The 230,686-nt window shown below is 59.1% G+C and carries 206 protein-coding genes, 1 tRNA gene and 7 pseudogenes (2 of these 214 running past the window's edge); 104 read left to right on the top strand and 110 right to left on the bottom strand.

Going from position 1 to position 230,686, the window contains the following annotated elements; all coding sequences use genetic code 11:
• From K5K95_RS02650 to K5K95_RS02585, 14 genes are all read right to left on the bottom strand, one after another.
• Window positions 1-1,247 carry the 5' portion of a sigma-54-dependent transcriptional regulator gene (locus K5K95_RS02650; protein ID WP_261398168.1) on the bottom strand. The gene continues 34 nt to the left of window position 1, outside the view, so the window shows 1,247 of its 1,281 coding nt (coding positions 1-1,247); it begins with the start codon at window positions 1,245-1,247; its stop codon lies beyond the left edge, outside the window.
• 44 nt (window positions 1,248-1,291) lie between these two features.
• Complete coding sequence (locus tag K5K95_RS02645) at window positions 1,292-3,193, bottom strand: sensor histidine kinase (RefSeq protein ID WP_222588272.1); 1,902 nt, start codon at window positions 3,191-3,193, stop codon at window positions 1,292-1,294.
• Between the two features lie 164 nt (window positions 3,194-3,357).
• Window positions 3,358-4,092 (bottom strand): amino acid ABC transporter ATP-binding protein, encoded by a 735-nt coding sequence (locus tag K5K95_RS02640; protein ID WP_090180665.1) that lies wholly within the window; start codon window positions 4,090-4,092, stop codon window positions 3,358-3,360.
• Window positions 4,089-4,760, bottom strand: coding sequence for an amino acid ABC transporter permease (locus K5K95_RS02635; protein WP_222590274.1), 672 nt, complete (start codon window positions 4,758-4,760; stop codon window positions 4,089-4,091). Before K5K95_RS02635 ends, K5K95_RS02640 begins: the two co-directional genes overlap by 4 nt.
• On the bottom strand, window positions 4,760-5,506 hold the full coding sequence (locus tag K5K95_RS02630; protein WP_222588271.1) for an amino acid ABC transporter permease: 747 nt from the start codon (window positions 5,504-5,506) through the stop codon (window positions 4,760-4,762). Before K5K95_RS02630 ends, K5K95_RS02635 begins: the two co-directional genes overlap by 1 nt.
• 193 nt (window positions 5,507-5,699) lie before the next feature.
• Window positions 5,700-6,614, bottom strand: coding sequence for a glutamate/aspartate ABC transporter substrate-binding protein (locus K5K95_RS02625; protein ID WP_222588270.1), 915 nt, complete (start codon window positions 6,612-6,614; stop codon window positions 5,700-5,702).
• A 267-nt stretch (window positions 6,615-6,881) separates the two neighbouring features.
• Window positions 6,882-8,159: a tryptophan permease gene (gene mtr / locus K5K95_RS02620; protein WP_222588269.1), complete on the bottom strand. Its 1,278-nt coding sequence runs from the start codon at window positions 8,157-8,159 to the stop codon at window positions 6,882-6,884.
• Window positions 8,160-8,277: 118 nt separating this feature from the next.
• Window positions 8,278-9,615, bottom strand: a complete 1,338-nt coding sequence (locus tag K5K95_RS02615) for an amidase family protein (protein ID WP_222588268.1) — start codon at window positions 9,613-9,615, stop codon at window positions 8,278-8,280.
• A gap of 44 nt (window positions 9,616-9,659) precedes the next feature.
• Window positions 9,660-11,360, bottom strand: coding sequence for an NAD(P)/FAD-dependent oxidoreductase (locus K5K95_RS02610; RefSeq protein ID WP_222590273.1), 1,701 nt, complete (start codon window positions 11,358-11,360; stop codon window positions 9,660-9,662).
• A gap of 26 nt (window positions 11,361-11,386) precedes the next feature.
• Window positions 11,387-11,872 (bottom strand): aromatic-ring-hydroxylating dioxygenase subunit beta, encoded by a 486-nt coding sequence (locus K5K95_RS02605; RefSeq protein WP_222588267.1) that lies wholly within the window; start codon window positions 11,870-11,872, stop codon window positions 11,387-11,389.
• On the bottom strand, window positions 11,850-13,154 hold the full coding sequence (locus tag K5K95_RS02600) for a Rieske 2Fe-2S domain-containing protein (protein ID WP_222588266.1): 1,305 nt from the start codon (window positions 13,152-13,154) through the stop codon (window positions 11,850-11,852). The genes K5K95_RS02605 and K5K95_RS02600 overlap by 23 nt, the downstream gene beginning before the upstream one ends.
• Window positions 13,155-13,167: 13 nt before the next feature.
• Window positions 13,168-14,115 carry a flavin reductase family protein gene (locus K5K95_RS02595; protein WP_222588265.1) on the bottom strand — a complete coding sequence of 316 codons (948 nt, stop codon included), beginning with the start codon at window positions 14,113-14,115 and terminating at the stop codon, window positions 13,168-13,170.
• A gap of 7 nt (window positions 14,116-14,122) precedes the next feature.
• Window positions 14,123-14,533, bottom strand: coding sequence for a DUF4440 domain-containing protein (locus K5K95_RS02590; protein ID WP_222588264.1), 411 nt, complete (start codon window positions 14,531-14,533; stop codon window positions 14,123-14,125).
• Window positions 14,514-15,881 carry an MFS transporter gene (locus tag K5K95_RS02585; protein WP_222588263.1) on the bottom strand — a complete coding sequence of 456 codons (1,368 nt, stop codon included), beginning with the start codon at window positions 15,879-15,881 and terminating at the stop codon, window positions 14,514-14,516. Before K5K95_RS02585 ends, K5K95_RS02590 begins: the two co-directional genes overlap by 20 nt.
• Before the next feature lie 105 nt (window positions 15,882-15,986).
• Between K5K95_RS02585 and K5K95_RS02580 the strand changes: the two genes are divergently transcribed.
• Entirely contained in the window at window positions 15,987-16,874 is an 888-nt protein-coding gene (locus K5K95_RS02580; protein WP_222590272.1) for a LysR family transcriptional regulator, read from the top strand.
• A 62-nt stretch (window positions 16,875-16,936) separates the two neighbouring features.
• On the opposite strand, the gene glpD is transcribed toward K5K95_RS02580, so the two are convergent.
• The 4 genes from glpD to K5K95_RS02560 form a co-directional block, all read right to left on the bottom strand.
• Window positions 16,937-18,475 carry a glycerol-3-phosphate dehydrogenase gene (gene glpD, locus K5K95_RS02575; protein ID WP_222588262.1) on the bottom strand — a complete coding sequence of 513 codons (1,539 nt, stop codon included), beginning with the start codon at window positions 18,473-18,475 and terminating at the stop codon, window positions 16,937-16,939.
• Window positions 18,476-18,771: 296 nt separating this feature from the next.
• Window positions 18,772-19,527 (bottom strand): DeoR/GlpR family transcriptional regulator, encoded by a 756-nt coding sequence (locus K5K95_RS02570; protein ID WP_208669689.1) that lies wholly within the window; start codon window positions 19,525-19,527, stop codon window positions 18,772-18,774.
• Window positions 19,528-19,622: 95 nt separating this feature from the next.
• A complete protein-coding gene (gene glpK, locus K5K95_RS02565) occupies window positions 19,623-21,128 on the bottom strand; it encodes a glycerol kinase GlpK (RefSeq protein ID WP_222588261.1) in 1,506 nt (501 codons plus the stop codon).
• A gap of 75 nt (window positions 21,129-21,203) precedes the next feature.
• Entirely contained in the window at window positions 21,204-22,055 is an 852-nt protein-coding gene (locus tag K5K95_RS02560; RefSeq protein WP_090180680.1) for an MIP/aquaporin family protein, read from the bottom strand.
• A gap of 372 nt (window positions 22,056-22,427) precedes the next feature.
• On the opposite strand from K5K95_RS02560, the gene ybaK reads away from it, so the two are divergent.
• Window positions 22,428-22,898 (top strand): Cys-tRNA(Pro) deacylase, encoded by a 471-nt coding sequence (gene ybaK / locus K5K95_RS02555; RefSeq protein ID WP_222588260.1) that lies wholly within the window; start codon window positions 22,428-22,430, stop codon window positions 22,896-22,898.
• A 90-nt stretch (window positions 22,899-22,988) separates the two neighbouring features.
• Window positions 22,989-23,771: a PhzF family phenazine biosynthesis protein gene (locus K5K95_RS02550; protein ID WP_222588259.1), complete on the top strand. Its 783-nt coding sequence runs from the start codon at window positions 22,989-22,991 to the stop codon at window positions 23,769-23,771.
• A gap of 57 nt (window positions 23,772-23,828) precedes the next feature.
• On the opposite strand, the gene K5K95_RS02545 is transcribed toward K5K95_RS02550, so the two are convergent.
• A complete protein-coding gene (locus K5K95_RS02545; protein ID WP_222588258.1) occupies window positions 23,829-24,938 on the bottom strand; it encodes an ABC transporter ATP-binding protein in 1,110 nt (369 codons plus the stop codon).
• On the bottom strand, window positions 24,935-25,855 hold the full coding sequence (argF, locus tag K5K95_RS02540; protein ID WP_222588257.1) for an ornithine carbamoyltransferase: 921 nt from the start codon (window positions 25,853-25,855) through the stop codon (window positions 24,935-24,937). Before argF ends, K5K95_RS02545 begins: the two co-directional genes overlap by 4 nt.
• A gap of 404 nt (window positions 25,856-26,259) precedes the next feature.
• Between argF and K5K95_RS02535 the strand changes: the two genes are divergently transcribed.
• The 3 genes from K5K95_RS02535 (at window position 26,260) to grxD (ending at window position 29,235) form a co-directional block, all read left to right on the top strand.
• A complete protein-coding gene (locus tag K5K95_RS02535) occupies window positions 26,260-26,553 on the top strand; it encodes a hypothetical protein (RefSeq protein ID WP_222588256.1) in 294 nt (97 codons plus the stop codon).
• 134 nt (window positions 26,554-26,687) lie between these two features.
• Window positions 26,688-28,796, top strand: coding sequence for a molybdopterin oxidoreductase family protein (locus K5K95_RS02530; protein WP_222588255.1), 2,109 nt, complete (start codon window positions 26,688-26,690; stop codon window positions 28,794-28,796).
• Between the two features lie 97 nt (window positions 28,797-28,893).
• Window positions 28,894-29,235: a Grx4 family monothiol glutaredoxin gene (gene grxD / locus K5K95_RS02525; RefSeq protein ID WP_090180701.1), complete on the top strand. Its 342-nt coding sequence runs from the start codon at window positions 28,894-28,896 to the stop codon at window positions 29,233-29,235.
• A 78-nt stretch (window positions 29,236-29,313) separates the two neighbouring features.
• Here grxD and bfr read toward each other — a convergent pair whose 3' ends face one another.
• Together bfr and K5K95_RS02515 are read right to left on the bottom strand one after the other, a co-directional pair.
• Window positions 29,314-29,790, bottom strand: a complete 477-nt coding sequence (gene bfr, locus K5K95_RS02520) for a bacterioferritin (RefSeq protein ID WP_090180704.1) — start codon at window positions 29,788-29,790, stop codon at window positions 29,314-29,316.
• A gap of 200 nt (window positions 29,791-29,990) precedes the next feature.
• The gene (locus K5K95_RS02515) at window positions 29,991-30,209 is read right to left on the bottom strand and encodes a bacterioferritin-associated ferredoxin (protein ID WP_090180756.1); all 219 of its coding nucleotides are present in this window, start codon (window positions 30,207-30,209) and stop codon (window positions 29,991-29,993) included.
• 314 nt (window positions 30,210-30,523) lie between these two features.
• Between K5K95_RS02515 and K5K95_RS02510 the strand changes: the two genes are divergently transcribed.
• Window positions 30,524-31,126, top strand: a complete 603-nt coding sequence (locus tag K5K95_RS02510; protein ID WP_222588254.1) for a peroxiredoxin — start codon at window positions 30,524-30,526, stop codon at window positions 31,124-31,126.
• 73 nt (window positions 31,127-31,199) lie between these two features.
• Here K5K95_RS02510 and rnt read toward each other — a convergent pair whose 3' ends face one another.
• Together rnt and pyrC are read right to left on the bottom strand one after the other, a co-directional pair.
• Window positions 31,200-31,877: a ribonuclease T gene (gene rnt, locus K5K95_RS02505; protein WP_027922845.1), complete on the bottom strand. Its 678-nt coding sequence runs from the start codon at window positions 31,875-31,877 to the stop codon at window positions 31,200-31,202.
• Entirely contained in the window at window positions 31,874-32,920 is a 1,047-nt protein-coding gene (pyrC, locus tag K5K95_RS02500) for a dihydroorotase (protein WP_090180762.1), read from the bottom strand. Before pyrC ends, rnt begins: the two co-directional genes overlap by 4 nt.
• Window positions 32,921-33,078: 158 nt before the next feature.
• On the opposite strand from pyrC, the gene K5K95_RS02495 reads away from it, so the two are divergent.
• Both K5K95_RS02495 and K5K95_RS02490 read left to right on the top strand, forming a co-directional pair.
• Complete coding sequence (locus K5K95_RS02495; protein ID WP_222588253.1) at window positions 33,079-33,987, top strand: flagellar protein MotY; 909 nt, start codon at window positions 33,079-33,081, stop codon at window positions 33,985-33,987.
• A gap of 129 nt (window positions 33,988-34,116) precedes the next feature.
• Window positions 34,117-35,334: an argininosuccinate synthase gene (locus K5K95_RS02490; RefSeq protein WP_007898502.1), complete on the top strand. Its 1,218-nt coding sequence runs from the start codon at window positions 34,117-34,119 to the stop codon at window positions 35,332-35,334.
• Between the two features lie 182 nt (window positions 35,335-35,516).
• Here K5K95_RS02490 and K5K95_RS02485 read toward each other — a convergent pair whose 3' ends face one another.
• On the bottom strand, window positions 35,517-36,092 hold the full coding sequence (locus K5K95_RS02485) for a hypothetical protein (protein ID WP_222588252.1): 576 nt from the start codon (window positions 36,090-36,092) through the stop codon (window positions 35,517-35,519).
• Window positions 36,093-36,681: 589 nt separating this feature from the next.
• Between K5K95_RS02485 and K5K95_RS02480 the strand changes: the two genes are divergently transcribed.
• Window positions 36,682-37,308, top strand: coding sequence for a response regulator transcription factor (locus K5K95_RS02480; protein ID WP_007943575.1), 627 nt, complete (start codon window positions 36,682-36,684; stop codon window positions 37,306-37,308).
• Between the two features lie 90 nt (window positions 37,309-37,398).
• Here the strand turns inward: K5K95_RS02480 and K5K95_RS02475 are convergent, their stop codons facing one another.
• The 8 genes from K5K95_RS02475 to metG all read right to left on the bottom strand — a co-directional run bounded on the left by K5K95_RS02475 (window position 37,399) and on the right by metG (window position 44,210).
• Entirely contained in the window at window positions 37,399-37,578 is a 180-nt protein-coding gene (locus K5K95_RS02475; RefSeq protein WP_007898493.1) for a PA3496 family putative envelope integrity protein, read from the bottom strand.
• A gap of 107 nt (window positions 37,579-37,685) precedes the next feature.
• Window positions 37,686-38,324 (bottom strand): endonuclease III, encoded by a 639-nt coding sequence (nth, locus tag K5K95_RS02470; protein ID WP_222588251.1) that lies wholly within the window; start codon window positions 38,322-38,324, stop codon window positions 37,686-37,688.
• A gap of 25 nt (window positions 38,325-38,349) precedes the next feature.
• Complete coding sequence (locus K5K95_RS02465) at window positions 38,350-38,859, bottom strand: Rnf-Nqr domain containing protein (protein WP_222588250.1); 510 nt, start codon at window positions 38,857-38,859, stop codon at window positions 38,350-38,352.
• Window positions 38,852-39,463, bottom strand: a complete 612-nt coding sequence (locus K5K95_RS02460) for an RnfABCDGE type electron transport complex subunit G (protein ID WP_222588249.1) — start codon at window positions 39,461-39,463, stop codon at window positions 38,852-38,854. The genes K5K95_RS02465 and K5K95_RS02460 overlap by 8 nt, the downstream gene beginning before the upstream one ends.
• The gene (locus tag K5K95_RS02455; RefSeq protein ID WP_222588248.1) at window positions 39,460-40,449 is read right to left on the bottom strand and encodes an RnfABCDGE type electron transport complex subunit D; all 990 of its coding nucleotides are present in this window, start codon (window positions 40,447-40,449) and stop codon (window positions 39,460-39,462) included. The genes K5K95_RS02460 and K5K95_RS02455 overlap by 4 nt, the downstream gene beginning before the upstream one ends.
• Entirely contained in the window at window positions 40,436-41,449 is a 1,014-nt protein-coding gene (gene rsxB, locus K5K95_RS02450) for an electron transport complex subunit RsxB (protein WP_222588247.1), read from the bottom strand. The genes K5K95_RS02455 and rsxB overlap by 14 nt, the downstream gene beginning before the upstream one ends.
• Window positions 41,446-42,015 carry an Rnf-Nqr domain containing protein gene (locus K5K95_RS02445; RefSeq protein WP_222588246.1) on the bottom strand — a complete coding sequence of 190 codons (570 nt, stop codon included), beginning with the start codon at window positions 42,013-42,015 and terminating at the stop codon, window positions 41,446-41,448. The genes rsxB and K5K95_RS02445 overlap by 4 nt, the downstream gene beginning before the upstream one ends.
• Window positions 42,016-42,158: 143 nt before the next feature.
• Window positions 42,159-44,210: a methionine--tRNA ligase gene (metG, locus tag K5K95_RS02440; RefSeq protein WP_222588245.1), complete on the bottom strand. Its 2,052-nt coding sequence runs from the start codon at window positions 44,208-44,210 to the stop codon at window positions 42,159-42,161.
• A 199-nt stretch (window positions 44,211-44,409) separates the two neighbouring features.
• Here metG and apbC point away from each other — a divergent pair, with 199 nt between their 5' ends.
• Complete coding sequence (apbC, locus tag K5K95_RS02435; protein ID WP_222588244.1) at window positions 44,410-45,504, top strand: iron-sulfur cluster carrier protein ApbC; 1,095 nt, start codon at window positions 44,410-44,412, stop codon at window positions 45,502-45,504.
• 131 nt (window positions 45,505-45,635) lie between these two features.
• Here apbC and K5K95_RS02430 read toward each other — a convergent pair whose 3' ends face one another.
• Window positions 45,636-46,394, bottom strand: a complete 759-nt coding sequence (locus K5K95_RS02430; RefSeq protein ID WP_222588243.1) for an SDR family oxidoreductase — start codon at window positions 46,392-46,394, stop codon at window positions 45,636-45,638.
• Between the two features lie 165 nt (window positions 46,395-46,559).
• On the opposite strand from K5K95_RS02430, the gene K5K95_RS02425 reads away from it, so the two are divergent.
• The 4 genes from K5K95_RS02425 to groL all read left to right on the top strand — a co-directional run bounded on the left by K5K95_RS02425 (window position 46,560) and on the right by groL (window position 50,070).
• Window positions 46,560-47,291, top strand: coding sequence for a HugZ family protein (locus K5K95_RS02425; RefSeq protein ID WP_222588242.1), 732 nt, complete (start codon window positions 46,560-46,562; stop codon window positions 47,289-47,291).
• Between the two features lie 66 nt (window positions 47,292-47,357).
• Window positions 47,358-47,834, top strand: a complete 477-nt coding sequence (locus K5K95_RS02420; RefSeq protein WP_222588241.1) for an FxsA family protein — start codon at window positions 47,358-47,360, stop codon at window positions 47,832-47,834.
• A gap of 248 nt (window positions 47,835-48,082) precedes the next feature.
• Window positions 48,083-48,376: a co-chaperone GroES gene (locus tag K5K95_RS02415; RefSeq protein WP_033057492.1), complete on the top strand. Its 294-nt coding sequence runs from the start codon at window positions 48,083-48,085 to the stop codon at window positions 48,374-48,376.
• A gap of 50 nt (window positions 48,377-48,426) precedes the next feature.
• A complete protein-coding gene (groL, locus tag K5K95_RS02410) occupies window positions 48,427-50,070 on the top strand; it encodes a chaperonin GroEL (RefSeq protein WP_090180805.1) in 1,644 nt (547 codons plus the stop codon).
• Window positions 50,071-50,202: 132 nt separating this feature from the next.
• Here the strand turns inward: groL and K5K95_RS02405 are convergent, their stop codons facing one another.
• Together K5K95_RS02405 and K5K95_RS02400 are read right to left on the bottom strand one after the other, a co-directional pair.
• Entirely contained in the window at window positions 50,203-50,946 is a 744-nt protein-coding gene (locus K5K95_RS02405) for a phosphatase PAP2 family protein (RefSeq protein WP_222588240.1), read from the bottom strand.
• Window positions 50,947-50,998: 52 nt separating this feature from the next.
• Window positions 50,999-52,948, bottom strand: coding sequence for an LTA synthase family protein (locus tag K5K95_RS02400; protein ID WP_222588239.1), 1,950 nt, complete (start codon window positions 52,946-52,948; stop codon window positions 50,999-51,001).
• 206 nt (window positions 52,949-53,154) lie between these two features.
• On the opposite strand from K5K95_RS02400, the gene colR reads away from it, so the two are divergent.
• The 5 genes from colR to K5K95_RS02375 all read left to right on the top strand — a co-directional run bounded on the left by colR (window position 53,155) and on the right by K5K95_RS02375 (window position 56,879).
• Entirely contained in the window at window positions 53,155-53,838 is a 684-nt protein-coding gene (colR, locus tag K5K95_RS02395) for a two-component system response regulator ColR (protein WP_090180812.1), read from the top strand.
• The gene (locus K5K95_RS02390) at window positions 53,828-55,102 is read left to right on the top strand and encodes a sensor histidine kinase (RefSeq protein WP_222588238.1); all 1,275 of its coding nucleotides are present in this window, start codon (window positions 53,828-53,830) and stop codon (window positions 55,100-55,102) included. The genes colR and K5K95_RS02390 overlap by 11 nt, the downstream gene beginning before the upstream one ends.
• A 164-nt stretch (window positions 55,103-55,266) precedes the next feature.
• Window positions 55,267-55,932 carry a class I SAM-dependent methyltransferase gene (locus K5K95_RS02385; protein WP_222590271.1) on the top strand — a complete coding sequence of 222 codons (666 nt, stop codon included), beginning with the start codon at window positions 55,267-55,269 and terminating at the stop codon, window positions 55,930-55,932.
• A gap of 3 nt (window positions 55,933-55,935) precedes the next feature.
• Window positions 55,936-56,649: a lipopolysaccharide kinase InaA family protein gene (locus K5K95_RS02380; protein ID WP_222588237.1), complete on the top strand. Its 714-nt coding sequence runs from the start codon at window positions 55,936-55,938 to the stop codon at window positions 56,647-56,649.
• 2 nt (window positions 56,650-56,651) lie between these two features.
• Window positions 56,652-56,879, top strand: a complete 228-nt coding sequence (locus K5K95_RS02375; RefSeq protein WP_222588236.1) for a hypothetical protein — start codon at window positions 56,652-56,654, stop codon at window positions 56,877-56,879.
• 93 nt (window positions 56,880-56,972) lie between these two features.
• Here the strand turns inward: K5K95_RS02375 and K5K95_RS02370 are convergent, their stop codons facing one another.
• The 8 genes from K5K95_RS02370 to K5K95_RS02335 form a co-directional block, all read right to left on the bottom strand.
• On the bottom strand, window positions 56,973-60,008 hold the full coding sequence (locus tag K5K95_RS02370) for a multidrug efflux RND transporter permease subunit (RefSeq protein ID WP_222588235.1): 3,036 nt from the start codon (window positions 60,006-60,008) through the stop codon (window positions 56,973-56,975).
• A gap of 13 nt (window positions 60,009-60,021) precedes the next feature.
• Complete coding sequence (locus tag K5K95_RS02365; protein ID WP_222588234.1) at window positions 60,022-61,170, bottom strand: efflux RND transporter periplasmic adaptor subunit; 1,149 nt, start codon at window positions 61,168-61,170, stop codon at window positions 60,022-60,024.
• Window positions 61,171-61,320: 150 nt separating this feature from the next.
• Window positions 61,321-62,418, bottom strand: coding sequence for a DUF1513 domain-containing protein (locus tag K5K95_RS02360; RefSeq protein WP_222588233.1), 1,098 nt, complete (start codon window positions 62,416-62,418; stop codon window positions 61,321-61,323).
• A gap of 14 nt (window positions 62,419-62,432) precedes the next feature.
• Complete coding sequence (locus K5K95_RS02355; RefSeq protein ID WP_222588232.1) at window positions 62,433-63,497, bottom strand: imelysin family protein; 1,065 nt, start codon at window positions 63,495-63,497, stop codon at window positions 62,433-62,435.
• Between the two features lie 27 nt (window positions 63,498-63,524).
• The gene (locus K5K95_RS02350; RefSeq protein ID WP_222588231.1) at window positions 63,525-64,952 is read right to left on the bottom strand and encodes a di-heme oxidoredictase family protein; all 1,428 of its coding nucleotides are present in this window, start codon (window positions 64,950-64,952) and stop codon (window positions 63,525-63,527) included.
• A gap of 281 nt (window positions 64,953-65,233) precedes the next feature.
• Entirely contained in the window at window positions 65,234-66,580 is a 1,347-nt protein-coding gene (locus K5K95_RS02345; RefSeq protein WP_222588230.1) for an imelysin family protein, read from the bottom strand.
• Window positions 66,581-66,813: 233 nt separating this feature from the next.
• Window positions 66,814-68,865: a putative bifunctional diguanylate cyclase/phosphodiesterase gene (locus tag K5K95_RS02340; protein WP_222588229.1), complete on the bottom strand. Its 2,052-nt coding sequence runs from the start codon at window positions 68,863-68,865 to the stop codon at window positions 66,814-66,816.
• 761 nt (window positions 68,866-69,626) lie between these two features.
• On the bottom strand, window positions 69,627-69,962 hold the full coding sequence (locus K5K95_RS02335; protein WP_222588228.1) for a hypothetical protein: 336 nt from the start codon (window positions 69,960-69,962) through the stop codon (window positions 69,627-69,629).
• Between the two features lie 405 nt (window positions 69,963-70,367).
• Here K5K95_RS02335 and K5K95_RS02330 point away from each other — a divergent pair, with 405 nt between their 5' ends.
• A complete protein-coding gene (locus tag K5K95_RS02330) occupies window positions 70,368-70,742 on the top strand; it encodes a DUF6124 family protein (RefSeq protein ID WP_222588227.1) in 375 nt (124 codons plus the stop codon).
• A gap of 59 nt (window positions 70,743-70,801) precedes the next feature.
• On the opposite strand, the gene K5K95_RS02325 is transcribed toward K5K95_RS02330, so the two are convergent.
• From K5K95_RS02325 to K5K95_RS02315, 3 genes are all read right to left on the bottom strand, one after another.
• On the bottom strand, window positions 70,802-71,398 hold the full coding sequence (locus tag K5K95_RS02325; protein ID WP_222588226.1) for a superoxide dismutase: 597 nt from the start codon (window positions 71,396-71,398) through the stop codon (window positions 70,802-70,804).
• A gap of 176 nt (window positions 71,399-71,574) precedes the next feature.
• Entirely contained in the window at window positions 71,575-72,177 is a 603-nt protein-coding gene (locus K5K95_RS02320; protein ID WP_222588225.1) for a LysE/ArgO family amino acid transporter, read from the bottom strand.
• A 5-nt stretch (window positions 72,178-72,182) separates the two neighbouring features.
• Window positions 72,183-72,584, bottom strand: a complete 402-nt coding sequence (locus K5K95_RS02315) for an ACT domain-containing protein (RefSeq protein WP_222588224.1) — start codon at window positions 72,582-72,584, stop codon at window positions 72,183-72,185.
• 96 nt (window positions 72,585-72,680) lie between these two features.
• Between K5K95_RS02315 and K5K95_RS02310 the strand changes: the two genes are divergently transcribed.
• From K5K95_RS02310 to K5K95_RS02295, 4 genes are all read left to right on the top strand, one after another.
• Window positions 72,681-73,580: a LysR family transcriptional regulator ArgP gene (locus K5K95_RS02310; protein WP_222588223.1), complete on the top strand. Its 900-nt coding sequence runs from the start codon at window positions 72,681-72,683 to the stop codon at window positions 73,578-73,580.
• Window positions 73,581-73,676: 96 nt separating this feature from the next.
• Window positions 73,677-74,669, top strand: coding sequence for an NAD-dependent epimerase/dehydratase family protein (locus tag K5K95_RS02305; protein WP_090187606.1), 993 nt, complete (start codon window positions 73,677-73,679; stop codon window positions 74,667-74,669).
• 119 nt (window positions 74,670-74,788) lie between these two features.
• A complete protein-coding gene (locus K5K95_RS02300) occupies window positions 74,789-75,664 on the top strand; it encodes an ATPase (RefSeq protein WP_222588222.1) in 876 nt (291 codons plus the stop codon).
• Window positions 75,665-75,787: 123 nt separating this feature from the next.
• On the top strand, window positions 75,788-76,636 hold the full coding sequence (locus K5K95_RS02295; RefSeq protein WP_222588221.1) for a cache domain-containing protein: 849 nt from the start codon (window positions 75,788-75,790) through the stop codon (window positions 76,634-76,636).
• Between the two features lie 123 nt (window positions 76,637-76,759).
• Here the strand turns inward: K5K95_RS02295 and K5K95_RS02290 are convergent, their stop codons facing one another.
• Window positions 76,760-78,277 carry an MDR family MFS transporter gene (locus K5K95_RS02290; protein ID WP_222588220.1) on the bottom strand — a complete coding sequence of 506 codons (1,518 nt, stop codon included), beginning with the start codon at window positions 78,275-78,277 and terminating at the stop codon, window positions 76,760-76,762.
• 79 nt (window positions 78,278-78,356) lie between these two features.
• Complete coding sequence (pobA, locus tag K5K95_RS02285; protein ID WP_222590270.1) at window positions 78,357-79,541, bottom strand: 4-hydroxybenzoate 3-monooxygenase; 1,185 nt, start codon at window positions 79,539-79,541, stop codon at window positions 78,357-78,359.
• 188 nt (window positions 79,542-79,729) lie between these two features.
• Here pobA and K5K95_RS02280 point away from each other — a divergent pair, with 188 nt between their 5' ends.
• Window positions 79,730-80,626, top strand: a complete 897-nt coding sequence (locus tag K5K95_RS02280) for a helix-turn-helix domain-containing protein (RefSeq protein WP_090187593.1) — start codon at window positions 79,730-79,732, stop codon at window positions 80,624-80,626.
• A gap of 9 nt (window positions 80,627-80,635) precedes the next feature.
• Here K5K95_RS02280 and K5K95_RS02275 read toward each other — a convergent pair whose 3' ends face one another.
• Together K5K95_RS02275 and K5K95_RS02270 are read right to left on the bottom strand one after the other, a co-directional pair.
• On the bottom strand, window positions 80,636-80,812 hold the full coding sequence (locus K5K95_RS02275) for a hypothetical protein (RefSeq protein WP_167360513.1): 177 nt from the start codon (window positions 80,810-80,812) through the stop codon (window positions 80,636-80,638).
• Between the two features lie 217 nt (window positions 80,813-81,029).
• A complete protein-coding gene (locus tag K5K95_RS02270) occupies window positions 81,030-81,935 on the bottom strand; it encodes a LysR family transcriptional regulator (RefSeq protein ID WP_222588219.1) in 906 nt (301 codons plus the stop codon).
• Between the two features lie 114 nt (window positions 81,936-82,049).
• Here K5K95_RS02270 and K5K95_RS02265 point away from each other — a divergent pair, with 114 nt between their 5' ends.
• Window positions 82,050-82,937, top strand: coding sequence for an MBL fold metallo-hydrolase (locus K5K95_RS02265; RefSeq protein WP_222588218.1), 888 nt, complete (start codon window positions 82,050-82,052; stop codon window positions 82,935-82,937).
• 158 nt (window positions 82,938-83,095) lie between these two features.
• Window positions 83,096-83,710, top strand: coding sequence for an NAD(P)-dependent oxidoreductase (locus K5K95_RS02260; protein WP_222588217.1), 615 nt, complete (start codon window positions 83,096-83,098; stop codon window positions 83,708-83,710).
• Window positions 83,711-83,825: 115 nt separating this feature from the next.
• On the opposite strand, the gene K5K95_RS02255 is transcribed toward K5K95_RS02260, so the two are convergent.
• Entirely contained in the window at window positions 83,826-84,707 is an 882-nt protein-coding gene (locus K5K95_RS02255; protein WP_222588216.1) for a LysR substrate-binding domain-containing protein, read from the bottom strand.
• A 159-nt stretch (window positions 84,708-84,866) separates the two neighbouring features.
• On the opposite strand from K5K95_RS02255, the gene K5K95_RS02250 reads away from it, so the two are divergent.
• From K5K95_RS02250 to K5K95_RS02225, 6 genes are all read left to right on the top strand, one after another.
• The gene (locus K5K95_RS02250; protein WP_222588215.1) at window positions 84,867-86,504 is read left to right on the top strand and encodes a 5-guanidino-2-oxopentanoate decarboxylase; all 1,638 of its coding nucleotides are present in this window, start codon (window positions 84,867-84,869) and stop codon (window positions 86,502-86,504) included.
• An 8-nt stretch (window positions 86,505-86,512) separates the two neighbouring features.
• Window positions 86,513-87,961, top strand: coding sequence for an aldehyde dehydrogenase family protein (locus K5K95_RS02245; RefSeq protein WP_222590269.1), 1,449 nt, complete (start codon window positions 86,513-86,515; stop codon window positions 87,959-87,961).
• 217 nt (window positions 87,962-88,178) lie between these two features.
• The gene (locus K5K95_RS02240) at window positions 88,179-89,282 is read left to right on the top strand and encodes an ABC transporter substrate-binding protein (RefSeq protein WP_222588214.1); all 1,104 of its coding nucleotides are present in this window, start codon (window positions 88,179-88,181) and stop codon (window positions 89,280-89,282) included.
• Between the two features lie 193 nt (window positions 89,283-89,475).
• A complete protein-coding gene (locus K5K95_RS02235; protein ID WP_090187571.1) occupies window positions 89,476-90,384 on the top strand; it encodes an ABC transporter permease in 909 nt (302 codons plus the stop codon).
• The gene (locus tag K5K95_RS02230; protein ID WP_090187568.1) at window positions 90,381-91,229 is read left to right on the top strand and encodes an ABC transporter permease; all 849 of its coding nucleotides are present in this window, start codon (window positions 90,381-90,383) and stop codon (window positions 91,227-91,229) included. The genes K5K95_RS02235 and K5K95_RS02230 overlap by 4 nt, the downstream gene beginning before the upstream one ends.
• 18 nt (window positions 91,230-91,247) lie before the next feature.
• Window positions 91,248-92,303 carry an ABC transporter ATP-binding protein gene (locus K5K95_RS02225; protein WP_222588213.1) on the top strand — a complete coding sequence of 352 codons (1,056 nt, stop codon included), beginning with the start codon at window positions 91,248-91,250 and terminating at the stop codon, window positions 92,301-92,303.
• Between the two features lie 131 nt (window positions 92,304-92,434).
• Here the strand turns inward: K5K95_RS02225 and K5K95_RS02220 are convergent, their stop codons facing one another.
• Window positions 92,435-93,364: an AraC family transcriptional regulator gene (locus K5K95_RS02220; protein WP_222588212.1), complete on the bottom strand. Its 930-nt coding sequence runs from the start codon at window positions 93,362-93,364 to the stop codon at window positions 92,435-92,437.
• A gap of 335 nt (window positions 93,365-93,699) precedes the next feature.
• On the opposite strand from K5K95_RS02220, the gene K5K95_RS02215 reads away from it, so the two are divergent.
• Both K5K95_RS02215 and K5K95_RS02210 read left to right on the top strand, forming a co-directional pair.
• A complete protein-coding gene (locus K5K95_RS02215; RefSeq protein WP_222588211.1) occupies window positions 93,700-94,053 on the top strand; it encodes a putative quinol monooxygenase in 354 nt (117 codons plus the stop codon).
• Window positions 94,054-94,094: 41 nt separating this feature from the next.
• On the top strand, window positions 94,095-94,325 hold the full coding sequence (locus K5K95_RS02210; protein ID WP_222588210.1) for a hypothetical protein: 231 nt from the start codon (window positions 94,095-94,097) through the stop codon (window positions 94,323-94,325).
• A gap of 1 nt (window position 94,326) precedes the next feature.
• Here K5K95_RS02210 and K5K95_RS02205 read toward each other — a convergent pair whose 3' ends face one another.
• Window positions 94,327-94,956: a flavin reductase family protein gene (locus K5K95_RS02205; RefSeq protein ID WP_222588209.1), complete on the bottom strand. Its 630-nt coding sequence runs from the start codon at window positions 94,954-94,956 to the stop codon at window positions 94,327-94,329.
• A gap of 231 nt (window positions 94,957-95,187) precedes the next feature.
• On the opposite strand from K5K95_RS02205, the gene K5K95_RS02200 reads away from it, so the two are divergent.
• Window positions 95,188-95,943, top strand: coding sequence for a hypothetical protein (locus K5K95_RS02200; protein ID WP_222588208.1), 756 nt, complete (start codon window positions 95,188-95,190; stop codon window positions 95,941-95,943).
• A gap of 127 nt (window positions 95,944-96,070) precedes the next feature.
• On the opposite strand, the gene K5K95_RS02195 is transcribed toward K5K95_RS02200, so the two are convergent.
• From K5K95_RS02195 to K5K95_RS02170, 6 genes are all read right to left on the bottom strand, one after another.
• Complete coding sequence (locus K5K95_RS02195; protein WP_222588207.1) at window positions 96,071-97,390, bottom strand: MFS transporter; 1,320 nt, start codon at window positions 97,388-97,390, stop codon at window positions 96,071-96,073.
• A gap of 309 nt (window positions 97,391-97,699) precedes the next feature.
• On the bottom strand, window positions 97,700-99,025 hold the full coding sequence (locus K5K95_RS02190; RefSeq protein ID WP_222588206.1) for a sigma-54-dependent transcriptional regulator: 1,326 nt from the start codon (window positions 99,023-99,025) through the stop codon (window positions 97,700-97,702).
• A complete protein-coding gene (locus K5K95_RS02185; protein WP_409999713.1) occupies window positions 99,019-100,827 on the bottom strand; it encodes an ATP-binding protein in 1,809 nt (602 codons plus the stop codon). The genes K5K95_RS02190 and K5K95_RS02185 overlap by 7 nt, the downstream gene beginning before the upstream one ends.
• Window positions 100,828-101,016: 189 nt before the next feature.
• A complete protein-coding gene (locus K5K95_RS02180; RefSeq protein WP_261398126.1) occupies window positions 101,017-103,773 on the bottom strand; it encodes an RHS repeat domain-containing protein in 2,757 nt (918 codons plus the stop codon).
• Window positions 103,770-108,257: a SpvB/TcaC N-terminal domain-containing protein gene (locus tag K5K95_RS02175; protein WP_222588204.1), complete on the bottom strand. Its 4,488-nt coding sequence runs from the start codon at window positions 108,255-108,257 to the stop codon at window positions 103,770-103,772. Before K5K95_RS02175 ends, K5K95_RS02180 begins: the two co-directional genes overlap by 4 nt.
• A gap of 234 nt (window positions 108,258-108,491) precedes the next feature.
• The gene (locus tag K5K95_RS02170) at window positions 108,492-110,015 is read right to left on the bottom strand and encodes a fumarate hydratase (protein WP_222588203.1); all 1,524 of its coding nucleotides are present in this window, start codon (window positions 110,013-110,015) and stop codon (window positions 108,492-108,494) included.
• A gap of 459 nt (window positions 110,016-110,474) precedes the next feature.
• On the opposite strand from K5K95_RS02170, the gene K5K95_RS02165 reads away from it, so the two are divergent.
• Genes K5K95_RS02165 through K5K95_RS02155 form a run of 3 tightly spaced genes read left to right on the top strand, consistent with a single transcriptional unit; the run spans window position 110,475 to window position 113,290 of the window.
• Entirely contained in the window at window positions 110,475-111,581 is a 1,107-nt protein-coding gene (locus K5K95_RS02165; RefSeq protein WP_222588202.1) for a GGDEF domain-containing protein, read from the top strand.
• On the top strand, window positions 111,574-112,509 hold the full coding sequence (locus tag K5K95_RS02160) for an iron-sulfur-binding ferredoxin reductase (protein ID WP_222588201.1): 936 nt from the start codon (window positions 111,574-111,576) through the stop codon (window positions 112,507-112,509). The genes K5K95_RS02165 and K5K95_RS02160 overlap by 8 nt, the downstream gene beginning before the upstream one ends.
• 31 nt (window positions 112,510-112,540) lie before the next feature.
• Window positions 112,541-113,290 (top strand): enoyl-CoA hydratase-related protein, encoded by a 750-nt coding sequence (locus K5K95_RS02155; RefSeq protein WP_222588200.1) that lies wholly within the window; start codon window positions 112,541-112,543, stop codon window positions 113,288-113,290.
• 184 nt (window positions 113,291-113,474) lie between these two features.
• Here K5K95_RS02155 and pyk read toward each other — a convergent pair whose 3' ends face one another.
• Window positions 113,475-114,926, bottom strand: coding sequence for a pyruvate kinase (gene pyk, locus K5K95_RS02150; protein WP_090187526.1), 1,452 nt, complete (start codon window positions 114,924-114,926; stop codon window positions 113,475-113,477).
• A 175-nt stretch (window positions 114,927-115,101) separates the two neighbouring features.
• On the opposite strand from pyk, the gene K5K95_RS02145 reads away from it, so the two are divergent.
• Both K5K95_RS02145 and K5K95_RS02140 read left to right on the top strand, forming a co-directional pair.
• Complete coding sequence (locus K5K95_RS02145) at window positions 115,102-115,485, top strand: tetratricopeptide repeat protein (protein ID WP_222588199.1); 384 nt, start codon at window positions 115,102-115,104, stop codon at window positions 115,483-115,485.
• A gap of 237 nt (window positions 115,486-115,722) precedes the next feature.
• A complete protein-coding gene (locus K5K95_RS02140) occupies window positions 115,723-116,082 on the top strand; it encodes a PilZ domain-containing protein (protein WP_222588198.1) in 360 nt (119 codons plus the stop codon).
• Between the two features lie 110 nt (window positions 116,083-116,192).
• Here the strand turns inward: K5K95_RS02140 and K5K95_RS32965 are convergent.
• From K5K95_RS32965 to K5K95_RS02100, 8 genes and pseudogenes are all read right to left on the bottom strand, one after another.
• Window positions 116,193-116,572, bottom strand: a pseudogene (locus K5K95_RS32965) (DUF6124 family protein).
• Between the two features lie 255 nt (window positions 116,573-116,827).
• Entirely contained in the window at window positions 116,828-117,046 is a 219-nt protein-coding gene (locus K5K95_RS02130; RefSeq protein WP_222588196.1) for a hypothetical protein, read from the bottom strand.
• 137 nt (window positions 117,047-117,183) lie between these two features.
• Entirely contained in the window at window positions 117,184-118,515 is a 1,332-nt protein-coding gene (locus K5K95_RS02125; protein ID WP_222588195.1) for a DUF58 domain-containing protein, read from the bottom strand.
• Entirely contained in the window at window positions 118,512-119,513 is a 1,002-nt protein-coding gene (locus K5K95_RS02120) for an AAA family ATPase (protein ID WP_090187506.1), read from the bottom strand. Before K5K95_RS02120 ends, K5K95_RS02125 begins: the two co-directional genes overlap by 4 nt.
• On the bottom strand, window positions 119,510-120,673 hold the full coding sequence (locus K5K95_RS02115; RefSeq protein ID WP_222588194.1) for a DUF4350 domain-containing protein: 1,164 nt from the start codon (window positions 120,671-120,673) through the stop codon (window positions 119,510-119,512). The genes K5K95_RS02120 and K5K95_RS02115 overlap by 4 nt, the downstream gene beginning before the upstream one ends.
• Window positions 120,670-122,214, bottom strand: a complete 1,545-nt coding sequence (locus tag K5K95_RS02110; RefSeq protein ID WP_222588193.1) for a DUF4129 domain-containing protein — start codon at window positions 122,212-122,214, stop codon at window positions 120,670-120,672. The genes K5K95_RS02115 and K5K95_RS02110 overlap by 4 nt, the downstream gene beginning before the upstream one ends.
• On the bottom strand, window positions 122,201-123,178 hold the full coding sequence (locus K5K95_RS02105) for a stage II sporulation protein M (RefSeq protein ID WP_222588192.1): 978 nt from the start codon (window positions 123,176-123,178) through the stop codon (window positions 122,201-122,203). Before K5K95_RS02105 ends, K5K95_RS02110 begins: the two co-directional genes overlap by 14 nt.
• Window positions 123,175-123,900, bottom strand: a complete 726-nt coding sequence (locus K5K95_RS02100) for an RDD family protein (protein WP_222588191.1) — start codon at window positions 123,898-123,900, stop codon at window positions 123,175-123,177. The genes K5K95_RS02105 and K5K95_RS02100 overlap by 4 nt, the downstream gene beginning before the upstream one ends.
• Window positions 123,901-124,082: 182 nt before the next feature.
• Between K5K95_RS02100 and sbcB the strand changes: the two genes are divergently transcribed.
• A complete protein-coding gene (gene sbcB, locus K5K95_RS02095) occupies window positions 124,083-125,513 on the top strand; it encodes an exodeoxyribonuclease I (protein WP_222588190.1) in 1,431 nt (476 codons plus the stop codon).
• Window positions 125,514-125,612: 99 nt separating this feature from the next.
• Here sbcB and mvaT read toward each other — a convergent pair whose 3' ends face one another.
• Window positions 125,613-125,990 carry a histone-like nucleoid-structuring protein MvaT gene (gene mvaT / locus K5K95_RS02090; protein WP_007933316.1) on the bottom strand — a complete coding sequence of 126 codons (378 nt, stop codon included), beginning with the start codon at window positions 125,988-125,990 and terminating at the stop codon, window positions 125,613-125,615.
• A gap of 338 nt (window positions 125,991-126,328) precedes the next feature.
• Between mvaT and purU the strand changes: the two genes are divergently transcribed.
• Together purU and K5K95_RS02080 are read left to right on the top strand one after the other, a co-directional pair.
• Window positions 126,329-127,177, top strand: coding sequence for a formyltetrahydrofolate deformylase (gene purU, locus K5K95_RS02085; protein WP_222588189.1), 849 nt, complete (start codon window positions 126,329-126,331; stop codon window positions 127,175-127,177).
• An 86-nt stretch (window positions 127,178-127,263) separates the two neighbouring features.
• Complete coding sequence (locus K5K95_RS02080; protein ID WP_222590503.1) at window positions 127,264-127,446, top strand: hypothetical protein; 183 nt, start codon at window positions 127,264-127,266, stop codon at window positions 127,444-127,446.
• Here K5K95_RS02080 and K5K95_RS02075 read toward each other — a convergent pair.
• From K5K95_RS02075 to K5K95_RS33465, 5 genes and pseudogenes are all read right to left on the bottom strand, one after another.
• Window positions 127,433-128,428 (bottom strand): YbhN family protein, encoded by a 996-nt coding sequence (locus K5K95_RS02075; protein ID WP_222588188.1) that lies wholly within the window; start codon window positions 128,426-128,428, stop codon window positions 127,433-127,435. The genes K5K95_RS02080 and K5K95_RS02075 overlap by 14 nt on opposite strands.
• Entirely contained in the window at window positions 128,425-129,201 is a 777-nt protein-coding gene (locus tag K5K95_RS02070; protein WP_222588187.1) for a DUF2334 domain-containing protein, read from the bottom strand. Before K5K95_RS02070 ends, K5K95_RS02075 begins: the two co-directional genes overlap by 4 nt.
• Entirely contained in the window at window positions 129,194-130,315 is a 1,122-nt protein-coding gene (locus tag K5K95_RS02065; RefSeq protein ID WP_222588186.1) for a glycosyltransferase family 4 protein, read from the bottom strand. Before K5K95_RS02065 ends, K5K95_RS02070 begins: the two co-directional genes overlap by 8 nt.
• A 148-nt stretch (window positions 130,316-130,463) precedes the next feature.
• A complete protein-coding gene (locus tag K5K95_RS33470) occupies window positions 130,464-131,228 on the bottom strand; it encodes a methyl-accepting chemotaxis protein (protein ID WP_405046053.1) in 765 nt (254 codons plus the stop codon).
• A 141-nt stretch (window positions 131,229-131,369) separates the two neighbouring features.
• Window positions 131,370-132,209 (bottom strand): annotated as a pseudogene (locus K5K95_RS33465) (cache and HAMP domain-containing protein); the annotation flags it as partial.
• A 330-nt stretch (window positions 132,210-132,539) separates the two neighbouring features.
• On the opposite strand from K5K95_RS33465, the gene K5K95_RS02055 reads away from it, so the two are divergent.
• Window positions 132,540-134,027: a helicase HerA-like domain-containing protein gene (locus tag K5K95_RS02055; RefSeq protein WP_222588184.1), complete on the top strand. Its 1,488-nt coding sequence runs from the start codon at window positions 132,540-132,542 to the stop codon at window positions 134,025-134,027.
• 120 nt (window positions 134,028-134,147) lie between these two features.
• On the opposite strand, the gene K5K95_RS02050 is transcribed toward K5K95_RS02055, so the two are convergent.
• Window positions 134,148-134,603: a DUF721 domain-containing protein gene (locus tag K5K95_RS02050; RefSeq protein ID WP_090187471.1), complete on the bottom strand. Its 456-nt coding sequence runs from the start codon at window positions 134,601-134,603 to the stop codon at window positions 134,148-134,150.
• A 307-nt stretch (window positions 134,604-134,910) separates the two neighbouring features.
• On the opposite strand from K5K95_RS02050, the gene secA reads away from it, so the two are divergent.
• The 4 genes from secA to K5K95_RS02030 all read left to right on the top strand — a co-directional run bounded on the left by secA (window position 134,911) and on the right by K5K95_RS02030 (window position 140,726).
• Window positions 134,911-137,649, top strand: a complete 2,739-nt coding sequence (gene secA / locus K5K95_RS02045; protein WP_222588183.1) for a preprotein translocase subunit SecA — start codon at window positions 134,911-134,913, stop codon at window positions 137,647-137,649.
• Window positions 137,650-137,771: 122 nt separating this feature from the next.
• On the top strand, window positions 137,772-138,989 hold the full coding sequence (gene argJ, locus K5K95_RS02040; protein ID WP_090187464.1) for a bifunctional glutamate N-acetyltransferase/amino-acid acetyltransferase ArgJ: 1,218 nt from the start codon (window positions 137,772-137,774) through the stop codon (window positions 138,987-138,989).
• 163 nt (window positions 138,990-139,152) lie between these two features.
• Entirely contained in the window at window positions 139,153-139,785 is a 633-nt protein-coding gene (locus K5K95_RS02035; protein ID WP_222588182.1) for a glutathione S-transferase family protein, read from the top strand.
• Window positions 139,782-140,726, top strand: a complete 945-nt coding sequence (locus K5K95_RS02030; RefSeq protein WP_222588181.1) for a Nudix family hydrolase — start codon at window positions 139,782-139,784, stop codon at window positions 140,724-140,726. Before K5K95_RS02035 ends, K5K95_RS02030 begins: the two co-directional genes overlap by 4 nt.
• Window positions 140,727-140,845: 119 nt before the next feature.
• Here K5K95_RS02030 and K5K95_RS02025 read toward each other — a convergent pair whose 3' ends face one another.
• The 3 genes from K5K95_RS02025 to K5K95_RS02015 are packed head-to-tail and all read right to left on the bottom strand — an operon-like array spanning window position 140,846 to window position 144,429.
• Entirely contained in the window at window positions 140,846-141,427 is a 582-nt protein-coding gene (locus tag K5K95_RS02025) for a cob(I)yrinic acid a,c-diamide adenosyltransferase (RefSeq protein ID WP_222588180.1), read from the bottom strand.
• Window positions 141,428-141,429: 2 nt separating this feature from the next.
• Window positions 141,430-143,466 carry a HAMP domain-containing sensor histidine kinase gene (locus tag K5K95_RS02020; protein WP_222588179.1) on the bottom strand — a complete coding sequence of 679 codons (2,037 nt, stop codon included), beginning with the start codon at window positions 143,464-143,466 and terminating at the stop codon, window positions 141,430-141,432.
• Window positions 143,467-143,511: 45 nt separating this feature from the next.
• A complete protein-coding gene (locus tag K5K95_RS02015; RefSeq protein WP_222588178.1) occupies window positions 143,512-144,429 on the bottom strand; it encodes a putative 2-dehydropantoate 2-reductase in 918 nt (305 codons plus the stop codon).
• A 140-nt stretch (window positions 144,430-144,569) separates the two neighbouring features.
• On the opposite strand from K5K95_RS02015, the gene K5K95_RS02010 reads away from it, so the two are divergent.
• Both K5K95_RS02010 and K5K95_RS02005 read left to right on the top strand, forming a co-directional pair.
• Window positions 144,570-145,055 (top strand): YajQ family cyclic di-GMP-binding protein, encoded by a 486-nt coding sequence (locus K5K95_RS02010; RefSeq protein WP_008029244.1) that lies wholly within the window; start codon window positions 144,570-144,572, stop codon window positions 145,053-145,055.
• Window positions 145,056-145,206: 151 nt separating this feature from the next.
• On the top strand, window positions 145,207-146,049 hold the full coding sequence (locus tag K5K95_RS02005; protein ID WP_090187452.1) for a mechanosensitive ion channel family protein: 843 nt from the start codon (window positions 145,207-145,209) through the stop codon (window positions 146,047-146,049).
• 139 nt (window positions 146,050-146,188) lie between these two features.
• Here the strand turns inward: K5K95_RS02005 and K5K95_RS02000 are convergent, their stop codons facing one another.
• On the bottom strand, window positions 146,189-147,517 hold the full coding sequence (locus K5K95_RS02000) for an OprD family porin (RefSeq protein ID WP_222588177.1): 1,329 nt from the start codon (window positions 147,515-147,517) through the stop codon (window positions 146,189-146,191).
• Window positions 147,518-148,433: 916 nt separating this feature from the next.
• Here K5K95_RS02000 and K5K95_RS01995 point away from each other — a divergent pair.
• Both K5K95_RS01995 and K5K95_RS01990 read left to right on the top strand, forming a co-directional pair.
• Entirely contained in the window at window positions 148,434-148,859 is a 426-nt protein-coding gene (locus tag K5K95_RS01995) for an HIT domain-containing protein (protein ID WP_222590267.1), read from the top strand.
• 3 nt (window positions 148,860-148,862) lie between these two features.
• Window positions 148,863-149,069: a SlyX family protein gene (locus tag K5K95_RS01990; protein WP_222588176.1), complete on the top strand. Its 207-nt coding sequence runs from the start codon at window positions 148,863-148,865 to the stop codon at window positions 149,067-149,069.
• Between the two features lie 62 nt (window positions 149,070-149,131).
• Here the strand turns inward: K5K95_RS01990 and K5K95_RS33370 are convergent, their stop codons facing one another.
• Window positions 149,132-149,734, bottom strand: a complete 603-nt coding sequence (locus K5K95_RS33370) for a cold-shock protein (protein ID WP_090187443.1) — start codon at window positions 149,732-149,734, stop codon at window positions 149,132-149,134.
• Between the two features lie 528 nt (window positions 149,735-150,262).
• On the opposite strand from K5K95_RS33370, the gene K5K95_RS01980 reads away from it, so the two are divergent.
• The 18 genes from K5K95_RS01980 (at window position 150,263) to nadA (ending at window position 164,711) form a co-directional block, all read left to right on the top strand.
• Entirely contained in the window at window positions 150,263-150,601 is a 339-nt protein-coding gene (locus K5K95_RS01980; RefSeq protein ID WP_222588175.1) for a ribbon-helix-helix domain-containing protein, read from the top strand.
• A 136-nt stretch (window positions 150,602-150,737) separates the two neighbouring features.
• Complete coding sequence (locus K5K95_RS01975; RefSeq protein ID WP_010457489.1) at window positions 150,738-150,959, top strand: FmdB family zinc ribbon protein; 222 nt, start codon at window positions 150,738-150,740, stop codon at window positions 150,957-150,959.
• Window positions 150,960-151,079: 120 nt separating this feature from the next.
• Entirely contained in the window at window positions 151,080-152,855 is a 1,776-nt protein-coding gene (gene aspS, locus K5K95_RS01970; RefSeq protein ID WP_222588174.1) for an aspartate--tRNA ligase, read from the top strand.
• A 119-nt stretch (window positions 152,856-152,974) separates the two neighbouring features.
• Entirely contained in the window at window positions 152,975-153,721 is a 747-nt protein-coding gene (locus K5K95_RS01965; protein ID WP_222588173.1) for a YebC/PmpR family DNA-binding transcriptional regulator, read from the top strand.
• Between the two features lie 157 nt (window positions 153,722-153,878).
• Complete coding sequence (ruvC, locus tag K5K95_RS01960; protein WP_208669606.1) at window positions 153,879-154,403, top strand: crossover junction endodeoxyribonuclease RuvC; 525 nt, start codon at window positions 153,879-153,881, stop codon at window positions 154,401-154,403.
• Between the two features lie 116 nt (window positions 154,404-154,519).
• Entirely contained in the window at window positions 154,520-155,137 is a 618-nt protein-coding gene (gene ruvA, locus K5K95_RS01955; protein WP_090187430.1) for a Holliday junction branch migration protein RuvA, read from the top strand.
• A complete protein-coding gene (gene ruvB / locus K5K95_RS01950; protein ID WP_208669605.1) occupies window positions 155,138-156,199 on the top strand; it encodes a Holliday junction branch migration DNA helicase RuvB in 1,062 nt (353 codons plus the stop codon).
• 127 nt (window positions 156,200-156,326) lie between these two features.
• A complete protein-coding gene (gene ybgC, locus K5K95_RS01945; RefSeq protein WP_222588172.1) occupies window positions 156,327-156,794 on the top strand; it encodes a tol-pal system-associated acyl-CoA thioesterase in 468 nt (155 codons plus the stop codon).
• Entirely contained in the window at window positions 156,784-157,479 is a 696-nt protein-coding gene (tolQ, locus tag K5K95_RS01940; protein WP_222588171.1) for a protein TolQ, read from the top strand. The genes ybgC and tolQ overlap by 11 nt, the downstream gene beginning before the upstream one ends.
• A 23-nt stretch (window positions 157,480-157,502) precedes the next feature.
• Window positions 157,503-157,955: a protein TolR gene (tolR, locus tag K5K95_RS01935; RefSeq protein WP_222590266.1), complete on the top strand. Its 453-nt coding sequence runs from the start codon at window positions 157,503-157,505 to the stop codon at window positions 157,953-157,955.
• Window positions 157,955-159,034: a cell envelope integrity protein TolA gene (gene tolA, locus K5K95_RS01930; protein WP_222588170.1), complete on the top strand. Its 1,080-nt coding sequence runs from the start codon at window positions 157,955-157,957 to the stop codon at window positions 159,032-159,034. Before tolR ends, tolA begins: the two co-directional genes overlap by 1 nt.
• On the top strand, window positions 159,031-160,332 hold the full coding sequence (gene tolB, locus K5K95_RS01925; protein ID WP_405046049.1) for a Tol-Pal system beta propeller repeat protein TolB: 1,302 nt from the start codon (window positions 159,031-159,033) through the stop codon (window positions 160,330-160,332). Before tolA ends, tolB begins: the two co-directional genes overlap by 4 nt.
• A 52-nt stretch (window positions 160,333-160,384) precedes the next feature.
• Complete coding sequence (pal, locus tag K5K95_RS01920) at window positions 160,385-160,882, top strand: peptidoglycan-associated lipoprotein Pal (protein WP_090187413.1); 498 nt, start codon at window positions 160,385-160,387, stop codon at window positions 160,880-160,882.
• A gap of 6 nt (window positions 160,883-160,888) precedes the next feature.
• Complete coding sequence (gene ybgF, locus K5K95_RS01915; protein ID WP_222588169.1) at window positions 160,889-161,734, top strand: tol-pal system protein YbgF; 846 nt, start codon at window positions 160,889-160,891, stop codon at window positions 161,732-161,734.
• A gap of 165 nt (window positions 161,735-161,899) precedes the next feature.
• Complete coding sequence (gene queE / locus K5K95_RS01910) at window positions 161,900-162,547, top strand: 7-carboxy-7-deazaguanine synthase QueE (RefSeq protein WP_222588168.1); 648 nt, start codon at window positions 161,900-161,902, stop codon at window positions 162,545-162,547.
• A gap of 1 nt (window position 162,548) precedes the next feature.
• Window positions 162,549-163,241, top strand: coding sequence for a 7-cyano-7-deazaguanine synthase QueC (gene queC, locus K5K95_RS01905; protein WP_222588167.1), 693 nt, complete (start codon window positions 162,549-162,551; stop codon window positions 163,239-163,241).
• 63 nt (window positions 163,242-163,304) lie between these two features.
• Window positions 163,305-163,380 (top strand) — tRNA-Lys (locus tag K5K95_RS01900).
• A gap of 272 nt (window positions 163,381-163,652) precedes the next feature.
• A complete protein-coding gene (gene nadA, locus K5K95_RS01895) occupies window positions 163,653-164,711 on the top strand; it encodes a quinolinate synthase NadA (RefSeq protein WP_222588166.1) in 1,059 nt (352 codons plus the stop codon).
• Between the two features lie 135 nt (window positions 164,712-164,846).
• Here the strand turns inward: nadA and K5K95_RS01890 are convergent, their stop codons facing one another.
• The 12 genes from K5K95_RS01890 to arcD (K5K95_RS01835) form a co-directional block, all read right to left on the bottom strand.
• Window positions 164,847-165,335 (bottom strand): RDD family protein, encoded by a 489-nt coding sequence (locus K5K95_RS01890; protein ID WP_222588165.1) that lies wholly within the window; start codon window positions 165,333-165,335, stop codon window positions 164,847-164,849.
• Between the two features lie 94 nt (window positions 165,336-165,429).
• On the bottom strand, window positions 165,430-165,642 hold the full coding sequence (locus K5K95_RS01885; RefSeq protein WP_003175786.1) for a cold-shock protein: 213 nt from the start codon (window positions 165,640-165,642) through the stop codon (window positions 165,430-165,432).
• Window positions 165,643-166,046: 404 nt separating this feature from the next.
• Window positions 166,047-167,171: a glycine cleavage system aminomethyltransferase GcvT gene (gene gcvT, locus K5K95_RS01880; RefSeq protein WP_222588164.1), complete on the bottom strand. Its 1,125-nt coding sequence runs from the start codon at window positions 167,169-167,171 to the stop codon at window positions 166,047-166,049.
• A gap of 39 nt (window positions 167,172-167,210) precedes the next feature.
• Complete coding sequence (locus K5K95_RS01875) at window positions 167,211-168,587, bottom strand: L-serine ammonia-lyase (protein ID WP_222588163.1); 1,377 nt, start codon at window positions 168,585-168,587, stop codon at window positions 167,211-167,213.
• A gap of 119 nt (window positions 168,588-168,706) precedes the next feature.
• Entirely contained in the window at window positions 168,707-171,559 is a 2,853-nt protein-coding gene (gcvP, locus tag K5K95_RS01870; protein ID WP_222588162.1) for an aminomethyl-transferring glycine dehydrogenase, read from the bottom strand.
• Window positions 171,560-171,570: 11 nt separating this feature from the next.
• On the bottom strand, window positions 171,571-171,954 hold the full coding sequence (gcvH, locus tag K5K95_RS01865) for a glycine cleavage system protein GcvH (RefSeq protein ID WP_208669587.1): 384 nt from the start codon (window positions 171,952-171,954) through the stop codon (window positions 171,571-171,573).
• A gap of 449 nt (window positions 171,955-172,403) precedes the next feature.
• Window positions 172,404-173,912 carry a sigma-54-dependent transcriptional regulator gene (locus K5K95_RS01860; protein WP_222588161.1) on the bottom strand — a complete coding sequence of 503 codons (1,509 nt, stop codon included), beginning with the start codon at window positions 173,910-173,912 and terminating at the stop codon, window positions 172,404-172,406.
• A 202-nt stretch (window positions 173,913-174,114) separates the two neighbouring features.
• On the bottom strand, window positions 174,115-174,477 hold the full coding sequence (locus K5K95_RS01855) for a DUF5064 family protein (protein WP_222588160.1): 363 nt from the start codon (window positions 174,475-174,477) through the stop codon (window positions 174,115-174,117).
• A 12-nt stretch (window positions 174,478-174,489) separates the two neighbouring features.
• A complete protein-coding gene (arcC, locus tag K5K95_RS01850; RefSeq protein ID WP_222588159.1) occupies window positions 174,490-175,419 on the bottom strand; it encodes a carbamate kinase in 930 nt (309 codons plus the stop codon).
• 189 nt (window positions 175,420-175,608) lie between these two features.
• Complete coding sequence (locus K5K95_RS01845) at window positions 175,609-176,619, bottom strand: ornithine carbamoyltransferase (protein WP_222588158.1); 1,011 nt, start codon at window positions 176,617-176,619, stop codon at window positions 175,609-175,611.
• 69 nt (window positions 176,620-176,688) lie between these two features.
• A complete protein-coding gene (gene arcA / locus K5K95_RS01840) occupies window positions 176,689-177,945 on the bottom strand; it encodes an arginine deiminase (protein WP_222588157.1) in 1,257 nt (418 codons plus the stop codon).
• A gap of 35 nt (window positions 177,946-177,980) precedes the next feature.
• Entirely contained in the window at window positions 177,981-179,408 is a 1,428-nt protein-coding gene (arcD, locus tag K5K95_RS01835) for an arginine-ornithine antiporter (RefSeq protein WP_222588156.1), read from the bottom strand.
• Window positions 179,409-179,853: 445 nt separating this feature from the next.
• Between arcD (K5K95_RS01835) and arcD (K5K95_RS01830) the strand changes: the two genes are divergently transcribed.
• Entirely contained in the window at window positions 179,854-181,281 is a 1,428-nt protein-coding gene (gene arcD, locus K5K95_RS01830; protein ID WP_222588155.1) for an arginine-ornithine antiporter, read from the top strand.
• A 77-nt stretch (window positions 181,282-181,358) separates the two neighbouring features.
• Here arcD (K5K95_RS01830) and K5K95_RS01825 read toward each other — a convergent pair whose 3' ends face one another.
• From K5K95_RS01825 to gap, 5 genes and pseudogenes are all read right to left on the bottom strand, one after another.
• Window positions 181,359-182,690, bottom strand: coding sequence for a CoA transferase (locus K5K95_RS01825; RefSeq protein ID WP_222588154.1), 1,332 nt, complete (start codon window positions 182,688-182,690; stop codon window positions 181,359-181,361).
• Window positions 182,691-182,884: 194 nt separating this feature from the next.
• A pseudogene (locus K5K95_RS33460) lies at window positions 182,885-183,412 on the bottom strand (methyl-accepting chemotaxis protein); the annotation flags it as partial.
• Between the two features lie 378 nt (window positions 183,413-183,790).
• Window positions 183,791-184,750, bottom strand: a pseudogene (locus K5K95_RS33455) (chemotaxis protein); the annotation flags it as partial.
• A 572-nt stretch (window positions 184,751-185,322) separates the two neighbouring features.
• Window positions 185,323-185,787, bottom strand: a complete 465-nt coding sequence (locus K5K95_RS01815; protein WP_222588152.1) for a methylglyoxal synthase — start codon at window positions 185,785-185,787, stop codon at window positions 185,323-185,325.
• A gap of 29 nt (window positions 185,788-185,816) precedes the next feature.
• The gene (gene gap / locus K5K95_RS01810) at window positions 185,817-186,818 is read right to left on the bottom strand and encodes a type I glyceraldehyde-3-phosphate dehydrogenase (protein ID WP_222588151.1); all 1,002 of its coding nucleotides are present in this window, start codon (window positions 186,816-186,818) and stop codon (window positions 185,817-185,819) included.
• Between the two features lie 220 nt (window positions 186,819-187,038).
• Between gap and edd the strand changes: the two genes are divergently transcribed.
• From edd to K5K95_RS01755, 11 genes and pseudogenes are all read left to right on the top strand, one after another.
• On the top strand, window positions 187,039-188,865 hold the full coding sequence (gene edd, locus K5K95_RS01805) for a phosphogluconate dehydratase (RefSeq protein WP_222588150.1): 1,827 nt from the start codon (window positions 187,039-187,041) through the stop codon (window positions 188,863-188,865).
• Entirely contained in the window at window positions 188,862-189,815 is a 954-nt protein-coding gene (locus tag K5K95_RS01800; protein WP_222588149.1) for a glucokinase, read from the top strand. The genes edd and K5K95_RS01800 overlap by 4 nt, the downstream gene beginning before the upstream one ends.
• A 160-nt stretch (window positions 189,816-189,975) precedes the next feature.
• A complete protein-coding gene (locus tag K5K95_RS01795) occupies window positions 189,976-190,707 on the top strand; it encodes a response regulator (RefSeq protein WP_090187359.1) in 732 nt (243 codons plus the stop codon).
• Window positions 190,697-192,166, top strand: coding sequence for an ATP-binding protein (locus K5K95_RS01790; protein WP_222588148.1), 1,470 nt, complete (start codon window positions 190,697-190,699; stop codon window positions 192,164-192,166). The genes K5K95_RS01795 and K5K95_RS01790 overlap by 11 nt, the downstream gene beginning before the upstream one ends.
• A 225-nt stretch (window positions 192,167-192,391) precedes the next feature.
• Window positions 192,392-193,651 (top strand): AGE family epimerase/isomerase, encoded by a 1,260-nt coding sequence (locus tag K5K95_RS01785; protein ID WP_222588147.1) that lies wholly within the window; start codon window positions 192,392-192,394, stop codon window positions 193,649-193,651.
• 117 nt (window positions 193,652-193,768) lie between these two features.
• Window positions 193,769-195,056 (top strand): annotated as a pseudogene (locus K5K95_RS01780) (ABC transporter substrate-binding protein).
• A gap of 156 nt (window positions 195,057-195,212) precedes the next feature.
• Window positions 195,213-196,121 carry a carbohydrate ABC transporter permease gene (locus K5K95_RS01775; protein WP_090187348.1) on the top strand — a complete coding sequence of 303 codons (909 nt, stop codon included), beginning with the start codon at window positions 195,213-195,215 and terminating at the stop codon, window positions 196,119-196,121.
• A complete protein-coding gene (locus tag K5K95_RS01770) occupies window positions 196,114-196,959 on the top strand; it encodes a carbohydrate ABC transporter permease (protein ID WP_090187346.1) in 846 nt (281 codons plus the stop codon). The genes K5K95_RS01775 and K5K95_RS01770 overlap by 8 nt, the downstream gene beginning before the upstream one ends.
• 2 nt (window positions 196,960-196,961) lie before the next feature.
• Complete coding sequence (locus K5K95_RS01765; protein ID WP_222588146.1) at window positions 196,962-198,122, top strand: ABC transporter ATP-binding protein; 1,161 nt, start codon at window positions 196,962-196,964, stop codon at window positions 198,120-198,122.
• 192 nt (window positions 198,123-198,314) lie between these two features.
• Window positions 198,315-199,661 (top strand): carbohydrate porin, encoded by a 1,347-nt coding sequence (locus tag K5K95_RS01760; protein ID WP_222588145.1) that lies wholly within the window; start codon window positions 198,315-198,317, stop codon window positions 199,659-199,661.
• A gap of 116 nt (window positions 199,662-199,777) precedes the next feature.
• Complete coding sequence (locus K5K95_RS01755) at window positions 199,778-200,632, top strand: D-hexose-6-phosphate mutarotase (RefSeq protein WP_222588144.1); 855 nt, start codon at window positions 199,778-199,780, stop codon at window positions 200,630-200,632.
• Between the two features lie 109 nt (window positions 200,633-200,741).
• Here K5K95_RS01755 and K5K95_RS01750 read toward each other — a convergent pair whose 3' ends face one another.
• Window positions 200,742-201,602 (bottom strand): MurR/RpiR family transcriptional regulator, encoded by an 861-nt coding sequence (locus tag K5K95_RS01750; protein ID WP_173667542.1) that lies wholly within the window; start codon window positions 201,600-201,602, stop codon window positions 200,742-200,744.
• Between the two features lie 240 nt (window positions 201,603-201,842).
• Here K5K95_RS01750 and zwf point away from each other — a divergent pair, with 240 nt between their 5' ends.
• The 4 genes from zwf to K5K95_RS01730 all read left to right on the top strand — a co-directional run bounded on the left by zwf (window position 201,843) and on the right by K5K95_RS01730 (window position 205,594).
• Complete coding sequence (gene zwf / locus K5K95_RS01745; RefSeq protein WP_222588143.1) at window positions 201,843-203,312, top strand: glucose-6-phosphate dehydrogenase; 1,470 nt, start codon at window positions 201,843-201,845, stop codon at window positions 203,310-203,312.
• Entirely contained in the window at window positions 203,299-204,012 is a 714-nt protein-coding gene (pgl, locus tag K5K95_RS01740) for a 6-phosphogluconolactonase (RefSeq protein ID WP_222588142.1), read from the top strand. The genes zwf and pgl overlap by 14 nt, the downstream gene beginning before the upstream one ends.
• A gap of 17 nt (window positions 204,013-204,029) precedes the next feature.
• A complete protein-coding gene (locus K5K95_RS01735; RefSeq protein WP_222588141.1) occupies window positions 204,030-204,695 on the top strand; it encodes a bifunctional 4-hydroxy-2-oxoglutarate aldolase/2-dehydro-3-deoxy-phosphogluconate aldolase in 666 nt (221 codons plus the stop codon).
• 173 nt (window positions 204,696-204,868) lie between these two features.
• A complete protein-coding gene (locus tag K5K95_RS01730; protein ID WP_222588140.1) occupies window positions 204,869-205,594 on the top strand; it encodes an intradiol ring-cleavage dioxygenase in 726 nt (241 codons plus the stop codon).
• 1 nt (window position 205,595) lies between these two features.
• On the opposite strand, the gene K5K95_RS01725 is transcribed toward K5K95_RS01730, so the two are convergent.
• Complete coding sequence (locus K5K95_RS01725) at window positions 205,596-206,777, bottom strand: aminotransferase class V-fold PLP-dependent enzyme (protein WP_222588139.1); 1,182 nt, start codon at window positions 206,775-206,777, stop codon at window positions 205,596-205,598.
• 30 nt (window positions 206,778-206,807) lie between these two features.
• On the bottom strand, window positions 206,808-207,044 hold the full coding sequence (locus tag K5K95_RS01720) for a DUF3820 family protein (RefSeq protein WP_090188871.1): 237 nt from the start codon (window positions 207,042-207,044) through the stop codon (window positions 206,808-206,810).
• Window positions 207,045-207,247: 203 nt separating this feature from the next.
• Between K5K95_RS01720 and K5K95_RS01715 the strand changes: the two genes are divergently transcribed.
• The 4 genes from K5K95_RS01715 to K5K95_RS01700 all read left to right on the top strand — a co-directional run bounded on the left by K5K95_RS01715 (window position 207,248) and on the right by K5K95_RS01700 (window position 210,938).
• Entirely contained in the window at window positions 207,248-207,715 is a 468-nt protein-coding gene (locus K5K95_RS01715; protein ID WP_222588138.1) for a PA2169 family four-helix-bundle protein, read from the top strand.
• A gap of 167 nt (window positions 207,716-207,882) precedes the next feature.
• Window positions 207,883-209,871, top strand: coding sequence for an FUSC family protein (locus K5K95_RS01710; protein ID WP_222588137.1), 1,989 nt, complete (start codon window positions 207,883-207,885; stop codon window positions 209,869-209,871).
• Window positions 209,858-210,064 carry a DUF1656 domain-containing protein gene (locus tag K5K95_RS01705; RefSeq protein WP_008151119.1) on the top strand — a complete coding sequence of 69 codons (207 nt, stop codon included), beginning with the start codon at window positions 209,858-209,860 and terminating at the stop codon, window positions 210,062-210,064. The genes K5K95_RS01710 and K5K95_RS01705 overlap by 14 nt, the downstream gene beginning before the upstream one ends.
• Before the next feature lie 10 nt (window positions 210,065-210,074).
• Entirely contained in the window at window positions 210,075-210,938 is an 864-nt protein-coding gene (locus K5K95_RS01700) for an HlyD family secretion protein (RefSeq protein ID WP_222588136.1), read from the top strand.
• Window positions 210,939-210,989: 51 nt separating this feature from the next.
• Here the strand turns inward: K5K95_RS01700 and K5K95_RS01695 are convergent, their stop codons facing one another.
• Together K5K95_RS01695 and K5K95_RS01690 are read right to left on the bottom strand one after the other, a co-directional pair.
• Window positions 210,990-211,460, bottom strand: coding sequence for a MaoC family dehydratase (locus tag K5K95_RS01695; protein ID WP_208669565.1), 471 nt, complete (start codon window positions 211,458-211,460; stop codon window positions 210,990-210,992).
• Window positions 211,461-211,502: 42 nt separating this feature from the next.
• Window positions 211,503-212,447: an alpha/beta hydrolase gene (locus tag K5K95_RS01690; RefSeq protein WP_222588135.1), complete on the bottom strand. Its 945-nt coding sequence runs from the start codon at window positions 212,445-212,447 to the stop codon at window positions 211,503-211,505.
• Between the two features lie 245 nt (window positions 212,448-212,692).
• Between K5K95_RS01690 and fadD2 the strand changes: the two genes are divergently transcribed.
• Both fadD2 and fadD1 read left to right on the top strand, forming a co-directional pair.
• Window positions 212,693-214,381 (top strand): long-chain-fatty-acid--CoA ligase FadD2, encoded by a 1,689-nt coding sequence (gene fadD2, locus K5K95_RS01685; protein WP_222588134.1) that lies wholly within the window; start codon window positions 212,693-212,695, stop codon window positions 214,379-214,381.
• A gap of 371 nt (window positions 214,382-214,752) precedes the next feature.
• On the top strand, window positions 214,753-216,453 hold the full coding sequence (gene fadD1, locus K5K95_RS01680) for a long-chain-fatty-acid--CoA ligase FadD1 (RefSeq protein WP_222588133.1): 1,701 nt from the start codon (window positions 214,753-214,755) through the stop codon (window positions 216,451-216,453).
• Between the two features lie 165 nt (window positions 216,454-216,618).
• Here fadD1 and K5K95_RS01675 read toward each other — a convergent pair whose 3' ends face one another.
• Window positions 216,619-216,996, bottom strand: coding sequence for a hypothetical protein (locus K5K95_RS01675; protein ID WP_027923866.1), 378 nt, complete (start codon window positions 216,994-216,996; stop codon window positions 216,619-216,621).
• A 200-nt stretch (window positions 216,997-217,196) separates the two neighbouring features.
• On the opposite strand from K5K95_RS01675, the gene K5K95_RS01670 reads away from it, so the two are divergent.
• From K5K95_RS01670 to def, 3 genes are all read left to right on the top strand, one after another.
• Complete coding sequence (locus K5K95_RS01670; protein WP_222588132.1) at window positions 217,197-217,388, top strand: CsbD family protein; 192 nt, start codon at window positions 217,197-217,199, stop codon at window positions 217,386-217,388.
• 170 nt (window positions 217,389-217,558) lie between these two features.
• Complete coding sequence (locus K5K95_RS01665) at window positions 217,559-218,515, top strand: YihY/virulence factor BrkB family protein (RefSeq protein ID WP_222588131.1); 957 nt, start codon at window positions 217,559-217,561, stop codon at window positions 218,513-218,515.
• On the top strand, window positions 218,512-219,051 hold the full coding sequence (gene def, locus K5K95_RS01660; RefSeq protein WP_222588130.1) for a peptide deformylase: 540 nt from the start codon (window positions 218,512-218,514) through the stop codon (window positions 219,049-219,051). Before K5K95_RS01665 ends, def begins: the two co-directional genes overlap by 4 nt.
• 131 nt (window positions 219,052-219,182) lie before the next feature.
• On the opposite strand, the gene K5K95_RS01655 is transcribed toward def, so the two are convergent.
• Entirely contained in the window at window positions 219,183-219,599 is a 417-nt protein-coding gene (locus K5K95_RS01655; RefSeq protein WP_222588129.1) for a GNAT family N-acetyltransferase, read from the bottom strand.
• Window positions 219,600-220,003: 404 nt separating this feature from the next.
• Here K5K95_RS01655 and K5K95_RS01650 point away from each other — a divergent pair, with 404 nt between their 5' ends.
• The 4 genes from K5K95_RS01650 to K5K95_RS01635 all read left to right on the top strand — a co-directional run bounded on the left by K5K95_RS01650 (window position 220,004) and on the right by K5K95_RS01635 (window position 223,538).
• Window positions 220,004-220,945, top strand: a complete 942-nt coding sequence (locus K5K95_RS01650; RefSeq protein ID WP_222588128.1) for a fatty acid desaturase — start codon at window positions 220,004-220,006, stop codon at window positions 220,943-220,945.
• Between the two features lie 133 nt (window positions 220,946-221,078).
• Window positions 221,079-221,870 carry a phosphate/phosphite/phosphonate ABC transporter substrate-binding protein gene (locus K5K95_RS01645; RefSeq protein ID WP_222588127.1) on the top strand — a complete coding sequence of 264 codons (792 nt, stop codon included), beginning with the start codon at window positions 221,079-221,081 and terminating at the stop codon, window positions 221,868-221,870.
• Between the two features lie 115 nt (window positions 221,871-221,985).
• A complete protein-coding gene (locus K5K95_RS01640) occupies window positions 221,986-222,528 on the top strand; it encodes a sigma-70 family RNA polymerase sigma factor (RefSeq protein ID WP_222588126.1) in 543 nt (180 codons plus the stop codon).
• Window positions 222,525-223,538, top strand: coding sequence for an ABC transporter substrate-binding protein (locus K5K95_RS01635; protein ID WP_222588125.1), 1,014 nt, complete (start codon window positions 222,525-222,527; stop codon window positions 223,536-223,538). The genes K5K95_RS01640 and K5K95_RS01635 overlap by 4 nt, the downstream gene beginning before the upstream one ends.
• 128 nt (window positions 223,539-223,666) lie before the next feature.
• Here K5K95_RS01635 and gstA read toward each other — a convergent pair whose 3' ends face one another.
• Window positions 223,667-224,269, bottom strand: a complete 603-nt coding sequence (gstA, locus tag K5K95_RS01630) for a glutathione transferase GstA (RefSeq protein WP_222588124.1) — start codon at window positions 224,267-224,269, stop codon at window positions 223,667-223,669.
• 99 nt (window positions 224,270-224,368) lie between these two features.
• On the opposite strand from gstA, the pseudogene K5K95_RS01625 reads away from it, so the two are divergent.
• From K5K95_RS01625 to K5K95_RS33445, 3 genes and pseudogenes are all read left to right on the top strand, one after another.
• Window positions 224,369-225,265, top strand: a pseudogene (locus K5K95_RS01625) (LysR family transcriptional regulator).
• Window positions 225,266-225,623: 358 nt separating this feature from the next.
• Window positions 225,624-226,352: pseudogene (locus K5K95_RS33450) on the top strand (PAS domain-containing protein); the annotation flags it as partial.
• 18 nt (window positions 226,353-226,370) lie between these two features.
• Window positions 226,371-226,943 (top strand): methyl-accepting chemotaxis protein, encoded by a 573-nt coding sequence (locus K5K95_RS33445; protein ID WP_409999717.1) that lies wholly within the window; start codon window positions 226,371-226,373, stop codon window positions 226,941-226,943.
• 60 nt (window positions 226,944-227,003) lie between these two features.
• Here the strand turns inward: K5K95_RS33445 and K5K95_RS01615 are convergent, their stop codons facing one another.
• The 4 genes from K5K95_RS01615 to K5K95_RS01600 all read right to left on the bottom strand — a co-directional run.
• The gene (locus K5K95_RS01615) at window positions 227,004-227,561 is read right to left on the bottom strand and encodes a hypothetical protein (protein ID WP_222588122.1); all 558 of its coding nucleotides are present in this window, start codon (window positions 227,559-227,561) and stop codon (window positions 227,004-227,006) included.
• Window positions 227,562-227,715: 154 nt separating this feature from the next.
• Window positions 227,716-229,140 (bottom strand): MFS transporter, encoded by a 1,425-nt coding sequence (locus tag K5K95_RS01610; protein WP_222588121.1) that lies wholly within the window; start codon window positions 229,138-229,140, stop codon window positions 227,716-227,718.
• 141 nt (window positions 229,141-229,281) lie between these two features.
• Window positions 229,282-229,914, bottom strand: a complete 633-nt coding sequence (locus K5K95_RS01605; RefSeq protein ID WP_090187264.1) for a glutathione S-transferase family protein — start codon at window positions 229,912-229,914, stop codon at window positions 229,282-229,284.
• A gap of 191 nt (window positions 229,915-230,105) precedes the next feature.
• Window positions 230,106-230,686, bottom strand: the 3' portion of a protein-coding gene (locus tag K5K95_RS01600; RefSeq protein ID WP_222588120.1) for a LacI family DNA-binding transcriptional regulator. The gene runs 451 nt beyond the window's last position; 581 of the gene's 1,032 nt are visible here — the last part of the coding sequence; its start codon lies off the right edge, out of view; its stop codon occupies window positions 230,106-230,108.

Genomic DNA, 230,686 nt, shown 5'->3' with positions numbered 1-230,686 from the left:
AACAGTGTGGTCTTGGCCATTCCCAGTTCAAGGCTGGCCTGAGTCAGGTTGCCGCCGCTGCGCTGCAACGCGTCGCTGAGCAGATTACGTTCAAACGCTTCCACCGCTTCAGCGAAGCCCAGACCCTGATTGCTGCCGCTGGCACCGGACTTCTTGAAGGCCGGCAGGCCCAGGGCAAAGCGCTCGGCGACGTTGCGCAATTCCCGTACGTTGCCCGGCCAGTCGTGGCTCATCAGGTTCGACAGCGTCTGGTTGTCCAGCTCCGGCACCGCGCGGTCGAAGCGCAGGGACGATTGCTGCAGGAAGTGCTCGAACAGTTGCAGGATATCCTCGCGACGTTCGCGCAAGGGTGGCAGTTCGAGGGTCACCACGTTCAGGCGGTAATACAGGTCGCTGCGGAATTCGCCTGCCTTGCTTGATTGGTCCAGGTCGGACTTGGTCGCCGCGATCACCCGGCAATCCACCGCCACGCTCTGGTTCGAACCGAGGCGTTCGAGGGTACGTTCCTGCAACACCCGCAGCAGTTTGATCTGCAAGGGCAGGGGCATGCTTTCCACTTCATCGAGGAACAGCGTGCCGCCGTCAGCGTGTTCGATCTTGCCGATCCGCCGTTTGCCGGCACCGGTGAAGGCGTTGGCTTCATGGCCGAAAATTTCGCTTTCGAACAGGTTCTCCGGCAAGCCGCCGCAATTGAGCGCGACGAACTGCTTGGTGTGGCGGCGACTGAAGTCATGCAGGCAGCGCGCAACCAGTTCCTTGCCGGTGCCGGTCTCGCCCTCGATCAACACGTTGGCCGACGTATCGGCGACGTTGGCGATCAGTTCGCGCAGGTTCTGCATGGCAGGCGAGCGGCCGATGATCCGGCCTTCCAGGGAATCGCGCTCCGCCAGTTGCCGACGCAACGACGATACTTCCCGCGCCAGGCTGCGTTGCTCCAGTGCGCGGCGCGCCACATCCACCAGACGTTCCGGGGAGAAGGGTTTCTCCATGAAGTCATAGGCACCTTTCTGCATCGCGCCCACCGCCATCGAGATATCGCCATGGCCGGTGATCAGCACCACCGGCAGGCTGCGATCGCGGGCCTTGAGCCGGGTCAGCAGTTCCAGGCCGTCGATGCCTGGCAGGCGGATGTCGCTGATGACGATGCCGGCAAAGTCGTCGCCGACCCGCTCCAGCGCTTCTTCGGCGCTGCCCACGCCCACGCACGGAATGTCTTCGAGGGTCAGCGCCTGTTGGCAGCCGAGCAGCACATGGGGGTCGTCTTCGACGATCAGCACACTAAGGTCGTTGTTCATATTGGCTCGGCGGGAGTGGGGCTTACCAACGGTAAACTGAGGACGAAGGTGGTACCACCGCTGGCCGGGTGTTCGACACCCAGGTGCCCGCCAGTGGCGGCGGCCAAGCTGGCGGACAGGGTCAGGCCGAGGCCCAGGCCCTGTTCGCCGGGCTTGGTGGTAAAGAACGGTTCGAACAAATGCTTGCGCGCTTCGGCGTCGATACCGTGGCCGTTGTCGCGAACGCGCAGACGGTATTTACCATCGAATTCTTCGCCTTCCAGCCACAACTCCGGCAGCGGTTGGGCCTGCATGGCGTCGAGGGCGTTGCCGATCAGGTTGACCAGAATCTGCTCCAGGCGCGTCTGGTCGATGCACACCTGCACATCGTCGAATTCGCGATGCACTTGCACAGGGGCACTTTCCATGCGGCCGCCGAGCAGTTGCAGCGCCGCGTCCACCGCTTTGCCCAGGCAGGCCTGGCTCTTGTCGTCACCACGGCGGGCAAAGGACCGCAGGCTGGCGGTGATTCGGCCCATGCGGTCGATCAATTCGTTGATGGTCTTGAGGTTGGTGCTGGCGACGTCCAGTTGACCGCGTTCCAGAAAACGCACCGTGTTGCCGGACAACGTGCGCAGCGCCGCCAGTGGCTGGTTCAGTTCATGGGCGATGCTGGTCGACATCTGGCCGATGGCCGCGAGTTTTCCAGCCTGCACCAGTTCATCCTGGGCGCGGCGCAACGTCTCTTCGGCCAGTCGCCGTTCGCGGATCTGGCTCTTGAGCCGTTCGTTGCTGGCGCGCAGGTCAGTGGTGCGTTCGGTAATCCGACGCTCCAGTTGATTGTTGGCTTCCTGCAAGGCTTCGCGGGCCGCGAGGCGGGTGGCGATGACCTTGCGCCGTTCGTTCCAGGCGATCAGCAGGAATGCCACGAGGGCAAATGCGACGGCCACCAGAATCCCCTGATTGATCGCTTCGCGACGCAAATCCTGGAGCGGCGTGAGCAGGGTGAAATTCCACGGGGTGTCACTCAAGGGGCGGGTTTGCGAGAGGTAGCTGATGTCCTCCTGGTCGGATTCCACTTCGCTGTTGGCGGGGAAGGTCAGTTTTTCCTCGCCTTCTGCCAGTTTTTCCCGGGCCAGCGGTTGCAGTTCGTTCAGCGGGAACCAGTAGTACTGAAGGCTGCGGGCGAGTTTTTCCTTGGTTTCGTCGCTCAACGGGACAACTGACTTCAGACGCCGTGCCGGATCGCTGGAGAGAATGATGATGCCGTTCTCGTCACTGACGAAGGCTTCCAGGCGTGCGCGCTGCCAGCGTTCTTCCATGGCTTCGAGGCGGACTTTGACTACCGCGACGCCGATGATCTTGCCGTGTTCTTCCAGGCCGTGAGCCAGGTAGTAACCGGGTTCGCCGCTGGTGCTGCCGATGCCGTAGAAGCGTCCCGGCTGACCGCGCACGGCGTTCTGGAAATAAGCGCGAAAGGACAGGTCTTCACCCAGGTAACTGTCGACATCGCGCCAGTTGCTGGTGGCCATCACGCGACCGGTGGTGTCCATCACATAGATAGCCCGACTGCGACTGCGCCGGTTCAGGCCTTCAAGGTAATCATTGACCGTTTGCCGGTGCTCGGGCGTTGGGTCGGCCAGCAGCGCTGAAACACTCGATTCGAGTTCCAGCAGGCTGGGCAGGTAGGTGTATTTGCTGATCTCGCTCTCGACGGCGCGGGCGTGCAGTTCGAGCTGACGCTGACCGTTTTCGCTGAGACTACGGATCCCGTAGTGCTCACTGACCCAGAAGCCGATGTAACCCAGTCCGATCATCAGGGCGATGATCAGCGGCGGCAGGAACAACTGGCGAATCAGACGGGGTTTCACGGCGAGTGATGGCGGCGCTGCGCGATAGAGAGTGGGGTCGCATTTCATCACAGATGCCTTGGGTCAACCACAACACAAATCTCCAGACCACCACCGATCCAGTGTGGGAGCGGGCTTGCTCGCGAAGAGGTCGTTATGTTCAACAGTGATGTTGGCTGACACACCGCTTTCGCGAGCAAGCCCGCTCCCACATTTGGGGAGCGGTGCCTTTCTTAGTGCTGCAGAATCTTGTTGAGGAAATGCTGTGTACGTTCGGCACGGGCGGTGATATCGCCGAAGAACTCTTCTTTCTTGCAGTCTTCGATGATTTTGCCTGCGTCCATGAAGATCACCCGGTCGGCCACTTTACGGGCGAAGCCCATTTCGTGGGTTACGCACATCATGGTCATGCCTTCGTGGGCCAGTTGCACCATCACGTCGAGCACTTCGTTGACCATTTCCGGGTCCAGCGCCGAGGTCGGTTCGTCGAACAGCATGACGATCGGGTCCATCGCCAGCGCACGGGCAATCGCCACACGCTGTTGCTGACCACCGGAAAGCTGGCCCGGATGTTTGTGCGCATGGGCAGACAGCCCGACGCGCTCAAGCAGTTGCAGGCCTTTCTTGGTGGCTTCTTCCTTGCTGCGGCCCAACACCTTGATCTGCGCGATGGTCAGGTTTTCGGTGATGGTCAGGTGCGGGAACAGTTCGAAATGCTGGAACACCATGCCCACGCGCGAACGCAGTTTCGGCAGGTTGGTCTTCGGGTCGGCGATGGAAGTGCCGTCGACCACGATGTCACCTTTCTGGAACGGTTCCAGGGCGTTGACGCATTTGATCAGCGTGGATTTACCGGAACCGGACGGCCCGCACACCACAATCACCTCGCCTTTTTTGACCTCGGTGCTGCAATCAGTCAGTACCTGGAAGTCCCCATACCACTTGTTGACGTTCTTGATAGAGATCATACGGCGAACCTTTTTTGCAGACGCTTGACCAGCTGCGAGGCGGCAAAGCTGATGATGAAGTAGGTGAAACCGGCGAAGACCAGGAACTCATTGGAGCGGCCGATGATGTCGCCACTGGCACGCGAAGCATTGAGGAAGTCCACCAGGCCGACCGCATAGACCAGCGAAGTGTCCTGGAACAGGATGATGCTCTGTTGCAGCAGCAACGGGGTCATTTTGCGGAACGCTTGCGGCAGGATGATCAAACGCATCATCTGCCCATAGTTCATGCCCAGCGCCTGGGCGGCACCCATCTGGCCCTTGGGAATCGACTGCACGCCGGCCCGGACGATTTCGCAGAAGTACGCGGCTTCGAACATCATGAAGGCCACGATGCAGGACGCGAACGCGCCGATCGGGGTGTCTTCGCCGGTGATCCAGCGCAGCACGAACGGCACCGCCAGGTAGAACCAGGTGATGACCAGCAGCAGCGGGATGGAACGGAAGTAGTTAACGTATGCGCCGGCAAGGTTCGACAGCAGTTTGCTGTGGGACAGACGGCACAGCGCCAGGATGGTGCCGAGGATGATCCCGCCGATCACGCCCAAGGCCATCAGCTGCAGGGTCATGACCATGCCGTTCCACAAACCCGGCAGGGACGGGATGATGCCCGAGAAGTCGAATTCCATCATTTACCCCCTACGGAGATCAGGCCCGGTACGGCGACTTTCTTCTCGACCAGACGCATCAGCAGCATCAGGCTCATGTTCAGGGTGAAATAGATCAGGGTCGCCAGGGTGAACGCCTCGAACAGGTTGGCAGAGAACTCGGCAGTCTGTTTGGTCTGCGCGAGCAACTCCATCAGACCGATCAGCGAGGCCACGGACGTGTTCTTGAACACGTTGAGGAATTCCGAGGTGAGCGGCGGAATGATGATCCGGTAGGCCTGGGGCAGCAGCACGTTCCAGTAGATCTGCGGCAGCTTGAAACCCATGGCGCGAGCGGCGGATTCCTGGCCGCGCGGCAACGCCTGGATACCGGTGCGTACTTGTTCACAAACGCGAGCAGTGGTGAACAGGCCCAGGCAGACGACGACGCTGAGGAAAGCCGAAGTGGTCGGGTTGAGGTCCTGTTTGTACCAGTCCTGCAGGTTTTGCGGCAGCAGATCGGGCACCAGGAAGTACCAGATGAACAGCTGAACCAGCAGTGGCACGTTACGGAAGAGTTCGACGTAGCAGGTCGCGATGCCCGATACGATGCGGTTCGGCACGGTGCGCATGACGCCCAGAACCGAGCCCAGTGTCAGGGCAATGATCCAGGCCACGATGGCGATGGCAATGGTCCAGCCCAAACCGGAGATGTACCAGTCGAGATACGTCTCGCTGCCCACGCCGGTGGACTTGAAGAACACGCCCCAGTCCCAGTTGTAATTCATTAGGGTCTCCCCTCAGATCGATCGATGTACAAGTGCCCGCCTGGGGAAGCTCCGTTCCCGCCCTGATCGTGAAGATCGGGCACACACGAGCGGCTCGACAGCCACCGGTTCGAGTGTTTCCAAAAATGCCAGCAGGGAGTGACCACCTCCCGAAAGGGCAACGGCCCTTTCAGGAGGTAAGGTTAGTCAGAAATCAGGACTTCTTGTCGTCAGCCGCTTTGTCGGTCGGGTTGGCGATCAGTGCCTTGAGCTCGTCGCTCATCGGGAAGTTCAGGTTCAGGCCTTTTGGTGGAATTGGCTGCATGAACCACTTGTCGTAGATCTTGTTGATCTCGCCCGATTTGTAGGTCGCGATAATCGCGTCATCCACAGCCTTCTTGAACGGTGCGTCGCCCTTGCGGACCATGCAGCCGTAGATTTCGTAGGACTGTGGTGTACCGGTGACGGCCCAGTCATCGGCTTTCTTGGCCTTGGCTGCTTCGCCGGCCAGCAAGGCGTCATCCATCATGAACGCAACGGCACGACCCGATTCCAGCATCTGGAAGGACTCGCCGTGGTCTTTGGCGGAGATGACGTTCATGCCCATCTGCTTGTCGGCATTCATCGACTTGAGGAGGCGCTCGGACGTGGTGCCCGCGGTGGTCACGACGTTCTTGCCCTTGAGGTCGTCGAAGTCCTTGTACGCGGAGCCTTTCTTGGTCAGCAGACGGGTGCCGATTTCGAAAATGCCGACGGAGAAGTCAACTTGTTGCTGACGTTCCACGTTGTTGGTGGTGGAGCCACACTCGACGTCCACGGTGCCGTTCTGCACCAGCGGGATACGGGTTTGCGAAGTCACCAGGTTGTATTTGACCTGGAGGTTGGGCATGTCCAGGTCTTTCTTGATGGCTTCGACGATTTTCATCTGGATATCGTGGGAGTAGCCCATCGGCTTGCCAGTGGCGTCCGCGATATAGGAAAACGGAATGGAAGCGTCACGATGCCCGAGGGTGATGGTGCCGGACTCTTTGATCTTCTTCAGTGTGCCGGTGAGCTCGGCAGCGAAAACTGGAGTGCTAATCAGAGCGGCAGCAATGGCTGCGCCCAGGAGATGGGGAACGATGCGCATCAAATTTTCCTCGACATTGTTTTTTTTATGGAGCCAGTTCATCGGCCCTTTTGTGCTTCGAATGACCGGCGGCTCTTGAAGAGCGGGGGCAACTGGCATTCGTCCAAGAGTGTAGAGCATGACTCGTGCCAGGCCAGGCGATATAGATCAAGCTATTGATTTATAGGGAGAATAAATATTTATGGCAGGGTTTTTTCCGAAAGATAATCCGGTTAACCGAATCGACTGGTGGGTCGCGTTCGGAAAACCGAATGGTGTTCGGGGCTGCTAACGCCACACCGGCAACAAACCCAGTGAAAAGAGGACATGTGAAACCGCACTGATCAGGCCGAAAAACAACACCAGGGCAATCATGGGTTGGCCTCCCCAGACGCGATACCGCGGGCTGCCAAAGCGTTTGCGTGAGGCTCTGGCCAGCAATGCCGGAGTAATGACGGCCCAGAGGGTCGCCGCCAGACCGGCGAAACCGATGGCATGGATAAACCCTTCGGGCCACAACAACCCGCAGAGCATGGGTGGTAGAAAAGTTGTGGCTGCGGTTTTGAAGCGACCTCGCGGGCTGTCGTCAAAACCCAGCACATCGGCCAGATAATCGAAGAGCCCCAAGGTCACGCCAAGAAAGGAGCAAGCAACGGCGAAGTTGGAAAAAAGTGTGAGAAATACGTCGATTTTTGCGCTGTTGAGCATTGCCCCCAACGCGCTGATCAGTACGTCGATATTGCCGCCACGCTGAGCGATATCCTTGAACCCGTCCCGGGGAATGTTTCCCATGCTGCAAACCATCCAGACAACGTAGAGCCCAAGCGCGATGAGGGTGCCGCTGACCAGGCAGGCACGGATACGCTTCGGGTCTTTGCCGAAGTGTTTCATCAGGCTGGGAAGGTTGCCGTGAAAGCCGAAGGACGTCAGGCAGAAGGGCAGGGTCATCAGCAGGTAAGGAAAGTAGTGGCTATCCGTGGCGTTTCGATTGAGCAGCGTCGCCGGTTGCACATGACCGAGCAGCCCGCCGAAGGTCAGAAAAAACGCGATGATCTTTGCACCAAAGATCAGCGTGGTCACCCGGCTTACCGCTGCCGTGCTCAGCCATACGATGAGCGCGACCGTCAGGGTGAAATACAAGCCCCCGGCACGTGCCGACAGATTCAATCCCAATGATTGGGCGCTGTGATGAATCACCGAGCCGCTGGCCGAGATGTAGGCATAGGTCAGCGTGTACAGGACAAAGACGATGCTCAAGCCATTCAACATATTCCAGCGACGACCCAGCAAGTCTTTGGTGATCGTTGAAAAACTGGCGCCCGGACGATAGTTGAGGTTGGCCTCAAGGATCATCAACCCGGAATGCAAGGTGCAGAACCAGGCAAACACCAAGACCGCGACGGAGCCATAAAACCACAGGCCGGACATGACGACCGGCAGAGAAAACATGCCGGCGCCGACAATGGTGCCACCGATCATCATGGCGCCGCCAAGCACCGAAGGCGACCGTTCGAGTGTGACGGGGGTAGCGGATGAGGTGGAAGAGGACGTAGAAGTGCTGCGCATGGCATGGCCTGCATCTGAATTATTAGAGGGCTGTTCTTTCGGTGGGTTGAGTTGCCGGCCGCGCGTGCGAAAGGATCAGCGCCACTCAGCGTTGCTGATGAATGGCGCCGACAGCGCGTTAGTGCATGGCCAGCAAGCGTGATAATTGAAGGGCTCTCTCCAGCAGCAGGCTGTCCTGACCGGGCAAGCCGTCGAACGAGAGTCCGACCGGCAGCGAGTGTTTTTCCGCTACGGGTACGGTGACACTCGGGGCCGCCAGGTTGCTGGCCGGATCGGTGTTGCGGACGAACGTTTCGAAGTTGCTTTCTGCTTCGCAATCCGTGAGCAACGGTGCCGTGCAGCTAACGGTGGGGTACGCAATCACATCCAGTTGATGGGCATTGAACAGACGGCTGTATTCACGACCCAGCTGCAGTTTGCTCATCAATGCCTGTACATAGTCCTTGTAGGAAATCGCCGGGCTTTCGAGTTGCGCCGTCAGTATTTTCTTGATGCCCGGGTCCTGGATCTGCGCCAGGATGCTCAGGAAATTGTCGCCGCAGCCTTCCTTCATCAAGAAGCGCGGGAAGTCGATAAAGAACTCATAAATTGGCAGCGGAAACTGAATGCTCTCGTTTATTTCCCCGATCAACAGGTCATCGACCGGAACCAGTTCCATGCCTCGATCTGCCAGTACTTCGATCGCCGCGAAGCAATCGTGTCGGACTTTTTCGTCGAGGTCGGCCCAGAAGAATTTTTCCGGTATGCCCACCCGTAGTGGTCTGTTGTCGTCCAGCGCAGCGGGGAGGGCTCCGGTCAAGTGACGGTGGATGAACTGACAGTCTTGCAATGTGCGGGTCAGTAGCCCCGGCGTGTCCTTGGTCTGGGAAACGGGCACGATGCCGTCGACCGGGTAGCAACCCGTGGTGGGGCGAAACCCGACGATCCCGCAGAACGCTGCGGGTATGCGCACCGAACCGCCGGTGTCGGTGCCTACGGCGCAGGGCACCAGACCGGCAGCGACGGCTGCCGCACAACCGCCGCTGCTGCCGCCGGCGCTGTAGCGTTCGTCGACCGGGTTGACCACGGCACCGTGGGTTCGGTTGGCCGACGTCACCCCGAACGAAAGTTCATGCATGTTGTTTTTGCCAACGGCCCTCGCCCCCAGCGTCTTGAAGCGCTCGACAATCCCGGCGTCGGACAACGGGTAGTAAGCGGCCAGCCCCGGCGTTCCTGCGGTGGTCGGCATGCCGCTGACATTGATGTTGTCCTTGAAGGAAACGGGAATGCCATACAGGCCAGCCTCTCGATCCGCGCCGGGGGCGCCCTCGAACGCCGCCGGATCGAACGTGATGAAGCTGTTCAGGTGTTGATGATCAAACTGTTTGTCGCGCAGGGATTGGTGCCAGGTGTCCAGGCAGTGACTGCCACTGCGAAATCCGCTGACAAGTTCTTCAATTGAATGCTGGCTGTACATAAAACAGGTCTCGGCTAGGGGGATAGAGGCTTGCGATGAAGGCATCAGCAATAGCGGTATTGAGCGTGCAGCCCGTCCAATGGATTGTCGGCAATCAAGTCGCCACCCAGACTGCTGATCACCGCACAGGCACCGTTGAGCGCTGTTTGAATGGCGCCTTCCGCCCAGCCACCGGTGAAAGAGCAGCCGCACCCGGCGAGGTACAACCCCGTGTCCTGTTGTGGATCGAGGGCCGTTTTAAATTGGTAGAACAAACGCTCCGAGTAAATATCGTCACCTGGAAAGTTGAGTTTGAAGGCCCCCAGTGAATGCTTGTCGGTCAGCCAGTCATACTCCAGGACGTATCGCTGGTAGTTACCATTGAGCGGTATAAGGTGGCTGGCAAACTCAGGTGCGCTCATGGCCAGTTCATCGACAAGACGCAAGCAGCGTTGAACTTTGTCGGTCATTGAAACCATCTTGTGGGAGTCGTCTTCCCAGGTGTAACTGATCAATACCACGCCCCAGGAGTCAGGGTCCTGCGGCGCGTAATCCAGGCAATACACGCCTTTCACCAGGGTGTCCGTCTGGATGTTCTGTGGCATACCGTGTTTCAACCAGAACTTGTCTTTGGTCAGAATGAACAGCTTGGACGAACCGACCATGTGGGTTTCGTTGATCGCCCGGGCGACATCACGATTCACGAAGGCCTGGTTTTGGGTGAGCTTCATGTTCACTTGCAGCGCCCGGGTTGTAGTCGTGGTGATCACCCGGTCGCAGGCATAGGTCTCACCATTGCTGCCGGCCAGCAGGATTTCACCGTTATCGCCCTTGTTGATGGACTCAATGCGGGTGCGGCAGATTCGGTCGCGCAGTGGCATGCCGTTGAATGACGTATCGGCAATCAACTCCGACAGCGACGAGATGCCCATTGGCACCAATCGTTGATTGACTTCAAGGCCATTGACCACGAGCCTCAGAATCTCGGTAAAGGAGGCGCGGTAAACCGATTGGAAACCGCCCGAGCCAATCCCCAGCGACCCGAATAGATGGAAGTCTTCGGGTTTGCGCCACTGTTGTCCGCCAGGCGGGTTGCTGCCGGTGAAAATCCGCACCATGGCCGAATAGAACGAGCTATCGCCGAAGCAATCCAGATAGCGCTGCCATTCCGGCTGCACTTCCGGGTAGTTGTGTTGCTTCAGTAACTCGGTCAGTAACAACGGTGGCGCCAGGCAGGTGCCGTCATCGAAGGTCACACCCTCTTTCAGAAAGGCGTTCCAGCCCCGGTGGACGGTGCTGAAAATAGCCGGTGGCGGCTGCATGGCGGCCCAGTGATAAGTTTCCCCGCGGTAGTGGATTTCGGTGTCTACGACACCGGGGTCAGGAAACGCTTCAGTGGTTTCGATGCCGAACCGGTTCAGGTAATGAAACAACCCGACCTCGCTGGGAGGAAAACGCATCGCCCCCATTTCGGCGATGAATTGCGGGTGGTCATCGTCAAAGCGTTGGGTCAGCAAGCGACCGCCCAAGTGTTCCTCGGCAGCCTCGAACAGCGTGACCCGGTGGGCGCCGGCGCGGAGTAATTCGTAGGCAGCGACCAGTCCGCTCAGCCCGGCGCCGACAATGCCAATGTGTTTGTCGGCCGCTTCGGGTGGCAAATACCCGATCGCATCAACGGCATTGCGCAAAAACTGGCCGTAGTCGTACAACAGATCGACATACGGAAAAGAACAGGGAAATGTGGCTTCGTCGAAGCCGGTACTCATAACGTTCACGTGTGATTCTCGATAAATCAGATGATTAACTGCAGGCTTTCAATCGCTCGGGAGGGATTGAGTAGAAGTACTTTTTTGCCTTTGATTTTCCAGGTGCCTTCGACGTTAATCAGTTGATGCTCGACGGTGACCGGGTAATGCCATTCGCTGTCACCGCGGGCTTCGCAATAGAGCATGTTGGTGCTGCTCCATGCGCTCAGTTCGTCATTTTCCATGCGGACCAACGAACACTGGGCAATATGCAAACTGCGACTCTTGGGCTGTTGCGAGTAGTTGCGCGCATTGGCCAATCGGTTGATTCGCAACGTCGTCAGAAACCGGTCTTCATACAGCAGCGACGACTCATGAAGGGGGCTGGTCTGTTCTCGTCTCAACGGTATCCAGTAGGTGTACTCGGGGGTCAGCAGTTGTTGCCAGGCACTGAAATCTTGTTGGTCCAACAGCTGGATTTCGGTGGCGATCAACTGTTTTATGGCGTGTTTATTGTTCGGATCGAGTTGCATTGTTTTCCCGCATCAAGTGCTGCCAGCTGTTGTAAAAGTTGCGCATCGCCATTTCGCTGGTGCCCGAAACCACCTGGGTCCGCTCATAGGATTCGTTCGATTCAAAGAGTCGCGCCACGTTGACCCACTCGTTGGCGTCACTGCGCAATCCCTCCGTCGCCCGCTCGTACATTTCCACATCATCGTGGGCAACCATCGAGCAGGGGGAGTTGATCAGGTTGTTGTACTGGACGGTTCTTTCCAGCAACTGGATGGGGGCACCCAACAACTCGAAGATCCAGGACTCGACAACGGTCTCTTGGGCGCTGACAGGCTTGATTACCCGCAACGTCTGGATCGGTCCCTTGACCATCAGGTTCGGGAAATAGACGGTGTTGTGTCGGGTGTCTCCGAGAATCTCGGTGGCCTGGCATTCGCCATAGCTCTGGACCATCAGGTCCCAATAACCCGGAATATCGGCATAGGCTTTATGGATTGAGTTGCTGACGCCGGTATGCCCGTGGCCGTTGGGCCAGGTGCGAATGCCCATGCTGGCGAAAAACTCGTAGGACGCCATGAACGGTGAAAACAGTTCGACCGCCATGGGCGAAGGGCTGCTCTGGTCGCTGGTTTCCTTCCACAAGCGGATCGCCTCGCCCGCCGAGGACTCATGGGCAATCATCGGGTGACAGGTGTCGGTCTGGTTATCGACGACCATTTTCCAGTTGCAGTGATGTCGGTGCAGGAGCGGCTGGCCAACGACGCGAAGCTGACCCAGGGGCGAGCGCAGCACCATGTTGTCCAGTGTCGATAATGACTCGCCGAAAAACGTGTTGAAGTCGATGCCTTCCACCTGGAGGCGGACAAACACGAAACCACGATAATTCTCCACCGCCGCGACGGCTTGCATGCCTTTGTGGGCTGAGCACGCGCTGAGGTCGCAATCGTCGTATTCCTTCTTCACCGGAATACTCAACAGTTCGCCATCGGTCTTGAATGTCCACGCATGGTAAGGGCAGCGGATGAACCGGCCGACATTACCGCGAGGCTCGGCCAGTACTTTCACACCTTTGTGCGGGCAGCGATTATGCAGAACAACAATCTCGCCATTTTTTTGCCGGACCATGGCCAAGGGTTGTTGTGCAATGTCGGTGGTGAAAAAGTCGCCTGGCTGCGGGATCAGACTGTCGTGCCCCAAATAGCACCAACTGGCAGCGAAGACGCTGTGTTGTTCTTGTTCGAAGAGCTGCTGATCAAGGAAGAGCGATTTGTGCACTTCTCTGCCGTTGAAGTAATTGTCCAAATGGTTTTCCTCGTTAGATCGCCAGCTTCAGGCGTTGGCTTTTGGCCCGGGAGACGCAGGGATAAATCCTTGTGCTACAGGCCGCTTCCTTATCGCTCATGATGAAATCGCGATGGTCGACTTCGCCCTCAAGGACCTCTAGCGCGCAGACGCCGCACTCACCGCGTCGACAGTCATAGAGCGGGTCCAGGCCGGCAGCCTCCAGCGCCTCCAGCAAGGATTGATCTGGATTGACGTTGACGCTGATACCCGACTCGACGGCGTCAATCACAAAGGCCGACGCATCGTCTTCACGTACCACATTGAAGATTTCAAAATGGATGCGCTCGCGGGGCAGGCCATTGGCTTCGGCATGGCAAAACACGTCGTTGAGCATCGATTGCGGACCGCAGACGTAGAGCCGGTCGTGTGGCGAAAGGTCAGCCAGTACCTGGCTGACAGAGCGGCGGCCATCGGGCTGGCTGGAGAAGTGAAAGTGCAGGCGCTCCTGCAACAGTGCCTTCATTGGCAAGGCATAGGCCGCGTCGTCGTCGCTCCTGGCGAAATAGTGCAGGTGTGCGCTTCGATTCAATGACGAGAGCTGATGAAGGATCCCGGTCAGCGGCGTAATGCCTATGCCGCCAGCAATCGCAATGTCCCTGCCGACGCCTTCAACGAGCGGGTAGGTGAACGTATTGAACGGGCCGTCGAGCTGCACTGTGTCGTTGACTGCCAGCGAACGGATGTAGCGACTGCTGACCGAGTCGGCAGTGAGCCGGATGGCAAAGACGACGCTGCCTTGCGGCGTAGTGCGGTCTGCCAGCTGTACCGTCGAGTAGTGCCGCCATTCATTCAGTTCGGGGATGAACCATTTGAAATGTGCGCCCGCTGCCGGCACCGCACACCCCGCTATTAGCGGGCTGACGGTGATTTCCTTGATCGAGGCCGAGAGCATTTGGCAATCAGTGATTGTGTAGTTCATACAAGAATCAGCTTTCCTGGCTTAACGGCGTTTCATGCAGGTAAATCCATTGGGCGTTGTTGTGATGCATGCCAATGATCGCCACCGAAACCCGTGAGCTTTCGCGCTGGCCGAGGCGATGGGTTTCCTTGTAGCGAATCGCCACGCTGTTGCCTTCCTGCCAGACCGTCTGCAAGTCGCTGATGACGATCTCCAGGCCTGGCTTGGCGCCGACTGCTCCCTTGAACATCTGTTCGACCGTCGCCCGGCTGACAATGGCGGCCGAGGTGGTGACCATGGTGAAGTGTTCGGCAAAGGCCGATATCAGCGGTTCAAGCGCGGCCTGCCCCTTACCGTTTGCGTCGGTGAACAGGGTGTGGATCAGCTCGTGCACGTGATGAATGCTGTGGTGCGCCTGTTCAACTATTTTGTTGTGCATGACAGTCCTTTTGAGTGTTCAACTGACTCAGTTGAAAGAGTGGGAACAGGCCTACCAGCGCGGCGATGGCAAAGGTCACGTGGTAGGCCTGGGTGGTATCGAAATGCTTCAAGAGAAGGTTGAAAACCATCAGGAAGAGGGCCGCGCCGATGCTGAATGACATCTGTCGGTTGATGTTCCAGATGACACTGGCCTTGTGGGTGTCATTGCTCTCGAAGTCCATCAGCGACGTGGTTTGTGCTGTGTTGGCACCGATGCCGCCGCCGATCCCCATCAAGCTGTAGGCGATGACAATCACCAGAAAGTCTGAGGGATCGTTCACCAGTAACAGGGTGGCAATGCCGGCGCTGTGTAACAGCATGCCCAGGGCAAACAGCCGCTTCGCGCCCATCCGGTTATAGACCCGGCCACAGATCAGCATCGCGATGAACGCGCCGATGGCGTAGAGGATCATGAACATTCCTGTCAGTCGGGCGCTGAAGTGCAGGGTGTTTTGCAGAAAGAAGATGCTCATCAAGTTGACCCCCGTGAACACACCGGGAATCGCGTAATAGATAAAGATGGAGGTGCTGAGTTTTTTGCTTTTGAGCAGGCTCAGTTCAATGATCGGGTTTTTGCAGGTGCGGTAGTGCAGCCCGTACAGCACTACCAAAGCAACGCCGGCCATGATGAAGAGGGCGGCCACCCATGCCGGAGCGTCACCGCCATACAACGACATGCCCATCAGCAGGCTGCCGAGTGCCGCGCTGACTAGCAGCAAGCCCTTGATGTCGGGCCGGGGCAAACTCGTCGGGCGCGCTTCGTTGATCCAGAACCAGGACAGTAATGCCGCGATCATCGAGAACGGGATGTTGCTGTAGAACACCCAGCGCCAGGAACTGCTGTCGACGATGACACCGCCGATGGTCGGTGAAATGGCGGGCGCTATCAGGGCAACGGCCATGACCAATGTGGATATTTTCGCCCGCTGCTCGCCCTTGAACAGGTTGAACGTCAGCGCTTGGCCGACTGGAATCAAAAGGCCGCCGCCAATCCCCTGGACGAAGCGCCAGATCACCAGCTCGTTGAAACTGTTGGCTAGCCCGCACATCCACACGGAAGCGGTGAATACGATCATCGAGGCGGTGAGGATTTCCCGGCTGCCAAAACGACCGGCCAGCCAGGTGCTGACCGGGATGATCAGTGTCAGCCCCAGAATATAAGCGTTAGCCACCCAGGCAACGTCTGAAGTACTAACGTGCAGCGCCGCCGATATACTCGGTAATGCGACCGCCGACATAAAGATGTTAATGCAGTCTATAAAAAAGCCGATCAGGAATATCAGTGCAACTTTGTAGCGATAGGTCATGTTGTTTCCCCTTTGCCGCAAAGCATAGGGGCGGTGGACTTGAACTGTCGATACGACTATCCTTGAAACAATGTTTGACGGGATTTAACAGTGAGCCATATTGCTATGCACACTCATCTTAATCGGGTCCAGACATTCCTGGCCGTGGTCGATTTTGGTTCTTACACCAAGGCTGCCAATTACCTGAGCATCAGCAAGGCCATGGCTAGCCTGCATGTCAAGGCGCTGGAGGACGTGCTGTCAGCGACGTTGTTGATTCGAAATACCCGAAATATATCCCTCACCGAAATCGGTCAGGACTTTTATGAAGAGTTCAAAGGTATTGTTGCGGACATCGATAACGCCTTCGATAATGTATTAAAAGGGCATAATCGGGTGTCCGGAAAGTTGCGCTTCAGTTCTACCAGTGAATACGGTGAGGCCTATATTCTTCCGTTGATACCGCAATTTATAGAGCGCTATCCAGAAATAAAACTCTGTTATAACTTCAACTCGTCACTCAATGATCTGGTGGCGGAAAAGTTAGACCTGGTTATCCGTTTAGGCAACTTGGCGGACTCGGCTTTCAAGAGCCGTAAACTGGCGGATTATGAAATTGTCCTGGTGGCTACCGAGGCGTTTCTTTCACGTCACCCGGTGCAGAATCCTCAGGACCTGAATTCGGTGCCGTGGATCGCCAACAGCAACCTGCCGGCACCGACCCAGTGGGCGCTGCGCCATCCGCAATTGGGGGCTGTCGAGATCAACGGGATCAATCAGTTTGAATCCAATTCTTCCACGGCCATCCGCTCCATGACGTTGTCGTCGCTAGGCGTCTCGGTGCTGCCCGCCTGGGTGGTCAAGGACGACATCGCCAGAAAGCGGCTGCTCCGACTGTTGCCCGACTATTCGCTGCCCTCGCAGTCCGTCAACGTGGTGTTTCCCAACAGCCCGCATTTGCCCCACAAATCGAGGGCGTTCATCGATTTCCTGTTGCTGCATCTGGCGCAGTAAGCACCTACAAAAAAGCCCCTGAATCGTGAGATTCAGGGGCTTTTCTTTAACCGGATTACCGATCAGGCCGCTTCGATTTTGCTACGGTTCTGCTCGACCTTGCTCAGGTAATCCGCCAGTTTCTGCTGTTCCGCCGGGGTGGTGAACAAGCCCAGCTTGCTACGGCGCCACAGAATGTCGTGCGCGGTCGTCGCCCATTCATCGCTGCACAAGTAGTCGACTTCACGGGTGTAGAGACCGCCACCGATGTGCTCGCCCAGGTCGCTGAGATTCTGCACGCCTTCGAGCATGCGCCAGGTACGGCTGCCATAGGTGGTGGCCCAGCGGCGGGCGATCTCGGTCGGCACCCAGTCGTACTTGTCGCGAATCAAGGCGCACAAGGCCTGCGGGGTGGTCATGTCTTCACCGCCCGGCAGGGTGGCGGTGGCCGTCCAGCTTGGCTTGATGTGCTTGAAGTACGGAGCGAGTTGAGCCAGCGCCGACTCGGCCAGCTTGCGGTAAGTGGTCAGCTTGCCGCCGAACACCGACAGCAGCGGCGCTTCTTCGCCGGTGCCCGACAGTGCCAGGGTGTAGTCGCGGGTGACGGCCGACGGGTTGTCGGATTCGTCGTTGCACAGCGGGCGAACCCCGGAGTAACTGTGCAGGATATCCTCGCGGCTGATCTGCTTCTTGAAGTGAGCGTTGACCACTTTGAGCAGGTAATCGGTTTCGCCTTCTGTGATCGCCACTTTGGCCGGGTCACCGGTGTACTCACGGTCGGTGGTGCCGATCAGGGTGAAGTGGTTCAGGTACGGAATCGTGAAGACGATGCGCTGATCTTCGTTTTGCAGGATGTGCGCGTGTTCACCTTCGTACAGCTTCGGCACGATCAGGTGGCTGCCCTGGATCAGGCGGATGCCATACGGCGATTCCATCTTCAGGTCGTCACGAATGAACTTGGCGACCCACGGGCCGGCCGCATTCACCAGTGCCTTGGCGCGAATCGAAAACAGGCTGCCATCGGCGCGTTCCAGGTGCAGGTGCCACAAACCCTTGGTACGACGAGCGCTGACGCAACGGGTCTGGGTGTGGACATGGGCGCCTTTCTCGCGGGCGGCCATGGCGTTCAACACCACCAGACGCGCGTCGTCGACCCAGCAGTCGGAATATTCGAAGCCCTTGGTGATTTCGCTTTTGAGCGGGCTGTCGGGACCGAACTTCAGGCTTTTCGAACCTTCCAGTTTTTCCCGCTTGCCGAGGTGGTCATACAGGAACAGGCCCGCGCGGATCATCCACGCCGGGCGCAAGTGCGGACGGTGCGGCAGCACGAAACGCATTTGCTTGACGATGTGCGGAGCCTTGGCCAGCAGCACTTCGCGCTCGGCCAGTGCTTCGCGCACCAGACGGAATTCGTAATGTTCCAGGTAGCGCAAGCCACCATGAATCAGCTTGCTGCTGGCTGAGGAGGTGTGGCTGGCCAGATCGTCCTTTTCACAAAGGAATACCGACAGACCGCGACCGGCGGCATCCGCTGCGATCCCCACGCCATTGATCCCGCCACCGATGACGGCAACGTCGTAGACCTCAGCGAGAGGGGGCGTAGGCAAAGTAGAAGTGGGCATCGGCAGGCCTCGGGCTTTTTTGATTTTCTGTATTGGAATTCGAACATTAATGTTCATTTGCGAAAATGGTAGCCCATAAAGCCGCCCACAGCCAGTCAACTTCGATTGAAAATACTGATCGAAGGGGCGTCAAAGGAAAATTTCCGAACATTTAAACGCGCGAAAGGGCGCAAGAAGTGTGTTGCACAGGCGATCGCCATCGCGGGCAAGCCCGCTCCCACAAGGTTTTAAACGGTCCTTGTGGGAGTGGGCTTGCCCGCGATGGCGTCGGTATGAGCGACGAGGATCTGAAGGGGTTAAACGACTTCCAGCCGAATCTTGTGCTGACTCAGCAACTGCGCCAGGGCTGGCGATGGTGGCTGATCGGTCACCAGGCAATCGATCAAACTAATCGGCCCGAGGCGAATCATGGCGTTGCGCCCGAATTTGCTGGAGTCCGCTGCCAGAATGACCTGACGCGCATTGGCGATGATCGCCTGCGACACCCGCACTTCCTGATAATCGAAGTCCAGCAGGCTGCCGTCTTCATCGATGCCGCTGATGCCGACCAGTGCAAAGTCGACCTTGAACTGATTGATGAAATCGACACTCGCCTGACCGACGACACCACCGTCGCGCCGCACATTGCCGCCAGTGAGCAGGACGTCGAAGTCGTCCTTGGCGCTGAGCATCGAGGCGACGTGCAGATTGTTGGTGATGATTTTCAGATGATTGTGATTGAGCAGCGCCCGGGCAATCGACTCGGTGGTGGTGCCGATGTTGATGAACAGCGAGGCGTGATCAGGGATCTGGGCCGCAATGGCTTCACCGATACGCTGCTTTTCATCGCGCATTTGATCGGCGCGCATGGCGTAGGCGGTGTTTTCGACACTGGAATCGTAGGCAGCGCCGCCATGGTAGCGACGCAGCAAATTGGCTTCCGCGAGCTGATTGATGTCGCGGCGGATGGTCTGGGGTGTAACGACGAACAACGTAGCCATTTCCTCGATGCTGACGTAGCCGCGTTCACGGACCAGCTCGAGGATCTGTTGCTGACGGGGAGGCAGATTCATGGGGCTTCCTTTGGGCTGCCGTGCAAAATTTGCCCATGATGCCGCACGAATCCGCTCCCTGCCAGTTACATACTGATACGAGTCCTCAGCTTGGCTTATTCAGCGCCCTCATGCGGTTCCCAGTCGCGGGTGCGGCTGACGGCTTTTTTCCAGCCGGCGTAGAGTTTTTCCTTCGAGGTTTCGTCCAGGGCAGGTTCGAACTCGCGCTCGATGACCGCCTTGCCGCGCAACTCGTCCAGGCTGCCCCAGAAGCCACACGCCAGGCCGGCCAGGTAAGCAGCGCCGAGTGCCGTGGTCTCGCGCATTTGCGGGCGCTCGACTTGCGTGCCGAGGATGTCGGCCTGGAACTGCATCAGGAAGTTGTTCGCTACCGCGCCGCCGTCCACGCGCAGGGATTTCAGGCGTTCGCCGGAATCCTGTTGCATGGCGTCCAGCACGTCGCGGGTCTGGTAGGCGATCGATTCCAGCGCTGCGCGAATGATGTGATCCACGCGTACACCGCGGGTCAGGCCGAATAACGCGCCGCGGGCATACGGGTCCCAGTACGGCGCGCCCAGACCGGTAAAGGCTGGCACCAGGTAAACGCCGTTGCTGTCCTTGACCTTGTTGGCGAAGTATTCGGTGTCGTGGGCATCGTTGATGATCTTCAGTTCATCACGCAGCCACTGCACGGTCGAACCACCGTTGAACACGGCGCCTTCGAGCGCGTAAGCCACTTCGCCACGTGGGCCGCAAGCGATGGTGGTCAGCATGCCGTGCTTGGATTTCACGGCCTTGTCGCCGGTGTTCATCAGCAGGAAGCAGCCGGTGCCGTAGGTGTTTTTCGCCTGGCCGGGCTCGACGCACATCTGGCCGAACAGAGCGGCTTGCTGATCGCCGGCGATACCTCCGATGGCGATGCCGCTTTTGGTGTGGCCATAGATTTCGGAGGAGGATTTAACTTCCGGCAGCATTTCGCGCGGAATATCCAGCACCTCCAGCATCTTCGCGTCCCACTCCAGGGTGTGGATGTTGAAGAGCATGGTGCGCGAGGCGTTGGTGTAGTCGGTAACGTGCACCTTGCCGCCGGTGAATTTCCAGATCAGCCAGCTATCGACGGTGCCGAACAGCAGTTCGCCATTGCGCGCACGCTCGCGGCTGCCTTCGACGTTGTCGAGGATCCACTTGAGCTTGGTGCCGGAGAAGTACGGGTCGGTGACCAGGCCCGTGGTGTCGCTGATGTATTGCTCGTGGCCGTCGCGCTTGAGCTGCTGGCAGATCTCGGTGCTGCGGCGGCACTGCCAGACGATCGCGTTGTAGATCGGGCGGCCAGTGGTCTTGTCCCAGACCACGGTGGTTTCGCGCTGGTTGGTGATGCCGATGGCGGCGACCTGGTCGTGATGCAGGCCGGCTTGAGCCAGAGCCTCGACCATCACGGCGCTTTGGGTGGCGAAGATTTCCATCGGGTCGTGTTCAACCCAGCCGGCTTGCGGGTAGTGCTGTACGAATTCACGTTGGGCGGCGCAGACCACGTTCGCGTCGCGGTCAAAAATGATCGCGCGGGAGCTGGTCGTACCCTGATCGAGGGCAATGATGTAGTTCTTATTCTGAGTGTCGGTCATGTCGATTGCCTTGGACGAAAAAAGGGAGAGGGATCAGGCGCGCAATCAATTGGGCAGGATCACGCGCCTACGGTATCAAGAAGTTCTTGGTTTGCCGTCAATGGCCGGTGTTGCATCCGTTGTAGCAGGGATGGCGCCGGGCAGATGACGGGCAATCAGCCCGCGATAAGCGGCAGCGCCGAGGCAGGCACCGACAATCGGTGCAAAAATCGGAATCAGGAAATACGGAATATCGCGACCGCCGGTGAGGGAAATTTCACCCCAGCCGGTAAAGAAAGTCATCAGCTTGGGACCAAAATCCCGTGCCGGGTTCATGGCGAAACCGGTCAGCGGGCCCATCGAACTGCCGATCACTGCGATCAGCAGGCCGATCAGCAGTGGTGCCAGCGGGCCCTTTGGCAGACCGTTGTTGTCGTCGGTCAGGGACATGATCACGCCCATCAGGATCGCCGTGATGATCACCTCGACCAGGAAAGCCTGCGCGGTGGACAGGGCCGGGTTAGGGAAGGTGGAGAACACCGACGCTAATTCAAGACTGGCCTGGGTGCCGCGAACCATATGGTGAGTTTGTTCGAAATCGAAGAATAGGTTGCTGTACAGCGTATAGACCAAAAAGGCCCCGCAGAACGCGCCGGCAATCTGGGAGAGGATGTAGAACGGCAGTTTGCGCTTTTCGAAATCGGCAAAAATGCTCAGCGCGATGCTGACGGCAGGATTGAGGTGAGCGCCGGAAACGCCGGCAGTCAGGTAAATCGCCATGCTCACGCCGACGCCCCAGATGATGCTGATTTCCCATAAGCCGAAGCTGGCGCCCGCGACCTTGAGCGCGGCAACACAACCGGTGCCAAAAAAGATCAGCAGCGCAGTGCCCAGAAACTCGGCCATGCATTGGCTGGAGAGCGACGGTTGTTGTAAAGCAGTAGTCATTGAAAACCTCGTTTTTTGTTGTTGTCTGGCGCTTCTTTCGTCATGGCCGAAGCGCGTTTTCCTCCGAGGCAGAATCCCCATTCTGTTCTCGGCCTGCTGCGGGTGCTGCTGTAAGACATTTGGTGCGGTATTCAGATTCGAAAAAATATAGACAAGAAACGCTGCTGTCAAAGGTCGAAAGTGAACTATCAGTCATATTTCAACTATTAGTCACGTGAATGATCGCAACGTTCACGTGGTGGACTGAGCGTGGACGAACGGCAAATCATGTGGCCAGCCCTATGAATGAGTGCCGCAATAGAGCCTTTTGCTGAGCGATGGCCTAGAATTCAGCGCAGTATTTTTCTACTGCCGCCCACGTCTGGAGTTGTCATGACCCCCGCATTGGATTTGTTGAAAAAAGTTCGAGCCGAACATCGCGTGCACAGTTACGAACATGATCCGAAGGCTGCGTCCTATGGACTGGAGGCCGCGGAAAAACTGGGATTGGACCCGGCACGGGTGTTCAAGACCTTGTTGGCCGCCAGTGAAAAAGGTGAATTGCTGGTGGCCGTGGTGCCGGTCGTCGGAAGTCTTGATCTCAAGCACCTGGCTCATGCGGCCGGCGTGAAAAAAACTGAAATGGCTGATCCTGCCGCGGCACAACGCGCGACGGGTTACCTGTTGGGCGGCATTAGTCCGCTTGGACAGAAAAAGCGCCTGCGCACCTTCATCGACAACTCGGCGCAGCCCTTCGACAGCATTTTTGTCAGCGCCGGTCGACGCGGGCTGGAAGTCGAGTTGGCGCCAACGGTGCTGGCTGAACATACCCAAGCGAAATTCGCCGACATTGGCCGAGCCTGAGCCGCTGTATGGCGAAAAATTGCCCGCTCTGTCACTGGTACGGATTGTCTGGCAACGACATGCTCGATGGCCGGACATAAGGAGAAGGTCATGCAGCTAGCGTTTCATCAGGTCGACGCGTTCAGCGATCGGCCATTCAGTGGCAACCCGGCGATGGTCTATCGGCTCGAAGCGTGGCTCGCCGATGAGTTGATGCAGAAGATCGCCGCTGAACACAATCTCGCCGAGACTGCCTTCGTGGTGCGCGAAGGGCAGGGCTGGCAGATCCGCTGGTTCACTCCGACCACTGAAGTGCCGCTGTGCGGTCATGCGACCCTGGCGAGCGCTTATGTGTTGTTTGAGATCTACAAGGAGCCGGTCGAACGCCTGGACTTCATGTGCAAGTCCGGTCCGTTGAGTGTGAGTCGTGAAGGCGAGCGCTTGTGGCTGGATTTCCCGGCCATCGCGCCGTCAGAAGTGGGTGTGACCCTGGATGTCGAACGCGCCTTGGGCGTCGAAGTGGTCGATGTGTTGGGCTCCAATGAATTGTTCGTGGTGCTGGAGTCCGAGCAAGCTGTACTCGATTGTCAGCCCGACATGGTCGCCCTGGCCAAACTGCCGTGGCCGGGCGCCATCGTTACTGCCAAGGGCAGTCGGCATGATTTCGTGTCCCGCTACTTTGCTCCGGCGATCGGTATCAACGAAGACCCGGTGACCGGTTCGACCCATTGCAGTCTGATTCCGTACTGGTCGAAACGGCTGGGCAAGACGAGTCTCACCGCCTACCAGTGCTCGAAGCGAGGCGGGGAGCTGTTCTGTCGGCTGGAAGGGGATCGGGTGAAAATTGGCGGGCAGGCAACGCTGGTTGCGAGCGGAACGCTCATGCTCGGTTAACCACAGGAGCAATTTGGGAGTGAGCAGGCTCGCTCCCACATTTTTTGTCCGTGTGTATCAGCTGGCAGCGCTGTAGCGGCGCACGCCGGATTCGGTCGCCGGAATCTGCGCCGCCGTGCTGCCGGACGCCTGGAACAACACCAGATGTTCAGCCGCGACACGAATGCCCACTTCTGCCCCGACCAGATGATCGGCGTGGCTCGGGAAAATCGATTCCAATTGCGCGCCGGTCGGCAGCTGTAAACGATAGAGTGTCGATGCACCCTGGAACGACTTGCCGACAATCCGCGCCTTCAATGCGCTGTCCGGCGCATAAACGATGTCGTCCGGGCGCAGCAATACGTCCACCGCACCGCCCACCGGCCAGGTGTAGGCACGGTTGCCGCGCAACTCACCCAACTCGGTCTGCACTGACTCCGGGCTGCTCAGCTGGCCGCGGATGAAATACCCCTGCCCGATGAAACTCGCCACATAGGGTGTCAGCGGTTCGTGATACAGGTTGTAGGGCGTGTCCCATTGCTCCAGGCGACCTTCCTTGAAAACCCCGACATGATCGCTGACCGCGAAGGCTTCTTCCTGATCGTGGGTCACCAGAATCGCACTGGTGCCACGAGCCTTGAGAATGTCGCGCACCTCATGGCTGAGCTTGCGTCGCAGTTCGCCATCGAGGTTGGAGAACGGCTCGTCGAGCAGCAACAATTGCGGTTCAGGCGCCAGTGCGCGGGCCAATGCGACACGCTGCTGCTGACCGCCGGACAACTCGTGGGGGAAGCGTTTGCCAAGGTTTTTCAGGTTGACCAGTTCCAGCAATTCTTCGGTGACCCGTTCCTTTTGCGGATGCTTGCGGATCCCGAAGGCGATGTTCTCGGCCACGCTCAAATGCGGAAACAGCGCGTAGTCCTGGAACACCATGCCAATCCGGCGTTTTTCCGGGGCAAGGGTGAAACCGGGCTTGGACAGGGTCTCGCCCGCCAAGGTGATTTCACCTTCGTGCACCGGTTCGAAACCGGCAATCGCCCGCAACGTAGTGGTCTTGCCGCAGCCCGAGGAACCGAGCAGGCAACCAATATCGCCGGCATTCAAATGCAGGTTGAGGTTCTGCACAACCCGCTGCTCTTGATAGCCGCAGGCGAGGTTGCGCAGGTTAAGCAGTAATGGATGGCTCATGCGTGATGGTACGAAGGCGGGACGAGAAACTCGAGCAAGGCCTTTTGTGCGTGAAGGCGGTTTTCTGCCTGATCCCAGGCGACCGAACGCTTGTCGTCGAGCAGGTCGAGGCTGATTTCCTCGCCACGGTGAGCCGGCAGGCAGTGCATGAACAGCACATCTTCGGCGGCCAGGTCGAGCAGGGCGCGGGTGACCTGGTACGGCGCGAACAGCTTTAGGCGTTTGGCGGTTTCTTCTTCCTGGCCCATGGAGGTCCAGACGTCAGTGCTCACCAGGTGCGCGCCGCGCACGGCATCCTGCGGATCGCGGACGATGGTCACGCGATCGCCGGCCTTGGCCAGGAATTGCGCATTGGGTTCAAAACCTTCAGGGCAGGCAACGCGCAACTGGAAGTCGAACTGGATCGCCGCTTCTATATAGCTGTTGCACATGTTGTTGCCATCGCCGATCCAGGCCACGGTCTTGCCCTGGATCGAACCACGGTGCTCGAGGAACGTCTGCATGTCGGCCAGCAACTGGCACGGATGCAGGTCATCGGACAGGCCGTTGATCAGCGGGACGCGCGAATTGGCGGCGAATTCGGTCAGCGTGCTATGGGAAAACGTGCGGATCATCACCGCATCGAGCATGCTCGACATGACAATGGCGGCGTCACCGATCGGTTCGCCACGGCCCAGCTGGGTGTCGCGCGGCGACAGGAAAATGGCCTGGCCGCCGAGCTGGATCATGCCCGCTTCGAAGGAAATACGGGTGCGGGTCGAGGATTTCTCGAAGATCATCCCCAGGACGCGGTTTTTCAGAGGCTCGAACAGTACGCCGCGGTTACGCAGGTCCTTGAGCTCAACGCCTCGACGGATCACGCTGACCAGCTCTTCGGGCGTGCAATCCATCAGGGAGAGAAAGTGCCTTGCGCTCATCATTGACTACCTTTTTGCAACAGACCGCAGATACTCAAAGCCTTGTTTAACTAAAAAAACGGGCGAGACCTGCGGCGTAAGCCGCACGGGGCGACGAAATAGGGGAAGGCGCGATCTTGACATTAAATGTCGCGTTTTTCCAATAGGCTACGGTGTTCGGGAATTTCAGAGGGGCTACGGGGTGACCGCAGTAGCGCATTTGAAGCCGGTTTCCTGACAGCAGCCCGTTATTTGTACACCGGGCTCGACGGGCTTGGCAATCAAGCGGGGCGGGGATGGCGCTCTCTCGGTCGCTTTTTGACCTGGCATTCGCTCGCTGCCGAGACATGTGTCTGCTCTGAAACATTTGCTAATGCAAGGTGCTGGGTTATAACTAAGTCACGAGCGACGCAGGAAGCATCGGAATGGAATCAAAAGAACAGTTGTTAATGGATTTACTGAGCCTCACGGCCCGCTCACTGACTCACCTCACAGCCTCCATGACGTCGATGTCCTTCGAATTGATGCGCAGTGACGACGAGGTGACCAAGGCTGCCGGTCGACGGATGATCGACCGCATGGCAACCATCAGCACCGGCCTTGATGAGCATTGGCGACTGATCGGCGAGCTCACGGGCGTGCATATCGCCCAGGAACAGATCGAAACCATTCAGGAGATCCAGTTGCAGGCGCCGCCCCCCGGGTTGCCGCCGAACTGATCGTGCGCGGCCATCGGCTGGCCTGATAGTCAGCAATTCACGAGACGAACGTCGCTGGCGCAGGCGCGGGGCAGGCGCCATAGTTTTGTTCCCGCGGCCGACATTGCCCGCCCAGAACAAAACAGAGACTGGCCATGACCAAGACTCTCCATCACCGCGCCTGCCACCTGTGTGAAGCCATCTGCGGCCTGACCATCGAGACATCCGAAATCGACGGCAACGGCGTGCAGATCACCTCGATCAAAGGCGATTCGCTGGATACATTCAGCCGCGGGCACATCTGCCCTAAAGCGGTTGCCCTGCAAGACATTCAGAATGATCCGGATCGTCTGCGTCAGCCGATGCTGCGGGTCGGCAGCGAGTGGCAGCCCATCGAGTGGGAGGACGCGTTCAACCTGGTTGCCGAACGCCTCTCGGCGATTCAGGAGCGTCACGGGCAGAACGCGGTGGCGGTCTATCAAGGCAACCCCAGCGTGCACAACTATGGGTTGATGACCCACAGCAACTACTTCCTGGGACTGCTGAAAACCCGTAACCGGTATTCCGCGACCTCGGTCGATCAGTTGCCTCATCACCTGACCAGCCATTTGATGTACGGCCACGGTTTGCTGTTGCCGATCCCGGACATCGATCACACCGATTTCATGCTGATTCTGGGCGGCAACCCGCTCGCGTCCAACGGCAGCATCATGACCGTGCCGGATGTGGAGAAGCGCCTGAAGGCGATTCAGGCCCGGGGCGGCAAAGTGGTGGTGGTCGATCCACGCCGCAGCGAAACGGCGGCGATTGCCGACCAGCATCTGTTCGTGCGCCCCGGTGGCGATGCGGCGTTGTTGTTCGGCTTGCTCAATACCTTGTTCACCGAAGGCCTGACCCGCGACAGTCATCTGCCGGTGGACGGCCTGGATGAAGTGCGTGAGGCGATTGCAACCTTCACCGCCGAAACCATGAGCCCCCTGTGCGCAGTGCCGGCGGAGCAGATCCGCCAACTGGCCCGGGATTTTGCGGCGGCGCCTACAGCGGTCTGTTATGGCCGCATGGGTGTTTCGACCCAGGCCTTCGGCACGCTGTGCCATTGGCTGGTGCAGCTGATCAACCTCGTCACTGGCAACCTCGACCGCGTCGGTGGTGCACTGTGCACCGAGCCGGCGGTGGATCTGGTGGCTTCGACTTCGGGTGGGCATTTCAATCGCTGGCAGAGCAGGGTGTCCGGGCGTCCGGAATACAGCGGCGAGTTGCCGGTGTCGGCCTTGGCCGAAGAGATGCTTACCGGCGGAGAAGGGCAGGTCCGTGCGCTGATCACCGTGGCCGGCAATCCTGTCCTGTCCACGCCCAACGGCCGGCAATTGGAACAGGCGCTGGACGGGCTGGAGTTCATGGTCAGCGTTGACCTCTACATCAATGAAACCACGCGTTACGCCGACCTGATCCTGCCGTCGACTTCGGCGCTGGAAAACGATCACTACGACACCACGTTCAATATGTTCGCGGTGCGCAACGTGACGCGCTTCAACCGGGCGATCCTGGCCAAACCCGAAGGCGCGTTGCACGACTGGGAGATCTTCGTCGGCCTGGCCAAGGCGTTCGCGGCGAAGACTGGCAAGGAGTTGAAACCGACCATTGCTCCTGCGCAGATGATTGATCATGGCTTGCGGATGGGGCTTTACGGCGATGCCTCGCCACACAAGCTGTCGTTGGCGACGCTGTTCGATCACCCGCATGGCATCGATCTGGGCGCACTGAAATCCAACCTGGCGCCGCGTCTGAAAACCGCCAACCAGCGAGTTCAGGCGGCGCCTGACGTTATTCTTGCCGACCTGGCCCGCTTCGCCGCGCTGCAAGCACCCGCCGCCGACGAATTGCTGATGATTGGGCGTCGCCATGTGCGCAGCAACAACTCCTGGATGCACAACTATCATCGCTTGGTGAAGGGCAAGCCGCGCCATCAATTGTTGATGCACCCCGATGACCTGGCCAGTCGCGGGCTTGGCGACGGGCAGCGCGTACGGGTCAGTTCGCGGGTCGGCGTGATCGAAGTTGAAGTGCTCGCCAGCCTGGATATGATGAAAGGCGTGGTCAGTCTTCCTCACGGTTGGGGCCATGCGCGCCCGGGCGTGCAAATGACGATCGCCAGCAGCCAGCCGGGTTCCAGCGCCAACGACCTGACGGACGAGTGCCAGCTTGACGAGTTGTCCGGCAATGCGGCGTTGAACGGCGTTCCGGTGACCGTGGTGGCGGCTTGATTGAGTCTGTCGGGGAGACCGAGCATGGCGCTCGGGTTTCCGTTACAATGCGCCACCGTGCCGACCTCTGAGTCGGAAAGTTCAGCCGAGGTGCTCCATGGATATCATCGAAACGATTAAAGAGCAGATTGCTAACAACACCATTCTGCTTTACATGAAAGGTTCGCCGAATGCCCCGCAGTGTGGCTTCTCCGCAAAAGCCGCGCAGGCCGTGATGGCATGTGGTGAAAAGTTTGCGTACGTGGACATCCTGCAGAACCCGGAAATCCGCGCCAACCTGCCAAAATACGCCAACTGGCCAACCTTCCCGCAATTGTGGGTCGGTGGTGAGCTGGTTGGCGGTAGCGACATCATGACTGAGATGGCTGCTGACGGTTCGCTGCAGAGCACGATCAAGGCCGCTGTTGAAAAAGCAGCTGCTGGCAAGACCGAAGCCTGAACCCCGGTCATTAAAAAAGCCCCGCCTCTTTAAAAGAGCGCGGGGCTTTTTATTGTCTCGAGTTCAGCGGGCGCTAACTTACTCGTCTTCGCCCATCTGCGATTGCAGGTAGTTCTCAAGACCGACTTTATCGATCAGGCCCAGTTGGGTTTCCAGCCAGTCGATATGTTCTTCTTCGGATTCCAGAATGTCTTCGAGCAGTTCGCGGCTACCGTAGTCGCCAACGGTTTCGCAATGAGCGATAGCAACTTTAAGGTCGGCATGGCCGGTGCGTTCGATGCGCAGGTCGCACTCAAGCATTTCCTGGGTGTGTTCACCGATCTGCAGCTTGCCAAGGTCTTGAACGTTCGGCAGGCCCTCGAGGAACAGGATGCGCTTGATCAGCTTGTCCGCGTGCTTCATCTCGTCGATGGATTCGTGGTACTCGTGCTTGCCGAGCTTATTCAGACCCCAATCTTCATACATGCGTGCATGCAGGAAGTATTGATTGATCGCGACCAGTTCATTGGCAAGGATCTTGTTGAGATGCTGGATGACTGTAATGTCGCCTTTCATGATGGGGTCCTGCCCTTTATTAGCTGTCTATATGGCGGAGTTTGAGTGGTGCAACTTAGGGTGTCAAACCTAAGTTATTGAAACTTATATGAAAATTAATCGGAATAAGAATGTTTGTGTTCCGCGTCTTGCGCGTAAGCGATTGATTTGCAGCCATAAAAAAACCGGACATCAAGTCCGGTTCATTGAAATACGGGGTATCAGGCGGCGGTAAATTCTACTGGATAAGGAATCGCGGCCTGTGCCGATTGCAGTTTGCCCAGCGTTTCGCGAACGACTTCCTTGGCAAGGCAGGCGCATTTGCCGCATTGGCTGGCGACGCCGGTGGCATTACGGACTTCCTTGTAGCTGCAGCAACCTTCATAGATTGCATCGCGGATTTGACCGTCGGTGACGCCAGTGCAGAGGCAGACATACATAAGTGAAAACCGTCGCTGGTTGAGACTCAATTGCGATGGATCTTAATGTTAACGAGAATGATTGTCAAAGTGCTTTCTGAAAGCTTCGCGTTATAAATCCGCATCACTGACGAACGGTTTCCAATAAGGCCATCGGCCAGTATCCAGGCAAGCGGCAATTTTTCCGTCACCTTGAAAAACCGTTAAGGACAGCTCAAATACGCCGTGTATGATGGTCGGTCCTTGCGAAGCGGGTTGTGTCACAGGGCTGTCGCCTGAGGGTGGCAGGCTGACGCGAACCCAGTTCTTCACGTTAATAGACCAGGAGATATTCAATGAGCGTACTCGTAGGCAAACAAGCCCCTGACTTCACCGTGCCGGCTGTACTGGGCAATGGCGAAATCGTAGACAGCTTCACCCTGTCCTCGGCCATCAAAGGCAAATACGGCCTGGTGTTCTTCTACCCACTGGACTTCACCTTCGTTTGCCCGTCCGAGCTGATTGCTCTGGACAACCGCATGGCTGACTTCAAGGAACGTAACGTTGAAGTGGTCGCGGTGTCGATCGATTCGCACTTCACCCACAACGCCTGGCGCAACACCCCAGTGAACAATGGCGGTATCGGCCAGGTTCGCTACACCATGGCTGCTGACATCAAGCAGGAAATCATGAAGGCTTATGACGTTCAGTCCGCTGACGGCGTAGCTTTCCGTGGTGCGTTCCTGATCGACGACAAAGGCGTTGTCCGCTCGCAGATCATCAACGACCTGCCGCTGGGCCGTAACATGGAAGAGCTGATCCGTCTGGTTGACGCACTGCAATTCCACGAAGAGCACGGCGAAGTTTGCCCTGCCAACTGGAAAAAAGGCGACAAGGGCATGAACGCTTCGCCAGAAGGCGTTGCTGCTTACCTGACCGAGCACGCTGCTGCTTTGTAAGCGCGTTTGAGGCATAAAAAAACCGGCCGTTGAGGCCGGTTTTTTTATGGGCGGGATAAACCGGCGACAAGGATCAGTCGTTGAAGTCTTCCCAACCGCCCATTTGTTTCCAGCGATTGACGATGCCGCAGAACAGCTCGGCGGTCTTTTCGGTGTCGTAGCGAGCCGAGTGAGCCTCGCGACCGTCGAAGTCGATGTCGGCTGCCTGACAGGCCTTGGCCAGCACGGTTTGACCGTAAGCCAGACCGGCAAGGGTCGCGGTATCGAAACTGGAGAACGGATGGAACGGGTTGCGTTTCATGTCCAGACGCGCGACAGCGGCATTCAGGAAACCCAGATCGAAGCTGCTGTTGTGCCCGACCAGAATCGCCCGTTTGCAGCCGTTGGCTTTCAGGGCCTTGCGGATGCCGCGAAAGATATCGGTCAAGGCGGCTTCTTCGCTCACCGCCATGCGCAGCGGGTGATCGAGTTTGATCCCGGTGAATTCCAGCGCGGCCGCTTCGATGTTGGCGCCTTCAAAAGGCTCTACACGAAAGAAATAGGTGTGATCGGGGTACACAAAGCCTTTTTCGTCCATGGCGATGGTGGTTGCAGCAATTTCCAGCAGAGCGTCGGTGGCCGAGTTGAAACCACCGGTCTCTACGTCGACGACGACCGGCAGGTAGCCACGGAATCTGGCAGCCATTGGATGACGAGGACCGCCTCCACCGCCTTGACCGTCCTGTTCGTCGTCGAAATGGTCTTCACTCACGCGTGTTCCTCCAGCAGGCGCCAGCGCAGTTTTTCACCGGCGCGCAGCGGGATGACAGTCAGCTCGCCGAAAGGCAGGCTGGTTGGGGCGGTCCACTCATCGCGGACCAGGGTAATGCGATCGGTGTTCACCGGCAGGCCGTAGAAACGCGGGCCGTTGAGGCTGGCGAACGCTTCGAGCTTGTCCAGCGCGTTGCGCTGTTCGAAGGCTTCGGCGTACATCTCGATGGCGGCATAAGCCGTATAGCAACCGGCACAGCCGCAGGCCGCTTCCTTGGCATGCTGGGCATGAGGCGCCGAGTCGGTGCCGAGGAAGAACTTGTCGCTGCCGCTGGTGGCGGCATCGAGCAGGGCTTCCTGGTGGGTATTGCGCTTGAGGATCGGCAGGCAATAGAAGTGTGGCCGAATCCCGCCCACCAGCATGTGGTTGCGGTTGTACAGCAGGTGATGGGCGGTGATGGTTGCGCCAACATTGGCCGAAGCCTCGTTGACGAACTGCACGGCGTCAGCGGTGGTGATGTGTTCGAACACCACTTTGAGCGTCGGGAAACGCTCGACCACACGACGCATGTGCTCATCGATGAACAGTTTTTCGCGATCGAACACGTCGACATCGCTACGGGTGACTTCGCCGTGAATCAGCAAGGGCATCCCGACCTCGGCCATGGCCTCGAGTGCAGGGAAGATCTTGTCGATACTGGTGACACCAGAGTCCGAGTTAGTCGTCGCGCCGGCCGGGTACAGCTTGGCGGCGTAAACGAAACCGCTGGCCTTGGCCTCGCGAATTTCCTCGGGTTGGGTACGGTCGGTCAGGTACAGCACCATCAACGGTTCGAAGCGACTGCCAGCCGGGCGTGCAGCGAGAATCCGCTGTCGATAGCCATCGGCTTCAGCGGCGTTACGCACCGGAGGTACCAGGTTGGGCATGATGATGGCGCGGCCAAAGGTGCGCGCAACATCGGCAACGGTATTGGTCAACACGGCACCATCGCGAAGATGGATATGCCAGTCGTCGGGACGCAGCAGGGTCAGGCGGTCGGACATGAGGGGATTCCAGGCGGGTCAAACTGAGGGGAATGCTACCGGAAAAGACTCTTCCAGGCACTCGCTATCAAGTTTTGAAGGAAGCTTCCGATATCCAGTAGTACGCCGTAAACATGCGTGTGTCGGTCTTTTTGTTGTAGAAGCCAGTGGAGCCTCCCGTGCGCCAGCGTTATTTAGCCTTGCTCAGTGTGTTTGCCAGCCTTCCCGCAATGGCGCTCACTTTCCAGACGCGTCTGGAGAGCATCGAGTGGACGGTCGAAGGTGACAAGTTCGAATGCCGCCTGAGTCAGCCGATCACCGATTTCGGGTCGGGTGAGTTCGTGCGCCGTGCTGGCGAGCAGGCGACGTTTCGTCTCAAATCCTACAACGCGATGATCGGCGGCGGTTCTGCGACCCTGCTGGCAGCGGCTGCGCCGTGGCAACCGGGACGTGGCGACATCAACCTGGGGTCGGTGCGAATCGGCAGCGGCAATGTGCTGTTCAACAGTTCGCAAGTTCAGGCCGGGCGCCTGATCAGTGGATTGATGGACGGCCGCAGCCCGGTCATCCGGCATTCCTCCGGCGACGGTCGAGTGTCTGAGGTGCGCCTGTTGCCGGTCAAGTTCAGCAAGGCCTTCAACGACTACCAGGGTTGCGTCGCAAAATTGCTGCCGAAGAATTTCGAACAGGTCAAACAGTCCGAAATCGGCTTCCCGGGTGAAGGTGTTGACCTCGATGCGCGGGGCAAGGCCCAGTTGCAGGTGATGCTGGAGTTCATGAAGGCCGATCCGACGGTCAATCATATCGAGCTCGACGGGCACTCCGACAACAGCGGCAATCGTCTGACCAACCGCGAATTGTCACGCCGTCGGGCGTTGGCGGTGATGGATTTTTTCAAGGCCAATGGCATTCAGGAATCGCAGATCACCCTGCGTTTCCACGGTGAGCGTTATCCTGTGGCACCGAACACCAGCCCCGCCAACCGCGCGAAGAATCGCCGGGTCGCGGTGCGCCTGGAGCGGGTCGCCCCGACCGAGAAAGTGGCGCCTCAAGTCGCGACGCCCGGCAGCGCTGCCACGACCTCCTGAACCCGCTGAAATCGTCGCTCGCTCGACATAATCTGTCGCTTCGTCGTCATAAGCTGTCGCGCCTCTGTAAATTATTTCGTATGACCGGTAGACTTCACGGCTTTCCGTAGAACCCCGTGGAGTGATGGCATGGCGGACGTAAACAAGGTCGTTCTGGCGTATTCCGGCGGCCTGGACACTTCGGTGATCCTCAAGTGGCTGCAGGATACTTATAACTGTGAAGTCGTGACCTTCACCGCTGACCTGGGTCAGGGCGAAGAGGTCGAACCTGCACGCGCCAAGGCACAAGCCATGGGCGTCAAAGAGATCTACATCGACGACTTGCGCGAAGAGTTCGTGCGCGATTTCGTTTTCCCGATGTTCCGCGCCAACACCGTTTACGAAGGCGAGTACCTGCTGGGTACTTCCATCGCTCGTCCGTTGATCGCCAAACGCCTGATCGAAATCGCCAACGAAACCGGTGCTGACGCCATTTCCCACGGCGCTACCGGCAAAGGCAACGACCAGGTTCGTTTCGAACTCGGTGCCTACGCCTTGAAGCCAGGCGTAAAAGTGATTGCTCCGTGGCGCGAATGGGACTTGCTGTCCCGTGAAAAGCTGATGGATTACGCTGAAAAGCACAACATCCCGATCGAGCGTCACGGCAAGAAAAAATCCCCGTACTCGATGGATGCCAACTTGCTGCACATCTCCTATGAAGGCGGCGTGCTGGAAGACACCTGGACCGAGCACGAAGAAGACATGTGGAAATGGACCGTCTCTCCGGAGAAGGCTCCAGACAAGGCGCAGTACCTGGAACTGACCTACCGCAACGGCGACATCGTGGCACTGGACGGCGTCGAAATGACCCCGGCCACCGTGCTGGCGACCCTGAACCGTATCGGTGGCGAACACGGTATCGGCCGTCTCGACATCGTCGAGAACCGTTACGTGGGCATGAAGTCCCGTGGCTGCTACGAAACCCCTGGCGGCACCATCATGCTGCGCGCTCACCGTGCGATCGAATCGATCACCCTGGACCGTGAAGTGGCTCACCTCAAAGACGAGCTGATGCCTAAATACGCCAGCCTGATCTACACCGGTTACTGGTGGAGCCCTGAGCGTCTGATGCTGCAACAGATGATCGATGCGTCCCAGGCACACGTGAACGGCGTTGTGCGCCTGAAGCTGTACAAGGGGAACGTGATCGTTACCGGTCGCAAGTCCGACGAATCGTTGTTCGATGCCAACATCGCGACCTTCGAAGAAGACGGCGGCGCCTACAACCAGGCCGACGCGGCGGGCTTCATCAAGCTCAACGCCTTGCGTATGCGCATTGCTGCAAACAAAGGCCGCAAGCTGTTCTGAGACCTTTGAAGTCGCAATAGAAATGTGGCCTTGTCGATGACAAGGCCACATTGCTGAAAGGGGGGGATTTTCTGCCCGGACATGCGATTTATCGTTCTATTCGTTGTTGCTCATACCTCTACTTCTGCGTTTCTCCCCGATTGCTCTTCCAGAGCATGGCCTGCTGCTGTGGGAATAAATCCTCAGCCCACTGTCGTCACGTCACGTGAACTCAAATTGTAAGCAATGCAGAAACCATGACGCTTTCTGGTTTGCTTCGAGTGCTTGAGCGCGTTTTCCTTCAAAAATGCCTCCGAGTCTGCACTGGTGATAAACACGATCAGTTGCTCAGGCCTTTCCTGTTGTTGCTGGACCTTCTCCATCAGGTGGTTGAATTCCGTTTTTCTGCACATGACCCGCGCATCAATGATGTGCAGGTCCTGTGGCCGGATGGGCAAACGCAGGTAGTGGTTCACCCAATGTTCGGGAGGGGCTTCGAAAGTGCTGCTTTGCGGTTGATCAGTGTTGCCCATGACTTTTATGAAGTGCTTTCCTTTCTCAAAGTCAGTGGGCGCATAAAGCGATCGGTAATTGAAGTTGAGTGTGGCAAAGAACAGAAAGAGCAAATAAAAGGGGAAGCTGATAAGGAACCAGATATAAATCTCTCGCTCCTCATTGTCGAGAAAGGGAAGGGAGACAGCTGCTGATGTTTCAGACAGTACTGCAAATATCGCAATGATTGTCATGGGGTTGGTAATTTTTCTCTTGGGTTTTATCATGTCGTGTGCTCATGAATGATGTCTTTTTCTCGAAGATTTAGAGGTTTTTTTGAATGGGTATAAGTGGGTGTTGTGTTGTTTATTAGTTGTGTGTGGGAACTCCTCGTTATATGGGTTTTTCAGTAAGTTGTTATAGTAGCTGTGTTCATGTTAAATCAGGTATAAGTGGGTGGTTGTTTTAGTCATTGTTGAGTTTGTTTTTGTTTCCGGCGTGGCGCTGGTGTGAACTTTTTTTACTGAAAGTAACGCGGGTGCAGGCATGGGAGCATTGCGCTGAACCCAGGCGCCTCGCGGGCTGGTAGATTTCAAGCGTAGCTCAATCCTTGGCCTTTGGTGTGACAAATGGACCCCGGCAGGTCGTTTGTTTTCGGATGTATATCGATACAAAAAAAATTGAAACGTAGCACGTGCACGGGTCAATAAAATTTAAGACACACAGTAATCGTAAGAATCTTGTAAGACTTCTCCTGCTTTTTTGTAGGGAATGTCTCTCGGTGTGGGTGGCCGAGGGGGGCGGCATGCCATGTCTGAAACGACTAGGCTATTGTGCGGGCTCTAAAAATTCGAACAGCGAAAATTGGACTTGCCCATGAATAAAGTGCTGATCGTGGATGATCACCCCGTCATTCGTCTTGCGGTGCGTATGCTAATGGAGCGACATGGCTACGAGGTCATTGCAGAAACAGATAATGGCGTGGATGCATTGCAACTTGCCCGCGAGCTGATGCCGGATATTGTCATTCTGGATATTGGAATACCGAAACTGGATGGATTGGAAGTCATTGCGCGTCTTACCTCGACGGCGATGCCTCTTAAAGTGCTGATACTGACTTCTCAGGCGCCTGGGCATTTTTCCATGCGTTGCATGCAGTCGGGGGCCGCCGGGTATGTTTGCAAACAACAGGATCTCACTGAGTTGCTCAGTGCAATAAAGGCAGTACTGTCTGGCTACAGTTACTTCCCCAATCAAGCGTTGCACACTGTGCGTTCAAGTCTTGGCAATGCCAGTGAGGCGGACATGGTGGATCGTCTGTCGGGGCGCGAGATGATGGTGTTGCAACAGCTGGCCCGAGGAAAGACCAACAAGGAGATCGCCGATGGCATGTTTCTTAGCAACAAAACCGTCAGTACTTACAAGACCCGCCTGTTGTTGAAACTCAATGCACGCTCCCTGGTCGATCTGATCGAATTGGCTCAACGCAATGGTCTGGTGTGAGTACGCCAGCGTTTGACGAACCATGCTGAAAGGACTGCCTGCAGGATCGGCACTTAGTAAAAAGCCTCCGTTTCGGGAGGCTTTTAGGTGTCATAGGTCAAAATCGTAATCGGCCAATTGCTTTTGCAGTCGGCGCTCCTCCAGCAGGTTGTCGATGGTACGGCGTTTGCTCAGGTTGGTCTTTGCCACTTCAACCACCGGTTCAGCATCATCGGCCTCAACAGGGGTGAAGTCGTCTTCTACGTCCAATTGCTCTTTGCCAGTGCTCATAAGGTTAACTCCAGGCTAAGACTGCCTTTGGCGCTCCTTATATCGACAATCGACCGGCGGGTAAAAAAGATTTTTTCAATCGGTATATCAATAAACTTAATAGTGCCTCAATCGTCCGAGGTCTTTGCCTTGTACTCGCATAAATCCTCGATACGGCAACTGCCGCAGCGAGGCTTGCGGGCCAGGCAGACGTAGCGTCCGTGCAGGATCAACCAGTGATGGGCGTCGAGCAGGTATTGCCTGGGCACGAACTTCATCAGTTTCTGCTCCACCTCGACAACGTTCTTGCCGGGTGCAATACCTGTGCGATTGCTGACGCGGAAAATGTGGGTGTCGACCGCCATGGTCAACTGACGAAACGCGGTATTGAGCACGACGTTGGCGGTCTTGCGACCCACACCGGGCAGCGCTTCCAGCTCCTCGCGGGTTTGCGGTACTTCACCGCCGTGGCGCTCTACCAGCAAGCGACAGGTTTCGATCACGTTTTTTGCTTTGCTGTTGTACAGGCCGATGGTCTTGATGTATTCCGAAAGTCCCTCGACCCCCAAGGCATAAATCGCCGCCGGTGTATTGGCCACCGGGTACAGTTTGGCGGTGGCCTTGTTGACGCCGACATCGGTCGACTGGGCCGACAGAATCACCGCAATCAGCAATTCGAACGGCGAGGAATACGCCAGTTCGGTCTTCGGTTCCGGGTTGTCTTCGTGAAACCTGCGGAAAATTTCCAGACGTTTTGCGGCATTCATGGGCGGTGCGTTTCCTCGAAGGCAATCAAAGTGAAGAGGTCGAGCGGAGAAAGGCCTGACGTGCAGCGATCAACAGTCCCAGCAGAATGAAGCCGCCAGGGGCCAGCGTCGCCAGGTGCAGGCCACTGTCGCCGATGAATCCGCGCAGCAGGCCAAGGCCCAGCATCAGCGCTCCAAACCACCCACACAAGCGCAGGCGATCCCGCGGGGATTCCTGGAAAAAACCATTGTGTTCCAGCACGACGCATTGCAAGGCAATCAACCCTGCGTAGATTCCTGCGTGCTGATGCCATTGAAGCGACCAGACTTGCGCGCCAAGTTCCGCGCAAGCGGTGAGCGTGGCCGCCAGCACGACGCTGGCCAGCAAACGGGTGGATTGCTCCAGTCGTGGTCGCAGTACGCCCATCGCGAGGCCGTAGACGCAGGTCACCACGACAAACATCAGCCACAGGCCCAGAGCGTTTGCCCAGGCATCGGTGGCGCCGATCAGTGGCGCCAGCATCAGTGAGTTTCGCAGCGTCGATGACTTATTCATGAGCGCTACTTCCGATCAGCTGTTGTGCGTGTTCATCAAAGTAGCGCAGTGCCTCATGGATGGCGCTGATCACGGCCCTTGAAGTGATGGTTGCGCCCGCGATCTGATCGAATTGTCCCTGGTCTTTATTCAAGGCCCAACCCGAGTCGCCAGGTTCGGTTCGAGACTTGCCGGTAAATCCCCCGAGCCAGGCATTGGGCCGGTCGGCGATTTTGCCGCCCAGTCCCGGGGTTTCCGATTGCTTGAGGGTTTTGACCCCCAGTAACCTGCCGTTGGTGCTGATCGCGATCAGCAACTCGATGGAGCCTTCGTAGCCCAATGTCTGGCTACGCAGCAACACTGCGCTCGGTTGACCGCCCTTGGTCGCCAGGTAGCCGCCCAAGAGCCTGCTGTTGCTCAGCTCGATGTTGTCGACGGGCAGCGGCTGTTCCAGCGGTTGATTGTCGTAGCTTCCCGGTGGCAGCAGGTCCAGCAGGTTGCGGATGTCGATCAATCGCTGTGTAGCGGCTATGCGAGGTGCGCTGGCGTGTTGCACGAGGTACGTCGCGCCAATCCCCAGCCCGGCCAGCAGCACCAGCATCACAACGCTCGTCGCTCGATTCATGGCGCAACGTGCTCCTGCCTGGACGCGACAAACCGTTCCAGCGCCGGTACGCAGAGGTTCATCAGCAACACCGCAAAGGCCACGCCGTCCGGATAGCCGCCCCAGGTACGGATCAGGTAGGTCAGTAATCCCGCACCGGCGCCGAACAGCAGGCGCGCACGGGGGCTTTTCGCGCCGGACACCGGCTCAGTGACGATAAAGAATGCACCGAGCATGGTCGCGCCGGTCAGCAGGTGAAACAGTGGCGAGCCATGGGAGTCGGAGCCCGAACCGTTCCAGCACAGCAGACTGATGATGAACAGGCTGGCGAGCATGCCGACCGGCGCATGCCAGCTGAACACCCGCCGTTGCAGCAGAAACGCGCCACCGGCCAGAAACGCCAGATTGACCCATTCCACGCCACGACCGCCAAAATGGCCGAAGGCCGGGTTGCCGGCGAAGAGCTCGTCCATGGTCAGGCTTTTATTGATCCGCAGACTGTCCAGTGCGGTGGCCTGGACCCAGGCATCCGGCGTCTGGCTGAGGCTGAAACTGAAGACCTGTTGCAAACCACCGAGCAGGTCCATGCCGTGCGACGAGGGCCAAAGGGTCATCTGCTGAGGAAAGGCCAACAGCACAAAGGCGAAACCGAGCATGGCAGGGTTGAACGGGTTCTTGCCGACGCCGCCATACACCTGTTTGCCCGACAGCGCGAACGCTGCAGCACTGACCGTCAGCCACCACGGGCAGTAAGCCGGCAAGGCCACAGTCAGCAACGTCGCGCTGACCAGGGCACTGCCGTCGCTCAAGGTCGGTCGTATGGGGCGTTTACGCAGCTGCAACACCGCCGCTTCTACGGCCAGCGCCGCCACGCTCGCCAGGATCAGGTTGATCAACACGCCCCAGCCATACAGCCAGAACAACACCAGCAGGCCCGGCACGGTGGCCAGCAACACCAGCTTCATGGCCTGCTGAAGGCGTTCGTCCACCGATTCAAGGGGTGACATAGGCCTCCAGCTGACGCTCGGCTTCCTTCACTGCCAGTTCCAGCGTCTGGATCTGTTCAGCCGCTGCTTCGCCGGTTTGCGCTTTCTTGAGTTCGGCGCGGCGCATGGCCAACTGGATCTTTGCCCGATTCAATTCTGCATTTTTCGCCGGAATGACCGGCGTGACCGGGGCTGGCGGTGCCGTGCTTTCCAGTGTCGCCAAAGCCTGTTCCGCGGCCTCGAACTGTTGTTGCAAGACGATCAATTGCGATTGCTGCTCGAAGGTCGGTGGATGCCCGAACGCCTTGAGTGATTTGTTCAGTTGCGCACGACTCATCGCCACATCGATCTTGGCTTTTTTCACTGCCGCATCAATGTTCGCGGCTTTCTGTGCACGCACTCGCTCAAGCGCCGCCTGCACCGGATCAAGCGTTGCCACTTCACTTTGCGGCGCGGCGCGTTGAGCACGGGCCTGGCGTTCAGCGAGTTTGTGTTCTTCTTCGCGGCGCAGGCGGGCATTTCGCTGTTCGAAACGTTGGCGTGCGTGATTGCGCTTGGCGGCGCGGGCGCGCTGTTCATCAAGGCTGAACGCCAGGCCGCCAACAACCGGCAGCACCGTGGCGATCGGCAGCGGGTGCATCTCGATGCAGTCCACCGGGCAGGGCGCGACGCAGAGGTCGCAACCGGTGCATTCGTCGACAATCACCGTGTGCATCAACTTGGCCGCGCCAACGATGGCGTCCACCGGGCAGGCCTGAATGCACTTGGTGCAACCGATGCACTCGGCTTCGCGAATATAGGCGATCTGCGCCGGGGCCGAGCCGCGGCTGACGTCCAGTTCCAGCACCGGCACTTTCAGCAGGTCGGCCAGGGCCGCAATGGTTTCGCTGCCGCCCGGCGGGCACTTGTTGATCGGTTCGCCGCTGGCAATGCCTTCGGCGTAGGGCTTGCATCCGGGGTGGCCGCACTTGCCGCACTGGGTCTGGGGCAAGAGGGCGTCGATGCGTTGAATCAGACTCATGTTTTGATCAGTCCACTGAATCCGAGAAAAGCCACTGCCATCAGTCCGGCGCCGATCAACTCGATCGGCAGGCCGCGAAAGGGCAGGGGAACATCGTTATCGAGTGTGCGTTGGCGCAAGTCGCTGAACAGGCTCAGCACCAGCCAGAAGCCCAGTCCTGCACCGAGGCTCAGGGCCGTGGCGTGGAAAAAACCCTGGTCGGCCTGGGCGTTGAGCAAGGTCAGGCCAAGCACGCCGGCATTACCCAGCAGCAAAAGCCAGAGGCCATCGAACGAACGCTTTGGAAGCAATCGTGAAAGCAGCTTCAGCAGCGGACCGGGCAGCAACACGCTCAACGGCAGGAACACGAACAGCTGCAGCGAAGTCAGTTCCAGCGGAACCAGCAGCCAGTGATAGGCCGAGTAGCCCAGGACGCCGACCATCAGCATCAGACACGTCGTCGCAATGCCCAGGGCATGAACCCTTTCACGTTCGTTGCCCAACAGCGGATCGACGCCCAGCGGCCAGTACAACACGAGGTTGTTGATCAGGGCAGCGCTGATAAGCGTAAAAACAATTTCAGTCATGATCGTGCCGGCAAGAACGGGGCTTTAGACGCGGCGGTCTAAAAAGCTTAGGCATTATCCGGCAAGGATGGAGGGTGGGCCAGATATGAAAATCCCACAGTCGCGTCACGCACGACTGTGGGATCGGTTTAGCCGATCAAACCTTACTTGATGCGCTGGCCCGGCTTGGCGCCGCTGTCAGGGCTGAGCAGGTAGATTTCTTCGCCACCAGGGCCGGCAGCCATCACCATGCCTTCGGAGATGCCGAACTTCATTTTCCGAGGCTTGAGGTTGGCGACCATCATGGTCAGGCGACCATTGAGCTTGGACGGGTCCGGGTAAGCGCTCTTGATCCCGGAGAACACGTTGCGTTGCTCGTCACCGAGGTCCAGGGTCAGGCGCAGCAGCTTGTCGGCGCCCTCAACGTGTTCAGCCTTGAGGATCAAGGCAACGCGCAGGTCGACAGCGGCGAAGGTGTCGAACTCGATTTCCGCCGACAGCGGATCCTTGGCCAGTTCACCATTGCCGGCAGGTGCAGCGTCGCCGGTGTCGGTAGCGCTGGCGGTCAGGTCTTCCTTGGAAGCGTCGCTCATGGCTTGCACTTTCGCCGGGTCGATACGGGTCATCAACGGTTTGAACTCGTTCAGCTGATGGTTGCTGAGCAAGGTGGCGTGGTCATTCCAGGTCAGCGGCGCGACGTTCAGGAACGCCTCGGCATCGGCTGCCAGCAACGGCAGGACCGGCTTGAGGAAAATCACCAGCTGGCGGAACAGGTTGACGCCCAGGGCGCAGATGGCCTGGACTTCATCCTGCTTGCCTTCCTGTTTGTTCAGCGACCATGGCGCCTTGTCGGCGATCCAGGCGTTGGCACGGTCGGCCAGGCCCATGATTTCACGCATGGCACGGGCGAAGTCACGCGCCTCGTAGGCTTCGGCAATGCTCGGCGCAGCCGCCAGGAACGCTTCGGTCAGTTCCGGTGCGGCGTTGCCGGCCACCAGCAAACCACCGTTGCCCTTTTGGATAAAACCGGCACAACGGCTGGCGATGTTGACGACTTTGCCGACCAGGTCGGAGTTGACCTTCTGCACGAAGTCTTCGAGGTTCAGGTCGAGGTCGTCGACGCCACGGCTCAGCTTGGCCGCGTAGTAGTAGCGCAGGTATTCCGGCGACAGGTGATCCAGATAGGTCCGGGCCTTGATGAAGGTGCCGCGGGATTTGGACATTTTCTGACCGTTGACGGTCAGGTAGCCGTGCACGTTGATGCCGGTCGGTTTACGGAAACCGGCGCCTTCGAGCATCGCTGGCCAGAACAGGGCGTGGAAGTTGACGATGTCCTTGCCGATGAAGTGGTACAGCTCGGCGGTGGAATCCTTGCCCCAGAACGCGTCGAAGTCCAGCTCCGGCGTGCGGTTGCACAGGTTCTTGAAGCTGGCCATGTAGCCGATTGGCGCGTCCAGCCAGACGTAGAAGTACTTGCCAGGCTCGCCCGGGATTTCGAAACCGAAGTACGGCGCATCGCGGGAGATGTCCCACTGTTGCAGGCCGGCATCCAGCCATTCGGCGATTTTGTTCGCCACAGCTTCTTGCAGGGTGCCGCTGCGGGTCCAGGTTTGCAGCATGTCCTGGAAGTCCGGCAACTTGAAGAAGAAGTGCTGGGAATCCTTGAGCACCGGGGTGGCGCCAGAGATCGCCGACTTCGGATCCTTCAGGTCGGTCGGTGCGTAGGTCGCACCGCATTTTTCGCAGTTGTCGCCGTACTGGTCTTCGGTGCCGCATTTCGGGCAGGTGCCCTTGATGAAGCGGTCGGCCAGGAACATTTTCTTTTCCGGGTCGAAGTACTGAGTGATCGAACGCTGGGCAATGTGCCCGGCGTCGCGCAGCTTCAGATAGATCTGGCTCGACAGCTCACGGTTTTCTTCGGCGTGAGTGGAGTGGAAGTTGTCGAAGTCCACCAGGAACTCGGCAAAGTCGGCGCTGTGTTCAGCCTGGACGTTGGCGATCAGTTGTTCCGGGGTGATGCCTTCCTTTTCCGCGCGCAGCATGATGGCCGAACCGTGGGCGTCGTCGGCGCAGACATAAATGCATTGATTGCCGCGGTGCTTCTGGAAGCGCACCCACATATCGGTCTGGATGTATTCCAGCATGTGGCCAAGATGGATCGAACCATTGGCATAGGGCAGGGCGCTGGTAACGAGGATCTTGCGTGGCTCGGACATGGGGCTCGGCTACTTGATGAAACGGAGGTCGGCCACTATAAAGCGCCGGCGCATATTTTTCACCCCCGAGAACCTTATGCACCGTCCGGCAAATTGCGTACGGTCATCGGATAATTGTCACATTCTGAAAGCATGCCGTCCGGCCTTTAGAACAGGTAGGATACCCGCCTGATTTTCAGTCCTGCTATCGGAGTTGCCCATGAGCGCCGTCAATCGCGCAGCGGTGGAAGCCGTCCTTCGCCAATACACCGACCCTTACCTGAACCAGGACCCGGTCAGCGCCGGGTGTGTGCGCAGCATCGACATCCAGGGCGATCGCGTCAGCGTCCAGCTGGAATTGGGTTACGCCGCCGGCCTGTTCAAGAGTGGCTGGTCGCAGATGCTGCAAATGGCGATCGAAGGCCTCGATGGCGTGACGACCGCTCGCGTTGACATCACCAGCGTGATTGCCCCGCACAAGGCCCAGGCGCAAATTCCAGGCCTGGCCAACGTCAAGAACGTGGTGGCCGTGGCGTCCGGCAAGGGCGGCGTGGGCAAATCCACCACTGCCGCCAACCTTGCGCTGGCCCTGGCCCGTGAAGGCGCCAAGGTCGGGATTCTCGACGCGGACATCTACGGTCCGAGCCAGGGCATCATGTTCGGCATCCCCGAGGGCACCCGACCGAAGATCAAGGATCAGAAGTGGTTCGTGCCGATCGAGTCCCATGGCGTCGAAGTGATGTCGATGGCGTTCCTGACCGACGACAACACGCCGATGGTCTGGCGTGGGCCGATGGTGTCCGGTGCGCTGCTGCAACTGGTGACACAGACCGCCTGGGGCGATCTGGATTACCTGGTCATCGACATGCCGCCAGGCACCGGTGACATCCAGCTGACCCTGGCGCAGAAAGTCCCGGTGGCCGGTGCGGTCATCGTCACCACCCCGCAGGATCTGGCGTTGCTGGATGCGCGCAAGGGTGTCGAGATGTTCCGCAAGGTCAATATCCCGGTGTTAGGCGTGGTGGAAAACATGGCCGTGCACATCTGCTCCAACTGCGGACATGCCGAGCATCTGTTCGGTGAGGGCGGTGGCGTGAAGCTGGCCAGTCAGTACGGCGTTGAGCTACTGGCTTCGTTGCCGCTGGCGATGGCCATCCGCGAACAGGCCGATGGCGGCAAGCCAACCGTGATCGCCGAGCCGGACAGCCCGATTGCGATGGTCTACCAGGAACTCGCCCGCCACGTTGGCGCGCGGATTGTGTTGCAGGAAGCGGCGACACCGGCGATGCCGAACATCACCATCAGCGACGATTGAGTCACTGAACAAACGCGATTCCCTGTGGGAGCGGGCTTGCTCGCGAATGCGGTAGATCAGTCAACTTATCTGTTGATTGACACACCGCTTTCGCGAGCAAGCCCGCTCCCACAGTTGTTTTGTGTGTAGCTTTAGATGCGCAACCCGCCATCCATTTCCAGGATCCGGCCGGTGTAGTAATCGTTCTCGAAAATGTACGCCGCCGAATGGGCGATCTCGTCCGGCTTGCCCATGCGCTTGAGCGGAATACCGGACGTCATTTTCTCCAGCGCTTCGGGCTTCATGCCCAGGGTCATTTCGGTTTCGATGAAGCCCGGCGCAATGCCCGCCACACGGATACCGTAGCGCGCCAGTTCCTTGGCCCAGGTAACGGTCGCCGCTGCCACACCGGCCTTGGCGGCAGAGTAGTTGGTCTGGCCAACGTTGCCGGCACGGGAAATCGAGGAGATATTGATGATCGCGCCGCTGTTGTTCAGCTCGACCATTTTCGCCGCGACCTCACGGGTGCACAGGAACACGCCGGTCAGGTTGACGTCGATCACCGCCTGCCACTGGGCCAGGCTCATCTTGGTCATTTCGCCGTCCTTGACCTTCAACAGCAGGCCGTCACGCAGGATCCCGGCGTTGTTGATCAGGCCATGAATCGCGCCGAAATCTTCAGCCACCTGGGCGACCATGTGCGTGACTTGCTCTTCATTGGCGACGTTGCACAGGTAGGCACGGGCTTCGACACCCTTGGCCTTGCAAGCGGCGACGGTGTCGTCGAGCTTTTCCTGGTTCAAATCGACCAGCGCAAGCTTCGCGCCTTTGCCTGCGAAATACTCGGCCATGGAACGGCCTAAACCCTGGCAACCGCCAGTGATAATGATTACTTTGTCGGTGAGTTGCATTCGCATGCCCCAGTAGCAGGTTGAAGTGGTCTTCCTTCTAGAGAGCCTCTCGATCTGCACCGGATGTGGCCTGGTTGCACACGAGAACTGCCCCGATGGCGTACTGGAAACTATCCCCAGGCGCCTGTCCGTTTTTTCGACGGATTCTATTTAAGGAGTCATAAATTGAGCGTAGAAGCGGCCAAGAATGCCCGAGAATTGCTTCTCAAGGAATACCGTGGGGTGTTGTCGACACACTCCAAGTCGATGCCGGGTTTCCCGTTCGGTTCTGTCGTTCCTTACTGCCTGGACGAGCAGGGGCGGCCGCTGATCCTTATCAGCCGCATCGCACAGCACACCCATAACCTGCAAAAAGACCCGAAATGTTCGTTGTTCGTGGGTGAGCGCGAGGCCGATGACGTGCAAGCCGTTGGTCGCCTGACTTACCTCGCCGAAGCAGAAAAGCTCGAGGACGAGGCGGCCATCGAAGCGGCGGCGGAACGTTACTACCGCTATTTCCCGGATTCGCAGAGCTACCACAAGGCTCACGATTTCGATTTCTGGGTGCTCAAACCTGTGCGTCACCGCTACATCGGTGGTTTTGGCGCGATCCACTGGGTCGACCACCTGACCCTGGCCAACCCGTTTGCCGGCAAGGCCGAAGCGAGTATGGTCGAGCACATGAATGCCGATCACGCCAAGGCCATCGCCCATTACGTCGATCTGGCAGGCCTGCCGAAAACCGAGCCGGCGCAACTGGCGGGCATCGACAGCGAAGGCATGCACCTGCGCATTGGTCAGGCCCTTTACTGGCTGCCGTTTCAAGCGCCTTGTAATACGCCGACACAAGTGCGCGAAGCCTTGGTTTTCCTGGCTCACGCCGAGCATTGGCCGAAAAATGAAGTGGCCGGTGCTTGAATTCACGAATCGGCGACGTCATCTAGGGAAGACTGGCAAGGCATTCTTGCGTTGAGGAACCATTTGATGCGCCCTTTTTTATTGCTCTTTGTACTGTTTCCGGTGTTGGAGCTGTTCGTATTCGTCAAGGTCAGCGGGGCGATCGGGTTTTTCCCGGCCCTGCTGCTGATAATTCTCGGCTCGATGCTCGGCGTGTTCGTGCTGCGTATCGCCGGTCTGGCCACTGCATTGCGGGCTCGTGAAAGCCTGAACCGCGGCGAACTGCCGGCGCAAACCATGCTCGAAGGCCTGATGCTGGCCCTGGCGGGCGGTCTGTTGATCCTGCCGGGTTTCGTCACCGACGTGCTGGGCTTGATCATGTTGCTGCCGATCTCCCGTCGACTGCTGGCCAATAAAATGCGCCAGCGCGCCGAGGAGCAAGCGATCCGTCAGCGTGCGTTCGCCGATGATCTTCAATCCCGGGGCGGTCCTGCTCCGCGAGCGCCGCTGGGCCGTGAGCCCAATGTGATCGAAGGCGAGTTCGAACACCGTGATTCCAAGTAACACCTTTCAATGACACGGCACCTTCGGGTGCCGTGTTCGTTTTTGGGGCGTCAAGGTGAAAATTTTTTGCTCCCCGCCCTTGTAATCAGCTTGTACGCCCTTATGTAACGGTCACCGCAAGGTTTCTGGCGATCACGCCAGACAGACTTCCGCGTCTCGCTTGTCGAGCCGCACCCGGCACCGCCGGATTTGTTAAACCCGCCGGGACTACACCGGCCGATGAAAACCACAATTAGGAGAGATCGACAATGAAGCTTCGTCCTCTGCATGACCGCGTCGTTATCCGTCGCAGCGAAGAAGAAAAGAAAACCGCTGGCGGTATCGTCCTGCCAGGTTCGGCTGCTGAAAAGCCAAACCAGGGTGAAGTCCTCGCTGTAGGCCCAGGCAAAGTGCTGGACAACGGTGAAGTGCGTGCACTGTCCGTGAAAGTGGGTGACAAGGTTGTGTTCGGCCCGTACTCCGGCAGCAACACTGTGAAAGTTGATGGCGAAGACCTGGTAGTAATGGCTGAGAACGAGATTCTCGCTGTTGTCGAAGGCTGATTCCCCCGCTCATTTTCCCGCTACTACAAAGTATTTAAGGAATATCGATCATGGCTGCTAAAGAAGTTAAATTCGGCGATTCCGCCCGCAAGAAAATGCTCGCCGGTGTCAACGTCCTGGCTGACGCAGTAAAAGCGACCCTGGGCCCTAAAGGCCGTAACGTGATCATCGAGAAAAGCTTCGGCGCTCCGACCATCACCAAGGACGGCGTTTCCGTTGCCAAAGAAATCGAGCTGAAAGATCGCTTCGAAAACATGGGCGCGCAGCTGGTCAAAGACGTTGCCTCCCGTGCCAACGATGACGCAGGCGACGGCACCACCACCGCTACCGTTCTGGCTCAGTCGATCGTCAACGAAGGCCTGAAAGCCGTCGCTGCCGGCATGAACCCGATGGACCTGAAACGCGGTATCGACAAAGCGACCATCGCTATCGTCAAAGAGCTCAAAGCACTGTCCAAGCCTTGCGCTGACACCCGTGCAATCGCTCAGGTCGGCACCATCTCGGCCAACTCCGACAGCTCCATCGGCGACATCATTGCCGAAGCCATGGAAAAAGTCGGTAAAGAAGGCGTGATCACCGTTGAAGAAGGCTCGGGCCTGGAAAACGAACTGTCGGTTGTTGAAGGCATGCAGTTCGACCGTGGCTACCTGTCCCCGTACTTCGTCAACAAGCCAGAGACCATGACCGCCGAGCTCGACGGTCCGCTGATCCTGCTGGTCGACAAAAAGATCTCCAACATCCGCGAAATGTTGCCAGTACTGGAAGCCGTTGCCAAAGCCGGCCGTCCACTGCTGATCGTGGCCGAAGACGTTGAAGGCGAAGCCCTGGCGACTCTGGTTGTGAACAACATGCGTGGCATCGTTAAAGTCGCAGCCGTCAAGGCTCCAGGCTTCGGCGACCGTCGCAAGGCCATGCTGCAGGACATCGCTGTTCTGACTGGCGGTACCGTTATCTCCGAAGAGATCGGTCTGAGCCTGGAAAGCACTACCCTGGAACACCTGGGTAATGCCAAGCGCGTGATCCTGTCCAAAGAAAACACCACCGTGATCGACGGTGCCGGCGTTGAGACTGACATCCAGGCTCGCGTTCTGCAGATCCGTCAGCAAGTGGCCGACACTTCGTCCGACTACGACCGTGAAAAACTGCAAGAGCGTCTGGCCAAGCTGTCCGGCGGCGTTGCAGTGATCAAGGTTGGCGCTGGTTCCGAAGTAGAAATGAAAGAGAAGAAAGCCCGCGTTGAAGACGCCCTGCACGCTACCCGTGCAGCCGTTGAAGAAGGCGTGGTACCTGGCGGTGGCGTGGCACTGGTTCGCGCTCTGCAGGCTATCTCCGAGCTCAAAGGCGACAACGATGACCAGAACGTTGGCATCCAGTTGCTGCGTCGCGCTGTTGAAGCGCCACTGCGCCAGATCGTTGCCAACTCCGGTGACGAGCCAAGCGTTGTGGTCGACAAGGTCAAGCAGGGTTCGGGTAACTACGGTTACAACGCTGCGACTGGCGAATACGGCGACATGATCGAAATGGGTATCCTGGACCCGGCTAAAGTGACTCGTTCGGCTCTGCAAGCGGCTTCGTCGATTGCTAGCCTGATGATCACCACCGAAGCCATGATCGCCGAGATCAAGGAAGACGGCCCAGCTGGCGGCGGCATGCCAGACATGGGCGGTATGGGCGGCATGGGCGGCATGATGTAAGCCAGCCTTACCCTGTACGAAAAAACCCCGCTGGCGTGAGCCAGCGGGGTTTTTTATTGCGCGGATTTCGTGGGGTAGGGAATCGGTTCATTGCCGGAGCGAGCAACTCACTCCGGCATTTTGAACGGTGTATCAGGCGCGGGCGGGTACTGCTTTGGCCATTCGCCCGGCCTTTAAGGCGGGTCGATAGAGGATGTAGTAATACGACCCCAGGCAGATCAGCCAGCAGAAAATCGCCGTCCACACGTTGTGGGAGAAGAAGTGCGCGCCCTGCATCATCCGGCTGATGGAAAACACCGAGCCCAAGGCGAAAGCGAACACAAGCGCCTGGCGTGCCAGACGCGGACGACGGTCACGCAGGACAAAGAACAGCGCAAACAGCGTGAAGCCGGTAGCGGCATGACCACCCGGCCAGCAACGGCCCGGCTTTTCAGTGTGCGGGCGAGGGCTGAGCAGTTCGCTGTAGGTCTCATGCCCACCGAATTGCTCCAGGCTCCAGGGACATTGCACCGCTGTCACCGCTTTCATCGGTGTCACGAACGATGTCGCCAACGCCAGCGACAGCACCAGACAACCCAGTTCACGTTTGAACGGCTTGAGCCTGTCCATGAAAAAGGAGCCGATGAAGGCGAGGATGGCAAACACCGAAAACGCGATGACCACTTGCTTGGCGCGGTCATGCACGATGGTTTCCAGGAAGTAACTGTGGCGCCCGATGAAATTCCCGGCGACCGGGTCGTAGAACAGTTTGGCCAGGTCCATGTCCAGCGATGTCAGTTCGAGCAACACCAAAATGATCGCCGCAACGGCGGGGACACCCAGGCATACCCAGAAATTGAGCGGGCGAGGGGTGGGACGGACAGCGGATGATGACATGAGAGATCCTGCGATTGAATAAACCCCGGGGCATCAGCCCGGGGCCATTCGATTAACGTTCGCTGACTTGACCGGCACCCTCCATGGGCGCTCTCCAGCCAAGCAGCTGTTGCTTGAAGCCATAACTGGCGGTTTGGTAATACGTGATGGCGCGTGTGATCAAGGGATCGCTGTTGGTGGCACGTGACTCGCGACTTTCGGTCAACGCATCATCGTGGCGGCGCAATCCTTGCCGGGGGCTCAGGATCGCCAGATTTTTGCCATCGAACAAGCCCAGATGCTGATAATTGCCAACCACCACGCGTGGCGGCAGCGGATTATCCTGCAACAGGTTACGGCCGAAGAACGTCGACTGATAATCCAGATTCAGCAGGCCCAGCAAGGTCGGGGCGAGGTCGATCTGACTGGCCAGTTGTGCCGTTTCCCGAGCTTCAATCAATTTCGGCGCATAGACGAACAGTGGAATCTGATAGTTGCTGATCGGCAAATCCTCTTTGCCCGCGCTGCCGGCTGTGTGGTCGGCGACAAAGACAAAGATGGTGTTATCAAACCACGGCTTCTTGCGCGCCTGATCCAGGAACTGACCGATGGCATAGTCAGTGTATTTCACCGCACCGTCACGACCGTTGCCGGATTTGATGTCGATCCGGTTGTCGGGATAGGTATAAGGACGATGGTTGGAGGTGGTCATCAGTTGCAGCAGGAAAGGCTGTTGTTTGGCGTGGTCGGCATCGGCCAGCTTCAGCGTCTGGGCATACAGGTCTTCATCCGCCATGCCCCAGGCATTCTTGAAGTGGATCTCGGCTTCATCGACGCTGCTCTGGTCGACTACGCGGTAACCGTTACCGCTGAAGAATGCGTTCATGTTGTCAAAGTAACCACGACCGCCATAGACGAACACGCTGTCGTAGCCCACTGCGGCAAGCTGCTGCCCGAGGCTGGCGAAACCGCTTTCACGGCCCACACGCTTGACGATCGAACGTCCCGGCGTTGGCGGAATCGCCAGGGTGATGGCTTCCAGGCCACGATCGGTACGGGTGCCGGTGGCGTAGAAGTTGTTGAAATACAGGCTCTGCTTGCGCAAGGCATCTAGATTGGGCGTCAGGTTGCGGTTGTCGCCATTGCTGCCCATGTACTTGGCGCTGAAACTCTCGATGGTCACCAGAACGATATTGGGCTTTCGCAGAGTCCCCGGGTTGTCGATCATGCGGCGGATGTCCTGCGGGTCTTCGCCAACGAACCGAGCATTGGGTTCGCTCAGTTCGGTACGAATCTGCTGGGCAACGACGGCCGGCGGCAGGCTGCTATAGAACTGTGGGTAATCCAGTTCATTGTTACGGAAGGCGGCGAAGAACTGGTAGGGGCCATTGCTCGCCAATTCGTTCTGATAGGCGTTCCCGCCTTGAGCGCGCGGTGCGTCCTGGCTGAGCAACTGCAGGCTCAGGCCGGCAATGAGCAACAGAGCCACGGCATTCAACAACCGATTGCGCAGAGGCGGCAGTGGTGCATCCAGCGCGCTATTGAATGGTTTGCGCAAGGCAAAGCTCAAGGCTATCGCCAGTGCCGCGAGGATGCTCAGCAGCGTACCGATGGGATAGGATTCGAGCAGGTTGTTCAGCACTTCGTCGGAATACACCAGGTAATCGACGGCGATGAAATTGAAGCGCACACCGAACTCATCCCAGAACAGCCATTCGGCAACCGAAACGAACAACATGGCGAACAGGCTGACGGTCAACAGCCCTTGAAGGAACCAGCGATGACCGCGGCGGCGCCACAAGGCGGGCGGACAGAGCAGCAAATACAGACCCATCGGCAGCGCCGCGTAGGCAATGAAGCCCAGGTCGTACAGCAAGCCAACGCCAAATACCGAGAGAAAGCCGCTGCCGGCCTCATCCAGGTGCGTGAGCAGCAGGACCGTTCGGGTCAGTGTGAAAATGGCCAGCCAGGCGCCAGTTACGAGTAGAAGAAAGCGTATTGGCGCAGTCTTGAAGAAGTCCATTATGCGTATATTCCTTAATTGCAATCGCGCGAGAGTCTCGCTCAACCGCAGAGAGACGCTCCGTAAATCGATAGTGAAAAGCTTGTTGAGCTCTTCATTTGGTTGAGCGGATGGATTCTCGCACAGTTCGGCCCTAGCCCTGAATCACTCTTGGCCTTAAGCTGCGCGGGCCATGACGGCCGTTGCTGTGTACGGAGGAGGTGCTCATGCGAATTCTATTGGTTGAAGACAACCGCGATATCCTGGCCAATCTAGCCGATTACCTGGGGCTCAAAGGCTACACCGTGGACTGTGCGCAGGACGGCTTGTCAGGCCTGCATCTGGCGGCTACTGAACATTACGATTTGATCGTACTCGATATCATGTTGCCCGGCATCGACGGTTACACCCTGTGCAAACGCCTGCGCGAAGACGCCCGCCGTGACACGCCGGTGATCATGCTGACTGCGCGTGACCAACTCGATGACCGGTTGCAAGGCTTCAAGTCCGGTGCCGACGACTACCTGATCAAACCGTTCGCCCTGTCTGAACTGGCGGCCCGCATCGAAGCCGTCATGCGTCGCACCCAGGGCGGCGGTCGACGGTCCTTGCAAGTGGGCGACTTGAGCTACGACCTCGACACCCTGGAAGTGACCCGTGAAGGCCGTCTGCTCAAACTCAACCCGGTCGGCCTCAAGCTGCTCGCGGTGTTGATGCAGAAAAGTCCCCATGTGCTGCGTCGCGAAATTCTCGAAGAAGCCCTGTGGGGCGATGACTGTCCGGACAGCGACAGCCTGCGCAGCCACGTGCATCAGCTGCGTCAAGTGATCGACAAGCCATTCGCCAAGCCATTGCTACAAACCGTTCACGGTGTGGGTTATCGCTTGGCCGAGGGCCGTGATGGAGTTTAAGCAGAGCCTTGCTCAACGGATCATCATTGCCTTTGCGTTGATGAGTGCGCTGGTGGCGGGAGCCTTTGCCATGGGCATTGTGGCGACCGTGCACCTGGTGGAAGAAAAGCTGATTTCGGCCGGGCTGGGCGGCGATTTGCAGCGCCTGTTGCTGATGGACAGTGTCTCGGACTGGAGCCATCGCCCCGAGCCAGACCAATTGTTCTATTTCAGCGGCGGGCCGGGAGACTTTGCGCTACCCAAGGATCTGCGACACCTTGATGCCGGTTTTCACGAGGTTTTTCGTGAGAATCTTTCATATCACGCGATGGTCGAAATCGTTGATGGTCGGCGTTACGTCCTGCTTCAGGACCAAAGCGATTTCGAAGAACGTGAGCGGGTGCTGTTTGCCGTGGTGCTGGTCGGTTTCGTGCTGAGCCTGGCGTTGGCGGTCTTTCTCGGCTGGATCCTGGCGCGCAAAGTGATGGCGCCGGTCGTACGACTGGCCCGTCAGGTGCGCCATCGCGATCAACTGCTGGGACTGGCCCCGCCTCTGGCACCGGACTATGCCGCCGACGAAGTGGGCGAACTGGCCGTTGCCTTCGACGCCACCCTTGGGCGTTTGCGCCAGGCACTGACCCGTGAGCGGTTGTTTACCAGTGACGTCAGCCACGAACTGCGCACACCGTTGATGGTGCTGGCCAGCTCCTGTGAGCTACTTCTGGAAAACCCCCACCTTGACCCGCGTGGCCACGCCCAGGTCGAGCGCATTGCCCGCGCGTGCGAGGAGATGCGCGAGCTGGTGCAAACGTTCCTGATGTTGGCCCGGGCGCAACGTGAAGACGCCAGCATGTCGCCGCAGCAATCGGTCCGTCAGATCGCCGACGGCCTGCTCAATCTGTGGCGAGAACCGATCGAAGCCAAAGGGCTGAAACTGATCTTCGAGCCGGGTGATCCGCAGGACACAGGCTACAACGCCACCCTCTTGCACGCGGTGATGGGTAATCTGCTGCGTAACGCACTGCATTACACAGAAGACGGTTTCATCCGCCTGACGCTGACCGCGACGGGGTTCATTGTCGAGGACAGTGGCGTGGGCATTCCGGAGGATAAGCGCGAGGCGATGTTTGAACCGTTCGTGCGTGGCAGCGAGAAACGCGGCGAGGGCCTGGGGCTTGGACTGTCACTGGTACAGCGGATCTGCGAGAACCAGGGGTGGAGTGTCAGCCTGACCAACATGGAACCCAATGGCTGTCGTTTTGAGGTGGAATTGAGCCAGAAGTAGTCTGGGTTTATGTAAAAAATCGTCGCTCCAAACCATCGTTGTTCTCGTGAAAGATCCTGAATTGATTGGGTGTCTACAGCACACTTTTTTCACAAAGGGATGACCTGAGACTCACACCGATCTACCTATGGTGGTGGTCATCTGAAGCTCAGGAGACCGCCATGATGGATGGCCCGATCAAATTTTTCTCTGAAAAATACGACGATCCGCACGCCCAACGGTTCTTGCCCAAGCAGCAGAACGGGCTGGGACGCCGATTGTCCCACTGGCGTGACGAGCAGTTGGCGCGTAAGGCGTTGGCACTGGCCGGCGAGCCTGGGCTGGTACTTGATCTGCCATGCGGTGCGGGGCGTTTCTGGCCAGTGCTGGCGGAAAAAGCCAACCGCGCCATCATCGGGGCCGATAATTCCGAGTCGATGTTGAAGATCGCCGCCAAGGCGCAACCGGCTGACGTGGTCAAACGGGTAAAACGTTTGCAGACTTCTGCATTCGATATTGAGTTGCCCGATAATGCCGTCGACTGCATTTTCTGCATGCGTTTGCTCCATCACATCGGCGACGCCGAACACCGAATGACCATTTTGCGCGAGTTCGAACGTGTCTCACGGGACAGTGTCATTGTTTCGTTGTGGGTTGATGGCAATTTCAAGGCCTGGAAACGCAAGCGTGCAGAGAAACAGCGTGGACAGAAAGGTTACCAAAACCGATTTGTCTTACCGGCTGCCACAGTAGAAAAGGAGTTTGAGCAGGCGGGTTTCCGCATTCAGGAACAATTGGACTTTTTACCGCTCTATGCCATGTGGCGAGTTTACGTATTACGCAAGAGGTAACAGATGGCAGTGCAATGTGCAGCAGAAACGGAAGTCGCTCCCCAGGACCGCTTCGACTATTTCTGGAATCAGCGCGGTGAATGGGTAGAAGAACCCAACGTCCGTCGCGGTGGAGAAAGTGGCGTACAGCGAGTCAATGGCAGCGATGGCCAGCTGCTCTACACCAAGCGCCAGACTGGACATATTCATCGCAGTTGGTTGCACCCCTTTGGCCGACCGACGGTGTTGCGCGAGCGTGATGCTCTGATAGGGTTGCGCGAGTTGGGCGTGCGCGTGCCTGAAATGGTGTTCTGCGGCGCACAACGCGACCCTGCGCACAAATGGCGCGCCTTGCTGGTGACCAAGTCGCTGGACGGTTTCGAGGAAATCGAACATTGGTACGCCGGCGGCGGGCGTGAGCGTCATGGTGAAGCGGTCCATGAACGTGTATTGAAGGATCTGGCCGAGAACCTTGCCCGTATGCACAAGGGCCGTTGGCAGCACAGCTGCATCTATATCAAGCACGTCTTCTTGCGTGTCACCGGCGAAGGTGACTCCGCCAAGGTTGAAATCGCATTGATCGATCTGGAGAAATGCCGCCAGCGTCTGACCGCTCAGCAGGCAGCGGCCCATGACATGAAACAATTGCGTCGCCATTCGTCGTTCAGCGATACGGACTGGACAAATCTCGTCTATTTTTATGAGACGGCGTTTGGCAGCGCTATCAAAGGTTTATAGCGATGAAACTCGAAATTGCACGAGGTTTGTTTTTAGCAGGAGCCTTGGCAGTTGCTTCGCTGGCGATGGCTGCCTGGGAGCAGCCCCGCACGCAGGTCATCAGTTCAGTGAGCGCTGATGCTCACTGTCCGTTGCCACGCATTGCCAAGGCATCCGTGGCGACTCATCCCGATCATGATTTATTGCTGTTCATGTTCGGACTCTCTCAAGGAATGAGGCCACAAAGTTGAACAGACTCAAGCCAAAATAAAAGGCCTCGATCATTCGAGGCCTTTTTTTTTGTCCTTTTTTGTTTTCAAAGTCGCCAGTCGCTCCCAAAGGGATCAGAGGCTTTTCTTGGCGTCGGGCTTGGCCAGCAGCGTGTAGATGCATGGCAGCACGAACAACGTGAACAACGTCCCGATCGACATGCCGGTGGCAATCACCGTACCGATATCAAACCGGCTCACGGCGCCTGCCCCCGTGGCGATGATCAACGGCACCATGCCGAACACCATCGCCGCTGTGGTCATCAATACCGGGCGAAGCCGAATCGCCGCCGCTTGCTCGACCGCTTCGCGCGGTGTCAGACCCTTGTCCTTGCGCAGCTGATTGGCGAACTCGACGATCAGAATCCCGTGTTTGCTGATCAGCCCGATCAAGGTCACCAGTCCGACCTGGGTATAGATGTTCATGCTCGACCAGCCCAGGAACAGCGGGATCAGTGCGCCACAGATCGACAGCGGCACGGTGACCAGAATCACCAGCGGATCACGGAAGCTTTCGAACTGGGCCGCCAGCACCAGGAAAATGATCGCCAGTGCCAGGGCGAAAGTCACCCACAGTGCGCTGCCTTCCTGAACGTATTGGCGTGACGCACCGGCATAATCCACGGCATATCCTGCCGGCGCCTCTTCCCGTGTGATTTGACGTACGGTGTCGATGGCTTCACCCATGCTCACCAGCGGGACCCCGGACAGAATGGCCGAGTTGAGTTGCTGGAACTGGTTCAATTGCCGTGGACGCGCCCGGTCGCTCACCGTGATCAGGGTCGACAACGGTAGCAACTCACCCTTGGTGTTTCTGACGTAGTAGTTGTTCAACCACTCGGGGTTATCCCGGAACGGTCGCTCGACCTGCGCAATGACTTTGTAACTGCGGCCCTCAATGGTGAAACGATTGATCTCCGCCTCACCCAGCATCGTCGCCAGTGTCCCACCCAGGTCCTGCATGGACACGCCCATCTGTGCCGCCTTCGCCCGATCGATGTCGACCACGATTTCAGGTTTATCGAAGGCCAGGTCGACGTCGACGAACGCGAACTTGCCGGACTCCATCGCACGTTTTTTCACCCGGTCCATCACCTGCAGCAACGACTCATAATCTTTGGCCGAGTTGATCACGAACTGAAACGGCAACCCTTCACCGGTGCCGGGCAAGGAGGGCAGGTTGAAGCCGAAGATCTGCAGTCCGGCAATGCTCTCCAGTTTGCGCTGGACCTCGGGCAGGATTTGCATCTGCGTGCGCTGGCGCTCGTTCCACGGTTTGAGCAGAAAGCCGCCAATCCCCGATTGCACGCCGTTAAAGCCATTGATCTGGAACGAAGAGTAATACTCGGGAAACGCCTTGAAGATCGAGATGAATTCGTCGGTGTAGGCGCTCAGATAGTCTAGGTTGGCGGGTTGTGGGGCGTTGGCCATCATGAAAATGACGCCTTGGTCCTCGTCCGGCGCCAGTTCCGACTTAGTGAACTTGAGCAGCACTGGAATCAGGCACAGCACGATCAGTGCAAACACCAGCACCACCGGCCGGGTATTCAGTGTTCCGTGCAGCAGGCTCTGGTAGCGGCGCTTGAGGCCTTCGAAAATCATGTCCAGCCGGTGCGCCAGACCACTGGGGTTTTCATCGTGACGCAGCAAAAAGGCGCACATCATTGGCGACAGGGTCAGCGCCACCACGCCGGAAATCACCACGGCCCCCGCCAGCGTCAGGGCGAACTCCTTGAACAGCGCCCCTGTCAGTCCCGTCAGGAAGCCGATCGGCGCATAAACCGCTGCCAGGGTAATGGTCATCGAAACCACCGGCATCGCGATTTCCCGCGCCCCTTCAATAGCCGCGTCGATAGGCGTCTTGCCTTCTTCGATGTGACGGTGAATGTTCTCGACCACTACGATGGCATCGTCCACCACCAAGCCGATGGCCAGCACCATCGCCAGCAGGGTCAGCAGGTTGATCGAATAACCCATCATCTGCATGAAGAACATTACGCCGATCATCGACAGCGGAATGGTCACCACCGGAATCACCACCGACCGTAGCGCACCCAGGAACAGGAACACCACGACGATCACGATCAACACCGCTTCGAACAGGGTTTTCACCACCTCGTCGATCGAAGCCTGAATGAACAACGTGGCGTCGTAGGCGATTTCACTCTTGAGGTTTGGCGGCAGCTGGGCTTCCAGCTCCGGCATGATCTTGCGCACTTCCCTGATCACGTCCAGCGGGTTGGCGCCCGGCGTGGCCTTGATGCCGATGTACACCGACGGCGTACCACCGAAGGAGCTGATGGAGTTGTAGTTCTCCGCACCCATTTCAACCCGCGCGACATCGCTGAGCAGGACCCGGCTGTCGCCGGCGACTTTCAGTGGAATCGCGGCAAAGGCTTCGGCGGACTTGAGCTCGGTGTTGGCGTTGATGCTGGTGACCACGTACTCGCCTTTCACTTCGCCGGCGGCGGAGAGAAAGTTGTACTGGCGCACCGCGTTGGTCACGTCGCTGGCGGTCAGGCCGAACCCGGCCAGCTTCACCGGATCCAGCCACAGGCGCATGGCAAACACCTGGTTGCCGAGAATCTCCGCCTCGGCCATGCCCGGCAGGGTGGCGAGTTTGGGTTGAATGACCCGCGACAAGTAGTCGGTGATCTGCGGGTTGCTCAGCTCCTTGCTGAAGAAACTGATGTACATGAGCGCCGAGGCGTCGGCGGCTTCCTTGCTCAGCACCGGATCTTCAGCGTCCTGGGGCAGCTGATTCTTGACCTCGTTGGCCTTGGCCAGCAGCTCGGTGAACAAACGGTCGCTGTTGGAGCCGATGCGCGCATAGACCGAGATCACCGAGAAGTTCTGGCGACTGACCGAGGTCATGTAGTCGATGCCCTCGGCGCTCGCCAGGCTCTGTTGCATCGGTTGGGTGATGTAGCCCTGAATGGTCTCGGCGTTGGCCCCCGGATATGCAGTGGTCACCGTGATCAAGGCGTTTTCCATTTGCGGGTATTGGCGCAGCGGCAGCTTGCTCCAGGCCTGAAAGCCCAGCAGCACAATCAACAGGCTGACCACGGTGGCGAGCACCGGGCGGCGGATGAACGGGTCAGTAAAAGCCATGGGGATTCCTTGATCAGTCCGCGCGTGGCGGGCTGTTCTTCTCGGCTAAAGTCTTGTCGTCGCTGATGGCAATGTGGGCGCCGTTGTCCAGTTTGATCTGACCGGCCGTGACCACTTTCTCGCCGTTCTGCACACCCTTGGTAACCATCACCCGCCCGTCGCGACGCTCGCCGGTTTCGATGAAACGCCGCTCGGCGATCAGGACGGGTTGGCCCTTGTCGTCTTTCATGACGCTGCCGTCATCGGCTTTTTTCTGTGCCACCACGTACAGCGAGTTGCCGTAGAGGGTGTAGGTGATTGCGCTTTCCGGTACGACGATGCGCGGCTGCGGGTCGGGCAACAGCACCTGCAGGCTGGCGAACATGCCCGGCAGCAATTTGCCATCGGGGTTGGCCAGGGTTGCGCGGACCTGCACGTTGCGCGTGGTGTTTTCGACTTTCGGGTTGATCGCACTGATGGTGCCGGGGAAGGTTTCTTTCGGATAGGCCGCGACGATGACCTGCACCGACTGGCCGATGCCGATCTTCGGTATTGCCTGCTCCGGCACGAAGAAGTCGACATAGAGGCTACTGAGGTCCTGCAGCGTGGCGATCATCGTGCCGCTCGCGACATAGTCGCCGACATCGACCTGACGAATACCGATGGTGCCGCTGAACGGGGCGAGAATGCGCTTCTTCGCCAGCGACGCCTTGAGCTGGTTGACCGTGGCCTGATCCTTTTTCATGATCGCCAAGAGTCGGTCGAACTCACCTTTGGAGATGGCCTGGCTGCCGACCAATTGGCTGCCACGGTTGTAGTTGACCGTCGACAGCCCGAGGTCTGCCATTGCCGTTTCCAGCAACGCCTTTTCCACATCGCTGTCGAGTTGCACGATCGGTTGGCCGGCCTTGACCTTCTGCCCTGACTGGAACTGCACATCCGTGACGGTGCCGGCAGTTTCCAGGCTCAGGTCGACCCCTTGCAGCGCCTTCAGCGTGCCAACCGTGGGCAGGCGCGCTTGCCACGGCTGCTCGGTCGCGGTGGCCACGGCGACACTGATCGGTGGTTTCGGTGCGGAAAAGCCTTGAATCATCGTGTAGATGGAGAAAGCTTTGTAAGCGGCCAGGACCAGCACGATCAGCAGAACAACACCCAACATGATCAGCATGCGGCGACGCAGCATAGTTCCAGTTCCTTGGAGAAATCAGGTGAGACAGTCCGGCACATTACCCCGAGTCGGAGGGGGTTTCCAACTGGTAGAACTTACAGGCAAACGGCGTCACGCCCTGTAGCCGCTGCCGATGGCTGCGCTTGCGGCTACAGGAGAGCGTGTTTAGACGAGGTGAAGGTGGTTGTCCCAAAGCCCTGCGGGAAGCTCCAGCGGTTTTGCAACCAAATCTGTCTGACGGCAATCGTAGAACCGGCAACGGCCCTGGCCCGAGGTCACGACAAAACCATCCGCCACGGCACCCACTCCGGCGCAATCAGGAAGCGGCGCATCCAGGCGCACTTCGCCGCTGTCCATGTCCCAGATGAAAAAGCGGTTGCCGCGCGGCGCGGTCAAGGCGACCAGCCGCAACTCACTGTGTACCGCGACGCTGGCGGTGTAATGCCCCATCGCCTGCAACTGATGCTCAGGCACCGGGAACGCCACGAATGGTTGGCCGGGACGCTTGATCGCCAGCAACTCCGAAGACTCGTGGGACGGCCCCATGAATTGCTGGCCGGCGACGATGGTGCCGTCGCTGGCGACCCCCAGATGACGCACGCTGTTCATCTGCTGGGCGAGGGTTTCCTTGCTCAGCAGCGTGCCGTCGCGTTGCATCAGCACCAAGCTCGGTTCCATGGCATTGAGGTTCATCTCGACCCGGCTTTCAGCCTCGGTGCGAATGCCGCCGTTGGCCACCACCAGGGTCTCGCCATCGGGCATCCACGACACCTGATGCGGACCGATGCCATGGGTGGAAATCTCGCCACTGTGTACCAATCGTTCACCTTCGAACTTATACACACCCAGCAATCCGCGACCCGGATCGGAGGTGTCGTTCTCGGTGGCGTACAGCCAGTCACCGCTCTTGTGAATCACCGCATGACCATAGAAATGGCGGTTTGGCCGCGAGACCACGGTTTGCAGCAGCGTGCCGTCGCGCAGGTCGATCAGGTAACTCTCGGTGCCCGGACGCCGGGCGACAAACAGCGCGATCGGCAGCGTCGGGTGGTTGATGATGTCGTGGCAACGCTGGCCGACCCGGGTGGCGAACACGCGGGTGCCGTCCAGCCGATAACCGACGGCGTAATGCTGGCCGTCGGTGTCGTCCCGTGCCGAGAGCAGCAGCGGGCTTTTATCCTTTTGCTTGAACAGCGTCCAGCCGCCCAGTGTCACTGCTCCCAGCAGCAGACTACCTAAAGTCAGAGCCTGACGTCGCAGCATGGCACTCGCCCTCATCAGTCACCGTCGTTGGCGTTGAAGCCCAGTTGAATACCCAGCGCCTTGGCCAGTTCGCCTTCGTGCAGGCGATGGACGACGTTGAGGCTGTCGTAGAGGTCATTGAGTTGCTGGCGTCCGGCGTCGTCGTTGAGCATTTCGCCCAGCGAACGCTGGTTGCTGGCGAACAGTTTGAGGGCCGCAGCGTAAGCGGCATCGATCTTGTCGGCCAACGGCTTTTGCTCGCTCGGCAACAGACCGCGCAGGCCTTTGTTGTCGACGCCTTCCCACACCGTTCTGGCGGCGGCGAGGCTGGCTTCGAGGCCGGTCAGGGACGACTGGCTGCGCCATGCGTCGGCCTGGAACGGTTGTGGCACACCCTTGGTCTGGCGACCCATCGGCGTGCCGAGTTTTTTCTTCAGGGTGTCGAGGGCGGTGACCTGCACGCGCAGCAAATCGGCGATCGCCTCGTGGGAATCGGCGTAGCGCTGGTTCGGAAACTTGCTCATCTGCGCGAGCATGCCGTCGGTGTTGTTCCAGGTTTTCAGGATCTCTTCGGCCAACTGTTTCTGCCGCTCGCCAATCGCCTTCAGTAGTGGGCAATACCTGGCTTTCTGCGCGTCGTTGGCCACGTCAGGCTTGCTGTCGAACAGGATGTATTCGTAGGCGGAAAGGCCCTGCACCACGACGCTGGACTTGGCCAGCTCGGCGGCATCGATCTGCGGCTGCGCGGTGACCAGTTGTTCGACCTGACGGCCCACGAGGTTTTTCTTGTCCGGCCAGAACTGCACCTGCCAGGCGCGATTGCCTTCGGCCAGCGGCCCGATCAGCAGCGGTTGCAGTTCGGCCCAGGCTTTCTGCGCGTGCAGGAAGTCGGCGCGAGCGGTGTCGAGGTTTTCCTTGCCTTCGCAGTAGGCGAGGGCGCTGACGGCCAATTGACGGTCGGCTTCAACCCAGCGCGTGTAGGTCGGCAGGATCACTGACTTGGCAATCGCCGCAGAGGTAACAGCTTGTGGGTCCTGTGGCGAACAGGCGCCCAAGGCTAGCGCTGCAAGGCTGGTGAATAACAACTTGGGACGGAACATGTCGGGCTCCCGATTCTTTATCAGTGTTCAAAGAGAATTCAAAAACGCCAGCAACGCAGCGCGCTGCTCGGCATTGAAAGACAAAACCTGTTGCTGCGCCGCTTTGGCTTCGCCGCCATGCCAGAGCACGGCTTCGAGCAGGTTGCGGGCGCGGCCGTCATGCAGGAACTGGGTATGGCCACTGACCGCCTGCGTCAGGCCGATGCCCCACAACGGCGGGGTGCGCCAGTCGCGGCCGCTGGCCTGGAATTCGCTGCGGTTGTCGGCCAGACCGTCGCCCATGTCGTGCAGCAGCAGATCGCTGTACGGGCGAATCACTTGATTGGCCAGTTCCGGTTCGGCGGCGTTGGCGGCGGTGGTGTATTTGGGGGTGTGACAGGACTGGCATCCGGCCTGGAAAAACAGGTTCTTGCCGGCCAGCACTTCGGGCGCGTTGACATCGCGGCGAGCCGGTACGGCAAGGTTGCGGCTGTAGAACAGCACCAGGCGCAGAATGTTGTCGCTGACTTCCGGCTCGCCCTCTGGATCATTGCCGTTGGGCGCCTGTTTGCATGCGGTTTGCGCATCGGTGCAGTCGTCGATGGGCCTCAGGCTGGTGGTCAGGCCCATGTCGCCGGAAAACGCGTGGACGTTTTGTTGATTCAGGTTCGGTTGTCCGGCCTTCCAGCCGAATCGGCCGAGGACGGTTTTTTGTTGCGCGTCATCCCAGACCCGGTTCGGGCGTCCGGCGATGCCGTTTTTGTCCTTGGCCTGGGCTTCGGCGTTGGCCAGGATCGCCTCGTCGGGAATGGCTTCGAGCAAGCCCAGGCCAATCATCGGTGGCGCAACCCGGGCCGAGAATCGGGTGTCTGGGTGCATCGGGCCATAACCCAACCGGGAAATGTTCAGGCTCGGCTTGCGCAACTCGACTTCGGTGCCGTCCTTGAAACGCACCGGGACCGATGTGTAGTCAACACGCACTTTGCCTTCCGGGGCCACGCCCGGCACGGCCATGTCCTGGAGTTGGCCACCGTAGACCGGCTCCGGAACCACACCCAATTGCTCGATGACCTTGGCATAGGCCGGCGCGTCGGGGATCGACAAACGCACCAGCATCGACACCGCATTTGGCGCATCGGGCGTCGGCGGATGACCGCGGCCATCCTTGATATGGCAGCCCTGGCAGGCGTTGGTGTTGAACAACGGGCCGAGGCCATCCCGGGCGGTGGTGGTCGATGGAGCGATCACCCAGGGGCTGCGGAAGAAACTGTTGCCAACGCTGAAATCCACGCGCCGTGACGGCGGCAGGTTGGCGGAGGGCAGGGAAAAGGCATTCTGATCAGTCTTGCGCACGGTCGCTGCGCCACCGGACCGGGATTCACCGGGTTCGGCCTTGGTAAAACGCGGGGCGTCATCGCAGGCACTCAGGCCCAGGGCCAGAAACAGTGCGGACAAGCGAAGAAGCAGCGAGGGCATCAGACATCCTGCAAGACGAGCAAAACAAGGGCGCAAAGTCTAACAGGGCACGGGAGTTTGAATAAGAGGAATTATCGTTTACTTGATGTGGGGCAAAAATTGTTGGGTTAACACGATCCCCCTGTGGGAGTGAGCCTGCTCGCGATAGCGGTGTGTCAGGCGCCAGCGATTTCAACTGACACATCGCTATCGCGAGCAGGCTCACTCCCACAATGGATCGGTGGTTGGCAGGCATTAAAAAGGCGACCCTAAGGTCGCCTTTTTTGTTCAGCCAGCGTTGATCAGAACTCGTGATCAGCGTTGTCCGGGTTCAGGTCGCTGATGCCCAGCTTGCCGGCGGCGGCTTCGATCGAACCGGTCTGCTTGACCAGCGAAGCAATCGCGTCGCGCACGATCTGGTTACCGGCGGTGTTGCCGGCAGCGATCAGTTGGTCGTAGTGCTCACCCTTGTTGGCGTGATCGACCATGACCTGGATCTTGGCTTCGGTTGCGGCCAGGTCGGCTTTCAGCGTGGCGTCGGCGGCCGGATCGGCCTTGGCCACCAGGGACGACAGGCTTGCGCCGGTCATTTTGGTGCCGTCGACGCGGGTGTATTCGCCCAGGTACACGTTACGAATGCCCTTGGCATCGTAGAAGTGCGAGTTGTGGGTGTTGTCGCTGAAGCAATCCTGTTCGTCTTCCGGGGAGTTGGCTTCCAGGGAAACCTTCATGCGCTCGCCGGCCAGTTCGCCCAGGGACAGGCTGCCCATGCCGAACAGCATTTTGCGCAGGCCCGTATCAACCGGTTCCGCTTCCAGGGTGGCGCGGTAGTTGTCGGCCACGTTCGGCTTCCAGTTGCCGACCATTTCTTCCAGGTCGCTGACCAGCAATTGGGTCACGGCCTTCAGGTAGGCGCGGCGACGATCGTTGTGACCGCCGGTGGCACCATTGCCTTCCAGGTAGTCGGAGGCCGGGCGGTTGCCGGCGCCAGGGCCGGTGCCGTTCAGGTCCTGGCCCCACAGCAGGAATTCGATGGCGTGGTAACCGGTGGCAACGTTGGCTTCCGAACCGCCCAGCTCGTTGAGGCTGGCGAGTTTTTCCGGGGTGATGTCTTTGACATCGACCTTGTCTTCGCCGACCTGCACTTCAGTGTTGGCGATGATATTGGCCGTGGCGCCCGGGTTACCCAGTGCGTGTTCGTAGGACTTGTCGACATAGTCGATCAGGCCTTCGTCCAGTGGCCAGCTGTTCACCTGACCTTCCCAGTCGTCGATGATGGTGTTGCCGAAGCGGAATACTTCGCTCTGCAGGTACGGAACGCGGGCAGCGACCCAGGCAGCCCTGGCGGCTTTGAGGGTTTCGGCATTCGGCTTGGCGAGGAAGGCGTCTACGGCGGTTTGCAGGGTTTTCGCGGCGGATTCGGCATCGCTGTAAACGGCGAAGACCATGTCGGCGTAATGCGCGATAACGGCTTTGGCGGCGGCTTCGTCGACTTTGCTGGCGGCTGCCGGGGCGGCAGCGGGTGCCGCAGTGCTGGCAGCCGGCGTTGGCGCAGGCGCCGCGGCGGTCTTGTCTTTGCCTTCGCCACAACCGGCGAGGGAAATAGCGATGGCCAACAGACTGGCGGTGGCCAGAGGCATACGAATCATGGCGAACATCCTGCTTCGAGAGGGTGGAATGGCGCAGCAAGCGCGCAAAGCTGCGACATAATGCAAATCTTTCGCATTATGTGTAAAGGGCGCGGTTGGAAATATTTCTTATTCAGACAGGTGTCGTTCATGGATCAAAAGATCGCAGCCTCGTTTCACTCGACAGCTCCTACAGGGGGGTCATGATTCCTGTAGGAGCTGTCGAGTGAAACGAGGCTGCGATCCTTGATCTTCTACAAAATGGCCGCATTGCTGCGTTGCGCCTGCCTGAGGTAGGCGCTCAATTCCCGTGCCGGCAGTGGCTTGCTGTAGTGATAGCCCTGACCTTCATGGCAGCCTTCGGAAATGATGTAGGCCTCTTGCTCGGCGGTTTCCACGCCTTCGGCAATCACCTGCATGCCCAGGCTCTTGCCCAGCTGGATGATCGCCCGAACGATGGTTGCATCATCGTCGTCATCGAGCAGGTCCTGCACGAAGCTCTTGTCGATCTTGATCTTGTCCAGCGGCAGGCTTTTCAGATAGCTCAGTGATGAATAACCGGTGCCGAAGTCGTCGATGGCGATCAGTGCGCCGGAGCGACGCAGGCTCAGTAAATGTTGGGCGGCGGTGCTGATGTCTTCCATCAGGCCGGTTTCGGTCACTTCCAGTTCCAGGCTGCGCGGCGGCAGACGGTACATTTGCAACAGGTTGTTCACCACCCGTGGCAGCTCGGCGTGGTGCAACTGCACGGTGGACAGGTTCACTGCCATGCGCAAATCGGGGAAGCCCTGGTCGTGCCAATCGCGCAGTTGTTTGCACGCTTGATCCAGCACCCATTCGCCAATGGCAATGATGGTGCCGTTCTGCTCGGCCAGCGGGATGAACAGGTCCGGTGGTACCAGGCCATGCTCGGGATGCTGCCAGCGTATCAACGCTTCGACGCCCACTACTCGATGATCGCGGTAGCTGATCTGCGGTTGGTAGACGAGGTAGAACTGCTCGCGGGCGAGGGCGTCGCGCAGGTCTTTTTCCAGCTCGCGACGTCGGCGCATTTCGGTGTCGACGCTGGCGATGTAGAACTGATAACGGTTGCGCGAGCGGGTTTTGGCCAGGGTCATGGTCTGCTCGGCCTTTTGCAGCAGCTTCTCGGTGCTGTCACCGTCCTCGGGGAACAAGGTGATGCCGATGGTGGCGCGCAGGCGGATTTCCTGATGATCGAGGGCGAACGCCGCTTCCAGGTCATCAAGAATGCTTTGCGCCAGTTCGGCGGCTTCGTAAGGTTGCTCGATATCGGCCTGGACCAGGGCGAACTGGTCGCCACCCAGGCGGGCGAGGGCGCCAAGACGACCGCTGTGAGCCCGCAGTCGATCGGCCAGGGCCAGCAGCAATTGGTCGCCGGTCTGATAACTGAACTGTTCGTTGATGCCTTTGAAATCGTCCAGGCCTACCACCAGCACCGCGACCCGACGTTGCAATTTGCCGGCGTCGACCAGGATCTTGTCCAGTTGCTGCTGCAATTGCTGGCGGTTCGGTAAACCGGTGAGGAAGTCGTACTGGGCCATGCGCAACAGGCTGTTTTCCGCCTCGTGACGCAGGTGGGTGTTGCGTTCGATGGATTCGAGCAACTGGTTGGCGGTGCTGATCCAGATCCCCAGTTCGTTCTTTTCGTGGCCTTTGAGCTGCGGAATCTTGTGTTCGCTGGGGCGGTCCGGGTTGATTTCGGTCAGGTGTTCGATGATGCGCGACAGCGGTTTGGTCAGCAGCCAGTGGTAGACCAGGTACAGCACCAGGCCCATGGCCAGGGCGCGCAGTACGCCGGAAATGAAGATGATCACCGAGCTGACGATAAACCCCTGGCCGTAGGTGGCGGTGTCGAGGGTGATGCTCAGGTCGCCGTAATATTCGCTGTAGGGGCCGCGGCCGACGAGTTGGGTGGTGAAAGTACGCTCGTTGCCGAGGATCAGGTCGGTCAGCCAGCGACTGTGCGAATGCTGCAGTTCGCGAGATTTTTGCGCGAGCATGGCTTCGTTGGGATGGCCGATGGAGGCCTGGCGCACGGCGTCGTCCTGGAACAGGCCTTCGATGACCTGCATGCCCATTTCCCGGTCCAGGCTGTAGACGGCCTGGGTGGAGGGGTCGCGGAACATGTCGAGGATGCGTTGGGCATCGTTGGCCACGGCCTGGCGTGTTTTATAGGCATCGAAAACGATCTGGGCGCAGCTCAAGACTACGCCGACGATCAATGCCGACAGGAGCACGACCCGGAGCAACTTCACCGACAAGCTGTTCTTGAGTTCCAGCTTCAAAGGGTTATTCCTTGTTCCGTGCGGGTAGCATCAAGTTGCCATGAGTATTGGCAATCCTGTGATGGCAGTCAAAGGGACATTCAATCACAAGGGGGGTTGTCTGTGGGCTTGGACGATTTGCTGTTGTTTTGAGTTTTTGCCCTATTGGTACTGTGTCGGTTGTTGGGGCCTTCAACTTGAGCGGGATTGAGGTCTTTTTTCTTCTTGGTTGATGGTAGACGGGTATGGCGTTGGGGCAAGGGGCTGAACGCTGGTTTCATTGTCGGAAATTGTCACTGGGCTTTGGCTGTTTTTCGTGGCGGCCTTTGGGCCGACCATGTTTTGGGTTGACCGGGTGTATATCCGTTGCTGCGGTAACGGCGACTTAGGGTTTCGCCCTGACGGCGACTCACTTTTTTTGACAGACGCCTCAAAAAAAGTAAGCAAAAAAAAGGCTCGCCCCGGCGTCCGGCCCCTCGCTGGGGCTCGGCGTTCCTTCGTTCCGGCATTCATCTGGGGGCATCGCCTCCGGTCGGCTTCGCTTCGACCTCCTCTCGATGTGTTCGACTTCGTCGAACGGCGCTGCGCGCCTGCCCCCCAGATGAACGCCTCCACTCAGCCTCCCGAAGGGGCGGGTAGATCAAAAGCCAGATCAAGAGCTGCAGGCGAGCTACCGCTCGGCCTGTTGAGTGGTTAGGAGCGGGCGGGGTGCCTCGATTTATTGTGGGCGCGGCGGTGCGGCGATCCGACTTGCCCGCGATGGCGGCCTGGCAGCCGACCGATCACTTGCAGGTGAACACCGAACCCCTGTGGGAGCTGGCCTGCCGGCGATGGCGGCATGCCAGCCGACCAATCTCTTGCAGGTGCACACCGAACCCTGTGGGAGCGGGCTTGCCCGCGATGGCGGCCTGATAGCCGACCATTCTCTTGCAGGTGAACACCGGCCCCCTGTGGAAAGCTGGCCTGCCAGCGATGGCGACCTGCCAGCCGACCAGTCTCTTGCAGGTGTACACCGAACCCTGTGGAAGCTGGCCTGTCAGCCAACCAGTCTCTTGCAGGCGCACATCGAACCCTGTGGGAGCGAGCTTGCTCGCGATGGCGGCCTGATAGCCGACCATTCTCTTCCTGTTGCCCCTTGATCGTTCCCTACGCTCCGCGTGGGAATGCAGCCAGGGACGCTCCGCGTTCCATTTTTGTGTTTAACGATGTGTAAGAAACGCAGCACTTTCCCACGCATTTTTCAGGTTGCCGGGTAGGAAGCAGTGTCTCTAACCTCTGGCTGTCGCTGAAACCTCAGCGACCGGGTGTGAGAACCCGGAACAGATATGTTGAATCTAGCGCCAGCATCACCATAATTGCCGCCAGCTATTCGCTGCCTGCGATGCTCTATGGCGGCTGTGTGCGGGCGGACTTCGGTCCGGCCGGTTCTCTGTTCCCGGTTTTCTCACCCTGCACATAGCTGCCACCACTTTCCGTGTGAGAAACGAAAAGTGGCGGCTCCAAAAAATGAACAGGGAAATCAAATGAGCAAAATTGTCCCCGATCCACCCGTTAACACCGCTACCCCCAACGCCGAAGCCACCGAAGCCGAAGCGCTCATCAAAGACCGCGAAGCCATAAACCGCGCCCTCGATTACTACCTCGATCCCCCCGAACCCTACAGCGTCAAAACTCGACGCCCGAGCACGATGTTCATGATCGCTCCCGACACGGATACCGAAAGTCTGCTGGCCCAGGCCTGTGAGTCCTTGGCGTCCGCCAGTGTCATGGCCAGCGATTTCGCCACAAACCTGATCGGCCCGCAGCGCAACACTGTGCTGGCGATTCAGCAGATCGTCATGCTTGCGGAGTTGGCGGTGAACCGGGCGTTGGATAATGTCGATCCGCAAGGGGCCTGACTTTTTCCAGGCCATAAAAAACCCGGCATAAAGCCGGGTTTTTTTGACTGGTGTCGATCTTAAGCGGTGAAGGTTTTGCCTTCGAACTGCTCAGCCACGAATTTCCAGTTGACCAGGTTCCAGAACGCTTCGACGTATTTCGGACGAAGGTTACGGTAGTCGATGTAGTAAGCGTGTTCCCAGACGTCGCAGGTCAGCAGCGGGGTGTCGCCGTTGGTCAGCGGGTTGCCGGCGCCGATGGTGCTGGCCAGGGCCAGGGAACCGTCAGCCTTTTTCACCAGCCAGCCCCAGCCGGAACCGAAGGTGCCGATCGAGGTTTTGCTGAATTCTTCTTTGAACTTGTCGAACGAACCGAAGGAAGCGTTGATGGCTTCAGCCAGCGCGCCGGTTGGTTGACCGCCAGCGTTTGGCGCCAGGCAGTTCCAGTAGAACGTGTGGTTCCAGACCTGAGCGGCGTTGTTGAAGATGCCACCCGAGGAAGTCTTGACGATTTGTTCCAGGGTCTTGCCTTCGAACTCGGTGCCTGGCACCAGGTTGTTCAGGTTCACGACGTAGGTGTTGTGGTGCTTGTCGTGGTGGTATTCCAGAGTTTCCTTGGAAATGTGCGGCTGCAGGGCATCGTGTGCGTAAGGCAGCGGCGGCAATTCGAAAGCCATGATGATTCTCCTAATCAGGTCAGTTGCGGTGAGCGCAAGGCCGATCACGGGCGGCCAGACAAGCGCCGGGGAGTTTGTACTCTTTGCGGCGCATCGGATCGGATCATAGCACCGGGGGTGCGGCATAACCACGCAACAACTGTGTGGGATAGAGGTTCCAGAGCCTTTTGGAATAATCAGGGGGCGACGATTAATTGAAAGGCCACCGCAAACATCATCACCGCCACCAGCAGATCGAGAATCCGCCAGGTGCTGGGCCGTGCCAGCCACGGCGCCAACCAGGCGGCGCCGAGGGCCAGGGTGAAGAACCACAGCAACGACGCACTGGCCGCGCCGACGACATAGGCGCCGGGCTCGGTTTGTTGGGCGCCGAGGGAGCCGATCAACAACACCGTATCCAGATAAACGTGCGGGTTGAGCAAGGTCACCGCCAGGGCGCTGAGCATTACTGCACGCAGTGAGCGAACCGTTTGGTTTTCACCTTGTTGCAAGCTTTGTTTCGAACAGGCCCGACGCAGCGCCTGACTGCCATACCAGATCAGAAACACCGCGCCACCCCAACGGGCGACTGCCAACAGGGTCGGGTTTTGCGCGAGGACGGTTGCCAGGCCGAATACGCCCGCGGCGACCAATAATGCATCGCACGCCACACACAGCGCCGCCACCGGCAGGTGATGTTCGCGGCGAAGGCTTTGCGCCAGGACAAACGCATTCTGGGTGCCAATCGCCATGATCAATCCGGCGGCCACCAGCAGGCCGTTCACGTAACTTTGCCACATAGGTTTTACTCCGCGTTGGCTGCCAGGTCGCGCAGCACTTGCAGTGCGCGTTGGGCGTCGGCCTGACCGACGAATAAATGGTCGTGGTAGTAACCGGCGATCACGTTGCAACTGATGCCGGCCTGGCCCAGGGCCGTGGCGAATGCGGCCGTCAGGCCGACGGCTTCGAGGGCCGAGTGCACGTTCAAGGTGATCCAGGCCGCGACGTAGTCGAAGCTGAAACCGGCCTGTTCAGCGTGGGAACGTTGCAGAATCACCGTCAGGCCTTCCTGCTCACGGAAGCTGCCGATGATCTCAAGTCCTGCCGGTAACGTGCTGTCGCGCAGGGTGCAGAACACGTATTCGCCGTCGTTGAGTTGCGGGCTCATGCTGCGCAGCAAGGTGGCCAATGATGTTTCGCCAGCCATGTCGATGTTCCTTGTGAAAGAGTGCTTGCCGGGCATTCTCCGCTGCTAACCTGTATAAGAAAAACCAATCATGCTGATCGCTCATTAGGAAAACTGATGTTCGACTATAAATTGCTTTCCGCCTTGGCCGCCGTGGTCGAGCAGGCTGGATTTGAACGCGCCGCGCAGGTGTTGGGGTTGTCGCAGTCGGCGATTTCCCAGCGGATCAAACTGCTGGAGGCGCGAGTCGGCCAGCCGGTGTTGGTGCGGATCACTCCGCCGGCGCCGACCGAGATTGGTCGCCGCCTGCTTAACCACGTCCAGCAGGTGCGTTTGCTTGAGCGGGATCTACAGACGCTGGTCCCGGCGCTGGACGAAGAAGGTCTGCCGGAACGGCTGCGAATCGCCTTGAACGCTGACAGCCTCGCCACATGGTGGGCCGCTGCCGTCAGTGACTTCTGCGCCGAGCAGCACTTGCTGCTGGATCTGGTCGTTGAAGACCAGACCGTCGGCCTCAAACGCATGCGCGCGGGCGAGGTGGCCGCGTGCATTTGCGCCAGCGAACGGCCGGTGGCCGGTGCGCGCAGCGTGTTATTGGGCGCCATGCGTTATCGGGCATTGGCCAGCCCGGCGTTCATTACGCGGCATTTTCCTGAAGGGGTTCGTGCTGACCTGCTGGCGAAAACCCCTGCGCTGGTCTTCGGCCCCGACGATTTCCTGCAGCATCGCTACCTTGCTTCGTTGGGGGTCGAGGGAGGTTTCGAACACCATTTATGCCCGTCATCCGAAGGCTTCATCCGCTTGACCGAGGCCGGTCTCGGCTGGGGCCTGGTGCCGGAATTACAGGTGCGCGAGCAACTGGAGCGCGGCGTTCTGGTCGAGCTTTTGCCAGATAAGCCCATCGATGTGCCGCTGTACTGGCATCATTGGCGCAATGGCGGTCAGCTTCTGGGGTTGTTGACCGATCAATTGGTACGTTCGTCGAAGCAATGGCTGGTGCCCTGGAAGCAGCCATAAGCGTCAAGCAGCAAGCCGCAAGTGAAGCGCTTGCGGACCGTTTTTAACTTGCAGCGTGTAGCTTGAAGCTCACCGCTGCATTTGTTGGAGCTCTACATGAAAATTCTGGTCACCGGCGCAAGCGGCTTCATCGGCGGACGCTTTGCGCGTTTCGCCCTGGAGCAAGGCCTGGACGTGCGGGTCAACGGTCGCCGGGCCGAAAGCGTTGAACACCTGGTGCGCCGTGGCGCCGAGTTTATCCAGGGCGACTTGAGCGACCCGGAACTGGCGCGCGAGCTGTGTTCAGATGTCGAGGCTGTAGTCCATTGCGCTGGCGCGGTCGGGTTGTGGGGGCGTTATCAGGACTTTCATCAAGGCAACGTGCAGGTCACCGAAAACGTGGTCGAGGCCTGCCTCAAGCAGCGCGTTCGGCGCCTGGTGCATTTGTCGTCGCCGTCGATCTACTTCGATGGCCGCGATCATCTGGGGCTGACCGAAGAACAGGTGCCTAAACGCTTCAAGCACCCTTACGCGGCCACCAAGTTTCTGGCCGAGCAGAAGGTCTTTGGCGCCCAGGAGTTCGGTCTCGAAACCATCGCCCTGCGCCCGCGTTTCGTGACCGGGGCCGGTGACATGAGCATCTTCCCGCGCCTGCTGAAGATGCAGCGCAAGGGCCGGCTGGCGATCATCGGCAACGGCCTGAACAAAGTCGATTTCACCAGCGTGCACAACCTTAACGAAGCATTGCTCAGCAGTTTGCTGGCCAGCGGTTCGGCTTTGGGCAAGGTCTACAACATCAGCAACGGCGCCCCGGTGCCGTTGTGGGATGTGGTCAATTACGTCATGCGCAAGATGGATGTCCCACAGGTGACGCGCTACCGTTCCTATGGCTTGGCCTACAGCGTTGCCGCGCTCAACGAAGGGGTGTGCAAGCTGTGGCCGGGCCGTCCCGAACCGACGCTGTCGCGACTGGGCATGCAAGTCATGAACAAAAATTTCACCCTGGACATCAGTCGCGCCCGGCATTATCTGGACTACGATCCGAAGGTCAGTCTCTGGACGGCCCTCGACGAATTCTGCGGCTGGTGGAAGGCTCAGGACCTTCGCTGACTGTCCGGTTGCCCGTCTGCCAGCACTGAACCGAGTTTGCGGTTGAGGGTCAATCCGTCGGCAGTGGGGTTTATACTCGCCGCATAAAGCCATCACCGCGTTCCACAAAGGTTGACTCAATGTCCATGCGTAACGATGCCAACGACGACTTCGACGATGTCCCAAGCCTGCGTGCCGACGTCCTCGACGACGATGATTTCCCCACCACTGCGCGCACTTCCGTGCACTCGCGGCCGGTGCCTGTCGTCAAAGTCAAAAGCGCCAGCACCGGTCCGTTGTGGGCGTTGGTCGGCGCACTGTTCTTTGCTTTCGCAGGCCTTGCCTGGTGGAGCTTCCAGCAGATTTCGCTGATGGAACAGCAACTGGTGGCGACCCAGGAAAGTTTCGCGCGCATCAGTGAGGAAGCGGCGGGGCGCTTGCAGGATATTTCCGGCAAAGTGGTCGCCAGCCAGACCAACGTCAATAGCGACAGCGAAGCCTTGAAGCTGCAAATCAAGCAACTGGAAAGCAAACTCCAGGACCAGAGCCAACAGCAGCAAGGCGTGGTCGGCCAGACCTCGGAACTGGACAAACGCCTGGCACAGATGACCGCGCAAACCGCCGATCTGGACAGGCGCCTGGCGCAAATGACTGCCCAGAACACCGAGCACCAGACCGCCAACACGCAATTGCAGGCGCAGGTCAAAGCCTTGAGCGGCGAATTGGCTGCGCTGAAAAGTGCCTCGGACGACACCAGCAAATTCGACGCACAGCTCAAAAGCCTCGGCGCCGACATCGTCGCGCTGAAGAAACAAGGCAACCCGAGCGCCGCCATCGAGCGTCTGGAACAAGAAATGATCGTGCTCAAAAGCGAGCAGGACAACCGCCCGGCCGTTGCGCAAGGCGCCACCAATATCGCCGAGTTCGACGCCTTCCGCGGCCAGACCACCCGCAACATCAACACCCTCCAGGCGCAGATCCAGAATCTGCAACAGCAGCTGCGCGCCCGGCAGTGAGGCCTGAATCATTCCCGGGCAGTCCGGGAATGATTTCCTTACACACTGCGATTCGCTGAATATTCATACATGTCCCATTGCCGTCTACGCTCTTGAAACACTGACAAGAACGGGGGATGGACAATGGGGGTTCTGCACAAGTTGGCGGGGCTGGGCGCGATGCTATTGCTGTGCCTGGGGCAGGTTCATGCCGCCACGGCGCAAAAGGACGACAGTCAGGCCGCCAAGGCCTTGCTGGAAAAAGCCCTGGCTTACTACCACGACAATGGCGACAAGGCGTTCGCCGCCTTCAGTCGTCAGGGCGAATTTGTCGACAAGGATCGCTATGTCTTCGTGGTCGACACCAAAGGCGTGATGCTCGCCAGCGGTGGGCCATCGTCGGCGTTGATCGGGCGTGACGTGTCCGAAACCCTCGGGCCGGAGTTGCAGAAAGCGTTCAAGGACGCCTTGAGCGTGCCGGAAGGCAATGGCATCCAACAGGCGGAATATCGCTGGCAGAACTGGTCCGACGGCAAGGTCGAACGCAAGCATGTGTTCTACCAGCGCGTCGGCCAGCGGATTCTGGCGGTGGGTTATTACCTGCCACGAGCCTCAGCGGAGCAGGCGATGGCCTTGCTGAATAAAGCGGCGACCGATCTGGTCAAGGACGAAAAGGGCACGCTGAACGCGATCAACTCGCTCAAGGGCGGTTACTTGCAGGATGACCTGTATGTGTTTGTGATCGACCTCAACACCCAACGCTACGTCGCGCACGGCACCAACCTGCGGTTGATCAATACCGACTTCGGCAAGATCAAGGACCCGGAAGGCAAACCGGTGGGCGAGCCGATCCTGGGGTTGATTGCCAAGCAGGATTACGGCGAATACGAATACCGCTGGAAAAACCCGGTGACCGGCAAGGTTGAAGACAAGCATGCGTACCTGAAAAAGGTCGGTCATTTCCTGGTGGCGGTCGGGTATTACAGCCCTTGAATGGCGGTGCCTGACAGACCGCATTCGCGAGCAAGCCCGCTCCCACAGTTGACCGCGATCTCAGAATCAATTCGGTCTAATGTGGGAGCGGGCTTGCTCGCGAAGGCAGGCGACTCGGTCCCACTATCGGACCTTATCCTCGCGCCCCCGCAACACCATATTCGGCATCACAATCGCCGCCGCCAGCCCCAGCAACGACACCGCCGCGCTGACCATCAGCAAATGCCGGAAGGTCAGCAGCAGTTCCGCGCGCAGGGCATTCTGCGCATCGCCGGGTGCGGCATTCAAACCATCGAGCAACACATTCCCCGAGTGGCCCTCGCCAATCATCGACGAGCCGGCCAGGTGGGCAAAGCTTGAGTCCTGCAACAACGCCAGCAGCAACGCCGACATCAATGCCACACCCACCGCGCCACCCAGGGAACGAAACAGGTTGGTGGTGCTGGTCGCGACGCCGATATCGCGCTGCTCAACCGAGTTCTGTGTGCCGACCAGTGACGTCGGGAATTGCATGCCACTGGCGATACCGCTGAGCAACATAAACAGACTGCTCAACAGAAAAGCCTGCGGCGGGCTGAAGGCCATGCCGAGAATCGAGATCGGCATCAGCACCGCTCCGGTCAGGATCATCGGTTTGTAGCGCCCCGTCACCGACGTGCGGCGCCCGGCGAAATACGCGCCAATCGGCAAGCCCATGGCCAGCGGCAACAGGTGCAGCGCGGCGCTGTCGGCCCCCGCGCCGGTGACGCTCTGAAAGCGCAGTGGCATCAGCACAATCAGCGAGATGGCCTGGAAACTGGTGAAGAAAATCGTGCACCAGCACAGGAGCGCGTTGCGGTTGGCGAACAGATGCATCGGCAACAACGGCTCACGCGCCCGGCGTTCATGCCAGACAAACAGCGCGAGCACCAACACCGCGCACACGAGCAGGCTCAACACTTCGGCACTGCGCCAGGAATGGCCTTGCCCGACCTGAGTTATACCCAGCAACAAAGCGGTCAAGCCGATGATCATCAGCAAGGTGCCGAGGTAATCGATGATCGGTTTGCGTTGCGGCACCGGCAGCCCGACCAGCGTGCGATTGGCCACCAGCCAGGCACCGAGGCCCAGTGGCAGGTTGATCAGAAACACCCAGCGCCACGACAAATACTCGGTCATGTAACCGCCCAGCACCGGACCGGCGACGCTGGCCACCGCGTACATGCTGCTGAAATACCCCTGATAACGACCGCGTTCGCGAGGCGGGATGATGTCGCCGATGATCGCCTGGCTGACCGAAATCATTCCGCCCGCGCCGATGCCCTGGAGAATCCGCGCCAACACCAGTTGTTCCATGCTCTGGGCCATACCGCAAAACAGCGAAGCGATCGTGAACAGGCCCATACCGAACAGCATCAACTTGCGCCGGCCATACAAATCGCCGAGCTTGCCGTAGATCGGCACCGCCACGGTCATCGCCACCATGTAGCCGGAGATCACCCAGGCCAGCAGGCTGACGTCCTTGAATTGCGCAGAAATGGCCGGCATCGAAACGGCGACGATGGTTTGGTCCAGCGCGCCGAGGAAAATCGCCAGCATCAGAGCGATCAACACGCTGCGGATGGCCGGTTTAGGCGATTCAGGCTGGTTTAGATTGGTCACGGGTAAAGACCTGCGGGCAGTGATTGACCCGCAAGGGCAAGGCGAGCGGGGATGCTCGCCAGTGTAAGTCGGTAGCAGGCTATTCGATAGCCTCATAAGGAAGGCCTACGTAATTTTCTGCAATGGTTTTGCGACCGGCCTCGGAGTCGACGAAGTAATTCAGCTCCGACTCGCTGATGCGCTGGCTGAACGCGTCGTGATCGTCAAAGCGGTGCAGCATCGAGGTCATCCACCACGAGAAGCGTTCGGCTTTCCACACCCGGCGCAGACAGATTTCCGAGTACTTCTCCAGCAAATCCAGGCGTCCTTCGCGATAGACCTTGAGCAAGATCCTGAACAAGGTGCTGACGTCGCTGGCCGCCAGGTTCAGGCCTTTGGCGCCGGTGGGCGGGACGATGTGCGCGGCGTCGCCGACCAGGAACATCCGCCCGTACTGCATCGGTTCAACCACAAAACTGCGCAGCGGCGCGATGCTTTTTTCGATGGACGGCCCGGTCACCAAGTTGTTGGCCAAAGCAGAAGGCAGGCGCGTTTTAAGCTCATCCCAGAAACGCTGATCCGACCAATCCTCGACCTTCGCCTCAGCCGGCACTTGAAGGTAATAACGCGTGCGGGTGGCCGAGCGCATGCTGCACAAGGCAAACCCGCGCTCGTGGCGGGCGTAGACCAGCTCTTCATGGACCGGCGGCGTATCGGCCAGGATGCCGAGCCAGCCAAACGGATAAACCCGCTCGAAGACGTTCAGGCAATCAACAGGAATCGACTGTCGCGCCACGCCATGGAAACCGTCGCAACCGGCGATGTAGTCGCAATCGAGGCGATAGGTTTCGCCATCCTTTTCAAATGTCACAAACGGTTCGGCGGTTTTCATCCCGTGCGGTACGACGTTGGCGGCTTGATAAATCGTCTGCGCGCCGGCCTCCCGACGAGCGGCCATGAGGTCGCGGGTGACCTCGGTCTGACCATAAATCATCACGGTTTTGCCGGCGGTCAGTGCGTGCAGATCGATGTGCACCCGACGGCCGTCGAGGGCCAGTTCGAACCCACCGTGGACCAATCCTTCGGCATCCATGCGCTGTCCCACGCCGGCCTCACGCAACAGCTCTACCATGCCTTGTTCAAGGACTCCGGCGCGGATGCGTCCGAGCACGTAATCCGGGGTCTGGCGTTCGAGAATAAGGGTGTCGATGCCGGCGTTGTGCAGCAATTGGCCGAGCAATAAACCGGCGGGGCCGGCGCCGATGATGGCGATTTGGGTTTTCAGCGTTTTCATTGTTTTTATGACTCGCAAGCTTCACACGGCCCAGGCCGGTGAATGATTTTTATGGATCGAGTGCTTGCATTTTTCCCTTGCGGGTCTGTCAATTGAAGGTGAAAACTGAGCCGATACCTGTACATTCTGCCAATCGGTGCGATTATCGCCCGTAAACCTCTGAGGCCTGGATTGAAGTGATGAACAAGCCTGACCTGCCTTCGATTCCAGTGTTCAAGCTCTACGGTGAAAGCCTGGACTGGCCGACCCCCGACTTGCTGCACTGTGAAACCATTTCCAAACGCAGCCGCGAACATCAATGGGAAATCAAACCCCATCGTCACGCCGATTTGTGTCAGTTTCTCTTCGTTTTCAAAGGTCAGGCAGAGCTTGAAATCGAAGGCAAACGCACTCAGTTGACTGAGCCGACCGTTCTGGTTTTGCCGCCGTTATCGGTGCACGGTTATCGTTTTTCCGAGGATGTCGAAGGATTTGTCGTAACGCTGGCCGCGCCGTTGGTGGCCCATCTTCAGGCACAGTTGGGCAGCTCGGTGAGCACACTGACCCAGGCCGAAAGTTATCCGGCGGGCAAGGACAGCGACTACCTCAACAGCCTGTTTTCGGCGCTGCAAGAGGAGTACACCGGCCACCAACCGGCACGCGAGATGCTGATGCATTCGCTGGTCAGCGTGATCATGGTCTGGGTCAGCCGCCAGGTGATTTCCCGTCGCAACGCCAGCCAGCGACCGCAACGGGCCCGGGAATACCTCAACGGCTTTATTCAACTGGTGGAAGAAACCTACCGTCAGCACGTCAAGGTCGAAGACCTCGCGCATAGGCTGGGGATTTCCGTGTCCCACCTCAACGGCACCTGCCGAGAGCTGGCGGGGCAACCGGCGTTGCAGATCATGCACGAGCGTCAGTTGCTGGAGGCCAAGCGTTTGCTGACCTACACCAGCATGACCATTTACGAAATGTCCGACGTGTTGGGGTTTTCCGATCCCACCAACTTCACGCGTCTGTTCCGACGTCGAGTGGGGATCTCGCCCAAGGCGTTCCGCGACCGCTTGAAGGCCGATCAGGACAACGAGGCCTGACCGCTTTCGTCACCGAAGGGCGTTGAGGGTCGCGTTGTGGGGGATGCAGCGCTCGAAGTTACAGCTCGCATAGTCGCGGGGCAGTTGCCGCAACTGCTCCACGCGCCAGGCGGCGGTGCCATACAGCGCCAGCGTTGCCGCGCAGGTGATGAAAATGGCGAGGTATCTTCTTGTTCTGGTGTTCATGGCGTGGACCTCTGAACGAATACCCTTCGGTATTACTTTGAGCATAGGTCAGCGCCACTGAGTTGCCAGCAAAACGGCTCGTGTATGTAACCCGACATTCAGAACACTGATATCCCCTGTGGGAGCGGGCTTGCTCGCGAATGCGTCGGTACATCCAGCATTGATGCGACTGATACACCGCTTTCGCGAGCAAGCCCGCTCCCACAAGGGAATCCGGTTACAGGCCGATATCCCACTCCGGTTCTTCCGGGAACCTCGAAACAAGAAAATCCAGCAGGCTGCGCAGCGCCGCCGGCATGTGCTTGCGTGAGGCGTACACCGCATAAATGTTCATCTGTCTGGGCTCGGCATCGGGCAGCAGTCGCACCAGTTCGCCGTTGTGGATATTCACACCTGCCAGATACGTCGGCAGCATCGCCACGCCGGCTCCGGCGAGGGTGAGGCGCAACAGCGTGCTGGCTTCGTTGGCGCTGATGTTGCCCTGCACGGGCACCGACACCGGTTCGCCATCCTCCTCGAAATGCCAGAGGCTTTTGCCGAAGTAGGAGTGCGTCAGGCAGTTGTGCTGGCTCAAGTCCTCGACCCGTTGCGGCGTCGGGTGTTGGCTCAGGTAAGTGGGGGAGGCGCAGATCACCGAGCGGCAGACCGTCAGTCGCCGGGCGATCAGGTTCGGGTCCAGGTCGTTGCTGGTGCGGATGGCCAGGTCGATGCGTTCATCCACCAGGTTCACGGTGCGGTCGAGCATCTGCAGGTCGATGCTGACTCCGGGGTAGCGTTGGACATATGCCGCTATTGCATCCGCCAGTTGTGCCTGGCCGAACGAGGTGCTGACGCTGATCCGCAACAGGCCGCGCGGCGCTTCATCCGGCTCGCTGACGGCGGCTTGCATGTCCGTGGACAGGTCGAGCATCTGCCGACAGCGCGGCAGGATTTCGCTGCCGGCGGCGGTCAGGCTCAATTTGCGCGTGGTGCGGTGCATCAGGCGTGCGCCGACCCAGTCTTCCAACTCCGCCAGATAACGCGACACGACCGGCCGTGACAGGTCCAGATGATCGGCGGCGGCCGACTGGCTCCCCAGGTCTACCACCGTGACGAATACGCGCATTGCTTGAAGACGATCCATGATTTGCCCGATTTTAGAAACAAACTATGTTCAAGCATCGCATTTTTTGTACTGAGTTACGCAACTAAGCTCTGTCCCATCGCCAAGCACGGCATTCAGATTACGGAGCAACAGATGATCGGTTTCACCACCCTTAAGCGCGTTTTACTGGCCACCGCCACCCTGGGTTTCGCGGCCCACGCCGCTGCGGCGTCGACCCTGACCCTGGACGTCTACAACCCGGGTGAGAAAGCGATCTTCCCGGTCACTTCGGTGCTGGTCAGCGGCGAGAAGGAGGCCATTTTGGTCGACGCGCAGTTCGGCAAGTCCCAGGCCGAACAGGTGGTGGAAAAAATCCGCGCCAGCGGCAAACAACTGACCACCATCTACATCAGTCACGGTGATCCGGATTACTACTTCGGCCTCGACACCCTGACCGCCGCGTTCCCGAACGCCAAAGTGCTGGCGTCGCAGCCGACCGTAGATCACATCAAGAAAACCGTCGACGGCAAGCTGGCGTTCTGGGGCCCGAAAATGGGCGCCGACGTGCCTGCCAAGACCATCGTGCCGGGCGTGCTCAAGGGCGACAGTCTGATGCTCGAAGGGCAGAAGTTGCAGGTGGTGGGCCTGGACGGCAAGCAGCCGGATCGCACTTTCGTCTGGATCCCGTCGATCAAGGCCGTGGTCGGTGGCGTGGTCGTCGCTGAAAACATTCATGTGTGGATGGCGGACACCCAGACCGCGCAGTCCCACGCCGATTGGTTGACTACGCTCAAGGCCATCGAAACCCTCAAGCCGAACACCATCGTGCCGGGCCACTACCTCGGTGAAAGCAAGCGTTCGCTGGCCGCCGTGCAGTTCACCGCCGATTACATCAAGGCCTTCGACGAAGAAACTGCCAAGGCCAAGGACTCCGCTGCATTGATCAGCGCGATGAAAAAACGCTTCCCGACACTGGGCGAAGAAAGCTCGCTGGAGCTGAGCGCCAAAGTCGCCAAGGGCGAGATGAAGTGGGGTGAATGAGTGATAGTCCGCACGCTGATCGTTCCCACGCTCTGCGTGGGAATGCAGCCCGTGACGCTCCGCGTCACTGGACGCGGAGCGTCCCTTGAGGCATTCCCACGCGGAGCATGGGAACGATCGAAAGTTAACGGGTACAACCAAGCCAACTGGAGAACGTCATGAGCAAGATCGCAATCATAGGTGCCACCGGTCGTGCCGGTAGCCAACTGCTGGAAGAAGCCCTGCGTCGCGGTCACAGCGTCACCGCCATTGCCCGCGACACCTCGAAGATCGCCCCGCATGCCGGGGTGGTCGCCAGAAGCGTCGATGCGCTTGATGCCGAGGCCTTACAAGCAGCCATCGCCGGCCATGACGTGGTGATCAGTGCGGCGCACTTTGCGACACTGCCTGCCAGCGCCGTTGTCGGGCCGGTGAAAAAAGCCGGGGTGAAACGTCTGCTGGTGGTCGGCGGCGCGGGTTCATTGTTGTTGCCGGACGGCACTCGCGTCATCGACAGCAAGGGCTTCCCCGCGGAGTACAAGGCTGAGGCCAATGCCGGTGCGCAATTCCTGCAAAATCTGCGAGAAGAAAAAGACCTGGACTGGACTTTCCTGTCACCGTCGGCGGAGTTTGTCGAAGGCGAGCGCACCGGGACGTTCCGGATCGGCCAGGATGATTTGCTGGTGAGCAGTGCAGGGCGCAGCTGGATCACGTTTGCCGATTATGCGATTGCGATGCTCGATGAAGTGGAAACACCGAAGCATTCACGTCAGCGGTTCACTGTCGGGTACTGATCCCGAGTAACTGATCGTTCCCACGCTCTGCGTGGGAATGCAGCCCGTGACGCTCCGCGTCACTGGACGCGGAGCGTCCCTTGAGGCATTCCCACGCAGAGCGTGGGAACGATCATCAGCGCGTCTGAGCCTGCTCCACCAACCATCCCATTAGTTCGCGCAATTTCGGCGAAGGTCCAGGTTTGTCGGGGAATACCAGGTAATATGCCAACCCTGTTTTCACTTTCAATTCAAACGGCATGACCAGCCGCCCGGCGCTCAGGTCATCGCCAATCAACGACCAGTCCCCAATTGCCACGCCCGTCCCTTGGGACGCCATGGACATCGCCAGGTCCAGCGTTTCGAAATGCTGTCCCTTGCCGACATTGCTCAAGCGAACATTTGCGCTGGCCAGCCAGGCCTTCCAGTCCCGCTCATCGCGAGTCGGGTGCAGCAGCATGTGCTGTTCCAGATCCTCGGGCGTTTGCAGCGGCACAGGACCTTCGAGCAGTGGTTTGGAACAGACCGGCGTCAGTTGTTCATCAAACAGCCGATGGGAGTCCAGTGAGGTGTCCGGCGGCACGCCATACACCACCGCCGCATCGAACTGCTCGCGATGAAAGTCCACGCCGTGCTTGACCGTGGTGGTCAATTCCACCGGCACGTCCGGACGCTCCCGCTGCCACTGCAACAGGCGCGGCAGCAGCCAGCGCATCACGCACGTCGGGGCCTTGAGTTGCAGGGTTTCGCGCTTCTCGCCGATCTGCTCCACAGCCTCGTCGATCAGCCCGAAAATCTGCTGCACCCGTGGCAGCCATTCGCGTCCTTCGGCGGTCAGAGTCAGGCCCCTGGCCTGGCGAATGAACAGCTCATAACCCAGGTTTTCTTCCAGCCCGGCGATCTGCCGACTCACTGCGCCTTGGGTGATGTACAGCTGTTCGGCGGCGCGGGTGAAGTTGCAGCACTGCGCCGTGATCAGAAAAGTGTGCAGCGCCGGCAAGGGAGGCAATCGTTTCATTTGGATCCAAGGTATGACGTAAGGACATGGCTAGTATGACTTTTTATCCATTGTTGCGGCTATGTGTCGCCCGTTCCAATGAGGCCATCCCTGGACCTGCCAACTCATCATAAACACTGCGCAGGCCCGGCGTCTCAAACGAACAAAAAGGGCAATGACATGGCGACGTGCGGCGAAGTATTGGTCAAGTTACTCGAAGATTACGGGGTCGAGCAGGTGTTCGGCATTCCCGGGGTGCATACCGTGGAGCTGTATCGCGGCCTGGCCCGTTCGAGTATCAACCACGTCACTCCGCGTCACGAACAGGGCGCTGGTTTCATGGCCGACGGTTATGCACGCACCAGCGGCAAACCGGGCGTGTGCTTCATTATTACCGGCCCTGGCATGACCAACATTACCACCGCGATGGGCCAGGCTTACGCCGACTCGATCCCGATGCTGGTGATCTCCAGCGTGCAATCGCGCAGCCAGTTGGGTGGCGGTCGCGGCAAACTGCACGAGCTGCCGAACCAGAGCGCCCTGGTGGGCGGCGTGGCGGCGTTCTCCCACACCCTGATGTCGGCCGCTGAATTGCCAGGCGTGCTGGCCCGCGCGTTTGCGCTGTTCCAGGCCGGTCGTCCGCGTCCAGTGCACATCGAAATTCCGTTGGACGTCCTGGTCGAAGAAGCCGATGACTTGCTCACCAGTCTCCCGGTGAACATCGACCGTGCCGGTGCCGCGCCGAGCGCCGTTGCGCGCATGACCGCGCTGCTGGCCGGCGCCAAGCGTCCATTGATTCTGGCCGGTGGTGGCGCTATCGACGCCGCCGCCGAGCTGACTGAACTGGCTGAGCTGCTGGATGCGCCAGTGGCCCTGACCATCAATGCCAAAGGCATGCTCGAATCCGGCCACCCGTTGCTGATCGGCTCGACCCAAAGCCTGGTCGCAACCCGTGCCTTGGTAGCCGAGGCCGACGTGGTGCTGGCCATCGGCACTGAACTTGCCGAGACCGATTACGACGTGACCTTCGCCGGCGGCTTCGAGATTCCTGGCGTGCTGCTGCGGGTGGACATCGACCCGGACCAGACCGTGCGCAACTACCCGCCGAAAGTCGCCCTTGTGGCGGACTCGCGCAACGCCGCCCAGGCCTTGCTGAGCGAGCTGTCCCATCACTCGCTGGCCGAGCGTCGCAACGATTGGGGCCAGGTTCGCGCCGCCCGTCTGCGCGAAGACCTCGCCGCCACGTGGGATGCGCCGACCCTGGCCCAGACCCGTTTCCTGGAAACCGTGTTGCACGAACTGCCAGACGCGGTCTTCGTCGGCGATTCGACCCAACCGGTCTACACCGGCAACCTGACTTTCAACCCGGAACGCCCGCGTCGCTGGTTCAACTCGTCCACCGGTTACGGCACCCTCGGTTATGCCTTGCCAGCGGCGATTGGCGCCTGGCTCGGTGGCAGCATCGAGGGCGGTTCGCGTCCTCCAGTGGTGTGCCTGATCGGTGACGGCGGCCTGCAATTCACCTTGCCGGAACTGGCCAGCGCCGTTGAAGCGCGCACCCCGGTGATCGTGCTGCTGTGGAATAACCAGGGTTACGAAGAGATCAAGAAATACATGGTCAACCGCGCCATCGAGCCGGTGGGCGTGGACATCTACACCCCGGACTTCATTGGTGTCGCCAAGGCGCTGGGCTGTGCAGCCGAAGCGGTCAACACTGTCGAAAAACTGCGCAGCGCATTGCGCCACGCCGCTGATCGTCAGGGCCCGACCGTGATTGAAATCGATCAGACCCAGTGGATGAAGGCGGTGTCGAAATGACTTTGCGCATAACGTTCCCAACGGCCCTCGACGGCCTGTACATCAACGGCCAATGGTCGGCGGGCAGCGAACACCTGCGCGTGATCAACCCGGCGACCGAAGCCCTGCTGACCACCGTCAATGGCGGCGATGAGCGCTCTGTCGAACTCGCCGTGACGGCCGCGACCGACGCCTTTGCCGACTGGTCGAAAACCACCGGCGCCGAGCGCGGCGCGATCCTGCGCAAGATTGCCGCCGGCGTTCAGGCCGGCCGCGAACACCTGATGAACTTGCAGTCGAGCAACAACGGCAAGCCGCTGTTCGAAGCCGCCATCGACGTCGATGACGTGATCGCGACCTTCGAGTATTACGCCGGTCTGGCCGAAGGCCTCGATGCCAAACAAGACAGCAACGTCGAGCTGCCTACCGACGACTTCAGCGCTCGCGTGCGTCGTGAACCGTGCGGCGTGGTCGGCCTGATCGTGCCGTGGAATTTCCCGATGGTCACCACGGCGTGGAAACTCGCCCCGGCCCTGGCTGCCGGTTGCTGCGTGGTCCTCAAACCGTCGGAAGTGACGCCGTTACCCGAGCTGCAACTGGCGACCATCATCGCCGAGGCCGGTTTGCCCAAGGGCGTGTTCAACCTGGTCTGCGGCACGGGCCTGGCGGTCGGTGCGCCGATGTCGGCGGACCCGCGCATCGCCAAGATTTCCTTCACCGGCAGCAATGCGGTCGGCGTACAGGTCATGCAGCGCGCGGCTGAAACTGTCAAAGGCGTGAGCCTGGAACTGGGCGGTAAATCCTCGCTGTTGGTGCTCAAGGATGCCGACCTCGATCTGGCCGTGGACGTGGCCAGCGGCGGGGGATTCTTCAACGCCGGGCAAATGTGCTCCGCCACCAGCCGCGTGCTGGTGGCTGATGAACTGGCGGATGAATTTCTATCGAAGCTGAAAACCCGCGCTGAAGCGATTCGCGTCGCCGACCCGTTCGACCCGGACGTGGAAATGGGCGCGCTGGTCAATCAGGCCCAATATCAGCGTGTACTCGGTCACATCGATCGTGGTTTGAGCGCCGGCGCCACGCTGGTGTGCGGCGGCAATCGCCCCGCAAACCTGCCGCGCGGATATTTTTTGCAGCCGACAATTTTCACCGACGTGCCCCAGGGCAGTGCGTTGTGGTGTGAAGAGATTTTCGGCCCGGTGATCTGCGTGCGCAGTTTTGCCAGCGAAGCCGAGGCGATTGCCCTGGCCAACGACAGCCAGTTCGGTCTGGTCGCCAGCGTGGTGACCCGTGACGCCGAGGCGGCGGATTGGGTCGCCAATGCTTTGCAGGCGGGGCTGGTGTGGATCAACGCGCCGCAAGTGATCTTCCCGCAGACCGCCTGGGGTGGCTACAAGCAGAGCAGCATCGGCCGCGAATTGGGGCCGTGGGGCTTGCAGGCTTTCCAGGAAATCAAACACGTGATTCGCGCCGTCTGATGGCACGAAAAAGGTGAGCGCATGCCTCCATACGAGGCATGCGTTGGCGTCATGGCTTCAATGAATTTTTATCGATAGTCAGGTGTTTTGCACGACCTCAGGATGAAGCGGTCGGCTCAGCTCAAGCCCTTTGAAACCGGGGGTTTAAGCGGATCCGATCGCGCGGATGCAACGGTTGCGACCAACCTCATACTTAAAAAAACAAAGGGAGTCCTTCATGGGCGAGCATGATCTAAACAGACGTCAATTCATCAAGACCGTAGGCGTAGCCTCGGTCGCAGCGGCGGCCATGAGCATGCCGTTCATCAAGGCCAATGCCAGCGACACGCGCTTTCAGGGCAAAACCCTGCGGTTGCTGACCTGGTCTGATGACACAGGCCTCGCAGCACTGCGCAACATTGCCGCGACCTTCGAAGACAAGTACGGCTGCAAGGTCATCGCTGACCGCACCGGCAGCACCTCGGAAATGGTCGCCAAGCTCAAGGCTGGCGGTGATCGTCCGCAGTACGACGTCATCACTTTGGCTGGCGTCGGTGCCGAAGGCCTGGCGGCGGCCAACCTGCTGGAAAAACCCGACCTCAACCGCATTCCCAACCTGGTCGACGTGCCGGAGAAATACCGCACCGGCGCCAATGGCCACGGTATCGGTTACCTGCTCTGGTGCAACAGCCTGGTCTACAGCACCCGTACCCTCAAGGAAGCGCCGGACAGCTACGCGTCGCTGTGGGATCCGGAGTTGGCGCCGAACATCTTCCTGCCGCCGCCTAACTGGACCGAAGCGATGGACCTGATCATCATCGCCGCCAAACTGGCCGGTGGTGACGAGCACAACATCGAGCCTGGCTTCAAGAAACTCGCCGAGCTGAAAAGTCGCGTGGTCACCCTGGGTGAAAACCCGAACCAGATCGCCGAGCTGTTCCGCACCGGTTCCCTGGACATGGGCGGCCTGTACGCACCGGCGTTCTTCCCGAAACAGATTCGCGACCCGGCCTACGGCCTGAGTGCAACCTTTGGCATGAAGGAAGGTTTCTACACCGACTTGATGCAATCGGTGATGCCGAAGAACCGTCCGGGCGACACCGACATGGCGTACGCCTTCATCAACCACTCTCTGGACCCGCTGGTGCAGGGCAAGATGGCTGAAGACATCTACAACGGCCCGGTCAACTCCAAGGCGATCATCTCCGCCGAAGCGCGCAAGAGCCCGTACATCCTCACGCCTGAGCAGATTGCCGAGAAGGCGATCATGCACGACAACGCCTTCCTGGCCACCGTGCATGACCAATGGATTCGTCGCTACACGGAAATCTTTTCTTCCTGATCGAGTGACTAGCGCAAGTCTTTAGAGCACTGCAACCCCTATGTGGGAGCGGGCTTGCTCGCGAATGCGTCGGTACATCCAACATGGATGTGACTGACACTTCGCTTTCGCGAGCAAGCCCGCTCCCACAGGGTTCGCGATGGTTTTGAGACTTGTGTTTTGTCAGCTGCTTTCCATTGACGAGACCCTTGCTATGGAACACCAACCTCTGACTCATCCGGTCGCCGCCGCTGCATCGCGCACCAATCGGGGTGTTTCGCCGACGACGCGCGCCTGGTTTTTCCTCTCGCCGTCGATGCTGTTTCTGGGCGTGCTGATTGCCGCCAGCCTGCTGGTCTTGCGCATGAGCGTGGGCACCAAAGGCGCGGAATGGACCGGGTTCAGCCTGGCCAGTTATGCCCAATTGCTGGAACCGTATTACCTCAAATCCTTGCTGCTGACCCTGCGCCTGGCGCTGATCAGCGCCGTGATCGCGGTCATCCTGGCGATCCCGGTGGCCTACACCATGTCGCGCCTGACCTCACCGTTTGTGCGACGGATTTTCCTTGCCGCCGTGTTGCTGCCCCTGCTGGTCAACCTGTTGCTGCAAAGCTACGGCTGGCTGGTGATTCTCGGTCCTGGCGGCATGCTCAATCAGGCGCTGATGGGCCTGGGCCTGATCAAGCGGCCGATCATGCTGCTCTACAACCAGAACGGCGTCTTGATGGGCCTGGTGCAAACCGCATTCCCATTGGCCGTGCTGCCGATTGCCAGCGCCATGCGCGGCGTCGCCCGTACCTATGAAGAAGCCGCTGCGACCCTGGGCGCCAGTCGCTTCCAGGTGTTTCGCCAAGTGGTGTTGCCGATGAGCATGCCGGGGATCATCACCGGTGCGACGTTGGTATTTGCCTACAACGCCAGCAGCTTCGTGGTGCCTTTGCTGCTCGGTGGCCGTCGCGTGCCGATGCTGGCGGTGATGGTGCACGACCAGATCGCCCCGCTGATGAACTGGCCCGCCGCATCCGCTGCCGGTGTGGTGTTGATTGTCACCACACTCGCGATCATGACCTTGTCCGAATTCATCACTGGCCGTCGTCGGCGCATGCTGGAGGCTTCCCAATGAGCACCCTGACCAAGAAACGTTATGGGCTGCTGCCCGGCGAGACCGGCAAGTTTGCCGGCATCCTTTCGGGCTTCATCCTGCTGCTGGCGGTGTTGCCGATCCTGACCATGATCGTGATGTCGTTCAGCGGTGCGTCGAACCTCGACTTTCCGCCGAGCAGCTACAGCCTGCAATGGTACAAAGCCGCCTGGCACACGTTCGTGTCGCCCGATTCCAGCGATGTGCTGAGCCTGGGCAAAGCCATGACCACCAGCCTGATGGTGGCGTGCCTGACCATGGTTTTCGCGACGATTGTGGCGGTGCCGGCGGCGTACGCGCTGACCCGTTGCGAGTTCCGCGGCAAAGCCGTGGCGCTGCAATTGATGTCGCTGCCACTGGTATTTCCGATGGTGGTGTTGGGGCTGGCGCTGCTGTTGGTGTTTGACAGCCTGCCCTTCCAGATCACCACCTCGCGGCTGGTGATCGCCCATGTGATTCTGGCCTTGCCGTTCGTGGTGAAGAACTGCACCGCCGCCATGCTTTCCATCGGCAGCGAAGTCGAGGAGGCCGCGCAAATGCTCGGCGCTTCACCGCTGCGCGCGATCGTCGATGTGGTGGTGCCGTTGATGAAGTCGGGGATCCTGGCGGGCATGCTGCTGGCGTTCATCGTCTCGTTCAACGAATTCACCGTGACCTATTTTCTCTACACCATCGACGTCATGACCGTGCCGATCTGGATGTACAGCCGCACCGTGTCTTCGCTCGACCCAACCGTATTTTCGTTTGCCGTGCTGATCGTGCTGATCGACTTCGTCCTCATCTGGGCGTTGGAGAAGCTGGTTGGTGAAGGTGGCGTTTCGTTCTGATTTCTTGAGGTGCTTCACATGACTGGTCTGATTCTGGAAAACGTCGAGAAATATTACGGCTCGGCCTGCGCGGTAAAGGATGTGAACCTGCATTTGCCGGAAGGCAAACTGGTGTGTTTCCTCGGCCCGTCGGGCTGCGGCAAAACCACTTTGCTGCGCATGATCGCCGGGCTTGAAACCCTGAGCGGCGGTGAGATTCGCCTGGACGGTGAAGACATCGGCCACACGCCGGCGCATCAGCGCAATTTCGGCATGGTGTTTCAATCCCTGGCGCTGTTTCCGCACATGACGGTGGGCGAGAACATCGCCTATCCGCTGAAACTGCGTGGCGTCAGCAAGGCTGATCAGCAGGCGCGAGTGGTGGAGTTGCTGGAGCTGATTCAACTGAGCGAGATGATTGATCGCCCGGTGGCGAAGCTGTCTGGCGGTCAACGCCAGCGCGTGGCGATTGCCCGGGCGATTGCCAACCACCCGAAAATCCTTCTGCTGGACGAACCGCTGTCGGCGTTGGACGCCAAGCTGCGCGAGTCGATGCAGGTGGAAATCCGTCAACTGCAACAGCGCCTGAACATCACCACGATCATGGTGACCCACGATCAACGTGAAGCCATGACCATGGCCGATATCGTCGTGGTACTGGGCGAGCATCGGGTGCAGCAAGTCGGTTCGCCGATTGAAATCTACCGGCACCCGGCCAACGAGTTTGTCGCTGACTTTATCGGCTCCGGCAACATCTTCCCGGCCACCGCGCTGGGCAACGGCAAAGTCGGCTTGCCTGGTGGCGATGCGCTGGAAGTGCCGATCTGCAGCAGCATTGTGGTCGGTGAGAAAGTGAAGATGCTGATCCGCCCTGAAGACCTGCAACTGTCGCACCCGCAGGCAACGGCGGGTAACCGGTTGCTGGGCAAGGTGACGTTCGTGCGCGACATCGGCGCGACGATTGAAACGACCGTGGAGTGTTCCGGGGTGTCGTTTACGGCGTTGAGCACGCCGTGCCAAGGGTTTGGGCTGAGCATTGGCAACCCGGTGTCGGTGACCTTGCCGGCCGAGGCTTGCCGCGTGCTTGGGGCCTGACTGTAGAGTTTGGCTGGATTTACTGGCCCCATCGCGGGCAAGCCCGCTCCCACATTGGATCTATGTACACCAAACCCTGTGGGAGCGGGCTTGCTCGCGATAGCGCCGGCAAAATCACCGCAAGAATCCGATCAGACTGATAGCCGCAACCGCGCCAAATCCCGCAACGGCGGCGCGCCGAACAACCGGCTGTACTCGCGGCTGAATTGCGAAGGGCTTTCATACCCCACCCGATATCCCGCCGCTGATGCCTCCAACCCCTCCGCCAGCATCAACCGCCGCGCTTCCTGCAACCGCAGCTGCTTCTGATATTGCAGCGGGCTCATCGCCGTCATCGCCTTGAACCGGTGATGCAACGTCGACACGCTCAGATTCACTTCCTTGGCCAGATCATCAATGCGCAAGGGTTGCTCATAGTTGCCGTTGAGCCACTTGATCGCCTGGCTGATGCGATGGCTCTGACTATTGGCAATGGCAATCTCATAGAGCCGGTGGCCCTGCTGACTGCGCAACAGCCGATACAGAATCTCCCTTCGAATCAGCGGCGCGAGCATGGCGATGTCTTTCGGGGTATCGAGCAAACGGGTCAGGCGCAGCACGGCGTCGAGCATCGCGGAGTCGATCTGTTCGACATACAAGCCGCGCCCCGTTGGCCGGGTGGGGACGCCGAGAGGGCCGGCGTCGGCAATCAGCGCGGTAATCTCTGCCGGGTCGATGTCCAGCCGCACGGCGAGGATCGGCTCTTCAGAGGTGACATTCACCACTCGTCCGCTCAAGGGCATCGAGACGGACACCACCAGATAGTTCAGCGGATCGTAATTGAAGTATTCGTCAGCCAGCCGGACCTCTTTGCGGCCCTGCGCCATGATGCACAACGCCGGTTGCGCCAGCACCGGGGCAAAGTCATGGGACTTGCTGTGTTTGGACATGAACAGAGAGCCGATGGCAGTCGCATAATTGCCATCCTCCATCGTGTTGCGACGGATGATCGCGGCCAGTTCTGCTCGCTGTTTCTCCATGTCCGCATCCAGCGGGGCTTGAAAGTGATCGAGCGACGACATGCAAGGCATCCTCTGCTGAGCATTGGTAATGGGCTGAGCTTAAGTTTGTGCAAGGACCGGCGGTAGACACATCCTGCCTCAACCTTGCCTGATTCTGCACGGAGTTAATAAACGGCGCCTGTATGGCTACGTAACGTCGGGGAAACTTGCTTGAATGCCGTGCTCAGGTGATATGAACGCATTTACAGGTAGATACAGGTTGTTTGAGACGCCGCGCAGAATTGTGCAAGACGGCGGCAGGAATCGACTAACTGCGCTTCAACCCGCGCGTTTAACCTTGGATCCTGTCGCAGCCCGTCCCACGGCTGCAACCGGACTACCTGGGAGGGTTGAACATGTCTACGCAGATCCCCGTCAGTCATATGGCTTTTGTCCGTGCCCGCGCCGGGCGTTCGGCGGAACTCGGTGCGCGCTTGAGCGCCCTGATCGAGCCGTCACGCAGCGCGCCGGGCTGCCTGAGCTTTGCCCTGCAGCATTCGCAATGTGATCCGGAGTTGTGGCTGGTGTCCGGTTTCTGGACGAATCAGCAGGCCATGACCGCGTACTTCGGCACCCCGGCCATGGAGGTTTTTGCCCGGTTGGTGCAGGACCTGGTCGTCAACAGCCTGGATTTTCACACTTTCAAGGACGTGTCGGCCGCCCAGGCGCAGGGCCAGTCCGAGTCATGGGTACACAAAATGGCGGGTTGAGGGTTTAATGGTGCAACTCTCAATTAACCAGGATCCGCGACATGGCACGCAAAGCCTTTGATCATTTTGAAGCTGTATCCGCTGTAGTACCGGGCGAGGGTGGTTACCACGCCGCGATCGCCGTCAAAGCCATTGGTGGCTCGGGTACGCCGCGCTTTCACAAAGTGCTTGAGGGGCAAATCTTCAAAACGGCAAACGAGGCCGACCTCGCTGCCGCCAAAGAGCTGACCCGCCTCAAAGACGTCAAAGAAGACGCCGACTTGCTCTGGTAAGTTATTTCTTCGCCCCCGGGCGATACATCTTGAACAACGCCTCTGGCCCCAGCTGGAAATAATCCGCTGGCCCGCCGCCGCGCAGAATCGGTTCTGCCGCGGCGGTGTCGTACACCCCATCCTTCAACAGCCATTTGGCGATATGCACGGCGACCACTTCGCCGAGAATCAGCCAGCTTGGCACCACGTTTCCGTCCGCTCGCTGCAACTGAATGATCTGCGTGACCTTGCACTCGAAGGACACCGGGCTTTCGGCGACGCGCGGCACCTGGATGATTTTCGAAGCAACCGGCGTCAGCCCCGACAACTCGAACTCGTTGACCTCGGGCGGGACCATGGCGCAGCTCTGGTTCATCTGCTCGGCCAGTGGCCGGGTCGCCAGGTTCCAGGCAAATTCGCCGGTCTGTTCGATGTTGTTCAGGCTGTCCTTACGGCCAATGCTGGAAAATCCGATGATCGGTGGAACGTAGTTAAAGGCGTTGAAGAAGCTGTAGGGCGCCAGGTTCAGGTGGCCGTTGGCGTCCTGGGAGGAAATCCAGCCGATGGGCCGTGGGCCGACGATGGCGTTGAATGGATCGTGCGGGAGGCCGTGGCCGTTGGCGGGTTCGTAGAAGTGGATGTCGTCTGCCATGGCACAAATTCCTGGGTTCTCGATAGGCGGTCATGGTGCAAGGACGAGCGGATAATTTCCAGCGACGTGATCAAAATGTGGGAGCGAGTCTGCTCGCAATCTCCACTCATTGGCGTGCATGACAGATTTTTCATAAAGCACTTACCTATTTTTCACCGGGCCGTCGTCAGTCTGCGCCCCGACTATTACCTGTGAAAAACGGTCGATTTGACCAATGGAGTTCTACCCTCGATGAATAAACTTCCGCAAATCACCTTGGCGTTCTGGGTAATGAAAATCTGCGCGACGACCCTGGGAGAAACCGCTGGGGATTTACTGTCGATGACCTTGAACGTCGGTTACGCCGTCAGTTCGCTGATTTTGATCAGCGTGTTTGTCATGACCCTGGTTGCACAGCTGCTGTCGAAAACCTACAAGCCAATGCTGTACTGGATCGTGATCCTGTCGACCAGCACGGCGGGCACCACCATGTCGGACTTCATGGACCGCACGCTTGAACTCGGCTACGCCACGGGGTCAATGATCCTGATCGCGATTCTGCTGGGGATATTTGCCGCCTGGCGCATGAGCGGTGATTCGCTGAACGTCACCAAGGTCCAGACCTTTCGCGGTGAGATGTTCTACTGGATGGCGATTCTGTTTTCCAACACCTTGGGCACGGCGCTGGGCGATTACCTGGCGGACGACTCAGGCCTGGGCTTTGCCGGTGGCGCGCTGTTGATCGGCTCGACCATTGCGGTGGTGGTGCTGCTCAAATACTTCACGAAGATTTCGTCGGTGGTGTTGTTCTGGGTAGCGTTCGTACTGACGCGACCGTTCGGCGCAACGCTGGGTGATTTCCTGACCAAGCCTCATGCGAAGGGTGGTCTGGATTTCGGCACCATCGGCTCGTCGCTGGTGTTGGCGGGGATTCTGGTGGTGATGATTGCCGGGGCTTCTTACGCACAGAACAAGTACGCGAAGCCTGCAGTTGCCGAGTTGACCTGATACCGAGGCGCGGCCATCGCGAGCAGGCTCACTCCCACAGTTGACCGCATTCTCATGAAAGAACCCGGTCAGTGTAGGAGTGAGCCTGCTCGCGATGGGGCCAGTAAGGCCACCATCAATTTAACGGTCAGTCAGTCTCGATCCGCGAATGCTTGCGGGTGTCTTTCATGGTCACGTACACCAGCAACGACACCGCGATGCACGCCGTGACATACCAGTAGTAACCGGTTTCCATGCCGATGCTCTTGAACCACAGCGCGATGTATTCAGCGGTGCCGCCGAAGATCGACACGGTCAGCGCATACGGCAAACCCACGCCGAGTGCGCGGATCTCGGTCGGGAACAGTTCGGCTTTGACCACGGCGTTGATCGAGGTGTAGCCACTGACAATGATCAGCGCCGCCATGATCAGGAAGAACGCACCCCACCAGGATTGAACGGTGTGCAGGGTGGTCAGGATCGGTACGGTGAACAGCGTCCCCAGAATGCCGAAGGCAATCAGGATCGGACGTCGACCGACTTTATCCGACAACGCGCCAACGATCGGTTGCAGGCACATGAACAGGAACAGCGTCGCTGCCGAAATGGTGGTGGAGTCGGAAATGCTCATGCCGACGGTGTTCACCAGGTACTTCTGCATGTAGGTGGTGTAGGTGTAGAACGCCAGGGTGCCGCCCATGGTCAGGCCGACCACGGTCATCAGTTCCTTGGGATGGCGCATCAAGGTGCGCATGGCGCTTTCCTTGGACTTTTCCTTCTTGGTGAACGACTCGGTTTCTTCCATGCCACGACGCAAGTACAGCGCGACCACGGCACACAGCGCGCCGATGGCGAACGGGATGCGCCAGCCCCAGGCGTACAACTCTTCAGTAGTCAGCACCTGTTGCAAGACGATCAGCACCGCCAACGCGATGAGCTGGCCGGAGATCAGGGTCACGTACTGGAAGCTGGAGTAGAAACCGCGACGTTCCTTGGTCGCCATCTCGCTGAGGTAAGTCGCCGAAGTGCCGTATTCGCCGCCGACCGACAAACCTTGCAGCAAACGCGCGAACACCAGCAGGATCGGCGCGCCGATGCCGATGGTTTCATAACCCGGGCTCAGGGCGATCAGCAATGAACCGAAGCACATCAGATAAACCGAAGCCATGAGCGCGGCTTTACGACCGGCCTTGTCAGCGTAGAGGCCCATCAGCCAGCCGCCGATCGGGCGCATCAGGAAGCCGACGGCGAAGATCGCTGCAGTGTTCAACAGTTGTGCGGTGGTGTCGCCTTTGGGGAAAAAGGCCTTGGCGAAATACAGGGAGAAGGCGGCGTAGACGTACCAGTCGTACCACTCGACCATGTTGCCGACAGAGCCGCTGAAGATCGACTTGATACGGCTGGCAGTGGTTCTTGCTTTGGCGGGCGCGGCAGCCGACCCAAGGGGCAGGGCGTTGGAGTTATCCATTGAAGGATCCTTCATTTAATTGTTTTTGTGGAGCGCGTTGAAACGCAGCCTGCTCGGGCTATAGCAGGAGCTGTGCCAAAGAGAGGAGGGCCGGGCTAGAGGGGTTTTGAAGTTTGAATGAGCGGAAATCCGCTTATTGATGATGGCGCGTGAGCGGAAAACTGCTTATCTGGCTTGTGGGTTGCGTTGCCTGCGCTGGCCTCTTCGCGGGCAAGCCCGCTCCCACAGTGGTCGGTGTCGTAAACATAATCTGTGTTCAACTCGGTCCCTGTGGGAGCGGGCTTGCCCGCGAAGAGGCCCGTTCAGGCACTACAAGAACATCTCGCGGGTCAGGCCATGCCGCTGCATCTTTTCATTGAAGGTCCGGCGCGGCAGTTGCAGTTCTTCAAGCACTGCTTTCACATCACCCTTGTGCCGGGTCAACGCCGCGCGCAGGCAGTGCGCTTCGAACGCTTCCGCCTGCGCCGCCAGTGACTGCCCGGGATCGATGCCCATCGGTTCCGGCTCACCCAGCCCCAGCACCTGGCGCTCGGCAACGTTCGCCAGTTCGCGCACATTGCCCGGCCAGTCATGACTCAACAGATGGCTCAGCTGCGGCCCGCTCAACGGTGGAAAAGTCCGTCCCAGACGCTCGGCGGCATTCTGCGCAAAGTTTTCGAACAGCAACGGAATGTCTTCGCGACGCTCGCGCAACGGCGGCAGCCGCAATTCGGCGACATTCAGTCGATAGGCCAGATCTTCACGAAAACGCCCGGCCCGCGCCTCATCCAGCAGATCAGGTTTGGTGGCCGCGATGATCCGCAAGTCCACACGAATGCTCTGGTTCGAGCCCAGTCGCTCAAGCTTCTGCTCTTGCAGCACCCGCAGCAGTTTCACCTGCTGGGCCAGCGGCATGCTTTCGATTTCATCGAGAAACAGCGTGCCGCCATCGGCGTATTCAAGCTTGCCGATGCGTTTGCCCGCAGCGCCGGTGAACGCGCCGCTTTCATGGCCAAACAATTCAGCCTCGAACAACTGCTCGGGAATCGCCGCGCAATTGAGCGCCACAAACGGCTTGTCCGCCCGTGGCCCGAAGTCGTGCAGGCAGCGGGCGACCAGCTCTTTGCCGCTGCCGGTTTCACCACGGATCAACACGTTGACCGGCAGCGCCGCCAGATCCAGCACCTGCCGGCGCAACGTCTGCAAACCGCGGGACACGCCCAGCAGCGTTGCGTCGAGCTTGGCGCGGTTGTCTGCCAGCTCATGCAAGGCGCGGTTTTCCAGCACCAGCCGGCGCTTGTCCAGCGCTCTGCGCAAACTGCTGAGCAAGGTTTCCGGGCTGAAGGGTTTCTCGAGGAAGTCATAGGCGCCATCGCGCATCGCTTCGACCGCCATCGGCACATCGCCGTGACCGGTCAGCAGAATCACCGGCAAGTCGGCATCGCGACGCTGAACTTCGGCCAGCAACTCAAGGCCTGTCATGCCGGGCATGCGCACGTCGCTGAGGATCACGCCGGGGAAGTGGCCGGGTAAATTCGCCAGGCACTCATCCGCGCGGCTGAACAACTGCACCTCGAAGCCCGACAGGCTCAGCCATTGTTCGACGGCGCTGCGAATACTGCTCTCGTCGTCGACCACCATCACTGAGTTCAGCATGGGCTGTGAACCTCCAGGTCGATGGGCAAGGTCAGGGTGAACACCGCGCCGTTTGCATGATTGTCGGCGCTCAGGCGTCCGCCCGATTCGTGAACGATGGCAAACGATACCGCCAAGCCAAGGCCCAGGCCATCGCCCACCGGTTTGGTGGTGAAGAACGGATCGAACACATTCGCCAGGTGTTCTTCGGCGATACCGCCACCGTTGTCGCTGACGCTCAGGCGCCAGAGTTGTTCGTCGGCCTCGATGCGGATTTCCAGGCGCTTGCAGGGTTTGTCCCGCATGGCGTCCAGGGCATTGCGCAGCAGGTTGATCAGCACCTGCTCCAGCCGAATCGCATCACCGCGCACCCACGCCGGGCGTGTCAGGTGCAGCACGGTACTGACCTGCTCGTCACGCAAACGGGCGTCGAGCAATTGCAGCGATTGGTCCACCACCGCCGCCAGATCGAGCCGCTCGCGCAGGCCGCTGGGGCTTTTGCGGGCGAAGGTTTTCAGGTGGCCGGTGAGGGCGGCCATGCGCGTCAGCATGTCATCCACCGGTTTCAGAGCCTTGTAGGCATCGTCGACCCGACCGTGATCGAGCAGCAGCCTCAGCGTCGCAAGCTGCATGCGCTGGGCGGTCAGCGGCTGATTGATTTCGTGGGCGAGGGCGGCCGACATCTGGCCGAGGGCCGCGAGTTTGGCCGATTGCACCAGACCGTCCTGCGCGGTGCGCAGGTCACGGGTGCGTTCTTCTACCAACTGTTCGAGTTCTTCGCGGCTGCGCTGGCGCATTTTTGCCAAGCGCCAGCGCTGGTTGAGGAACAGCAACAAAAACACCAGCGCCAGCCACAACCCGGCGGCGGCGAGCGCGGCGTTGCGGCTGTCTTCGAACGCGACTTGCGGGCGACGCAACAGGTGCAAAGTCCAGCCTTCAGTGGCCAGCGGCAACGATTCCCAGAGGTAATCCGCCGTACCGTCAGGCCCGACGACGCGCGACAGATTGCTGTTGTCGTCAAAGTGCTGCAGCGCTTGATGGTCCAGCGGTGTCAGCGGTTGTTTGTCGTATTGTCGGGTGACCTTCAGCTCGGTGTGATCGCTGTCGCTCAGCGGTTTCAACAGGCGATAGCGCCAGCCCGGCTGATTGGCAATGAAAATGATGCCGCGTGCATCGCTGACCAGCAGCGTGTCGCTGCCCTGACGCCACTCGCGTTCCAGTTCCGGAAACTCGAGCTTCACCACCATCGCGCCGAGGAACTCGCCGCTGTCGCTGGTCACCGCGCTGGACAGGAAATACCCCGGAATCCCACTGGTCACGCCAACCGCATAAAAACGCCCGGTGCCCTGGGTGCGGGTCTGGCTGAAGTAAGGGCGAAAACCATAGTTGTGGCCGACGTAACTGCTGGGCAAACGCCAATTGCTGGCGGCCACGGCGAGACCGTTACGGTCGAGCAATTCCAGGGTCGAGGATTGCGCAGCGCCGTTGATTTTTTCCAGTTTGAGGTTCAATGCGGCCTGTTGCTCAGCCGATACCGGGCCATTGAGGGCGCCGCGCAACTCCGGGTCCAGCGCCAGCACGGCGGGCAGGGCGCGGTAACGGTCGATCAGTGTGTGCAGAGAATTGGCGTACAAGGCCAATTGCTGGTTGGCGCGGGCCGCGTCCTCGACCAGCGCCTGGCGTTCGGCGTGACGCACGGCAAAACCGGCTGCCAGTACAGCTCCGGCGACGATCAGCAAGGTGTACAGCGTCAGGCGTAACGTGCGCGAGCGAGCATGCATGGTGTCTGAAACAATCAGCCATAGGGGCGCGCACCATACCATGGCGTCGCCCCGATCATTCAGGGGACGTCGAATCACAGACCGTCAGGCGAGTCTTTTTTCGACGCGGTATTGAAGGCTTTTGCGGCCTGCTTTCTGTCTTGCCTGATCCCGTTGGTGTGACCTTGAAGTCATGCTCGAGCATGACTTATTGAGCGATGAGTCGGCGGACGTTTCGATGGTGCTCGCCTCTCACACATGTGCAGGATGGCGTTTGGCAGTGCGTGCCTGTTTCCTCAAGAATTGGTTATCTGTGGTGCTCTGCGACTTGTACTGCTCCATGCCGATTTTGCTTCGACGGATCAAGTCCTGCGTCCTTTCATGTTGTCTCGTCAATGTGCTTAGTTGAATCGGTTCAAGCATGTGTTGAGGTGTCGTGCTGTTAATGTTTGGAAGCATTTCCGCCGGGTTGAAGGTGTCGACGCCAAGTGACTTGAAGGCTGCCAAGGCGTAGGTAAACCGTTCATTTTCGACTGACTCCCACTCATCCAGCATGCTCTGGATTTTTTTGATCTTGACCGGATCCAATCCATTTTTGACGTCCTCGGCTTCCTGAACCCTTGATCCCATTGCCAGGAAGGCGCCTACCCCGGGAACCACCGAGCCGACAAAGTTGTTGAAGAACACGTTGATGCCAGTGCCTAGCCAGTCAGACAGGGCAGACGATGTGTCCAGCCCCAATTCCTGGTCAATTGCCTTGATGGACATGGTGGATGTCTGTGGTATCAGAGGACCATTGAATCCTGAAACCGGCGCAACGGATGAAGTCTTGCCCGCCGCTTCGCCTCCGAAATTACCGACGGTAAGCCCCGTGGAATAAGGTACGACTTCCTGGGCGTTGAGGCTGCCAACCGCTTGGTGCTGAGGCAGCAGCTCCGCCAGGTTCTCGCCGGCGAAATAACCACCGGCAAATCCGATACCCGCCTTCATTGATTCGGACAACAGGTTCCTCGCCAACGAGGTTGCAACGTTGGATTTATGAAGGATGTTAGCGACTTGCCCGAACGTGTGATCGGCATGACCTTCGAGGGTTGAAATGAAACTTGAATAGTTAAGGATGACATTTTCAGCTTTCTCCTCACCGTTTCCGTCCACATAACGCAACGGGTTATTCCCCACAAACGCATAGAGGTTCAGCCCGTCCACAGCCCCGGCCGGATCTGGACTCACCCAACACCACAGCCACGGCGCGTAGTAACGACTGCCGTAGTAGTAGAGCCCGCATTCATCCATTTCCTTGCCCGAATAACGGCAGGTCTTGTAGCTGACCTCCAGCAAGAAAACCGCCGTCAGCCAAGCCGTACCGCCGAACGGGTAATAACCTTCGTAGCTGATCAATCTGGCGTTTTGATCTAGCTCCATGGCACTGGAGCCCAAGTGATCGTCGACGCTGTAGCGCAGTTGATTCTGCTCGATGCCGTCGGGTTTTTCGATGACCCAATGCAGGCAACGCACGCTGCCTCGTCCACCCGGCAAGGTGATAACGTGCAGTTTCTCGCCGTTGTCGCGGGTGCGGATTTCCAACCCCGGCAAAAAGATCACCTGATGAAAATGGGTGAGGGTCGAGGCTTGCCACTCATGACGTTTGAACACCCGTGCGCCTTGGCTATAGTGAGAGACTTCTTCATCGTTGGGGCCGTTGTCGCGTTCAACCAGCGTCGCGCACGCAAGTTGGTCGTAGCTGTTCCACTGCAGGGGCCTTCCCGGGGCCGAGGCCAGGAGATTGCCGTGGGGGTCGAACAAGGTGTCGAAATCAGGGACAGGATCACCTTCTTTCCAGCGCACACCACGGTTACTGTTCGGGTCAATGAACATATGGTGGGTGTAGCCGCCCACCTCGCGTTCATGGGTCATCCTGATCAGGTTGCCGCCATTGTCATAGACGTAAATCTGTTTGTAATTGAGGTGGTTTTTCGGGTCGCTTGGCAAGGGACGACCAGGCAAGTCAGAGCTTGGGGCGGCATCATGACCGGTAGCGCTGGTCATCTGGTACAGCGAGTTGTATTCGAACTCGCGGTGGCCATCAATGAGCTGGTTTTTGAAGAACACCGGTTTAAACGTGAGATCGTCGATGCGCAACACGTTGCCGACCCCATCGTACTGATACTTGAAATGCTGGAGCGGGTCTTGCCCGGGGACCCCGGCAACCAAGGCAGTGAGGCGACCATTAGCATCGTCGTAAGCCCAGGTGCTGAGCATCTTGTTGCCGGCAAGCTGTTCGATGATCTGGCCGGCGGCGTTGTACCGGGCGTCCTCAAGAACCGGCGTCCATTGCGCCGTGGGATCGAGCCGCAGTTGAACCTGTTGCAGCTGCCCGGCGCTGTCGTAGCGCATTCGTTGCTGATGGCCGCCGGCGTCGGTGTGGGTCAGCACTGCTCCGCGTGGGCTGTAGGTTCGGCTGCTGGTGAACTTGCCAGCCTCGGTGATCGTTCGAGTGTCGAGCAGCGGTTGACCGTGCAGGCTGACACTCTTGATCTCGAATTCGCCTGAGGGGTCGACTTGCTTGATCAATTGGCCACGCAAGTTATGGGCAGGATCAGCCAGCGCAGTGGCGTAGGTAAAGGTCTCGACGTCCGGTTGATCGTCCTGTTCAAGCGTGAGCACGCGCAACTGGTTGTCGTAAGTGGTGCGCCAATGGCTACCCCGTCCGTCCCAGCGTTGGCGGATTTCACCGGCCGGCCCCACCAGGATTGTCCGCACACCGGCATCGACGCTGGCGACCTTGACCGATTGTCCGGTCAGGCCGTAAACCGTGGCCAGGTTGGGTTTGAGGGCAGCGGCCAGTCGCGGGTCCCGTTGCTCCACCGGCCGCCCGATAACGTCATGGCGTAGCCGGGTAATGAGGGGCAACACGCCTGCCTCAGAGCGCAGGTACGCAATCTGCCGCACTGGCAGGCCACGGGCGTCATGAGATGTTACCGACGGTGTATTACAGTGGGCTGTGCTCATGATTGCTTGTCCGCCGTGAATCCTTTTGTGTCCGGCGCGACGCAGGTGTCATTGAAATCCAGCTTGATTCTGAACCAGGGATGGATTTTTTCCAGCGCGATATCCCCTTTGGCGTTGATGATCTTGATAAGGCGGCCCAGCGCGTCATAGAAACTTTTATCGTGATGGCCGAACACCTTGAAGCAATCGTCATTGATGTAGCCGTAAGCGTTGGCGAAATAGGCGCGATAGGTTCGTACGGGTAGTCCCTTGTTGTTGTATTCCACGCGTTCGCTGATGCGCCAGCGCCGTTCGGCGTGCGCAACTTTTGGCTCGCCGTCTTCGATCACCAGTTTGCCGTTTTCCACGACATAGGCATCGCCAGGCCCGACCAATTGTTGTGTTTGCAGGATACGGCCGAAGCCATCGAAGATTTTCAGGATGATGTAGATCTGGTGCGGTTCTTCTATATCGTAGTAGTAACGATCAGCGCTAAGGGCAACGCTGTGCATCGGAATGCGCGGCACACTGGCGAGTAGATCCAACAAGGCCTGCTCTGCGTCCGTCCTGAGCTTGAGCCGGGCCAGACGCAGACGGGCGCTGGCGCGTATGTGCTGACTGGGCAACACGTAGCCTTGGGTGATCCAATCGTTCATCCACACGGAGTCGGAGAGCAGCCCCATCCAGCTGAACTGGTCCTTGCGAAAGGTGCTGGCCGCGTCTTGCAGTGCTTCCTCGGATTGTTCGATAGCCGTGGTGGGGCTGGTATCTTGCGGACGCTTGTAATTGTCGATGGGCAGGAAGCCGGCGAGAACACCGTTTTCTATTCCGTGATAAGTGACGGTGTGCACACCTGACGGTCCGTTAAGGGCCTCTTCAATGTTCTCGTTGGCATCGAAAATGCGCTTGGGTTGCAGGGAGCGGTAGTCGGGCTCGATGCGGGTGGTGCAGCCATCGGGTTGCTTGACGCTGAGGGTCGCCAGACAGTAATCGTCGTAGGTTGCTTCGGTGACACCATGGCTCAGGGTTTCGTTGTATTTGATGACCTTGTAGAAGCGATCGAGGTCTGCGTACTCGGCAATGTTGTAGAGGGCGGACCACAGATTCCTCTGTTGATCCTCTTCGTCGTCGGCCTCTTTGTCCGTGCTCAGATGCAGCTTCATGCACAGATAACCAATCTTCTCCAGTTCTGCCCGGATATCGATTGGAGGCGTTACGTTGCCATAGACCTCCAGGGCCTCCTTGTGCAACTGAGCAAGTTCCAGACCAGCGGCCAACGCTTCTAAATCGGCATCGCGGCCCGTAATCACTGTGCGGTCGTCCGTTTTGAGGTAGCGTTGCACCGATTGCGAGGTCAGCTCCCGCACTGCTGCCCATTCGGTTGATTTGAACAGGACGAGAAACCGTTCATATGAAATCTCGGTGGGATCAAGGCCACCCGCGGCTGGCTTTTTGGGCAATACCAGAGCATTACCGCGTTGCAGATAGGGCAGGCCGAGCCGCCAGCCTTGCAGCGCGATCAGGTGAATGAATTCGTAGCGGGTTTCGCTCAGGTAGTAGCACTGCTGAACGAGATCATGGGCGTCCAACCACCATTTATGTTCATCGGAATCAATAAACGGTGACTTGTCAGCCTCCGTCAGGCGCCGGGCATAACTGACTGTAATGCTGTGAGTCGTCAGCCCGAACTCGTCCCGATTCAAGTTGATGACATGGCGGCACAGCGGGTCGTCGATGTAGCGTTCATAGTTGTCCGTGATGGCTTCCAGCAACGACACCAGCAACACCTCCTCGAGATAGTGTTCGCCACGCTCACGCACTTCGCGAACGATGTAGCGTGACTGTTCTACCCGGAAGGGAAGTGTATGGAGTGAGTCACCTGCCGCGTACGTTTCAGTTCTCAGCACATTGCCTGCGAGTGCACGGGCGATGGCGTGCTCAGTCATCTTATCGGCCGGGTTGATCAGCTCTTCGCATTTGTCGCTCAGGTGGTATCGACAAAACAGCGTGTCACCCAACTTTTGCGCCCCGGCATCCAGGTCGAAGTAACCTTCGGCAGGTATGTCGATTTGCTCACCGGTATGAATCCAAGTGCGGACCAACACCGCATCGGTGAAGAATTCGTCGTCGCCCGAGCCCGTCTCGCTGTCGATCTGGTCCAGCCGGCCGAACCCGCGGAACTCTCGGTCCTCACTGTCGTAATACGCCTTGAAGTACTGGAAAAACTGGTTCAGATGATTGCCGGTAATTTCGTCGTGCTGGCTTTGATGCTTCACGACCTGAATGGGAAAGGGCAGGTAGCACGCGGGGTTGGTCACGGGTTTTTCGTCCAGCCATTCCTGTGCGGAACTGCGATACACCACCTTCGTGTCGCATCCCATGTTGTTATTGCTGGCGATCATCAAGTACGGCTTGGCGCTGACAAAATCGTAGCGCCAATGCTGCGGTGTCATGTGTGTGATGGTCAGGATCAGGCTGGCGCAGCCCAGTCCTTGCAGGTCGGCGAAGGTGACTTGGCACAGGTTGTCGTAACGCAGGCCCTCGGGCCAAGGGACAATAATCGGATCTTTCGCAAACTGGTTGCCGCCCTGGTTGAGGTAAATATGGAAGTCATTCGAATTCAGATAGATCAGCGCCGGGGCGCCAGAGCCGTCCAGGTCGGCGATGCGCACCCGGGCCGCGTCGAAAGTCGCGTACTCGAAGGTCGGGCCGCTGATGACAAAACCTTTACCGAATTTTCCATGACCCAGGTTCGGCCAGCATTTGATTTCGTCGTGGCGAATGCGGCACAACCCCGTCGTGTCGCTGCCATTCAGGTTGCCCAGGAACACCAATTCGCTGAGTGAGTTGCTGATTAATGGCAGAGGGTCATCAGCCGGCTCATGAGCGACATCTTCACCTTTGCCAAAGCCGTTGCGCTGGTTGGCGTACAGGCGCACGGAGTGGGGGCCGATCAGGGCCAGAGAGCTGAGGCCATCACCCGCTAAATCGCCCATCTGTGAAAGGACGTTGAAAAACTCCAGGGGGAACGCACTGAAAGAAATGAACCCTGACCAGTTCCGATCGGGGTTCAGCGTATAGAATCCGCACATGCCGGGCTGGGCAATGACCCAGTCCAGACGACCGGTGCCGGTCAGGTCCATCAGGGCTTGATGCGCTTGCTTGTTCCGGTCTGCCACCGGGATTTCGCTCAGCGCTTTCCACGGGCCATAGGTGATGCGATCACCACCGGTCTTGTCACGCCACGGTTCCCGGTAGTACCAGCACTGGTCATGGCGGCACAGGAAACCCGGCAGTCCCTCGCTGAACAAGTCGACGCATTGATAGAACTGCCCGTCTTCGATGCTCGGCATGGTGTCGAACGGGAAGAAGGGTTGCGGCTGGGTATTGAGTTCGAAAGCCGAATAGTCGAACTCCACCGGGGGCATATTCTCCACGACGCCGCTGGCGTCAAACTCCTGATAATGCGCCGCTGTGATTTGGCTATAGGACCAGGGCTCGGAGTTGTACGAGTACTCCAGCAACAGTCGGCGGACCAGCACAGGTTCGTTACCCAGTTCCGGAAACTTGTGAAACATCAGCACTTGTCGGCACAGGCGCCGAGTGCTCACTTCAAAGCCTTGGCTGTAAGTTGAAAATCGGTCGTTACGGATTAACCAAGGCTTGAGCGTTGCGCCGTCATAGACAGGTTTTTCAGTAAGGTCCAGCGTGCGTTCGCCGTAATCGAATAACAGATGGAAGTGCCATTCAGGCGTCGGCGTTTGCGATGTACCCCAGCCGTACAAGTATTCGTACGCCGCGAAGTTGCCATAGAGCACACGGTGCAAATACCGCTGGGCCCGGTAGTCATGCGGATCAGGAATCTCGGTCGGATTCTCTTGTTTGTACTCGCAGCAGATGTGCTCACCGTGGGCGTTCATGCTTTCTTGCAACAGCCAGGCGACCACTCGGTTCGGATCTTGCGGGTCAGCCTTGCGAGCGGTCTCAACCTTGCCAAAGAGGTGCAGGCTGCCATCGGCCCCGTGCACCAGCCAGAAGCCTTCGGGGGTGAGGTCGGAGCGCCAGAATTCGATCAGATCGAACGTGGTTTCTATCCGAGGGAAGTACCGTACAACCTTGTGCGGACCGATGGACAGTCCTCGGTATTCGGACTCGTCTCTGGATACGATCTTGCCTTCACCGTCGAGCTCGACCATCAGTTCCTCGCCTTTGGGGCTGAGGAACACATCTTTGTCGGTATAGCGCGGCACGCCTTTATCGGTCTGGCGGGTAATGGCGCTGAGGTTTAAATGCCAACCGATGCCGAACGCTCCGTTACCCGACTGGCTGCTGTAGCTCAATGTGAGCTGAGAATCAAAGCCACGGCCGGGCGAACTTGGCAGATGCAACGCAAATGAAGCAGCTCCCGTCCACCCCACCTTTCCCATGCTGCTACCAATGGAGGCGATCGATGGGCTCTTTGCAATGGAGGGTTCAATGATACTCAGGGATGCTCGGTCTTCCATGGGGCTGATCCTGTTTTCGGTTTGGCGCTCGCCCGGCAAACGGTTTCGCTGGATGGATCAGACGCTAACAAGATGGGCATCCTGAGTAACCTGTCAGATCTGACAGGTCGGGAAGGTTTTTTAGATCAAATGTAATTAAGCGGAAGGCTTTTAATACCATTGGCACTCATCGCTCGCGAAAAAAAGGCCGGGTCGTCATTGAGACGCCCGGCCTTTTTGTGTCAGCTGATGCGCTTACTGCACTTCAACCGCCAGGCTTTCACTGATCTTTTTCTGCCAGATGGCAGGACCGGTGATGTGTACCGATTCGCCTTTGCTATCCACTGCAACGGTCACCGGCATGTCTTTGACCTCGAACTCGTAGATCGCTTCCATGCCCAGTTCGGCGAATGCCACCACGCGGGATTTCTTGATCGCTTGCGCTACCAGGTAAGCCGCGCCGCCGACTGCCATCAGGTAAACGGCTTTGTGGTCCTTGATCGCTTCGATTGCGGTCGGGCCGCGCTCGGATTTGCCGATCATGCCCAACAGGCCGGTTTGCTCGAGGATCTGACGGGTGAACTTGTCCATCCGCGTTGCGGTGGTCGGACCGGCAGGGCCCACCACTTCTTCGCGCACCGGATCAACCGGGCCGACGTAGTAGATGAAGCGACCTTTCAGGTCAACCGGCAAGGTTTCACCCTTGTTCAGCATCTCGACCATGCGCTTGTGCGCGGCGTCGCGACCGGTGAGCATCTTGCCGTTGAGCAGGACGGTTTCGCCCGGCTTCCAGCTCTGTACTTCTTCAGGCGTCAGGGTGTCGAGGTTGACGCGACGGGCCGATGGGCCGGCTTCCCAGACGATTTCCGGGTAGGCGTCCAGCGGTGGCGCTTCCAGCGAGGCCGGGCCTGAACCGTCGAGCACGAAGTGCGCGTGACGGGTGGCGGCGCAGTTGGGGATCATGCACACCGGCAACGAAGCGGCGTGGGTCGGGTAATCCATGATCTTCACATCGAGCACGGTGGTCAGCCCACCCAGGCCCTGGGCGCCGATGCCCAGTTGGTTGACCTTCTCGAACAGCTCCAGGCGCATCTCTTCGATACGGTTCTGTGGGCCGCGTGCCTTGAGCTCGTGAATGTCGATGGATTCCATCAACACTTCCTTGGCCATCACGGCGGCTTTCTCGGCGGTGCCGCCGATGCCGATGCCGAGCATGCCCGGTGGGCACCAGCCGGCACCCATGGTCGGAACGGTTTTCAGCACCCAGTCGACGATCGAGTCGGACGGGTTGAGCATGGCCATCTTCGACTTGTTCTCGGAGCCGCCGCCCTTGGCTGCCACGTCCACTTCCACGGTGTTACCCGGAACGATGGAGTAGTGGATAACGGCCGGGGTGTTGTCCTTGGTGTTTTTACGAGCGCCCGCCGGGTCGGCGAGGATCGAGGCACGCAGGACGTTTTCCGGCAGGTTGTAAGCCCGGCGCACGCCTTCGTTGATCATGTCGTCCAGGCCCATGGTGGCGCCATCCCAACGTACGTCCATGCCCACGCGAACGAAGACGGTGACGATGCCGGTGTCCTGGCAGATCGGGCGGTGGCCAGTGGCGCACATCCGCGAGTTGATCAGGATTTGCGCGATGGAGTCGCGGGCTGCCGGCGATTCTTCGCGCAGGTAGGCCTCGTGCATCGCCTGGATGAAGTCAACGGGGTGGTAGTAGGAAATGAACTGCAGGGCGTCGGCAACGCTCTGTATCAGGTCGTCTTGCTTGATCACGGTCATGAGTCGCGCTCCTCTAAAAGACGGGAACATTCAATAAGGTGCTTGCAGCTTGGGTGCATCGGTCGGTTGCAAGCACCTTTCAAGGCACGCCGGGCATGCTGGCGCGACGCTAAAAAGGCGCGGCAGTATAACGCGCCTCGCCGGCGGGTACACGCGCCAACGGTCAATCGTTGGTCGCATACGCGTGAACCCGATTCCCTGTAGGAGCTGTCGAGTGAAACGAGGCTGCGATCTTTTGATCTTGTTTTTTAAAAGCAAATCAAAAGATCGCAGCCTCGTTTCACTCGACAGCTCCTGCACAGTTCTGCGCAACGTTTGCGGGGGGAGTCAGTCATGGTTCTGACGCCAGTTTTTTGCCCCGAAAATTGGATGGTCATTTGTCAGACACCCCACTAAAGTGGCATTCGGTCTGTAGAGTAGGACACTCGATCAGCCTCCTTTCGCACGGTGAGTCAACGATTGACCCATAACGCCATCCAACGGCTTCTGCTCAAACGCTTTGCCCTCGCAGCCGGCACCTACGCCCTGGCTCTGGTATTGCTGTGGCTGGCTTTTTTTACCGGACATTACGATCAACCGTTGACCAGCGTGGCCGTCGGCAGTGCGCTGGTGGTCATCAGCCAAGCCGCGTTGTTCGCGATGTTTTATAGCGGCTGTAACCTTAAGTGCGCCGATCCGAGCCTGACGGAAGTGCAAGTGTTGATGGGCCTGGGGTGGCAGACATGGCTGATCGCCAATCTGGATGAAGCCCGCGGTTCCTTTCTGGTGTTCTACGTGCTGATCCTGTTGTTCGGCCTGTTTCATCTTTCGCGCCGGGCCTTTTTGCGCTGCACGTTGCTGGTGTTTTTCAGTTTCAGCGCAATCACGCTGTGGGAGGGTTACCACTTCCAGTTGACCGATCCTGCACTGGCCGCGCTTCAGGTATGCGTGCTGTTCATCGTGCTGGTGTGGCTGGAGCTGTATGCCCGTTACGTCCAGGCTTCGCGCCAGCGTATGCGTCAACGTCGATTTGCCTTGCAGGCGCACCAGGACACCCTGCGCGGGATGATGCGCCAGCTCGAAGATCTGGTCGCCACCGACGAACTGACCGGGCTGTTCAATCGCCGCCATTTTCTGCGCCTGGCCTCTCGCGAATTGAACGCCATGGACGCCGGTGTTGTGCACGGCCTGGCCTTGATCGACCTCGACCACTTCAAGCGCATCAACGACATTCATGGCCACGCCGCGGGTGATCAGGTGCTGCAAGCCTTTGCGGCGGTGGCCAGTGCCTGCCTGCGTGAAGGCGATGTGCTGGCCCGTTATGGTGGCGAAGAGTTTGTGGTGCTGCTGCCCGACTGCAATCCCGAGCGGCTGACCTCCTGCTGTGAACGACTGCGCATCGCCTTCACCGACGTCGAGTTGATCGGTCTGAAAGTGGGCAACCTCAGTTTGTCCGCAGGCATGACGCTGCTGGAGCTCGGTGATGATCTGGACGACGCGTTGCAGCGAGCCGATCAGGCGCTTTACCGGGCCAAGCGCGACGGCCGTAATCGTTGCGCGGCGGCGTGGGAGAACGTCGATGCCTGAGTTGCGTGTCGGCGAGCGTCATTGGTCGGTGGCGCCGGGCAGCAACCTGCTCGATGCCCTGAATCAAAACGGCGCGGCCGTGCCCTACAGCTGTCGCGCCGGCAGTTGCCATGCTTGCCTGGTGCAATGCGTTCAAGGAACGCCCGGCGACAACCGCCCCGATGCCTTGAGCGCCGAGCAACGTCAGCAGGGCTGGCGTCTGGCGTGTCAGTGCCAGGTGGTCGAAGACCTGCAGGTGCACACGTTTGATCCGCAGGTGGACGGTCGTCCGGCCAAGGTCGTTGCGGTCGATTGGTTGAGCGCCAGTGTGTTGCGTTTACGCCTGATACCCGAGCGTCCGTTGCGCTACAGCGCCGGGCAGCATCTGGTGTTGTGGGCGGGCAACGTGGCCAGGCCCTATTCCCTGGCCAGTCTGCCGGAAGATGACCGTTTTCTGGAGTTTCACCTCGATTGTCGTCAGCCGGGAGCGTTCAGCGATGCGGCCCGCCAGCTGAAAATCGGCGATCCGATCCGCCTAGGCGAACTGCGCGGCGGGGCGTTGCACTATGACCCGGACTGGCACACCCGGCCCCTGTGGCTGCTGGCCGCCGGCACGGGGTTAGCGCCATTATTCGGCGTGTTGCGCGAAGCGCTGCGTCAGGATCACCAAGGCGCTATACGCGTCATTCACCTGGCCCATGAGGCGAGCGAGCATTACCTCGCCAAACCCCTGCAAGCCATGGCCGATGGGCGTCCCAACCTCAGTGTCGAGTTATGGACTCCGGCCGGGTTGCCGCAGGCATTGGCGCAACTGCGGCTTGTTTCCCGGCAAACCCTGGCCTTAGTCTGCGGAGCCCCCGACAGCGTTGATGCCTTTGCCCGGCGTTTGTACCTGGCCGGATTGCCGCGCAACCAACTGCTGGCGGATGTCTTTGTTCCCCGTGGTTGAGCGCTGATCGTTTAACGACGCGAGACTCGCCATGCCCAATGCCATTGAAGTTGAACGCGAACGCGGTCTGCTGACCCTGCGCCTGAATCGTCCCGAAAAGAAAAACGCCCTGACCCGCGCCATGTACAGCCACTTGGCCGAGGCGCTCAAACAGGCCGATGCCGACCCTGAAATCAACGCCGTGCTGATCACCGGCAGCGCCGAGTGCTTCACCGCCGGCAACGACATCGCCGACTTCATCCAGCAGCCGCCGGGCAACCTCGACAGCCCAGTGTTCCACTTCATGCTCAATTTGCTGGAATGCCGCAAACCGGTGATCGCTGCCGTGGCGGGCGCGGCAGTAGGGATCGGCACGACCATGCTGCTGCATTGCGATCTGGTGTATGTCAGTCGTGATGCGCGGTTGCGTATGCCGTTCGTCAATCTCGGCTTATGCCCGGAGTTCGGCTCCAGCCTGATCCTGCCTCGAATGCTCGGCCATGCCAAAGCGGCAGAGCTGTTGCTGCTGGGAGAAGGTTTCAGTGGTGAACAAGCCGCGCAGTGGGGCATTGCCACCGAGGCGCTGGGCAGTGGCGAAGCGGCATTGGCCAAGGCGCGGGAAATGGCGTTGCGCTTTGAGTCGTTGCCACCGGAAGCGGTGCGCGTCAGCAAGCAATTGATGAAAGCGCCGGACCGGGAATTGTTGCGCAAAGTGATAGAAGAAGAGGGCGCGTTATTCACACAGCGGTTGCGCTCGCCGGAAGCGATGGCGGCGTTGTCGGCCTTTATCAACCGGCACTGACACCGATCGTTCCCACGCTCTGCGTGGGAATGCAGCCCGGGACGCTCTGCGTCCCAAAAGCCGAACGCGGAGCGTCCGTAGAGGCATTCCCACGCAGAGCGTGGGAACGATCATCTTCCGGATCAGAAACCAAAAAGCCCCGCCATTCACATGGCGGGGCTTTTCTATTTCAGCAACCGGTCAATCAGACCATCGGGTCGCCAACGTGCAGGATTTTCATCCCGTTGGTGCCGCCGATGGTGTGGTAGCTGTCGCCCTTGGTCAGGATGACCCAGTCGCCTTGCTGGACTACGCCGCGTTTGAGCAACTCGTCCACCGCGGCCTGGCTGACTTGCTCAGGCGGCAAGGAAGCCGGGTCGAACGGTACGGTGTAGACGCCACGGAACATGGCCGCGCGGGCCTGGGTTTCGCGGTGCGGGGAGAAGGCGTAGATCGGCACCGAAGAACGGATGCGCGACATGATCAACGGCGTGTAGCCACTTTCGGTCAAGGCGATGATCGCCTTCACGCCCGGGAAGTGGTTGGCGGTGTACATGGCCGCCAGCGCGATGCTCTGGTCGCAGCTTTCGAAGACCTTGCCGATGCGGTGGCTGGAGGTCTTGCTGGTCGGGTGCTTTTCAGCGCCGACGCAGATGCGCGCCATCGCCTGCACAGCTTCCAGCGGATACAGACCGGCAGCACTTTCCGCCGACAGCATTACGGCGTCGGTGTAGTCGAGCACGGCGTTGGCCACGTCGGACACTTCAGCGCGAGTCGGCATCGGGTTCTGGATCATCGACTCCATCATCTGGGTCGCAACGATCACAGCCTTGTTGTGGCGGCGTGCGTGCAGAATGATTTTCTTCTGAATGCCCACCAGCTCGGCGTCGCCGATTTCCACACCCAAATCACCACGGGCCACCATGACCGCGTCGGACGCCTGGATCAGCGCGTCGAGGGTTTCATCGTCGGCCACGGCTTCGGCGCGTTCGATCTTCGCCACCAGCCAGGCAGTACCGCCGGCCTCGTCGCGCAGTTGACGGGCGTATTCCATGTCGGCGGCGTCACGCGGGAAAGACACGGCGAGGTAGTCGACTTCCATCTCGGCGGCGAGCTTGATGTCGGCCTTGTCTTTCTCGGTCAGGGCTGGAGCCGTCAGGCCACCGCCGCGACGGTTGATGCCTTTGTGGTCGGACAGCGGGCCGCCGATCAGTACGGTGCAGTTCAGTTCGGTGGCAGTGGCGGTATCGACGCGCATCACCACGCGGCCGTCGTCGAGCAGCAGCTCGTCGCCCACGCCGCAGTCCTTGACCAGGTCCGGGTAGTCGATGCCGACCACTTGCTGGTTGCCTTCGGTCAGAGGATGGCTGGTGGAGAAGGTGAATTGATCACCGATCTTCAGCTCGATCTTCTTGCCGGCGAATTTGGCGATACGGATTTTCGGGCCTTGCAGGTCACCCAGCAGGGCAACGAAGCGCCCGTGCTTGGCGGCGAGGTCCCGCACCAGCTTCGCGCGAGCCTTGTGCTCGTCGGGGGTGCCGTGGGAGAAGTTCAGGCGGGCGACGTCCAGGCCAGCCAGAATCAGCTGTTCGAGAACTTCCGGCGAGTTACTGGCCGGGCCAAGGGTAGCGACGATTTTGGTGCGACGGACGGACATTCAAAGACTCCTGAGTTCAAGCGCTGAGTGAGGCTACTATGGTCTCGGGGTGTAGTCATTGTTCGTTTGCACTACTTTTTGTGAAGAGCTTTGTTATTCGCTTGTTTATTGAAACGAACATTCCTGAAGATTTCACGCACCGGGTCGATACAGAGCTCAAGACAGGAGATTCCCCATGCGATTCGTGCCCATTGCCGCCCTTGCCCTCAGCGTTCTCAGTGTGACGGGGTGCGCCCGTTGGTCGATGAACCACCATTTGAATAACGCCTACAGCGCATACGATCGCGGCAATTGCGAGCAGGTCATGCTCGAACTGTCGAAAGTCGAACGCTCCAGCCGCGCGCGGCCTTATGTGTGGCCGGAAGTGTCGATGATGCGCGGCCAGTGCCTGGAACGACAGAAGCTGTTCATCGATGCGGCGCAGACCTATCAGTTCATCATGGCGTCGTACCCGCAAAGCGAATACGCCTACCGCGCCCGTGCACGTCTGGAAACCTTGCAGAGCCTGGGTCATTACCCGACGCGCGGCGCGGCGACCGTTCGACCGTCCCAGTTCTGATGACGCAGATCATGCAGAGGCTGGCCTGCTGACGTCGGTGAGCTATAGTCCAATGGATCGGTTTTAGAGCCTTGCCTCTAAACCGAGGTCACACCTGTGATCGGCAGGAGTAAGCGTCAGCGGTTTGATGAACTGACGCACCGGGATCGGGTAGAGCGTGCCAGGCTTTGAAAAAAACCGGCCCGTTCCGAAGCATTAGTGCGGCCCTGCTTAAGGGCCTTGCTGGGCCATTTGCGCATGTTCACCGACCGCCGGATCGAGCGGCATCAACTGCCGTATTTTCTGAGAGTGTTCAACAGTGTCACCGACAAACCCATCGGCTTCCTGGGCAACGTGTCCGCAGACGGATTGATGCTTATCAGCCAGTTGCCGATGATGGTGGGCGCCGACTTTGATCTGCGATTAAAAATCCCCGCAGGCAACGGCTGCCAGCAGGTCATCGACCTGACGGCGTGTTGCCTGTGGTGCCATGAAGACACCACGCCGCACCACTACGACGCCGGGTTCAGCCTGCAACGGGCACCGCCGGAGTATGAGCAGTTGATGCAGGCGTTGAAGCAGTATTTCAGCTTCCAGTCGTTGCCAGCTTCGGCCTGACAAGCAAAAGATCGCAGCCTCGTTGCACTCGACAGCTCCTACTGGGATATCGCATACATCCTGTAGGAGCTGTCGAGTGCAACGAGGCTGCGATCTTTTGATCTGGCGCCTTACGTCTCCTTGATTGCCTGCTCGTTATCCAGCGAGCGCTCCACCAGCATCAACCCCAACTCACTCATCCGATAAATCGCCATCGCTAGATGCCGCTGCTTGTCGTCCAGGCTTTCAGCGAGGTCGAGCAGCAGGATGCTGACCGAGGAAAAGGTTTCGTAAGTCTCGATGGTCAGGGCTTCAGTTTTGGCATCAGGGACAACGGTAAACATCTTCATGGAGCGTTCCTCGGTGGTGCGTTCGTTAGCAAGGGACGATTTAATGTTTGATTGAGATAGTGGTTAAGAGCTTTTTGGGCGGCGGCATGAAGTTTTTTTGGATTTAAAATGGCATGCGGCGAGCGTGGAGGCTCGGATGGGACAGGTATAGCCTTTGACATTGGGTTAACTCCTTATGGATCGCTGTTGAATTGCGATAGGAGAACCTTAAATCGGGTTGGCGTTCGCCCGAAGTCAGTCAAGGGCATCACATGTTGTAGGCAGAAGCGCCTGATGATGTAGCCGTTGTACGGCCACATGTAGGACCGGAGTGAATGCAGGCTTTGACCATGACCATGAGCATTAGCCACTGCAAAGCATCGCTTTCTACGGCGTCACTCCTAGCTTTAGGTAAAAGGTTTAGAAAGCTTGAATAGCTACTCTCCTTGGAAGTCACTTGAAATAGATAGTAAGGCCAAAGAAATAAACTCTTGGTTTTGATCCACTGTTTCCAGCGCATCTCTTATGTTACCTGCGACGGCGATGGCGCCTTGCTTCTCAGCCCAGATAGAGAGCTCGTCTATCGCAGCGCTCAAAGCCAATTGGCTGTGGTTGATTTTGTTTAGCAGTGAGGCGATGAGCTGTTTATCGTCCATGATTTATTCCTTACTAACTATTTGGTAAGTCGGATTTTCATTCACCGAGAGCTGTATCAGCAGCGGCTATTCTGTAGTGCCGAGGGCCATTTTCACCTTGTTTATCATTAAGGAACGAGCACCTCAACGTATCGCTATTACATAATTCCTGCCTTCTTCCAACCCAAATACCGCGTCACCAACTCGGCGCCCAACTCCTGGGGCCGAGCATCCACCACCAGCACTCCATGAGCCTTCAACCGCTCATGGAGCTGCGCCCGGTCATTCAAATAGTCCACCGTCCCGCAATAGGTTAGCGCCTCCGGCAAAGTTTGCACGGGCGTGTGCCGTAGATTGTCGAGCAAGTCTTCACGCAGGCTCGCCACCAACACCCGATGCAGTTTGCTCAGGCGTTTGACGGCGGTCAGCAGTTCTTCGTCGTCTTCATCCCGCAGGTTGGTGACCAGTACCACCAGCGCCCGGCGTTTTTGTCGGGCCAGTAGCTGTGTGGCGGCAGCCTGATAGTCGGCGGGGCGTTGTGTGCTGTCGAGGTCGTAGACGGTGTTGAGCAACACGTTGAGCTGGCCCGTGCCTTTGACCGGGGCGAGGTAGTGCGGTTGGTCGCTGGCGAAGGTGCTGAGGCCGACGGCATCACCCTGGCGCAGGGCGATGTAGCTGAGCAACAGGCAGGCGTTGAGTGCGTGATCGAAATGCGCGAGTTCGCCATCCTGGCTGCGCATCCGCCGGCCGCAATCGAGCATGAAGATGATCTGTTGGTCGCGTTCGTCCTGGTACTCGCGGGCGATGGGGGTGCGTTGGCGGGCGGTGGCTTTCCAGTCGATCTGGCGCAGGCTGTCGCCTTCGCGGAATTCGCGCAGTTGATGGAATTCCAGGCCCAGGCCGCGACGTTGTCGTTGGCGCACGCCGAGCTGGCTGAGCCAGTTGTCCACCGCCAGCAGTTCGCCGCCGTAGAGGCGGGCGAAGTCGGGGTAGACGCGGGTGTGGTCGAGCAGGGTGAGCAGGCGTTTGTCGGACCACAGCCCCATGGGGCTCGGCAGGTTGATTTCGCAGTGTTCGAAGCTGAAGTGGCCGCGTTTGAGCGGACGCAGTCGGTAGCCGATCTGGCTCTGTAGACCGGGTTGCAATTCGGCCGACAGGGGAAGGTGTTCAAAGCTCAGGCCGTCAGGGACGTGGTCGAAAATCTGAATGTTCAGTGAGTAAGCAAAGTCATGCTCGACTTCCAGGCGCACTTCGCTCCATCGACCCAGTGCGAGGCTGCCGGGCATTTGTCGCTGGATGCGCGGTGATGGCAGGCGCTTGAGGCGAACGGCGTCGAGAACGGCCAGTGCCAGCAAAGCCAGGAGCAGTCCCCAGTTGATCGACAGCAGGGTGGAAGGCACGTCGTATTCCAGCGCCCGCAAGGTGCCAAGCACAATGCCGATGCCCAGCAGAATCGCGAGCCAGATCAACAGCAAGCGTGACGGTTTCACAAACGCGGCGCCGACACTTGGTCGAGCAGTTGCTTGAGCACCTGATCGACGTCCAGCCCTTCGATGTCCAGCTCCGGGGCAATCCGCACCCGGTGGCGCAGCACCGCGAGGGCGCAGCCTTTGATGTCATCGGGAATCACGAAGTCGCCACCGCGCAGCAGCGCACGGGCGCGAGCGCAACGCACCAGGGCGATGGACGCTCGTGGCCCGGCGCCGAGGGTCAAGCCCGGCCAGGTTCGGGTGGTGCGCGCCAGACGCACGGCGTAATCGAGCACCTGATCGTCCAGCGGCAGATCGCTGGCGATGCGTTGCAAGGCCAGCACGTCCTTGGCTTGCAACACGGTGCGCAACGGTTGCACGTCGAGCATGTCGGCGCGGGTCGAGCGACTGACCTGGCGAACCATGTCCAGCTCTTGCTCGGTGTCGGGGTAATCCATGCGGACCTTGAGCATGAAGCGGTCGAGCTCGGCTTCCGGTAACGGGTAAGTGCCTTCCTGTTCGATGGGGTTCTGCGTGGCAAGGACCATGAACGGTTGCGCGATGGGCAGGGCGCGGCCTTCGAGGGTGACCTGGCGTTCCTGCATGGCTTCGAGCAGCGCAGCCTGGGTTTTCGCCGGGGCGCGGTTGATTTCGTCGGCCAGCAGCAGGTTGGTGAACAGCGGGCCTTTGCGCAATTTGAACTGCTCGGTGTTCAGGTCGTAGACCGCATGCCCGGTGACGTCGCTGGGCATCAGGTCGGGGGTGAACTGGATGCGCGCAAACTCGCCACCGAAGCAACGGGCCAGCGCCCGCACCAGCAATGTCTTGCCCAGCCCCGGCACGCCTTCGAGCAGCACATGGCCGCCTGCGATCAGTGCGGTGAGGACGTCATCGATCACGGTATTCTGGCCGATCACCGCTTTGCGCAATTCAGTTCTGACCGCTTGGGCCAACTGACTGGCGCGCTGGCGTTGCTGGGCGGCGTGGGTCGCGCTGCCAGGCTCGATCTGTTGACTCATAGCGTGTTCCTCAAGGTTTGCAGGTGGGCGACCTGACGGCTGAATTCAGCGCTGGACAGCCGCTGCTTCGGTCGCGGGCTCATGGCCTGGCTGATGGCGCGTGTGGGTTGGCCGGTCAGGCGTGCGAGCACCAGCCATTGTTCGGCGACGCCGAGTTGTTCATAACCGGGGTGGCGGTGACGGACACGGCGCAGGATGTCTTGCTGCAAGGCTTGCAACAGGGTGTGCTGACCGCTGCGGCGCAGGATGAAATCGGCGCTGGCGCGCAGGTGTTCCTGAAGTTGTCGGCGGGCTTTGGGTGCCGGTTCCAGCAGCGGACCATGACGGACCCCGACGCGCCAGATCCCAAGACCGATCAGGGCAATGAGCGCTACCAGTGCCTGGGGGAAGTTGCGCAATAGCAAGGTCGGCAAGCTGTCGTGATCGGTATTGAACAGCAGTGTCACGCTCGTGTCTGCGGTCAGGTACCAGAGCAGCCAGGCGTTGTCATACTGTTCGATGGCCGGGTTTTTCCACAGGTCGGCATCGGTCACCACGGTGATCGAGCCGAGGCCGTGGTTCAGCTGCATCATGTGTGTGGCCTTGGCACTGTTGGCCCAGGCTTGCGCGAGGTTTTTCGGGTCTTCGAGATGGAACGCGGTGTCGAAGCTGGCGTAAGCCGGAGCTGTTTCATCCTCCAGATACAGCTTGGTCAGTTTGGGGTAGGGGTCGTCGAGGACGTCCGGCGGCGGTGCCTTGAGGTCTTTACTCAGCAACTGGTGCAACTGCACGCGATCAAGCAGCAGGTCGTTGCTCTGGCCAGTTTTTTCATCCCACACGGATTGGGCCACAAACAAAAGACGTCCGCCGGCCCGGGTCCAGTTCAACACCTGATCAATCTGGCGCGGCGACATGTTCGCGCGATCGCCGAGCAACAACAGGCTGTGTTGACGTGGATCGAGGATCGGCAAGATGTCGAGGCTGTTGGCGTGACTGACGCTCAAGCCCTGTTGGCGCAGGAAATACTCGGCGGCCAGATACGGATTTGCCTGGGCTTCGGGGGATGGACCGTGATCGATTTCTACCTGATAAGGCGTGGCCTTGAAGTACAGATAGAGGCTCAGCGCGCCAAGCAGCAGGGCGATAAGCGCGCCGCCACCGAACCACAAACGCCGGCTCAACGGACTGCTCCCGGGCCGAACAATGCGCGCCAGCCATCACACAGTTCCTGCTGCAAGTGCGCGGGTGGCAGTCGATGCCCGTAGGCCATGTTTTGCCAGTGCAAGGTCAGGGTTTTGCTGAAAGCGAGCAAGGCTGGTTGATGCAGTTGCGCGACGCGCTGCAGCACTTCGCCTTCGGTGTCGGCCGCTTTTAGCGCCATGTTGTGCTCATGCAACAGGTGGCTGAGCAGGGCGCGATACAGCAACCCGAGGGCGGCGCGCGGGTTGTCCGGCCAGAGACTTTCGGCGCTGGCTGCAATGTCGGCGGGCAGGGTTTCGCGATTCAACTCCAGGCCGAAAGCGCGTTGCGGCACGGCACGCGCAACCCGGCGGTTTATCTGTGGTCGACGGCTGACGAACGTCTGCAACCAGTCGCGGTAACGCCAGATCAGCAAACCGACGGCCCCCATCACGGCGCCCCACAGCAGCACTTCGATCAGGTTGGCGAGAAAACCGAAACGCTGGCTGTCGAACAGACTGGCCAGCGCTTTCAACCAGTCAGGTGTCTTGCCGTCGTTCGGGTTTTGGCGGCCAGGTTCGTCTTCGCCAAATCGATAGCGGGTGACCGTTTCCTTATTCTTGAACGGGGGCTGGGCGAGGAGGGTTTTGATGCTGTCTTTGGAGGCCTGGCTGGTCAGCGGTTGATCCAGCAGGCGCGGGCTGTCCGGCGTAATAGCCGGCTCGTCGGCCCAGACGTTCTGTGCAGCCGGCACCAGCATCATCGCGGCCAGCAGCAATGTGACTGCCGTACTCATGAGGCGTTGGCGCAGTCGGCGGAACACCAGTTCGATGTCCCAGGCTTCCAGCGACGTGCGTCGATTCAGGTAAAGGCTGAAACCACAGGCCACATAAACCGGCTCCCAGACAATCAGCACCAGCACGTAAAAGGTATTGGTCAGGTGCTCCAGCCATCGCCATTCCTGCACGGCGGCGGTAATCAGGGTTTGCCATCCCCAGTCCAGTTCGACCTGTTGTGGCAGGAGCATGTAGAACAGCACCAGCAAACCAATCCACAGCGCACTTTCCAGGTGCACGCCAATAATCGTCAACCATTGCGCGGCGCCAGCGTTGCGCTGCAGCAGCACGCTTAAACGTTGTTGGCGTGCTTCGCCCCCCAGGCCTTCGAGTTGCACCACCGGCATCAGAAAACTGCGGCTCAGGCTTAGCCGTCGCCAGGTCAGGCTGGCGAGCAATTGTGGTTTGAGCAGGCGCGGCCACTGGCGCAGCGCCTGTTTCAAGGTCGGCGTTTCACCGAACATTGCGCTCGACAGGATGTACAACGGCAGTCGTTCGAAGGCCGGTTTGAGCCACCAGAAGATGAACAGCGCGAGGGACGGTGAATCCCACAGAAACACGGTGAGCAGGGCGAAGACCGGCAAGGTGACGATGGCCCAGCTGGTCATCAGCAAGCGTCGATGGCGCTGGCTCAACAGGACGCCCAGGTCCATGGCTTCCCATGTCGAGCGGGGGCGGATCACGACCGTGGCGTCACTCAGGCGCATGGCGGGTCCGTCCGGCAAACAGCAGATACGTCGCCATCAACACCCATAGCGCCGCGCCGACCAGGTATTTGGTCATGGGGGCCGGCGCGGTCATTGATGACCAGTACGCTTCGATAAACGCCGCAATCAATAGAAACAGCATGACGCCGCAGATCAGCAACACGCTTTTGCGCGCCGCCAGTCGCAATGCTTCGGCGCGGGGCAGGCGTCCCGGTGCAATCAAGGCCCAGCCCAGTTGCAGGCCGGCGGCACCGGCCAGGGCGATGGCGCTCAGTTCGAAGGCACCGTGCCCGATGACGAACGACCAGAAGGTTTGCCCATAGCCGATGTGCGTCAAATGCCCGGCCACGGCCCCGATCATCAGCCCATTGAAGAACAGGAAAAACACGCTGCCCAGGCCAAACAGTATTCCGCTGGCGAAGGTCTGAAAGGCGATGCCGATGTTGTGCATGATGTAGTAACCGAACATCACCCAGTCTTCACTGGCCGCACGCTGCGCCGAACGGCCCAGATGGCCGGCGACGGGGTCGTACATGCTTTGCATCTCGCTGACCTGCTCAGCCGGGATCAGGTTGTAGACGAGGTCCGGGAACAGATACACCAACAGCGCGAAGCCGATCAGGCTGCCGAAAAACATCAGGCCAGCGGCGAGTACGAAGCGCCATTGCTCGCGCACCAGTCGCGGGAAATCGGCCAGGATGAAGCCCAGGACGTTGGCGCCCAGTCGACTGCGATGCCGATACAGTTGCTGATGCCCGCGCAGCACCTGTTGCTGCAACGAGTCGATCAGGAAACTGCTGTAGCCGCGTTCCTGAGCCAGCGCCAACTGGTGGCAAAGGCGTCGATAGTCTTTGGGGAAGCTGGCGATTCGGGTGGTTTCCTTGCCACGCTCCAATTGCTCGAGCATCAGCGAAAACTGCGTCCATTCGGCCTGGTGACGATTTTCGAAAAGACTCTGCTTCATGCCGGACCCAACAAACCACGGGCAATGCCATTGAGTTCGGCCACGGCCCGCGGCTCCGACACCTGCAACGGCTGGGCGAGGATGGACGCCAGTTCATTGACCCGTGCCGCCGAGAGTTCGCCTTGGCGCTCGGCGAAACCGAGGATGGCGCGTTGCTCGATCAGCGTCAGTGCAAACGCCGGGCGTAGGGGAGGCGCATCCGGCAGTTGCGGACGGGCAAGCGGTTGCTCGCGGTAAATCACCAGCGTGCCGGCGGCCAGGTCTCCGAGGCGTTTGAAGGTGGGATGTTGCAGGCAGCAGATGGCCCCGAGGAAATAGCCGAAGGGGAGCAGGTCGACGAATCGCAACAGGTTGCGCAGCAGCGAAGCGGACCAGCCGACCGGCGTGCCGTCGTCGTGCACCACGCGCAATCCCATCCATTGTTTGCCCGGTGAGCGACCCTGGTTGAGTACTTCGAACAGCACCATGTACCACCAGCTCACCGCGAACAACAGAATCGAGCCAAGCCCTGCGCCGAGTTTTCCCAGAAACGCCAACACGACAAACAGGATGCCGAGGATCAGTCCGCGCAGGCCCAGGTCGATGGCGAAGGCCAGCGCACGGACCATCAACCCGGCCGGGCGCAGTGGCAAGTCGATGCCTTCGGGCGTTTCGACCTGATACCGCGTGTCCAGTGGCGGGGACAGCGTCGCTTTCCTTTGCAGTGCTGTGGTCTCGAGCATGGGCAACCTTATGTGACCTGTTCGGGATTCGATGTTCGTCCGATGCTAGCAGCCTCTCGGGGGGAAACGACATAACTATGTATTGCACGGTAAGTAGGCAGAGGTGATTGAATGACAAGATTACTGGCCGGGGCGGGATGTGAACGCCTAGACTTTGCCGATCTTCAGTTCAGGAACAGCCCGTGACCTCGATCTTCTGGTACGACTACGAAACCACTGGCATCAATCCGCGATGCGACCGCCCGCTGCAGGTGGCGGGGATTCGCACCGACTTCGATCTCAATGAAATAGACGAACCGGTCAACCTCTTTTGCCAGCCCAGTGAAGACATCCTGCCGCATCCGGCCGCCTGCGCGATCACCGGCATTACCCCAGGCCAGTTGGCCGAACAGGGTTTGCGCGAAGCCGACTTCATGACCCGGGTGCACGCACAGCTCGCTGCACCGGGGACGTGCGGGGCGGGGTACAACACGCTGCGTTTCGACGACGAGATGACGCGTTATAGCCTGTATCGTAATTTTTTCGACCCGTATGCCCGTGAGTGGCAGGGCGGTAACAGTCGCTGGGACCTGATCGACGTGGTGCGGGCGGCGTATGCGTTGCGCCCCGACGGCATCGTCTGGCCAACCGATGAGGAAGGGCGGGTCACCCTCAAGCTTGAACGACTGACCGCTGCCAATGGCATTGACCACGGCAGTGCCCACGAGGCGTTATCGGACGTTCGCGCCACCATCGCGCTGGCGCGCCTGATTCGTGAAAAGCAGCCGAAGTTGTATGACTGGCTGTTTCAGTTGCGCGGCAAACAAAAGGTCATGGACCAGATTCGCCTGTTGCAGCCGATGGTGCATATCTCCGGGCGTTTCTCGGCCGCGCGAAGTTACGTCGGTGTGGTGTTGCCGCTGGCCTGGCATCCACGCAACAAGAACGCATTGATTGTCTGTGACCTGCACCTCGATCCCCAGGGGTTGCTCGATCTGGATGCCGACGCCTTGCGTCAGCGGCTGTATACCCGTCGCGATGACCTGGCCGAAGGTGAACTGCCGGTACCGCTCAAGCTCATCCATATCAACAAGTGCCCGGTGGTGGCGCCGTTGTCGGTGCTGCGTCCAGACGATCAACAGCGCCTGGGGCTGGACATGGCGCTTTATCAGGAGCGCGTGCTGCGGCTAAGTGACGCACAACAGGTTTGGCGGGATAAGTTACTGGCGATTTATGCCGGCGAAGACTTCACGCAGAGCCAGGACCCCGAACAACAGTTATACGATGGTTTTATCGGTGATCGGGATCGGCGTCTATGCGAGCAAGTCCGAGCGGCCGACCCTGTCCAATTATCACAAGAGCAATGGCCTTTCGATGACGAACGTTTGCCTGAATTGTTGTTTCGTTATCGCGCACGTAACTTCCCTGATACGTTGAATTTCGAGGAGCAAGAGCGCTGGCGAATATTCTGTCAGCAACGTCTGTCAGATCCTGAGTGGGGGGCGCCAAATACGCTGCAAACTTTCATGGAGGCTGCTGCCCAATTGGCAATTACCGCTACATCGTTTCAGCGGGAGGTGCTCAATGAATGGCAGAATTATGTCCAGGGATTACGCAAACGTTTAAATCTTTGAAAACGAAAAGACCGCAGCCTGAATTGCGGACATAAAAAAACGCCAGCATCTGCTGGCGTTATTTTTTGTCGCGGATAAGTCTTTGACAAACTCTGCGGCTTAGCCCAGCAGAGTAGCCCAACCTTCCACCACGTCACCGCCCCACTTGGCTTTCCACTCTTTCAGAGTCTTGTGGTTGCCACCTTTGGTTTCGATGACTTCGCCGTTGTGCGGGTTTTTGTATTGCTTAACTTTACGGGCACGTTTGGTGCCAGTAGTTTTTACTGCGCCACCGCGTGGAGCCTTGGTTTTGGATTCTGGATCCAACAGCGCGATGATGTCACGCAGGGACTTGGAGTATTCGCCCATCAGGGTGCGCAGTTTGCCTTCGAATTCCAGCTCGGTTTGCAGTTTGTCGTCTTGGGACAGGTTCTTCAAACGGGCTTGCAGCTCTTTGATAGCTTCTTCGGTGGCGCGGTATTCGTTGATCAAGGACATGGGGACTACCTTATGTTTAGCGCTGGATGGCAGGTGACAGTGCCGCAATAATAGTCAGGGTGTTTCATCAAGTAAACATTTAACCGGTGTTTTACTTAAATTAGTTGCGGGGATTAGGACGCGAGTTTCAGGTGCAGTTAAAAGTGTGATGCGGTCATCACAGATATTCACAATTGTGCTCTTGAAGAGTGCGTGCAAGAACACCATCGCGCGGGCAGGCGAAGGGCTGATTGAACCTGTTCCACTGGCCTGCGTACGCGAACGTGTCATCAATACTGCAGTTTTGCTGCGCAATCGCTAGAATGGCCGCCTTTGCGAAGTTCTGGAGTTTTACCCTCATGCGCACTTTTCGGCTGGTGATTGCTTGCCCGGACCGCGTCGGCATCGTTGCTAAAGTCAGTAACTTTCTGGCGTCACATAACGGCTGGATCACGGAAGCGAGCCATCACTCTGACAATCAGAACGGCTGGTTCTTCATGCGTCACGAGATTCGTGCCGATTCGTTGCCTTTCGGTATCGAAGCCTTTCGCGAAGCGTTCGCACCGATTGCCCAAGAGTTCTCGATGAACTGGCGCATCACCGATACCGCGCAGAAGAAGCGCGTGGTGTTGATGGCCAGCCGTGAATCCCACTGCCTGGCGGACTTGCTGCACCGCTGGCACAGCGATGAACTGGACTGCGAAATCTCCTGCGTCATTTCCAACCATGACGACTTGCGCAGCATGGTCGAGTGGCACGGCATTCCTTATTACCACGTACCGGTCAATCCGCAGGACAAGGAACCGGCCTTCGTCGAAGTCTCGCGCCTGGTCAAACAGCATGACGCTGAAGTGGTGGTACTTGCCCGTTACATGCAAATCCTGCCGCCTGAGTTGTGCCGTGAATATGCGCACAAGGTCATCAATATTCACCACAGCTTCCTGCCGTCGTTCGTTGGGGCCAAGCCGTATCACCAGGCTTCCATGCGTGGCGTGAAGTTGATCGGCGCGACGTGCCACTACGTGACCGAAGAACTGGACGCCGGTCCGATCATCGAGCAGGACGTGGTACGTGTCAGCCACAGTGACAGCATCGAAGACATGGTGCGGTTCGGCCGTGACGTCGAGAAAATGGTGCTGGCCCGCGGTCTGCGTTATCACCTGGAAGATCGGGTTCTGGTACACGGCAACAAAACCGTGGTCTTCTGACCGCCACACAATACGGTTGAAATTCGAAGGGCCTGGGCGTTCAATCGCTTCAGGCCCTTCGCCGTTTCAGCACTGAGGACATGACCATGACCATGGCCGATCCACTCGACAAAGCCACTTCCAAGGCTCCCGCCACATTGGGAGAAGGGTGTTTGAGTCGCTACGACCCGGATGACATGAGCCCCGAAGACGGCACGGAGTTTCCCGGTGCCGCCGAGTTGTGGGAGCAATTGCAACAAGAAGCCGAAGACACGCCTAAGCCTGCTTGAACCTCATCAGCTTCTTCAGCAGCGGTCGGCCCAACATCAGCAAAAACACCGGGCCACCCACCACCAGGTAAAAGTAATAAGTGACCGCACGCCAGATCAGAATGGCCGCCGCCGCGGTGGACTTGCCCACCATCGGCGCCAACAGCGCCGCCGACGTTAATTCCGCTGCACCGGCCCCGCCCGGCAGCAGGCTGAACTGCCCCGCACTCAGCGACAGCATCTGGATCAGAAAGCACCAGGCCCACTGCAAATCCGCGCCGAGTCCGCGCAACGCCAGATACAGCACGCTGTAACGCAGGAGCCAATGCACGCAGGTCAGGGCAAACACTTTGATCAGCGTCTGCCACGGCAACTTCAACGTGTCAGTGAACGCCGCCAGGAAGTGCAGGAGTTTTCGCGCCCAGCGCAGGCGTGTGGTGCCTTTGACATTCAGGCGGACGAGCAACCGCCCGCTCAGTCGAATCAGTGGTCGATGGTAGCGGGCGACCATCAGGCAGCTGAACAGCCCGCCGAACATCGAGATGGCGCTGACGGTCAGCAGCCACTCCAGGCGTTCGCTGAGGTGCTGGAACAGCGCGTAAATCAGAATCGCGCTCAATGCACAGAGGAAAAACAGCAGGTCGCTCAGTTGATCCATGGCGAACACGGCGCTGCCCCTTGCCGGCCGCACGCCGTTACGCGCCAGCAGCGCCATGATGGTCAGCGGTCCGCCGCTGCCGCCGGGGGTGGCGCAATAGGCAAACTCCGCCGCCATGACCACGCCCAGGCTTCTGATCTTTGTGACCTTGTCGCATTGATCGCCCAGCAACAGGCGCAAGCGCAGGGTGTTGACCCCCCAGCACAGAAAGATCATGCCGAACATGATCAGCAATTCATTCAACGGGAAGTTTTGCAGGCGCGACCATGTCTGGTTGCCGCCGAGCAACAATGGAATCAGCACTGCGGCAAGCAGGGCGAGAAACAGCAGAATCCCGCGACTCATGCGACGCGACCGATACGATCACTTTGCAACGAGAGCCATTGGGCTTTGGTCATCGGCACGCGCCCCTCATCCAGCAGGCGCTTGAGGGTCTGCAGCCAATAATTACGTGAAAACGGGTGGCGCATGTCCACCGGATGCACGCCGAGTCGAATCACGGGCGCTTGCCGCCATTGCTGCGCGCGTTGGTCGCTGAGAACTTTTGACAAGCCTCGACGCCAGGCGCTGCGCGCACTCCAGACCAGACCGGGAGCATCGATGGCAGTGAAATCCGGCAGGCGATAGAGATGCTGTGGATCGCTGGTGTACTTGAGGGGTAACTGGCGCAGCGCCTGACGAGTGCCTTCGCTCATCAGCCACGCCGGGGCGACAAAGCCTTCCAGCGGCCATTGATAGCGATGGAATACCTCGATTCCCGCGCGCAGACGGGCGAGGGCGGCGGCTTGCGACAGGCTGTAAAACTCGCCTTCGTGGGTATAGATCCTGCGCATGAACCAGTCTCTGGGGTTGCCGGGGGATGGGCCTTCGTCGCAATGAAAGTAGCCGTGCAATGCCAGCTCGTCACCTCGGGCGACTCGGTGGGTGAGCAAGCGCCTGAAGCCTGGATGGGCGTCGAGATTGTTATGCCTGTGAAAGTCGGGCACCACAAGCCAGGTCATCGGCACCTTGCCCAAGGCATCGACGGCTTCGACAAAAGGTTGGTAGTCGGTCCAGGTTTGCGGCGCGACGTCGTGCAGCACGAGTAGCAGGCTGGGCGGGTTCATGGGTTCAACCATTGGCGGTCAGCGGCCATTGGCTGCCGAGAACTGCGTGATAGTGGCCCAACAGACTGTTGACCACGGTGTCCCAGGCGTAATGCTGTTCGACATGACTGCGGGCACGTTTGCCCAGCGCAGCGCTGCCCTGGCTGAACAGTTCGCGCACAGCGTTGGCCATCGCCTGAGGATTGTTAGGCGTGCACAGCAAGCCGCAAGCGTCGGTAACGATTTCCCGAAAGGCCCCGGCGGCGACCGCTACGACCGGAATACCGCTGGCCATGGCTTCGAGAATCACCAGGCCGAAGGTTTCCTGATCGCCGGCATGCAGCAGCGCATCGGCGCTGGCCATCAAGCGCGCGACTTGCGTGGCCGGGCAGAATTCGTCGACGACGGTCACGTTGTCCGGCACCACGGCGGGCATCGAGGAACCGACCAGAAGCAGGTGATAACGAGGCCCCAGGCGCTTCATGCACGCCAGCAGGACCGGCAGGTTTTTTTCCTTGGAGCCACGGCCGGCGAAGATCAGCAGATGGGTGTCTTCATCGATGCCCAATTCGGCGCGCAGGCCGGGGTCCCTGGCGCCGGGATTGAAGGTCTGTAGGTCGACGCCCAAGGGCTGCACGAACACATTCTTCACGCCCAGGCCGATCAACTTGTCAGCCATGACCTGGCTTGGCGCCAGGACCCGGTCGAAGTTGCCATACAGTTTGCTGACGTAGGCTTCGACATTGGGGGTCACCCAATTGCCCATTCGATTTCTGGCCAGCAACGGCAGGTCCGAGTGGTAGAAACCGATCACCGGCACGTCCAGTTGCCGACGGGCATCCAGCGCCGCCCACGCCGTCAGGTACGGATCGCCGACTTCGATCAGATCGGGCTGCAAGACTTGCAAGACATTTCGCCATGGGGCCAGGCGGAGGGGGAAGCGATAACCCTTGCCGAAGGGCAGGGCCGGAGCCGGAACCTTGTAAACGCCATCCTGTTCACTCAAATGAGCGCCCGGGATCAGCAGACTGTGGCGAATACCCGGCTTGATGCTCAGGCGCCGGTGCTTGGCATCCAGATACGTGCGCACGCCACCGCTGGCCGGGGCGTAGAACATGGTTATGTCCGCGATATGCACAATGAGCATCCCTCCGGTCCGTTGTTCTCCCTTGGTTGACCTTAATGAAGGATAGATGTTCGTTTGGGGTTTTGTGGCGTGGGGACCGGCGAGGTTTTTGCGGTGTATTACAGACCGCTATCGCGGGCAAGCCCGCGATGAGGTCAGTGAGAGCGCGTCAGATACGGAAACTACCCACCAACTGCTTAAGACGCGCCGCCTGCTGCTCCAGGTCCGAACACGCCCGCAAGGTCGCCTGCAGGTTTTCTACGCCTTCCTGGTTCAGCGTGTTGATCTCGGTGATGTCGACGTTGATCGACTCCACTACAGCAGTCTGCTCTTCAGTTGCAGTGGCCACCGACTGGTTCATCCCGTCGATCTCGCCAATGCGCTGAGTCACGCTGTTCAGGCGCTCGCCCGCCAGGTTGGCGATTTCCACGCTGTCCTGGCTGTGGCGCTGGCTGTCGCTCATGGTGCTGACCGATTCCCGGGCGCCGACTTGCAGCTCCTCGATCATGGTTTGCACCTGCTGGGCCGATTCCTGCGTGCGGTGGGCGAGGTTGCGCACTTCATCCGCCACCACGGCAAAACCACGGCCGGCTTCACCGGCACGGGCCGCTTCAATGGCGGCGTTGAGCGCCAGCAAGTTGGTTTGCTGGGAAATGCTGGTGATCACTTCGAGAATCTGCCCGATGTTCACGGTCTTGCTGTTCAGCGATTCGATGTTGGTGCTCGAAGCGCTGAGCATGCTCGACAGCTGATTCATCGCTTTGATGCTGCGATCCACCACTTGCTGGCCGTCTTCGGCCAGGCTACGGGCATCGCTGGCCTGGCTGGAAGCCTGGGCGGCGTTGCGGGCGATTTCCTGAGCCGCGGCACCCAGCTCGTTGATGGCGGCGGCCACGCTGCTGGTGCGCGAAGCTTGCTGGTCGGAGTTGAACATCGACGAGTTCGACGCCGCCACCACGCGCAGCGCGACTTCGTTGACCTGGCCGGTGGCCGAGGACACTTCGCGGATCGAGCCGTGAATACGTTCCACAAAGCGGTTGAACGCGGTGCCGAGCACGCCGAATTCGTCGTTATTCTGGATTGTCAGGCGCTTGGTCAGATCGCCTTCACCGTCGGCGATGTCTTCCATGGCTCGGGTCATGACGTGCAACGGCTGGATCAGGATGCGAATCAGCATGCTGAGCAAGGCGATGATAATGGCCAAGGCAATGACGGTCGCGATAATGGCCGAGGTGCGGAACTCGCTGAGCATGGCAAAGGCTTTGCCCTTGTCCACGGAAAGGCCGATATACCAGTTGACCGAGGACAGCCCCTTGATCGGGGTGAAAGTCACGATGCGGGTTTTGCCGTCGACCTGGATTTCGTTCGTTTGACTGCCGATTGTCGGGGTGTCTTGCGGGTAGGCATCCTTCAAGGTCTTCATCACCAGCGCCTTGTCTGGATGGACCAGAATCTTGCCATCGGCGCTCACGAGGAACGCATAGCCCATGCCGTCGAAGTCCAGTGCGTTGAGGCTGTCGGTGATCACTTGCAGGCTCAGGTCGCCACCGACCACGCCAATGTTCTGGCCGTCCTTGAGGACGCTGTTAACGATGGAAATCACTAGCTGGCCGGACGCCAGATCGATATACGGTTCGGTCAGGGCAGAACCGCTGGCGCTCTGGGCGCTCTTGTACCAAGGGCGAGCGCGCGGGTCATAGCCGTCGGGCATCTTGCTGTCGGGGCGGATGATGAAAGAACCATCCTTGTTGCCCAGGTAGGCACCCATGAAGGTCGACGTCACAGCTTTTTGTTCAAGCAGCTTGGAGACGTTGCCCGTTTCGGGGTTCAGCGCAACGGTTTGCGCCATGTTTTCGATCAGCAGGCTGCGACCGGCCAGCCAGGTTTGAATGTTGTTGGCGGTGACTCTGCCCATCTCTTGCAGATAGTTGTCCAGATCCCTGCGGATCGCATTGCGCTGTAAATAGTCGTTGTACAAGGTGAACGAGGCAAAAGCGGCAATAACGATGAGGGCGGCGGCAAGCAAAATTTTGTGGCTGAAGCGCAGGTTTTTGTTCATGGCTTGGGGTTCCGCTAAGGTCTTTATGTCCTGAGCGTGCTTTTATAAAGGCACGCAAACTGGGCAATGTTGAAAAAGCTGATATTTCCGTCCTCTCCTTAGGGAATTACCGACGCTTGTTTCGTATTGGTCTCACAACTATTTGTATCGGCCATGCAGGATCAAAGATTAACCATGGGTGACAAAATGCCTGACTCATCGCAACTCGTTATCGGAGCCGACCTTGCCGGCCAGCCTGTCGCTCAGGCCATGCGCCTGACCAATCGTCACGGTCTGATCGCGGGCGCGACCGGGACCGGTAAAACCGTCACGTTGCAGCGCCTCGCCGAAGCCTTCAGCGATGCGGGCGTGGCAGTGTTTGCGGCAGACATCAAGGGCGACCTGTGTGGCCTGGGGGCTGCCGGCAACCCGCAAGGCAAAATCGCCGAGCGGATCGCCGGGATGCCGTGGCTGAACCATAAGCCGGCGGCCTATCCGGTCACCTTGTGGGACATTCACGGTGAGTCCGGTCATCCATTGCGCACGACTTTGAGCGAAATGGGCCCGCTGCTGATCGGCAGCCTGCTGGAACTGACCGACAGCCAGCAGTCGGCGTTGTACGCGGCTTTCAAGGTCGCGGACCGCGAAGGGCTGTTGCTGCTGGACCTCAAGGATTTGAAGGCGCTGCTCAATCACCTGCGTGACCATCCCGAAATGCTCGGGGACGATGCGGCGTTGATGACCACCGGTTCCAGCCAGGCATTGTTGCGGCGTCTGGCGACGCTGGAACAACAGGGCGCCGAAGCGCTGTTCGGTGAGCCGGCGCTGCAACTGGAAGACATTCTGCAGCCGACGGTCGACGGGCGCGGGCGCATTCACCTGCTGGATGCCAGTCGTCTGGTTCACGAGGCGCCGAAGGTGTATGCGACGTTCCTGCTGTGGTTGCTGGCAGAACTGTTCGAGCAACTGCCCGAGCGCGGCGATGCTGATAAACCGCTGCTGGCGCTGTTTTTCGACGAGGCCCATTTATTGTTCGCTGGCACGCCCAAGGCGTTGCAGGATCGTCTGGAGCAAGTGGTGCGGCTGATTCGTTCGAAAGGGGTGGGCGTGTATTTCGTCACCCAGTCGCCGGGCGATTTGCCGGACGACGTGCTGGCCCAACTTGGCCTGCGTATCCAGCACGGTCTGCGCGCATTCACGGCCAAAGAACAGAAATCCCTGCGGGCGGTGGCCGATGGCTTCCGGCCGAACCCTGCGTTTGACGCCTTGTCGGTGCTGACTGAGCTGGGAATCGGCGAGGCGCTGGTCGGCACGTTGCAGGACAAAGGCACGCCGGAGATGGTCCAGCGTGTATTGGTTGCGCCGCCGCAATCGCGGATCGGGCCGTTGACTGAAACCGAGCGCACGATGCTGATCGCCGGGTCGCCGTTCAAGGGACGGTATGACAAGCCGATCGATCGGGAGTCGGCGTATGAAATATTGATGGGCCGCAAAGGACTGGCGCCGGAGCCCGAGGCCGTGCCGGGCAAACCTGCGCAGGAGGAACCGAGTTTTACCGATAAGGCCGGGGAATTCCTCGGGACGGCGGCGGGGCAGGCGCTTAAATCGGCGATGCGCCAGGCGGCCAATCAATTGGGCCGACAACTGGTACGTGGTTTGATGGGGTCGCTGCTGGGAGGCAGCAAACGCCGCTAATCAGTGGGCACGGTCCAAATGTGGGAGCGGGCTTGCTCGCGAAGACGGTGTGTCAGTCGAAATCATTGTTAAATGACACACCGCTTTCGCGAGCAAGCCCGCTCCCACAGGGGTTCGATGTCAGTCCTTGGGTTTGGCGTGCGCCGCCAGTCGTTCCAGTGCTGCCCGCAGATTCGGATCGCTGATTCCGTCCGCCGTGGCCTGAATGGTCGCGCCGGCATCGGTCGACAAACTGATGGTATGGCCTGCCGCGCCTTGCTGAACGGTCGGCGGCTGCACCTTGAACAAAATTCGCGTCAGGCTGGCGAACTCATCAAACATCTGTAACTGTCGTTGCAGACGCTTTTGCTGGTAGCGCAGGCGGGTTGCCCAATGGCCGTCGGTGACGATCAGCAATAAACTGCCTTCGCGCCACGACGCCACATGGCAGTGCTCGCGAGCGGCGGGCTGCAATTGGCTTTCGAGCAGACGTTGTAAATGACCCAGGCGTTGAGCGTGGCCGAAGATGGCTTTCAGCGGTTTGGCTTCGCGAAGCAGAACGGCGGGTGCTCTGGCCGTAAGAGGGCGAAATGCCATGATCAGACACCTGAAGTAACAGAGCTGCCATGGTAGCAGAAAGCGCTCCCTGCACCCGACCCATTGCTTTGCGCGCGCTTTACCCATTAAATCAACAAGTAACTTCTGCCGTGAATGGCTTGAAGTTGAGCAAAAAGCCCTTATTTTAAGTGAGCCCCGTCATAGCGCAGTGCATGCATCGTGGAACAACGCCACTTTCCTCACCATCGTTTCCGGGTAGAATGCTCGTTCGCATGCGGCCATGAGGGCTGCACGGGCGACTCACGGGGCCGCCCTCCATCCCTTTAGTGTGGAAGATCCTGCCGATATGTTTGCGCCTTTGTTAAAGAAACTTTTTGGAAGCAAGAACGAGCGTGAAGTCAAACGCATGCTCAAGACGGTGCAACTCGTCAATGCCTTCGAAGAGCAAATGGTGGCCCTTTCGGACGATCAATTGCGTGCCAAGACAGATGAGTTCAAGGCCCGCATCGCCAAAGGGGAAACCCTCGACAAGCTGCTGCCAGAAGCCTTTGCGGTCGCCCGCGAAGCCGGTAAGCGCGTCATGGGTATGCGTCACTTCGATGTCCAGCTGATCGGCGGCATGACCTTGCACGAAGGCATGATCGCGGAAATGCGTACCGGTGAAGGCAAGACCCTGGTGGCAACACTGGGTGTTTACCTCAATGCGCTGTCCGGCAAGGGCGTGCACGTTGTGACGGTGAACGACTACCTGGCCCGACGCGACGCCAACTGGATGCGTCCGCTCTACGAATTCCTCGGCATGACGGTCGGCGTGGTTACGCCATTCCAGCCGCCGGAAGAGAAACGCCTGGCTTACGCTGCCGATATCACCTACGGCACCAACAACGAATTCGGGTTTGACTACCTGCGCGACAACATGGCGTTCAGCATGGAAGAAAAATTCCAGCGCGAACTCAATTTTGCCGTGATCGACGAAGTCGACTCCATCCTCATCGACGAAGCCCGTACCCCGCTGATCATTTCCGGTCAGGCCGAGGACAGCTCCAAGCTGTACATCGAGATCAACAAACTGATCCCGCAGCTGGAATTGCACGTCGAAGAAGTGGAAGGCGTCGTCACCAAGGCCGGCCATTACACCGTCGACGAGAAGACCCGTCAGGTCGAACTCAACGAAGCCGGCCACCAGTACGTCGAAGAAATGCTCACCCGTATCGGTCTGCTGGCCGAGGGCGAGAGCCTGTACTCGGCGCACAACCTGGGCCTGCTGACCCACGTTTATGCCGGTCTGCGTGCGCACAAGCTGTTCCATCGCAACATCGAATACATCGTGCAGGACGGTCAGGTTGTCCTGGTCGACGAACACACCGGTCGTACCATGCCGGGTCGCCGTCTGTCCGAAGGCCTGCACCAGGCGATCGAAGCGAAGGAAAACCTGAACATCCAGGCCGAAAGCCAGACCCTGGCGTCGACCACGTTCCAGAACTACTTCCGTCTGTACAACAAGCTGTCCGGCATGACCGGTACTGCCGACACCGAAGCGTTCGAATTCCACCAGATCTACGGTCTGTCGGTGATGGTTATCCCGCCGAACAAGCCGCTGGCGCGTAAAGACTACAACGACCTGGTGTTCCTGACCGCCGAAGAGAAATACGCGGCGATCATCAATGACATCAAGGAATGCATGACCCTGGGCCGTCCGGTGCTGGTGGGTACTGCAACCATCGAAACGTCCGAGCACATGTCTGCGCTGCTGCAGAAAGAAGGCATCGAACACAAGGTCCTGAACGCCAAGTTCCACGAAAAAGAAGCCGAGATCATTGCTCAGGCCGGTCGTCCGGGCGCATTGACCATCGCCACCAACATGGCCGGTCGTGGTACCGACATCCTGTTGGGCGGTAACTGGGAAGTTGAAGTTGCCTCCCTGGAAAACCCGACCCCTGAGCAGATTGCCCAGATCAAGGCCGACTGGCAGAAACGTCACCAGCAAGTGCTGGAGTCGGGCGGCTTGCAGGTGATCGCTTCCGAGCGTCACGAATCGCGCCGTATCGACAACCAGTTGCGTGGTCGTGCCGGTCGTCAGGGTGACGCCGGTTCCAGCCGTTTCTACCTGTCCCTGGAAGACAGCCTGATGCGCATCTTCGCCTCTGACCGGGTGAAGAACTTCATGAAGGCGTTGGGCATGCAGTCCGGTGAAGCGATCGAGCACCGCATGGTGACCAACGCCATCGAGAAGGCTCAGCGCAAGGTTGAAGGTCGCAACTTCGACATCCGTAAGCAATTGCTTGAGTTCGACGACGTCAACAACGAACAGCGTAAAGTGATCTATCACATGCGTAACAGTTTGTTGGCTGCCGACAACATCGGCGAGACCATCGCCGACTTCCGTCAGGACGTGCTCAACGCAACCGTCAGCGCGCACATTCCACCGCAATCGCTGCCTGAGCAGTGGGACGTGGCCGGTCTGGAAGCAGCGTTGCAGAACGACTTCGGCGTGGCGTTGCCGATCCAGAAATGGCTCGACGAAGACGATCACCTGTATGAAGAGACCCTGCGCGAGAAGCTGCTGAACGAATTGCTGGCCGCGTACAACGAGAAAGAAGAGCAGGCGAGCGCCGAAGCGCTGCGCACCTTCGAGAAACAAATCGTTCTGCGTGTGCTGGATGACTTGTGGAAAGACCACCTGTCGACCATGGATCACCTGCGTCACGGCATCCACTTGCGTGGTTATGCGCAGAAGAACCCGAAGCAAGAGTACAAGCGCGAGTCGTACACGCTGTTCTCCGAGCTGCTGGATTCGATCAAGCGCGACTCGATCCGTGTGCTGTCGCACGTTCAGGTTCGCCGCGAAGATCCGGAGGCCGAAGAGCAACGCCTGCGTCAGGAAGCCGAAGCACTGGCCGCCCGCATGCAGTTCGAACACGCCGAGGCTCCTGGCCTGGAAGCGCAACCGGAACTGATCGGTGAAGAGGTTGATTTAGCCCTCGCCACCGCCCCGGTCCGCAACGAACAGAAGCTGGGCCGTAACGAACTGTGCTACTGCGGTTCGGGCAAGAAATTCAAGCATTGCCACGGGCAGATCCAGTAAAACCCGTTTCAATCGCTGAAATACCCGCGCCGCGACCGGCATTAGCCGTCGCGGCGTTTTGCCATTTAAACCACCGTTCTTCCTGAAAGCGGTGCTGACATCATTTATTAAGGAGCGCATTCATGGCTGTTGGTCTTGGTCCTTTGCCAACGTTGCACCCGGTTGCCGGTTTTGAACTCGGTATCGCCTCGGCCGGCATCAAGCGCCCGGGGCGCAAGGATGTTGTGGTCATGCGCTGCGCCGAAGGTTCCACGGTCGCAGGCGTGTTCACCCTGAACGCCTTTTGCGCCGCTCCGGTGATTCTGGCCAAGCAGCGTGTGCAAGGCCCGGTGCGTTATCTACTGACCAACACCGGCAATGCCAACGCCGGTACTGGCGAGCCAGGCCTGGCTGCCGCCGAGCGCACCTGCGCCAAGCTGGCTGAACTGACTGGCGTCGATGCAAGCCTGGTGCTGCCGTACTCCACCGGTGTCATCGGCGAGCCGCTGCCGGTCGAGAAAATCGAAGGCGCCTTGCAGGCTGCCCTGGATGATCTTTCGGTCAACAACTGGGAAGCGGCCGCCACCGGCATCATGACCACTGACACGTTGCCAAAAGGCGCGAGCCGTCAGTTCCAGCATGACGGCGTGACCATCACCGTCACCGGTATCAGCAAAGGCGCGGGGATGATTCGCCCGAACATGGCGACCATGCTCGGCTACATCGCCACCGACGCCAAAGTCTCCCGTGATGTGCTGCAGAACCTGTTGCTGGATGGCGCCAACAAGTCGTTCAACCGCATCACCATCGACGGCGACACGTCGACCAACGACTGCTGCATGCTGATCGCCACCGGTCAGGCGGCGCTGCCGGAAATCACTTCGTCCAACGGTGAATTGTTCGCCAAGCTCAAGCAGGCTGTGTTCGAAGTGTGCATGGACGTGGCCCAGGCCATCGTTCGCGACGGCGAAGGCGCGACCAAGTTCGTCACCGTTGAAGTCAACGGCGGCGGCAATCATCAAGAGTGCCTGGACGTTGCATACACCGTGGCCCACTCGCCGCTGATCAAGACTGCTCTGTTTGCCTCCGACCCGAACTGGGGCCGCATTCTGGCCGCCGTCGGTCGTGCCGGCGTGCCGAATCTGGACGTGAGCAAGATAGACGTATTCCTCGGCGAAGTGTGCATCGCCAGCCGTGGCGCCCGCGCTGCGACCTACACCGAAGCCCAGGGCGCGGCGGTGATGCAACAGGAAGAAATCACCATCCGGATCGAGTTGGGTCGCGGCGATTGCAGCGAAACCATCTGGACCACCGACCTGTCCCACGAATACGTGAAGATCAACGCCGAGTACCGTACTTAATACTGCTACGCCGAGGCGCTCCATTCGCGAGCAAGCCCGCTCCCACATTTAACCGAGTTCTCTCAGGAGAAATGCGATCGAATGTGGGAGCGGGCTTGCTCGCGAAGGCGGCCGACCAGACACTAAAGAGTCCGGACATTACCCTTCTCAAAAGGTCCCGAACATGAGCCTCCACCTGATCATCGGCGACAAACTGCATTCCTCCTGGTCCCTTCGCGGCGCACTGGCCCTTGACCTCACCGGCGCTCCCTACACCGAAGAGCTGATCAAACTGGGCAAACCGGACACCCGCGAACGGCTGCTCAAGCACTCGCCGACCGGCAAGGTTCCGTTGTTGAAAACCGAACACGGCACCATCGCTGACTCCCTGGCGATTGCCGAATACCTGGCCGAGCAATTCCCCGACGCCGGCCTCTGGCCCAAAGACACCGCGGCCCGTGCCCAGGCGCGTTCGGCCTGTGCGCAGATGCACGCCGGGTTTTTTGCCATGCGCGGCAACATGCCGTTCGACCTGAGCCACGACGCCCCTTTATCGCCGACGCCCGCTGACGTTCAAGCGGACATCGAGCGCATGCTGGCGTTGTGGGCCGAATGCCGAGCGGCGTCGACTGAAACGGGCCCGTTCCTGTTTGGTAGCGCGACCCTGGCAGATGTGTTCTTCGCACCGATTGCCGTGCGCCTGCGCACCTATCAGGTGAAATTGCCTGCCGTGGACGAGGCCTATGTCGAAACCCTTTACCAGTGGCCGGCGTTCAAGGCCTGGCAGAAGGCAGGTCTGGAGGAGGTTGGACAGTGAAACGAGTACACGTAGCCGCCGCCGTTATCCGTGACAGCAGTGGCAAGATCCTGATCGCACGCCGCGCCGACACCCAGCACCAGGGCGGTTTGTGGGAGTTCCCGGGCGGCAAGGTCGAGGACGACGAATCCGTCGAAACCGCTCTGGCTCGCGAGCTTCATGAAGAGCTGGGCATTGTCGTCAACACCGCGCGACCGTTGATCAAGGTTCGCCACGATTACCCGGACAAGCAGGTGTTGCTGGACGTTTGGGAAGTCTCGGCCTTTACCGGCGAACCCCATGGCGCCGAAGGCCAGCCTTTGGAGTGGGTGACCCAGCGCGACCTGCTGAGTTACGAATTCCCGGCGGCCAACCGGCCAATCGTCGCGGCGGCACGCTTGCCCGCCGAATACTTGATTACCCCGGACGACCTGGAAACCCCGGCCTTGCTGCGCGGTATTCAGAAAGCCATCGCCGGCGGTATCAAACTGATCCAGCTGCGTGCGCCTAACGGCTACGACCCGAAATACCGCGATCTGGCCGTGGATGCGGCGGGGCTGTGTGCCGGCAAGGCGCAGTTGATGATCAAAGGGCCGTTCGAATGGTTGGGCGACTTCCCGTCGGCCGGTTGGCACATCACCGCTGCGCAATTGCGCAAATACGCAGCAGCGGGGCGTCCGTTGCCGGCGTCGCGCTGGTTGGCGGCGTCTTGCCACAACGCTGAAGAGTTGGCGCTGGCCGAAGAGATGGGCGTGGACTTTGTGACCCTGTCGCCGGTGCAGCCGACCCAGACGCATCCAGATGCGCAGCCGTTGGGTTGGGAGCAGGCTTCGGCGTTGATCGAGGGTTTCAGCAGGCCGGTGTTCTTGCTTGGCGGCGTCGGCCCGGCCGAACGACAGAAGGCCTGGGAAGTTGGAGCGCAGGGCGTGGCGGGGATTCGGGCGTTCTGGCCTGAGGCTTGATTATTGCGGTGAGGCCACTGGCCTCATCGCGAGCAGGCTCGCTCCCACATTGGTTTGGTGTACACCGCAATTCACTGTGGGAGCGAGCCTGCTCGCGATAGCGTCCTTGAATATGCCGATTATTCCTGAGGTTTAGCCGCCGGCTGCCACAAAATCTCGGCAATCCCCTGTCGCTTGGCGATTACCCTTGCCATCACAAACAACAAATCCGACAACCGATTGATGTACGCCAGCCCAACCCCGGCCAACGGTTCAATCGCATTCAGCTGCTGACACCGTCGCTCCGCACTGCGCGCCAGACTTCGGCAGACATGGGCCTGGGCAATCAGCGCCGAACCGCCTGGCAGAATGAAATTCTCCAGCGGTCCCAACTCTTCGTTCCACACATCGATCGCCGCTTCCAGCCGTTCGATTTCCGCCGTATTCAACGCCTGATAAACTGGCATCGCCAGTTCACCCCCCAGATCGAACAAACGATGCTGGCAAGGCGCCAAGACCTCGATGACTTCGTTCAATCCCGGATACGTGGCACTTTCAGTCGTCAGCCCGGCCAACAGCACACCCACCTGACTGTTCAGCGTATCGACTTCGCCAATGGCTTCGATCCGCGGATGGTCCTTGGGTACGCGGCGGCCATCGCCCAGCCCGGTTTCGCCTTTGTCACCGGTGCGGGTGTAAATTTTCGACAGGCGAAAGCCCATGGTTACCTCGATAGCTGATTGAGTTCTTGTGAGATCACTGGGGTGCCCGCCAGCGGCAGGCGCAAGGTGAAGCAGGTGCCTTGGCCCGGCGTCGATTGCACCTCCATCTGTCCCTTGTGGTTGTTGGTGATGATGAAATACGAGACCGACAGGCCAAGGCCGGTGCCCTGGCCGATTTCCTTGGTGGTGAAGAACGGCTCGAAGGTGCGTTTGCGCACGCTCTCGCTCATGCCGATGCCGTTGTCTTCGACCTGGATCTCGGCCCACGGCGGATTCAGTTTGGTGCGCAGGATGATCCGCCCGGGTTCGCTGTCGTCTTCACGCTGGTGAATGGCCTGGGCAGCGTTTTTAAGCAGGTTGAGCAGCACCTGCTCCAGTTCGTTTGCGGTGCCGGGCACCGGCCCCAGCGCCGGGTCGAACTGGCGAATGATTGCCTGGCCCTTGAAGTCGAAGCCGATGGCCAGGTCGAAGTCGTTGCCGGCGATTTCCACCGCTTGATCGATCAACGCCGGCAGGTCGCACGGGGCCATTTGCCGGGTGCTGCGGCGACTGAAACTGAGCATGTGGGTGACGATCTTTGCCGCTCGGGCACCGGCCTGTTGAATGCCGTCCAGCAACTGTGGCACTTCCCGCGCTTGCAGGTATTTGTTGACCGTTTCCAGCGGGATACCGATTTGCTCGGCTTGCTCGAGGTTCTTTGGCAGATCAGGCGACAGGCGTCGGCGGATGTTCTGCACGTTATGCAGGATCGCGCCCAAGGGGTTGTTGATCTCGTGGGCCATGCCGGCGGCGAGGCCGCCGACCGAGAGCATTTTTTCCGACTGCACCATCATTTCTTCCAGGGACAGGCGCTGGGTGATGTCGTCGATACGAATCACCACGCCGCGCCCCGCGCCGCCCATCAGCGGGTAGAACGTCAGGGCGTAATGCTTGGGTTCGTCGTCCTTGAACCAGGTCACGCGCTCGATCTTGGCCACCGTGTGTTGTTCAACGGTTTGCTTGAGTTGCGGCAGAAACGGTTTCAATGGCTCGAAGGCGAGGAAGATCGGCTGGTTCAACGCTTCGTCCAGGCGCGTGCCAGACAAAGCGCTGGCCTCCTGATTCCATTGGGTCACGTAAAGCTGCTCGTCGAGGGCGATCAAGGCCGACGGCATCGAGTCGATGATGCTGTTGAGGTAGTTCTGGAAGCCCGTGAGCTTTTTCTCGATCTTGCTGCGCACCTGGACTTCCAGTTCCAGTTTGCGATTGGTGTGGCGGGTTTCTTCAGCAAGCCCCTGGGCCTGATCGTAAGCTGCCTGGGAGTCATCCCGGGCACGCTTGAGCTGCTGCTCCCGGGCTTCGATGCGCGAGAGCATGGTGTTGAACGCTTCGGCGAGGCTGCCGATTTCGTCGTGGTTGCCGCGAGAGGCGCGCAGGGCGTAGTTCTCTTCGCGGGTCACTTGCCGTGACAACTCTTCAAGTTGATGGATCGGTCGGGTAATCAGGCGTTTGATCTGGCGGGCGATCACCAGCCACAACAGCACACTGAAAATCAGGATGCCGAGACTGGCGGTCAGGGTCCCGGTGTAGAACGCCACCGGCAATTCGCTGCTGGCCACCAACAAAAGGTGCCCTGGCGCGGTGCCGGGGCGGGGCAGGGTAATCACTTGATTGCTGCGAAACTCGGTGGCTTGCCAGGCTTCGATGTGCCGGTAGCGATCCGGCAGGTTCAGCCTGTCGCCATGCTGCAGTTGCGCTAAACGCTCACCCTTGCCGTCATAAAGCGCGGCGGCCCGCAGCGGTGAATAACTGTTGAGCTCGTTGAGCAGGCGTTCGGCATTCTCCGGCGACTTCAAGGCATCGGCCACCAGACTCGGATTGGACACCAGTCGGCCAATGGTTTGCAGCGCCTGGGGGGCCATGCTTTCCTGGGAGATGTAGTACGCGGCACTGATAAAGGTCAGGTTGGCGACCAGCAGGATGGTGACCAACAACACCAGCAGGGCGGCCAGCAGTTTCTGGCCGACGGGAAGGTTTTCGAGGCGCTGGCGCAATGGCATCAGGTTCATCGCTGAAAAGGAACAAGTGGCCAGCGTAGCCGCTGCTCAGTCGCTGGGCAATCCAAGGCTGCGCAGATGCGCAATCAGTCGCTGTTGCAATTGATTGAGGTGGGGGAGGTTCAACTGGTGCCGCGCCGCCACTTTGCAGACATAGCCCAACAGGTAGCTGATTTCGGTCCGTCGCTGATTGGCGACGTCCTGGTGCATCGAGGAGTAATTGGCCGCCGTGGCGTGGATTACTCGTTCAACTTCCTGTTGAAGGTCTTGCGCCGCTGCAGGCTGACCGCAACGCTCCAGCAAATCAGTCAGCTCGCTGCACAGGGTGGCGACTTCGCAGTGATGCTCCTGTAAACCACCATTGCGGCAGTCGTGCAGCACCGTCAGGGGGTTGATCGCACAGTTGAGCGCCAGCTTTCGCCATAGCCGGGTCAGGATGTCGGTGCTCCATTCGTGGGGAATGCCGGCGGCAGTCAGGTCATCCAGCCAGATTGGCGCCACCGGATGGCCGGCGTCGCCCAGCCAGGTGTAACCATGACCGGCGAACACTACACGCCAATCGCCGTCGCGAAACGCGCCTTCGGTACTCGATGCGAACACGCAGCGCGCCTGCGGGACCTGCGCGGCAACGGCATCCTGGCTGCCGAGGCCGTTTTGCAACAGGATCAACTCGGCATCAGACGTCAGGCGCGGCGCCAGTTGGGCGATGGCGCTCTCGGCGTCGTAAGCTTTACAGGCCACCAGCAAGCGGCTGATCGGTTCCTCGCTGTGCGCAGTTTCACCGGGGATTTCATAGGTGTGGGCTTCGCCATGCTCAACCAGCGTCAACCCGCCGGCGGCCTGATAGGCCTGCAATCGCTGCTCGTCGCGCACAATCAATCTGACCGGCACCCCGGCCCGGGCCAGGCGCGTGGCCCACAAGGTACCGAGACTGCCGGCGCCCAGAACATGCCAAGTGGTCGACATCAGCTTTTTGCTCGGTTTGGCGCAGGCATGTGAGGCTCACAGTATCGGTTGGAAAAGACCCGTTATAATGAGCCCGATTTTAACCGCAAGCCAAGCGCGCGCCATCGCTATCGAGCGCGCCTTTTTACTGGAGAGATTACATGCCGTCGTTCGACGTGGTATCCGAACTGGACAAACACGAAGTCACCAACGCGGTCGAGAACGCCGTCAAGGAACTCGATCGTCGTTATGACCTGAAAGGCAAAGGCACCTTCGAGTTCAAGGAAAAGGAGCTGACCGTCAACCTGACCGCTGAAGCGGACTTCCAGCTCGAGGCAATGATCGAGATCCTCAAGCTGGCCCTGGTCAAGCGCAAGATCGATGTGCAGTGCCTTGAAGTCAAAGACGCCTATGCGTCGGGCAAGCTGATGAAGCAGGAAGCGGTCCTCAAGGAAGGCATCGACAAAGAGCTGGCGAAGAAAATCGTCGCTCACGTCAAGGACGCCAAGCTCAAGGTCCAGGCAGCCATTCAGGGTGAGCAAGTGCGCATCACCGGCAAGAAGCGTGACGATTTGCAGGAAGCCATCGCGGCCCTGCGTGCCAAAACTTTCGACATGCCGCTGCAGTTCAACAACTTCCGCGACTGACCCACAAGGCAGAACTTGTGAGAGCCGGCTTGCTCGCGAGGAGGGGGGTATCCGTCGACTTTACTGTTGAACGACGCACCGCTTTCGCGAGCAAGTCGCTATCGCCGCAGTATTTTCGCGTGCCGGGTAGCCGGAAATCAGGAGAAAGAAGATGGATTTGAATACTGAAGTGGACAACCTGGTCAAGGCATCCCAAGCCTGGATTCCGATGATCATGGAATACGGCAGCCGCGTGTTGCTAGCGGTAATCACCCTGGCCATCGGCTGGTGGTTGATCAACAAAGTGGCGCAAAAGCTTGGTGGCCTGCTGGCACTGCGTAACGCCGACCTCGCGCTGCAAGGTTTCATCAGCAGCCTGGCGAACATCATTCTCAAGGTGTTATTGATCGTCAGCGTGGCATCGATGATCGGCGTCGAAACCACGTCGTTCGTTGCGGCCATCGGTGCGGCGGGTCTGGCCATCGGTCTGGCTTTGCAGGGCAGCCTGGCAAACTTCGCCGGCGGTGTGCTGATTCTGCTGTTCCGTCCGTTTCGTATTGGTGACTGGATTGAAGCCCAAGGCGTTGCCGGTACGGTCGACAGTATCCAGATCTTCCACACCGTGTTGCGCACTGGCGACAACAAAACCATCATCGTGCCGAACGGCAACTTGTCGAACGGTATCATTACCAACACAAATCGCCAGCCGACTCGCAAAGTTGTGTTTGATGTAGGCGTGGACTACGAAGCGGACTTGCAGAAGGCCCGTGAAGTGTTACTGGAACTGGCCAACGATCCACGTGTACTGACTGACCCGGCTCCACAAGCAGTCATTTCTACCTTGGGTGACAGTTCGATTACTGTTTCTCTGCGCGTATGGGTGAAGACAGCGGATTATTGGGATGTGATGTTCATGTTCAACGAACAGTCCCGGGATCGTTTGAAAACAGCGGGTATCGATATTCCGTTTCCACAGCGGGTGATTCGTGTGGTACAGGAATCTGCAGTGCAGTGATTGTTTTTTGATCAGCGCCTGACTCTTTGGTCAGGCATGTTTCTCACGGATTTGATCGTTTGACACATTGTTTGTAGCCAATGAAAAAGGCCCATCCGAAGATGGGCCTTTTTTATGCTTACTAACTAACCAACTGCGATTACAAGATCGACAGTGGGTAGTCAACGATCAGGCGGAACTCGTCGATGCTGCCTTCGCCTTCGTCAGCATTGGCGCGGTGCCATGCTTGACGGATACGGAAGGACAGGTCTTTCGCTGGACCTGTTTGAACGACGTATTTGGCTTCCAGGTTGGTTTCGTGGTGTTTGCCATCGGCACCGTACAGGCCAGCGTAAGCGCTACCTGCTGGAGTGTTGGTACCGTCGATGTCCCAACCTTTCACGTAACGGGTCATGAAGCTCAGACCAGGTACGCCGTATTCGGCCATTTTCAGGTCGTAACGGGCTTGTACCGACTTCTCGCCAGGGGCGTTGAAGTCAGAGTACTGGATGGAGTTGGCGAGGAAAATCGAGTCGCCACCGCGGTTGTTTTTACCCACACCGATGTAGTCGAACGGGGTATCGCCGTTCACTTTCTGGAAGCCCAGGGTGAAGGTGTGCGCTTTCAGGAACGAGAAAGCAGCAGCGAGCGAGTAGGCGGTGTTGTTGATTTCGCCTGCTTTGGCGTTACCAGTGTCACGGGTGTTGTAGATGTTACCGTCGAAGTTGATCGACTGGTCGCCGCCCAGTGCGAGGGTGTAGTTCGCGTTGGCGTAGTACTGGTTCCAGATGTCTTCGAGCTTGGCACCGTACAGCGAAACGCTCAGGTCTGGGGTAATGCCGTACTTGCCACCGACGTAGTCGATGGAGTTGGCTTTCACGCCAGCGTAAGTAGCCCACAGGTCGCCGTTACGGGCGTTGCTGTCCTGGCTGGTAGCCGAGGTGAAGTGACCGCCTTCGAGGTCGAGGTCTTTGACTTCGCTGCTCTGCAGTTGGACACCGGTAGCAGTTTGGTGAAGGATGCGGGAGCCGCCAACAGCGAACACCGGAGAGGTGCTTGGCTGCATGTCGCCGATTTTCAGCTCGGTCTTGGAGATGCGGAACTTGGCGGCAGCGCCGGCTTTGCCCTGATTGTTTTCGACTTCGCCATCTTTGCCCACGGGCATGTTGCCGGTACCCGAATATTTGTCGGAGCCGTCGAGCTTAATGGCCAGTTGTCCCCAAGCTTCAACGCCGACACCGATCAGACCTTGAGTGTAACCCGAGCTGTACATGCCCTGGATGCCTTGGGTCCAGTCTTTGTCGTCGACTGCGCCGTCTTTCTTGTTGCGATTGTAGTAGTAGTTGCGAACCAGCAAGTCGAGTTTGCTGTCTTCAACAAAACCTTTGGCTTCTGCCTGGTCGCTTACGAAAGGTGCGGCTACTGCCAACTGAGTACTGGCTGCTGCTGCAACTGCCAGTGCGATCATGCTCCACTTCATCACGCGCATCGTGATTTGCTCCTTTGGTTTTAGAAGAGTACTGCCGTCCCACCTGATTTATTATCTGGGCGGCTCTTTCTTTTTGTGTCGGCGCAAACTTATATCACGCCGACCATGTTGGCGATACTTGCGTATCTAACCTTTCAGCTTCTTTACGACCCTGTCGCAAACAGCTTGGTAGATGTCGCAAATTTACAGCCTCGATGCAAGCGGAATGACAACTTCAGCGTTGTTTTCCAAGACTCGGACATCGGTAAAAAGAGTCCCTGGTGAAACGTTTGAATCTCCATCGGGCAACCCTGCCGCTGTTTTTATTTGCCTTGAGGCTTCCACTTCCAGCGGAGGCGACCAAGGCGATATGGGTGTGAATGCAACAAGCGTGCACAAATCAGAATTCTGTTGCCATTTTTTTCTGACGGCCTGCTTGGTGCAGTAAAAACCTCATGAAACCGGGGGCTTCAAGCGCCTGCTGTTCAAGCTTGACGCCTCGGTTTGCATCGTGTTGCACCCTCTCGTTCGACGGCGTGACAACCAAAAACGTTACCGGTTCACCCCACCAGTGAGTAATTGGCGGATGCCTGACGCACTCAGCGTAGACGCACTGTACGATTTTGGTGCAAAAAATTTCAATTGCTGTACCGAATTCACACAGTGTAGGTGCAGCTCGGCTGGAAACTCTTCATTGTTTATCAGTCATTTCGGAGCTGATTCTGACGTAACAGGTGCTGTGATGGTGCGCCGTGTTAGAAAATGTCTCACGACAGGGCGTTCGCATGCCGAATGTCGTTTCGGTGGCCTGACGTTGGCAGTGGTTGGTCGTGAAGCAGGCCGCTTTCACAGGTATGCTGGCGTCTTGTCGCTTGGTGCGCAGCCTCTCTGGAGGCGGACTAAGCTGAAAAATGATGACCAGGCGGGAGTGCGCGCGGTGTTCGCTTTAGATCCACGACTTCAACAAGACACACTACCGATCGGGGATTTCCCGCTTTGCCGGTTGCTGTTATCCAATGATTCCAATTACCCCTGGTTCATTCTGGTGCCGCGTCGCGACGATATCAGTGAGATATTTCAGTTGGATGTCGCCGATCAGCAGCGGCTGTGGCAGGAAACGACGGCACTGGCGGAACTGCTCAAGGATGGGTTCGACGCCGATAAGTTGAATGTCGCAGCCCTGGGCAATGTGGTCAGTCAGTTGCACATGCATGTAATTGTGCGCAAGCGAGAAGATGCCGCCTGGCCCGCGCCGGTCTGGGGTAAACACCCATCGGTGCCTTACAGCGCAGAGCAGATCGCGACGATTCGCGAGCGGTTGCGCCTGCTGTTAACCGAAGATTTCACGTTTCTGGAGGGTTGAATCATGAGCCTGGAAGAGCGCGTTACCGATCTGGAGAGCCAACTGGCCTTTCAGGACGATACCATCCAGTCATTGAGTGATGTGCTGGCGACGCAGCAGCGCGCCGTTGAGCGCCTGCAACTGCAGATGGCCGCACTGCTCAAGCGTCAGGAGGAGATGGCTGGCCAGTTCGCAACCTTTGAAGAAGAAACACCGCCGCCGCATTATTGAAACCGCAGGCAATAAAAAACCGCGAGCAGCTCGGCTGTTCGCGGTTTTTTTTGGCCCTGGAATCAGCGGCGCGGCAGTGCGGCGATCACATCTTCGGCTTGCAGACCTTTGTCACGATTCATCACGGAAAACTCCACGCGCTGGCCTTCGACCAGAACACGGTGACCTTCGCCACGAATCGCCCGGAAATGCACGAAAATATCATCGCCGGAGTCACGGGAAATAAAGCCGAAGCCTTTAGAGGTGTTGAACCACTTGACGGTGCCGGTATCGCGGTTGCTCATGTCATAGCTTGGCGAGGCGGCGGCCGGTGAAGATTTGTAGAAACTGATGGCCAGGTGCAGGAGAACGGCGATCAGGGCGGCCAGCAGGCTGAACAGAACGGCAGGTTGACCGGCGATGTCCGGCATTTTCGCGATCAGCGAAACGGTTTGCAGGACGACGGCCAGGACCAGCAGGGCGCTGACCAGGTTTTGCAGTTGATGACGTGGGCCTTTGTTCCAGTAAGGAATCACGGGAGCAAGGGTGAGGTTGAGCAGGCCGAAAAAGGCCAGGTACAGCGCAGCGGGTTGTTGCAGGTAAGGAGCAGCTTCGGGTTGCAGGCTGGGTATGAAGGACAACAGCAAAGCTGCTGCGCCCGTTAGCAGGTGAACGATTTTCAACATTTTGATTAACTCACGTTAAGACGGATCACAAGGAAGAGCTGATGGAGCACGGTTCGCTTCAGAACAATAAGAGGCGTTGGACACGTACCCGGTACCAGCCTATGCGCAACCCCCGGAAAATAGGCGGTAGCGACACACTGCCTATTTAACAGCAAAGCCTGCAGCTACTCAAATCAGGCGGTCCGGCGGTGTTCTGAAGGGCGATTTGACTCAGGCGGTGAAGACCGCGAGGTAGTTGCAGGCTTTCCGGGTGGTTCTGCCGCTGCGATGTGTGGGTGAAGAAAATCGTCAATCCTGTTCGCGTGTTGCCTTGCGCTTCGCAAAATCTGTTTTGCCTCCCTCAAAATTCGCCTGGCCGTGTAGGAAAACGGCCGGCCTAGGACGGTCTCCATGATCGCTCTTCACCTGTTGGCTTATCCTACGTCGATGGTCATAAAGTCATCTGGATATCCCTTTGCGCCTGCGCTTTTATAAGGCGACCGACAGTGCTCTTACAGAAGGCAACGATGGCAAAGGAGTGTCAACGATATGGTGTACGAAGACAGGCTAGGCGAAGGGAAGGGAGGCCCGATCAAGGAAATAAGGGTTGATCCGTTTGTCAGCGAATTTGATATGGGGCTGGCCCAGCCGTTATCCCGCTCGGTGCGCTTGAATGGTTTTGCCACCTGTTTGCGGCTTGAACAGGTGTACTGGGATATTTTGGGTGATATGGCCAAGGTCAATAGCTGCTCGGTCAGTGCGTTGTTGTCGCATGTAGACCGCGAGGTGCACCTGCGTCACGGTGGCGTCAGGAACTTCACCGGGCTGGTGCGGGTTGTCTGTGTGGTGCGCAGCCTGAAGGAGGGTGGCTGCGTCGCAATGCCCTAGCCACTGCGGTGGATCGGGCAGAGTGTCGGTCTGTGCAGTCTTACGGCTGCACAGGCTGCATTTAATGGATATAATCCCGCGCTTTGCCGCAAAACCCAGCGTGCGCGGTAGCAACCTGATCGCCGAGACAACCCCCATGCCGATGTACGACTATCAATGTGCTTCCTGTGGTCATCAGTTGGAAGCCATTCAAAAGATCAGCGCAGCACCGCTGGTCGACTGCCCTGCCTGCCAGGCGCCAGAGCTTAAAAAGATGCTGTCCATGCCGGGCTTCCGCCTTAGCGGCACCGGTTGGTACGAAACCGATTTCAAGACCGGTTCGAAGAAGAACCTGGCCGGCGGCGACAAAGCTGACTAGGGTCTAGGGCCTGAGTTGAACGACACGTGCGAGTTCCTGGCAAATCGGGCGCCTTATTCAAGCGCCGGGTGAACAAGGTCTCCAACCGAATTTCGAATTACGAGAAGTGAAACCACTACCATGATGCGCAGCCATTATTGCGGCCAACTGAACGAAAGCCTGGAAGGCCAGGAAATTACCCTTTGCGGATGGGTTCACCGTCGCCGTGACCACGGTGGGGTGATTTTCCTCGATATCCGTGATCGTGATGGTCTGGCCCAGGTGGTGTTCGATCCGGACCGCGCCGAGAGCTTCGCCGCCGCCGATCGCGTGCGCAGCGAGTACGTCGTGAAGATCACCGGCAAGGTACGCCTGCGTCCGGCCGGTGCAACCAACGCCAACATGGCGTCGGGCATGATCGAAGTCCTGGGCTACGAGCTGGAAGTGCTGAACGAGTCGGAAACCCCGCCGTTCCCGCTGAACGAGTACTCGGACGTGGGTGAAGAAACCCGTCTGCGTTATCGCTTCCTCGACCTGCGTCGCCCTGAAATGGCCGAGAAGCTGCGCCTGCGTTCGCGCATGACCACCAGCATCCGTCGTTACCTGGACGAGAACGGCTTCCTCGATGTCGAGACGCCGATCCTGACCCGTGCGACCCCTGAAGGCGCGCGTGACTATCTGGTGCCAAGCCGCACTCACGCCGGTTCGTTCTTCGCCTTGCCGCAATCGCCGCAGCTGTTCAAGCAACTGCTGATGGTGGCTGGCTTCGACCGTTACTACCAGATCGCCAAGTGCTTCCGTGACGAAGACCTTCGCGCTGACCGCCAGCCGGAATTCACCCAGATCGACATCGAGACCAGCTTCCTCGATGAAAAAGACATCATGGGCCTGACCGAAGGCATGATCCGCAACCTGTTCAAGGAAGTGCTGAATCTGGAATTCGGCGAGTTCCCGCACATGACTTTCGAAGAAGCCATGCGCCGCTACGGTTCCGACAAGCCAGACCTGCGTAACCCGCTGGAACTGGTGGATGTTGCCGACCAGCTCAAAGAAGTCGACTTCAAGGTCTTCAGCGGTCCTGCCAACGATCCGAAATGCCGTGTCGCCGCCTTGCGCGTCCCGGGTGCAGCGAGCATGCCGCGCAAGCAGATCGACGATTACACCAAGTTCGTCGGCATCTACGGTGCCAAGGGCCTGGCGTACATCAAGGTCAACGAACGTGCGAAGGGCGTCGAGGGGCTGCAGTCGCCAATCGTCAAGAACATCCCTGAAGCCAACCTCAATGTGATCCTCGATCGCGTTGGCGCGGTTGACGGCGACATCGTGTTCTTCGGTGCCGACAAGGCCAAGATCGTCAGCGAAGCCCTGGGTGCGCTGCGGATCAAAGTCGGTAACGACCTGGACCTGCTGACCTGCAAGTGGGCGCCAATGTGGGTCGTCGACTTCCCGATGTTCGAAGAGAACGACGACGGCAGCTTCACTGCCTTGCACCACCCGTTCACCGCGCCGAAGTGCACACCGGAAGAACTGGAAGCCAACCCGGCGACCGCTCTGTCCCGTGCCTACGACATGGTCCTGAACGGCACCGAGCTGGGTGGCGGTTCGATCCGTATTCACCGCAAGGAAATGCAGCAGACGGTATTCCGCCTGCTGGGTATCAATGAAGCAGAACAGGAAGAGAAATTCGGCTTCCTGCTCGATGCCCTCAAGTACGGCGCGCCGCCGCACGGTGGCCTGGCCTTCGGTCTGGACCGTCTGGTCATGCTGATGACTGGCGCCCAGTCGATCCGTGAAGTGATCGCTTTCCCGAAAACCCAGAGCGCGGCTGACGTCATGACTCAGGCTCCGGGTGCTGTAGATGCCAAGGCATTGCGCGAATTGCACATTCGTCTGCGCGAAACGCCAAAAGCAGAGTAAGACGGACCCTGAAGGCGCATCCTTATGGGATGCGCCTTTTTTACAGGTCGAGATTTTTTTCTTGCTGGCCAGCGTGAATACGCGGCGGGCAATGTTTCAAAGAGAATTCGGAGCGAGATATGGCGGGTCATTCCAAGTGGGCGAACATCAAGCACCGCAAAGAACGTCAGGATGCCAAGAAGGGCAAGATTTTCACCAAGTGGATTCGTGAGCTGACCGTTGCTGCCCGTCAGGGCGGTGGTGATCCGGGCTCCAACCCACGTCTGCGTCTGGCACTGGACAAGGCGCTGGGCGCGAATATGAGCCGCGACATCATCGATCGCGCGGTGGCCCGCGGTGCTGGCGCTGCCGACACCGACGACATGGTCGAACTGACCTACGAAGGCTACGGCCCGGGCGGCGTGGCGGTGATGGTCGAGTGCATGACCGATAACCGTAATCGCACCGCAGCTGCCGTGCGCCATGCCTTCAGCAAGTGCGGCGGCAACCTGGGGACTGACGGGTCGGTGGCGTATCTGTTCGAGCGCAAGGGGCAGATCTCCTTCGCGCCGGGCGTCGATGAAGATGCCTTGATGGAAGCGGCCATGGAAGCCGACGCCGATGACGTGGTAACCAACGAAGACGGCTCGATCGACGTGTTCACCTCGTTCGCCGGTTTCTACTCCGTGCGAAATGCGCTGGAAGCCGCCGGTTTCAAAGGTGATGACGCCGAAATCGTGATGTTGCCGACCACCAGCGCCGAACTGGATCTGGAAGGCGCCGAGAAGGTGCTCAAGCTGATCGACATGCTCGAAGACCTGGATGACGTACAGAACGTCTACTCCAATGCGGACATTCCGGAATCGGTTGCCGCACAGCTGAGCTAAGGGCGAGTAAGATCCAGTGTGGGAGCGGGCTTGCTCGCGAATGCGGATTTTCAGGCAACATAGTTGCTGAATGTAAAACCGTATTCGCGAGCAAGCCCGCTCCCACATTGGTTATTCGCTTCATTGAATACACTGCTCATCCTTGACTGCAGGCGTTATGACTTTAATTCTTGGTATCGACCCTGGTTCGCGCATTACCGGGTATGGCGTGGTACGCGATACCGGGCGGGGTTGCGTGTACGTGGCGTCGGGCTGCATTCGCACCGGTTCCGGCGAATTGCATGAGCGTCTGCAAATCGTCTATCGCAGTGTGCGGGAAGTCATTCAGACCTATGGCCCGGTGACCATGGGGATCGAAAAGGTCTTCATGGCGCGCAATGCCGACTCTGCATTGAAACTGGGGCAGGCGCGGGGGGCGGCGATTGTTGCCGGTGCCGAAGAAAGCCTGGAAATCGCCGAGTACACCGCGACCCAGGTCAAGCAGGCGGTGACTGGCACGGGGGCGGCGAATAAAGAGCAGGTGCAGATGATGGTCATGCACATGCTGAAATTGACCAGCAAGCCGCAAATCGATGCCTCGGACGCCCTGGCCATTGCCATTTGCCATGCCCACACCCGATCGAGCCTGTTGCCGCATGGTCTGGGAGCGGCACGCAGTCGTGGCGGGCGCCTGCGTCTCTGATAGCATCAGCAATCGTTTTTTAGGGAATGAGGGTTTTGCGCCTGTGTTGCCGGCGCAAAACCCTTGTTCTGTCAGTCGCCAGTCATTGATCTGGCCAACGCTCAAGGATCTGAAACGTGATTGGACGCTTGCGCGGCACACTGGCTGAGAAACAGCCGCCGCACCTGATTCTGGATGTAAACGGTCTGGGGTATGAGCTGGAAGTGCCCATGACCACGCTTTATCGCTTGCCGTCGGTCGGTGAACCGCTGACCTTGCACACCCATTTGGTCGTACGCGAAGACGCGCAGTTACTCTATGGTTTCTATGGCAAACGTGAGCGAGACTTTTTTCGCGAGTTGATCCGTCTCAATGGTGTAGGGCCCAAATTGGCCCTGGCGTTGATGTCGAGCCTGGAAGTCGACGAGTTGGTCCGTTGCGTGCAGTCCCAGGACACCTCGGCATTGACCAAGGTGCCGGGCGTCGGCAAGAAGACCGCCGAGCGTTTGCTGGTCGAGCTCAAGGATCGCTTCAAGGCCTGGGAAACCGTACCGGCCATGTTTGCACTGGTGCCGAACCAGCCGGGTGGGCCTGATGCGCCAGCGCCGGTCGCCACCGCCGAAAATGATGCAGTCAGCGCGCTGATTTCCCTGGGCTACAAGCCGCAGGAGGCCAGCAAGGCGATTTCTGCGATCAAGGAGAAAGGCTTGAGCAGTGAAGACATGATTCGTCGTGCCCTGAAGGGAATGATTTAAGTGATTGAAGCTGATCGTCTGATTGCCGCCACGCCTGGCCCTCGCGACCGCGAGGAAGTCCAGGACCGGGCGATTCGTCCTGTCAGCCTGGCCGAGTACATTGGTCAGCCGACCGTACGCGAGCAGATGGAGTTGTTCATCCAGGCGGCTCGCGGGCGTAACGAATCGCTGGACCACACGCTGATTTTCGGCCCCCCGGGTCTGGGCAAGACCACCCTGGCCAACATCATCGCCCAGGAAATGGGCGTGTCGATCAAAAGCACCTCCGGCCCGGTGCTTGAGCGCCCGGGCGATCTGGCCGCGCTGCTGACCAACCTTGAGCCACATGATGTGTTGTTCATCGACGAAATCCATCGGTTGTCGCCGATCGTCGAGGAAGTGCTGTACCCGGCCATGGAAGATTTCCAGCTCGACATCATGATTGGCGAAGGGCCGGCCGCGCGCTCGATCAAGCTTGATCTGCCGCCTTTCACCCTGGTTGGCGCCACCACCCGTGCCGGCATGCTGACCAACCCGTTGCGCGACCGTTTCGGGATCGTCCAGCGCCTTGAGTTCTACAGCACCGCTGACCTGGCGACGATTGTCAGCCGGTCGGCAGCCATTCTCGGTTTGCCACTGGATCCGGAAGGCGCTTTCGAAATCGCCCGTCGTGCTCGCGGTACTCCGCGGATTGCCAATCGCCTGCTGCGCCGGGTGCGCGATTTTGCCGAGGTTCGTGCCAAGGGCCACATCACCAAGCCGATTGCCGATCTGGCGTTGAACCTGCTGGATGTCGACGAGCGTGGCTTCGACCACCAGGACCGGCGTCTGTTGTTGACCATGATCGAGAAGTTCGATGGCGGGCCGGTCGGGGTCGACAGTCTGGCGGCCGCCATCAGCGAAGAACGCCACACCATTGAAGACGTGCTGGAGCCGTATCTGATTCAGCAGGGCTATATCATGCGCACGCCGCGGGGACGAGTTGTTACCCGGCACGCGTACTTGCATTTCGGTTTAAACATTCCGTCACGATTGGGCGAGATGCCCGTGGTAGACGAGTTCCTCGATGCCGTGGACGATTAATCACCTTTGCGCGCTGATTTATTCGGAGTTTGCGCGGTCTCAGGACCGTGCTTTCGCCAGAAAGCCGCGAATCAATGAAAAACAGTTGCCTGGCCGGATTGGCAACCTGAGGAGTAAGCACTAGAGTATGCGCGCGCAAAACGGGCTTGAGCCTTTCGCACTTCGTTGTCGCGTTTATTACGAGGACACCGATGCGGGCGGCATCGTGTATTACGTCAATTACCTCAAGTTTATGGAACGGGCTCGAACCGAGCGGCTCCGGGATCTGGGCTTTGCCCAATCGGCGCTGGCAGGGGAGGACCTGTTGTTTGTCGTGCACTCCAGCGAAGCGCGTTACCACGCGCCGGCGCGACTGGACGACGAGCTTCTGGTAAGCGCTGAAGTAATCGAATTGAACCGAGTCAGCCTGCGCTTCAAACAGCAGGTCAGGCGGGCAACGGATAATGTGCTGCTCTGTGAAGGGCAGTTTCTGGTGGCCTGTGTGCGCACTGAAAGTTTAAAACCCCGGGCCATTCCCGAAGCTCTACGTGCGGCCTTTGCCGACGTGAGCGGCGCGGGTACACACTCAAAGCAGGAGATAAAGCGTGGAAGCTAACGTCGTCGACCATTCCTCCATGTGGAGCCTGGTCAGCAATGCCAGTATCGTGGTGCAACTGGTAATGCTGATCCTGGTAGCCGCATCGGTGACCTCATGGATCATGATTTTTCAGCGCAGCAATTTGATTCGTGCCGGTCGACGTGCCCTGGAGAGCTTTGAAGAGCGCTTCTGGTCCGGTATCGACCTGTCCAAACTCTACCGTCAGGCCGGCAGCAACCCTGATCCGGATTCCGGCGTCGAGCAAATTTTCCGTGCCGGTTTCAAGGAATTCTCCCGTCTGCGTCAGCAGCCTGGCGTAGACCCGGAAGCAGTCATGGAAGGCGTGGCCCGTGCCATGCGCGTTGCCATCTCCCGCGAAGAAGAAAAGCTTGAGCAGAGCCTGCCGTTCCTCGCCACCGTGGGTTCCGTAAGCCCGTACATCGGTCTGTTCGGTACTGTCTGGGGGATCATGAACTCCTTCCGTGGCCTGGCCACTGCCCAGCAAGCGACCCTGGCCACTGTGGCTCCCGGTATCGCCGAAGCACTGGTCGCCACCGCGATCGGTCTGTTCGCCGCGATTCCGGCCGTTATCGCTTACAACCGTTTTGCTGCTCGCAGCGAAACCCTGCTGGGCCGTTACTACACCTTCGCCGATGAATTCCAGGCGATCCTGCACCGCAAAGTGCACACCAGCGAAGAATAAGCAGGTAATTTCCAATGGCTTTAATCGCTCGAGCTCGCAAAAAGCGCAAGCCGGTTGCCGAGATGAACGTGGTGCCCTACATCGACGTGATGCTGGTGCTGCTGGTCATCTTCATGGTGACCGCGCCAATGCTCAATCAGGGCGTGAAGGTTGATCTGCCCAAGGTTTCCAGCGAAGCCTTGCCGCAGGACAACAACACCCAGGTCCTGACCATTTCGATCAAGGCTGACAAGACCTACTACTGGAACCTTGGCAGCGAAGTCGACACCGAAAAGCAGCAGGACAAGGCCATGACCTTGCCGCAGATGACCGACGCCGTGAAAAAGATCATCGACTCCGGGAACGGTAACGGTAAGCGTACCCAGGTGTTCATTCGTGGCGATAAGTCCGTAGATTACGGCTCCGTGATGGGCGCCATGGGCGGATTGCAGAAAGCCGGGGTCGGTAATGTTGGCTTGATTACCGAGGCACCCTGATGCAGCAAATGCGAGAGCCGTCCGCCTCGGAAAGCTACTTCTGGCCTAGTGTCTGGGCGATTGTCTTGCACGTGCTGGTGTTCGGCATGCTGTTCGTCAGTTTTGCCTTCACACCGGAGCTGCCGCCGGCCAAGCCGATTGTCCAGGCGACCTTGTACCAGCTGAAATCGAAAAGTCGGGCGACCACCCAGACCAATCAGAAGATTGCGGGTGAAGCGCAGAAATCTGCTGCGCGTCAGACCGAAGTCGAACAGATGGAACAGAAAAAGATCGAGCAGGAAGCGATCAAAGCCGCGGAACAAAAGAAGGAAGACGCGGCTCAAAAAGCCGAAGAATCCAAGAAGGCCGACGAGACGAAGAAAGCCGAAGAGGCCAAAAAGGCTGATGAAGCCAAGAAAGCCGATGAAGCCAAGAAGACCGCCGAAGCCAAAAAAGCCGAAGAGAAAAAATTGGCTGATATAGCCAAGAAGAAATCTGAAGAAGAAGCCAAGAAAGAAGCTGAAGAAGAGGCCAAGAAAGCGGCCGCTGAAGAAGCCAAGAAAAAGATCGTCGAAGACGCGAAGAAGAAAGCCGCCGAAGAGGCCAAGAAGAAATCTGAAGCTGAAGAGGCGAAGAAGAAAGTCGCCGAAGACGCGAAGAAGAAAGCTGCCGCCGATGCTGCGAAGAAAAAATCGCAGGAAGCGTCACGTAAATCCGCTGAAGAGAAAAAGGCCCAGGCCCTGGCAGATTTGCTTTCCGACACGCCTCAGCGTCAGCAAGCCTTGGCGGATGAGCAAGGTGACGAAGTCGCCGGCAGTTTCGATGATTTGATTCGTGCTCGTGCAGCGGAAGGCTGGGCTCGTCCACCTTCGGCACGCAAAGGCATGACGGTCGTGTTGCAAATCGGCATGTTGCCGGACGGTACGGTGACTTCGGTCAGCGTGGCCAAGTCCAGTGGCGATGGTCCGTTCGACTCGTCGGCAGTTGCGGCGGTCAAGAATATTGGACGTTTGACAGAAATGCAGGGAATGAAGCCGAGCGATTTCGCTCCGTATCGTTCATTCAAGATGACATTCACACCTGAGGATCTAGCCTTGTGAGAAACCTTCTTCGAGGAATGCTTGTCGTTATCTGCTGCCTGGCAGGGATAGCGGCGGCGGATGAAAAAAACATTCTGGTCACCAGCGGCAGTGATCGGGCAACCCCGATTGCGGTAGTGCCGTTCGGCTTCCAGGGCGGCACCGTGCTGCCAGACGACATGGCCGAAATCATCGGTAACGACCTGCGTAACTCGGGTTATTACTCGCCGATTCCAAAGCAGAACATGATCAGCCAGCCAAGCCAGGCCAGCGAAATCATTTTCCGTGACTGGAAGGCTATCAGCGCCCAGTACATTATGGTCGGCAGCATCGTTCCAGCGGGCGGTCGCCTGCAGGTTCAATACGCGCTGTTCAACGTCGCCACCGAGCAGCAAGTGCTGGCCGGCAGCGTGTCGGGCAGTGTTGATCAACTGCGCGACATGGCGCACTTCATTGCCGACCAGTCGTTCGAAAAACTCACCGGTATCAAGGGTGCGTTCTCGACACGCCTGTTGTACGTAACGGCCGAGCGTTTCTCCGAGAAGAACACGCGCTACACGCTGCAACGTTCGGACTATGACGGTGCCCGCGCCGTGACCCTGCTGCAATCGCGCGAGCCGATCCTGTCGCCGCGTTTCGCACCGGATGGCAAGCGCATCGCTTATGTTTCTTTCGAGCAGAAGCGTCCGCGTATTTTCATGCAGAACATCGACACCGGTCGCCGTGAGCAGATCACCAACTTCGAAGGCCTCAATGGCGCACCAGCCTGGTCGCCGGATGGCAATCGCCTGGCATTCGTACTGTCCAAGGACGGCAACCCGGACATCTACGTGATGAACCTGGGTTCGCGTCAGATCAGTCGTGTCACCAACGGTCCTGGCATCAACACCGAACCGTTCTGGGGTAAGGATGGTTCGACCATCTACTTCACGTCCGACCGTGGCGGCAAACCACAGATCTATAAAACCAGCGTCGGTGGCGGTGGTGCGGAGCGTGTGACCTTTATTGGTAACTACAACGCCAACCCTAAATTGTCGGCTGATGAAAAGACCCTGGTGATGATTCACCGCCAGGATGGCTTCACTAATTTCAAGGTGGCAGCCCAGGATTTGCAGCGAGGTAGTGTAAAGATCCTCACTGATAGCACTCTGGACGAGTCGCCTACTGTTGCGCCCAACGGCACCATGGTAATCTACGCCACCCGCCAGCAGGGCCGGGGAGTCTTGATGCTCGTGTCCATTAATGGACGCGTAAGGCTCCCGCTTCCTACCGCACAAGGCGAAGTCAGAGAACCTTCCTGGTCCCCTTACCTGAACTGACGCGGCGCTACACGTTGTACTTAACACACTGGGGTTCATTAGGAGTTTCACGATGGAAATGCTGAAGTTTGGTAAATTTGCTGCGCTGGCTCTGGCCATGGCTGTAGCTGTAGGTTGCTCGTCCAAAGGCGGCGACAATGCCGGTCAAGGCGCTGTCGATCCAAACGCTGGTTACGGCGCAAACACTGGTGCCGTTGACGGTTCCCTGAGCGAAGAAGCTGCTCTGCGCGCAATCACCACCTTCTACTTCGAATACGACAGCTCGGACCTGAAGCCAGAAGCCATGCGCGCTCTGGACGTTCACGCCAAAGACCTGAAAGCAAACGGCGCTCGCGTTGTTCTGGAAGGCAACACCGACGAACGTGGTACTCGTGAGTACAACATGGCACTGGGCGAGCGTCGTGCGAAAGCCGTTCAGCGTTACCTGGTACTGCAAGGTGTTTCCCCAGCTCAGCTGGAACTGGTTTCCTACGGCGAAGAGCGTCCAGTTGCTACCGGCAACGACGAGCAGTCCTGGGCTCAAAACCGTCGCGTCGAACTGCGTAAGTAATTCGTCATGCGAACGTGCCGTCGTGCTGTAACTGTTTTGGCTCTCAGTCTCACATCGCTTGCGGTGTGGGCTGCGGTTCCTGTGGTCGATAACAACTCCGGTTATAACAATAGCGGGAGCAGTTATCCGCCTGCGGGTTACGGTACGAACGGCGCCTATGCCGGGGGAGGGGTTTCGGCCCCTGTCTCGGCACAGGGCGAGCTGTTCAACCAACTGCAATCGATGCAGGAGCAGATTTCACGTCAACAGGGCGTGATCGAAGTTCTGCAAAATGATGTAGCGCGCATGAAGCAGGAAAACCTGGAGCGATACCAGGATCTTGATCGGCGCATAGGATCCGGCGTAGCACCAGCCGCGACTCCTGATAATTCTTCCACCGGTGGCAATTTGAATGCCCCCGGTGCAGCAGCCGGCGCAAGTGCAGGAGCGGCAGCCGCAGCCGCGCAAGCACCCGCTGCGGGTAGCGAACCGGCCGATCCGGCGAAGGAAAAGCTGTACTACGATGCAGCCTTCGACCTGATCAAAGCCAAGGATTTCGACAAGGCCAGCCAGGCTTTTGCCGCATTTCTACGCAAATACCCGAACAGCCAATACGCGGGCAATGCCCAGTACTGGTTGGGCGAAGTGAATTTGGCCAAAGGTGATCTGCAAGGTGCGGGTCAGGCTTTTGCCAAAGTTTCGCAGCTGTATCCAAAGCATCCAAAAGTGCCTGATTCGCTGTACAAGCTCGCTGATGTAGAGCGCCGCCTCGGTCATACCGACAAGGTAAAAGGCATTCTGCAGCAGGTGGTGTCGCAATACCCGGGCACTTCCGCCGCTCAACTGGCCCAGCGTGATCTGCAAAAAATGTAGGTCTGTGAGGCTCGTTTTGAAGAAACCCGCGCTTGTCGCGGGTTTTTTCGTTAGAATTCACACCCTTTTTTGAAACACGCTTTTTGGGATCTGCGCGATGGCGGGGTTCCTTGAAGTGCCTGACGGAGGCGGACAGCCTGTTTAGCTGTCATGCCCGTGGCGACTATGCAAGACACATTGAGAATCACCGAAGTTTTCTACTCGTTGCAGGGGGAAACGCGGACTGCCGGGCTGCCCACAGTTTTTGTGCGCCTGACCGGTTGCCCATTGCGTTGCCAATACTGCGACAGCGCCTATGCGTTCACTGGCGGCACCGTGCGCACGCTCGACGACATCCTCGAGCAAGTGGCCGGTTTTCGTCCGCGTTATGTCTGTGTCACCGGCGGCGAGCCGTTGGCCCAGCCGAACGCCATCCCATTGCTCAAGCGGTTGTGCGACGCCGGTTACGAAGTGTCACTGGAAACCAGTGGTGCTCTCGACATCTCGGCGGTAGATTCCCGGGTCAGTCGTGTTGTCGACTTGAAAACCCCGGGTTCGAAAGAAGCGCACCGCAACCGCTACGAGAACATTGAACTGCTCACGCCCAACGATCAGGTGAAGTTTGTCATCTGCTCGCGGGAAGACTACGACTGGGCGGTGTCCAAACTCATCCAGTACGGTCTCGACCAGCGAGCAGGCGAAGTCCTGTTCTCGCCAAGTCATCACGACCTGAATGCACGGGACCTGGCTGATTGGGTGGTGGCGGACAACCTGCCAGTGCGTCTGCAATTGCAGCTGCATAAATATCTTTGGAATGACGAGCCGGGGCGCTGATATGACTGAACAACTGAACACTACTGAAAAGCGTGCGGTCATCCTGCTGTCCGGCGGTCTGGACTCGGCAACTGTCGTGGCCATGGCCCGTGCCGAAGGCTACAGCTGCTACACCATGAGCTTCGACTACGGTCAGCGGTCTCATGCCGAACTGCACGCGGCGGCGCGTGTCGCTCGCGACCTGGGTGTGGTCGAGCACAAGGTGATCGGCCTGAACCTGAACGGTATCGGTGGTTCGGCGCTGACCGATAGCAGCATCGACGTGCCGGAGATGCCGGGCGAAGGTATTCCGGTGACTTATGTGCCAGCGCGCAACACGGTGTTTCTGTCTCTGGCGCTGGGCTGGGCTGAAGTGCTGGGCGCGCGTGACATCTTTATTGGTGTGAACGCCGTGGATTACTCCGGTTATCCAGACTGCCGTCCTGAGTTCATCGAGTCGTTCGAGCGCATGGCCAATCTGGCGACCAAGGCGGGTGTAGAAGGCAATGGCTTCCGTATTCAGGCGCCACTGCAGAACATGAGCAAGGCGCAGATCGTCCAGGCAGGCGTGAAGCTGGGGGTCGATTACGGGCTGACCGTTTCTTGCTATCAGGCCGACGATCAGGGCCGTGCTTGCGGCAAATGCGACAGCTGCCGACTGCGTGCGGAAGGCTTTGCAGCAGCCGGCGTAAGCGACCCAACACCTTATTTTTGATTTATTTTAAATTAGGTGTTGAATAGTCCTTAAAAATCAGTATTATACGCGCCACCACACAGCGGGTCGTTAGCTCAGTTGGTAGAGCAGTTGGCTTTTAACCAATTGGTCGTAGGTTCGAATCCCACACGACCCACCATTTTTGTAGCAGTTTTAAAAGTCTGGAAGGCCCACGCAAGTGAGGATTTCCGGATTTTTTTTTGCCCGCGATTTGTACTGGCCCCCTGGTGGGGCTGCACCGCATGGCACAGGTCAGAATCATCTTTTGCATCCAGCCGATATTCTGTAGCCTTGCGCCTCTTCACCGCTGTCCGTGCCTGATGAATACTCACTCTCCGGCGGTACCCTGAAGGGTCCGGAGCCGGGTGTATACTCGACTTTCGCGCGAATGCGCCTGCAGGTCTTGCAAACATGACGCAGATTTCCGAACGCCTTCTGGTTCAAGCCCACCTCGACGCCAAGCAGCCCAAGCCGCTGACCGCCGATGAGGAAGCTTTCTATCGTGCCGCCATCGCTGCCGAGCTCAAGGCTCAGGACGCGGTGCTGGTTGCTCACTTCTATTGCGATCCGGTGATTCAGGCCCTGGCCGAAGAAACCGGCGGTTGCGTCTCCGACTCGCTGGAGATGGCCCGCTTCGGCAGCGCTCACCCGGCCAAGACCGTGGTCGTTGCCGGTGTGAAGTTCATGGGCGAAACCGCCAAGATCCTCAATCCTGAAAAACGCATACTGATGCCGACCCTCGAAGCGACGTGTTCGCTGGACCTGGGTTGCCCGGTGGACGAGTTTTCGGCGTTCTGCGATCAACACCCGGAACGTACGGTGGTGGTCTATGCCAACACCTCGGCGGCGGTCAAAGCCCGGGCGGACTGGGTGGTGACGTCCAGCTGTGCGCTGGAAATCGTCGAAAGCCTGATGGATAACGGCGAGACCATCATCTGGGGCCCGGACAAACACCTGGGCACCTACATCCAGCGTCAGACCGGTGCGGACATGTTGCTGTGGGACGGTGCCTGCATCGTTCACGAAGAGTTCAAGTCCAAGCAGCTCGAAGACATGAAAGCGTTGTACCCGGACGCTGCGATTCTGGTGCACCCGGAGTCGCCGACATCGGTGATCGAACTGGCAGACGCCGTCGGCTCGACCAGTCAGTTGATTGCGGCGGCGAAGAGTCTGCCGAACAAGACCCTGATCGTCGCTACCGATCGCGGCATCTTCTACAAGATGCAGCAGCTGTGCCCGGACAAGGTCTTCATCGAGGCGCCAACGGCCGGCAACGGCGCAGCCTGCCGCAGTTGCGCGCACTGCCCTTGGATGGCGATGAATACCCTTGAGCGCCTGCTCAAGAGCTTGAAGGAAGGGGCGAACGAGATCTTTGTTGATCCGGCATTGATCCCGCAAGCGATCCGGCCGCTGAAGCGCATGCTCGACTTCACCCAGGCTGCACGGATGAAACTGGCCGGCAACGCCTGAGATCTATCGGCTAGTCACAAATAACCTGTGGGAGCGAGCCTGCTCGCGATAGCGGTGTATCAGTCAAATTGAAGGTGACTGACACACCGCTATCGCGAGCAGGCTCGCTCCCACATTGGTTTTTGTATGCCGTAGTTATTTGGTTTTCTTCGGGATGCGCACAATCCGGGTGTTGGAGTAGATGTCATGCCAGCTGCGTTTCTGTTTATCGAACAGCGACCAGATGAAGCCCAGGCCAACGCACAGCAGCGACGCGATCGACACCACAAACCGCAACAGCGCCTGCCACAGGCTGATGGACGAACCGTCGGCGTTCTGTACGCGGATGCACCACACCTGCATGCCCAGCGTCTGACCGGACCAGGTCCAGAACTTGGCAAAGAAGCCAAACAACACAAACAACAGTACCGTCGACAGCAATGGATCGCCGTCCAGCGCGCCGGCTTCGGTGAGGGCGCGCATCTTGTCTTCGCCGATGATCGCCATCTGGATCATCTTGTACACGCCGCTGGTGACGATCAGCAGGGCGGTACACAACAGGAAGTCATAGAACATGGCTGCCAGGCGCCGACCCAGGGTGGCGGCGGGGAAGTCGCCCTGGGGAGTGAGCAGGTGTTTGGACATCGCAGCCTCTGGACGCAAAAGAAGCCATTTTACGGATTTACGCGCACAAAAAAGCCCCTGATGTCAGCATCAGGGGCTTTTTCGTTACAGAAGATTAAGCTTCTGCTTGTACTTCGTCAGCCTGCATGCCTTTCTGGCCTTGCACAGCAACGAAAGTCACTTTCTGGCCTTCTTTCAGGCTCTTGAAGCCGTTGCCCTGAATGGCGCGGAAATGCACGAACAGATCCGGACCGCTTTCAGGAGTGATAAAACCAAAACCTTTCTCGTCGTTAAACCACTTGACGGTACCGCTCTGACGTTGGGACATTTCTTATTTCCTTTGACGCAAAAAATTAATGACAGTCTCTTTCTCATGAAAGAGTACTGGGGCTGGTTGCAGGAGAGTAAGAAGACGTCGAACGGGATGTAGCTAACTTGTAGGCTACTGCCCAGGTCACGATTCCAAGCGACCCATGCAAACACAGTGAACAAACTCTACGCCAACTACGAGAGAAAAAACAAGCCCCTGTGAAAGGCCCGGTTTTGCTGAGGTTGCGGGTTAGTGCGTTCACTAGCGCGGGCTTATTCGATGAGGAGGTTCAATTGTTTTCGAACGTTATAAGCAAAGTTCATAAACGAAGCTTAGAGCCCACGACATGCACTATTTTATGGCGGTTGCGTTACACATTAGTGCACTGTTAACGCAACCGCGTTACTTATAGAAACAGTCAATCAGCCGCGATAGTAGCGTTGTGCAACAAATGGCATTTTGCTTACAAGCAAAGGCACCTTTTTCCCACGAACGATCGCCCAAACGGGTGTGTCGATGGCGATGTACTTGCTGTCGAGGTAACCCATCGCCAAAGGACCGCCCAAGGTTGGCCCGAAACCGCCACTGCAAACCGTACCGATGATGTCGCCCGCTTCATTGACGATCTCAGCGCCTTCGCGCACTGGAGTGCGTTCCTGGGGCAGGAGGCCGACGCGTTTGCGGCTGACGCCGTTTTGCTGTTGCGCGAATATCGTCTCGGCGCCGGGGAAGCCGCCGGCCCGTGCGCCATCGGCGCGACGTGGCTTGGAGATGGCCCACAACAGGCTGGCTTCGATCGGGGTGGTGTCGGTGTTCATGTCGTGGCCATAGAGGCACAGGCCGGCTTCCAGGCGCAGTGAGTCGCGGGCGCCAAGGCCGATGGCTGCCACTTCAGGCTCGGCCAGCAGGGCGCGAGCCAGGGCTTCGGCGTTGGCCGCCGGCACGGAGATTTCGAAACCGTCTTCACCGGTGTAGCCCGAACGGCTGACAAAGCAGTCCACGCCCAGCAGTTTCACGCGGGTGAACTGCATGAAGGTCATCTTCGCCACTTCAGGTGCCAGGCGCGCGAGCACAGTGACGGCCGCCGGACCTTGCAACGCCAGCAACGCACGCTCTTCGAACAGCGGCTCGATGGTGCACTGATCGCCGATGTGTTGGCGCAGGTGCGCCAGGTCCTGATCCTTGCACGCGGCGTTGACCACCAGGAACAGCTCGTCGTTACCCAGATTGGCGACCATCAGGTCGTCGAGGATGCCACCGGTTTCGTTGGTAAACATCGCGTAGCGTTGCATGCCCACCGGCAAGTCGATGATGTCAACCGGCACCAGGGTTTCCAGGGCCTTGGCGGCATTGGCGCCGGTCAGGCGGATCTGGCCCATGTGCGAAACATCGAACAACCCGGCCTGATCACGGGTGTGCTGGTGTTCTTTCATCACGCCCAGCGGGTATTGCACGGGCATGTCATAGCCGGCGAACGGCACCATGCGTGCGCCGAGCTCGATGTGCAGTGCGTGCAACGGGGTTTTCAACAGGTGTTCGGTGGACATATTCAGCTCCTGAAAAAAGTAGGCAGATGCGCGTGCGCATCAGCACTCGATAATGTTGACCGCCAAACCGCCGCGGGCGGTTTCCTTGTATTTGCTTTTCATGTCGGCGCCGGTTTGGCGCATGGTGCGGATGACCTTGTCGAGCGAGACAAAGTGCTGGCCGTCGCCGCGCAGGGCCATGCGTACCGCGTTGATCGCCTTGACCGAGCCCATGGCGTTGCGTTCGATGCAAGGCACTTGCACCAGTCCGCCAATCGGGTCGCAGGTCAGGCCGAGGTTGTGTTCCATGCCGATTTCCGCAGCGTTTTCCACTTGCTGTACCGTGCCGCCCAGCACCTCGCACAAGGCGCCCGCCGCCATGGAGCAGGCCACGCCGACCTCGCCCTGGCAGCCGACTTCGGCACCGGAGATCGAGGCGTTTTCCTTGTAGAGAATCCCGATCGCCGCAGCGGTCAGCAGAAAGCGCACAACGCCGTCTTCGTTGGCGCCGGGGATGAAGCGCATGTAGTAGTGCAAAACCGCCGGGACGATTCCTGCTGCACCATTTGTGGGCGCGGTAACGACGCGTCCGCCATTGGCGTTTTCTTCGTTGACCGCCAAGGCATACAGGTTGACCCAGTCCAGCACCGACAGCGGATCGCGCAATGAGGATTCAGGGTTCTTGCACAGTTGCCGATGCAACGCGGCGGCGCGGCGCTTGACCTTCAATCCGCCGGGCAGGATCCCTTCGTTGCGGCAACCGGCGGCGACGCAATCCTGCATCACTTGCCAGATTCGCAGCAGTCCGGCGCGGGTTTCCGCTTCGGGGCGCCAGGCGCTTTCGTTGGTCAGCATCACCTGGCTAATGGATAAGCCGTAGGTGGTGCAATGGGTGAGCAGGTCCTTGGCGCTTTTGAACGGGAAGGTCAGAGGCGTGGCGTCTTCGACAATGCGGTCGGCGCCGGCGGCGTCTTCATCGACGACAAAACCACCGCCGACCGAGTAATACTCGCGGCTGCGGATCTGCAGGCCGGCAACATCGAACGCGCGAAAAATCATGCCGTTGGGGTGATAGGGCAACGGTTTGCGGATCATCGCCAGGTGTTCTTTCTCGTTGAACGCAATGCTGTGTTCGCCGAGCAGGTTCAAGCGACCATTGCCGCGAATGTCTTGCAGACGGGCGGCGACGGTTTCGGTATTCACGGTATCCGGGTGTTCGCCTTCCAGGCCGAGCAACACAGCCTTGTCGCTGCCGTGGCCTTTGCCGGTGGCGCCGAGCGAGCCGTAAAGCTCGACTTTGATGCAGTTGGTTGCCGCCAGCAGCCCTTCACGGCGCAGCCCTTCGGCAAAACGCGCGGCTGCGCGCATCGGGCCGACGGTGTGGGAGCTGGAGGGGCCGATGCCAATCTTGAACAGGTCGAACACGCTTAACGACATGGGGGGCTCCTGCGGCGCAGTTGTAAGCTGCAAGCTCCAAGCTGCAAGTAAAAGCAGTTAGCTTTTGACTTTTCGTTTGAAGCTTGCAGCTTGAGGCTCGAAGCTTATAGCTGCTTCTTTTAAGCGTAGCTTTCGATCGACGGGCAGGCGCAAACCAGGTTGCGATCGCCAAACACGTTGTCGACGCGGCCGACCGGTGGCCAGTATTTGCCTTCGATCAGCGACGCAACCGGGTACACCGCTTGCTCACGGCTGTACGGATGCGTCCACTCGCCGACGATTTCCGCGGCGGTGTGCGGAGCGTTTTTCAGCGGGTTGTCTTCCTTGTCCAGGGTGCCGTTTTCCACGGCGCGGATTTCTTCGCGGATGCGGATCATGGCATCGCAGAAGCGGTCCAGTTCTTCCTTGGATTCGCTTTCGGTCGGCTCGATCATCAGCGTGCCGGCCACCGGGAACGACATGGTCGGGGCGTGGAAGCCGAAGTCGATCAGGCGCTTGGCGACGTCATCGACGCTGATGCCGCTGCTGTCTTTCAGCGGACGCAGGTCGAGGATGCATTCGTGCGCCACCAGGCCGTTGCTGCCGGTGTACAGCACCGGGTAGTGCTCTTCGAGGCGACGGGAAATGTAGTTGGCGTTGAGGATCGCCAGTTGCGAAGCACGCTTGAGACCCGCGCCACCCATCATCCGAATGTACATCCAGGTGATCGGCAGAATGCTCGCGCTGCCGAACGGTGCTGCGCAGACCGCGCCTTCCTTGCGTTCCATGGTGCCGTGACCCGGCAGGAACGGCGTCAGGTGCGACTTCACGCCAATCGGGCCGACACCCGGGCCGCCACCGCCGTGGGGAATGCAGAAGGTCTTGTGCAGGTTCAGGTGCGACACGTCGCCGCCGAACTTGCCTGGCGCGCACAGGCCGACCATCGCGTTCATGTTGGCGCCGTCGATGTACACCTGGCCGCCGTTGTCATGAATGATGCCGCAGATTTCGCGGATGCCTTCTTCGAACACGCCGTGGGTCGACGGATAGGTGATCATCAAAGCCGCGAGATGCTCGCGGTGCTCGATGGCCTTGGCGCGCAGGTCTTCGATGTCGACGTTGCCACGGGCATCGCACGCGGTCACCACCACACGCATACCGGCCATGTTGGCGGTCGCCGGGTTGGTGCCGTGGGCCGAGGACGGGATCAGGCAGATGTCGCGACGGTCTTCGCCACGGCTCTGGTGATAGGCGCGAATCGCCAAGAGACCGGCGTATTCACCTTGGGAGCCGGCGTTCGGTTGCAGCGAAATCGCGTCATAGCCAGTCGCGGCGCAGAGCATCGCTTCCAGTTCGTCGGTCAACTGCTGATAGCCGGCGCTTTGCTCGGCCGGAGCGAACGGGTGCAGGGCACCGAATTCAGCCCAGGTGACCGGGATCATTTCGCTGGCGGCGTTGAGTTTCATGGTGCACGAGCCCAGCGGGATCATGGTGCGGTCCAGCGCCAGGTCCTTGTCGGCGAGCTTGCGCAGGTAGCGCATCAGCTCGGTTTCCGAGTGATAACGGTTGAACACCGGGTGGCTGAGGATCGGCGATTGGCGGACCAATGCGGCCGGGAAGGTGCTGACCACGGAAGCGGCGAGGGCGGCGAAGTCCGGCAGGGTTTTGCCGTCGGCGAGCAGGGCCCACAGGGTTTCCACATCGGCTTGCGAGGTGGTTTCGTCAAGGGACAGGCCCAGACGTTCAGCATCGACTACGCGCAGGTTGATTTGCTGGGTGCGAGCCTTGTCGTGCAATGCGGCGGTGTTGGCGCCGGTCTTGATCGTCAGGGTGTCGAAGAAGGTTTCTTGTTCGACGTGCAGGCCGATCGCTTTCAGGCCTTGGGCCAGAATCGCGGTCAGGTGATGCACGCGATTGGCGATCTGCGTCAGGCCTTTCGGACCGTGGTACACGGCGTACATGCTGGCGATGTTGGCCAGCAGTACTTGTGCGGTGCAGATGTTCGACGTGGCTTTCTCGCGGCGGATATGTTGCTCGCGGGTCTGCATCGCCAGGCGCAGGGCCGGCTTGCCGAAGCGGTCTACGGAGACACCGACCAGACGGCCCGGCATGTCGCGCTTGAACGCATCCTTGGTGGAGAAGTAAGCGGCGTGCGGGCCACCGAAGCCCAGCGGCACGCCGAAGCGTTGCGCGCTGCCGATGGCCACGTCGGCGCCGAATTCACCCGGCGGCGTCAGCACGGTCAGGGCCAGCAGGTCCGCCGCGACGGCGACCAACGCGTTGGCGGCGTGGAAGCGTTCGGTCAGTTCGCGGTAATCGAAGACGTCACCGTTGCTCGCCGGGTATTGCAGCAGCGCGCCGAAGAACGGCGTCACGTCGCTCAGTTCACGCTCGTCGCCGACCACCACGTCGATGCCCAGCGGCTCGGCACGGGTGCGCAGCACGTCGAGGGTTTGCGGGTGGCAATGCACGGAAGCGAAGAACGCGTGGCTGCCCTTGTTCTTGCTCAGGCGTTTGCAGAAGGTCATCGCTTCAGCGGCGGCGGTGGCTTCGTCGAGCAGCGAGGCGTTGGCGATCGGCAGGCCGGTCAGGTCGCTGATCAGGGTCTGGAAGTTCAGCAGGGCTTCGAGACGGCCTTGGGAAATTTCTGGCTGATACGGGGTGTAGGCGGTGTACCAGGCCGGGTTTTCCAGCAGGTTGCGCAGGATCGGCGACGGCGTGTGCGTGCCGTAGTAGCCCTGGCCGATGAAGGTCTTGAACAGCTGGTTTTTGCCGGCGATGGATTTGATCAACGCCAGGGCATCGGCTTCGCTCAGACCGTCTTCGAGGCCGAGGACGCTGGTGCCTTTGATGCTGTCGGGAATGACGCTGGCGCTCAGGGCTTCAAGGGAGTCGAAACCGAGGCTGTTGAGCATGGCTTGCTCGTCACCAGCACGTGGGCCGATGTGGCGAGCAATGAATTCGTTGGCGGTCGAAAGGTTTACTTGAGTCATGTCAGCGCTCCTCAGGCTTCGGCGTTGGCTTTGATCAGGCGGTCGTAGGCGTCCTGATCCAGCAGGTTGGCGACAGCCGAGGCGTCGGTTGGCTTGAAGCGGAAGAACCAGCCTTCGCCCAGTGGATCTTCGTTGACCAGTTCCGGGCTGCTGTCGAGCGCCGGGTTCACTTCCAGCACTTCACCGTCGAGTGGCATGTACACGCCGCTGGCGGCTTTTACCGATTCCACGGTGGCGGCTTCAGCGCCTTTGTCGTAGGACTGCAGCTCAGGCAGTTGTACGAAAACCACGTCGCCCAAGGCATTCTGCGCGAAAGCGGTGATGCCGACTGTGACGCTGCCGTCAGCTTCGGTGCGCAGCCATTCGTGATCTTCAGTAAAACGCAATTCGCTCATGGAAACTCCTAAGGGGGCCAGACTCGTCTGGTGGACGCGATGGAATGCTTGGGCAAAAGCCCTGCTTTATGGATGGCTACTAAGCAAGATCGCGGCCAATGTGGTCAAACCCTTATTAATCAATGGTTTGGGCATAAATTTGAGGCGGGCGAATTAAAAGCCTGTAGCGAAATCGCTACAGCTGGAAGCAAAGAAAAAAGCGTAGTGGGATCAAAGCCTTGCACAGCGGTGATCAGAGGAGGGTGTATCGATATCGTTCCGCTGTAGCGCTTTCAGTACAGATGGAGGTCGTTTTTGGAAGAATTTCATAGCAGCACATAACCCTGTGGGAGCGAGCCTGCTCGCGATGAGGGAGTACCAGTCGAAATTAATGCCGAATTTCATACCGCTATCGCGAGCAGGCTCGCTCCCACAGGGGTTTTGTGGTGGTGACGAGATCGGACAATAGCCTATGGCTTATTGGGAATCCCGTACTTGCGCAACCGATGGGCAATGGCGGTGTGGGAAGTCTGCAGGCGACTGGCCAGTTGCCGGGTCGAGGGGTAGCTGACGTAGAGTTTTTCCAGCAGGGTTTTTTCGAATTCTTCCATGGCTTGCTCAAGGCTGTCGACATCGCTGTCGCTCTGGCGCGCCACGGAGGTGCCGGCGATATCGAGGTCGCCGATGTCCACCAGGCTGCTTTCGCAAATCGCCGCGGCGCGGAAGATGACGTTCTGCAATTGCCGCACGTTGCCCGGCCAGCGATTACCCAGCAGCGCTGGATACGTGCCTGGCGCCAGGCGGCAGACCGGGCGCTGGATTTGCGCGCAGGCCTGCTGCATGAAGTAGCGGGCCAGCAGCAGAATGTCCTGGCCACGTTCGCGCAGCGGCGGGACTTCGACATTCAGAACGTTGAGGCGATAGAACAGGTCTTCGCGGAAGGTGCCTTCGCTGACCATTTTTTCCAGGTCGCGATGGGTCGCGCTGAGGATCCGCACGTTGACCTTTACTTCCCGGTCACCGCCCACTCGACGGAAGCTGCCGTCGTTGAGGAAACGCAGTAATTTCGCCTGCAAGTACGGAGACATCTCGCCGATCTCATCGAGAAACACCGTGCCCTGGTTGGCCAGTTCCATCAGCCCCGGTTTGCCGCCCCGTTGCGCGCCGGTGAAGGCACCGGGGGCGTAGCCGAACAGTTCACTTTCGGCGAGGTTCTCCGGCAATGCTGCGCAGTTCAGCGCCAGGAACGGCGAGCTGTGCCGAGCGCTGATGGCGTGGCAGGCCCGCGCCACCAGTTCCTTGCCGGTGCCGGTTTCGCCCTGGATCAACAGCGGTGCATCGAGTGCCGCCACTCGCTGGGCGCGCGCCTTGAGCGTACGAATCGCCGGGGATTCGCCCAGCAGCGCGTCGAAACCTTCGGCGTGATCATGGTGCAACGCGGACAGGCGTTCACCGATGCGGTTGGGTTGGTACAAGGTCAGCAGGGCGCCAGCGTCGGTGATCGGCGTGGCGTCCAGCAACAGGGTCTGGCCGTTGACGGTGATCTCGCGCAGCGGCAGGCGAAAGCCGTTTTCCAGCAGCACATCGAGCAACGCAGGATCGGCAAACAGGTCGGCGACGCTTTCACCGGCTGGTTCGCGACCATATAAAGCGATCAATGCCGGGTTGGCCAGCAACACCTTGCCGGCGCTGTCCAGCGCCAGTACCGGGTCGGTCATGGCGGCGAGCAACGCATCGAGCTGCAAGTGCCGACGCTGACCGGGAAGGATGTCGACCACCGTCATCGTTTGCACGCCGCGCACGCTGAGCAGCGCGTCACGCAGTTCGTCGAGAACCTCTGGACTCAAGGTCGGGGCGTCGATGTAGACGTTTGGCGGCACCATCTCCACCGCATCCAGATTGAGATTGCGCCCACCGAGCAAGGCCAGGACTTCCTGGGTTATGCCGACGCGGTCGATGAAGCTGACGTGGATACGCATGGGGCGGTTTTTTGGTTCTGGAGTGCGGAGGGTGGCAAGTATGCCTTGGGGCGGGCCAATGGTGAAATCCCGTGCAGGACTTCAGGCTTACACCGATCCAATGTGGGAGCGGGCTTGCTCGCGAAAGCGGTGTGACAGGCAATACTAATGTCGACTGATACTCCGCTTTCGCGAGCAAGCCCGCTCCCACAAGGTCAGTGGGCTATTCGAAGTGTTCGATGTTCACCGGGTCGCCGGATTTCATGTCCAGCTGCACCCGGATGTCTTCAAACATCAGATCGTAATGCTTGTGCACCGAGCCGATCTGGCTGTGTGACTTGGGAATGCCGTACTGCTCGGCGATCTTCGTCACGTTGTTGGCAAAGTTGTAGGCCTCCTCCTTGGGCAGGAAGAAGGTCTCTTTCATGTCCTTGCCCTGAATGCTGCCATGCATCGTGAACTGGATGCCTTTGACCCCTTTGGGGTTCTTGCTGACTTCATAGTCGAGGTGAATGTTGTAGCTGACATCATTCTTGTCCAACGCGTGACGCTCGATGTGCAAGTGACCCGGTTCAAACTGTGCCATAGACGTCTCTCCCTACAAGTAAGTAATGCCAGGTTTCGCCGTACTGATGCGCGTACCTGCCTTGCCCTGGACGATCGCTTCAATGTCCGAGAGTGAACCGATCACCGCGACTTTTCCAGTATGGCGCGCGAACTCGCAGGCGGCCTGCACCTTCGGTCCCATGGAGCCGGCGGCGAAACCGAGTTTTTCCATTTCGTCCGGGTGCGCTTCGGCGATGGATTTTTGCGAGGGTTTGCCGAAGTCGATAAAGGCCGCGTTGACGTCGGTGGCGATCACCAGCAGATCGCTTTCAAGCTGTTCGGCCAGCAGCGCCGAACACAGGTCCTTGTCGATCACCGCTTCCACACCTTGCAGCTTGCCGTGGGGCCCGTACATCGTCGGGATGCCGCCACCGCCAGCACAGATCACGATGCTGCCTTTTTCCAGCAGCCACTTGATCGGGCGGATTTCGAAGATGCGCTTGGGTCTCGGGCTGGCCACCACGCGACGGAATTTGTCGCCATCGGGAGCAATCGCCCAGCCTTTCTCGGCGGCGAGTTTTTCAGCTTCAGCCTTGGTGTAGACCGGGCCGATGGGTTTGCTGGGGTGCTGGAATGCCGGGTCGTTGGCGTCGACTTCGACCTGGGTCAGCAGGGTTGCGAACGGCACTTCGAAGTCCAGCAGGTTGCCCAGTTCCTGTTCGATGATATAGCCGATCATGCCTTCGGTTTCGGCACCGAGCACGTCCAGCGGGTAAGGGGAAACCGAGGTGTAGGCGGCGGCTTGCAGCGACAGCAGACCGACTTGCGGACCATTACCGTGGGCGATCACCAGTTCATTGCCGGCATGGATCTTGGCGATTTGTTCCGTGGCGATCCGGATGTTGGCGCGCTGGTTGTCCGCGGTCATGGGTTCACCCCGGCGGAGCAGGGCGTTACCGCCCAGAGCAACGACGATACGCATAATGCAATCCTTCTAAACAGAGACGTTGCGAATGACTCGGTCTCCTGTTGGAACTCGATCAGTGTGGGAGTGAGCCTGCTCGCGATGACCATTTCACACTCAACAGAGATGTTGACTGTTACTCCGCTATCGCGAGCAGGCTCGCTCCCACAGGGGGCTTTGTTCCAGCAGTGAGAGCCGGGTGAGCCGTTAGATATCCGCCAACGCCGACACCAGGATCGCCTTGATGGTGTGCATGCGGTTTTCCGCTTGCTCGAAGGCAATGTTGGCCGGCGATTCGAAGACTTCTTCAGTCACCTCGACGCCGTTGGCCAGGTGCGGATACCGCGCAGCGATGTCTTTGCCGACCTTGGTTTCGCTGTTGTGGAACGCCGGCAGGCAGTGCATGAACTTCACGCGCGGATTGCCCGAGGCCTTCATCATGGCGGCATTGACCTGGTACGGCAGCAGTTGCTCGATGCGTTCGTCCCACGCTTCCACCGGCTCACCCATCGACACCCAGATGTCGGTGTGGATGAAGTCCACGCCCTTGACCGCTGCTTTCGGGTCTTCGGTGATGGTGATGCGAGCGCCACTGTCTTCGGCGAAGGCTTTGCACTGGTCGATGAAATCCTGATGTGGCCACAGCGCTTTCGGTGCGGCGATGCGCACGTCCATGCCCAGTTTGGCGCCGATCATCAGCAGCGAATTACCCATGTTGTAGCGTGCGTCGCCCAGGTAGGCGTAGCTGATGTCATGCAGCGGCTTGTCGCTGTGTTCACGCATGGTCAGGGTGTCGGCGATCATCTGTGTCGGGTGGAATTCAGCGGTCAGGCCGTTGAACACCGGCACGCCGGCGAACTTGGCCAGCTCTTCGACGATTTCCTGTTCGAAGCCACGGTACTCGATGGCATCGAACATCCGCCCCAGCACGCGGGCCGTATCTTTCATGCTTTCCTTGTGGCCGATCTGCGACGACACCGGGTCGATGTAGGTGACGTGAGCGCCTTGGTCATGGGCCGCCACTTCGAAGGCGCAACGGGTGCGGGTCGAGGTTTTTTCGAAGATCAGCGCGATGTTTTTGCCTTTCAGGTGTGGACGCTCGGTGCCGGTGTACTTGGCGCGCTTGAGGTCGCGGGAAAGGTCCAGCAGGTAATTGAGCTCGCGTGTGGTGTGGTGCATCAGCGAGAGCAGGCTGCGGTTGCGCATGTTGAAAGCCATGATGGATCTCCTTGGGTTTCGGTTATCCGCCTGCTTCACGCTTTATGAGCGTGAAGCAGGGCATTAAAATTAATAGTCGATAGGGTCGCGAATGATCGGGCAGGTCATGCAGTGGCCGCCGCCACGTCCGCGTCCGAGTTCGCCGGCACTGATGGTGATGACTTCCACACCGGCCTTGCGCAGGAGGGTATTGGTGTAGGTGTTGCGGTCATAACCGATCACCACGCCAGGCTCTACGGCCACCACGTTGTTGCCGTCATCCCATTGCTCGCGCTCGGCGGCGAAACTGTTGCCGCCGGTTTCCACCACGCGCAGGGCTTTGAGGTTGAGGGCCTTGGCCACGGTGTCGAGGAAGTTGGTTTCTTCGCGACGGATGTCGATGCCGCCCGGTTTGCTTTCGTCAGGGCGCAGGGTGAAGGCGACGATCTGGTTCACCACTTCCGGGAAGATCGTCACCAGGTCGCGGTCGCAGAAGCTGAACACGGTGTCCAGGTGCATGGCCGCGCGGGATTTTGGCAGGCCGGCGACGATGACTTTCTCGACGGCTTTGTTCTTGAACAGGTTGACCGCCAGTTGGCCGATGGCCTGACGGGACGAGCGCTCGCCCATGCCGATCAACACCACACCGTTGCCGATCGGCATCACATCGCCGCCTTCAAGGGTGGCGCTGCCGTGCTCCTGGTCCGGGTCGCCGTACCAGATCTGGAAGTCGGCGTTGGTGAACTGCGGATGGAATTTGTAGATGGCAGTGGCCAGCAGGGTTTCCTGACGACGCGCCGGCCAATACATCGGGTTGAGGGTGACGCCACCGTAGATCCAGCAGGTGGTGTCGCGGGTGAACTGCGTGTTGGGCAACGGCGGCAGAATGAAGCTGGAGTGACCCAGGAAATCGCGGAACATCTGAATGGTCTTGCCGCCAAAGCTGTCCGGCAAGTCGTCGGCGGAGACGCCGCCGATCAGGAACTCGGCGATTTTCCTCGGCTCCAGGCTACGCAGCCAGGAACCGGTTTCGTTGACCAGGCCAAGGCCCACCGAGTTGGCGGTGATCTTGCGTTCCAGGATCCAGTCGAGTGCTTCGGGGATGGCAACGATGTCGGTCAGCAGGTTGTGCATTTCCAGCACTTCAACGTTGCGCTCGCGCATCTTGGTAACGAAGTCGAAATGGTCACGTTTAGCCTGTGCGACCCACAACACATCATCGAACAGTAACTCGTCGCAGTTGTTCGGGGTCAGCCGCTGGTGGGCCAGACCGGGGGAGCAAACCATGACTTTACGCAGTTTGCCGGCTTCGGAATGTACGCCGTACTTAACTTTTTCCGTGGTCATTACAGTGATCCTCCAGATAACAAATAAGTCGGGTGTTACAGAGTCAGGAAGCCGTCATACAGCCCGTAGGCTGCCACCAGGGCGCCCACGACGACGGCTGCAAAAATCAGCTTCTCGACGTTGGTGAAAACCGGTTTGTTGACTTCAAGCTTGGCCTTGGCGAACAGGATCGCGCCGGGCGCATAGAGCAGGGCGGACAGCAGCAGGTATTTGACGCCACCGGCATAGATCAGCCAGATCGCGTAGATCAGCGCGATGGCGCCGATGAACAGGTCCTTGTTGCGTTCGGACGCAGCGTTCTCGTAAGTCTCGCCGCGCACCGCCAGCAGAAAGGCGTAAGCCGCCGACCACAGGTATGGCACCAGAATCATTGAGGTCGCGAGGTAGATCAGCGACAGGTAAGTGCTGGCCGAGAACAGCGTGATGATCAGGAACAACTGCACCATCGCGTTGGTCAGCCACAGCGCATTGACTGGCACTTGCTTGGCGTTTTCCTTGCGCAGGAACGCCGGCATGGTGTGGTCCTTGGCCGCGGCGAACATGATTTCGGCACACAGCAGCACCCACGACAGCAGCGCCCCGAGCAGCGAGATCACCAGGCCAACGCTGATCAGCACCGCGCCCCAAGGACCGACCACGTGTTCCAGCACCGCCGCCATCGACGGGTTCTGCAGTTTGGCCAGTTCCGGTTGGGTCATGATGCCCAGCGACAGCACGTTCACCAGCACCAGGAACAGCAGCACGGTGATGAACCCGATCACGGTGGCTTTACCCACATCGGTGCGTTTTTCTGCCCGCGCCGAGAAGATGCTTGCACCTTCGATGCCGATGAACACCCAGACGGTGACCAGCATCATTTTGCGTACCTGGTTCATCACGCTGCCCAGGTCCGGGTTTTTCAGGCCCCAGATGTCAGCCGTGAAGATGTCCAGTTTGAACGCGAAAATCGCGATCAGGATAAACAGCCCCAGCGGCACAACTTTGGCGACGGTGGTCACCAGGTTGATGAACGCCGCTTCCTTGATGCCCTGCAGTACAAGGAAATGCACACCCCAAAGTAATACTGAAGCGCCGATCACGGCTGCGACGGTGTTGCCTTCGCCGAAGATCGGAAAGAAGTAACCGAGGGTACTGAACAACAGAACGAAGTAACCGACGTTGCCCAGCCAGGCACTGATCCAGTATCCCCAGGCGGAAGAAAAACCCATGTAGTCGCCGAATCCGGCCTTGGCGTAAGCGTAAACCCCGGCATCCAGATCAGGTTTGCGGTTGGCCAGGGTCTGGAAGACGAAGGCCAGGGTCAGCATGCCGACCGCCGTAATGGCCCAACCGATAAGCACGGCACCGACGTCGGCACTGGCGGCCATGTTCTGGGGCAAGGAAAAAATCCCGCCCCCAATCATGGAGCCGACAACCAACGCAACGAGTGCGCCGAGTTTCAGTTTTCCGGGGGATTCAGACATTGTATGACTCCAGTGCAGGAGAAGAAGAGGGCCAGTTTAATTTGGTGGACTGTTCAATCATCTGACTTAGATCAAGTAATGCTCGGATTTCATTGCCGATTAATGACTTACGCAAACTTTGCGAGCATAAGTCTGTTGTTTGAGAAGCCCGTTCCAGAGGCCCCTGACCAAAGTTTAATAAATAGAGCGTAGCCATTCAGATTTAGACGCTAGTCCGTTTTCCTGTTTTGGCAAGTGTGGGTCCCTGAATGTCGTGTGGTATTGATTTATTAGGATCTGGTCACGCCTGCGCTATTTAAAGATGCTGGCATAGTGCGATTAGCTATAAATAAAACTCAGGGTTGGCGTTAATTGATAAACGTAATTACGCTTCAGCTATTTAGTTAAAACCGATTTATGTGACGTTCGCGTGGCGATGGTCGCGATAGGAAATGGAGATGCAGGAATGTCGCAACCGATGCAAAAGCTTGGCTTGAGCGCGCTGATCGCTTTGGTGGTGGGGTCGATGATTGGTGGCGGGATTTTTTCCTTGCCGCAAAACATGGCGGCGCGCGCCGATGCCGGGGCCATATTGATTGGTTGGGCAATCACTGCCGTGGGCATGTTGGCGCTGGCCTTCGTGTTCCAGACCCTGGCCAATCGCAAGCCTGAACTGGACTCCGGGGTGTACGCCTACGCGAAGGCCGGTTTCGGCGACTACATGGGTTTTTCATCGGCCTGGGGATACTGGATCAGCGCCTGGCTGGGCAACGTCGGTTATTTCGTTCTGCTGTTCAGCACCCTCGGTTACTTCTTCCCCGTGTTCGGCCACGGCAACACGCCAGTTGCCATCGGCTGCGCCTCGGTGCTGTTGTGGGCGGTGCATTTTCTGGTGATGCGCGGGATCAAGGAAGCGGCGTTCATCAACCAATTGACCACCGTGGCCAAGATCGTGCCGCTGATCATGTTCATCGTCATTGCCGCCGTGGCGTTCAAGGCCGACATCTTCACCCGTGACATCTGGGGCCGCAGCAACCCCCATTTCGGCGGTGTGATGGAGCAGGTGCGCAGCATGATGCTGGTGACCGTGTTCGTCTTCATCGGCATTGAAGGCGCCAGTGTGTATTCGGCCCGCGCGCAGAAACGTTCGGACGTCGGCCGGGCGACAGTCATCGGTTTTGTCGGTGTGTTGGCGCTGCTGGTGCTGGTCAATGTGTTGTCGCTGGGGATCATGAGCCAGCCCGAATTGGCCACCCTGCAGAACCCGTCGCTGGCGGCGGTGCTGGAACACATCGTCGGCCCCTGGGGCGCTTTGCTGATCAGCATTGGCCTGGCGATTTCGCTGCTCGGTGCGTTGTTATCCTGGGCGCTGCTGTGCGCCGAGATCCTCTTCGCTACGGCCAAAGACCAGACCATGCCAGCCTTCCTGAAGAAGGAAAACGCCAACCACGTGCCGGTCAATGCGCTGTGGCTGACCAATGTGATGATTCAGATTTTCCTGTTGATTACGCTGTTTTCGGCCGGGACGTACACCAGCCTGATCTACCTCGCGTCGTCGATGATTCTGGTGCCGTACCTGTGGTCGGCGGCGTATGCGGTGTTGTTGAGCGGGCGCGGCGAAACGTACGAGCACGCCTCGGGCGAACGCACCAAGGACCTGATGGTTGGCGGCATCGCGCTATGTTACGCAATGTGGTTGCTGTATGCGGGCGGGGTGAAGTACTTGCTACTGTCGGCGCTGCTGTATGCCCCCGGGGTGATTCTGTTCGCCAAGGCCAAGCATGAGCAGGGCGAGCCATTGTTCACCCATGTCGAGAAGGGAATTTTTACCTGCGTGAGCATCGGCGCCGGGCTGGCGGCGTACGGGTTGTACAGCGGCTTGCTGTCGTTGTGAGGGTGTTTTTGGCGGATCAAGCGGTCGATGGCGTTTACTCACGCAGCATCGACCTGATCGCGATAGTTATCTGAAAGTCACCGCCACTTCGGAAGATGGGAACCCAGTTCAGTCGCTGGAAGCGCCCACTGCAGCGGCGTCCCGGTGATTTTCAGTGGCACATGAAGCCGATGCGCCGGCCCCCAAGGCGTCTGCTCGACCAGCAGGCCCTGATCGTTTTCATCCTCTGCCCGTAACGCTTCGTCTGTGCCTGGGCCATTTTCAATCAGCAGTTTTGCGGTGCGCGCCAGTGACAATCTGGCCGATCCGCCACGGCCCAACAAAGTGATCGCCGCGGCCGCCATCAAATACCCCGTCGCATGATCCAGCGCCTGCACCGGCAATGGCGTTGGTTTGTCTGCGTTCTTCCAGCGCATGCCCGCTTCAGCGATCCCGCTGCTCATCTGCACCAGACTGTCGAACCCTCGACGGTTCTGCCACGGACCGCTCCAGCCGTAGGCGTTGAGGCAGACATCAATCAGCCCCGGGGCCAGTCGTTGTCGCTCGGCAACGCCGTAGCCCAACCGCTCCAGTGCATCGGTGCGGTAGCCGTGAAGCAAGATATCGGCGTCCTTGAGCAGGCTGTCGAACACCGCTCGATCGCTTGCGTCGTGCAGGTCAAGGCGCGCGCAGCGTTTGCCCAGCGTGACTTCTGGCACCACGCCCGGTTCGTTCCAGGTCGTCGGGTCGATGCGCAAGACATCGGCACCAAGACCGGCGAGGAAACGGCTGGCGATGGGGCCAGCCAGTACTCGGGTCAGGTCCAGCACCTTGATGCCCGCCAGCGGCTGCGCCACCGAACCCAGCCACGGTTTTGCCGCTTGGCTGTTGCTGGCACTGAACTGAATCAACGGTTCGGCGTTCACTGCCAAACCTTGGGGATGCGTCTGCCATTGCGCCCAGGTGCGCATTTCGGCAGCACAGCCACCGGCGTCGACCACCGCCTGCTCCAGATCGGATTTCGCCCATTGCGCAACCTGGCTCGCCATCGCGGCGCGGTCGGCACAAGCGCCGAGCACCCGCTCGGCGGCGGCACGATGATGCGGTGCATTAGTGTGCAAGCGGATCCAGCCGTCCCGGGTTGCGTAGTCACCGGCCACCGGGTCCCACATGGGTGGAACGCTCCAGCCAACGGGACGGATCGAGGTTGCAAACCAGAAAGACGCCAGGCGGCGGTCGACTTCAAGTGGGGGTAAACGGCCGGTGTGTTGTTGCAACAGCTCACTGGCCGCCTGGCCGGCTGCGGCAATGCTGGCGCACGCCAGGTCAGTGACGGCAAACGCCGAGGGCAGGGCGCCGCTCGACGTGAATGGAATCGGCGTATGGGGCAAGCCGAGTGCGGCTTGAATGGACGTGAGTAAACCAGTCATTGAAGGCCCTCCGGAACGAGAGCCCGAGCATAGATCAAAAAACTGGCTGCCCAGATGAAATTCCCAGGTGATAGATCGTTCCCACGCTCCGCGTGGGAATGCAGCCCGAGACGCTCTGCGTCTCAGAAGCGGACGCAGAGCGTCCATTGAGGCATTCCCACGCGGAGCGTGGGAACGATCATTGGCAGTGCAACTTAAACGCGGAACTGGTCCATCAATTTCATCTGCTGGGTGGTCAGGGAGTTGAGCTGGCTGCTGATCTGCGCCGATTGAGTGGCTTGGCCCGTCAGGGTTTCGGTGACGGTGCGGATTGCCGAGACGTTGCGGTTGACCTCTTCGGCCACGGCGCTTTGCTGTTCGGCGGCGCTGGCGATTTGCAGGTTCATGTCGCTGATCACGGTGACCGCGTCGCTTATTTTGCTCAAGGCCTGGACCGCTTGTTGAATCTGCCCGGCGTTGCTGTGGGCCTGGGTCTGGCTCGAATGCATGGTGGCAACCACGCCGCGAGTGCCGGACTGGATGCGCTCGATGACGATGCGAATTTCTTCCACCGAATCCTGGGTCCGTTTGGCCAGGTTACGCACTTCATCGGCCACCACCGCAAAACCACGACCGCTTTCGCCGGCGCGGGCCGCTTCGATGGCGGCGTTGAGGGCCAGCAGGTTGGTTTGTTCAGCGATGCTGCGGATCACTTCCAGCACCGAACCGATCTGTTCGCTGTTGACTGCCAGCGCTTCGACTTCGGTCACGGCTTTGCTGACTTCGTCGGCCAGTTGATTGATGTCACGGGTGCTGCGCTCGATGATCGACATGCCATCGCGAGCCGATTGATCGGCGCCTTTGGCGGCATTGGCTGCGTTCGACGCGCTGTTGGCGACGTCGTGTGCGGTGGCGCTCATCTCGTTGGACGCGGTGGCGACCTGGTCGATTTCGCGGAACTGCACCTGCATGCCTTCGCTGGTCTGGCGGGCGATTTCCGAAGACTGGTCGGCGGTGCCTCGGGCGTCGGTGATGCTCTGTTTGATCTGCGCGATGGTCGGTTGCAGCTTGTCGAGAAAGCGGTTGAACCAGCTCACCAGTTCGCCCAGTTCGTCTTTCTTGGTGTAGTGCAGGCGTTGGGTCAGGTCACCGTCGCCGCTGGCAATCGCCTTGAGCATCTCGGCGACGCTGTTGATCGGCCGGGTCACGCCGGACGCGGTGAGCCAGATCAGCAACAGGCCAATCAGCCCGGCAACAATAGCCACCAGCACCGCCTGGATTGTGCCGCTTTGCTGGGCCTCATCGAGTACTTTTTGCAGCTTCACCGAATCGGCCAGCAGCACTTGTTTGGGCAGATCGATGACCACGCCCCAGGCCTTGGAATCGTTGATCGGGCTGACCGGGAACACCGCACGGATCAAGTCGCCCTGTTCGAGAATCTTCGGCGTGCCGCCGCTGAGCAGTTGCAGGATGTCCTTGCCGTCTGCGCCCAGGGTCTCGCCGATGTTTTTGCCGACCTTGCTGGCGTCGACACTGTAACCGGCGAGCACGCCGCTGCCGGAAACAATCAGCATGTGCCCGGCGCTGTTGAACAGCTCACGCTGGGAATCGACCGCTGCGGCTTGCAGCGCGTCCAGAGCAATGTCCACACCGACCACGCCGATGGATTTGCCGTCCACCAGCAGCGGCACGGAAATCGTGGTCATCAGCATTTCCTTGCCGCCGACCGTGTCCGCATATGGGTCGAGCAGGCAGGTGCGCTTGCTGTCGCGAGGGCAGGTGTACCAGCTGTTGTAGGGCGTGCCGCTGAGGCTCAAGGTGGTTTTGGTCATGTCGTCTTCGACCATGATCGTGTTCAACCCGGTCCCGCCGGCACGGCTCCAGTAACTGGCGAAACGTCCGACTTCGTTGGACTGGCGGGCCGCATCGTTGGCGAACTCGCTGTCCTTGCCGTCCAGCCCGTTGGGCTCGAACGCCAGCCAGATCCCGAGCACCTTACTGTTGCGCTCGAAGGCGGTTTTCAGGCTCTGGTTCAGCTCTTCACGCAGGGCGCCGGCTTCAATCGAACGCTTGGCGGCCATGTTGCGCATGTCTTTGATCTGGTCGGCGAGGGCGGTCACCACCAGCAGGTTTTCACCGAACGTCTTCTGCACCCGCACCGCTTGCTCCGCCGCTTTGGACTGCAGCAGATTCTGCACGCTGTCCGTCAGCATCTTGCTGCTGGCGGCACTGGCCAGTTCATCGTTCTGATTGGTCTGGTAGAAGTTCATGCTGACGATCAGCGCGATCACACCCAGCAGGCACAGACCGGACAGCAGGACGATTTTCAGGCGGATGGAGAGAGTGTCGAACATGGGGCGAACTCGCAAATGGCAAATGAATGAGTTGTTGGCTATGGGTCGAAGTCGACCCGATCGCCAAATCCATTCAGCGCCATTCAATGCACATCGGCGTGGGGCGAGGATGCATGATGGTGGCTCCGACGAGCGGTCATGGTTGATCGTTTGCGCAGGAAAATGCCCTGAAAATGGCAAAAAAATCAGGAGATTATGCAGAGCTGTAACAGGTGAATCTGCTGGTGCAAGCCATTGATTCGAGCGAATGACAACGGCTTGTCATCCGCTCGAGTGATCAATGATTGAGGGGGAAGGGGTTATGCGCGACCCAGCAGATAGGTCGCGTAATCGGGGATGCGGTGCTGGTGCGCCTGATCCATCATCGGGCTGCTGAGCAGGTAGTCGGCGCTGCATTCGTTGCAGGCCACCGGAATGTTCCAGACCGCCGCGACCCGCAATAACGCCTTGATGTCCGGGTCGTGTGGCTGCGGTTCGAACGGGTCCCAGAAAAACACCAGCATGTCGACCCGCTGTTCGGCGATGCGCGCGCCGAGCTGCTGATCACCGCCCAAGGGACCGCTGATCATGCTTTCCACTGGCAGGTCCAGGCGTTGCTGCAATAACAACCCGGTGGTGCCGGTGGCGACCAGCTCGTGTTGCGCGAGCCTGTCTTTCTGCCGCTCGGCCCAATCCAGCAAAAACACCTTGCAGTGGTCATGGGCGACCAAGGCGATACGCTTGCGCGCCGCCATGGTCTTTTGCGTGAAGCTGATACCGATCATCGCTGCTGCTCCTGCTTTTTCACGGCGGATTACTCAGCGTTGCACAGCGCCAGGCAGTTATCGAGCATGCGGTTGGAGAAGCCCCACTCGTTGTCGTACCAGGCCAGCACCTTGAGCAGCTTGCCGCTGGACTTGGTGTGGTTGGCGTCGAAGATCGACGACAGCGGGTTGTGGTTGAAGTCGCTGGAGACCAGCGGCAGGGTGTTGTAGCCGAGAATCTTCGAATGCTGGCTGGCTTCTTTGAGCAGCGCGTTGACTTCGTCAGCGCTCGCTTCGCGTTTGAGTTGCACGGTCAGGTCGACCAGCGAGACGTTGATCACAGGAACGCGCACCGCCATGCCGGTCAGTTTGCCCGCCAGTTCCGGTAGCACCAGGCCGACCGCTTCAGCGGCGCCGGTCTTGCTCGGGATCATGTTCTGTGTGGCCGAACGGGCACGGTATGGGTCGGTGTGGTAGACGTCGGTGAGGTTCTGGTCGTTGGTGTAGGCGTGGATCGTGGTCATCAGACCGCTTGCGATGCCCAACTCGCGGTGCAGCACCTGAGCCACAGGCGCCAGGCAGTTGGTGGTGCACGAGGCGTTGGAAATGATTTGGTGCGATTGGCGCAGAATGTCGTGGTTGACCCCGTAAACCACGGTGGCGTCGGCGCCTTTGGCCGGTGCCGAGATGATCACTTTGCGTGCGCCGGCCGTAATATGCGCGGCGGCTTTGGCCCGGTCGGTGAACAAACCGGTGCATTCGAACACGACATCAATCTTTTCAGCGGCCCATGGCAAGTCGGCCGGGTTACGAATGGCGCTGACGGAAATACGGTCGCCGTTGACGGTCAGGCTTTCCTGATCGTGCTGGACATCGGCGTCGAACGTGCCGTGAACAGTGTCGTACTTGAGCAGATGGGCATTGATCGAGCTATCGCCCAAGTCATTGATGGCAACGATCTGCAGATCCTGGCGATAGCCTTGGGTATACAGTGCGCGAAGGACGTTGCGGCCAATTCGGCCAAAACCATTGATTGCGATTCGAAGAGTCATTTAACAGGGCCGCCGTCGTTTTGTTGTTGGAATTACAAGATTATTCGCATAAAAATAGAAAACAAGCCTTTTTAATGGCAATATTTTGTTCAATCTACAACGAGTGACCTGAATCAACTGGTCCGACCGATCAAGAAAACCGTCTGTCATCCCATCGACACCGGCTCTTGTTCAGCATAGACAATCAGGTCGCCACATCCGTTAGCCTGGAGTTCTACACATGCATCCCCGCGTCCTTGAGGTCACCGAACGGCTTATCGCCCGCAGTCGCGCAACTCGCGAGGCTTACCTTGCACTCATTCGCGGTGCAGCCAGCGATGGCCCGATGCGCGGCAAGCTGCAATGCGCCAACTTCGCCCACGGCGTGGCCGGTTGCGGCACCGAGGACAAGAACAGCTTGCGGATGATGAACTCCGCGAACATCGCGATTGTTTCGTCATACAACGACATGCTCTCGGCGCATCAGCCGTACGAAGTCTTTCCTGAACAGATCAAAAAGGCCCTGCGCGAAATCGGCTCTGTCGGGCAGTTCGCCGGCGGCACCCCGGCCATGTGCGACGGCGTGACCCAGGGCGAGCCGGGCATGGAACTGAGCCTGCCAAGCCGCGAAGTGATCGCGCTGTCCACCGCCGTGGCGTTGTCCCACAACATGTTCGATGGCGCGCTGATGCTCGGTATCTGCGACAAGATCGTGCCGGGTCTGATGATGGGCGCGCTGCGTTTTGGTCATCTGCCGATGATCTTCGTCCCGGGCGGGCCGATGGTGTCGGGCATTTCCAACAAGCAGAAAGCCGACGTGCGCCAGCGCTATGCCGAAGGCAAGGCCAGCCGCGAAGAGCTGCTGGAATCGGAAATGAATTCCTATCACAGCCCTGGCACCTGCACCTTCTACGGCACCGCCAACACCAACCAGTTGCTGATGGAAGTCATGGGCCTGCACTTGCCGGGTGCGTCCTTCGTCAATCCGAACACGCCTTTGCGCGATGCCCTGACCCGCGAAGCGGCGCATCAGGTGACGCGCATTACCAAACAGAATGGCAATTACCTGCCGATCGGCGAAATCGTCGACGAGCGCTCGCTGGTCAACTCCATCGTCGCCCTGCACGCCACTGGCGGTTCGACCAACCACACGCTGCACATGCCGGCCATCGCCATGGCGGCGGGCATCCAGTTGACCTGGCAGGACATGGCCGACCTCTCCGAGGTGGTGCCGACCCTGAGCCACGTCTACCCGAACGGCAAGGCCGACATCAACCACTTCCAGGCTGCGGGCGGCATGTCGTTCCTGATCCGCGAACTGCTGGATGCCGGCTTGCTTCACGAAAACGTCAACACGGTGCTGGGCCACGGGCTGCGCCGCTACACCATGGAACCGTTCCTCGACAACGGCGAACTGGTCTGGCGCGAAGGCATCACCGAAAGCCTCGACGAAAGTATCCTGCGTCCCGTGGCTCGTGCGTTCTCGCCGGAAGGCGGCCTGCGGGTGATGGAAGGCAATCTCGGTCGCGGTGTGATGAAAGTTTCGGCCGTCGCGCTGGAGAACCAGATCGTCGAAGCACCGGCCATGGTGTTCCAGGATCAGCAGGACCTGGCCGATGCGTTCAAGGCCGGTCTGCTGGAGAAGGATTTCGTTGCGGTGATGCGCTTCCAGGGCCCGCGCTCCAACGGCATGCCGGAACTGCACAAGATGACGCCGTTCCTCGGCGTGCTGCAGGATCGCGGCTTCAAAGTGGCACTGGTGACCGACGGGCGCATGTCCGGTGCGTCGGGGAAAATCCCGGCGGCGATTCACGTCAGTCCGGAAGCCTATGTGGGCGGCGCTCTTGCGCGGGTGCAAGAGGGCGATATCATCCGCGTCGATGGCGTCAAAGGCACCCTGGAGCTTAAGGTGGACGCCGAAGAATTCGCAGCGCGCACGCCGGCCAAGGGCCTGTTGGGCAACAACATCGGCACCGGTCGCGAACTGTTTGGTTTCATGCGCATGGCTTTCAGCTCCGCAGAGCAGGGCGCCAGCGCCTTTACTTCTGCCCTGGAGACGCTTAATTGAAACTGGCTTTGGTCGGTGATATCGGTGGGACCAACGCACGTTTCGCGTTGTGGAAAAGCCAGCAGCTGGAATCGATCCAGGTGCTGGCGACGGCAGATTACGCCAGCCCTGAGGAGGCCATTGGTGTCTACCTCGGCGGCTTGGGGCTTAAGCCGGGCGACGTTGGATCGGTGTGCCTGTCGGTCGCCGGCCCGGTGAGCGGTGATGAATTCAAGTTCACCAACAATCACTGGCGCTTGAGCCGCAAGGGCTTCTGCAAGACTTTGCAGGTTGATCAACTGCTGCTGATCAACGATTTCTCGGCGATGGCCCTGGGCATGACCCGTTTGCAGCCCGGTGAGTTTCGCGTGGTGTGCGAAGGCACGCCGGAACCGCTACGTCCCGCTGTAGTGATCGGGCCGGGCACGGGGCTGGGTGTCGGCACTTTGCTCGACCTTGGCGAAGGTCGCTTTGCGGCCTTGCCGGGCGAGGGCGGACACGTTGATTTGCCCTTGAGCAGCCCGCGGGAAACTCAGCTTTGGCAGCACATCTTCAATGAGATCGGTCATGTCAGCGCTGAAACCGCATTGAGCGGCAGCGGCTTGCCACGGGTTTACCGGGCGATCTGTGCGGTGGACGGTCATACGCCGGTGCTCGAAACGCCGGAAGCGATCACCGCTGCCGGGTTGGCGGGTGATCCGGTGGCGCTGGAAGTGCTGGAGCAATTCTGCTGCTGGCTCGGTCGCGTGGCCGGCAACAACGTGCTGACCACGGGCGCGCGCGGCGGTGTGTACATCGTCGGTGGGGTGATTCCACGGTTTGCCGATTTCTTCGTCGAAAGCGGCTTCGCCCGATGCTTCGCCGACAAGGGTTGCATGAGCGATTACTTCAAAGGCATTCCGGTGTGGCTGGTGACGGCGCCGTATTCCGGCCTGATGGGCGCGGGTGTGGCACTCGATCAAGCACAGTAGTGATCGTTCCCACGCTCTGCGTGGGAATGCAGCCCGTGACGCTCCGCGTCACTGGACGCGGAGCGTCCCTTGAGGCATTCCCACGCAGAGCGTGGGAACGATCATATTCAAAGTCCATCAGGCATAATCCGCACAACTCAAACAACAAGGACGCCGCCCCGTGAGCTCAGTCAACAAGTCGATTTTGTTGGTCGATGACGATCAAGAGATACGCGAGTTGCTGGACACCTACCTGACCCGCGCCGGTTTCCAGGTCCGCACCACGCCCGATGGCGCAGGCTTTCGCCAAGCCATGAACGAGGCGCCGAGCGATCTGGTGATCCTTGACGTGATGCTGCCGGACGAAGACGGTTTCAGTCTTTGTCGCTGGATCCGCCAACACCCGCGTCAGGCTCAGGTGCCAATCATCATGCTCACGGCCAGTTCCGACGAGGCCGACCGCGTCATCGGCCTGGAGCTGGGTGCCGACGACTACCTTGGCAAACCCTTCAGTCCTCGTGAATTGCAGGCGCGGATCAAGGCCTTGTTGCGCCGTGCGCAATTCGGTCAGGAGCGCTCCGGCGGCGAAGTGCTGGCCTTCGACGACTGGCGCCTGGACATGGTCAGCCATAGGCTGTTCCACACCGACGGTGAAGAAGTGATTCTCTCTGGCGCCGACTTCGCGCTACTGAAACTGTTCCTCGATCACCCTCAGCAAATCCTTGACCGCGACACCATCGGCAACGCCACCCGTGGCCGTGATCTGATGCCGCTGGATCGCATTGTCGACATGGCCGTCAGCCGTCTGCGTCAACGCCTGCGCGACACCGAAAAGCCACCCCGGCTGATCCGTACCGTACGCGGCAGCGGCTACCAACTGGCCGCCAATGTGGTTGCCAGCAATGGTCACTGAGTTTTTCCGCAAGCTGGTTGCCCGGGTGCCGGTGCCGCGTTCGCTGCTTGGGCGCATGTTGCTGCTGACCCTGCTGGCAGTGCTGTTCGCACAGACGTTATCGAGCGTGATCTGGGTCTCGCAACTGCGTGCCACCCAGCTCGAGGGCCTGGTCACCAGCGCCCGCAGCCTGGCCCATTCGATGACCGCCAGCGTCAGCTATTTTCGCTCGCTGCCGGTGGCGTTTCGTCCGTTGGTGCTCGACCAGTTGCGCAGCATGGGCGGAACCCGGTTCGTGGTAACCCTCAATGACAAGCCCTTGGGCATGGAAGTGCTGCCGATCACTCCGCGTAAAGCGGCGGTGCTCAAAGCGGTAGACGAAGTGTTGCGCGAGTCCCTGGGCCACGACACGGATATCTCGGTGACCTTCGTCAGTCCCGCCGACCTGCGGATCTTCAATAGCGGGCTGAAACTCGATGAATTGCCACGCTCCTGGGCGCACTACGCGCTGACCCTGGAACCGATCAACCCGCCGGTGCTGGTCACGCAAATCCAGATGGCGCCGGGAGAATGGCTGTACATCGCGTCCTTGTTGCCAGAGCCCTACACCAGTCTTGAAGAGCAGGGCCTACCGGCGCAACAGGTGTGGTTCATCGTCCTCACCAGCGGCTTCTTGCTGTTGTTCATCGGCCTGTTAGTGCATTGGCAGAGCCGGCCGCTCAAGCGCCTGGCGCGGGCGGCGCGGGACATGTCCCTGGGTGCCGAAGTCGAGCCGGTGGCGGAGGGTGGCGGCAGTGAAGTGGTTGAAGTGGGGCGCGCCTTCAATGCCATGCGCGAACGCATCAGCCGTTACCTGACTGAGCGCAGCCAATTGTTCAGTGCGATCTCCCACGACTTGCGCACGCCCATCACCCGTTTGCGGTTGCGCGTTGAGTTGCTTGAAGACGAAAAGCTGCAAGCCAAGTTCGGTCGCGATCTGGATGAGCTGGAGCTGCTGGTGAAAGGCGCGCTGCAATGCGTGAAAGACACTGACATCCACGAAAACATCGAACCGGTGGACCTCAATCACGTGCTGGATTGCCTGGTGGAGCCGTACCTGGCACCCAATGGCAATGGTCGCGTGACCCAGCAGGGGCGGGCGGTGGCGGCTTATCCGGGGAAACCGCTGGCGCTCAAGCGCTGCATCGGCAACCTGATCGACAACGCGTTGAAGTATGGGCAAAACGCTCACCTGCACATCGATGACGATGAAAGCGCATTCATCCTGCACGTCGACGACGAAGGGCCGGGCGTGCCGGAGCAGCGGCTGGAGCAGGTCTTCGAACCGCACTTCCGCCTGGCCGGGCAGCAGCAGGGTTATGGCCTGGGGTTGGGGATCGCGCGCAATATTGCCCACAGTCATGGCGGGGAAGTCAGCCTGCAGAATCTGCGTGAGGGCGGGTTGCGGGTGACGTTGCAGTTGCCGCGCAGTGTTGATTAGCGGGACCGCGTTATCGTTCTTCGCGAGCAAGCCCGCTCCCACATTGGATTGTGTCGGACACATAACCCTGTGGGAGCGGGCTTGCTCGCGAAGGCGTCAGACCATTAATCAAATACCTCAAGGCAAATGTCACAGAGCGGTGACATAACTCGCCCCCTTCGTTACAAGCCCGCCACCCGCCGTTGTTTAGACTGCGACCAGTCAAAACAACAAAAAAGGCACCCCATGGACACCTTCCAACCGGCTTTCAGCAGTTGGCTGAACGCACCTGCCCATCAACACTGGCTCGCCGCCGAAGGCCTGCGCCTGCTGGCGTTTGCCAAGGCTTCAAAGCTTGCGGAAGGCTTTGGCAATCTCGATGACAAGGGCCGCCTCCCGGCCAACGCCCAAGCCGAAACCATGAACACCGCGCGCATGACCCACAGCTTCGCCATGGCGCATATCCAGGGGCTGCCGGGGTTTGCCGAACTGGTGGACCATGGCGTGCAGGCGCTCAGCGGTCCGTTGAAAGATGCCGAGCACGGTGGCTGGTTCGCCAGCGCCCATCCACTTCACGACAACACCGGCAAGGCCGCCTACCTGCATGCCTTTGTCGCGCTGGCCGCGAGTTCGGCGGTGGTCGCCCGGCGGCCCGGCGCGCAGGCCTTGCTCGATGACGCGATCAACATCATCGACACGCATTTCTGGAGCGAGGAGGAGGGCGCGATGCGCGAATCCTTCAACCGCGACTGGGGCGAGGAAGAGGCCTATCGCGGCGCCAACAGCAACATGCACACCACCGAAGCCTTCCTCGCACTGGCCGATGTCACCGATGACAACCGCTGGCTGGTCCGCGCGCAACGGATCGTCGAGCGGGTGATCCACGGTCACGCCGCGGCCAACGATTACCTGGTGGTCGAGCATTTCGACCGCGACTGGCAACCGCTGCGTGACTACAACCACGACAACCCGGCCGATGGTTTTCGTCCCTACGGCACCACTCCGGGACACGGTTTCGAGTGGGCGCGGTTGTTACTGCACCTCGAGGCTGCGCGGGTCCAGGCCGGGATGCTCACGCCGGGCTGGCTGGCGACCGATGCGCAAAAACTCTTCGATAACAATTGCCGCCATGGCTGGAATGTCGACGGGCTGCCCGGGATTGTCTACACGCTGGACTGGAACAATCGCGCCGTGGTCAGCCATCGCCTGCATTGGACCCATTGCGAAGCCAGCGCCGCGGCCAGTGCGCTGCTCAAACGTACCGGCGATGAACAATACGAAGCCTGGTACCGACTGTTCTGGGAATTCTGTGACAGTCATTTCATCGACCGTGAAGGTGGCAGTTGGCACCATGAACTGGACCCGCAAAACCACCCAAGCGCTGATATCTGGGGTGGCAAACCGGATTTGTATCACGCCTGGCAAGCCGTCTTGATCCCGCGCCTGCCGTTGGCACCGAGCATGGCCACGGCTTTGGGACAGGTGTCCCAGAGCGCTCCTGTGTAACCATGCGGTGACATTCCAACGTCCCTTCGTTACCTGCGAAGGGATGACTCCTGTTTAAAATCCTATGCAGCGCAAGCACCAGACTTGCATGCATAACAACAAGAAAGGTACTACTAGATGAATGCGATTTCTCGCCTCGCTACTGTCATTTCTCTCGCTTCAATGCTTCCTCTGTCTGCATTCCCCCTGAGTACGCTTGCCGCCGATTCCAAAGGTTCGGTAGAAGTCGTTCACTGGTGGACGTCCGGTGGTGAAAAAGCTGCTGTCGATGTCCTCAAGGCCCAAGTCGAAAAAGACGGTTTCACCTGGAAGGACGGTGCTGTCGCCGGTGGTGGCGGTGCTACGGCCATGACCGTATTGAAAAGCCGTGCCGTTGCCGGTAACCCGCCGGGTGTGGCGCAGATCAAAGGTCCGGATATCCAGGAATGGGCGTCTACCGGTCTGCTCGATACCGACGTCTTGAAAGACACTGCCAAAACCGAAAAATGGGACAGCCTGCTCGACAAGAAAGTCTCCGATACCGTGAAGTACGACGGTGATTACGTGGCCGTGCCGGTGAACATTCACCGCGTCAACTGGTTGTGGATCAACCCGGAAGTCTTCAAGAAAGCCGGCATCGAAAAAGCGCCAACCACCCTTCAGGAATTCTACGCGGCCGGTGACAAGCTCAAGGCTGCAGGCTTCATTGCGCTTGCCCACGGCGGCCAGCCTTGGCAGGACAGCACCGTGTTCGAAGCGGTGGTCCTTTCGGTCATGGGCGTCGACGGCTACAAGAAAGCCCTGGTCGACCTCGACAACGCTGCACTGACCGGTCCCGAGATGGTCAAGGCGCTGACCGAGCTGAAGAAAGTCGCGACCTACATGGACGCCGACGGCAAAGGCCAGGACTGGAACCTGGAAGCGGCCAAGGTCATCAACGGCAAGGCCGGCATGCAGATCATGGGTGACTGGGCCAAGAGCGAGTGGACAGCGGCCAAGAAAGTCGCCGGCAAAGACTACGAGTGCGTAGCCTTCCCGGGCACCGACAAGGCCTTCACCTACAACATCGATTCCCTGGCCGTGTTCAAGCAGAAAGACAAGGGCACTGCTGCTGCTCAGCAGGACATTGCCAGGATCGTGCTGGGTGAGAACTTCCAGAAAGTCTTCAGCATCAACAAAGGCTCGATCCCGGTTCGAAACGACATGCTGAGCGACATGGGCAAGTACGGTTTCGACCGCTGCCAAGGACTTCCTGGCGGACGCCAAGTCCGGCGGCTTGCAGCCGAGCATGGCGCACAACATGGCGACCACGCTGGCGGTACAAGGCGCGTTCTTTGATGTCGTGACCAACTTCATCAACGACCCGAAAGCCGATCCGGCCACTGCCGCCAAGCAACTCGGCACGGCGATCAAAGCGGCCAAGTAACTGTTAAAGCCGCAGCTCCCCTGTGGGAGCGGGCTTGCTCGCGAAAGCGAAGTGTCAGGCAACACTTTATGAACTGACACGACGCCTTCGCGAGCAAGCCCGCTCCCACACAGGGAATACGCTTGTAATCCTTATTTCTACGTACTGGATCTTCCCATGAGTTCTGTTGCTGTGTTCAGCAAGGCCTCGCCGTTCGATGCATTGCAGCGCTGGCTCCCCAAACTGGTGCTGGCGCCCAGCATGTTCATCGTGTTGGTGGGGTTCTATGGCTATATCCTGTGGACCTTCGTCCTGTCGTTCACCACGTCGACCTTCCTGCCGACTTACAAGTGGGCAGGCCTGGCGCAATACCAACGGTTGTTCGACAACGATCGCTGGTGGGTAGCGAGCAAGAACCTGGCGCTTTTCGGCGGCATGTTCATCGGTATCACCCTGGTGATCGGTGTGCTGCTGGCGGTGTTTCTTGACCAGCGCATTCGTCGTGAAGGTTTCATTCGCACCATTTACCTGTACCCGATGGCGCTCTCGATGATCGTCACCGGTACTGCCTGGAAATGGCTGCTCAACCCGGGCATGGGTCTGGACAAATTGCTGCGTGACTGGGGCTGGGAAGGCTTTCGCCTGGACTGGCTGATCGATCCGGATCGCGTCGTGTATTGCCTGGTGATCGCAGCGGTCTGGCAAGCCTCGGGCTTTATCATGGCGATGTTCCTCGCCGGTCTGCGTGGCGTTGATCAATCGATCATCCGTGCTGCCCAGATCGATGGCGCGAGCATGCCGCGCATTTACCTCAAAGTGGTGTTGCCGAGCCTGCGCCCGGTGTTCTTCAGCGCAGTGATGATCCTGGCCCACATCGCGATCAAGAGTTTCGACCTGGTGGCGGCAATGACGGCCGGTGGCCCGGGTTACTCGTCCGACCTGCCTGCGATGTTCATGTATTCCTTCACCTTCAGTCGCGGCCAGATGGGCATGGGCTCGGCCAGTGCGATTCTGATGCTCGGTGCGATTCTCGCAATCATCGTGCCTTACCTGTACTCCGAGCTGAGGACCAAGCGTCATGACTAGTTTCGCTGCCAAACCTTCCATCAGCCTGAGTCGTATCGCGATCTATGGCGTCCTGATCCTTGCCGTATTTCTGTACCTGATACCGCTGGTGGTCATGCTGTTGACCAGCTTCAAGACGCCGGAAGACATCAACTCCGGCAACCTGCTGAGCTGGCCGACCGTGGTCAGCGGCATTGGCTGGGTCAAGGCCTGGGGCACGGTTGACGGGTACTTCTGGAACTCGATCAAGATCACCGTTCCGGCGGTGCTGATCTCCACCGCCATCGGCGCGCTGAACGGCTATGTGCTGTCGATGTGGCGCTTCCGCGGCTCGCAATTGTTCTTCGGCCTGCTGCTGTTCGGTTGCTTCCTGCCGTTCCAGACCGTGCTGCTGCCGGCCTCGTTCACCCTCGGCAAGATGGGCCTGGCCAGCACGACCACGGGCCTGGTGTTCGTGCACGTGGTGTATGGCCTGGCGTTTACCACGCTGTTCTTCCGCAACTACTACGTCAGCGTGCCCGATGCGCTGGTGAAGGCGGCGCGGCTCGATGGCGCGGGCTTCTTCACCATCTTCCGCTTGATCATCCTGCCGATGTCCACCCCGATCATCATGGTCTGCCTGATCTGGCAGTTCACCCAGATCTGGAACGACTTCCTGTTCGGCGTGGTGTTCTCCAGCGGTGACTCGCAACCCATTACGGTGGCGTTGAACAACTTGGTCAATACCAGTACCGGGGCCAAGGAATACAACGTTGATATGGCGGCGGCGATGATCGCCGGGCTGCCGACCCTGCTGGTCTATGTGGTCGCAGGCAAGTATTTCGTGCGCGGGCTGACGGCCGGCGCAGTCAAGGGGTAATCATGGCAACGCTCGAACTTCGCAATGTAAACAAGACCTATGGCCCTGGCCTGCCGGACACCCTCAAGAACATCGAACTGTCGATCAAGGATGGTGAGTTCCTGATCCTGGTCGGACCTTCGGGTTGCGGTAAATCGACCCTGATGAATTGCATCGCCGGGCTGGAAACCATCACCGGCGGCGCGATCATGATCGGTGACCAGGATGTCAGCGGCATGAGCCCCAAAGACCGCGACATCGCCATGGTGTTCCAGTCCTACGCGCTGTACCCGACCATGAGCGTGCGCGAGAACATCGCCTTTGGCTTGAAGATCCGCAAAATGCCCGCCGCCGACATCGAAGCGGAAGTGGCGCGGGTGTCCAAGCTGCTGCAGATCGAACACTTGCTCAACCGTAAACCGGGCCAGCTCTCCGGTGGTCAGCAGCAGCGCGTGGCGATGGGCCGCGCCCTGGCGCGTCGGCCAAAGATCTATCTGTTCGACGAACCGCTGTCCAACCTCGACGCCAAGCTGCGCGTCGAGATGCGTACCGAAATGAAACTGATGCACCAGCGCCTGAAAACCACCACGGTCTACGTGACCCACGACCAGATCGAAGCGATGACCCTGGGCGACAAAGTGGCGGTGATGAAGGACGGGATCATTCAGCAGTTCGGCACGCCAAAAGACATCTACAACAACCCGGCCAATTTGTTCGTGGCGAGCTTCATCGGTTCGCCGCCGATGAACTTCATCCCGCTGCGTTTGCAGCGCAAGGACGGTCGTCTGCTGGCGTTGCTCGACAGCGGCCAGGCACGTTGCGAATTGCCAATGGGCATGCAGGACGCCGGTCTGGAGGATCGCGAAGTGATCCTCGGCCTGCGCCCGGAACAGATCGTGCTGGCAGGTAGCGAAGCCAATGGTTTGCCGACCATTCGCGCCGAAGTCCAGGTCACCGAGCCAACCGGTCCCGACACCCTGGTGTTCGTCAATCTCAATGAAACCAAAGTCTGCTGCCGTCTGGCGCCGGACGTTGCACCGGCCGTGGGCGAGACCCTGACGCTGCAATTCGATCCATCGAAAGTGCTGTTGTTCGATGCCAAGACGGGTGAGCGCCTGGGCGTGGCCGGTCAACCAAAAGCCGAGAGCCATAGCGCCAACGTCGCCCAATTTAAGGGCCGCTGAGAATCAAATGTGGGAGCGGGCTTGCTCGCGAAAGCGGTGTGTCATTCAGCATAGATGCTGGATGTGCCGACCTCTTCGCGAGCAAGCCCGCTCCCACAGGGGGAAATCCGCGACAGACGGGGACATCCGTCGCACGTGATGTAAACCGCGTTAAATAAAAACAGTTAATAACAATAAAACGAGGATGTAGGGATGAAGAAGAAGAACAACGCTCAGCTTATCTGCCAATTGTCAGCTGTTGCGGCAATGATGATGGTCGGTAGTGTGCATGCGGCTGACGCGTTCAGCGCCGATTCCAAGTGGATGACCGGTGATTGGGGGGGCGAGCGGACCAAGCTGCTTGAGCAGGGTATCGACATCAAGGCCGACTACGTTGGTGAGGTTGGCGGCAACCTTCATGGCGGCTACAACGACGACAAGACTGCCCGTTACGCTGACCAGTTTGGTCTGGGCGTGGCGCTGGACCTGCAAAAGCTCTGGGGCTGGGATAACACCCAGGCCAAGATCCAGTTCACCAACCGTAACGGTCAGAACATTTCCAATGACCGCGTCGGTGATCCGCGTGCCGGGACCTTGAGTTCCTCTCAGGAAGTCTACGGCCGTGGTCACATGGTCCGTCTGACCCAGCTGTGGGTTCAACACCAGTTCCTCGACGGCAAACTGGACGTCAAGGCCGGTTACTTCGGCGAAGGCGAAGACTTCAACACCTTCCCGTGCGAGTTCCAGAACCTGGCGTTCTGCGGTTCCCAGGTGGGCAACTGGGCCACCAACATCTGGTACAACTGGCCAATCAGCCAGGCGGCGTTGCGCGTGAAGTACAACATCACGCCTGAGTTGTATGCGCAGATCGGTGCCTACAACCAGAACCCGACGCAGCTGGAACACGGCAACGGCTTCAAGCTCAGCGGCAGCGGCACCCAGGGCACCGTGTTGCCAGTGGAATTGGTCTGGTCGCCTAAGGTCAACGGCCTGCCGGGCGAATACCGTGTGGGTTACTACAAGAGCACGGCTGACGCCAATGACGTTCTCAAAGACTCCAACGGCAATGACGCAGCGACCACCGGTAACAGCTACCGCGTTCACGACAGCAAGCACGGCTACTGGGGCGTCGTGCAGCAGCAACTCACCACCCACAATGGCGATGCTTCCCGTGGTCTGAACGTTGCGGCGAACGCCACGTTCCACGACAAGGACACCAACGTCGTCGACAACTACCAGTCGCTGATGTTCGTGTACAAGGGCCCATTTGACGCACGTCCAAAAGACGACGTCGGGATCGGTTTTGCCCGTATCCATGTCAACGATGACGTGAAGAAAAACGCTGAGCTGGTCAACGCCAGCAACGGTGTTTCCGACTACAACGATCCGTTGTTCTCGCCGCTGCGCAGCACCGAATACAACTACGAAATCAACTACGGCTTCCACGTGACCAACTGGCTGACCGTGCGTCCCAACCTGCAATACGTCACTCACCCAGGTGGTGTAGACGAAGTCGACAACGCTCTGGTAGCGGGTCTGAAAATTCAGTCGGTGTTCTAACGTTGTTGCGATAAGCTCCTCTCTATGTGCGCATTTTTGCGGACAGCCTTGGCTGTCCGCTTTTTTTTGGGGGCCGCGCACGCCCTGGTGACAGATGTTTTTCGGGACCGTGGCACATGCATGAGCATCCGCTACAACGCTTCTTCAAATCGTTGCGCGAACGACCGGTGTTTGCGTGGGAGCGCTATCAGAAGCGCGACGTGCTGGTGATCGACCATCCGCTGTGTCAGGCGGTGTTCAGTCGACAGGGCGCGCAGTTGTTGCACTTCCAGCCCACAGGCCAGAAACCCTGGCTCTGGTGCGCGGCGAAGTGGCCGCAGGTCGGTGCCATTCGTGGTGGCGTGCCGGTGTGCTGGCCGTGGTATGGCCGTCATCCAAGCGAAAACGCCTGGCCTTCCCATGGCTGGGCACGGTTGATCGACTGGAAGCTGCTCGACAGCCGCCATGACGACAATGGCGTGCACCTGCATTGGCAACTTCAGTTATGTGACTGGCAAGTGGATTTGCACGCGCACCTTGGCGAGCGAATGGATTTACGTCTGAGCACCGAGCATCAGGACAGTTTGCCGTGCCAATTGAGTCAGGCGTTGCACGCTTACTGGCGTATTGGCGACGTGGGTGAGGTAGCGCTGTCTGGGCTCGATGGCGCGCAGGGATATGATCAATTGAACCGTCAGGTTTGCCAGCAGGAAGGTGAATTGCGGGTCGAGGGTGGCTGTCAGCGGGTGTTCCAGCATGACGGCGAATTGCACATCAAGGACCATGCCTGGCAGCGCGAGTTATGCATCGACACCGGCGATCACGCGGACACGGTGGTTTGGCACCCGGGCACGCGGCCGTTGCTGGGGGTGAGCTGGAACGAGATTTCCGAGTTTGTGTGCGTTGAAGCCGCAAGCGGAGGGACCGATAGCCTCAGCCTGGCGCCGGGGCAGAGGGCGCATTTGAGTTTGCAGGCGAGGGTAGGGGTCTGATGATCGTTCCCACGCTCTGCGTGGGAATGCCTCAAGGGACGCTCCGCGTCCAGTGACGCGGAGCGTCACGGGCTGCATTCCCACGCAGAGCGTGGGAACGATCAGCGTATTAGTTGAACTCATCCCCAATCGGATACCGGCTGGCATTCAGGCTCTCTTTGATCTTGCGCAAATGCGGCTGGAAATCCACGCCTCGGCGCAAGGTCATTCCGGTCGCCAGCACATCCAGCACCGTCAGTTGAATGATCCGCGAGGTCATCGGCATATAGATGTCGGTGTCTTCGGGCAACGGAATGTTCAGGCTCAACGTACTGGCCTTGGCCAATGGCGAACCTTCGGCGGTCAACCCCAGCACCGAGGCGCCATTCTCCCGGGCGATACGCGCCACTTCCACCAGTTCGCGGGTGCGGCCGGTGTAGGAGATGATCACGAACAACTCGCCGGTGTGTGCCACCGACGCAATCATGCGCTGCATGAGCACGTCGGCATGGGCGGTGACGGCCAGGTTGAAGCGGAAGAACTTGTGCTGCGCATCGAGCGCCACCGGGGCCGACGCGCCGAGGCCGAAGAAATGGATCTGCCGGGCCTGGATCAACAGATCGACGGCGCGGCTGATCAGGTTCGGGTCCAGTGCCTGCAACGCACTGTCCAGCGACGCGATGGCGCTGCCGAAAATTTTCTTGGTGTAAGCCTCGGGATTGTCATCGGCCTCGACCGCGCGGCTGACATACGCCGCGCCACTGGCCAGGCTCTGGGCTAATTGAAGCTTGAGCTCCGGGTAGCCGCTGACGCCAAACGAACGGCAGAAACGGTTGACCGTCGGCTCGCTGACTTTAGAGGCCTGGGCGAGGGCGGCGATGCTGAACCGGGTGGCTTGCTCTGGGTTGAGCAGGATCACTTCGGCGACTTTGCGTTCTGCCTTGTTCAGGTCTTCAAGGCGATTCTGGATCTGTTCCAGTAAATTTCGCACGCGGTCCATAGATGTTTCCTTAGCTCCGCAAACATGAGAGCAATGCAAATAAGGGCCCTGGCTATGCAAATTGGGACTTTGATCGGGCCCGTAACGGTGGCCTATCCTACTGATGGCTCCGACCGACCACCACTCGGAATCTGTATTTTGCGAAAATGTTGTGGTTATTACTACATTTTCCCTTGAGTGATGCCTTGAAAAAAGGTATTTGTAGCTTAACTTGATAAAAGAACAAACATCATGCCTTCGATTACGGTTGAACCGTGCACCTTTGCCTTGTTCGGCGCCCTCGGCGATCTGGCCCTGCGCAAGCTGTTTCCTGCCCTTTATCAACTCGATGGCGCAGGCCTGTTGCACGAGGACACGCGCGTTATCGCGCTGGCCCGTGAGCCTGGCAGCGAGCAGGAGCACCTGGCGTTCATCGCCTCGGAGCTGCGCCGTTACGTCGGAGCCAAAGAGCTGGACGAAGCTGTGGTCGAACGCTTCCTGGCCCGTTTGAGCTACCTGCATGTGGATTTCCTCAAGGCCGACGATTACGTCGCCCTGGCTGAAATGGCCGGCAGCGCTCAACGCGTGATTGCCTACTTCGCCACCCCGGCAGCTGTTTACGGCGCAATCTGCGAGAACCTGTCGAAGGTCGGCCTGGCCGAAAACACCCGTGTGGTGCTGGAAAAACCGATCGGTTCGGACCTGGAATCCTCGCGCAAGGTCAACGATGCCGTGGCGCAGTTCTTCCCGGAGAATCGCACCTATCGCATCGACCACTACCTGGGCAAAGAGACCGTCCAGAACCTGATCGCCCTGCGGTTCGCCAACAGTCTGTTCGAAACCCAGTGGAACCAGAACTACATCTCCCACGTGGAAATCACCGTGGCCGAGAAAGTCGGGATCGAAGGCCGTTGGGGCTATTTCGACAAGGCCGGCCAGCTGCGGGACATGATCCAGAACCACTTGCTCCAGCTGCTGTGCCTGATCGCCATGGACCCGCCGGCCGACCTGTCCGCCGACAGCATCCGTGACGAGAAAGTCAAAGTGCTCAAGGCGCTGGCGCCGATCAGCCCGGAAGGCTTGACCACGCAAGTGGTGCGCGGCCAGTACATCGCCGGCTACAGCGAAGGCAAACCGGTGCCGGGTTACCTGGAAGAACCGAATTCGAACACCCAGAGCGACACCGAAACCTTCGTCGCCCTGCGAGCTGACATCCGCAACTGGCGTTGGGCCGGCGTGCCGTTCTACCTGCGTACCGGCAAGCGCATGCCGCAGAAACTGTCGCAGATCGTCATCCACTTCAAGGAACCGTCGCACTACATTTTCGCCCCCGAGCAGCGCCTGCAAATCAGCAACAAGCTGATTATCCGCCTGCAACCGGACGAAGGCATTTCCTTGCGCGTGATGACCAAAGAACAAGGCCTGGACAAGGGCATGCAGTTGCGTAGCGGTCCGTTGCAGCTGAATTTTTCCGACACCTGGCGTAGCGCGCGGATTCCCGATGCCTACGAACGGTTATTGCTGGAAGTGATGCGCGGCAATCAGAACCTGTTTGTCCGTAAAGATGAAATTGAAGCCGCGTGGAAGTGGTGTGACCAGTTGATCGCCGGGTGGAAAAAATCCGGTGATGCGCCCAAGCCGTACGCGGCCGGGTCCTGGGGCCCCATGAGCTCCATTGCTCTGATCACGCGGGATGGGAGGTCGTGGTATGGCGATATCTAATTTGAAACTGCCGCAGGGTGTCAGCGCCCATGAGTTCAAGAGCCCAGTGCTGTTGGCTGAAGGCCTGGCGCTGAATGTGGCCAAGCAACTGAGCGAGGCAATCGATGCGCGCGGCACGGCGACCCTGGTGGTTTCCGGCGGTCGCAGCCCGGTGGCGTTCTTCCAGCACCTGGCCAAGCAAACGCTGGACTGGTCCAAGGTTGTCGTGACCCTGGCCGACGAGCGTTGGGTGCCGGTCGAACACGCCGACAGCAATGCCGGTCTGCTCAAGCGCTATCTGCTGCAAGGCCCGGCGGCCAAGGCGCAGTTTCTGAGCTTGTACAGCGCCACCGCCAACCTTGAGCTGGCGGCAGAGCAGGCTGATCGTTTGCTCGCCGAATTGCCCCCGATCGACGTGCTGATCCTCGGCATGGGCGATGACGGTCACACCGCGTCGCTGTTCCCGAACAGCCCGAACCTGGCCGATGCCTTGCAAGTCGACGGCACGCGTCGTTGCTACCCAATGCTGGCTCCTACCGTGCCGCATCAGCGCCTGACCATGAGTCGTGCGCTATTGGCCTCGGCCAAGACCACTGTTCTATCTATTTCCGGTCAGTCGAAGCTGACCACCCTGAGTGCCGCATTGGCCGGTGACGATGTCGCCGCCATGCCGATTCGCGCGTTTCTGCAACCTACGTTAGAGATTTACTGGTGCCCATGAGCCAAGGAACAGCCGCTATGAAAAACACATCCCCGACCGTTTCCATGGCGGACAAAGTTGCCCTGATCGACAGCCTTTGCGCCAAGGCGCGGATTCTGCCGGTGATCACCATCGCTCGCGAACAGGATGTCCTGCCGCTGGCCGACGCCCTGGCCGCCGGTGGCCTGACGGCCCTGGAAGTGACCCTGCGTTCGCAGTTCGGCCTCAAGGCCATCCAGATCCTGCGTGAGCAGCGTCCGGAGCTGGTGACTGGTGCCGGTACGGTGCTGGATCGCAGCATGCTCGCTGCTGCCGAAGCGGCGGGTTCGCAATTCATCGTTACGCCGGGCATCACCCGTGACCTGCTTGAAGCCAGTGTCGCCAGTCCGATTCCGCTGTTGCCAGGCATCAGCAACGCCTCCGGCATCATGGAAGGCTATGGCCTGGGTTATCGCCGCTTCAAGCTGTTCCCGGCGGAAGTCAGCGGTGGCGTTGCGGCCATCAAGGCGCTCGGCGGCCCGTTCGGCGAAGTGAAATTCTGCCCGACTGGCGGCGTCAGCCCGGCCAACATCAAGAGCTACATGGCGTTGAAAAACGTGATGTGCGTGGGCGGTAGCTGGATGCTTGATCCGGAGTGGATCAAGAACGGCGACTGGGCCCGCATTCAGGAATGCACTGCCGAGGCCCTGGCGCTGCTGGACTGATCGGCTTTTACCTGACACCTCGTTGTGTGTTCTACGGCTTTACGGTGCGCTTGGTCGGTGCACCGTTTTTTTTTGCCCGCAGAAAATGACAGGAAAAAAGACGATACATAGTTACCGCCTCACGCCCTTCAGTCAGCGTTAACCTGCGTTCATCTTATGGAAGAGAGAACGTCATGGACGACAACACTTCAGTTGCACCTTCACACCCGGTCTATCTGCTGTCTCCCGAGCAGATCGCCGGTCCGTATTTTCGCAATCCCCAATTGATCAGGCGCAACATCAGCGAAAGCGCCGACGGTATTCCGTTGGTGCTTCGATTGGCAATCGTCGATGCCATGACGGGGCAGCCGGTGACAGGGGCCTTGGTCGATATCTGGCATTGCAACGCGCGTGGGGCATATTCGGGCTGGAGCAAGATCAATCCGGACAAGGAAGTCGACGACGGGGACATCGGCTCGATCCTGCGCACTGACGACGACACCTATCTGCGTGGCGGGCAATTCACCGACAAGAAAGGCATCGTGCGTTTTACCTCGATCTATCCGGGTTTCTACGCCGGCCGAGCCGTGCACATTCATGTCGCCGTTCGAATAACCTCCGGCAACAATTTCCTGCAAGAACGGCACGTCGCCTGGGTCGGTCAGCTCTACTTTCCCGAGGTCGCCTCACGCTCGGTGCTCAACGCCCGCGAGTACAGCGGTCGATCCGCTTCACCGCTGACCAACGATCAAGACTTTCACTATCAACACCAGGGCGGCGAGGCGTCGACGTTGACCGTTCACACCCTCGGTCGGGACTCGAACGAGGATGGCTATTTCGGCCACATGACCATCGGCATCGACACGTTCGCCGCCTCGACACACATCAGGCCGGAGGACTTCGACAAGTACACGGTATGAGTCAGCGCAGTTCGCTCAGCGCCCGCGCCAGTAAATTCATGTCGGCAGCGGTATTCGTGAGCCCCGGCGTAATGCGGATGCACGGCCCGCTCGCGGCCCCGGTGCGGACAACGGTGAACAGGTTGTAGTCGCTGAGCAGGCGCTCGACCATCGCCTGTTGATCGGCATGGCGGGTAAACCGCATCGACGTGATCGCGCAATACAGGCGTGGGTCGTCCGGGGTCATGACATCGATTCCCGGCAACGACCGGACCGCATTGACCCACAGGTTGCGCAGGTGGTTGAGCCGTGCACTCTTGGCCGCGGCGCCGCCCATGGCCAGGTGTTCCTCGAACACCAGTGGCAGGGTCAGCAGCGCCGGGATGTTCGGCGTGCTGTAGGGCGTGCGGGCGCGAATATCGGTGACCGGGAAATGCATCTCGCCCATGTCCGGATCGATGTCGGCCAGACGCTCGCGGGCGATGTAGATAAAGCCCAGCGTCAGGGGCGCGCCGATCCATTTGTGCAGGTTGAAGCCGGCAAAAGAAATGCCCAGCTCATCCAGATTGAATTCAAGTTGGCCCAGGGCGTGCGCACCGTCGAGGATCACGTCGATGCCCCGTTCCTTGGCGGCCGCGGCAATGGCCTGAACGGGCATGACCAGTCCGGTGCGGTGAGTGACGTGGGTCAGGGCCATCAATTTGAGCTTTGGATAGCGCTCGAAAGCGTCGCGATAAGTGGCCAGCAAGCTGTCGAAACTGGCGGGGTACTGGTGGTCGATTTCGATCACTTCCACGCCACGATGCCTGGCCAGCCAGCGCATTGCGCCTTTGACCGTGTCGTATTCCAGATCGCAGATCAGCACCTGATCGCCCGGCTGGAGGCGGTTGTAGTTACGGATCAATGACTGCAAGCCGTCCGAGGCGTTGCGGGTGAGGGCAACCGTGTCGGCGGGAACTCCAAGCAGCCCGGCAAGCTGTGCGAGGATCTGCAGGCTTTCGCCTTGTTCGAAACGCTGACGCACATGCACCGAGTTGCCGCGGTTGATCAGCTCGATGTTGCGCTGGTATTCCTCGACCACGGTGCGCGACATACGCCCGAAGTAGCCGTTTTCCAGGTTGATGGGCCCGGGTTCGACCGCATAGCGGTCGGCAAAGGTCTTCCAGAATTGTTCATCACGGGCGCGGCGGGTGTTATCGGGCATGGGCTATTCGGTCCGGTTTTACATGATGAGTCAGTGGCGCGGGGCAGGTTTGCCGTGTTTGGCGCGCAACGGTTCGAGCAGTTCAGCCAGTCCGTTGTGATCAATTTCCTGCATCAGGGCCAACAAGCCGCCTAGCTCGCCATGGGGGAAACCCTCCCGGGCGAACCAGTTCAAGTATTGGCCGGGAAGGTCGGCAATGATCCGGCCCTTGTACTTGCCGAAGGGCATTTCGCGGGTGATCAGCAGTTCGAGTTTCTCTGGATTCATCATCGTGTTGTCTGGATTCATTCAAGCGGGAAAATACAGGCATTCTGCATGCAGGCCAATTGACAGATCATGCAAAAAAAGCGGATACAGATTCTGTCGTTAAATATAACTGTTTGAAAAATAAAGAATAAATATTCAATTCGAAGCTGGCATGCAGGGTGCAATAACTATTACATCTTTCATCAACCCGCGAGGAATTGAAAATGACCGACATTAATAAAGAAGCTATCTCTGTACTCAACGACCTGATCGAAACCAGTAAAGACGGTCAGGAAGGGTTCAAGACCTGCGCTGAAGATATCAAGCACCCTGAACTCAAAACCCTGTTCGTGCAACGTGCCGCTGATTGCGCAACTGCTGCGGCGGAGCTGCAAAGCGCCGTGCGTTCGATGGGTGGCGATCCTGAAACTTCCACCAGCGTCAGCGGCGACTTGCACCGTCGTTGGGTTGACGTGAAGGCGATGTTCACCGGCAAGGATGAAGAGGCCGTGTTGAACGAAGCCGAACGCGGTGAAGACCATGCGCTGAAGGCTTATAAAGAAGCTATGGAAAAAATCAACAAACACAACCTTGTGGGCATTCGTGACCTGGTTGAACGTCAGTATCACGGCGTGCAACGCAATCACGACCAGGTAAAAGCCCTGCGCAACCAGGCTCGCGCACGCTCGTAAGCGTTCGTAACCTGTCAAAAACGCCAGCCAGTCTGGCGTTTTTTTGTGCCTTGGAATTAGTGCTGGACGGGTGATAGATAGCTAGCTAATAATTTGTTTTTCAAGTGTATGAGTCATGGCTCAGCTGAACCGACTATCGTTAAATCGTCCTTCCAAGAGTGCTTTACGTGCCTATCACTTTGCAGGCTTTGTTTGCGCCTGACCGCCGCGCCCTTCAATTCGCTATCAAAACCCTGCTCGGCGGTGGTCTGGCGCTGTGGCTGGCGTTGCGGTGGGGCCTGGAGCAACCGGCCTGGGCGCTGATGACGGCGTTTATCGTCGCCCAGCCATTGTCCGGGATGGTGGTGCAAAAGGGACTGGCGCGACTGTTGGGAACGCTGATCGGGACGATCATGTCGGTGGTGTTCATGAGTGTGTTTGCTCAGACGCCTTGGCTTTTCCTGCTGGCATTGGCGTTGTGGCTCGGGCTGTGTACAGCGAGTTCGACGTTGTTGCGCAGTGCCTGGTCTTATTCATTCGTGCTGGCCGGTTACACGGTGGCAATCATCGCGCTGCCTGCCATTACGCATCCGCTGACGGTGTTCGACCAGGCGGTGGCACGCTGCACGGAAATCTGTCTGGGAATCCTTTGTGCTACGGCAGCCAGCGCGCTGCTCTGGCCGATGCGTGTCGAACGGCAACTGGCGGATCAGGCGCGGGCGGCGTGGCAGAGCGGGATGAATGCGGCGCGTGCGACTTTGGCCGGCGACGCTCAGGCGCGCAAAGGCCTGCTGGAAATTCTCGGGCGCATTGTCGCCGTCGATGCCCAGCGCGAACATGCCTGGTTTGAAGGTGGCCTGGGTCGACAACGCGCCCGGGCGATCAGTGGACTGAGTCAAAAGCTGTTGATGCTGCTGCGCATCGCCCGCTCGGTGCGCCGGCAATGGAAGCAACTGGACACACCCGAAGCCGAACAGCTGCGGCCATGGATGACCGAGGTTCAGGATGCGCTGAACACCGCCGATACCGCGACGCTGCAAGCGTTGCGGCCCAGGTTGCTCGACGCCTGCCATGACCCGCAGATCAGTTCCGCGCAGAGTTATTGCCTGGCCCGTTTCACCTTGTTGCTCGACACCGCCATGGCCGCGACGACGGCATTGAGGGCGGTGGAGGAGGGCCGTGAAACGGTCGATCCGCCGCGCACTCTGACGCCACATCGTGACCTGTCATTGGCATTGGTTTTCGGGGCGCGCAGTGCCTTGGCATTCCTGGTGGTCTCGAGTTTCTGGCTCGCCACCGCCTGGCCCGCGGCGGCGGGTGCGCTGGTGCTGACCTGCGTGGTGTGCAGCCTGTTTGCCAGTCGTGAAAATGGCGCGCAGATCGGCATGAGCTTCATGCGCGGGATTTTTCTGGCGATACCGGCGGCGTTTTTCGTCGGGCAGATTCTGCTGCCGCAATGGAGCGGGTTTGCGTTGCTCTGCCTGGGCATGGGCGTGCCGTTGTTTCTTGGGGCGCTGGGCATGGCCAAGCCACAGATCGGCGCCACGGCCACCTCTTTCTGCTTGCACTTCATCGTTCTGGTGTCGCCGCTGAACGCGATGAAATTCGATGTCGCCACATTCTTCAACAGCGCCCAGGCGATGGTGGTCGGGGTCGGCGCGGCGGTGCTGGCGTTTCATTTGCTGATCCTGCGCAACCCGGCGTGGCACGGCCGCCGTTTGTTGGCGGCGACGCTCGGCGATCTGGTGCGGCTGACCCGGCGCAATCTGCGCGGTGCCGAAAGCTGGTTCGGTGGACGCATGGCCGATCGCTTGCTGCAACTGGCGCGGCATTATCCGGAGTTACCGGAACCGGCGCGCAGTCGCTGGGACGATGGTCTGCTTGGCCTGGACATCGGCGATGAATTGCTCCATCTGCGCTTGAGCCTGGCCGTGGCGCAGGTGCCGGTCAGCGCGCCTGAGCAGCGTTATCTCGAACAGCTGGAAAAACTCCTGACGCAAGGCCCGGCAGGCGACCGCGCTGGTGCGCTGGAACAACCCAGCGAAGAGTTTTTGAAAACTTTGTATGCATTGCCGCCCAGCGATGCGGTGAAACTGGCGCAGGGCGCGGTGCTGCAATTGCAAAGTAGTTGGCGCGCCTGGTGCCGACAACAGGAGCAAAGCCATGGGCTTGCGTGAGTGGTCGGTGGGCGGAGTGCTGCTCAGTCCGTTTCTGATTTATGTGTTGCTGGCGCTGCTCGTCACGGGGGCCTTGCGCATGCTGTTGCGCCTGACCCCGGTGGGCCGCTGGATCTGGCACGAAGCGCTATTCGATTGCGCCTTGTACGTCTGTGTATTGACCTTGATCACCGTCGTCCTCGGACCTTTATAAGGAGTTGAACATGCGTACCCCCGTACGTGTCGCGGTAACCCTGTGCCTGGTGGCGCTGGCGATTTTTGCCGGTTTCCATTTGTGGCAGTACTACATGCTCACGCCCTGGACCCGGGATGCGCGGATCCGCGCCGACGTGGTCGTCATCGCCCCGGATGTGTCGGGATGGGTGCGTGAACTCAAGGCGTTCGATAACCAGCAGGTCAAGGCCGGCGATCTGTTGTTGAGCATCGACCGCGACCGTTTCGAAGCGGCGCTGGAGAAAGCCCAGGCGGTGGTGCAGACGCGCCAGCAGCAACTCAATCTGCGTGAGCGCGAAGCCAGCCGCCGCGCGAGCCTGGGGCCGCAAGCGATCAGTGCCGAGTTGCGCGAGAACGCACAGATCAATGCCGGGATCGCCCGTGGCGAACTGCGCGAGGCTCAGGCGGAGGCCAAAGTCGCGGAACTCAATCTGGCCCGCAGCCAGGTCCATGCACCGCGCAATGGGCACATCACAAACTTGCGTCTGGCTGAAGGCAATTACGTGAATGCCGGGCAATCGGTGATGGCCTTGATCGATGATTCGACTTTTTATGTGCAGGCATATTTCGAAGAAACCAAGCTGCCACGGATTCGTGTCGGCGATCCGGTGAAGGTCTGGTTGATGAGCGCGGGGGAGGCGCTGGACGGGCATGTTGAAAGCATCAGTCGCGGGATCACCGACCGCAACACCACGCCGGACGGGCAGTTGTTGGCGGAGGTGGAGCCGACGTTTAACTGGGTGAGGCTGGCGCAGCGGATTCCGGTGCGGATCAAGATCGACAACCTGCCGCCGGAGATGAATTTGAGTTCAGGGATGACGGCGAGTGTGCAGGTGCAGGAAGGAAACCGTTGATCATTCCCACGCGGACGGTTAGACGCCTCGACGCGGGAATGATCAGGCGCTTCAGCCGATGCTGATGGCTGGCAGGGTCGGCAAGGTGACGGTCTGCTGCTTGCGCGGCGCCAGGATCTCGGCCTCGCCATCGACGACTAATTCGTCACGCTGGTTAAACACACGAGTGGCAATACGCACACGAAATTTCGGCATTTTTTCCAGGATTTCCAGGCGCACCGTCAAGGTGTCGCCGATCTTCACCGGCTTCTGAAAGCTCATCTGCTGGCCGATGTAAATCGTCCCCGGCCCAGGCAGTTCACAGGCAACGGCGGCACTGATCAACGCGCCACTGAACATGCCGTGAGCGATGCGCTCCTTGAACATGGTGCCAGCGGCGAATTCGGCGTCCAGGTGAACTGGATTGTGATCGCCGGACATGGCGGCGAACAACTGAATGTCGCGCTCTTCGACCGTCTTGCTGTAGCTGGCGGTCTGGCCGACTTCAAGGGCTTCGTAAGGGGTGTTGGTAACCTGGGTCATCTGTTTCAATTCCTGTCACGAATAAATAAATTTACAAAAAAACTATTCCGATCTGGGCGGCCGGCGGTGGCTCAGCGTCTGCGCAATCCAGTTCAACACGTCGTTGATCACTTCATCGCGGTTGCTCTCGTTGAACAGTTCGTGCCTGGCCTGAGGGTAAATAGTCAGTTGCAGGTTGCGGCTGCCAGCCTCGCGAAGTGCGTGGGCCAGGTCTTTCAGACGTTTGCCTTCGCTGACCGGATCACATTCACCGCCAATCACCAGCAACGGCAGGCCCGGATCAATCTGCGCGAGATTGGACGCTTTGCTGATTTGCTGCAAGCCGCCGAGCAAATCGATCCACAGTTGATTGGTGCAGCGAAAGCCGCAAAGCGGGTCGTTGGCGTACAGGTCGACCTGCGCCGGATCGCGGCTAAGCCAGTCGAAACGCGTGCGCGCCGGTTTGAATTTCTTGTTGAACGAGCCGAACGAAAGCCACTCGATCAGCGCGCTGCGACCCTTCGGGCCTTGGCGCAAACGTTCGAGCCGGGCAATCTGGCGGGCCGCGCGATACAGCGCCACCGGTTGAAAATTCGAGCCGCTGAGCACCGCGCCATGCAGGCTGGCGCTGTGGTGCAGCAAATAAGCCTGGGCGATGTAGCTGCCCATGCTGTGGCCGAGCAGCACGATCGGCACGCCGGGGTGCTGCTGGCCGATGTGCTGATTGAGGCTGGCGAGGTCGCCGACGACTTTGCACCAGCCATCGTCATCGGAGAAATGGCCGAGTGTCCCGTTTTCGGCAGTTTTGCCATGTCCGCGCAAGTCCGGCGCGTAGACGCCATAACCCTGTTCGCAGAATTTTTCCGCCAGACGGGCATAGCGTCCGCTGTGCTCGGCCATGCCATGCGCCAGCAGAATCACCGCTTTCAGAGGCGCGGCGGGCAGCCACTGGTTGACGAAGAGGCGGCTGCGGTCACTCGCGGTCAGCCAGAAAGTGTCGTGGATCATGGCGATTCCTTTGCATGGGGCTGCATGGCATGGGCGTCGCTGCATTGTATAGCGCATCCCGCACTTGCCGTCTGATCAGGCCACGCCACGGCTGGAAGATTCACATGATCAATGACGGTGCCTGTCGTATTTGCCTGATTCGCCATAGCTGCTAGTGTCCGTGGAGCTCCGCCTTTCGCTTTTTGTTTTTTGAACAGAGACAGAAACGCGGCCCCGGATAGGTTCAGGTAAAGAGGACAAGAACAATGCAACCTGATTTCTGGAATGACAAACGCCCGGCCGGCGTGCCCCTGGATATTGACCTTGGGGCCTACAAGTCGGTGCTTGAGGTGTTCGAGCGTTCCTGCAAGAAATTCGCTGATCGTCCCGCGTTCAGCAGCATGGGCGTGACTCTGACCTACGCCGAACTGGAACGCCACAGCCTGGCGTTCGCCGGCTACCTGCAAGCGCACACCGACCTGGTGCCGGGGGATCGCATTGCGGTGCAGATGCCCAACGTCCTGCATTACCCGATTGCCGTGTTCGGCGCCTTGCGCGCCGGGCTGATCGTGGTCAACACCAACCCGCTGTACACCGCGCGGGAGATGCGTCATCAATTCAAGGACTCCGGTGCCCGGGCGCTGGTGTACCTGAACGTGTTCGGGAAGAAGGTCCAGGAAGTGCTGCCCGACACCGACATCCAGTACCTGATCGAAGCGAAGATGGGCGACCTGATGCCCGGCGCCAAGGGCTGGCTGGTCAATACGATGGTGAGCAAGGTCAAGAAGATGGTCCCGGCGTATTCGTTGCCGCAGGCGATTTCTTTCAAGAGCGCGTTGCGTCTGGGCCGGGGCCTGGGCATCAAGCCGCTGAAAGTCGGCCTCGACGACATCGCCGTGCTGCAATACACCGGCGGCACCACGGGCCTGGCCAAGGGCGCGATGCTGAGCCACGGCAACCTGGTCGCGAACATGCAGCAGGCTCGGGCCTGTCTCGGGCAGTTCGGTGCCGACGGTCAGCCGCTGCTGCGCGAAGGGCAGGAAGTGATGATCGCGCCGCTGCCGCTGTACCACATCTATGCCTTCACGGCGAACTGCATGTGCATGATGGTCACCGGCAACCACAACGTGCTGATCACCAATCCGCGGGACATCGGCGCCTTCATCAAGGAGCTGAAAAACTGGCGGTTCTCGGCGCTGCTGGGGCTCAACACGCTGTTCGTTGCGCTGATGGACCATCCGGACTTCAAGACCCTGGATTTCTCCAGTCTCAAACTGACCAATTCTGGCGGCACTGCATTGGTCAAGGCCACTGCCGAGCGCTGGGAAAAGCTCACCGGTTGCCGCATCACCGAAGGTTACGGCCTGACCGAAACCTCGCCGGTGGCGTGCACCAACCCGTATGGCGACAAGTCGCGGATCGGCACGGTCGGCCTGCCAGTACCGGGCACTACGCTGAAGGTGATCAACGACGAAGGCGTCGAGCAGGCCTTGGGCGAGCGCGGCGAGCTGTGCATCAAAGGCCCGCAGGTCATGAAAGGTTACTGGAACAAGCCCGAAGCCACCGCCGAAGTGCTGGATGCCGAGGGCTGGTTCAAGTCCGGTGACATTGCAGTGATCGACCCGGACGGTTTCGTGCGCATCGTCGATCGCAAGAAAGACATGATCATCGTCTCGGGTTTCAACGTGTACCCGAACGAGATCGAAGACGTGGTCATGGCTCACCCGAAAGTCGCCAACTGCGCGGTGATCGGCGTGCCGGACGAGCGTTCGGGCGAGGCGGTGAAGTTGTTTGTGGTGGCCCGCGAGTCGGGCGTCAGCCTTGAAGAGCTGAAGGCCTACTGCAAGGAAAACTTCACGGCGTACAAAGTGCCCAAGCACATCGTCTTGCGTGAGTCGTTGCCGATGACGCCGGTGGGCAAGATTCTGCGGCGGGAGTTGCGCGATATCGCCTGATCGATGAATGGCTGCGCTTCGCGCAAATCGCGGGCAAGCCCGCTCCCACAGGATCAGCAGTGAACCTTGTGGGAGCGGGCTTGCCCGCGATGCTTTTAGGGACTAAAGCCCCATTTTACGGGGCTTTGAAGGCGCTATAGAATTTTTGCTCTAAAATGACCGCTTGCCATTCTTGAGTCACTAAAGTGACTGTAGAGGCCGCTTTTGGCTCTAGTCGACCCTTGGCAAAGCTGCTACTCTCGGCGCGCTTTGTGACTTCTCGGCCTCGTAAAAAGCCAGACTCACCAACAAAAGACACTATAAAAAACACACACCAATAATAATCGCATCAAATGCGGTGAAGAATTCGCGTTGCTGAGGAGTGGGCTTCCATGAACGAAGACTTTTGGAAGGATAAGTACCCTGCTGGGATTGCTGCCGAAATCAATCCAGACGAGTATCCGAATATTCAGGCAGTGTTGAAACGATCCTGCCAACGCTTCGCTGACAAGCCGGCTTTCAGCAACCTGGGCAAGACAATCACCTACGGTGAGCTGTATGAATTGTCCGGTGCCTTTGCCGCTTACCTGCAACAGCATACCGACTTGCAGCCGGGCGATCGAATCGCCGTGCAGCTGCCCAACGTATTGCAGTACCCGGTTGCTGTGTTCGGCGCCATCCGCGCCGGGTTGATCGTGGTCAACACCAACCCGCTGTACACCGCGCGGGAAATGGAACACCAATTCAAGGATTCCGGGGCCAAGGCCCTTGTTTGCCTGGCCAACATGGCGCACCTGGCTGAAATCGTCGTGCCCAAAACCGGCGTCAAGCACGTGATCGTGACCGAAGTGGCCGACTTGCTGCCACCGCTCAAGCGCCTGCTGGTCAACAGCGTCATCAAGTATGTGAAGAAGATGGTCCCGGCGTATCACTTGCCCAAGGCCGTCAAGTTCAACCATTTACTGAGCAAAGGCCACGGCCAGCCAGTGGCTGAAGCCAATCCGGCCAGTAGCGATGTTGCCGTGCTGCAATACACCGGCGGCACCACCGGCGTGGCCAAGGGCGCGATGCTCACCCACCGCAACCTGGTGGCGAACATGTTGCAGTGCAAGGCGCTGATGGGCTCCAACCTCAACGAAGGCTGCGAGATCCTGATCACGCCGCTGCCGCTATACCACATCTATGCCTTCACCTTTCATTGCATGGCGATGATGCTGATCGGCAACCACAACATCCTGATCAGCAACCCGCGCGACTTGCCGGCGATGGTCAAGGAACTGTCGAAGTGGAAATTCAGCGGTTTCGTCGGCCTCAACACGTTGTTTGTGGCCCTGTGCAACAACGAAGGCTTCCGCAAGCTGGACTTCTCGGCACTGAAAATCACCCTGTCCGGCGGCATGGCCCTGCAACTGGCTGCGGCCGAGCGCTGGAAAGCGGTCACCGGTTGCGGCATCTGCGAAGGTTACGGCATGACCGAAACCAGCCCGGTGGCCACGGTCAACCCGATCCAGCACATCCAGATAGGCACCATCGGTATTCCGGTGCCGTCGACCGTGTGCAAAGTCATCAATGATGCCGGCGTTGAACAGGCGATGGGCGAGATCGGCGAGCTGTGCGTGAAAGGTCCGCAGGTCATGAAAGGCTACTGGCAGCGTCAGGACGCCACCGACGAAATCCTCGACAGCGAAGGCTGGTTGAAGACCGGTGACATCGCGCTGATCCAGCCTGACGGCTACATGCGCATCGTCGATCGCAAGAAAGACATGATCCTGGTCTCCGGTTTCAACGTTTACCCGAACGAGCTCGAAGACGTGCTGGCGACCCTGCCGGGCGTGCTGCAATGCGCGGCCATCGGTGTACCGGACGAGAAGTCGGGCGAGGCGATCAAGATTTTCGTCGTCGCCAAGCCGGGCGTGACATTGACCAAGGAACAGGTGATGGAGCACATGCGTGCGAACGTGACCGGCTACAAGGTTCCGCGCTCCGTGGAGTTCCGCGATGCGCTGCCGACCACCAACGTCGGCAAGATCCTGCGCCGCGAGTTGCGCGACGAAGAGCTGAAGAAGCTGGGCGTGAAGAAAGTCGGCGCCTGATCAAACAAAAGCCCCGCAGATGCGGGGCTTTTTGTTGCCTGACAGTAAAGCTATAGCGCCTGTCAGGCCACCTTCGCGAGCAAGCCCGCTCCCACATTCGACCGAGTTCCTGCAGAAGGAATGCGATCGAATGTGGGAGCGGGCTTGCTCGCGAAGCTTTTGCTGTTACAGGCGGAACGGCGCGAAATTGACGTTAGTGCCCGCCGGACGCATGTCCTGCAGGAACGAGTCCTTGTCGGCGCTCAGTTCCAGGCTCAAAGCGGCTTTGCGCTTGCCTTCATTGCGTACCACCAGGCCTTCAAGCTTTTCACGCAGGAACACCGTCGGCACTTTCAGGTGCAGCAGTTCGTCGGTGTCCGGCGTGTGCATCAGCAGGTGAACCCATTCGTACTGACCGATGGCCAGGCGCGCGACCGGGATATCGAACCACCAGATGTTGCGGTTGCGGTTCAATTCGGTGAAATGGCAGTTGTTGACGCCAAGCACAGCACCGCCAAGTTCCTGGTTTCTGCGGGCAATGGCCTGCTTTTTATCGAGTTTCATAACATTCCTACGGGATTGGATCTTCAGCGCCATGGCCTGAATACGTTGCGCATTCTCGGGGGTTGGTCGACAAACATAAAGCCTAACCTGCGCTGAACGATGAAATGTACGACCGAAAATAAATGAAACTCCGCGCAAAAGCCTCCGGTCAATCCTTATGTAACGACTTTTCTCGTTGAATTGTTCGCAGGAGAAACACCATGAGCAGCACTGGCGATAAAGTAAAAGGCATGGCCAACGAAGCAGCTGGTAACGTCAAGCAAGGTGTCGGCAAAGTAACCGACAACACCAAGCTGCAAGTCGAAGGCAAGATTCAGGAAAAGAAAGGCGAGGCCCAGCAAGCGGTCGGTAAAGCCAAGGACGCCATCAAAAAGGGCGTCGACAAGGCTTGATCCAGCCTTTGATGAGCAACACGAACGGCCATCCAAGGATGGCCGTTTTTGTGTCACCCTGAACTTGCACAACGAAATTGTTTCAAAGACGCCAAGTAGGCTAATTTGACGTAGAAAACGGCCCCGAGTCGCCACGACTTCAACCCTTATTGCGGCGAAAGGAGACGCTAATGTTTTTCCCTCACATGAAAGGCCTGCGCCTGCACCGTGTCATGGTGCGCACGGTCACCGAGTTCATCGACGACGAGATGTCGACTTATGCCTCGGCGCTCGCCTATCAGATGCTGTTCTCGCTGTTTCCCTTCATCCTCTTTCTGATCGCCCTGATCGGTTTCCTGCACTTGCCTGACTTCTTTTCCTGGCTGCGCCTGCAATCGGAACTGGTCCTGCCACCCCAGGCGCTGGAACAGGTGAACCCGGTCATCGACCAGTTGCAGCAGTCCAAGGGTGGTTTGCTGTCGATTGGTATCGTGATCGCGCTGTGGACGGCGTCGGCCGGTGTGCGGTTGATGATGAGCGCGATGAACGCCGCCTACGACGTGGTTGAAGGCCGGCCCGCGTGGAAGCGTATCCCGCTGTCGATTATCTACACGGTCGGCATCGCCGGCATGCTGTTGATCGCCGCCGCGTTGATGGTACTCGGGCCGCAAGTGATGGGCTGGATCGCTTCGCAAGTCGGTCTCGAAGACTTCATCGTGACGCTGTGGACCATCGTGCGCTGGCCGGTGGTCGTGGTGCTGCTGATGGTGGCGGTGGCGCTGATCTATTACGTCATGCCCGACGTCAAACAGGAGTTTCGCTTTATCACTCCAGGCTCGGTGCTGGCGGTGGTGGTGTGGATCTGCGCCTCCGTGGGTTTTGGTTTGTACGTCAAGGAGTTCGCAAACTACAACGCCATGTATGGCAGTATCGGCGCGATCATTGTGCTGTTGCTGTACTTCTACATTTCCGCGGCGGTGCTGTTGCTGGGTGCGGAGATGAATGCAGTGATCGAACATATGTCGACCGAGGGCAAGAATGATGGCGAAAAAGTCCCCGGCGAACTCGATCACGAACCCAAACAACACGTTTCCGGACTGGCTCGGGATCACTCGCTCCAACCTAAACCTGATGAAGTCATAAAATGATCCGTGAAATCCTGAAAATGGGCGATGAACGCCTGCTGCGCATTGCTCCGCCGGTCCCCGCCGAAATGTTCGACAGCCCCGAGCTGTGGCAACTGATCGACGACATGTTCCAGACCATGGAAAGCGTCGGCGGCGTCGGCCTGGCCGCGCCGCAGATCGGCGTCGACCTGCAACTGGTGATCTTCGGCTTCGAGCACAGCGAACGCTACCCGCACGCTGAAGCGGTGCCGCAGACCATCCTGATCAATCCGTTGATCACACCGTTGAGCCCGGTGATGGAAGAGGGCTTCGAAGGGTGCCTGTCAGTCCCTGGTCTGCGCGGTGCGGTGGATCGTTATCAGCAGATTCGCTACGAAGGTTTCGACCCCAAGGGCCAGCCGATTGTGCGGATCGCCGAGGGATTCCATGCGCGGGTGGTGCAACATGAATGCGATCACCTGATCGGTCGGCTGTACCCTTCGCGGATTACCGATTTCAGCAAGTTTGGCTTTACGGAAGTCATGTTCCCGGACCTCGATCCGAACGCAGACGACTGATCACCCCAAAACCGATGTGGGAGCGGGCTTGCTCGCGAAAGCGGTGTATCAGTCAATATCAGCGTTGAATGACACACCGCTTTCGCGAGCAAGCCCGCTCCCACATTTGATCTTCATATGGCTTTAGTGCGTTATTTGGCCAGTTGCATACCCATGGCAATCATCGGTTTACTACGCGCATAACGGCTCAAACGTTCGGCCATCGAGTAGGGCAACGCGGGGTCGAAGGTGAACCCGTGACGCTCATAAAAGCCGCGCAGGTCCGGGTGACAAAAGAGCCACACCGGGCCTTCGACATCCTTGACCGCCTCGGCGATCAACGCGCCAGCGATCCCTTGTTGGCGACACGCCGGATCGACGAACAGCCCCGTCAGCCAATGCCCGTCCGCCACCGGCCGCAAACACAGCGCGCCAATGATCCCGTCGCGTCTTGCAACCCACAATTGAGCGTCGCGCACGGCTTTCATCGACGATTGGTGGGCGCGATAAAATTTGTTCATCAAGGGCCACAAAGGCTCCTCGAGCAAGGTGTACTGGGTGTCGGGCATGGTCGTGGACTGTCGGTGCGCAAAGCGGGCGATTATAAAAGAACACGAGCGCAGCGATAGGTGTATACCTGATCTCACATCCCGTATGAGTGGAGTACGTATCATGGCCAAAGGCATGGATTCAAAGAAAGCAGCAAAGAAAAAACCGGCGAAAACCGCCGATGAAAAGCGCGCGGACAAGAAGGCCAAGAAAGTGGATGTGTTCGGCCATTGATCCCGTGTTGATTGGTTGATCGTTCCCACGCTCTGCGTGGGAATGCAGCCCGTGACGCGCCGCGTCACTGGACGCAGAGCGTCCCTAGAGGCATTCCCACGCAGAGCGTGGGAACGATCGTCAAAATAATCTGCAAGATTTCCCGGCGTCATTGCACAGAAGGGGATTGGTCCCCGATCTGAGCAACCCCATGTCCCATTACTTCGATACTGCCCATCGAGAAGAAATCGAAACCCTGCGCAAACGCCTGACCGCTCGCACCGAGTGGCCGACCTGGCTGTTGCTGATCGGCGTGTATGGCGGCTGGTTCAGCCTGGTCCTGGTGAGTGATCAGTTGGGGGGGTGGTGGAGCACGTTGCTGCTCATTCCGCTGGTGGTGCTTTGGTTGTCGGTGCAGCACGAATTGCTTCACGGGCATCCGACCCGTTGGCCATTGCTCAATAAAATCCTCGGCTATGCGCCATTCGCCGTCTGGTATCCCTACACCCTTTACCGTGACAGCCATTTGCTGCATCACCGCGACGAAGACTTGACCATTCCCGGTCGCGATCCGGAAAGTCGTTACCTCACGGCAGAACGGTGGCAGGGCAGTTCGCTTTTCGAACAAAGCCTGCACTGGCTGAATAAAACCGTGCTCGGACGCTTCCTGCTGGGCGCGCCACTGGCCTTGCTGGCGCTCGCGCGGGAAGAACTGCAACGGCTGAAAAAGGCTGAGCGACAGGCCTGGTTCATGTGGCTGACCCACGGTGCATTGACGTTGCTGATGCTGATCTTCATCGCGAACTACAGCGTGCTGCCGGTGTGGCATTACCTGTTGCTCATCAGTGTGCCGGCGCTATCGATTGCCATGATTCGCTCCTACTATGAACACCGTCCGCATGTGCAACCCGAGCAACGCACGGTCATCAATGAAGCCGCCTGGCCGTGGCGCTGGCTGTTCCTGAACCTCAATCTGCACCTGGTGCACCACGACTTGCCAGGGTTGCCCTGGTACGACTTGCCCCGGGCTTACCGCGCACGTCGCGAGCAGTGGCAGGCGCGCAGCGGCGGATTTGTGGTGCAGGGTTATGGGCAGTTGTGGCGACAGCATGGAGTGAGGGCCATCGATAGCCCGAGGCATCCATTTCACTGATTGCGAATGAGCCCCTGTGGGAGCGGGCTTGCTCGCGAAGAGGCCGGCACATCCAACATCATTGTTGTCAGGCAGATTGCATTCGCGGGCAAGCCCGCTCCCACAGGGGAAGTGACTTTATGGAACATCCGAGATGACCCACCACTACGCTGAACTACTGATGTACGTCGCCCCCGAGCCAATCCGCCAGGCCAACGAGCGGTGGCTGGCGCAGATCTTCGCGCAGCTGGGCGCCACCCGACTCAGCGCCGAAGGCCTGTCGCTGATGGACCTCTGGCTGTCCCCGCAATTGCTGCTGACCCAGACCTGCGGCTACCCGCTGATGACCGCGTTGCGCGGTAAGGTCCGGGTCATTGGTCGACCGCGTTACGAGCTCCCAGACAGCACCGGCGGTAATCATTGCAGCCTGCTCCTGAGCCGCGCCGATGACCCACGGCGAACCTTGTCCGACTGGCGCGACAGTCGCGGCGTGATCAACGGCGAAGACTCCAACAGCGGCATGAACCTGTTGCGGCACCGCCTGGCGCCGCTGCATCGCGACGGGCAATTCTTTTCCAGTGTCGCCATCAGCGGTAGCCACCGCGAGAGCCTGCGTTGGCTGCGCGAAGATCGTGCGGACCTGGCGGCCATCGACAGTGTGACCTTCGCCTATCTGGCGCGACATGCCGAGCAAGAAGTCGCCGGATTACGCATCGTTGCCCGAAGCGCGTTCAGCCCGACCTTGCCGTACATCACGGCTTTGGGCGTCACGGATGGCCAGGCAGAGCAGCTGCGTCAGGCGATGAATCAGACCCTGAAAAGGTTGCCCGACGTCGTTGAGATCCTGGGACTGCATGAAGTATTGCCAGCCACTGAAAGCGACTATCAGGTAGTTCTCGACTATCAGGAGGAAGCTGAGGCCTTGGGATTTGGGCGTTTACGTTAAATTCCTAAATAGAATATAAAAATTCATTTTAAGTATTATTAAAGAATAAGGCTCCTTGCTAGGATCGCGCCACCGGATCACCGGACATTCAGCGACCCCTAACCTTGGAGCCTCTATGTCCGGCACCGACGTATCCCATCGCAACCACATCGACGGCTTGTTTCGCACCCATTATTCCTGGCTGTGCGCACACCTGCGTCGGCATCTGGGCGCCAGCCCCAGCGTCGAAGACGTCGCCGCTGAAACCTTCGTGCAACTGCTGCAAGCCCCAGGGCTGACACCGATTCGCGAGCCTCGTGCCTTGCTCACCACCATCGCCCGCCGGTTGATCTATCAGCTCTGGCGCCGCCGCAAACAGGAACACCAGCACCTCGACCAGTTGCAATACGACGATCACCCATCCGTGAAATCGCCTGAGGAACTGGCGCAACTCAGCCAGGCATTGCAGGGCCTCGACCAGACGCTTGGACGCTTGCCGGGCAAAGTCAGGGAGACCTTCCTGTTGTCACGCGTCGACGGCCTGACGTACCCGCAAATCGCCGCCGAGCTGGGCATCTCCCAACGCTCGGTCAGCGTCTACATGACCCGCTCCCAGGCACTGTGCGACCGGCACAGCGCCAACCAACCCTTGAATGCCCTGACCCGGAGGTCCGCATGAGATCGATCAAAACCCTGCTCGGCAGTTCGCTGTTGGCGCTGAGCCTTGTCGCAACCCACGTGCCGGCCGCGGAAAAAGCCGCGCCGATTCACTTTGGCGATATCACGTGGGAAAGCGGCAGCCTGATCACCGAAATCCTGCGTCTGATCGTCGAGAAAGGCTATGGCTACCCGACCGACACGTTGCCGGGCAGCACCGTCAGCCTCGAAGCGGCGCTGGCCAAGAACGACATCCAGGTGATCGGCGAAGAGTGGGCGGGGCGCAGTCCGGCGTGGGTCAAGGCCTCCGCCGAGGGCAAGGTGTTTGGTTTGGGTGACACGGTCAAAGGCGCCACCGAGGGTTGGTGGGTGCCGGAATACGTGATCAAGGGCGACCCGGAACGCGGCATCAAACCCCTGGCGCCGGAACTGAAATCCGTCGCCGACCTGGCCCGCTACAAGGACGTGTTCCGCGATCCCGAAGACCCAAGTCGCGGACGCTTCCTCAACAGCCCGACCGGCTGGACCTCGGAGATCGTCAACAGCCAGAAACTCAAGGCTTACGACCTGACCGCCAGTTACGTCAACTTCCGTACAGGCTCTGGCGCTGCGCTGGATGCCGAGGTCGCGTCATCGATCCGCCGTGGCAAACCGGTGTTGTTCTACTACTGGTCGCCGACGCCGCTGCTGGGGCGCTTCAAACTGGTGAAACTCGAAGAACCGGCCTTTAACGCCGAGGCATGGAAGACCTTGGCCGATGCCAACAACCCCAATCCCAAGGGCACTCGTTCCATGCCGGCGAGCCTGGCCATTGGTGTGTCCGCACCGTTCAAGGCGCAGTACCCGGACCTGGTGGCGTTCTTCGAAAAAGTCGACTTTCCGATCGATTTGCTTAACCAGACGCTGGGGCAAATGAGCGAAAAACGCCAGCAACCGCGTCAAGTCGCAGAAGCGTTTTTGCGGGATCAACCGCAGGTCTGGAAGGGCTGGGTGCCGGGGGAAGTGGCGAGCAAGGTGAGTGCGAGTCTGTAGTTTTTCCTGATGTTTTGCGACGCATGAGCGACTGCATTCGCGAGCAGGCTCGCTCCCACATTGGATCTGCTGAGAGCACAAAATGTGTGTAAGCCTCAGATCCCGTGTGGGAGCGGCGATGTCGCTCTCTACACCAACTCCGCAGCCAACGCGGCTTTCACTGCTGGCCGTTGCTCAATGCTGGCCTGAAACCGCACCAACGCCGGCCACTGATTAAAATCAATGGCAAACAGTGGCGCCCAGCGCAGCACCGTAAACAGATACGCATCGGCGATGCCGAACCCACCCGCCAGCAAATAATCTTGCCGCCCCAGCGTTTCGTTCAACACCGCCAATCGCTTGAACAGCTTCTCTTTGATCAGCGCTTTTACCGCCTCCGGAAACTGCGAATTGAACAGCCAGCCCAGTCCGCCATGAATCTCTGTCGAGACAAAGTTCAAGCACTCTTGCAACCGTACCCGCTGGAACGTCCCGCTCGCCGGTGCCAGGTTTGCGTCCGGTCGCAGGTCCGCCAGGTATTGCAGGATCGCCGGGCCTTCGGTCAACACTTCGCCGTTATCCAGCTGCAAGGCCGCGACGTAACCCTTTGGGTTGATCGCGAGGAAGTCATCGCCCTCAACCGTTTTTTTGGTGCGGTTATCAACGCGGATCAATTCGAATGGCAGATCCAGTTCACGCAGCACGATATGCGGCGCCAGCGAGCAGGCTTGGGGGGCGTAATACAACTTCATCGGGACGGCTCTGGTTGGGGATTTACGCCAGTGTCATAGTGCGCGGTGCCCTCGGTAAAGTTACTCTTTCAGAACACAGCCATAAGGAAAGCTACTGCCATGATGAATCTGATGCATTGGCGAATGGTGGTGGCGGTGGCTGATACCGGCAACATCACCCGGGCCGCCGAGCGCGTTGGCATGACCCAGTCAGGTGCGAGCCAGGCGTTGGCCTTGATTGAAGAAACATTGGGCGTTCAATTGTTCAATCGGGAACATCGCCAAACGTTGCCAACGGCCATCGGCTTGCCGGTGATCGAACACGCGCGAACCATGCTTGGCGCTTTGGAAAATATTCGCAGCAGCGTAGATGCCGCCAAAGGCATTCAACGCGGCACGATTCGCTTGGCCAGTTTCCCCATGGTGCTGGCCACGTTCCTGCCGCCACTGTTGCGCCAGTTCAATCGGCTCTATCCCGGCATTGAAGTGGTGGCACTTGAGGTCAGCGACGATGAAATTGAAGCACTGCTCGACGCCGGGCTGGTGGATGTCGGCGTGGTGTTGAACCCGCCCCCCGAGCGCAAGGCCAGTCATTTGGGACGTGATGCCTGGATGGCCGTCGTCCCGATCGGTCATCCTTTGGCGCGCCGTTCGAACGAGGTCGGCATTACCCTTGCGGAGTTGGCGCAGGAACCTTTCGTATTGGCCACGGGCGGTTGTTCAACCAACGCTCGCAGCCTGGCCGCAGATGCTGGCTTGCAGTTACGTGACGTTCGGGTCGAGGTCCGGGAGTGGAGCAGCGCGTTCACGCTGGTGCGGGAAAACATCGGCGTGACGCTGGTGCCCGAATTGACGCTGCCCACTCATCGCTAAGGCCTGCGCGTGATGCCCGTCCACCCGCGTATCGAGCGCGAGTTTGCCTTGGTGGTCACGCCGACCCGGGAACCTTCAGCCGCCGTGCAAGCATTGCTCAACATGCTCGCTGAACCGATTTTGTCCTCAATGCTGGCTGACTAGTGGCCTTGCGCCCCCGCGGTGGCTGTCTACGCTGACTTGTAACTGAGTATGTCGCTGGCGATAGCCAATGACACCGCAAACGTGCGCAACCCACGGCACCACACTGAACAACAAGGAAGCTGTGCGCTAAAGGGAATTACTGATGAAACCGTTAGGACTGGCCCGGTTCCGGGCTATCAAGAGAAGGATGTCTTGATCAGAGTACTGCTATGGACTCTCCGATTGAACATCATTGATCACCTGACATTTCCTCCCGTGGAGGAACGCGTGTGCCTGTACCAAGAAGCGATTTGGTAGAGCCGTTGAAAGACCGAAGAACTTTCATCAATCAAAAGAACGCGCTTAAGGTGATACAACCATGTTTAACCTACATCACAAGGCAGATCTGCAGGAAATCCAACGATTCAGTTGCGCGCTGAGCGAAGCCAACGCCAAGTTGGCGGCGGTCAGCCGCTCGATGGCCATGATTGAGTTCACCCCGGAGGGCATCGTGCTCGATGCCAACGACAACTTTTGCCGCGCAATGGGTTACAGCGCCGAAGAAGTTCGCGGCAAACACCACCGGATCTTTTGCGAAGAAGCGTTCTACCGCAGTGAGGAATACGCAAAGTTGTGGCGAGACCTGGCCCGTGGCGAACCCGTCGGCGGTACGTTTTTGCGGTTGAACAAGCAAGGCAAGGAGGTTTGGCTCGAGGCCAGTTATATGCCGGTGTTCGGTGCCGATCGCCAGGTTAAAAGCGTGATCAAAGTCGCAACGGATATTTCCGACAGGGTTTACAAGGAACACGAAGAAGAAAGCATGCTCTCTGCGATTGGCCGTTCCATGGCGGTGATCGAGTTCACCCCCGAAGGCAAAGTCATCACCGCCAACGACAACTTTCTGAAGACGATGCATTACTCGCTCAACGAAGTGATCGGCCAGCATCACAGCCTGTTTTGCCACCGCGCCGAATCCGAGTCGCAGGCGTACAAGGCGTTCTGGGCTTCACTCAATCGCGGCGAATATCACTCGCACCGTTTCGAGCGCAAAGACAAGCACGGGCATACGGTGTTCCTCGAGGCCTCTTACAACCCGTTGTTCGATGCCAAGGGCCGTTTGTACAAAGTGGTGAAGTTTGCCAGCGACATCACCGAGCAAGTGACGACGTTGCAGACCGCAGCGGAGTCGGCCCACAGCACCTCGGTGCAAAACGACGCCTGCGCGCAGAAGGGGTCTCAGGTGGTGCAGCAAACCGTGCAGATCATCCAGGACATTTCCCGGGACTTGAACGAAGCGGCGCAGAGCATCGATGCGGTCAGCAAGCAGTCCGACATCATCGGCACCATCGTCCAGACCATTCGCGGCATCGCCGACCAGACCAATTTGCTGGCGCTGAATGCGGCCATCGAAGCCGCGCGGGCCGGCGACCACGGACGCGGGTTTGCCGTGGTGGCCGACGAAGTTCGCAGCCTTGCGGCACGCACGAGTCAGGCGACGGTGGAGATTGTTGACGTGGTGCGCAAGAACCACGATTTATCGATGAGCGCCGTGACGAGCATGCAATCGAGCTTGAGCCGAACCGGTCTGGGAGTGGAACTGGCGAACGAGGCGGGCGAGGTGATTCTAGAAATTCAGCAGGGCTCGCGGCATGTGGTGGATGCGATCAGTCAGTTTAATTCGACGTTGCAGATCATCTGAGTCGCGGCAATGCCTTTGTAGGAGCCGAACGGCTGGCTCCTACAAAAAGTCCCTGTGTCTTCAAAGTGAAGCAAGGAATTTGTCGACGACCTGGGGCGTGTCTTTTGCAGTGCTGCTGTCGCCAGCTTTCTCGGTCGACGCCAGCTTCATCTTGTCTTCCATGCGCTGGGCGATCTCTTTGCTAATGGCCAGTTGTTTTTCTGGCGGCATGGCTTTGAGGTCTTCTTCGGTGATGCCCATCTCTTTCAGGATGCTGTCGTGCATACGCTGTTCCGGCGTCTTGCTCATGTAGTCCTTGAAGTCGGTCATGGCCGTGCTGTCAGTGGCCTTGGCTTGAGCGTTGGCTGGCAGCTTGGCAGAGTCGGCGGCTTGCAGCGCCACTCGGGTTTTGGCGAACGCTTCATTGACGTTGTCGCTGATTTTGCTGGCCTCGCTGACTTGCTGGGTGGCCTGTCCAGTGGCGGACGACTGAACCTGCGCCTGCCCATTGGTTTGAAAGGCTTGAAACATCGAGTTCTGAACGCCGCTCTGCAGCCCGGCCGCCACTTCAGCCGCCGGGTCTTTGCCGAGCTTCTTGGCCAGGGGAATAATCTGCGTTTGTTTTGCACTGACAAACATGATGGTTAAACCTGCAGTTAATGACTGACCTGAGGACGCGAGCAATTAGCGTGCCGTTGTCCCGGGCCCGTGTTTGCCGGGCCTGGAGGGACAGGTTGCACGGGGAGGGCGGTCAATATTTGCCGCTGGGCGGCAGCCATCAACCGCCGACGTCTCAGCGGTGCGCGATATTTTCCAGCGCCAGGTTGCGGGTGCGCGGGCCAAACCAGCCGATGGTCAACATCACGATCAGCATGCTGGCGACAATGAACGCCAGCACGCCCGGTGTGCCGAAGTGCTCGAGGAAAATCCCGATCAGCAAACTGCTGAACACCGTCGACAATCGGCTGAACGAATAACAGAACCCCACGGCGCGGGCGCGGATGTTGGTGGGGAACAATTCACTTTGATAAGAGTGATAGCTGAAGCTCAGCCAGGCGTTGCAGAAAGTAATCATCACTCCGCAGAAGATCAGGCCGAAGGCGCTGGTCTGCATCGCGAACAGCGTACCGAAGGTCATCGCACCGAGTGCCGAACCGACGATCTGCCACTTGTTCTCGAAACGGTTGGCAAACTTCACAAACAGCAGCGGCCCGAGCGGGTAGGCGAGGGTGATGATGAAGGCGTACATCAAGCTGTGCGTGACACTCACGCCCTGACCGGAAAGCAGCGCTGGCAGCCAGTTGCCGAAGCCGAAGAAGCCGATGGCCTGGAACACATGGAAGACAATCAGCATCAGCGCCCGACGACGATAGGGCGGCTGCCAGATATCGGCGAAGCGGCCAGTGCCTTGAATGTCCACGGCGGCCAGTTCCGGCTCGTCCAGTGGCTTGCCCTGATCTTTCACACAGCGCGCTTCGATGTCATCGACAATCGCGCTGGCCTCGTCGAACCGGCCATGCTGGGCCAGCCAGCGCGGCGATTCCGGCAACCGTGAACGCAGCCACCAGATGAACAGCGCAAATACCGCACTCGCCAACACCACCCAACGCCAGCCGGACACACCGAACGGCGCCTGCGGCACCAGCCACCACGACATCAGCGCCACCGCCGGCACCGACAGAAACTGCACGAAAAAGGCGAAGGCAAACGCCGAACTGCGCATGCGTTTAGGCACCAGTTCCGAGAGGTAAGCATCGATGGTCACCAGCTCGATACCCAGTCCGATGCCCACCAGAAACCGCATGCAGATAATGCCCAGTGCCGAGCTCTGAACACCCATCGCCACCGTTGCGACGGTGTACCAGATCAGCGCGAAGGTGAAGATCGCGCGGCGTCCGAAACGGTCGGCCAGCGGGCTCAGCAAACTCGCGCCAAGGAACAGCCCGAGAAACGTCGCGGAGGCGAACGCTGCCTGGTCAGAGAAACCGAACACGCCCTGACTGCCGGTGGCGAAGATGCCGTCGCGGATCAGGCCCGGGCTGATATAGGCGGTCTGGAACAGGTCATAGAGTTCGAAAAAACCACCGATCGAGAGCAGCGCCACCAGGCGCCAGAGGGTCGCGACGGCGGGAAGTCGGTCGATGCGAGCAGAAATCTGCGCGGCGCGAACGGGGTCGATGCCGTCGGTTTGAGCGGCGGCTGGGGTATGCGCAGTCATGGGCTTGTCCATTTCTTATTGATGGAGAAGCTTAGCCTGCTATCGGAATCAATGGTTGTGAATCTCGGCGCCTTTGCACCGAGATTCGCCCGGTTGTTGCAGCGTATGCTCGTTTTTTAGTGATTTGTAGCGCAGGGCCGCTCAAGGCAGGCCGTTGCAGCCGTATTTCAGGAAACCGGGACGTTGGGCCAATCGTTGAAAATACTCGTCGATGGCCGGGTAGTCGGGACGCTCCATCGGCGTCATCAGCCAGCGGTTGACGGACAAGCCGATGACGATGTCGGCGAGGGTGAAGCGTGGTCCGGCGACGTAGGCTTTGGTGGTCGCGAGCTGATGCTCGAGGATGCCCATCTTCTGGTTCCAGCCGCGTACGCCGGCGGCGATGTGATGCGGGTCCTGGAACTCCGGGTCTTTGCGCACCAGTGCCGTAAAGGCATAGCTCCAGGAACTGTTCAGTTCAGTGGCTTGCCAATCCATCCACTGTTCCACCCGAGCGCGTGCCGCCGGTTCGTGCGGCAGCAAGTCGGTGTTATGGTGTTTGCCGGCCAGGTAACGGCAGATGGTGTTCGACTCCCACAGCACACCCGCCTCATCGATGATCACCGGGACCTGGGCATTGGGATTGAGCCGGAGAAACTCCGCCGTGTGGGTCGACGCGTAACCGCCGCCCCAGTCTTCTCGTTCGTAGGGAACGCCCAGTTCCTCACACGTCCACAGAACTTTTCTGACGTTGATGGAGGAGGCTTTACCCAGAATTTTCAGTGCATGTTCCATTGAGCTACTCCGTTAGCGATTCGACGCTTCAGGAATCTAACAGACATTTCGAGCAGGATCGTATTGCGCCGATGCGGACTGAGCACAGATGCACGGGAGCACTATCAAGGTTAGTTGAAATCCCACTGCTTGAACGAGGCGCCGTTCAAGCACGCGGCGATTCACTGTGGGTGCCAGCTCGCTCCCATCGGTCAGGTGCTCTCGCGTACCTTCAACTCAAACCCCATGTCCTGCACCGGTTTTGCCACTGAATTGCCGGCCAGCAGCGTCAACATCAACTCCGCCGAACGGCGGCCGATGGCCTCGCGCGGGGTGCTGATGCTGCTCAGGCGCGGGACCATGTGCGCCGAGGCAGGCAGGTCGTTGAAGCCGAGGATCGCTACGCGTTCGGGGATTTTGATCCCGCAGCGCATGGCTTCCAGCAGCGCGCCTTGTGCCAGGTCGTCGTTGCCGAAGAAGATCGCATCGACATCCGGATGAGCGGCAATAAGCTGTAAGAACAACTCGCCACCCAGACCAACGGAGGAGGCGCGCGGTGTCAGTATTTCCAGATCCGGGTCATACAAGCCGGCCTTTTGCAGCGCCTTGCGAAAACCTTCGCCACGCAACAACGTGCGTTGGTCCAGCTGCGCGCCGATGTAGGCCAAGCGTTTGCGCCCGCGGGACAGCAAATGCTCGGCTGCGGTTTCGCCGGCGGCGAGCTGCGAAAAACCCACACAGTTCACGCCCGCTGCACTGTCCAGTTCCATCATGTAGACGCACGGGATGTTGC

Origin of the sequence: Pseudomonas sp. DR48, from assembly GCF_019823085.1 — a bacterium.
Classification (GTDB): Bacteria; Pseudomonadota; Gammaproteobacteria; order Pseudomonadales; family Pseudomonadaceae; genus Aquipseudomonas.
The sequence above is the reverse complement of the archived record's forward strand: the minus strand, read 5'-3'. Positions and strand labels throughout refer to the sequence as shown.

Coding starts and splice junctions, on each gene's coding strand:
- K5K95_RS02645 (WP_222588272.1), bottom strand. CDS start 3,193: ATGAAATGCGACCCCACTCTCTATCGCGCAGCGCCGCCATCACTCGCC.
- K5K95_RS02640 (WP_090180665.1), bottom strand. CDS start 4,092: ATGATCTCTATCAAGAACGTCAACAAGTGGTATGGGGACTTCCAGGTA.
- K5K95_RS02635 (WP_222590274.1), bottom strand. CDS start 4,760: ATGGAATTCGACTTCTCGGGCATCATCCCGTCCCTGCCGGGTTTGTGG.
- K5K95_RS02630 (WP_222588271.1), bottom strand. CDS start 5,506: ATGAATTACAACTGGGACTGGGGCGTGTTCTTCAAGTCCACCGGCGTG.
- K5K95_RS02625 (WP_222588270.1), bottom strand. CDS start 6,614: ATGCGCATCGTTCCCCATCTCCTGGGCGCAGCCATTGCTGCCGCTCTG.
- mtr (WP_222588269.1), bottom strand. CDS start 8,159: ATGCGCAGCACTTCTACGTCCTCTTCCACCTCATCCGCTACCCCCGTC.
- K5K95_RS02615 (WP_222588268.1), bottom strand. CDS start 9,615: ATGTACAGCCAGCATTCAATTGAAGAACTTGTCAGCGGATTTCGCAGT.
- K5K95_RS02610 (WP_222590273.1), bottom strand. CDS start 11,360: ATGAGTACCGGCTTCGACGAAGCCACATTTCCCTGTTCTTTTCCGTAT.
- K5K95_RS02605 (WP_222588267.1), bottom strand. CDS start 11,872: ATGCAACTCGATCCGAACAATAAACACGCCATAAAACAGTTGATCGCC.
- K5K95_RS02595 (WP_222588265.1), bottom strand. CDS start 14,115: ATGAACTACACAATCACTGATTGCCAAATGCTCTCGGCCTCGATCAAG.
- K5K95_RS02590 (WP_222588264.1), bottom strand. CDS start 14,533: ATGCACAACAAAATAGTTGAACAGGCGCACCACAGCATTCATCACGTG.
- K5K95_RS02585 (WP_222588263.1), bottom strand. CDS start 15,881: ATGACCTATCGCTACAAAGTTGCACTGATATTCCTGATCGGCTTTTTT.
- K5K95_RS02580 (WP_222590272.1), top strand. CDS start 15,987: ATGCACACTCATCTTAATCGGGTCCAGACATTCCTGGCCGTGGTCGAT.
- glpD (WP_222588262.1), bottom strand. CDS start 18,475: ATGCCCACTTCTACTTTGCCTACGCCCCCTCTCGCTGAGGTCTACGAC.
- K5K95_RS02570 (WP_208669689.1), bottom strand. CDS start 19,527: ATGAATCTGCCTCCCCGTCAGCAACAGATCCTCGAGCTGGTCCGTGAA.
- glpK (WP_222588261.1), bottom strand. CDS start 21,128: ATGACCGACACTCAGAATAAGAACTACATCATTGCCCTCGATCAGGGT.
- K5K95_RS02560 (WP_090180680.1), bottom strand. CDS start 22,055: ATGACTACTGCTTTACAACAACCGTCGCTCTCCAGCCAATGCATGGCC.
- ybaK (WP_222588260.1), top strand. CDS start 22,428: ATGACCCCCGCATTGGATTTGTTGAAAAAAGTTCGAGCCGAACATCGC.
- K5K95_RS02550 (WP_222588259.1), top strand. CDS start 22,989: ATGCAGCTAGCGTTTCATCAGGTCGACGCGTTCAGCGATCGGCCATTC.
- K5K95_RS02545 (WP_222588258.1), bottom strand. CDS start 24,938: ATGAGCCATCCATTACTGCTTAACCTGCGCAACCTCGCCTGCGGCTAT.
- argF (WP_222588257.1), bottom strand. CDS start 25,855: ATGAGCGCAAGGCACTTTCTCTCCCTGATGGATTGCACGCCCGAAGAG.
- K5K95_RS02535 (WP_222588256.1), top strand. CDS start 26,260: ATGGAATCAAAAGAACAGTTGTTAATGGATTTACTGAGCCTCACGGCC.
- K5K95_RS02530 (WP_222588255.1), top strand. CDS start 26,688: ATGACCAAGACTCTCCATCACCGCGCCTGCCACCTGTGTGAAGCCATC.
- grxD (WP_090180701.1), top strand. CDS start 28,894: ATGGATATCATCGAAACGATTAAAGAGCAGATTGCTAACAACACCATT.
- bfr (WP_090180704.1), bottom strand. CDS start 29,790: ATGAAAGGCGACATTACAGTCATCCAGCATCTCAACAAGATCCTTGCC.
- K5K95_RS02515 (WP_090180756.1), bottom strand. CDS start 30,209: ATGTATGTCTGCCTCTGCACTGGCGTCACCGACGGTCAAATCCGCGAT.
- K5K95_RS02510 (WP_222588254.1), top strand. CDS start 30,524: ATGAGCGTACTCGTAGGCAAACAAGCCCCTGACTTCACCGTGCCGGCT.
- pyrC (WP_090180762.1), bottom strand. CDS start 32,920: ATGTCCGACCGCCTGACCCTGCTGCGTCCCGACGACTGGCATATCCAT.
- K5K95_RS02490 (WP_007898502.1), top strand. CDS start 34,117: ATGGCGGACGTAAACAAGGTCGTTCTGGCGTATTCCGGCGGCCTGGAC.
- K5K95_RS02485 (WP_222588252.1), bottom strand. CDS start 36,092: ATGATAAAACCCAAGAGAAAAATTACCAACCCCATGACAATCATTGCG.
- K5K95_RS02480 (WP_007943575.1), top strand. CDS start 36,682: ATGAATAAAGTGCTGATCGTGGATGATCACCCCGTCATTCGTCTTGCG.
- K5K95_RS02475 (WP_007898493.1), bottom strand. CDS start 37,578: ATGAGCACTGGCAAAGAGCAATTGGACGTAGAAGACGACTTCACCCCT.
- nth (WP_222588251.1), bottom strand. CDS start 38,324: ATGAATGCCGCAAAACGTCTGGAAATTTTCCGCAGGTTTCACGAAGAC.
- K5K95_RS02465 (WP_222588250.1), bottom strand. CDS start 38,859: ATGAATAAGTCATCGACGCTGCGAAACTCACTGATGCTGGCGCCACTG.
- K5K95_RS02460 (WP_222588249.1), bottom strand. CDS start 39,463: ATGAATCGAGCGACGAGCGTTGTGATGCTGGTGCTGCTGGCCGGGCTG.
- K5K95_RS02455 (WP_222588248.1), bottom strand. CDS start 40,449: ATGTCACCCCTTGAATCGGTGGACGAACGCCTTCAGCAGGCCATGAAG.
- rsxB (WP_222588247.1), bottom strand. CDS start 41,449: ATGAGTCTGATTCAACGCATCGACGCCCTCTTGCCCCAGACCCAGTGC.
- K5K95_RS02445 (WP_222588246.1), bottom strand. CDS start 42,015: ATGACTGAAATTGTTTTTACGCTTATCAGCGCTGCCCTGATCAACAAC.
- metG (WP_222588245.1), bottom strand. CDS start 44,210: ATGTCCGAGCCACGCAAGATCCTCGTTACCAGCGCCCTGCCCTATGCC.
- apbC (WP_222588244.1), top strand. CDS start 44,410: ATGAGCGCCGTCAATCGCGCAGCGGTGGAAGCCGTCCTTCGCCAATAC.
- K5K95_RS02430 (WP_222588243.1), bottom strand. CDS start 46,394: ATGCAACTCACCGACAAAGTAATCATTATCACTGGCGGTTGCCAGGGT.
- K5K95_RS02420 (WP_222588241.1), top strand. CDS start 47,358: ATGCGCCCTTTTTTATTGCTCTTTGTACTGTTTCCGGTGTTGGAGCTG.
- K5K95_RS02415 (WP_033057492.1), top strand. CDS start 48,083: ATGAAGCTTCGTCCTCTGCATGACCGCGTCGTTATCCGTCGCAGCGAA.
- groL (WP_090180805.1), top strand. CDS start 48,427: ATGGCTGCTAAAGAAGTTAAATTCGGCGATTCCGCCCGCAAGAAAATG.
- K5K95_RS02405 (WP_222588240.1), bottom strand. CDS start 50,946: ATGTCATCATCCGCTGTCCGTCCCACCCCTCGCCCGCTCAATTTCTGG.
- K5K95_RS02400 (WP_222588239.1), bottom strand. CDS start 52,948: ATGGACTTCTTCAAGACTGCGCCAATACGCTTTCTTCTACTCGTAACT.
- colR (WP_090180812.1), top strand. CDS start 53,155: ATGCGAATTCTATTGGTTGAAGACAACCGCGATATCCTGGCCAATCTA.
- K5K95_RS02390 (WP_222588238.1), top strand. CDS start 53,828: ATGGAGTTTAAGCAGAGCCTTGCTCAACGGATCATCATTGCCTTTGCG.
- K5K95_RS02385 (WP_222590271.1), top strand. CDS start 55,267: ATGGATGGCCCGATCAAATTTTTCTCTGAAAAATACGACGATCCGCAC.
- K5K95_RS02380 (WP_222588237.1), top strand. CDS start 55,936: ATGGCAGTGCAATGTGCAGCAGAAACGGAAGTCGCTCCCCAGGACCGC.
- K5K95_RS02375 (WP_222588236.1), top strand. CDS start 56,652: ATGAAACTCGAAATTGCACGAGGTTTGTTTTTAGCAGGAGCCTTGGCA.
- K5K95_RS02370 (WP_222588235.1), bottom strand. CDS start 60,008: ATGGCTTTTACTGACCCGTTCATCCGCCGCCCGGTGCTCGCCACCGTG.
- K5K95_RS02365 (WP_222588234.1), bottom strand. CDS start 61,170: ATGCTGCGTCGCCGCATGCTGATCATGTTGGGTGTTGTTCTGCTGATC.
- K5K95_RS02360 (WP_222588233.1), bottom strand. CDS start 62,418: ATGCTGCGACGTCAGGCTCTGACTTTAGGTAGTCTGCTGCTGGGAGCA.
- K5K95_RS02355 (WP_222588232.1), bottom strand. CDS start 63,497: ATGTTCCGTCCCAAGTTGTTATTCACCAGCCTTGCAGCGCTAGCCTTG.
- K5K95_RS02350 (WP_222588231.1), bottom strand. CDS start 64,952: ATGCCCTCGCTGCTTCTTCGCTTGTCCGCACTGTTTCTGGCCCTGGGC.
- K5K95_RS02345 (WP_222588230.1), bottom strand. CDS start 66,580: ATGATTCGTATGCCTCTGGCCACCGCCAGTCTGTTGGCCATCGCTATT.
- K5K95_RS02335 (WP_222588228.1), bottom strand. CDS start 69,962: ATGGTCGGCTATCAGGCCGCCATCGCGAGCAAGCTCGCTCCCACAGGG.
- K5K95_RS02330 (WP_222588227.1), top strand. CDS start 70,368: ATGAGCAAAATTGTCCCCGATCCACCCGTTAACACCGCTACCCCCAAC.
- K5K95_RS02325 (WP_222588226.1), bottom strand. CDS start 71,398: ATGGCTTTCGAATTGCCGCCGCTGCCTTACGCACACGATGCCCTGCAG.
- K5K95_RS02320 (WP_222588225.1), bottom strand. CDS start 72,177: ATGTGGCAAAGTTACGTGAACGGCCTGCTGGTGGCCGCCGGATTGATC.
- K5K95_RS02315 (WP_222588224.1), bottom strand. CDS start 72,584: ATGGCTGGCGAAACATCATTGGCCACCTTGCTGCGCAGCATGAGCCCG.
- K5K95_RS02310 (WP_222588223.1), top strand. CDS start 72,681: ATGTTCGACTATAAATTGCTTTCCGCCTTGGCCGCCGTGGTCGAGCAG.
- K5K95_RS02305 (WP_090187606.1), top strand. CDS start 73,677: ATGAAAATTCTGGTCACCGGCGCAAGCGGCTTCATCGGCGGACGCTTT.
- K5K95_RS02300 (WP_222588222.1), top strand. CDS start 74,789: ATGTCCATGCGTAACGATGCCAACGACGACTTCGACGATGTCCCAAGC.
- K5K95_RS02295 (WP_222588221.1), top strand. CDS start 75,788: ATGGGGGTTCTGCACAAGTTGGCGGGGCTGGGCGCGATGCTATTGCTG.
- K5K95_RS02280 (WP_090187593.1), top strand. CDS start 79,730: ATGAACAAGCCTGACCTGCCTTCGATTCCAGTGTTCAAGCTCTACGGT.
- K5K95_RS02275 (WP_167360513.1), bottom strand. CDS start 80,812: ATGAACACCAGAACAAGAAGATACCTCGCCATTTTCATCACCTGCGCG.
- K5K95_RS02270 (WP_222588219.1), bottom strand. CDS start 81,935: ATGGATCGTCTTCAAGCAATGCGCGTATTCGTCACGGTGGTAGACCTG.
- K5K95_RS02265 (WP_222588218.1), top strand. CDS start 82,050: ATGATCGGTTTCACCACCCTTAAGCGCGTTTTACTGGCCACCGCCACC.
- K5K95_RS02260 (WP_222588217.1), top strand. CDS start 83,096: ATGAGCAAGATCGCAATCATAGGTGCCACCGGTCGTGCCGGTAGCCAA.
- K5K95_RS02255 (WP_222588216.1), bottom strand. CDS start 84,707: ATGAAACGATTGCCTCCCTTGCCGGCGCTGCACACTTTTCTGATCACG.
- K5K95_RS02250 (WP_222588215.1), top strand. CDS start 84,867: ATGGCGACGTGCGGCGAAGTATTGGTCAAGTTACTCGAAGATTACGGG.
- K5K95_RS02240 (WP_222588214.1), top strand. CDS start 88,179: ATGGGCGAGCATGATCTAAACAGACGTCAATTCATCAAGACCGTAGGC.
- K5K95_RS02235 (WP_090187571.1), top strand. CDS start 89,476: ATGGAACACCAACCTCTGACTCATCCGGTCGCCGCCGCTGCATCGCGC.
- K5K95_RS02230 (WP_090187568.1), top strand. CDS start 90,381: ATGAGCACCCTGACCAAGAAACGTTATGGGCTGCTGCCCGGCGAGACC.
- K5K95_RS02225 (WP_222588213.1), top strand. CDS start 91,248: ATGACTGGTCTGATTCTGGAAAACGTCGAGAAATATTACGGCTCGGCC.
- K5K95_RS02220 (WP_222588212.1), bottom strand. CDS start 93,364: ATGTCGTCGCTCGATCACTTTCAAGCCCCGCTGGATGCGGACATGGAG.
- K5K95_RS02215 (WP_222588211.1), top strand. CDS start 93,700: ATGTCTACGCAGATCCCCGTCAGTCATATGGCTTTTGTCCGTGCCCGC.
- K5K95_RS02210 (WP_222588210.1), top strand. CDS start 94,095: ATGGCACGCAAAGCCTTTGATCATTTTGAAGCTGTATCCGCTGTAGTA.
- K5K95_RS02205 (WP_222588209.1), bottom strand. CDS start 94,956: ATGGCAGACGACATCCACTTCTACGAACCCGCCAACGGCCACGGCCTC.
- K5K95_RS02200 (WP_222588208.1), top strand. CDS start 95,188: ATGAATAAACTTCCGCAAATCACCTTGGCGTTCTGGGTAATGAAAATC.
- K5K95_RS02195 (WP_222588207.1), bottom strand. CDS start 97,390: ATGGATAACTCCAACGCCCTGCCCCTTGGGTCGGCTGCCGCGCCCGCC.
- K5K95_RS02190 (WP_222588206.1), bottom strand. CDS start 99,025: ATGCTGAACTCAGTGATGGTGGTCGACGACGAGAGCAGTATTCGCAGC.
- K5K95_RS02185 (WP_409999713.1), bottom strand. CDS start 100,827: ATGGTATGGTGCGCGCCCCTATGGCTGATTGTTTCAGACACCATGCAT.
- K5K95_RS02180 (WP_261398126.1), bottom strand. CDS start 103,773: ATGAGCACAGCCCACTGTAATACACCGTCGGTAACATCTCATGACGCC.
- K5K95_RS02175 (WP_222588204.1), bottom strand. CDS start 108,257: ATGGAAGACCGAGCATCCCTGAGTATCATTGAACCCTCCATTGCAAAG.
- K5K95_RS02170 (WP_222588203.1), bottom strand. CDS start 110,015: ATGACCGTGATCAAGCAAGACGACCTGATACAGAGCGTTGCCGACGCC.
- K5K95_RS02160 (WP_222588201.1), top strand. CDS start 111,574: ATGCCTGAGTTGCGTGTCGGCGAGCGTCATTGGTCGGTGGCGCCGGGC.
- K5K95_RS02155 (WP_222588200.1), top strand. CDS start 112,541: ATGCCCAATGCCATTGAAGTTGAACGCGAACGCGGTCTGCTGACCCTG.
- pyk (WP_090187526.1), bottom strand. CDS start 114,926: ATGTCCGTCCGTCGCACCAAAATCGTCGCTACCCTTGGCCCGGCCAGT.
- K5K95_RS02145 (WP_222588199.1), top strand. CDS start 115,102: ATGCGATTCGTGCCCATTGCCGCCCTTGCCCTCAGCGTTCTCAGTGTG.
- K5K95_RS02140 (WP_222588198.1), top strand. CDS start 115,723: ATGTTCACCGACCGCCGGATCGAGCGGCATCAACTGCCGTATTTTCTG.
- K5K95_RS02130 (WP_222588196.1), bottom strand. CDS start 117,046: ATGGACGATAAACAGCTCATCGCCTCACTGCTAAACAAAATCAACCAC.
- K5K95_RS02120 (WP_090187506.1), bottom strand. CDS start 119,513: ATGAGTCAACAGATCGAGCCTGGCAGCGCGACCCACGCCGCCCAGCAA.
- K5K95_RS02110 (WP_222588193.1), bottom strand. CDS start 122,214: ATGCGCCTGAGTGACGCCACGGTCGTGATCCGCCCCCGCTCGACATGG.
- K5K95_RS02105 (WP_222588192.1), bottom strand. CDS start 123,178: ATGAAGCAGAGTCTTTTCGAAAATCGTCACCAGGCCGAATGGACGCAG.
- K5K95_RS02100 (WP_222588191.1), bottom strand. CDS start 123,900: ATGCTCGAGACCACAGCACTGCAAAGGAAAGCGACGCTGTCCCCGCCA.
- mvaT (WP_007933316.1), bottom strand. CDS start 125,990: ATGTCCTTGATCAACGAATACCGCGCCACCGAAGAAGCTATCAAAGAG.
- purU (WP_222588189.1), top strand. CDS start 126,329: ATGCGCACTTTTCGGCTGGTGATTGCTTGCCCGGACCGCGTCGGCATC.
- K5K95_RS02080 (WP_222590503.1), top strand. CDS start 127,264: ATGACCATGGCCGATCCACTCGACAAAGCCACTTCCAAGGCTCCCGCC.
- K5K95_RS02075 (WP_222588188.1), bottom strand. CDS start 128,428: ATGAGTCGCGGGATTCTGCTGTTTCTCGCCCTGCTTGCCGCAGTGCTG.
- K5K95_RS02070 (WP_222588187.1), bottom strand. CDS start 129,201: ATGGTTGAACCCATGAACCCGCCCAGCCTGCTACTCGTGCTGCACGAC.
- K5K95_RS02065 (WP_222588186.1), bottom strand. CDS start 130,315: ATGCTCATTGTGCATATCGCGGACATAACCATGTTCTACGCCCCGGCC.
- K5K95_RS33470 (WP_405046053.1), bottom strand. CDS start 131,228: ATGTTCAACTCCGACCAGCAAGCTTCGCGCACCAGCAGCGTGGCCGCC.
- K5K95_RS02055 (WP_222588184.1), top strand. CDS start 132,540: ATGCCTGACTCATCGCAACTCGTTATCGGAGCCGACCTTGCCGGCCAG.
- K5K95_RS02050 (WP_090187471.1), bottom strand. CDS start 134,603: ATGGCATTTCGCCCTCTTACGGCCAGAGCACCCGCCGTTCTGCTTCGC.
- secA (WP_222588183.1), top strand. CDS start 134,911: ATGTTTGCGCCTTTGTTAAAGAAACTTTTTGGAAGCAAGAACGAGCGT.
- argJ (WP_090187464.1), top strand. CDS start 137,772: ATGGCTGTTGGTCTTGGTCCTTTGCCAACGTTGCACCCGGTTGCCGGT.
- K5K95_RS02035 (WP_222588182.1), top strand. CDS start 139,153: ATGAGCCTCCACCTGATCATCGGCGACAAACTGCATTCCTCCTGGTCC.
- K5K95_RS02025 (WP_222588180.1), bottom strand. CDS start 141,427: ATGGGCTTTCGCCTGTCGAAAATTTACACCCGCACCGGTGACAAAGGC.
- K5K95_RS02020 (WP_222588179.1), bottom strand. CDS start 143,466: ATGCCATTGCGCCAGCGCCTCGAAAACCTTCCCGTCGGCCAGAAACTG.
- K5K95_RS02015 (WP_222588178.1), bottom strand. CDS start 144,429: ATGTCGACCACTTGGCATGTTCTGGGCGCCGGCAGTCTCGGTACCTTG.
- K5K95_RS02010 (WP_008029244.1), top strand. CDS start 144,570: ATGCCGTCGTTCGACGTGGTATCCGAACTGGACAAACACGAAGTCACC.
- K5K95_RS02005 (WP_090187452.1), top strand. CDS start 145,207: ATGGATTTGAATACTGAAGTGGACAACCTGGTCAAGGCATCCCAAGCC.
- K5K95_RS02000 (WP_222588177.1), bottom strand. CDS start 147,517: ATGCGCGTGATGAAGTGGAGCATGATCGCACTGGCAGTTGCAGCAGCA.
- K5K95_RS01990 (WP_222588176.1), top strand. CDS start 148,863: ATGAGCCTGGAAGAGCGCGTTACCGATCTGGAGAGCCAACTGGCCTTT.
- K5K95_RS33370 (WP_090187443.1), bottom strand. CDS start 149,734: ATGTTGAAAATCGTTCACCTGCTAACGGGCGCAGCAGCTTTGCTGTTG.
- K5K95_RS01980 (WP_222588175.1), top strand. CDS start 150,263: ATGGTGTACGAAGACAGGCTAGGCGAAGGGAAGGGAGGCCCGATCAAG.
- K5K95_RS01975 (WP_010457489.1), top strand. CDS start 150,738: ATGCCGATGTACGACTATCAATGTGCTTCCTGTGGTCATCAGTTGGAA.
- aspS (WP_222588174.1), top strand. CDS start 151,080: ATGATGCGCAGCCATTATTGCGGCCAACTGAACGAAAGCCTGGAAGGC.
- K5K95_RS01965 (WP_222588173.1), top strand. CDS start 152,975: ATGGCGGGTCATTCCAAGTGGGCGAACATCAAGCACCGCAAAGAACGT.
- ruvC (WP_208669606.1), top strand. CDS start 153,879: ATGACTTTAATTCTTGGTATCGACCCTGGTTCGCGCATTACCGGGTAT.
- ybgC (WP_222588172.1), top strand. CDS start 156,327: ATGCGCGCGCAAAACGGGCTTGAGCCTTTCGCACTTCGTTGTCGCGTT.
- tolA (WP_222588170.1), top strand. CDS start 157,955: ATGCAGCAAATGCGAGAGCCGTCCGCCTCGGAAAGCTACTTCTGGCCT.
- pal (WP_090187413.1), top strand. CDS start 160,385: ATGGAAATGCTGAAGTTTGGTAAATTTGCTGCGCTGGCTCTGGCCATG.
- ybgF (WP_222588169.1), top strand. CDS start 160,889: ATGCGAACGTGCCGTCGTGCTGTAACTGTTTTGGCTCTCAGTCTCACA.
- queE (WP_222588168.1), top strand. CDS start 161,900: ATGCAAGACACATTGAGAATCACCGAAGTTTTCTACTCGTTGCAGGGG.
- queC (WP_222588167.1), top strand. CDS start 162,549: ATGACTGAACAACTGAACACTACTGAAAAGCGTGCGGTCATCCTGCTG.
- nadA (WP_222588166.1), top strand. CDS start 163,653: ATGACGCAGATTTCCGAACGCCTTCTGGTTCAAGCCCACCTCGACGCC.
- K5K95_RS01890 (WP_222588165.1), bottom strand. CDS start 165,335: ATGTCCAAACACCTGCTCACTCCCCAGGGCGACTTCCCCGCCGCCACC.
- K5K95_RS01885 (WP_003175786.1), bottom strand. CDS start 165,642: ATGTCCCAACGTCAGAGCGGTACCGTCAAGTGGTTTAACGACGAGAAA.
- gcvT (WP_222588164.1), bottom strand. CDS start 167,171: ATGTCCACCGAACACCTGTTGAAAACCCCGTTGCACGCACTGCACATC.
- K5K95_RS01875 (WP_222588163.1), bottom strand. CDS start 168,587: ATGTCGTTAAGCGTGTTCGACCTGTTCAAGATTGGCATCGGCCCCTCC.
- gcvP (WP_222588162.1), bottom strand. CDS start 171,559: ATGACTCAAGTAAACCTTTCGACCGCCAACGAATTCATTGCTCGCCAC.
- gcvH (WP_208669587.1), bottom strand. CDS start 171,954: ATGAGCGAATTGCGTTTTACTGAAGATCACGAATGGCTGCGCACCGAA.
- K5K95_RS01860 (WP_222588161.1), bottom strand. CDS start 173,912: ATGCGTATCCACGTCAGCTTCATCGACCGCGTCGGCATAACCCAGGAA.
- K5K95_RS01855 (WP_222588160.1), bottom strand. CDS start 174,477: ATGGCACAGTTTGAACCGGGTCACTTGCACATCGAGCGTCACGCGTTG.
- arcC (WP_222588159.1), bottom strand. CDS start 175,419: ATGCGTATCGTCGTTGCTCTGGGCGGTAACGCCCTGCTCCGCCGGGGT.
- K5K95_RS01845 (WP_222588158.1), bottom strand. CDS start 176,619: ATGGCTTTCAACATGCGCAACCGCAGCCTGCTCTCGCTGATGCACCAC.
- arcA (WP_222588157.1), bottom strand. CDS start 177,945: ATGACCACGGAAAAAGTTAAGTACGGCGTACATTCCGAAGCCGGCAAA.
- arcD (WP_222588156.1), bottom strand. CDS start 179,408: ATGTCTGAATCCCCCGGAAAACTGAAACTCGGCGCACTCGTTGCGTTG.
- arcD (WP_222588155.1), top strand. CDS start 179,854: ATGTCGCAACCGATGCAAAAGCTTGGCTTGAGCGCGCTGATCGCTTTG.
- K5K95_RS01825 (WP_222588154.1), bottom strand. CDS start 182,690: ATGACTGGTTTACTCACGTCCATTCAAGCCGCACTCGGCTTGCCCCAT.
- K5K95_RS01815 (WP_222588152.1), bottom strand. CDS start 185,787: ATGATCGGTATCAGCTTCACGCAAAAGACCATGGCGGCGCGCAAGCGT.
- gap (WP_222588151.1), bottom strand. CDS start 186,818: ATGACTCTTCGAATCGCAATCAATGGTTTTGGCCGAATTGGCCGCAAC.
- edd (WP_222588150.1), top strand. CDS start 187,039: ATGCATCCCCGCGTCCTTGAGGTCACCGAACGGCTTATCGCCCGCAGT.
- K5K95_RS01790 (WP_222588148.1), top strand. CDS start 190,697: ATGGTCACTGAGTTTTTCCGCAAGCTGGTTGCCCGGGTGCCGGTGCCG.
- K5K95_RS01785 (WP_222588147.1), top strand. CDS start 192,392: ATGGACACCTTCCAACCGGCTTTCAGCAGTTGGCTGAACGCACCTGCC.
- K5K95_RS01775 (WP_090187348.1), top strand. CDS start 195,213: ATGAGTTCTGTTGCTGTGTTCAGCAAGGCCTCGCCGTTCGATGCATTG.
- K5K95_RS01770 (WP_090187346.1), top strand. CDS start 196,114: ATGACTAGTTTCGCTGCCAAACCTTCCATCAGCCTGAGTCGTATCGCG.
- K5K95_RS01765 (WP_222588146.1), top strand. CDS start 196,962: ATGGCAACGCTCGAACTTCGCAATGTAAACAAGACCTATGGCCCTGGC.
- K5K95_RS01760 (WP_222588145.1), top strand. CDS start 198,315: ATGAAGAAGAAGAACAACGCTCAGCTTATCTGCCAATTGTCAGCTGTT.
- K5K95_RS01755 (WP_222588144.1), top strand. CDS start 199,778: ATGCATGAGCATCCGCTACAACGCTTCTTCAAATCGTTGCGCGAACGA.
- zwf (WP_222588143.1), top strand. CDS start 201,843: ATGCCTTCGATTACGGTTGAACCGTGCACCTTTGCCTTGTTCGGCGCC.
- pgl (WP_222588142.1), top strand. CDS start 203,299: ATGGCGATATCTAATTTGAAACTGCCGCAGGGTGTCAGCGCCCATGAG.
- K5K95_RS01735 (WP_222588141.1), top strand. CDS start 204,030: ATGAAAAACACATCCCCGACCGTTTCCATGGCGGACAAAGTTGCCCTG.
- K5K95_RS01730 (WP_222588140.1), top strand. CDS start 204,869: ATGGACGACAACACTTCAGTTGCACCTTCACACCCGGTCTATCTGCTG.
- K5K95_RS01725 (WP_222588139.1), bottom strand. CDS start 206,777: ATGCCCGATAACACCCGCCGCGCCCGTGATGAACAATTCTGGAAGACC.
- K5K95_RS01720 (WP_090188871.1), bottom strand. CDS start 207,044: ATGAATCCAGAGAAACTCGAACTGCTGATCACCCGCGAAATGCCCTTC.
- K5K95_RS01715 (WP_222588138.1), top strand. CDS start 207,248: ATGACCGACATTAATAAAGAAGCTATCTCTGTACTCAACGACCTGATC.
- K5K95_RS01705 (WP_008151119.1), top strand. CDS start 209,858: ATGGGCTTGCGTGAGTGGTCGGTGGGCGGAGTGCTGCTCAGTCCGTTT.
- K5K95_RS01700 (WP_222588136.1), top strand. CDS start 210,075: ATGCGTACCCCCGTACGTGTCGCGGTAACCCTGTGCCTGGTGGCGCTG.
- K5K95_RS01695 (WP_208669565.1), bottom strand. CDS start 211,460: ATGACCCAGGTTACCAACACCCCTTACGAAGCCCTTGAAGTCGGCCAG.
- K5K95_RS01690 (WP_222588135.1), bottom strand. CDS start 212,447: ATGATCCACGACACTTTCTGGCTGACCGCGAGTGACCGCAGCCGCCTC.
- fadD2 (WP_222588134.1), top strand. CDS start 212,693: ATGCAACCTGATTTCTGGAATGACAAACGCCCGGCCGGCGTGCCCCTG.
- fadD1 (WP_222588133.1), top strand. CDS start 214,753: ATGAACGAAGACTTTTGGAAGGATAAGTACCCTGCTGGGATTGCTGCC.
- K5K95_RS01675 (WP_027923866.1), bottom strand. CDS start 216,996: ATGAAACTCGATAAAAAGCAGGCCATTGCCCGCAGAAACCAGGAACTT.
- K5K95_RS01670 (WP_222588132.1), top strand. CDS start 217,197: ATGAGCAGCACTGGCGATAAAGTAAAAGGCATGGCCAACGAAGCAGCT.
- K5K95_RS01665 (WP_222588131.1), top strand. CDS start 217,559: ATGTTTTTCCCTCACATGAAAGGCCTGCGCCTGCACCGTGTCATGGTG.
- def (WP_222588130.1), top strand. CDS start 218,512: ATGATCCGTGAAATCCTGAAAATGGGCGATGAACGCCTGCTGCGCATT.
- K5K95_RS01655 (WP_222588129.1), bottom strand. CDS start 219,599: ATGCCCGACACCCAGTACACCTTGCTCGAGGAGCCTTTGTGGCCCTTG.
- K5K95_RS01650 (WP_222588128.1), top strand. CDS start 220,004: ATGTCCCATTACTTCGATACTGCCCATCGAGAAGAAATCGAAACCCTG.
- K5K95_RS01645 (WP_222588127.1), top strand. CDS start 221,079: ATGACCCACCACTACGCTGAACTACTGATGTACGTCGCCCCCGAGCCA.
- K5K95_RS01640 (WP_222588126.1), top strand. CDS start 221,986: ATGTCCGGCACCGACGTATCCCATCGCAACCACATCGACGGCTTGTTT.
- K5K95_RS01635 (WP_222588125.1), top strand. CDS start 222,525: ATGAGATCGATCAAAACCCTGCTCGGCAGTTCGCTGTTGGCGCTGAGC.
- gstA (WP_222588124.1), bottom strand. CDS start 224,269: ATGAAGTTGTATTACGCCCCCCAAGCCTGCTCGCTGGCGCCGCATATC.
- K5K95_RS01615 (WP_222588122.1), bottom strand. CDS start 227,561: ATGTTTGTCAGTGCAAAACAAACGCAGATTATTCCCCTGGCCAAGAAG.
- K5K95_RS01610 (WP_222588121.1), bottom strand. CDS start 229,140: ATGACTGCGCATACCCCAGCCGCCGCTCAAACCGACGGCATCGACCCC.
- K5K95_RS01605 (WP_090187264.1), bottom strand. CDS start 229,914: ATGGAACATGCACTGAAAATTCTGGGTAAAGCCTCCTCCATCAACGTC.